At 36.6% G+C, this 230686-nt stretch carries 203 protein-coding genes, 1 tRNA gene and 1 pseudogene (1 of these 205 only partly in view); 87 read left to right on the forward strand and 118 right to left on the reverse strand.

From position 1 onward, the window contains the following. On the forward strand, positions 1 to 41 hold the end of the coding sequence (locus HYG87_RS01675; RefSeq protein ID WP_211533509.1) for a heavy metal translocating P-type ATPase. The gene continues 2302 nt to the left of window position 1, outside the view; only the last 41 of its 2343 coding nucleotides appear in the window; its start codon lies off the left edge, out of view; it ends in the stop codon at positions 39 to 41. Positions 42 to 156: 115 nt separating this feature from the next. After that, on the forward strand, positions 157 to 837 hold the full coding sequence (locus HYG87_RS01680; RefSeq protein ID WP_211533510.1) for a LiaF transmembrane domain-containing protein: 681 nt from the start codon (positions 157 to 159) through the stop codon (positions 835 to 837). A gap of 80 nt (positions 838 to 917) precedes the next feature. Here the strand turns inward: HYG87_RS01680 and HYG87_RS01685 are convergent, their stop codons facing one another. Together HYG87_RS01685 and HYG87_RS01690 are read right to left on the reverse strand one after the other, a co-directional pair. Beyond that, positions 918 to 2585 (reverse strand): glycosyltransferase family 39 protein, encoded by a 1668-nt coding sequence (locus tag HYG87_RS01685; RefSeq protein WP_211533511.1) that lies wholly within the window; start codon positions 2583 to 2585, stop codon positions 918 to 920. Positions 2586 to 2769: 184 nt separating this feature from the next. Further along, the gene (locus tag HYG87_RS01690; RefSeq protein WP_211533512.1) at positions 2770 to 4452 is read right to left on the reverse strand and encodes a glycosyltransferase family 39 protein; all 1683 of its coding nucleotides are present in this window, start codon (positions 4450 to 4452) and stop codon (positions 2770 to 2772) included. Positions 4453 to 4680: 228 nt separating this feature from the next. Here HYG87_RS01690 and HYG87_RS01695 point away from each other — a divergent pair, with 228 nt between their 5' ends. Then, on the forward strand, positions 4681 to 5805 hold the full coding sequence (locus HYG87_RS01695) for a glycosyltransferase (RefSeq protein ID WP_211533513.1): 1125 nt from the start codon (positions 4681 to 4683) through the stop codon (positions 5803 to 5805). 47 nt (positions 5806 to 5852) lie between these two features. Further along, entirely contained in the window at positions 5853 to 7022 is a 1170-nt protein-coding gene (locus HYG87_RS01700; protein WP_211533514.1) for a glycosyltransferase family 4 protein, read from the forward strand. 6 nt (positions 7023 to 7028) lie between these two features. Here HYG87_RS01700 and HYG87_RS01705 read toward each other — a convergent pair whose 3' ends face one another. Further along, entirely contained in the window at positions 7029 to 8492 is a 1464-nt protein-coding gene (locus HYG87_RS01705; protein ID WP_211533515.1) for an oligosaccharide flippase family protein, read from the reverse strand. Positions 8493 to 9040: 548 nt separating this feature from the next. Here HYG87_RS01705 and HYG87_RS11080 point away from each other — a divergent pair. Together HYG87_RS11080 and HYG87_RS01715 are read left to right on the forward strand one after the other, a co-directional pair. Then, a pseudogene (locus HYG87_RS11080) lies at positions 9041 to 9196 on the forward strand (DapH/DapD/GlmU-related protein); the annotation flags it as partial. 32 nt (positions 9197 to 9228) lie between these two features. Continuing rightward, entirely contained in the window at positions 9229 to 10575 is a 1347-nt protein-coding gene (locus HYG87_RS01715) for a nucleotide sugar dehydrogenase (protein ID WP_249164869.1), read from the forward strand. Positions 10576 to 10723: 148 nt separating this feature from the next. Here HYG87_RS01715 and HYG87_RS01720 read toward each other — a convergent pair whose 3' ends face one another. Continuing rightward, complete coding sequence (locus tag HYG87_RS01720) at positions 10724 to 11644, reverse strand: SDR family oxidoreductase (protein ID WP_211534183.1); 921 nt, start codon at positions 11642 to 11644, stop codon at positions 10724 to 10726. A 585-nt stretch (positions 11645 to 12229) separates the two neighbouring features. Between HYG87_RS01720 and HYG87_RS01725 the strand changes: the two genes are divergently transcribed. Further along, positions 12230 to 13015 carry a glycosyltransferase family 2 protein gene (locus tag HYG87_RS01725; RefSeq protein ID WP_211533517.1) on the forward strand — a complete coding sequence of 262 codons (786 nt, stop codon included), beginning with the start codon at positions 12230 to 12232 and terminating at the stop codon, positions 13013 to 13015. A gap of 351 nt (positions 13016 to 13366) precedes the next feature. On the opposite strand, the gene HYG87_RS01730 is transcribed toward HYG87_RS01725, so the two are convergent. The 5 genes from HYG87_RS01730 to HYG87_RS01750 all read right to left on the reverse strand — a co-directional run bounded on the left by HYG87_RS01730 (position 13367) and on the right by HYG87_RS01750 (position 17543). Beyond that, positions 13367 to 13798 carry a type II toxin-antitoxin system VapC family toxin gene (locus HYG87_RS01730; RefSeq protein WP_211533518.1) on the reverse strand — a complete coding sequence of 144 codons (432 nt, stop codon included), beginning with the start codon at positions 13796 to 13798 and terminating at the stop codon, positions 13367 to 13369. A gap of 29 nt (positions 13799 to 13827) precedes the next feature. Then, complete coding sequence (locus HYG87_RS01735) at positions 13828 to 14088, reverse strand: AbrB/MazE/SpoVT family DNA-binding domain-containing protein (RefSeq protein ID WP_211533519.1); 261 nt, start codon at positions 14086 to 14088, stop codon at positions 13828 to 13830. A gap of 558 nt (positions 14089 to 14646) precedes the next feature. Beyond that, positions 14647 to 15834, reverse strand: a complete 1188-nt coding sequence (locus HYG87_RS01740; protein ID WP_211533520.1) for a glycosyltransferase family 4 protein — start codon at positions 15832 to 15834, stop codon at positions 14647 to 14649. 23 nt (positions 15835 to 15857) lie between these two features. Then, a complete protein-coding gene (locus HYG87_RS01745) occupies positions 15858 to 17078 on the reverse strand; it encodes a polysaccharide pyruvyl transferase family protein (RefSeq protein ID WP_211533521.1) in 1221 nt (406 codons plus the stop codon). 144 nt (positions 17079 to 17222) lie between these two features. Next, positions 17223 to 17543 carry a hypothetical protein gene (locus tag HYG87_RS01750; RefSeq protein WP_211533522.1) on the reverse strand — a complete coding sequence of 107 codons (321 nt, stop codon included), beginning with the start codon at positions 17541 to 17543 and terminating at the stop codon, positions 17223 to 17225. A gap of 252 nt (positions 17544 to 17795) precedes the next feature. On the opposite strand from HYG87_RS01750, the gene HYG87_RS01755 reads away from it, so the two are divergent. From HYG87_RS01755 to HYG87_RS01790, 8 genes are all read left to right on the forward strand, one after another. Then, positions 17796 to 20042 carry a histidine kinase dimerization/phosphoacceptor domain -containing protein gene (locus HYG87_RS01755; protein ID WP_211533523.1) on the forward strand — a complete coding sequence of 749 codons (2247 nt, stop codon included), beginning with the start codon at positions 17796 to 17798 and terminating at the stop codon, positions 20040 to 20042. 621 nt (positions 20043 to 20663) lie between these two features. Further along, positions 20664 to 21482 carry a radical SAM protein gene (locus HYG87_RS01760; protein WP_211533524.1) on the forward strand — a complete coding sequence of 273 codons (819 nt, stop codon included), beginning with the start codon at positions 20664 to 20666 and terminating at the stop codon, positions 21480 to 21482. Positions 21483 to 22346: 864 nt separating this feature from the next. Further along, positions 22347 to 24200, forward strand: coding sequence for a pseudomurein-binding repeat-containing protein (locus HYG87_RS01765; RefSeq protein WP_211533525.1), 1854 nt, complete (start codon positions 22347 to 22349; stop codon positions 24198 to 24200). 763 nt (positions 24201 to 24963) lie between these two features. Further along, positions 24964 to 26583, forward strand: a complete 1620-nt coding sequence (locus tag HYG87_RS01770; protein ID WP_211533526.1) for a transglutaminase domain-containing protein — start codon at positions 24964 to 24966, stop codon at positions 26581 to 26583. A 606-nt stretch (positions 26584 to 27189) separates the two neighbouring features. Further along, positions 27190 to 30720: a pseudomurein-binding repeat-containing protein gene (locus tag HYG87_RS01775; protein ID WP_211533527.1), complete on the forward strand. Its 3531-nt coding sequence runs from the start codon at positions 27190 to 27192 to the stop codon at positions 30718 to 30720. 915 nt (positions 30721 to 31635) lie between these two features. Beyond that, positions 31636 to 34791, forward strand: a complete 3156-nt coding sequence (locus tag HYG87_RS01780) for a pseudomurein-binding repeat-containing protein (protein WP_211533528.1) — start codon at positions 31636 to 31638, stop codon at positions 34789 to 34791. Positions 34792 to 34989: 198 nt separating this feature from the next. Further along, positions 34990 to 37164 (forward strand): PAS domain S-box protein, encoded by a 2175-nt coding sequence (locus HYG87_RS01785; protein WP_211533529.1) that lies wholly within the window; start codon positions 34990 to 34992, stop codon positions 37162 to 37164. A gap of 85 nt (positions 37165 to 37249) precedes the next feature. Beyond that, positions 37250 to 37621: a YbaN family protein gene (locus HYG87_RS01790; RefSeq protein WP_211533530.1), complete on the forward strand. Its 372-nt coding sequence runs from the start codon at positions 37250 to 37252 to the stop codon at positions 37619 to 37621. A gap of 72 nt (positions 37622 to 37693) precedes the next feature. Here HYG87_RS01790 and HYG87_RS01795 read toward each other — a convergent pair whose 3' ends face one another. Continuing rightward, entirely contained in the window at positions 37694 to 39931 is a 2238-nt protein-coding gene (locus HYG87_RS01795; RefSeq protein WP_211533531.1) for a PAS domain S-box protein, read from the reverse strand. A 453-nt stretch (positions 39932 to 40384) separates the two neighbouring features. Here HYG87_RS01795 and HYG87_RS01800 point away from each other — a divergent pair, with 453 nt between their 5' ends. Together HYG87_RS01800 and HYG87_RS01805 are read left to right on the forward strand one after the other, a co-directional pair. After that, a complete protein-coding gene (locus tag HYG87_RS01800) occupies positions 40385 to 42037 on the forward strand; it encodes a sensor histidine kinase (protein WP_211533532.1) in 1653 nt (550 codons plus the stop codon). 365 nt (positions 42038 to 42402) lie between these two features. After that, positions 42403 to 45711 (forward strand): histidine kinase N-terminal 7TM domain-containing protein, encoded by a 3309-nt coding sequence (locus HYG87_RS01805; protein ID WP_211533533.1) that lies wholly within the window; start codon positions 42403 to 42405, stop codon positions 45709 to 45711. Positions 45712 to 45814: 103 nt separating this feature from the next. Here the strand turns inward: HYG87_RS01805 and HYG87_RS01810 are convergent, their stop codons facing one another. The 3 genes from HYG87_RS01810 to HYG87_RS01820 all read right to left on the reverse strand — a co-directional run bounded on the left by HYG87_RS01810 (position 45815) and on the right by HYG87_RS01820 (position 52010). Further along, positions 45815 to 46510 (reverse strand): zinc ribbon domain-containing protein, encoded by a 696-nt coding sequence (locus HYG87_RS01810; RefSeq protein WP_211533534.1) that lies wholly within the window; start codon positions 46508 to 46510, stop codon positions 45815 to 45817. A gap of 207 nt (positions 46511 to 46717) precedes the next feature. Then, entirely contained in the window at positions 46718 to 50113 is a 3396-nt protein-coding gene (locus HYG87_RS11040; RefSeq protein ID WP_211533535.1) for a DUF11 domain-containing protein, read from the reverse strand. A 322-nt stretch (positions 50114 to 50435) separates the two neighbouring features. Then, positions 50436 to 52010 carry a PocR ligand-binding domain-containing protein gene (locus HYG87_RS01820; protein WP_211533536.1) on the reverse strand — a complete coding sequence of 525 codons (1575 nt, stop codon included), beginning with the start codon at positions 52008 to 52010 and terminating at the stop codon, positions 50436 to 50438. A 194-nt stretch (positions 52011 to 52204) separates the two neighbouring features. On the opposite strand from HYG87_RS01820, the gene HYG87_RS01825 reads away from it, so the two are divergent. Genes HYG87_RS01825 through rfbC form a run of 4 tightly spaced genes read left to right on the forward strand, consistent with a single transcriptional unit; the run spans position 52205 to position 55157 of the window. Next, a complete protein-coding gene (locus tag HYG87_RS01825; protein ID WP_211533537.1) occupies positions 52205 to 52831 on the forward strand; it encodes a hypothetical protein in 627 nt (208 codons plus the stop codon). Between the two features lie 23 nt (positions 52832 to 52854). After that, the gene (gene rfbD, locus HYG87_RS01830) at positions 52855 to 53691 is read left to right on the forward strand and encodes a dTDP-4-dehydrorhamnose reductase (protein WP_211533538.1); all 837 of its coding nucleotides are present in this window, start codon (positions 52855 to 52857) and stop codon (positions 53689 to 53691) included. A 31-nt stretch (positions 53692 to 53722) separates the two neighbouring features. Further along, complete coding sequence (gene rfbA, locus HYG87_RS01835) at positions 53723 to 54601, forward strand: glucose-1-phosphate thymidylyltransferase RfbA (RefSeq protein WP_211534184.1); 879 nt, start codon at positions 53723 to 53725, stop codon at positions 54599 to 54601. Continuing rightward, positions 54594 to 55157 carry a dTDP-4-dehydrorhamnose 3,5-epimerase gene (rfbC, locus tag HYG87_RS01840; RefSeq protein WP_211533539.1) on the forward strand — a complete coding sequence of 188 codons (564 nt, stop codon included), beginning with the start codon at positions 54594 to 54596 and terminating at the stop codon, positions 55155 to 55157. The genes rfbA and rfbC overlap by 8 nt, the downstream gene beginning before the upstream one ends. Positions 55158 to 55477: 320 nt before the next feature. Here the strand turns inward: rfbC and HYG87_RS01845 are convergent, their stop codons facing one another. Together HYG87_RS01845 and HYG87_RS01850 are read right to left on the reverse strand one after the other, a co-directional pair. Continuing rightward, positions 55478 to 55972 (reverse strand): hypothetical protein, encoded by a 495-nt coding sequence (locus HYG87_RS01845; protein ID WP_211533540.1) that lies wholly within the window; start codon positions 55970 to 55972, stop codon positions 55478 to 55480. Between the two features lie 2 nt (positions 55973 to 55974). Then, complete coding sequence (locus tag HYG87_RS01850; RefSeq protein WP_211533541.1) at positions 55975 to 56223, reverse strand: hypothetical protein; 249 nt, start codon at positions 56221 to 56223, stop codon at positions 55975 to 55977. Between the two features lie 572 nt (positions 56224 to 56795). Here HYG87_RS01850 and HYG87_RS01855 point away from each other — a divergent pair. Further along, the gene (locus HYG87_RS01855) at positions 56796 to 57404 is read left to right on the forward strand and encodes a hypothetical protein (protein ID WP_211533542.1); all 609 of its coding nucleotides are present in this window, start codon (positions 56796 to 56798) and stop codon (positions 57402 to 57404) included. Between the two features lie 346 nt (positions 57405 to 57750). Here the strand turns inward: HYG87_RS01855 and HYG87_RS01860 are convergent, their stop codons facing one another. The 8 genes from HYG87_RS01860 to vapB all read right to left on the reverse strand — a co-directional run bounded on the left by HYG87_RS01860 (position 57751) and on the right by vapB (position 63803). Continuing rightward, positions 57751 to 58218: a flavodoxin family protein gene (locus HYG87_RS01860; protein WP_211533543.1), complete on the reverse strand. Its 468-nt coding sequence runs from the start codon at positions 58216 to 58218 to the stop codon at positions 57751 to 57753. 157 nt (positions 58219 to 58375) lie between these two features. Next, a complete protein-coding gene (locus HYG87_RS01865) occupies positions 58376 to 59269 on the reverse strand; it encodes a hypothetical protein (RefSeq protein ID WP_211533544.1) in 894 nt (297 codons plus the stop codon). Positions 59270 to 59618: 349 nt separating this feature from the next. Continuing rightward, entirely contained in the window at positions 59619 to 59936 is a 318-nt protein-coding gene (locus tag HYG87_RS01870; RefSeq protein ID WP_249164870.1) for a hypothetical protein, read from the reverse strand. 21 nt (positions 59937 to 59957) lie between these two features. Next, entirely contained in the window at positions 59958 to 60251 is a 294-nt protein-coding gene (locus tag HYG87_RS01875; RefSeq protein ID WP_211533546.1) for a winged helix-turn-helix domain-containing protein, read from the reverse strand. 191 nt (positions 60252 to 60442) lie between these two features. Then, positions 60443 to 61567, reverse strand: a complete 1125-nt coding sequence (locus tag HYG87_RS01880) for an alpha/beta hydrolase (RefSeq protein ID WP_211533547.1) — start codon at positions 61565 to 61567, stop codon at positions 60443 to 60445. A 65-nt stretch (positions 61568 to 61632) separates the two neighbouring features. After that, a complete protein-coding gene (locus HYG87_RS01885) occupies positions 61633 to 62988 on the reverse strand; it encodes an MFS transporter (RefSeq protein ID WP_211533548.1) in 1356 nt (451 codons plus the stop codon). A 199-nt stretch (positions 62989 to 63187) separates the two neighbouring features. Beyond that, positions 63188 to 63589, reverse strand: a complete 402-nt coding sequence (locus tag HYG87_RS01890) for a type II toxin-antitoxin system VapC family toxin (protein WP_211533549.1) — start codon at positions 63587 to 63589, stop codon at positions 63188 to 63190. After that, positions 63579 to 63803 carry a type II toxin-antitoxin system VapB family antitoxin gene (gene vapB, locus HYG87_RS01895; RefSeq protein ID WP_211533550.1) on the reverse strand — a complete coding sequence of 75 codons (225 nt, stop codon included), beginning with the start codon at positions 63801 to 63803 and terminating at the stop codon, positions 63579 to 63581. The genes HYG87_RS01890 and vapB overlap by 11 nt, the downstream gene beginning before the upstream one ends. Before the next feature lie 481 nt (positions 63804 to 64284). Between vapB and HYG87_RS01900 the strand changes: the two genes are divergently transcribed. Both HYG87_RS01900 and HYG87_RS01905 read left to right on the forward strand, forming a co-directional pair. Then, positions 64285 to 65760: a GNAT family N-acetyltransferase gene (locus HYG87_RS01900; protein ID WP_211533551.1), complete on the forward strand. Its 1476-nt coding sequence runs from the start codon at positions 64285 to 64287 to the stop codon at positions 65758 to 65760. Positions 65761 to 65772: 12 nt separating this feature from the next. After that, on the forward strand, positions 65773 to 67056 hold the full coding sequence (locus HYG87_RS01905; RefSeq protein ID WP_211533552.1) for a M20 metallopeptidase family protein: 1284 nt from the start codon (positions 65773 to 65775) through the stop codon (positions 67054 to 67056). A gap of 136 nt (positions 67057 to 67192) precedes the next feature. Here HYG87_RS01905 and HYG87_RS01910 read toward each other — a convergent pair whose 3' ends face one another. After that, entirely contained in the window at positions 67193 to 68644 is a 1452-nt protein-coding gene (locus HYG87_RS01910) for an ATP-binding protein (protein ID WP_211533553.1), read from the reverse strand. A 554-nt stretch (positions 68645 to 69198) separates the two neighbouring features. On the opposite strand from HYG87_RS01910, the gene rfbB reads away from it, so the two are divergent. The 5 genes from rfbB (at position 69199) to HYG87_RS11045 (ending at position 73390) form a co-directional block, all read left to right on the forward strand. Further along, positions 69199 to 70206: a dTDP-glucose 4,6-dehydratase gene (gene rfbB / locus HYG87_RS01915; protein WP_211534185.1), complete on the forward strand. Its 1008-nt coding sequence runs from the start codon at positions 69199 to 69201 to the stop codon at positions 70204 to 70206. Between the two features lie 351 nt (positions 70207 to 70557). Further along, complete coding sequence (locus HYG87_RS01920; protein WP_211533554.1) at positions 70558 to 70836, forward strand: PqqD family protein; 279 nt, start codon at positions 70558 to 70560, stop codon at positions 70834 to 70836. 38 nt (positions 70837 to 70874) lie between these two features. Beyond that, complete coding sequence (locus HYG87_RS01925; RefSeq protein WP_211533555.1) at positions 70875 to 71294, forward strand: lasso peptide biosynthesis B2 protein; 420 nt, start codon at positions 70875 to 70877, stop codon at positions 71292 to 71294. A gap of 57 nt (positions 71295 to 71351) precedes the next feature. Beyond that, the gene (locus tag HYG87_RS01930; RefSeq protein ID WP_211533556.1) at positions 71352 to 73244 is read left to right on the forward strand and encodes a lasso peptide isopeptide bond-forming cyclase; all 1893 of its coding nucleotides are present in this window, start codon (positions 71352 to 71354) and stop codon (positions 73242 to 73244) included. A gap of 14 nt (positions 73245 to 73258) precedes the next feature. After that, complete coding sequence (locus HYG87_RS11045; protein ID WP_256438695.1) at positions 73259 to 73390, forward strand: hypothetical protein; 132 nt, start codon at positions 73259 to 73261, stop codon at positions 73388 to 73390. Between the two features lie 50 nt (positions 73391 to 73440). Here the strand turns inward: HYG87_RS11045 and HYG87_RS01935 are convergent, their stop codons facing one another. Beyond that, complete coding sequence (locus HYG87_RS01935; protein ID WP_211533557.1) at positions 73441 to 77586, reverse strand: DUF11 domain-containing protein; 4146 nt, start codon at positions 77584 to 77586, stop codon at positions 73441 to 73443. Positions 77587 to 78177: 591 nt separating this feature from the next. Between HYG87_RS01935 and HYG87_RS01940 the strand changes: the two genes are divergently transcribed. Beyond that, positions 78178 to 79071 carry a hypothetical protein gene (locus HYG87_RS01940; protein ID WP_211533558.1) on the forward strand — a complete coding sequence of 298 codons (894 nt, stop codon included), beginning with the start codon at positions 78178 to 78180 and terminating at the stop codon, positions 79069 to 79071. Continuing rightward, complete coding sequence (locus HYG87_RS01945) at positions 79064 to 80833, forward strand: ABC transporter ATP-binding protein (protein WP_211533559.1); 1770 nt, start codon at positions 79064 to 79066, stop codon at positions 80831 to 80833. Before HYG87_RS01940 ends, HYG87_RS01945 begins: the two co-directional genes overlap by 8 nt. 70 nt (positions 80834 to 80903) lie before the next feature. On the opposite strand, the gene HYG87_RS01950 is transcribed toward HYG87_RS01945, so the two are convergent. Further along, positions 80904 to 81302 (reverse strand): FxLYD domain-containing protein, encoded by a 399-nt coding sequence (locus tag HYG87_RS01950; protein WP_211533560.1) that lies wholly within the window; start codon positions 81300 to 81302, stop codon positions 80904 to 80906. Between the two features lie 314 nt (positions 81303 to 81616). On the opposite strand from HYG87_RS01950, the gene HYG87_RS01955 reads away from it, so the two are divergent. Together HYG87_RS01955 and HYG87_RS01960 are read left to right on the forward strand one after the other, a co-directional pair. Beyond that, positions 81617 to 82288, forward strand: coding sequence for a class I SAM-dependent methyltransferase (locus HYG87_RS01955; RefSeq protein ID WP_211533561.1), 672 nt, complete (start codon positions 81617 to 81619; stop codon positions 82286 to 82288). Positions 82289 to 82453: 165 nt separating this feature from the next. Beyond that, positions 82454 to 83611, forward strand: coding sequence for a nucleotidyltransferase domain-containing protein (locus HYG87_RS01960; protein WP_211533562.1), 1158 nt, complete (start codon positions 82454 to 82456; stop codon positions 83609 to 83611). Between the two features lie 175 nt (positions 83612 to 83786). On the opposite strand, the gene HYG87_RS11085 is transcribed toward HYG87_RS01960, so the two are convergent. From HYG87_RS11085 to HYG87_RS11090, 3 genes are read right to left on the reverse strand one after another with little or no spacing between them, the layout of a single operon-like run. After that, positions 83787 to 83978, reverse strand: coding sequence for a cupin domain-containing protein (locus HYG87_RS11085; RefSeq protein ID WP_394357445.1), 192 nt, complete (start codon positions 83976 to 83978; stop codon positions 83787 to 83789). A gap of 3 nt (positions 83979 to 83981) precedes the next feature. Beyond that, the gene (locus HYG87_RS01965; RefSeq protein WP_394357446.1) at positions 83982 to 84656 is read right to left on the reverse strand and encodes a sugar phosphate nucleotidyltransferase; all 675 of its coding nucleotides are present in this window, start codon (positions 84654 to 84656) and stop codon (positions 83982 to 83984) included. Next, complete coding sequence (locus HYG87_RS11090) at positions 84610 to 84795, reverse strand: nucleotidyltransferase family protein (protein WP_394357447.1); 186 nt, start codon at positions 84793 to 84795, stop codon at positions 84610 to 84612. Before HYG87_RS11090 ends, HYG87_RS01965 begins: the two co-directional genes overlap by 47 nt. A 634-nt stretch (positions 84796 to 85429) precedes the next feature. Between HYG87_RS11090 and HYG87_RS01970 the strand changes: the two genes are divergently transcribed. The 7 genes from HYG87_RS01970 to HYG87_RS02000 all read left to right on the forward strand — a co-directional run bounded on the left by HYG87_RS01970 (position 85430) and on the right by HYG87_RS02000 (position 94623). Beyond that, the gene (locus HYG87_RS01970; protein WP_211533563.1) at positions 85430 to 86464 is read left to right on the forward strand and encodes a Gfo/Idh/MocA family protein; all 1035 of its coding nucleotides are present in this window, start codon (positions 85430 to 85432) and stop codon (positions 86462 to 86464) included. Between the two features lie 2 nt (positions 86465 to 86466). After that, positions 86467 to 87312: a hypothetical protein gene (locus tag HYG87_RS01975; protein ID WP_211533564.1), complete on the forward strand. Its 846-nt coding sequence runs from the start codon at positions 86467 to 86469 to the stop codon at positions 87310 to 87312. A gap of 11 nt (positions 87313 to 87323) precedes the next feature. After that, entirely contained in the window at positions 87324 to 88451 is a 1128-nt protein-coding gene (locus tag HYG87_RS01980) for a DUF1972 domain-containing protein (RefSeq protein ID WP_211533565.1), read from the forward strand. Between the two features lie 566 nt (positions 88452 to 89017). Beyond that, positions 89018 to 90151, forward strand: coding sequence for a glycosyltransferase family 4 protein (locus HYG87_RS01985; RefSeq protein WP_211533566.1), 1134 nt, complete (start codon positions 89018 to 89020; stop codon positions 90149 to 90151). Then, positions 90148 to 92325: a DUF2206 domain-containing protein gene (locus tag HYG87_RS01990; protein ID WP_211533567.1), complete on the forward strand. Its 2178-nt coding sequence runs from the start codon at positions 90148 to 90150 to the stop codon at positions 92323 to 92325. The genes HYG87_RS01985 and HYG87_RS01990 overlap by 4 nt, the downstream gene beginning before the upstream one ends. A 10-nt stretch (positions 92326 to 92335) precedes the next feature. Continuing rightward, entirely contained in the window at positions 92336 to 93412 is a 1077-nt protein-coding gene (locus tag HYG87_RS01995; protein WP_211533568.1) for a glycosyltransferase family 4 protein, read from the forward strand. Between the two features lie 113 nt (positions 93413 to 93525). Next, on the forward strand, positions 93526 to 94623 hold the full coding sequence (locus tag HYG87_RS02000) for a glycosyltransferase family 4 protein (RefSeq protein ID WP_211533569.1): 1098 nt from the start codon (positions 93526 to 93528) through the stop codon (positions 94621 to 94623). Between the two features lie 37 nt (positions 94624 to 94660). On the opposite strand, the gene HYG87_RS02005 is transcribed toward HYG87_RS02000, so the two are convergent. Together HYG87_RS02005 and HYG87_RS02010 are read right to left on the reverse strand one after the other, a co-directional pair. Beyond that, on the reverse strand, positions 94661 to 96118 hold the full coding sequence (locus HYG87_RS02005) for an oligosaccharide flippase family protein (RefSeq protein WP_211533570.1): 1458 nt from the start codon (positions 96116 to 96118) through the stop codon (positions 94661 to 94663). 20 nt (positions 96119 to 96138) lie between these two features. Continuing rightward, positions 96139 to 97446 carry a nucleotide sugar dehydrogenase gene (locus HYG87_RS02010; protein WP_211533571.1) on the reverse strand — a complete coding sequence of 436 codons (1308 nt, stop codon included), beginning with the start codon at positions 97444 to 97446 and terminating at the stop codon, positions 96139 to 96141. A 336-nt stretch (positions 97447 to 97782) separates the two neighbouring features. On the opposite strand from HYG87_RS02010, the gene HYG87_RS02015 reads away from it, so the two are divergent. Further along, on the forward strand, positions 97783 to 98715 hold the full coding sequence (locus HYG87_RS02015; RefSeq protein ID WP_449288518.1) for a DUF6414 family protein: 933 nt from the start codon (positions 97783 to 97785) through the stop codon (positions 98713 to 98715). Positions 98716 to 98817: 102 nt separating this feature from the next. Next, complete coding sequence (locus HYG87_RS02020) at positions 98818 to 99150, forward strand: nucleotide sugar dehydrogenase (RefSeq protein WP_256438707.1); 333 nt, start codon at positions 98818 to 98820, stop codon at positions 99148 to 99150. Between the two features lie 58 nt (positions 99151 to 99208). On the opposite strand, the gene HYG87_RS02025 is transcribed toward HYG87_RS02020, so the two are convergent. From HYG87_RS02025 to HYG87_RS02035, 3 genes are read right to left on the reverse strand one after another with little or no spacing between them, the layout of a single operon-like run. Then, complete coding sequence (locus tag HYG87_RS02025) at positions 99209 to 99964, reverse strand: hypothetical protein (RefSeq protein ID WP_211533573.1); 756 nt, start codon at positions 99962 to 99964, stop codon at positions 99209 to 99211. Between the two features lie 4 nt (positions 99965 to 99968). After that, entirely contained in the window at positions 99969 to 100517 is a 549-nt protein-coding gene (locus tag HYG87_RS02030) for a hypothetical protein (RefSeq protein ID WP_211533574.1), read from the reverse strand. Next, complete coding sequence (locus HYG87_RS02035; protein ID WP_211533575.1) at positions 100501 to 101103, reverse strand: hypothetical protein; 603 nt, start codon at positions 101101 to 101103, stop codon at positions 100501 to 100503. Before HYG87_RS02035 ends, HYG87_RS02030 begins: the two co-directional genes overlap by 17 nt. Positions 101104 to 101773: 670 nt before the next feature. On the opposite strand from HYG87_RS02035, the gene HYG87_RS02040 reads away from it, so the two are divergent. The 3 genes from HYG87_RS02040 to HYG87_RS02050 all read left to right on the forward strand — a co-directional run bounded on the left by HYG87_RS02040 (position 101774) and on the right by HYG87_RS02050 (position 104413). After that, the gene (locus tag HYG87_RS02040) at positions 101774 to 102409 is read left to right on the forward strand and encodes a hypothetical protein (RefSeq protein ID WP_211533576.1); all 636 of its coding nucleotides are present in this window, start codon (positions 101774 to 101776) and stop codon (positions 102407 to 102409) included. 362 nt (positions 102410 to 102771) lie between these two features. Then, positions 102772 to 103845, forward strand: coding sequence for a tetratricopeptide repeat protein (locus HYG87_RS02045; RefSeq protein ID WP_211533577.1), 1074 nt, complete (start codon positions 102772 to 102774; stop codon positions 103843 to 103845). Positions 103846 to 104062: 217 nt separating this feature from the next. Continuing rightward, the gene (locus tag HYG87_RS02050; protein ID WP_211533578.1) at positions 104063 to 104413 is read left to right on the forward strand and encodes a hypothetical protein; all 351 of its coding nucleotides are present in this window, start codon (positions 104063 to 104065) and stop codon (positions 104411 to 104413) included. Positions 104414 to 104501: 88 nt separating this feature from the next. Here the strand turns inward: HYG87_RS02050 and HYG87_RS02055 are convergent, their stop codons facing one another. From HYG87_RS02055 to HYG87_RS02075, 5 genes are all read right to left on the reverse strand, one after another. Then, positions 104502 to 105698 carry a low temperature requirement protein A gene (locus HYG87_RS02055; RefSeq protein ID WP_211533579.1) on the reverse strand — a complete coding sequence of 399 codons (1197 nt, stop codon included), beginning with the start codon at positions 105696 to 105698 and terminating at the stop codon, positions 104502 to 104504. A gap of 344 nt (positions 105699 to 106042) precedes the next feature. After that, a complete protein-coding gene (locus HYG87_RS02060) occupies positions 106043 to 106255 on the reverse strand; it encodes a DUF2795 domain-containing protein (RefSeq protein ID WP_211533580.1) in 213 nt (70 codons plus the stop codon). Positions 106256 to 106364: 109 nt separating this feature from the next. Then, positions 106365 to 107162, reverse strand: coding sequence for a GNAT family N-acetyltransferase (locus tag HYG87_RS02065; RefSeq protein WP_211533581.1), 798 nt, complete (start codon positions 107160 to 107162; stop codon positions 106365 to 106367). 135 nt (positions 107163 to 107297) lie between these two features. Further along, positions 107298 to 107681, reverse strand: coding sequence for a DUF2283 domain-containing protein (locus tag HYG87_RS02070; RefSeq protein WP_211533582.1), 384 nt, complete (start codon positions 107679 to 107681; stop codon positions 107298 to 107300). Beyond that, entirely contained in the window at positions 107678 to 107965 is a 288-nt protein-coding gene (locus HYG87_RS02075; RefSeq protein ID WP_211533583.1) for a DUF4258 domain-containing protein, read from the reverse strand. Before HYG87_RS02075 ends, HYG87_RS02070 begins: the two co-directional genes overlap by 4 nt. Positions 107966 to 108361: 396 nt before the next feature. On the opposite strand from HYG87_RS02075, the gene HYG87_RS02080 reads away from it, so the two are divergent. From HYG87_RS02080 to HYG87_RS02095, 4 genes are all read left to right on the forward strand, one after another. Further along, on the forward strand, positions 108362 to 108520 hold the full coding sequence (locus tag HYG87_RS02080; RefSeq protein ID WP_211533584.1) for a ribbon-helix-helix domain-containing protein: 159 nt from the start codon (positions 108362 to 108364) through the stop codon (positions 108518 to 108520). A 383-nt stretch (positions 108521 to 108903) separates the two neighbouring features. Continuing rightward, the gene (locus HYG87_RS02085; protein WP_211533585.1) at positions 108904 to 109512 is read left to right on the forward strand and encodes a hypothetical protein; all 609 of its coding nucleotides are present in this window, start codon (positions 108904 to 108906) and stop codon (positions 109510 to 109512) included. Between the two features lie 135 nt (positions 109513 to 109647). Further along, complete coding sequence (locus tag HYG87_RS02090; protein WP_211533586.1) at positions 109648 to 110277, forward strand: metal-dependent hydrolase; 630 nt, start codon at positions 109648 to 109650, stop codon at positions 110275 to 110277. Positions 110278 to 110529: 252 nt separating this feature from the next. Next, positions 110530 to 112218, forward strand: a complete 1689-nt coding sequence (locus HYG87_RS02095) for a tetratricopeptide repeat protein (protein WP_211533587.1) — start codon at positions 110530 to 110532, stop codon at positions 112216 to 112218. Positions 112219 to 112553: 335 nt separating this feature from the next. Here the strand turns inward: HYG87_RS02095 and HYG87_RS02100 are convergent, their stop codons facing one another. Next, a complete protein-coding gene (locus HYG87_RS02100; protein ID WP_211533588.1) occupies positions 112554 to 112925 on the reverse strand; it encodes a hypothetical protein in 372 nt (123 codons plus the stop codon). Positions 112926 to 113092: 167 nt separating this feature from the next. Between HYG87_RS02100 and HYG87_RS02105 the strand changes: the two genes are divergently transcribed. Continuing rightward, positions 113093 to 113644, forward strand: coding sequence for a hypothetical protein (locus HYG87_RS02105; protein ID WP_211533589.1), 552 nt, complete (start codon positions 113093 to 113095; stop codon positions 113642 to 113644). A gap of 8 nt (positions 113645 to 113652) precedes the next feature. On the opposite strand, the gene HYG87_RS02110 is transcribed toward HYG87_RS02105, so the two are convergent. Then, positions 113653 to 113796: a hypothetical protein gene (locus HYG87_RS02110; RefSeq protein WP_211533590.1), complete on the reverse strand. Its 144-nt coding sequence runs from the start codon at positions 113794 to 113796 to the stop codon at positions 113653 to 113655. A 221-nt stretch (positions 113797 to 114017) separates the two neighbouring features. Between HYG87_RS02110 and HYG87_RS02115 the strand changes: the two genes are divergently transcribed. Next, entirely contained in the window at positions 114018 to 114983 is a 966-nt protein-coding gene (locus HYG87_RS02115; protein ID WP_211533591.1) for a tocopherol cyclase family protein, read from the forward strand. Between the two features lie 138 nt (positions 114984 to 115121). Here the strand turns inward: HYG87_RS02115 and HYG87_RS02120 are convergent, their stop codons facing one another. After that, the gene (locus tag HYG87_RS02120; protein ID WP_211533592.1) at positions 115122 to 115880 is read right to left on the reverse strand and encodes a response regulator; all 759 of its coding nucleotides are present in this window, start codon (positions 115878 to 115880) and stop codon (positions 115122 to 115124) included. A 276-nt stretch (positions 115881 to 116156) separates the two neighbouring features. Between HYG87_RS02120 and HYG87_RS02125 the strand changes: the two genes are divergently transcribed. Then, positions 116157 to 116609 (forward strand): DUF2115 family protein, encoded by a 453-nt coding sequence (locus HYG87_RS02125; protein WP_211533593.1) that lies wholly within the window; start codon positions 116157 to 116159, stop codon positions 116607 to 116609. Between the two features lie 64 nt (positions 116610 to 116673). Here HYG87_RS02125 and HYG87_RS02130 read toward each other — a convergent pair whose 3' ends face one another. Continuing rightward, positions 116674 to 118455, reverse strand: coding sequence for a sensor histidine kinase (locus tag HYG87_RS02130; protein ID WP_211533594.1), 1782 nt, complete (start codon positions 118453 to 118455; stop codon positions 116674 to 116676). Positions 118456 to 118777: 322 nt separating this feature from the next. After that, positions 118778 to 120145, reverse strand: a complete 1368-nt coding sequence (locus tag HYG87_RS02135) for an MFS transporter (RefSeq protein WP_211533595.1) — start codon at positions 120143 to 120145, stop codon at positions 118778 to 118780. 162 nt (positions 120146 to 120307) lie between these two features. Between HYG87_RS02135 and HYG87_RS02140 the strand changes: the two genes are divergently transcribed. Further along, positions 120308 to 122164, forward strand: a complete 1857-nt coding sequence (locus HYG87_RS02140) for a PAS domain S-box protein (RefSeq protein WP_211533596.1) — start codon at positions 120308 to 120310, stop codon at positions 122162 to 122164. A gap of 25 nt (positions 122165 to 122189) precedes the next feature. Here HYG87_RS02140 and HYG87_RS02145 read toward each other — a convergent pair whose 3' ends face one another. From HYG87_RS02145 to HYG87_RS02155, 3 genes are all read right to left on the reverse strand, one after another. Then, on the reverse strand, positions 122190 to 124448 hold the full coding sequence (locus HYG87_RS02145; protein ID WP_211533597.1) for a PAS domain S-box protein: 2259 nt from the start codon (positions 124446 to 124448) through the stop codon (positions 122190 to 122192). Between the two features lie 165 nt (positions 124449 to 124613). Beyond that, on the reverse strand, positions 124614 to 125630 hold the full coding sequence (locus HYG87_RS02150) for a TIGR00341 family protein (protein ID WP_211533598.1): 1017 nt from the start codon (positions 125628 to 125630) through the stop codon (positions 124614 to 124616). A gap of 194 nt (positions 125631 to 125824) precedes the next feature. Then, the gene (locus tag HYG87_RS02155) at positions 125825 to 127117 is read right to left on the reverse strand and encodes a PAS domain-containing protein (protein WP_211533599.1); all 1293 of its coding nucleotides are present in this window, start codon (positions 127115 to 127117) and stop codon (positions 125825 to 125827) included. A 619-nt stretch (positions 127118 to 127736) separates the two neighbouring features. On the opposite strand from HYG87_RS02155, the gene HYG87_RS11050 reads away from it, so the two are divergent. Then, positions 127737 to 127865: a hypothetical protein gene (locus tag HYG87_RS11050; RefSeq protein WP_256438696.1), complete on the forward strand. Its 129-nt coding sequence runs from the start codon at positions 127737 to 127739 to the stop codon at positions 127863 to 127865. Between the two features lie 38 nt (positions 127866 to 127903). Here the strand turns inward: HYG87_RS11050 and HYG87_RS02160 are convergent, their stop codons facing one another. Then, entirely contained in the window at positions 127904 to 128455 is a 552-nt protein-coding gene (locus HYG87_RS02160; RefSeq protein ID WP_211533600.1) for a zinc dependent phospholipase C family protein, read from the reverse strand. Positions 128456 to 128770: 315 nt separating this feature from the next. On the opposite strand from HYG87_RS02160, the gene HYG87_RS02165 reads away from it, so the two are divergent. The 4 genes from HYG87_RS02165 (at position 128771) to HYG87_RS02180 (ending at position 135920) form a co-directional block, all read left to right on the forward strand. Continuing rightward, a complete protein-coding gene (locus HYG87_RS02165; protein WP_211533601.1) occupies positions 128771 to 130849 on the forward strand; it encodes a glycosyltransferase in 2079 nt (692 codons plus the stop codon). 293 nt (positions 130850 to 131142) lie between these two features. Beyond that, positions 131143 to 132267, forward strand: coding sequence for a glycosyltransferase (locus HYG87_RS02170; protein ID WP_211533602.1), 1125 nt, complete (start codon positions 131143 to 131145; stop codon positions 132265 to 132267). Between the two features lie 28 nt (positions 132268 to 132295). Next, entirely contained in the window at positions 132296 to 134701 is a 2406-nt protein-coding gene (locus HYG87_RS02175; protein WP_211533603.1) for a DUF2206 domain-containing protein, read from the forward strand. Positions 134702 to 134777: 76 nt separating this feature from the next. Further along, entirely contained in the window at positions 134778 to 135920 is a 1143-nt protein-coding gene (locus HYG87_RS02180; RefSeq protein ID WP_211533604.1) for a glycosyltransferase family 4 protein, read from the forward strand. Between the two features lie 182 nt (positions 135921 to 136102). Here HYG87_RS02180 and HYG87_RS02185 read toward each other — a convergent pair whose 3' ends face one another. The 7 genes from HYG87_RS02185 to HYG87_RS02215 form a co-directional block, all read right to left on the reverse strand. Then, positions 136103 to 137089 (reverse strand): glycosyltransferase family 2 protein, encoded by a 987-nt coding sequence (locus HYG87_RS02185; protein ID WP_211533605.1) that lies wholly within the window; start codon positions 137087 to 137089, stop codon positions 136103 to 136105. 183 nt (positions 137090 to 137272) lie between these two features. After that, positions 137273 to 138490, reverse strand: a complete 1218-nt coding sequence (locus HYG87_RS02190; RefSeq protein ID WP_211533606.1) for a DegT/DnrJ/EryC1/StrS family aminotransferase — start codon at positions 138488 to 138490, stop codon at positions 137273 to 137275. 38 nt (positions 138491 to 138528) lie between these two features. Beyond that, entirely contained in the window at positions 138529 to 139110 is a 582-nt protein-coding gene (locus HYG87_RS02195) for a hypothetical protein (protein WP_211533607.1), read from the reverse strand. Positions 139111 to 139418: 308 nt separating this feature from the next. Further along, entirely contained in the window at positions 139419 to 140414 is a 996-nt protein-coding gene (locus tag HYG87_RS02200) for an ATP-grasp domain-containing protein (protein WP_211533608.1), read from the reverse strand. After that, positions 140411 to 140989: a metallophosphoesterase family protein gene (locus HYG87_RS02205; RefSeq protein WP_211533609.1), complete on the reverse strand. Its 579-nt coding sequence runs from the start codon at positions 140987 to 140989 to the stop codon at positions 140411 to 140413. The genes HYG87_RS02200 and HYG87_RS02205 overlap by 4 nt, the downstream gene beginning before the upstream one ends. A 38-nt stretch (positions 140990 to 141027) precedes the next feature. Beyond that, positions 141028 to 142209, reverse strand: coding sequence for a hypothetical protein (locus tag HYG87_RS02210; RefSeq protein ID WP_211533610.1), 1182 nt, complete (start codon positions 142207 to 142209; stop codon positions 141028 to 141030). A gap of 20 nt (positions 142210 to 142229) precedes the next feature. After that, a complete protein-coding gene (locus tag HYG87_RS02215) occupies positions 142230 to 143675 on the reverse strand; it encodes a flippase (RefSeq protein WP_211533611.1) in 1446 nt (481 codons plus the stop codon). Positions 143676 to 144044: 369 nt separating this feature from the next. Here HYG87_RS02215 and HYG87_RS02220 point away from each other — a divergent pair, with 369 nt between their 5' ends. The 7 genes from HYG87_RS02220 to HYG87_RS02250 all read left to right on the forward strand — a co-directional run bounded on the left by HYG87_RS02220 (position 144045) and on the right by HYG87_RS02250 (position 151094). Then, the gene (locus HYG87_RS02220) at positions 144045 to 145301 is read left to right on the forward strand and encodes a CPBP family glutamic-type intramembrane protease (RefSeq protein ID WP_211533612.1); all 1257 of its coding nucleotides are present in this window, start codon (positions 144045 to 144047) and stop codon (positions 145299 to 145301) included. A 125-nt stretch (positions 145302 to 145426) separates the two neighbouring features. Next, positions 145427 to 146416: a magnesium transporter gene (locus HYG87_RS02225; protein WP_211533613.1), complete on the forward strand. Its 990-nt coding sequence runs from the start codon at positions 145427 to 145429 to the stop codon at positions 146414 to 146416. A gap of 31 nt (positions 146417 to 146447) precedes the next feature. Then, positions 146448 to 146855, forward strand: coding sequence for a hypothetical protein (locus HYG87_RS02230; RefSeq protein ID WP_211533614.1), 408 nt, complete (start codon positions 146448 to 146450; stop codon positions 146853 to 146855). Positions 146856 to 146888: 33 nt separating this feature from the next. Beyond that, positions 146889 to 148349, forward strand: a complete 1461-nt coding sequence (locus HYG87_RS02235) for a phytoene desaturase family protein (protein WP_211533615.1) — start codon at positions 146889 to 146891, stop codon at positions 148347 to 148349. Positions 148350 to 148414: 65 nt separating this feature from the next. Continuing rightward, a complete protein-coding gene (locus tag HYG87_RS02240) occupies positions 148415 to 149173 on the forward strand; it encodes a SagB/ThcOx family dehydrogenase (protein WP_211533616.1) in 759 nt (252 codons plus the stop codon). 783 nt (positions 149174 to 149956) lie between these two features. After that, positions 149957 to 150376, forward strand: coding sequence for an EamA family transporter (locus HYG87_RS02245; protein WP_211533617.1), 420 nt, complete (start codon positions 149957 to 149959; stop codon positions 150374 to 150376). A 70-nt stretch (positions 150377 to 150446) separates the two neighbouring features. Beyond that, positions 150447 to 151094, forward strand: a complete 648-nt coding sequence (locus HYG87_RS02250; RefSeq protein ID WP_211533618.1) for an NAD(P)/FAD-dependent oxidoreductase — start codon at positions 150447 to 150449, stop codon at positions 151092 to 151094. 60 nt (positions 151095 to 151154) lie between these two features. Here HYG87_RS02250 and HYG87_RS02255 read toward each other — a convergent pair whose 3' ends face one another. From HYG87_RS02255 to HYG87_RS02275, 5 genes are all read right to left on the reverse strand, one after another. Beyond that, complete coding sequence (locus tag HYG87_RS02255; protein ID WP_211533619.1) at positions 151155 to 152084, reverse strand: alpha/beta hydrolase; 930 nt, start codon at positions 152082 to 152084, stop codon at positions 151155 to 151157. 202 nt (positions 152085 to 152286) lie between these two features. Then, positions 152287 to 152790 carry a DUF6448 family protein gene (locus tag HYG87_RS02260; protein ID WP_211533620.1) on the reverse strand — a complete coding sequence of 168 codons (504 nt, stop codon included), beginning with the start codon at positions 152788 to 152790 and terminating at the stop codon, positions 152287 to 152289. 15 nt (positions 152791 to 152805) lie between these two features. Next, positions 152806 to 154200 carry a glutamate decarboxylase gene (locus tag HYG87_RS02265; protein ID WP_211533621.1) on the reverse strand — a complete coding sequence of 465 codons (1395 nt, stop codon included), beginning with the start codon at positions 154198 to 154200 and terminating at the stop codon, positions 152806 to 152808. 113 nt (positions 154201 to 154313) lie between these two features. Then, positions 154314 to 155057 (reverse strand): DNA alkylation repair protein, encoded by a 744-nt coding sequence (locus tag HYG87_RS02270; RefSeq protein WP_211533622.1) that lies wholly within the window; start codon positions 155055 to 155057, stop codon positions 154314 to 154316. Between the two features lie 129 nt (positions 155058 to 155186). Then, positions 155187 to 157070 carry a pseudomurein-binding repeat-containing protein gene (locus HYG87_RS02275; protein WP_211533623.1) on the reverse strand — a complete coding sequence of 628 codons (1884 nt, stop codon included), beginning with the start codon at positions 157068 to 157070 and terminating at the stop codon, positions 155187 to 155189. A gap of 703 nt (positions 157071 to 157773) precedes the next feature. On the opposite strand from HYG87_RS02275, the gene HYG87_RS02280 reads away from it, so the two are divergent. From HYG87_RS02280 to HYG87_RS02295, 4 genes are all read left to right on the forward strand, one after another. Next, the gene (locus tag HYG87_RS02280) at positions 157774 to 158430 is read left to right on the forward strand and encodes a TetR/AcrR family transcriptional regulator (protein WP_211533624.1); all 657 of its coding nucleotides are present in this window, start codon (positions 157774 to 157776) and stop codon (positions 158428 to 158430) included. Positions 158431 to 158447: 17 nt separating this feature from the next. Then, positions 158448 to 159026: a flavodoxin family protein gene (locus tag HYG87_RS02285; RefSeq protein WP_211533625.1), complete on the forward strand. Its 579-nt coding sequence runs from the start codon at positions 158448 to 158450 to the stop codon at positions 159024 to 159026. A 46-nt stretch (positions 159027 to 159072) separates the two neighbouring features. After that, complete coding sequence (locus HYG87_RS02290; protein ID WP_211533626.1) at positions 159073 to 159759, forward strand: DUF169 domain-containing protein; 687 nt, start codon at positions 159073 to 159075, stop codon at positions 159757 to 159759. A 201-nt stretch (positions 159760 to 159960) separates the two neighbouring features. Further along, positions 159961 to 160407: an SRPBCC family protein gene (locus HYG87_RS02295; protein WP_211533627.1), complete on the forward strand. Its 447-nt coding sequence runs from the start codon at positions 159961 to 159963 to the stop codon at positions 160405 to 160407. A gap of 139 nt (positions 160408 to 160546) precedes the next feature. Here HYG87_RS02295 and HYG87_RS02300 read toward each other — a convergent pair whose 3' ends face one another. After that, positions 160547 to 162646 (reverse strand): phospholipase D-like domain-containing protein, encoded by a 2100-nt coding sequence (locus HYG87_RS02300; protein ID WP_211533628.1) that lies wholly within the window; start codon positions 162644 to 162646, stop codon positions 160547 to 160549. A 230-nt stretch (positions 162647 to 162876) separates the two neighbouring features. Next, a complete protein-coding gene (locus tag HYG87_RS02305; protein ID WP_211533629.1) occupies positions 162877 to 163074 on the reverse strand; it encodes an LEA domain-containing protein in 198 nt (65 codons plus the stop codon). 220 nt (positions 163075 to 163294) lie between these two features. Here HYG87_RS02305 and HYG87_RS02310 point away from each other — a divergent pair, with 220 nt between their 5' ends. Next, positions 163295 to 163675 (forward strand): DUF1801 domain-containing protein, encoded by a 381-nt coding sequence (locus tag HYG87_RS02310; RefSeq protein ID WP_211533630.1) that lies wholly within the window; start codon positions 163295 to 163297, stop codon positions 163673 to 163675. A gap of 435 nt (positions 163676 to 164110) precedes the next feature. Here HYG87_RS02310 and HYG87_RS11095 read toward each other — a convergent pair whose 3' ends face one another. The 3 genes from HYG87_RS11095 to HYG87_RS02325 are packed head-to-tail and all read right to left on the reverse strand — an operon-like array spanning position 164111 to position 164712. After that, the gene (locus HYG87_RS11095; protein ID WP_211534186.1) at positions 164111 to 164215 is read right to left on the reverse strand and encodes a HepT-like ribonuclease domain-containing protein; all 105 of its coding nucleotides are present in this window, start codon (positions 164213 to 164215) and stop codon (positions 164111 to 164113) included. Next, entirely contained in the window at positions 164184 to 164438 is a 255-nt protein-coding gene (locus tag HYG87_RS02320) for a HepT-like ribonuclease domain-containing protein (RefSeq protein ID WP_211533631.1), read from the reverse strand. Before HYG87_RS02320 ends, HYG87_RS11095 begins: the two co-directional genes overlap by 32 nt. Further along, positions 164431 to 164712, reverse strand: coding sequence for a nucleotidyltransferase family protein (locus HYG87_RS02325; RefSeq protein ID WP_211533632.1), 282 nt, complete (start codon positions 164710 to 164712; stop codon positions 164431 to 164433). The genes HYG87_RS02320 and HYG87_RS02325 overlap by 8 nt, the downstream gene beginning before the upstream one ends. Positions 164713 to 164851: 139 nt before the next feature. Between HYG87_RS02325 and HYG87_RS02330 the strand changes: the two genes are divergently transcribed. From HYG87_RS02330 to HYG87_RS02360, 7 genes are all read left to right on the forward strand, one after another. Then, positions 164852 to 166561, forward strand: a complete 1710-nt coding sequence (locus HYG87_RS02330) for a serine hydrolase (protein WP_211533633.1) — start codon at positions 164852 to 164854, stop codon at positions 166559 to 166561. Positions 166562 to 167120: 559 nt separating this feature from the next. Then, positions 167121 to 167552 (forward strand): sugar 3,4-ketoisomerase, encoded by a 432-nt coding sequence (locus tag HYG87_RS02335; RefSeq protein WP_211533634.1) that lies wholly within the window; start codon positions 167121 to 167123, stop codon positions 167550 to 167552. A gap of 89 nt (positions 167553 to 167641) precedes the next feature. Next, a complete protein-coding gene (locus HYG87_RS02340; RefSeq protein ID WP_211533635.1) occupies positions 167642 to 168574 on the forward strand; it encodes a GNAT family N-acetyltransferase in 933 nt (310 codons plus the stop codon). 11 nt (positions 168575 to 168585) lie between these two features. Continuing rightward, on the forward strand, positions 168586 to 169674 hold the full coding sequence (locus HYG87_RS02345; protein WP_211533636.1) for a DegT/DnrJ/EryC1/StrS family aminotransferase: 1089 nt from the start codon (positions 168586 to 168588) through the stop codon (positions 169672 to 169674). Continuing rightward, the gene (locus tag HYG87_RS02350) at positions 169661 to 170536 is read left to right on the forward strand and encodes a glycosyltransferase family 2 protein (protein ID WP_211533637.1); all 876 of its coding nucleotides are present in this window, start codon (positions 169661 to 169663) and stop codon (positions 170534 to 170536) included. Before HYG87_RS02345 ends, HYG87_RS02350 begins: the two co-directional genes overlap by 14 nt. A gap of 97 nt (positions 170537 to 170633) precedes the next feature. Next, positions 170634 to 171614: a UDP-glucose 4-epimerase GalE gene (galE, locus tag HYG87_RS02355; protein ID WP_211533638.1), complete on the forward strand. Its 981-nt coding sequence runs from the start codon at positions 170634 to 170636 to the stop codon at positions 171612 to 171614. A gap of 100 nt (positions 171615 to 171714) precedes the next feature. Then, entirely contained in the window at positions 171715 to 172572 is an 858-nt protein-coding gene (locus HYG87_RS02360) for a bile acid:sodium symporter family protein (RefSeq protein WP_211533639.1), read from the forward strand. A 111-nt stretch (positions 172573 to 172683) separates the two neighbouring features. Here HYG87_RS02360 and galU read toward each other — a convergent pair whose 3' ends face one another. From galU to HYG87_RS02380, 4 genes are all read right to left on the reverse strand, one after another. Continuing rightward, positions 172684 to 173535 (reverse strand): UTP--glucose-1-phosphate uridylyltransferase GalU, encoded by an 852-nt coding sequence (gene galU, locus HYG87_RS02365; RefSeq protein WP_211533640.1) that lies wholly within the window; start codon positions 173533 to 173535, stop codon positions 172684 to 172686. Between the two features lie 176 nt (positions 173536 to 173711). Continuing rightward, positions 173712 to 174350 carry a hypothetical protein gene (locus HYG87_RS02370; RefSeq protein ID WP_211533641.1) on the reverse strand — a complete coding sequence of 213 codons (639 nt, stop codon included), beginning with the start codon at positions 174348 to 174350 and terminating at the stop codon, positions 173712 to 173714. Positions 174351 to 174359: 9 nt separating this feature from the next. Further along, positions 174360 to 174596 carry a hypothetical protein gene (locus HYG87_RS02375; protein WP_211533642.1) on the reverse strand — a complete coding sequence of 79 codons (237 nt, stop codon included), beginning with the start codon at positions 174594 to 174596 and terminating at the stop codon, positions 174360 to 174362. Between the two features lie 210 nt (positions 174597 to 174806). Then, on the reverse strand, positions 174807 to 175100 hold the full coding sequence (locus tag HYG87_RS02380; protein ID WP_211533643.1) for a DUF167 family protein: 294 nt from the start codon (positions 175098 to 175100) through the stop codon (positions 174807 to 174809). A gap of 128 nt (positions 175101 to 175228) precedes the next feature. Here HYG87_RS02380 and HYG87_RS02385 point away from each other — a divergent pair, with 128 nt between their 5' ends. Both HYG87_RS02385 and HYG87_RS02390 read left to right on the forward strand, forming a co-directional pair. Next, positions 175229 to 175357, forward strand: coding sequence for a hypothetical protein (locus HYG87_RS02385; RefSeq protein WP_211533644.1), 129 nt, complete (start codon positions 175229 to 175231; stop codon positions 175355 to 175357). Between the two features lie 100 nt (positions 175358 to 175457). After that, positions 175458 to 175541: transfer RNA gene (locus tag HYG87_RS02390), tRNA-Leu, on the forward strand. 109 nt (positions 175542 to 175650) lie between these two features. Here the strand turns inward: HYG87_RS02390 and HYG87_RS02395 are convergent. From HYG87_RS02395 to HYG87_RS02415, 5 genes are all read right to left on the reverse strand, one after another. Continuing rightward, positions 175651 to 176064, reverse strand: a complete 414-nt coding sequence (locus tag HYG87_RS02395) for a DUF371 domain-containing protein (RefSeq protein ID WP_394357459.1) — start codon at positions 176062 to 176064, stop codon at positions 175651 to 175653. Between the two features lie 308 nt (positions 176065 to 176372). After that, positions 176373 to 177401 carry a 4Fe-4S binding protein gene (locus tag HYG87_RS02400; RefSeq protein ID WP_249164872.1) on the reverse strand — a complete coding sequence of 343 codons (1029 nt, stop codon included), beginning with the start codon at positions 177399 to 177401 and terminating at the stop codon, positions 176373 to 176375. A gap of 47 nt (positions 177402 to 177448) precedes the next feature. Further along, positions 177449 to 177856 (reverse strand): universal stress protein, encoded by a 408-nt coding sequence (locus HYG87_RS02405; RefSeq protein ID WP_211533646.1) that lies wholly within the window; start codon positions 177854 to 177856, stop codon positions 177449 to 177451. 11 nt (positions 177857 to 177867) lie between these two features. Continuing rightward, on the reverse strand, positions 177868 to 179052 hold the full coding sequence (gene arsB, locus HYG87_RS02410) for an ACR3 family arsenite efflux transporter (protein WP_211533647.1): 1185 nt from the start codon (positions 179050 to 179052) through the stop codon (positions 177868 to 177870). Between the two features lie 23 nt (positions 179053 to 179075). Further along, on the reverse strand, positions 179076 to 179417 hold the full coding sequence (locus HYG87_RS02415; protein WP_211533648.1) for an ArsR/SmtB family transcription factor: 342 nt from the start codon (positions 179415 to 179417) through the stop codon (positions 179076 to 179078). A gap of 116 nt (positions 179418 to 179533) precedes the next feature. Here HYG87_RS02415 and HYG87_RS02420 point away from each other — a divergent pair, with 116 nt between their 5' ends. After that, positions 179534 to 179971, forward strand: a complete 438-nt coding sequence (locus tag HYG87_RS02420; protein WP_211533649.1) for a GIY-YIG nuclease family protein — start codon at positions 179534 to 179536, stop codon at positions 179969 to 179971. 45 nt (positions 179972 to 180016) lie between these two features. On the opposite strand, the gene cfbC is transcribed toward HYG87_RS02420, so the two are convergent. The 8 genes from cfbC to HYG87_RS02460 form a co-directional block, all read right to left on the reverse strand. After that, positions 180017 to 180811, reverse strand: coding sequence for a Ni-sirohydrochlorin a,c-diamide reductive cyclase ATP-dependent reductase subunit (gene cfbC, locus HYG87_RS02425; protein ID WP_211533650.1), 795 nt, complete (start codon positions 180809 to 180811; stop codon positions 180017 to 180019). Continuing rightward, positions 180804 to 181286 (reverse strand): CBS domain-containing protein, encoded by a 483-nt coding sequence (locus HYG87_RS02430; protein ID WP_211533651.1) that lies wholly within the window; start codon positions 181284 to 181286, stop codon positions 180804 to 180806. Before HYG87_RS02430 ends, cfbC begins: the two co-directional genes overlap by 8 nt. 131 nt (positions 181287 to 181417) lie before the next feature. Further along, entirely contained in the window at positions 181418 to 182599 is a 1182-nt protein-coding gene (locus tag HYG87_RS02435; RefSeq protein WP_211533652.1) for a peptidase U32 family protein, read from the reverse strand. Positions 182600 to 182650: 51 nt separating this feature from the next. Then, positions 182651 to 184048: an amidophosphoribosyltransferase gene (purF, locus tag HYG87_RS02440; protein WP_211533653.1), complete on the reverse strand. Its 1398-nt coding sequence runs from the start codon at positions 184046 to 184048 to the stop codon at positions 182651 to 182653. A 38-nt stretch (positions 184049 to 184086) separates the two neighbouring features. Next, positions 184087 to 184989 carry a toprim domain-containing protein gene (locus HYG87_RS02445; protein WP_211533654.1) on the reverse strand — a complete coding sequence of 301 codons (903 nt, stop codon included), beginning with the start codon at positions 184987 to 184989 and terminating at the stop codon, positions 184087 to 184089. Further along, a complete protein-coding gene (locus HYG87_RS02450) occupies positions 184990 to 185172 on the reverse strand; it encodes a 50S ribosomal protein L37e (protein ID WP_211533655.1) in 183 nt (60 codons plus the stop codon). A gap of 130 nt (positions 185173 to 185302) precedes the next feature. After that, the gene (locus HYG87_RS02455) at positions 185303 to 185539 is read right to left on the reverse strand and encodes an LSm family protein (protein WP_211533656.1); all 237 of its coding nucleotides are present in this window, start codon (positions 185537 to 185539) and stop codon (positions 185303 to 185305) included. 545 nt (positions 185540 to 186084) lie between these two features. Then, positions 186085 to 186807, reverse strand: a complete 723-nt coding sequence (locus HYG87_RS02460; protein ID WP_211533657.1) for a hypothetical protein — start codon at positions 186805 to 186807, stop codon at positions 186085 to 186087. Between the two features lie 284 nt (positions 186808 to 187091). Between HYG87_RS02460 and HYG87_RS02465 the strand changes: the two genes are divergently transcribed. Together HYG87_RS02465 and arfB are read left to right on the forward strand one after the other, a co-directional pair. Further along, positions 187092 to 187565, forward strand: a complete 474-nt coding sequence (locus HYG87_RS02465) for a DUF1947 domain-containing protein (protein ID WP_211533658.1) — start codon at positions 187092 to 187094, stop codon at positions 187563 to 187565. A gap of 18 nt (positions 187566 to 187583) precedes the next feature. Further along, entirely contained in the window at positions 187584 to 188288 is a 705-nt protein-coding gene (arfB, locus tag HYG87_RS02470; protein ID WP_211533659.1) for a 2-amino-5-formylamino-6-ribosylaminopyrimidin-4(3H)-one 5'-monophosphate deformylase, read from the forward strand. 365 nt (positions 188289 to 188653) lie between these two features. Here the strand turns inward: arfB and HYG87_RS02475 are convergent, their stop codons facing one another. From HYG87_RS02475 to HYG87_RS02510, 8 genes are all read right to left on the reverse strand, one after another. Continuing rightward, on the reverse strand, positions 188654 to 190054 hold the full coding sequence (locus HYG87_RS02475) for an MATE family efflux transporter (RefSeq protein WP_211533660.1): 1401 nt from the start codon (positions 190052 to 190054) through the stop codon (positions 188654 to 188656). A 46-nt stretch (positions 190055 to 190100) separates the two neighbouring features. Beyond that, on the reverse strand, positions 190101 to 190568 hold the full coding sequence (locus HYG87_RS02480; RefSeq protein WP_211533661.1) for a MarR family winged helix-turn-helix transcriptional regulator: 468 nt from the start codon (positions 190566 to 190568) through the stop codon (positions 190101 to 190103). A gap of 338 nt (positions 190569 to 190906) precedes the next feature. Beyond that, on the reverse strand, positions 190907 to 193414 hold the full coding sequence (locus HYG87_RS02485) for a DUF5814 domain-containing protein (protein WP_211533662.1): 2508 nt from the start codon (positions 193412 to 193414) through the stop codon (positions 190907 to 190909). Between the two features lie 23 nt (positions 193415 to 193437). Beyond that, complete coding sequence (locus HYG87_RS02490; protein ID WP_211533663.1) at positions 193438 to 195099, reverse strand: AMP-binding protein; 1662 nt, start codon at positions 195097 to 195099, stop codon at positions 193438 to 193440. A 121-nt stretch (positions 195100 to 195220) separates the two neighbouring features. After that, positions 195221 to 195634 carry an acyl-CoA thioesterase gene (locus tag HYG87_RS02495; protein ID WP_211533664.1) on the reverse strand — a complete coding sequence of 138 codons (414 nt, stop codon included), beginning with the start codon at positions 195632 to 195634 and terminating at the stop codon, positions 195221 to 195223. 61 nt (positions 195635 to 195695) lie between these two features. Continuing rightward, complete coding sequence (locus tag HYG87_RS02500) at positions 195696 to 196274, reverse strand: helix-turn-helix domain-containing protein (protein WP_211533665.1); 579 nt, start codon at positions 196272 to 196274, stop codon at positions 195696 to 195698. 288 nt (positions 196275 to 196562) lie between these two features. Continuing rightward, the gene (locus tag HYG87_RS02505; protein ID WP_211533666.1) at positions 196563 to 196853 is read right to left on the reverse strand and encodes a hypothetical protein; all 291 of its coding nucleotides are present in this window, start codon (positions 196851 to 196853) and stop codon (positions 196563 to 196565) included. A 288-nt stretch (positions 196854 to 197141) separates the two neighbouring features. Next, positions 197142 to 197678 carry a DUF308 domain-containing protein gene (locus tag HYG87_RS02510; RefSeq protein WP_211533667.1) on the reverse strand — a complete coding sequence of 179 codons (537 nt, stop codon included), beginning with the start codon at positions 197676 to 197678 and terminating at the stop codon, positions 197142 to 197144. Positions 197679 to 198004: 326 nt separating this feature from the next. On the opposite strand from HYG87_RS02510, the gene HYG87_RS02515 reads away from it, so the two are divergent. Both HYG87_RS02515 and HYG87_RS02520 read left to right on the forward strand, forming a co-directional pair. Continuing rightward, positions 198005 to 199240 (forward strand): ammonium transporter, encoded by a 1236-nt coding sequence (locus HYG87_RS02515; RefSeq protein WP_211533668.1) that lies wholly within the window; start codon positions 198005 to 198007, stop codon positions 199238 to 199240. An 82-nt stretch (positions 199241 to 199322) separates the two neighbouring features. Further along, complete coding sequence (locus HYG87_RS02520; protein WP_211533669.1) at positions 199323 to 199661, forward strand: P-II family nitrogen regulator; 339 nt, start codon at positions 199323 to 199325, stop codon at positions 199659 to 199661. A gap of 127 nt (positions 199662 to 199788) precedes the next feature. On the opposite strand, the gene HYG87_RS02525 is transcribed toward HYG87_RS02520, so the two are convergent. Beyond that, on the reverse strand, positions 199789 to 200313 hold the full coding sequence (locus tag HYG87_RS02525; RefSeq protein ID WP_211533670.1) for a CDP-alcohol phosphatidyltransferase family protein: 525 nt from the start codon (positions 200311 to 200313) through the stop codon (positions 199789 to 199791). Between the two features lie 533 nt (positions 200314 to 200846). Here HYG87_RS02525 and HYG87_RS02530 point away from each other — a divergent pair. Continuing rightward, positions 200847 to 201710: a P-II family nitrogen regulator gene (locus tag HYG87_RS02530; RefSeq protein WP_211533671.1), complete on the forward strand. Its 864-nt coding sequence runs from the start codon at positions 200847 to 200849 to the stop codon at positions 201708 to 201710. Positions 201711 to 201760: 50 nt separating this feature from the next. Here the strand turns inward: HYG87_RS02530 and pdxS are convergent, their stop codons facing one another. Further along, positions 201761 to 202642 (reverse strand): pyridoxal 5'-phosphate synthase lyase subunit PdxS, encoded by an 882-nt coding sequence (gene pdxS / locus HYG87_RS02535; protein WP_211533672.1) that lies wholly within the window; start codon positions 202640 to 202642, stop codon positions 201761 to 201763. Between the two features lie 285 nt (positions 202643 to 202927). On the opposite strand from pdxS, the gene HYG87_RS02540 reads away from it, so the two are divergent. Then, positions 202928 to 203122, forward strand: a complete 195-nt coding sequence (locus HYG87_RS02540; protein ID WP_211533673.1) for a hypothetical protein — start codon at positions 202928 to 202930, stop codon at positions 203120 to 203122. Positions 203123 to 203160: 38 nt separating this feature from the next. Here HYG87_RS02540 and HYG87_RS02545 read toward each other — a convergent pair whose 3' ends face one another. The 12 genes from HYG87_RS02545 to HYG87_RS02600 form a co-directional block, all read right to left on the reverse strand. Next, on the reverse strand, positions 203161 to 204009 hold the full coding sequence (locus HYG87_RS02545) for a PfkB family carbohydrate kinase (RefSeq protein ID WP_211533674.1): 849 nt from the start codon (positions 204007 to 204009) through the stop codon (positions 203161 to 203163). A 51-nt stretch (positions 204010 to 204060) separates the two neighbouring features. Next, positions 204061 to 204744: a HisA/HisF family protein gene (locus HYG87_RS02550; protein ID WP_211533675.1), complete on the reverse strand. Its 684-nt coding sequence runs from the start codon at positions 204742 to 204744 to the stop codon at positions 204061 to 204063. 165 nt (positions 204745 to 204909) lie between these two features. Continuing rightward, complete coding sequence (locus HYG87_RS02555) at positions 204910 to 207021, reverse strand: heavy metal translocating P-type ATPase (RefSeq protein WP_211533676.1); 2112 nt, start codon at positions 207019 to 207021, stop codon at positions 204910 to 204912. A gap of 263 nt (positions 207022 to 207284) precedes the next feature. Then, entirely contained in the window at positions 207285 to 207647 is a 363-nt protein-coding gene (locus HYG87_RS02560) for an ArsR/SmtB family transcription factor (protein ID WP_211533677.1), read from the reverse strand. Between the two features lie 130 nt (positions 207648 to 207777). After that, the gene (locus HYG87_RS02565) at positions 207778 to 208113 is read right to left on the reverse strand and encodes a DUF2149 domain-containing protein (RefSeq protein ID WP_211533678.1); all 336 of its coding nucleotides are present in this window, start codon (positions 208111 to 208113) and stop codon (positions 207778 to 207780) included. Beyond that, positions 208079 to 208750: a MotA/TolQ/ExbB proton channel family protein gene (locus HYG87_RS02570; RefSeq protein WP_211533679.1), complete on the reverse strand. Its 672-nt coding sequence runs from the start codon at positions 208748 to 208750 to the stop codon at positions 208079 to 208081. The genes HYG87_RS02565 and HYG87_RS02570 overlap by 35 nt, the downstream gene beginning before the upstream one ends. 33 nt (positions 208751 to 208783) lie before the next feature. Further along, positions 208784 to 209491 carry a DUF2162 domain-containing protein gene (locus HYG87_RS02575; RefSeq protein ID WP_211533680.1) on the reverse strand — a complete coding sequence of 236 codons (708 nt, stop codon included), beginning with the start codon at positions 209489 to 209491 and terminating at the stop codon, positions 208784 to 208786. 203 nt (positions 209492 to 209694) lie between these two features. Further along, a complete protein-coding gene (locus HYG87_RS02580; RefSeq protein WP_249164873.1) occupies positions 209695 to 213975 on the reverse strand; it encodes a cobaltochelatase subunit CobN in 4281 nt (1426 codons plus the stop codon). 505 nt (positions 213976 to 214480) lie between these two features. Then, complete coding sequence (locus HYG87_RS02585) at positions 214481 to 215176, reverse strand: metal-dependent transcriptional regulator (protein ID WP_249164912.1); 696 nt, start codon at positions 215174 to 215176, stop codon at positions 214481 to 214483. Further along, positions 215166 to 215357: a DNA helicase PriA gene (locus tag HYG87_RS02590; RefSeq protein WP_211533682.1), complete on the reverse strand. Its 192-nt coding sequence runs from the start codon at positions 215355 to 215357 to the stop codon at positions 215166 to 215168. Before HYG87_RS02590 ends, HYG87_RS02585 begins: the two co-directional genes overlap by 11 nt. Next, positions 215354 to 217387 (reverse strand): ferrous iron transport protein B, encoded by a 2034-nt coding sequence (gene feoB / locus HYG87_RS02595; RefSeq protein WP_211533683.1) that lies wholly within the window; start codon positions 217385 to 217387, stop codon positions 215354 to 215356. The genes HYG87_RS02590 and feoB overlap by 4 nt, the downstream gene beginning before the upstream one ends. Before the next feature lie 457 nt (positions 217388 to 217844). After that, positions 217845 to 218648 (reverse strand): nicotianamine synthase family protein, encoded by an 804-nt coding sequence (locus HYG87_RS02600; protein ID WP_211533684.1) that lies wholly within the window; start codon positions 218646 to 218648, stop codon positions 217845 to 217847. 229 nt (positions 218649 to 218877) lie between these two features. Here HYG87_RS02600 and HYG87_RS02605 point away from each other — a divergent pair, with 229 nt between their 5' ends. Continuing rightward, positions 218878 to 219438, forward strand: a complete 561-nt coding sequence (locus tag HYG87_RS02605; RefSeq protein WP_211533685.1) for a GNAT family N-acetyltransferase — start codon at positions 218878 to 218880, stop codon at positions 219436 to 219438. A 50-nt stretch (positions 219439 to 219488) separates the two neighbouring features. On the opposite strand, the gene HYG87_RS02610 is transcribed toward HYG87_RS02605, so the two are convergent. The 14 genes from HYG87_RS02610 to psmA all read right to left on the reverse strand — a co-directional run bounded on the left by HYG87_RS02610 (position 219489) and on the right by psmA (position 230629). Next, positions 219489 to 220001: a hypothetical protein gene (locus tag HYG87_RS02610; protein ID WP_211533686.1), complete on the reverse strand. Its 513-nt coding sequence runs from the start codon at positions 219999 to 220001 to the stop codon at positions 219489 to 219491. A 49-nt stretch (positions 220002 to 220050) separates the two neighbouring features. Further along, entirely contained in the window at positions 220051 to 220674 is a 624-nt protein-coding gene (locus tag HYG87_RS02615; protein WP_211533687.1) for an energy-coupling factor ABC transporter permease, read from the reverse strand. 216 nt (positions 220675 to 220890) lie between these two features. Then, on the reverse strand, positions 220891 to 223857 hold the full coding sequence (locus HYG87_RS02620; RefSeq protein ID WP_211533688.1) for an FmdE family protein: 2967 nt from the start codon (positions 223855 to 223857) through the stop codon (positions 220891 to 220893). 670 nt (positions 223858 to 224527) lie between these two features. Beyond that, a complete protein-coding gene (locus tag HYG87_RS02625) occupies positions 224528 to 224812 on the reverse strand; it encodes a DUF3194 domain-containing protein (protein ID WP_211533689.1) in 285 nt (94 codons plus the stop codon). After that, the gene (locus HYG87_RS02630) at positions 224813 to 225178 is read right to left on the reverse strand and encodes a prefoldin subunit beta (protein WP_211533690.1); all 366 of its coding nucleotides are present in this window, start codon (positions 225176 to 225178) and stop codon (positions 224813 to 224815) included. Positions 225179 to 225224: 46 nt separating this feature from the next. After that, on the reverse strand, positions 225225 to 225512 hold the full coding sequence (locus HYG87_RS02635; protein ID WP_211533691.1) for a KEOPS complex subunit Pcc1: 288 nt from the start codon (positions 225510 to 225512) through the stop codon (positions 225225 to 225227). Positions 225513 to 225527: 15 nt separating this feature from the next. Further along, on the reverse strand, positions 225528 to 225995 hold the full coding sequence (locus tag HYG87_RS02640) for a ribosomal biogenesis protein (RefSeq protein WP_211533692.1): 468 nt from the start codon (positions 225993 to 225995) through the stop codon (positions 225528 to 225530). 43 nt (positions 225996 to 226038) lie between these two features. After that, positions 226039 to 226170, reverse strand: coding sequence for an Rpo12/RPC10 RNA polymerase subunit family protein (locus HYG87_RS02645; RefSeq protein WP_211533693.1), 132 nt, complete (start codon positions 226168 to 226170; stop codon positions 226039 to 226041). After that, a complete protein-coding gene (rpl37A, locus tag HYG87_RS02650) occupies positions 226171 to 226440 on the reverse strand; it encodes a 50S ribosomal protein L37Ae (protein ID WP_211533694.1) in 270 nt (89 codons plus the stop codon). A gap of 336 nt (positions 226441 to 226776) precedes the next feature. After that, on the reverse strand, positions 226777 to 227565 hold the full coding sequence (gene rrp42 / locus HYG87_RS02655; protein WP_394357448.1) for an exosome complex protein Rrp42: 789 nt from the start codon (positions 227563 to 227565) through the stop codon (positions 226777 to 226779). Position 227566: 1 nt separating this feature from the next. After that, entirely contained in the window at positions 227567 to 228286 is a 720-nt protein-coding gene (rrp41, locus tag HYG87_RS02660) for an exosome complex exonuclease Rrp41 (RefSeq protein WP_249164874.1), read from the reverse strand. Continuing rightward, positions 228283 to 229134: an exosome complex RNA-binding protein Rrp4 gene (gene rrp4 / locus HYG87_RS02665; RefSeq protein WP_211533696.1), complete on the reverse strand. Its 852-nt coding sequence runs from the start codon at positions 229132 to 229134 to the stop codon at positions 228283 to 228285. Before rrp4 ends, rrp41 begins: the two co-directional genes overlap by 4 nt. Positions 229135 to 229183: 49 nt before the next feature. Next, positions 229184 to 229879, reverse strand: coding sequence for a ribosome assembly factor SBDS (locus HYG87_RS02670; protein ID WP_211533697.1), 696 nt, complete (start codon positions 229877 to 229879; stop codon positions 229184 to 229186). Positions 229880 to 229882: 3 nt separating this feature from the next. Then, a complete protein-coding gene (psmA, locus tag HYG87_RS02675; protein ID WP_211533698.1) occupies positions 229883 to 230629 on the reverse strand; it encodes an archaeal proteasome endopeptidase complex subunit alpha in 747 nt (248 codons plus the stop codon). Positions 230630 to 230686 lie beyond the last annotated feature (57 nt).

Genomic DNA, 230686 nt, shown 5'->3' on the forward strand with positions numbered 1-230686 from the left:
CTAATTCTGCTCTTTTAAAGAGGCTTAAGTTTAAGAGATAATTATTTTATTTTTTTTTAGACAGGTTTAATAGATTATTATACTGAATTCTAATTAACATAATAATTAATTATAAATCTATGATTTTTATAATACACTTAAAGGAGTGATAAAATTATGAAAAAGTTATCCAATCAAATTATTTTCGGGATTATTTTACTGATTATTGGAGTTCTATTTTTACTGCGCAGTACCGGGATTTACAATACCGGTAATTTACTCAGTTATGTTCCCTCCTTATTTATAATCCTGGGGATTTACAGTCTAATTAAAAGTGGTTTTAAGAGTATCAGTGGTCCAGTAACCATGATTATCATCTTCACGGTTATCCAGTTACTGGTTCTGGGTGTTATTACCGGGTCTACCCTCTCCAGCTGGTGGCCTTTAGTCATCATCCTCATTGGTGCAGGTATTATCCTTAATCATTACCAGCGGGATAAAAGCAAGGTTTATACCAGGGATAACATCGATTTAATGGCCATCCTGGGAGGGGTACAAAACACCATTAAATCCAGTTCATTTAAAGGCGGAGACCTTACCGCCGTACTGGGAGGAGTGGAACTGGATCTTCGAGACTCTCAAACCGGCCTGGAACCAGCCATAATAAATGTTACGGTACTATTAGGAGGAGCTGAAATAAGAGTCCCTGATGACTGGGATCTTAAAATCAATGTGATGCCAGTTTTAGGTGGAGTGGATGATAGCAGAACCCGGTTGAGTAATAGCACCCCTAAGGATAAACCAGATTTAATAATTAATGGAATGGTAGCCCTGGGTGGGCTGGATATCTATGATTAAAAAAAATGGATATTATTTTAAAGGGTAATTCACCCCAATTATTTTTAAAAAAAATATCCTGAAAATAAATAGAGGATATTTTACTTTAAATTATTTTTTTCATATACGGTCACATTCCCCCTTTGTCTTATGATGGTGTATCCATCCAGGGTGAGTTTTCCTTCTCCAGTGTAGATATAGTAATCCGGGTTTACTTCTTCAAATAATTCCTGGAATACATCCGGGCTTACCTTACCTGGTATACGAGTATATACGAATTTTTTAAGGTACCAACTGTAAGCCGGGCCTCTTACGGCAGCTATAACCCTATCTTCAAATTCAGGATCATAATTAATCAGCCATTCAGCAGTTTCTTTTTCAATTAAAACCACTTCATCTTCCCGGGGCATGTTATCCATATAACTAACTGCAGATAATAATAAGGCCAGCACCAGCACCAGGGAAATAGCAGGAGATATCCATGTGGTGTTTTTAAATTTAGTTTGTATAAGGCTGGAAATTTGCCTGATTCCCAGGGCCACCCCATAGGCTAAAGGTGGTACCATGGTAATGAAGTAGCGGTCCACTTTTACCGGGTGGAAACTGTGCATAATAAAAAAGGCGAAAAACCAGGTTAAAAACATTAAATCCAAATCCAGATACTTTAATTTATAGTCTCTTAGTAAATAAAACACTGATAATGCCCACAATATCAATAAAACTTCACTGTACACATAGGATATACTACCATAGGTAAAAATTAAAAGCAAACCCATTATCAATACTCCAGCAGCTTTAAGGTAATTTTGTGGTGTTTTTAATGTTTTCCGGGTTTTAAGAGCAATTTTAATTATATAAATTATTATCCCGGTTATTATAAGTCCTAAAAGTACATAGGCCAGTAAATCAGGTGTTTGCTGAGAGGGCCATAAGAGCTGGCTGTAATTATCAGGAGCAGGGCTGGAGAGGTACTGAGGTATATTTTTCAGATAGTATAATAAATCCAGGTTATATCCAGGGTTTAATTCTGTGGCAGTTCCAGCCGCTGAGGCAGAAAATTGAGATATGAAGGGGAAGGGTTTTCCTATTTGACGGTAGAAGTACCACATAAAGGGGAGGTAGATTAAGACCCCCAGGATAATTCCCTTAACTCCATTTTTTATTTCTTCTTTTTGGGGTTGATTAAAGAATATCAAAAGCAGCATGGGTATTATTATGAGTCCCGAGGTGTAACGGGTTAAAAAGGCCAGCATGGCCAGAGGAAAGGCCAGATAATAGTAGCGGGAATCGTTTTTAGACGCCTGGTAGGTGAAGTACAACGCCCAGATGGATAATGATATAGCGGGAGCATCCAGGGCTCCACTCACTGCCCAGGCCATTAAAATAGTGAAGGTGGCATAGGATAAGGCCCCGGCCAGGCTTTCATATTCATTGAACCTGATTTTAAGTAGTAAATACATTCCCAACGCACCCATGATATAGAATACCCCACTTATCATAAAAAGAGACAGTTCAAAAACATACCCTGCCCGGAAAAGAAGGGAGGTTAAGAAGGGTAAAAAAGGTGATAGGTGCAGGGTATCCCCTATACCCATACCTGCCATTTTAAGAGCGTTATTAAGGTATAAGAATATATCCCAGTAGGCCACTCCAATTTGAGACTGTATAGAAACTAATTCATAAGTGATGATTAGCATTAAAAGCCCTAAAAGGGCCATGAATATCAAAGATACTTTATTTTTATGGATGATATCTGTAATTTTTCCCATGCAATTTCCTCTAAAATTATGATTATAATTCTAAAATAATAGTAAGATTTAGATATAAATTAATCTATCCACATTAAATATTTCTCCCCGGCGGTAATAGTGATTTTATTATTTTTAGTTTCATCTCTTAATTTTTAATGAATGATAACCTTAATATTTAAATCCAGTTAGTAATATCAACACCTTAAAAACCCTCCACCCTCTCAAATATAATTATATTGGCCACCCTTTGTACTTCTACAAATCCGGTGAGGTTGAGAGGAGGGTCACTATAGTAATTTATAAAGTAGGTGGTGTTATTTTCCAGTAGCATACGGGAAAATTGAGCATTGTCTTCAAAGTTTTTAGGCCATCCCCTTTTTACATTCATTTTAAGGTGCCAGCTCATAGCCGGCCAGTAGTCCGAATAAATCACCTTATCCTGATAATCAGGGTCATAATCTTTCATAAGGTTTCCTGCAGTTTCCAGATCACCATAGATGTGCCGGGGGACATTGTAGGCATAGGGTTGGATTGATGAAAACAAGAGTAACAGGGCCAGTATAATAGCCAGTAATCCGGCGCTTATCTTTTTTTTACTTAACTGGCTTAACTTATCCTGTACTTGATTGAATCCCAGAATCAGGAGGTATGCTAAAGCAGGGGTGGTGGTGATAAAGTAGCGGTCCACCTTGATTATAAGGAAGCTGTGGGAGATGAAGTAGGTTAAAAACCAGATGAACATCATCATATCCAGAGAACTGTTTTTCCCTGCCTGGTTTTTGGTGGAGTAGTAAATTAAAAAGATTAAGGCCAACATGGTCACCGCCGCAGGTAGATAGGAATTGCCCTGCAGGGTAAAGATAAATAAAAGGGATAGTATTATTCCTGCTACTAGTACCAGGGCTTTTTTTCTTTTTGAGGTTTTAAAGTTTTTAAAGCACCAGATGTAGCGCATAGCATAAATTAAAAGCCCTGCCCCCGCAATTATAAGTATTAAATAGGAAACCATATTGGTCTGGGCCAGGCTGGGGTAGAGCATGGTGGCGTAACTATCATTTACCGGGTAACTGGATATGTACTGAGGAAAATGATTTATATAATAACTTTTTCCAGGAAGGTAAGCCGGATCTCCCTGGGCCGGGTCATTGGCCACACTACCCTCCAGTAGATTTAAAAAGGGTACTGGTGTTCCCAGTTTAGAGTAAAAAAAGCCCATAACCGGGGCCAGTATAATTAATCCTATTAAGAATCCCAGGGCCAGTTTTAGGAGGTGGTCTTTTTTTAACTGCCCCTCTAAAATTATGGTAAGAAAATAAAATCCTAAAGGCAGGATCATAAGTCCACTGGTGTAACGGGTGAAGAAGGTTAAAAAAGCCAGGGGGAATACCAGTATAAGTGCCCTCTGGTCTTTTTTAAATCCATATACTAGTACGTAGGTTAGCCAGATGGCCAGGCAAACGGCAGGAACATCCAGGCTACCGGTGGCTGCCCAGGAGAGAACCAGGGTAAATGAGGAAAAAATTATAGCTCCAGCCACTGATTCTTTAGTGGAAAATCGTAATTTTAAAAGCAGATAAAGTCCTATTATCCCGGAAGCAAAGATAAGGCCACTTATAAGGTAGAGGGGACTGGCCTTAACATAGCCCAGCCGGAAAAAAAGAGAGGTTAAGAAGGAGAGTAATGGTGGTAGCTGGGTAATGGAACCTTCCCCTAAACCAGCATACATTAAGGCATTATTCAGGTACAGGAATATATCCCAGTAGGCCACCCCTAATTTGAGTTGTAATCTTACCAGATAGGCAGATAGGGTTAAGGCGAATATGATAATGATGATTAAAGCGGGATTATTTTTTAGATAGGAGTAAATATTATTAAAGATATTCATGAGTAAAACCTTATTTTGAGAGGTAAATAATGGTAATTGTACTTAATATTAAGTGGTCCCTGCGCCCGGAGTTTGGAAGGAATTCTAAAAAAAGCCTATAATTCCAGGAGCATGGTTTAGTATATTATAGTTAAAGGGATATCTAAATACATTGGTTATAAATTATTCTAAAAATATTGAATTTATTAAAATTAATTCCCTGAATCTAATAAAATTAGGGTGCCATATATGAGAAAAAGTAAAAATATTTCCCTGGGTCTTTTATCATTTCCATCCACCAAGACCGGTATTACTCCTTTATCCAATATGGTTGAGATACTCCTGGCGGTGGTGGGGGATCTGCATCTTGTTTCGGGTAATGAATCCTGTCGAAAGTTCCAGGATGATAACAGGTTGGAATTGTACTGCACCCATCACCGTAGTTCTTCTTTTAGCCTGAAAAGGGTGTGGAATTATTTTTATTTACAACTTAGTATGGCCTTATATGTTTTACAATTAAGAAAGGTTGATTTCTGGATATTTTTTATAGGGGGAGACACCCTGCTATTACCCATGCTCATGGCCCGATTAACTGGTAAAAGAGTTATATTGCTTTTTGCTGGTTCTTCTATCCAGACCCTGGTGCACCGCCAGGATAAATTTGCCGGGATGGCCCGAAGGGTATCCCATCTTAATTGTAGTTTAAGCAGTGCCCTAATACTCTACTTTAAAAGCCTTAAAGCTGAGTGGGGATTGGAAAAATATGAAGATAAAATATTAATCCAGCCCCGGCATTTTATTGATACAAAAAACTTTAAAAGAAATCCAGATTCTACCCGAGAATATATAGGTTATGTGGGTCGCTTATCCCAGGAAAAGGGAGTTATGAATTTAATTAAATCTATTCCCCTTATGGATAAAAAGGTTAAGTTTTTAATTTGCGGTGAAGGACCTTTAAAAGAAGAAATAAATGAATATTTAAGGGTTAATGATTTAAAAGATCAGGTGGAGTTAACCGGATGGATAAATCATCAGGATCTACCTGATTATCTAAATAGAATGAAGCTTCTGGTGGTTCCCTCCTATACCGAGGGTTTTCCCAATATCATCCTGGAGGCTCTCTCCTGTGGTACCCTGGTAGCAGCCACCACTGCCGGGGCCATAGGAGAAATCATTGAAGACCATAAGAATGGGTTTTTGCTAAAAGATAACCATGAACTTACCATAGCCGGCTTTTTAGAAGAGTTTTTAGACTATGAAAATCTGGATAAAATCAGGAAAAATGGTTACCATACCGTGGCTGGTTTTGACTATAATAAAATCAAAAAAAACTGGGATGATTTACTATACCGGTTTTATGAGGAAGGTTTGTAGATTTTTTTAATTAAAATGGTGTTTTTAGTAGGGGAGAGTTAAAAAAAATGAAGGATGAATTTAAAATCTGTCTTTTAATGCCCAAGATGTTTCCCCGGATAGGTGGTTTTGAAAATGTGGTATATGATTTATCCCGGGGTTTATCCTGTCACCATAAGGTGCAGGTGGTTTTCACCACCATAAGTTCAGATCGGCCCTTACCTCCCGGGGTGGAGGTTTTTCCAGTATTAAAGGAAATAAAAATCAGGTATATTGGTTTTTTATTATCTCTAATTTATAATAGTATTTTTTTCTTTTTTTATGCCTGGCAGGAGAGGCCGGATATGGTTAATGTGCATCCTGTTTTTCCCGGGGTAATGATAACCTGGTGCAGCTGTAAGTTGTTGAAAATTCCTCTGGTGGCCACCTCCCATGGAGGGGATATTCAGTTTACCTCGCAGGAAGACTATGGTACCCGTAAAAATCCCCTGGCCAATTGGATCTTGAAAAAAACCCTGCCCCTCGTGGATCGCCATGTAATTATCAGTAAGGCTATGTATCCCTTTGCCCGGAGTGCTGGTTCCAGAGACTCCCGGATAGAAATAATACCCCTTGGAGTGGACCCTGATGTCATTAATCTGGATTCTCGCCTTAAGATTAAACTGGAAAGTGAATTAAATATTAAAAGAGATGACTTTGTGATACTCTATCTGGGGCGACTCATAGATTTAAAAAGGCCTCAGGATTTGCTAAAGGGTTTCTATCAGGCTAATCTGGATAATGCAAAACTAGTTTTTGCAGGTAGTGGAGATAAGGAGATAGAACTAAAAAAAATGGTTCATGATTTATCCCTGGAAGATAAAGTAACTTTTGCAGGTTTTATAACACCTGAAACTGGTAAATGGGATCTTATTGATCTTTCCCATGTCCTGGTAGTTCCTTCCCTTAGTGAGGGTTTTAATTTAACTGTTCTGGAGGCCTATGCTTTGAGTAAACCAGTAATTGGAACCAGGATTGGGGCGCTCCAGGAAATCATAAATCCTGGAATAACCGGTTTACTGGTGGATAGGCGTTCTCCAGAGGATATAAAAGAAGCCCTTATTTATATGTATGAAAATCCTCAAAACCGGGAAAATATGGGTCTTGCGGGTCAGGAATTATTTTTAGCCAATTATACCCGGGATAAAATGGTCCACAAATACCAAAAACTATACCAATCCCTTATCACTAAGAAATAATTTTAATTATTTTTTTTGTCGGGTCCGCAGGCTCTTTATAAAACGGATCTCATCTTCATTTAAAGCCCGGGTAACAAGCATTAAAATCAAATAAATTATACCACCTGCTATTACCATGAATACCAGGTCTAATACACCATCTCCTAAAATAGGAGAAGTAAGGTAGATGATTAGAGCCATGATAGTTGAAGAAAATAAGCTCTTGCTTAGAAATTTAAGGTCCAGGTGTACTTTTAAAAACCGGCGGGAGTAGTAGAATATTACTCCTGCTGCAATAAAATAACTGCTTAAGGTGGTTAAAGCAGCGGCAGTTAAGCCCAGTACCGGTATTAAAAATAGATTCCCTAAAATATTCACCAGAGCGGCTATAAACCATATGCTGGCTATGATCCTGGTTTTTTTAACCAGGGCAAATACCAGAGAATAAATGGTGAATATGCTGTAAAAAAATGATCCTAAAGCCAGAATGGGTATGAGGTAATAGGAGTTGGCGGCAATTAAAGTATTGGATAGTAAAACCAGGAGGGGGTAAGCCAGTACACTAATGCCGAAAACTGCAGGGATGCTTAAAAATAAAAATAACTTCACCGAGTAAGTAAAGTAACTGGTGGTTTGGTCCATTTTGCCATTATCAAAGTGCCGGGAGATGGTGGGAAGTAAAATAGAAGGAAAAGGCATCATAATTAAGGCAATCAGGTTACCTATACTGTAGGCCGGAGAGTAGAAACCTACAAAGGAAGTCCCCAATAATAGACCTATAAGGTATTTATCACTGGATTCCACTATCCAGTAGGAGATGGCACTGGGAACCATGGGCAGTGAAAAATCCAGATACTCCCTTATCCGGGTAAATCGAGGCCGATAAATTCCTATTTCCCGGATAATTAAAAGATTCATGATTATAAAAATCACCACCTGGCCAATTAGATAGGCCAGGATAGCTCCATTAATGCCCTGATTTACTATAACTGCATAGGAAACCAGTACCAGACTTAAGTAAACCTGCAAAAATAGGAAGAGAGAATATATTTTTATTTTCTTAAAGGCCCGGAAGTAGTTTACAATAATGGTGTTTATGGCCCCCAGGTAAACCACCAGGGATAAGACCTGGACCAGGAAAACATTACCATCAAGTAGGGCTCCGGCAATAAAATCTGAGAGAAGAAATATGAAAAAGGACAGGACTAAGATAAAGCTACCGGCAAAAAGGATAATAGAATAATAACCCTCCTGGATCATATTTTTTTCTTTAATAGATGGTAGATAACGTATGACTGCATTGGGAAGTCCTAGAGTAGCCACTGCACCAAAAAGTCTTATGGTGACCTGGAATATATTCCACATACCAAAATCAGTTATGCTGAGGTTGTTAGATAATATCGGAATTAATATAATGGTACTCATGGCTGTTAATACATTAACCAGCCCCAATAAGCCCATTCTTTGCATGAAAGATTTGTATTCACTCAAAAAATTTTTCCCCTGATGGATGATTCTTAAATTAATATAAATATAATAATAGTCTTCATTTATTAAATAATTAAATCAAAGATTAACTACCTTACTTTAATATTCAAGCATTATAAGTCTTTAATAGGTTGAATTATTAAAAAGGATTACATAGTTGTATGTATTAATATAATAAACTGGTAATAAATATGAATTTTAAAGAATTTGATGGTGAATTTTTTCTCTGGTTGCTTTATAAGCACCTATTTAGCCATTTACCCTATTCTCCAGGTAATAAATTGCGGATGAAAATTCTAAAAAATTTTTTAGGAGAGTGGGGCGAGGGTTCTCATATATCCACCCAGGTTTCCATTATCTCCCCAGAAAACATAGTACTGGGTAAAAGAGTAGGGGTGGCCAATAAGGTTATCCTGGATGGGCGAGGGAGTATAACTATTGGTGATAATTCCATTATTGGTTTTGAATCAGTTATTTTATCCTGCACCCACAATTCATCCTCCCGGGATATCCCTATAAGGGATCAGGGGATGTTTCAGAAGAAAATAGAAATCGGGAATGACGTATGGGTAGGGGCCCGGGCTGTAATCATGCCGGGAATAAAAATAGGTGAGGGGGCCATCATTGGGGCCAATGCTGTGGTTACACATGATGTGGAACCCTATGCCATTGTAGGAGGAGTACCGGCCCGGTTTATTAAATACCGGCCCTGAATCTGAATATATATTTAAGTTTACAGGTGATTTTTTTGGAAGAAAACATGTTAAAAAAAGTTGAAAATAAAAATGCCCGGATTTGTATCGTGGGGCTGGGTTATGTGGGACTTCCCACCGCTATATTCTTTGCAGAAGAAGGATATGAAGTTATTGGCGTAGATAAAAACCATGAAAAGGTAAGGCTCACCAACCAGGGCATATCCACCATTGGAGAGCTTAATCTGGATGAACGCTTAAAAAAAGTGGTGGATGATCATAAGTTACACGCCACCACCGATACGCTGCAGGCCAGTCGTGATGCAGATATCATTATACTCATTGTGCCCACCCCGGTTACTCCTTCCAAGGACCCGGATTTATCCTACATCATATCTGCTGGTGAGGAAGTAGCCCAGGGTTTAAGTAGTGGAAAACTGGTTATTCTTGAATCTACTGTTTACCCCGGGGTTACTGAGGAAACCCTAAAACCATTACTGGAAGCTGGTGGTTTAAAAGCAGGGGATGATTTTGGTTTGAGTTACTGTCCCGAGCGTTACAATCCAGGAGATACCGAACATGATATACAGCATGTTTCCCGGGTTTTAGGGGCTATAAATGATTACTGGGGCCAGGTAACCCAGAAATTATACCAGAGTATAATTAATAAAGATGTGAAGATTTTAAGTAATATTAAAACCGCAGAAGCAGCTAAGGTGATTGAAAACACCCAGCGGGATTTGAACATTGCTCTTATGAATGAACTGGCCATGATCTTTGAGAGGCTGGATATTGATATTATGGAGGTTATTGAAGGGGCCAGTACCAAGTGGAACTTCAATAAGTACTATCCCGGGGCAGGGGTGGGGGGACACTGTCTACCGGTTGATCCCTACTATCTGGTTAAAAAGGCCCAGGAAGTGGGTTATCATTCCAAGGTTATTGCCGCTGGTCGGACCATAAATGACCATATGCCCACCCATCTCTACCACCTCACGGCCGATGCTTTGAATGACCATGAGAGGGCCGTTAATAATTCTAAAATCGTGATTTTAGGTTTATCCTATAAAGAAAATGTAGGTGATCCCCGGGAATCCCCGGCCAGACAGTTGATACATAAATTGCAGAGTAAAAATGCCAGGGTAAGTGTGGTTGATCCCTACATCGATATTGATTATGAGGAAGGAATGGAAAAAGACCTCTACACCGCCCTGGAGAATGCCCATGCCCTGGTACTGGTTACCGCCCATGATGATTTTAAAAACCTGGATTGGGAAAAGATAAAAAAATTAATGAAACTGCCAATATGTATTGATGGTCGGAGAATCTATAATCCCATGGAAGTTAAATCCCATGGATTTTGTTATAGGGGAGTGGGGGCAATTAATCACTAAAAAAATGCCTTTTAAGATTAATTAATCATTAAAAATATGTAAATTATGACTAATTTTAAAAATTTTATTTCCTAAGCCCTATCCGAAAAAAAAAGATTTTAATTTATTTTTTTTTGTTAAATAAATTTTAACTCAAAACATCCCTTTTTTATAAGAAATGCTCTGCAGTTTGTTCTAATTCCTCTTTAAAATCACCCTGAGGATTGTATCCCAGGGACCGGGCCCTTTCAATATCTGCCAGGGAATGTTTAATATCTCCACTTCGTGGTTTGGCATATTCTGCTTCCAGAGCCGTATTTAGTATTTCATTTAAGTATTCCACCAGCTCATTTAGGGTGAATCTACGGCCACAGGCCACATTAAACACCCCTCCTTTTTGTGATTGGGCAGCTAATATATTGGCTTCCACCACATTTTTAATAAATGTGAAATCCCGGCTCTGTTCCCCATCCCCGAATATAACTGGTTTTTCGCCTTTCAACATTTTCTGTATGAATTTAGGTATAACCGCTGCATACTGGGATTCAGGGTCCTGTCTGGGACCAAATACATTGAAGTACCGTAAAGATGCTGTTTTCAAACCATATACTTCTTCAAACACTTTGCAGTAATATTCCCCGGTGGCCTTGGTTACTGCATAAGGGGATTTAGGATTAACGGGCATATCCTCCACTTTAGGTAAAATAGGGGTGTCTCCATAAACAGAAGATGATGAAGCAAATACTACTTTTTTTACTCCGGCATCACGTGCTGAAATTAGAACCTTCAAAGTACCGGTTACATTAGCCTCATTGGATTTAAGTGGGTCTTTTATACTGCGGGGAACACTGGGTAATGCTGCCTGGTGAAAAACATAATCACAGCCATCAAAGGTGGCCTCCAGATCAATTTCATTAATATCCCCTAAATCCAGGTCAATGAAACCATCTTGCAGGTGTTTTATATTGTCCATACTTCCAGTGGATTCATTATCCACCACCACCACCAGGTTATCAGTACAAAGCTCTTCTACTAAATGAGAACCTATAAAACCCAGGCCTCCTGTAACTGCAATTTTCTTATTTTTTATATTATCAACCCCATTTTTAGAATGATACGTTATGGTAAATGATATTTTTTATTAAATTGATGAATTTTATATATAGAGGATAATCCTCTAAAATTTGTAATTATAATATACCTTGATATACTTACCATCAGGATTTACTAAAACCTATTTAATTACCAACTTAACAATTCACCTGAATTAAATATATAATTTTATAAAGATAAAAACTTTTTAAATCAGATACATCTTATTAGAACTCCCAGGATTTAATATTATTGGCCGGAAGTAATGATTTAAAATCTATCAGAAGATTAGAGTATATTAAAATCCAGTAGAACTTAAATAATTATTATTATAGGTAATCTGAATAAACCTTACCACCATAAAATAGATTATTTAATTGATTAAAATAAATAAAAACCCAATAAAGTCGGGGATATAAATAAAATAGTATGAATTAATAAAAAACCCCCATAATTAATTAAAATAGTATCTAATGGATTGAAATTAATAAAAACCCCCCATAATTAATTAAAATAGTATCTAATGGATTGAAATTTATTTATTAAATTTTAAAAAACATCTAATTTAGGAAAGGTCACGATTATGGATAAAAAGGTAAGTATCATTGTACCGGTCTACAAAGGTCGGATTTATTTAGAAGAGTGTCTGGAGAGTCTTTTAAAGCAGACCTATCCCCACTGTGAAGTGGTGGTAATATATGTTAAGGGTGATAAAAAGGCCCAGGAAATTATTGATAAATTTCAGAAAGATCCCTCACTTTTACCAGTAAAAATCAAAAAGAATGAGGGGATTTCTTCTACCCGTAACCTGGGGATTAAAATATCTTCCGGCCATTATGTGGCTTTTTGTGATGATGATGACTTTTTTCATCCACAAAAAATTGAAAAACAAATAAAAGTCCTGGAAGAACCAGGGGTGGGATTAACTTACTGTGACTTCCAGGTGGTAAATACCAAAAGTGAATTGTTGACTGATGCTTCTGTTCCTGAATGGGATTTGAATAAATGGTTAAAAGATACCTATATTGGTCTTTCCACCCTGGTGGTGGAAAAACAAATCCTGGAAAAGGCGGGTTTATTTAATGAGGAGCTTTTTGCCAGTGAAGATTTTGAACTGCTTTTGAGGTTATCCACCTTAACCACCTTTAAAAAAACAAAGGGTTTTCTGGCCTCTAGAAGAATACATACATCTAATCACTCTCGAAAAACATCTAAAACATTAATAGAACGATACAAAATATATAAAAAGTATGGATATACTACCCTTGGACTTTATACTCTTTTTAGAAACCTTTTTTTATCCAATACAATTTTCTATCTATATGAGCATCCCCGGCTATATGAAACCCTGAAAAAAATTAAAAGATAAGTATTACTATTTTTTTAGAAATTAAAAATTTGCAATATAATGATTTTTGCAATTTTTTTACATTCAATCTTAAATGTTAAAATCTTGGAAATAGATATACATTCGAAGATAAACCTATATCCTTACCCTTTCTTAATTATTGTTCTGGTAAGAAAATATTCTATCTAATTATATCCACAATAACTAGCTAAAGTAAGATTACGATCTTAATCGAATTAGACTAAACCATTAACTAATTATTAATAATTGGTAAAAAAGTTTTTTAAAAGATTTAATAGAAATTTTACCTCTCAATCGGATAATCTCATTATTTATATAATACATGTGGAACAACAAAGTCAATCATATTTTTCATTCTTCTAAGCGATTAATATCCTGAAATTGATCAAAGTGTTTGTCAAAGCTGTATATTTCCGTATTACTAGTATTTCTCATTGCAGCAACAGTTACTAAATCATTAAACCCGATTTTATTGTTTTTATATTGTTCTGCTAACTCTATTGCTCTAAATAACTCGTTTTGAGTTATTTCATGAATCTTTACATTTGGTGTTTCAATTATAAATTTAATTACATCCCTTGCGATATCATGTCCTTCCCATTTTTCGAGAATATTCATGATTTCAGCAATTTGAAATGTGGTAATTCTTACTTGAATTCCATTTTGTATTTTTTTAAGAATTTTCATAGAGTTTTCCTTTATTCTTTTCTCGTTTTCAGTCAATTCATCTTTTTTACGTATGATTGCATGAATGAAAATATTTGTATCAATATACTTTACCATTTATTGATCCTCCTGTCCTTGATTGGACTTTATTTTAGTAATTCTCGTTTAATATTATCCCAATCTGCTAAATCAGATTTTAAATCAACTTCAAGAGAATTAAAATGTTTTGTAATGTCTACCGGTTCATGACTTTTTAATATGATTTCTCCGTCCTTAATTTTAAGTACAACATAAGAATTGTTTTTCAAATGTTTATTTCTCCATTTTTTTGGAATAACAATTCTACCATGGCCATCAACCTGTTTTATCATCTCTTGTACTTCTTCTTCACCTTTTACTTGGCTCATGTTTTTTCCTCAAGTTCGTATCAATTTTATTTACTATATTGGTGGTTATAATATCTAATTAGAAAGCTTATTAGAAATTTACCACTATCATTAAGGTAATTTATTCTTTTTGGAAGATATATACTTATGGATAATTTTATTTTTTGCCATTTTTTTTATATGGCATTAATTTTTTTCTATTTATTATACTCACTATTTATTTCAGCACTGATTCTTAAGAGCACCATCCCTGAAAAAGCAGCATAAAAATCACCTAAAAATGAAAAAACGATAAATTAAAGCCACCATAATTAAGATGTGATATTCCCACTTTCAAATAATTTCCTTAAGAAATCCATCCTAAAAAAACTGCTACTGGTCATAATATTGGTCCAATTTGATCTAAAGCCTCATCCAGGCCAAAACCTGTTCCAGGACTAACCGGCTAGATCATGTGATAAAACTACATCCTTGAAGGTAGGTGAGTACCTAATATTTTTACTCAACCAACAATAGTCAAAACCCGGGCTAAAAAAAATAATTCGACACTTGTTATAGAAATATTTTTATATGGGCCTATTAAATCTCATGATTAATGTTTAAAGCTTTTTTATAGGTCTCCAGATGAGCACTGACACATTTATCCAGGTAAAACTTCTGGGCCTCTTTTAATCCATTTTCACCCATTTTTTTACGTAAAGTTTCATCTTCCATGAGCCGGATTATACTCTCACTTAAGGCCACCGGATCCTGTGGAGGAATGATAAATCCGGTTTTATGGTCTATCATCTGCTCTTTTATGGCCCCTACATCGGTGGCAATAACTGCTTTACCCATACACATGGCTTCCAGTATCACCAGAGGAGTACCCTCAGCAATAGAAGGTAAGATTAAAAGGTGTGATATCCCCAATATAGATGGTATGTCTTCACGAGAGCCTAAAAAATAGATACTATCTGTTAAATTGAGTTTTTCAAGGAGTTCTACCAGTTGCAAATAGTAATCTTTTTGGGTGGAGGGAACATCACCTACCAGGAGCAATTTGAAATTCGGGTTATTTTCCAGTACCCGGGGCAGGGCTTCTATAAGATAACGGTGCCCTTTAACTGGATTTATATTGGCCACACAGACCCCTAAAAAATGGGAATTATTTAAACCCAGCTCGGTTAATAGATGTTCTTTTTTAAGGAGGGCCTGGTTCAGGTTGAATTTATCCGGGTCCACCGGTTCATATATTACCTGCACATTCCTCCGGGATTTAAAGCCCTCCCCTAAGTAGTACTCCCCCAGGCTGGGGGCAATGACAATTATCTCTTCTGCCACCGGTTTTACCAAAATCATCATCAGAGAAATTAAAAAGGAGGGATAAAGGGAACTCATAAGGTGCCATACCACTTTTTTTCCACTAAGGTAAGCAGCTAAAGCGGGCTGGAAATTTAAAACACCATTAACATGAACCAGGTCTACATTTTCCCGCCTGATGAGGCGGGTGAATTGAAATACAGTTAAGGGTATGGTCACTATCCAGAAAATATTTTTTAGAATTGATTTTGCAGAATTGAAATTTGATGGTCCGGGAAAAAAGATTTCATTAACCGGGAATCCTTCCCTTTGGGCATAGCTGGTGAAGTTTGTATTACCTGAAGATGAAGAGGGACAGGCCAGGATGGTGTTTACTCCTTCTTTTTTTAGTTTCTCTGCTACAGAAATCACCCTGATTTGGGGCCCACCCAGATAATTTTGCATAACCACATTTAGTACCTTCATTCAATTCACCGGGTTAATATCACCTAAAGCACCTTCAACCAGTTTAAAGCCTTTTTTTGAGCTTCTTCAAGTTTTAAGGAAGGTTGGAAATCATGAGGATTAAGCTGGATTTCCTGTATTTTTTCATCCATCCCTCCAGAGAGTACCTCTTCTAAGGAGATACATGCCTTACTATTTAATCCCACATCCCGGGCGAAAGCCCTGTTTTTTGGGGCGTAATCTATTATTAGAAGTGGTAGATTGTTTATAAAGGCAAATAGGCAGGAGTGATATCTCATCCCTATAAAGGAGGAGCAGGTTGATATTTCATTAAGTATGTAAAGGGGATCCGGATTATAAGGAATTATTTCAACCCTATTTTTAAAATCCAGTAATTCGAATAAGGAAGTGGTAATCTGGATGTCATCGTGGGGTGGTTGGCCATTGAATATGAAGAGTTTCAGATGATGGAGGTGACTATCAGCCATCCATTTATTAAGTGCCAGGGCTATTTTCTCTACCAATAAATCGTCATTTTCATTTTTAGGATCATATATATGGTAAAAGGGTAATATAGATACTCCCATAATTACCCTGGATTTAAGGTTAGTTTTATCCAGAGTATCTTCTTTTTTAAGAAGATATGACTCTTGTTTTGTTTTATTAATCAAAGGATTTAGCTGGCTATCTTTTTTAAAGATTCCTTCACTTAATAATAAGGATAAATCCAAAGACTGGTAAGTTTTTGTATCCACTCCCATATCCTGCAGGGTTTCTTCTGATAAGGAGTCTCTTACCACAATCAAATCAGCCATTTTACAGGTATTTTTAATTAAGAATTTCCCCCACCAGTTATTTGGTTTTTCCACCCCAATACCCAGAAAATAGCACTTTTTGCCCCTTAATTTCATGGCCCCGGTAATTAGAAGATGCTGTAATAGTCTAGGTATCCTGATTCTCCGGGTACCATAGTCAAAAAAATGGGTGCCTCCTCCCAAGACATAGATGGAAGACTGGAATAATGCTTTAAAAAATAAGAAGCGCTGGTAAGGATTTACTTCTCTAATCCGATTATCCATAGAGGGTGGTAACTTAATTTTTGAGCCGGTGGTGATGGTGAAGGTAGTAGAAGGGTATATCCTATCCATGATATTTAAAAGTGAATATAACATGGCATCATCCCCGGTATTTTTCCAACCATAATAGCCCAGTATGAAGATATGTTCCCCGGGATCATCTTTAGAGTTTATTAGAGCCATCTCCATGAAATTAATTCTTGATAAATTCCCTGTTTTTAAATTTAAAAGGATTTATTCTCCCCATAAAAAAATTTATTTTGAAAAATATTAATCCAGGAAATAAAGGAATTGTGGTTTTATGAATTATAAAAAAAGTTTAGAAGGGATATATTAATTTTTCATGTCTTCTTTTAAGGTTTTATAGAACTGTTTAAATTCCCAGTCCCATTCTGCAGAAACCCGATCTAAATCAATTTCCATTTGCGGGTCATCCTGATACCCGGATAAAGGAATGTGAACTTCAATAAGGGGTGCTTTAACTTCAAATTTAACATTATCAATCATCATCTGAATCTGGAATAGTGCTAAATTATTTAATAGTTCTTTTTCAGTTTCTTTATCCAGTTTAGTATCTTCATAGGTTAATACATATTTAGTTTCCCAGGAGGAATTATTCATCTTGCTTTGTTGGCATTTTATTAGTTTTAACATAAAATTACCTCAGATATTTCTTAAGACTTAATTAAAGCTCCTATAAATGATTATAAAATATATCCTTAAATACTCTTTAATAAATTTATTATATATAGTTATAGGGGATTTTTTTTAGAAAAATTGTTAATATATAAACCATTTTAAATTATCTTTTTATATGGAAGCTAAAGTTAATAATTGCTCTATTCCCAGTAAAACTATATAAAACAAAGAGGGTACATACTAAGTTAGTATATATAAGGAGATATTATGAACCTTTATTCATTCCTATCACTCATCGTGTTTATCATCTATGTTATAATGGGTTTTTACGCTCTTAAATTGGATAAGAAATCTCCTTTAAACCAGGCTTTTTTTATAGTGAGTATGGCCATGGCCTTATGGTCTCTGGCTTTTACTTTCTTTTTTATGGCACCAGATAAGGAATCGGCCTGGTTTTTTTATAAATTAAGTTCCTGGGGCCGCAGCACCCATCCGGCACTGCTTTTAATATTTTCACTGATTTTAACCCGTAGATACAGGATATGGAAAAATAAATTCATTATTTTTCTCCTCTTAGTCCCGGCTTTGATATTTGTATGGCAGACCTATACCGGGCCCTTTATCACCGGTGATTTGATACTTTTAAATGGAGTATGGTATGAGGATTTACTAAATAACAGTCCCTGGTGGACTGCCTATAGTTTTTATTTTGTGGGTTATAATTTAGTAAGCCTATTTTTAGTATGGGAATGGGGTCAAAGTGCCGCCATTGATCGTGAAAAAAAGCAGTCTCATTTCATATTTTATAGTGCTCTTCTGGTTCTTTTTTTAGCCCTTTTTACCAATGCCATTTTACCCAGCCTGGCTATATATTCTGTACCTGCTGTGGGCAATATTCTGGGTATGGGAGTTATAATTGCCATCTGGTATTCTATAACCCATTACCAGCTTATGCAGATTGATCCTTCCATGGCCGGAGAAATCATAATGGATAAAATAACCGACATGGTAATTCTCCTGGATCCGGAAGGAAATATATCCCGGGTTAATCCTCGTTTAGAAATGCTTCTTGGTTTTTCCCAGTACAGTTTAAGGGGCCGTCACTACTCCACCTTCATCCAGAATCAGGTTGAACAAAAAGTACTGGGCAATAAAATAGATTTCTTAAAGCTGCAGCATGATAAAAGATCCAGGGATTATCCACTTAACCAGAAAATAGAGCTGCACTATCCTACCCGGAAAGGTGATACCATACCTGTGGAGGCCCTTATTTCCTTGATTACTAGTGAGGATGAAATAGCTGGTTTTGCCTTAGTAGCCCAGGATCAGCGCCAGACCATCAAATTAAAACAGGAAATTCAGGAAAAGTTAAAGGCTCAGGAAAATGTTAAAAGACATCTAAAGGCCCTGCAGTCATTAAACGAATTAATTGTCTCCATGAACCAGATTATTACCCCCCAAGAGTTACTGGCCAAAACTCTGGATTCCTCGTTGGATTTACTGGAATTCCAAAAAGGTGGGGTTTATTTAATTGAAGGAGATGATTTAAAACTTAAAATACATAAAAATTTTGATGACGATATGTTAAAAGCAAATAGTAATTTTAAAGTTGATAAAAAGCCATTTGCATCATTATTAACAGAAGGTAGTTGTTTTATCAGCAACTGCTACCTGGAAATAAACCCTGAAAAGGCCCGTAGATGGAAGGTTAATTCCCTGGCTGCCGTTCCCCTTAAATCTAAAGAAGAAATTTTAGGGATGCTGGTGGTATTTGGAGAAGATAAGCATCCCTTTTTGGAGATGGATAAAAATATTTTAGAATCTATTGGCCGGGAGACAGGTGCTTCCCTGAGCCGTATAAAGGCCGAAGAAGAAATTATATCCGCCCTTAAAGATAAAGAAGTGCTTTTAACTGAAATACATCACCGGGTGAAGAATAATATGCAAATTATTTCCAGTTTACTTAATCTGCAGACCATTTTCACCTCTGATGAGAATATACGTCAGGTAATCAGGGAGAGTCAGGGCCGGGTGCGGAGTATGGCCCTGGTACATGAACATATTTACCAGAAGCACACCCTCTCCCAGGTGGATTTAGCATCTTATATGGAAGGTCTGCTTACAGAACTGATTCGAGGATATCAAAGCCCTAAACGTGAGATTGTTCTTGATCTGGATGTGGAAAAGATAGATTTGAACCTGGATACCATCATCCCCCTGGGCCTTATTTTAAATGAACTGGTAACAAATTCACTTAAATACGCATTTAAGGATCGATTAAGAGGATTGTTATCCGTTAAAATAAAAAAAACAGATGAAGGTTACTGTATGGAGGTTAAAGACGATGGTGTGGGTCTACCTCCTGAGATAGATATAGAGAATACCACCACCCTGGGGCTGATGCTGGTACAAAATCTCTCCCAGCAAATTGAAGGAGTGGTGCAACTGGTACCTGATGAGGGGGCCTACTTCAAAATTTTATTCCAGGAAATTTACTACAAGGACAGATTTTAATTTAAACCTTAATTAAATAGATAGTTGAAAGCTAAACTATTAGTTTAATCACAGTATAGTTTGATAATTAATGCATCTGTTTAGAGGATGAATTTTAGTCTTTAAGGGTGAGTGGGTTAAAATATTTTTTTAAATTACCCATCTTTATCCCTATCTCTTTTCTGTGAAAAATAAAATCCGCTCATTTTAAAATTTTAATCCCCACCTATTAAAAAAAAATTAGTTGGTATAGGGGGTAAGATGATTGAGAATAATTTTTATAAGAAAATGCAGTTACTGTCATTTAAGGTGAAACTTAGTAAAAATTATCATTTTTTACCGTATTAATTTCCATCTAAATCCAGTTTTATCTTACTTAAAAAAAAGGTGGATAAAGTGAGTTATCTTTTTAGTTAAAAATTCACTATAGTTAGAATTTAGTTAGAAATTCACTCTAGTTAGAATTTTCGAAAAGTTTAGATAAAAAAATATTATTTTTATTAAAATCTGGTAAATTGCTAAGATATAAATTTATTAAAGATTATATTATCTTTTATGATTTTTGCTAAGGAAAAAGAACTTTATTTATCTGGAAGAATGGATTATAACCAGATTTTATATTCATCCCTCAGGTGATAGGTAATGATTCTGGTTAATGAGGTTGAATCTTCCTCTATTATATCTCCTACCACTACTCCCCGGGCAGATTTTGTAATAAATCCCTACATCGGGTGCAGTCATGGGTGTATATATTGTTATGCTCGCTTTATGAAACGTTTTACCGGTCACCAGGAAAAGTGGGGAAAATTTGTGGATGTGAAAGTCAATGGTGCCCAGCTGGTTCCTCATCCCCGGCCCAAATTTAAAGGAAGTTCCATACTCCTATCTTCAGTCACTGATCCCTACCTGCAGCTTGAAAAAAAATATGAATTGACACGGAGAATAATTCAAGAACTCCTGCCCCTGAAAGGATGTTTAATGATTTTAACTAAATCTGATCTGGTATTAAGAGATCTGGACATCCTGGAAAAGATGAAAAAAGTGGAAATTGGGTTTTCCTTTTCCACCCTGAATGAAAACCTTAGAAAAGAAATTGAACCCCGGGCTAAAACTATAGAAGAACGGTTAAATGCTCTAATCCAGGTAAAAGAATCAGGATTTAAAAATTTTTTATTTATCAGTCCCATACTGCCTTATTTAACTCCCTGGGAAGATATAATTGACACTACCCGGGATTATGTGGATTATTACATGTTCGAAAATCTTAATGTAAATGGTAGTGTATGGCCTTCGGTTTTAAAGTGGTTAAAAAAATTCCATCCCCACCTGGTGGAGGAATACCGGTCCATTTATTATGGGGAGTCTTCCTACTGGATTGAAGAAAAACAGGCCATTAAAGATTACTGTAAAAAAGAAAAATTGGTGAGTGAATTTTATTTTCATCATAAAAAAACTAAATAACTATATTGAATATTCTACCTCTTTTTAAAGCCTTTCATCAACCAGGAGATGAAAATAATTAATTTTAATTTTTGAAAATAATCAGGGTATGCAAAATGCTTTCTTAAAAAATCAAAGTCCCTTAATCACCGGATATGGTCCTTTTCCAATAGCCCTAATATTCTGTTAAATTGATTAAAATCATGCTTATGAAAGGTTTAATGGTTAAAAAAGAACGCTGATAGGGCATTAAGATTAGAGATATTTCGTGGCTTTTTTAGAGAAATATAATGATTTTAAAGGTTTTTTTAGGAGTATTGGCCAAATCATTGTAAATTTATTTTTGATTAAGCGAACATTGTATATTTGAAGGTTAAAGGCTTCTTTAAGAGGCCTTTTTTAATTTTAAGTTCTCTTTTTAGTCCGGGAGCAGTAATATGTCCCTTCCTAATCCATTTAAAAATGCTTTAATCAAGGGTCATTTATTTAAAATAAGAATGTATTATGCTTAAAATTTGAAATTGGGTTAGAAAAGATAATATCCAGTGATAGTTATTATAAAAGGTCACCGAAGAGCTTTATTGGATTAAATAATGTTTAAGGAGGCCTTTTTTCTAATTTTTATCCACAATCTTTATATAAGATGATGAGGGCAAGTAGTAGAATGTCATGTTGACTTGTGAAAGGCCTGTAACTATATGAAGTTAATGAAAAATTTAAGACAGGTTTAAGTTTCAGTCCACATGATGCGGAGGAGGTAAAATTTCGCGAATAAAAAAAATTACAAGCATACTATTTTTATGCTTAATCATAGCCAATGGTGGTGGCATATACGCCCTTGATAGTGAAGAGCTACCACCAGTAGAAAACATGGAGCATCCCTCCATGGATCAAAATGATTATATGGAAAATCCTCAGGAGGAATATCCAGATTCAAGTGTCTTAGAACCTGAATATGAATATTCTTCTGAGGAAGAGCTTACAGATACTTCTACTGTAGATCCGGAAGTAAAATATGCTGCTGGTGGAGACACCGAGTCAGCTATTTTAGAAAATGGAGATACCAGTCCTGTAGTAAATGAAGCCAACATTATTCCCACCAGTACTAAAAAAGAAGCCAGTATCAAGGACATTCTTGATGCTTCTACCAGGGTAAAGAATTTCATAGACCTGCATAAAAGGTTACCTAACTTTGTTACGGTAGCTGGAGAACAGGTATTGATAAGTGATTTTCTTTATATCTCAGTTAAAGGACTTCTAGGAATATCCACTGGTCAAAATGGAAATATTGCTTATGAGAGTTATGGTTTACCTGCTAATTCATCAGGTACCAGCAACCTGAGAGGCACCATGCTTAAAAAAGATTATCTGGATTTAGCCAGCAGAATCGGTAATTTCATGGATGCTAATGGGGTTGCACCGAACTTTGGTCGTAGCACTCGAGGAAACATAAAATTTGAATCAGCAGTATATCTTTTTGCCCGGATACTGGATTTCCAGAACATCAACAAACAGTTACCTAACTACGCTTACATGGCACCTCTAAATCAGGTTAGAACCACTCCCCTGGCAGATACAGTACCAGTAACACCTGGAAACAATAACACCAACCCAGGAAACAACACCCCCGGCGACAACAACAACACCAACCCAGGAAACAACACCCCCGGCGACAACAACAACACCAACCCAGGAAACAACACCCCCGGCGACAACAACAACACCAACCCAGGAAACAGCACACCTGGAGAAAACACTGAACCACCGGTAGAGGATAGTCCTCTGAAAGTTACTGTAGGTCAGATACTGGACGCTGCTAATCGGGTTAAGGCTTTTGTAGAAAAAAATAAGGCCTTGCCGAACTTTGTCACTATTGGTAACATGCAGATTAATATGAGTCAGTTTCTGTATCTTTTAAGTGCAGGACTGGTGCAAATTAATACTGGATCCAATGGGGATATTGCCTTTGGCGATTTTAAAGCACCTAACGCATCCAGTGGTAATCAATTATCCAACTCCCTGAACAAAAATTCATATATGGATCTGGCCGGAAGAATTAAGGATTTCATGGAAAACAATTTACAAGCACCGAACTTTGGAAATACCAATAATGGTAGAATCAAATTCGAGTCAATGGTATATATGTTCTCCAAGATAATGAGCTTCCACTCCAATCAGGGGAGGTTACCTACTTTTGTAACCCTGGCTGATACCAATGCAGTGGCCACCACTTACAACCAGAATCAATCTGCTGGTGGTGGTGGAGATAAGCCGGATTACAGTGCCTATGCCATTTATCTGGCAAATAGTCAAAACTGTCAGGTCACCAACTCGGCCATAGTTAACCTGGCTAATTCTTTAACCAGTGGATTAAGTTCCACCTGGGATAAAGCTGAAGCCATATTCAACTGGGTAAGAGACCGTGTAAGTTACAGTTTCTATTACAATACCAGATATGGTGCTTTAGGTACTCTAAACAGTAGAACAGGTAATTGTGTGGATCAATCCCATCTGGTAGTGGCACTAACTCGTGCTGCTGGAATACCTACCCGGTATGCTCATGGTGACTGTACTTTTTCCAGTGGAAGCAGATACGGACACGTCTGGGCTGAAATTTTAATTAATGGAAACTGGGTAAGAGCAGATCCTTCCAGTTCCAGAAACCGTTTAGGTGTAATAAATAACTGGAATACTGGAACTGCGTCTATTAAAGGGTACTACGCGTCCTTACCATTCTAAAATAACCCCCTCCCTTTTTTTATTTTTTTTTAAAATTGATATCTGGAAAGTTTTTAAGTTTTTTTTTAAATATTCACTTAAAATTCATTGATTTAGATTCTTTTTTAGTTATTATTAACCGGAAAATGCACTTTTAAAAAATTCTAATTTTATTTGAAATCAGCCCGGGTTTGCAAAAAAGGATAAATTTTTTTAAAAAATGATATCAGGGCCTTAAAAATACGGTATTAGTTATTATAAATAAGGTTCAGTATTATTGAAAATTAAATCAAAGTTTTCATTTGTTACAATTTTTCATTCTAAAAAACCTCTGGTATTAAAATCTACCCGGATAGTGATTAATCATGTTATTAATTTTTTAGATTTATTTACATAATTTTTTCCTTATTTGAAGTTATTTAAGCAGCTGACTTATGGATTAAAATTTATATCCCCTTAAAATAAACTATAGTAGGCTGTATACGGGATAAATAGGGGTACTTAGGAGGGGCTGATTAGTAAAATAAATGAATAATGCCCATAGTTTTTTTTAGATATATTGAAAAGCTCAGCTTATGTCCCTTTTAATTTAAAAAGTTTTATAATGGTCTTTTTCAGGATTTGCTGGCAGTAACTTTATATAGTATAGTGGAGGTTAAAATGGAGTTATCATGTTGACTAGTAATATCTAGTTACAGTCCCTGAATCAAATATTTAGATTTAAATTGGTGAAAAAATTTATTTTCAGTCTTCATGATATGGAGGCGTTAGAATATCGCAAAAAATGAATTTGAGGGGCATACTATTTTTATGCCTGATTTTAATTAGTATAAGTGGAATTTACGCTGAAGAAGTTCCACCACAAAATGTAAATGCAACCACCAGTAATGCAGTTACTCCTAATAGTAGCTCTAAGGAAACAATTACCAATCAAACTAAAAATACTACAATATCCAGTATAATAAGTGCCAGTTCAGCAGTTAAAACTCAAATTGACACTAAAAAAGAAATAACACCCACTGTGAAAGTTTCAATGGAGAATGTGAGTTCCAGTGACTACCTGTACCTCATGGTAAAAAGTTTGAGCACCAATCCCCATGGATTTACCGGGACGGTGACCTATACCAGTAAACAGGCTGCTACTAATTCCCAGGGTGATAAACTCACCGGTCAATTAGTTTTATCAGAATATCTGAAACTGGCTCAGGACATAACCAGCTACATGGATACCCATGGTAAGGCCCCGGATTACATGTCTACTAGCAGAGGAAAAATCAAATACGAAGCTTTAATCTATATTTACTCCCGGGTACTCAATTTTAAAGCCACCCAAAAGAAACTTCCCAACTTCGTATACATGGACCCCATTAATCAGGTTAAAACCGCCCCTGTGGCTGAAACCAAACCAGTAAACTCCACTCCTGTAACCAATCAAAGCACTGCCAAGCCCACTGCCACATTAAATGATATTAGAAGTGCCAGTGCCAGTCTGGTTAGTTTCATGGATAAGAACAAAAAGCTGCCTGGCACCGTAATGGTAGGTGGCAAACAGTTGAGCATTGACCAGTATCTATACCTTCTTTCTAAGGGATTGGTGCAGATTAAAAATGGAGGTACCGGATCCATATCTTATGGTACCTATAATGGTGCAACTAACTCCCATGGTGTGAAGTTAAGTGGGAATCTCCTGCAAAGTGAAGTCATAAAACTGGCCCAGCAGGTAACCACCTACATGGATACTTATGGTAAATCACCGGACAATATCCAGACCAGTAAGGGAGCTATGCAGTACGAAGCAATTTTCCATGTTTTTGGTCGGGTGATGTCCTACCAGGCCACCTATAAAAAACTACCTAATTACGTTAGATTGGATGTTTTAAGCAATGTGGTACCACTTAAAACATTAAACAGCACTAAACCTGCAGAAAATACCACCAATCCAGTGAACAATACCTCGGTCTTTTTAAAGGCCAGTAAAAATTGCCAGGTAAATGACCCTACCATTATTGCCATGGCCAATCAACTGACTCTGGGTGTTAATACCACCTGGGAAAAAGCAGAAGCCATATTCAACTGGGTAAGAGACAACCTGACTTACAGTTTCTACTACAATACCAAATATGGTGCAGTAAATACTCTGAAAAATAAAACTGGAAACTGTGTGGACCATTCCCATCTTTTAATTGCTCTTACCCGGGCAGCAGGTATTGAATCCCGCTATGCCCATGGTACTTGTCAATTCAAAAGTGGAAGTGTCTATGGCCATGTATGGGCAGAGTTATTTATTGATGGTAAATGGGTAAAAGCAGATGCCAGCAGTTCATCAAATAACTTAGGAGTCATAAATAATTGGAATACTGCTAATGTGGTTATGAAAGGAGTATATTCAGAATTAAGTTTCTAAAAACCCTTTTATTTTTTTTATTTTTTTTAATTGTCTATTTGAAGATTTAAACCAAATCAGGATCCATTTTTACCTTAATTTTATGGTGGAACTACTGATTATAGGTATCTACTAATTAAGTAAAGTTATTTTTAAATTAAAATGATTATCTACAAGAGCAGGTTTTCACTTTTTATTCCGGAATCGTATTTTTCACTGCACTTATACTTAATTCTAGATTATTTTTATAAATTCTTAAGGTTACTAAAAAATTATTAAAACATTTTTTTATAAGTTTTTTTTTTGGCGTTAAAGAATATATCTGATGGTTTAGAGTTAGTAATAATCATTTAAAAGGTTAAATCACCTGAGAGAAATAATGGTTCATTAAAATCCATCCAGTATTCTTATTTTATGTCTTTGGAATAATTTTAAATAATGGCCTTAAGGTCGTTTTTTTAATTTTATATCAGGAAAATATATATGGAAATTTGATTCATAATTATTAATATCGTCAAGGCCTTTATTAGGCAATGTTAGGTAACCCTTACATTTAGCCTTATATACCTGGGGGGGCTTTGGTGATTAGGAGGCGATATTATTTCGCGGAAGGTGAAAATGCTTTGCATGCTTTTAGTGTGCTTTGCATTGTTAAATACCAACGTGATTTTCGCCCAAATGAATGCAACCTCAGTAGATAGTTTTAATAACACCCCTGATAGTTCCTATGGGAATTATGGTGATGAACCAATATTTCACCCTGAAAATACTACCTCTCTTACAGGTGATGCTTGCCCAACAGGGAAAGCAGAATCTGATAGTGGTGGTAATGTGGTGGATGATTACCTGGAATCGGAAGTTCAGTATGCCGCCTATGGTAATCAAAAAAATGAGTCCCAGCAGTATGCCGCCTATGGTGATACTGCCGGAGTAGTAAATTATACTCCTGTGGACCTGGTTCCCTACCAGAATTCAACTGGAGCACTGTGGGTGCGTTACTGGAGTATGGATGCCATGAATTTAGAGGAATTAAAGGCTGCAGGAATCACAGATATTTTCCTTGATTCTGAAGCTTTGACCAATTCCAAGTACCAGAACTCATCAGCCAGGTTCTTGCAAAATGCACAGCAATCTGGAATCAGAGTCAGTGTATGGGTCAATTGTTTCAAGCCTAATTCCACCTGGATTGATCCTGCTAATGAATCCTCTGCCACCTATATTACTGATCTTCTAAGCAGGATTGGTACTTTAACCGGTATGGCTGGGATAAATGGAGTGCACCTGGATTACTTGCGATATCCAGGTAATGCTTACCAGCAGGTCAATGGAACCACATCTATAAACAGTTTCGTTTCCAGGGTTAGAGATGTTGTTAAAGCCATCAAACCTGATGCATTGCTTTCTGCCGCATTAATGCCAGAAGGAGCAGTTAATGCCTATTATTATGGGCAAAACTACACCGAACTGGCGAATTATCTGGATGTACTGGTTCCCATGATATATAAAGGTAATTATAATAAGAACACTTCATGGATAGGTTCCGTTACCAATTATATTGTGAGCCAGTCAGCTGGAAAACCGGTCTGGACTGGTATTTTAACTTACCAGTCTGATAATAACCTGACTACTATTGGAGCAGGCGAACTATTTGGTGATGTGGTAAGTGCTCTGAAAAACGGAGCAGACGGATATGTTCTTTTCCGTTATGGATTATTAGATGAAGGGTTCTTTGAATATTCAAGTGCTATGCATAATCCCACCGCTGGTGAAAACAGTAACAATCCGATTAGTTTCTCCCCTGGAAGTATTAAAGATGCTGCCAGCCGGGTGAAAGAATATATAGAAGCTAATCAAAGACTACCCAATTTTGTAACCATTAACAACCGGCAGTTGAATATGAGTGAATACCTCTATTTGCTGGCTAAAGTTCTTGAGTTAAATAGCGGAAGTAACACCCCTGTAGCTTACAAAAAAATAATCGAACCCTTAGCTCCTATGGGAGATCCTGTTAACGGAACATTAAATAAATCCGAATACCTGGACATCGCCAGTAGATTAGTTAAATTTATGGATACTAATCTGATAGCTCCTAATTTTGCTTCAAGTAGCCTGGGAAAAATAAGATTTGAAAACCTGGTTTATTCCATGAGTAGAGCAGTGGATTTTGTAAATAAAAACAACCAGCTTCCTAATTTTGTCACGGTACTCAATATTGATTTGAGCACACCGGGACAGGGAACAGCACCGGTTGCACCACCCACTACTTCTGGTTTTAGTCTAAGTAGCATTCAAGATGCTGCCAGCCGGGTAAATGAATTCATTACAAGTAATCAAAAACTACCCAACTTCGTCACCATCAACCAAAAACAACTAACCATGAGCGAATACCTCTACCTGCTACTAAAAGCAACAACACAAACCAACACCAATAACAACAACCCCATAAACCACCAAAACATCACCGAACCCGTAAACTCCACCGGAAACATGGAAACCGGAACACTAAACAAAGCCCAATACCTGGACCTGGCACAAAGAATACTCCAATTCATGGAAACCAACAAACAAGCACCCAACTTCGCCACCCACAACCAGGCCCGCATAAAATACGAAAACCTCATCTACGCCTACACCAGAATAATGGACTTCACCAAAAACAACAACCAACTACCCAACACCGTAAACATAATCAACATACAAGGAGGAACCGCACCGGCAAACCCTCCAACCAATAACAATCCCAACACCTTCACCCTGGCCAGCATACAAGATGCCGCCACCAGGGTAAAAACATTCATAGAAACCAATCAAAAACTACCCAACTTCGTCACCATCAACCAAAAACAACTAACCATGAGCGAATACCTCTACCTGCTACTAAAAGCAACAACACAAACCAACACCAATAACAACAACCCCATAAACCACCAAAACATCACCGAACCCGTAAACTCCACCGGAAACATGGAAACCGGAACACTAAACAAAGCCCAATACCTGGACCTGGCACAAAGAATACTCCAATTCATGGAAACCAACAAACAAGCACCCAACTTCGCCACCCACAACCAGGCCCGCATAAAATACGAAAACCTCATCTACGCCTACACCAGAATAATGGACTTCACCAAAAACAACAACCAACTACCCAACACCGTAAACATAATCAACATACAAGGAGGAACCGCACCGGCAAACCCTCCAACCAATAACAATCCCAACACCTTCACCCTGGCCAGCATACAAGATGCCGCCACCAGGGTAAAAACATTCATAGAAACCAATCAAAAACTACCCAACTTCGTCACCATCAACCAAAAACAACTAACCATGAGCGAATACCTCTACCTGCTACTAAAAGCAACAACACAAACCAACACCAATAACAACAACCCCATAAACCACCAAAACATCACCGAACCCGTAAACTCCACCGGAAACATGGAAACCGGAACACTAAACAAAGCCCAATACCTGGACCTAGCACAAAGAATACTCCAATTCATGGAAACCAACAAACAAGCACCCAACTTCGCCACCCACAACCAGGCCCGCATAAAATACGAAAACCTCATCTACGCCTACACCAGAATAATGGACTTCACCAAAAACAACAGACAGCTACCCAACACCGTGGCTATTATTGGTGGAATTTCTTCCCCAAGTTCTGGTTCTAATTTGACCACCCCTTATCAGGGGGAGGGTTTAAACCAGTACCTGGTGGCCACCCAAAACTGTCAGGTAAATAATGCTCAGATACAGTCATTATCAGCCAGTTTAACCAGTGGACTGAATAATAACTGGGATAAAGCTGAGGCTATCTTTAACTGGGTTAGGAATAACTTAAGATATGAATTCTATTACAATACCAAATATGGCGCAGTGAATACTCTGGCTAATAGGAGTGGTAACTGTGTGGATCATACCCACCTGGTGGTGGCTCTCTCCAGAGCAGCAGGAATACCTGCCAGGTATGCACATGGTGACTGCACCTTTAACAGCGGAAGTACTTACGGACATGTTTGGGCCGAAATATTAATTGGTAACCAGTGGTACGCGGCAGATGCCACCAGTTACAGCAATTCTTTGGGCATAATTAACAGTTGGAACACTGCTACGGTAGTGATGAGAGGAAGGCACAGTAATCTACCTTGGTAGGTTCAAGCCTTCTTTTTAACTAACCAGAAAGGCAAAAACCAAAAATGCCTTTCTTAATTTCTTTTTTTTTAGAAAATTATTTTTAGATTAAGAATAAAAATAAATAATATATATTAAATTAAAATTATTAATTAATTTATTATTTTAGATCACTTATAATGGATCCTGCCCCGGATAAATCAGCTTATATCTATTGATTGTAGAGTAAAGGTGGATTAAAGCCCTATACCCCGGCCCTGAAAAATTTATTAATACACCTCCTATTTTGGTTATATTACTTTCTGGATGTAAAATTAATCAGAAAAAAGCTGAAATTTTGTTTCAAATGCAAAATACAGGCTTTTTTGGTGAAATAAGTGTATTTTTTTCATAAGCTGGATAAAAATTTCACTAAAAATAATATTTATTCCTGATTTGTAATCTCCCCTGAGTATTTAAAGACCTATAAATGGTTTTATCGATTATAAAAACGTTTTAAATAGTTTTATTTAAATTTAAAATATGGAGTTTAGTGGAGAGGTATTAAATTGAGATAAATATCGTCCTTATCAGGAATATTTAAAGTTATTTGGAGTAATGAAGATTAGATAAAGTTATTTCATAGAAAAAAAGGAGATAACCATTCTTTATGTTGTAAATGAGTTTAGAATATGGTCAGAATACTCAATCTGACAATGAATAAAGGATTCTATTTTAATAGCATGAAAATAATCCTCCTGAGTTCTTAATTTAAATTTAAAGCCCTATAAATCATTTTTTTTAAAGAAATAATTCGATAAATTTATATAGGAAGTTAAAGTGGATTAATTCTATCAGTTGAATCTCTTGTAAATAAAGGGGCCGTTAAGGGTTCTTTTTTTATGAGGGAATCTCGATTGATGTGGAGGAGATATAATTTCGCGAAAAAATAATATAGTGCTAATCTTAGCATTATGCATTGCTATATTAAATGTAAACGCAATTTATGCCCAAAGCAATGACACCGAAATTCAAGACATCGGATCAGATATAGAAACCATGGAAAATACCAGTGAACTCTTAAATGAGAGCACTGCAGACCATTCTAACGAACCAGAGACTGAAACTATTGAACAACAATACGCCGCCGCCGGAGAAAATAAAACGGCTAATAACTCGTCCAAACCCGCTTCAGGTGCTATTTATGTAAGAGCAGATAACATGAAAAACGTTGATTTCAATCAGCTTAAAGTGGCTGGAATCACCGATATATTTCTCAGTTATGCTGCCTTTGACACTCCCTCATACCAGACTACTCTGAATAAGTTTCTAAATGACTCCCAGAATAATGGGATCAGAGTAAGTGTGTGGGTGCAGGCTTTCCGAGTCAATAATACCTGGATTAACCCTACCCTGCCAGAAAATCAGGCTATTATCGATGGTATCTTAAATGATATCCAGAGGTATACCCAGATTCCTGGAGTAGGAGGTATCCATCTGGATTATGTTCGGTTCCCTGGAAATGCATATAATAGTACCAATGGAACAGAATCCATAACTAATTATGTTGCAACCGTTAATCAACTGGTTAAAGCTTTAAATCCTAATGCTTTATTATCTGCAGCTTTAATGCCAGAAGGAGCAGCAAATGCATATTATTATGGTCAGGATTATGCTCAGCTTGCAAAATACCTGGATGTTCTGGTTCCTATGATATATCGAGGTAACTACAACCAGACAATAGATTGGATCGGGACCGTTACCAGTTACATCGTAAACCAGGCCGGAGGAACCCAAGTATGGGCGGCTTTATTAAGCTACCATTCTGATGCAAATACTACTGCAGTACCTGCTAATGTATTAATGGCTGATTTGATTGAAGCATTAGATAAAGGAGCATCAGGTTATGCTATTTTCCGTTTTGGAATATTAGACAACTCATTCTATAATGCAGTGGGAGGAATAACTGAAGATGATATTAAGCCTCCCAGTTTTAGTTTAGAGGAGATTACCGATGCTGCCAGCCGGGTGAAAAAATTCATTGACGACAAGATGCAGCTACCTAACTTTGTTATCATTAACAATTACAAGGTAAACATGAGTGACTTTTTGTATCTCATGTCCCAAGCTACCATTCAGTTAGAAAATGGAAATCAGGCTAAAATTTCTCATAAGACTATTGCACCTGCTACTAATTCCAATGGTGACAACAATACCGGAAACCTGGATAGGGCTGCCTACCAGGACCTGGCACAGAGACTGGTAAACTTCATGACCCAGAATAAACAGGCACCTAATTTTGCCACAGTAAGTGAAGGTAAAATCAAATACGAAGCATTGGTATGCATCTATAGTAGAATCCTTAACTTCTACAAAGATAATAAGCAAATGCCTAACTTTGTACGATTGGAAAACACTCACCTGGTAAAAGCCGCTGCTGTAGAATCCACCCAACCACCAGTACAACCACCAACAGAACCACCAACAGAACCACCAACAGAACCACCAACAGAACCACCAGTACAACCACCAACAGAACCACCAGTACAACCACCAACAGAACCACCAGTACAACCACCAGTAAACAATACCCCATTGAAGTTATCTAACGCTGCTATTGCCGAAGCTGCCAATAGAGTTAATGCTTTTATTGCTGCTAACCAGAGATTACCACTTCATGTGACCATAAACAATGTACAGGTACCTATAAGTGACTTCCTTTACCTTATGAGTAAAGCTGTTATTCAACTTAACACTGGAAACAATAACCTGATAACCCAGAAGACCATTGCCAGTCCTAATAATTCCACTGGAGGAACAATCAGAACTGGCAATTTGCTAAGGAAGGATTATGTTGACCTTGCACAGAGATTAGTTAGATTTATGGATACCAATGGCCAGGCACCTAATTTTGCTACTGTAACTCAGGGTAGGATTAAGTACGAAGGTCTGGTTGAAGTATTTGCCCGGATTCTTAATTTCCATCACCAGAATAAGGTATTGCCAAACTTTGCCAGAGTTACCAGTGCAGTTAACCAGGTGAGAGCACCGTTACCTGCTGTGGAACCACCAGTACAACCACCAGTACAACCACCAACAGAACCACCAGTACAACCACCAACAGAACCACCAGTACAACCACCAACAGAACCACCAGTGAACCCTGATATTCCTCAGTTCACTCTAGATCAAATCAAAGACGCAGCAAACAGAGTTAAGACTTATACGGACTCCAATGCCAAGTTACCTAACTTTGTAACCATTAACAATGTACAGGTATCCATGAGTGACTTCCTTTACCTCTTGGTAAAAGAAATCTTACAATCAAACAGTGGAGTAAATAGTAATATTCAGTATCTGTTAGTTAACCCTGCTACTAATTCCAGTGGTAGTGATCTAAGTGGAACCCTGAATAAAACTGAATACCTGGATCTGGCACAGCGAGTACTCAACTTTATTGAAACCAATAAACAGGCTCCTAACTTTGCCCGGAGTAGTAGAGGTAATATTCGCTTTGAATCCATGGTTTACATGTTCACCAAGATTGTGAACTTCCAGAAGACTGAAAATTATTTACCTAATTTTGTGACTCTGGATAGTTTAACCAGTAGATTGGGAGCACCGGTGAGGTTATACACATTCCCTTATCAAGGTGAAGGTACTGCTCAGTATTTAGCATCAACCCGTAATTGTCAGGTTACCAATGGAGCTATAGTTAATTTAGCTAACTCAATTACCAGTGGAATTAATTCTACTTTAGGTAAAGCAGAAGCTATATTTAACTGGACCCGGGATAACTTGAGTTACAGTTTCTACTACAATACCCGTTTTGGTGCAGTTGGTACCTTAAACAATAGGACCGGTAACTGTGTGGATCATACCCACCTTTTAATTGCACTAACTCGTGCTGCAGGAATACCTGCCAGGTATGCACATGGTGACGCAACTTTTAACAGTGGAGCAACCTACGGACACGTCTGGGCCGAAATATTAATTGGGAATACCTGGTATGCAGCTGATGCTACCAGTATGAGCAATTCATTGGGCGTTATAAATAGTTGGAATACTAATACAGTAAAAATGAAAGGTAAATACGCCGAGATTACCTTTTAATCCAGAAAAGACTAATACGCAAAATAAGTCTTTTCTTCTAATTTATTTTTTTAAATATTTTTAAATATGTTCAGGTCGTTTTTTTGTAAAATATCTAATCTTAAGAGTTTTTTCTTTTTTTGACCATTTTATAAATTAATCTCCTGCTAATGAAATAATACTAATAATAGTTATAATATATAATAACTGGGAAGTGTCATGTCTAGTTTGAACCATGTTTATAAAGAGGAATATAAAAACGATTTAAAGTCCCAGTTTGAAATCATAAAATCAATTATGGATAATATTAATACCCCTGTATTTTCCCTGGACACCCACTATCATTATACCAGTTTTAATAAAGCACATCAGTTAATGATGAAGAGCATCTATGGGGTGGATATAGAATTAGGAAAAAGTATCCTGAAATATCAAAGTGTAAACGAAGATAGGTTAAAGGCTAAGATCAATTTGGATAGGGCTTTAAATGGAGAAAAAGTTACGGTTACTGCATATTCGGGGAAAGAAGAATTATCAAGATTATTTTTTGAGGTGGAACACCAGCCCCTCTATGATAAAAAAGGCAAAATAAAGGGAGTCTCTGTTTTTGCCCGGGATATTACGTCACAAAAACAGGCTGAAAATGCTATTCTTAAAGAACGGAATAAGTTAAAATCACTGCTGGATTCCCTGCCCGATGGAATCTGTATTTTAAGTGATGATTACCAGGTTTTATATACTAATCCTGCCCTGGAAAGAGAATTTGGAGAAGTTAATGGTAAGAAATGTCATGAATATATTTTTGGAAAGCGCGAGGCGTGCAGCTGGTGTAGAAATACGGAAATTTTTGCCGGTGAGTTCCAGGAGCACCGACTAAAATCCCCGGTAAATGGAAAAACCTATGAATTGTTTGAAGCACCTATTAAAACTTTCCCGAAAATAAAATCAAAGCTCTTAAAGTTACATGATATTACCCCGGAGATAAAAACCCAGAAAAAACAACAGCAAAGTCAGGATAAGTATCGTTTACTTATTGAAAATTTACAGGAAGGAATCTGGGAAATTGATAAAAATGCAGATACAATATTTGTAAATGATAAAATGGCTACCATGTTAGGTTATAGTCCTGAAGAAATGATGGGAAAAAATTTATTTGATTTTATGGATGAAAGTGTTATTCCTTTTGCAGAAAAAAACCTAAAAAAACGTAAAAAGGGATTAAAAGAGCGCCATGATTTTGAATTTATGAAAAAAGATGGGGAGAAAATTTACACCACCCTCATCACCACCCCTCTCCAGGATGTTGATGGTAATTATCAGGGAGCTATAGCTGCAGTAATTGATATCAGTGATCTTAAGGATGCTCAAAATGCCTTAGAAGCCAGCGAAGGTTTTTTAAGAGGTCTTTTTGAAAATATGCCCAGTGGAATGGCGGTTTATGAGGTGAAAAATCAGGGTAAAAAAGGTCAGGATTACCTCATAAAGGAATTTAACAAGACCAGTCAAAGGATGGAAGGTAAGTCCCGGGAAGAAGTTATAGGTAAAAGTCTCTATGACTTGAGGCCTAATATTGATGAATACGGTCTTATAGGTGTATTTAAAAAGGTGTGGGGTAGTGGTGAAGCAGTATACTTTCCAGAGAAAATATATGTGGATGAAAATTACAGTAACTGGTATGAAAACTATGTTTTCAAAGCCCCCACGGGGGAAGTGGTGGCTATTTATAACGATGTTACCGAAAAAAAGCGGGCTGAATTGGAAATAAAAAAGTCTCTTAAGGAAAAAGAGATCTTACTTAGTGAAATCCACCACCGGGTAAAGAATAACCTGCAAATAATCGTGAGTTTACTGCACCTGCAGGAAATACATGAAGAAGATCTAAGATTAATCCGTATCCTGCGAGAAACTCAAGGGAGGGTCCGAACCATGGCCCTGGTACATAATACATTATACCAGTCAAATATAATCACCAATATAAATTTCCAGAACTATGCCCAACAGCTTCTGGAGGGTATATTATCATCTTTTGATAAAAGCAGGTGCATTAAAACCAATTTCGAAATAGATGATATTCCTATTAACCTGGAGACAGCCATACCCCTGGGTTTAATCATCAATGAACTGGTGACCAATAGTATTAAGTATGCTTTTTTTAAGGATGAGGGAACTATTAGTATTAAATTAGAACCTCTGGATAATCAATTTCAGCTTTCAGTAGGGGATGATGGTGTTGGAATCAAAAAGGACATAGATATAACTAACACCAGGACCCTGGGCCTGCAGCTGGTTAATAGTCTGGTAAATCAGTTAGATGGTGAAATAGAGTTGGATAGAAGTAGAGGAACCTGTTTTAAAATAAAATTTAAAATTTTAGACTATAAAAAAAGGATTTGAAAATCTAATTATTGGAGAAAATATTTAATTGGGTTAAACATTATATTATATAGAAATAGTCAGGATTTTAAAAGTAATAGATAATATGGAACCTAAAAGAGTATTTTTCTTCAGTTTAGGGGTTACCTTACTGAGTGTAGGAGCATTAGGTGCTCTTTTACCTGTACTTCCCACCACACCTCTGGTTATAGCCTCTGCTTTTTGTTTTGGCAAAAGTTCTAAAAGAGCAGAGAAGTGGATTTCTCGTAACCGCTACTTTGGAAGTTATATAAATAATTATAAAACCAGAAAAGGGGTTCCCCTGGATGTTAAAATAAAAAGTCTGGTTTTTTTATGGGTGATGCTCTTTGCTTCCATGTTAATTGTAAATCAGGGTTATCTATATATTCTCCTTATGGTGGTGGGTATGGGAGTCAGTGCCCATATTCTGTTACTTAAAACCATGGTTAAAGAATAAGAGATTCTATAAATAAGGCCTATTTTAGTGGGGAAAATTTAAGTTTTATCTGAAATTAAGAATGTAATCTAATTAATTCTGGTAATCGGTTATATCTATAATAGAAACCATGGTCTCCTTATTTCCAGGTAAAACCACTACATTGGCCAGAGCAACCACTATTTCTTTTTTCTTATTATAAAATCGGAAGCGGTATTTGCTGGGTACGGTCGGGTCGCCTTTTTGTCTTTTTTTATTATATTCCCTCATACGGGGCAAATCTTTTTCAGATACCAGTTCCATCCAGAACACCTTATCCACCATTTCTTTACGATTGTAACCAGTAATGGTTTCTGCTTCCTTATTCATCTTGATTATAAGACCGTTATTATCAAAAATCAGGGTGGGTGAAGAGTTATTTTCAAATAGAGATTCATAATATTTTTTTGAAATTTGCAGTTCCATCTCTGCTTTTCTTTGACGGGTTACATCATCAATGGTGCAGATCATACCCTGATACTCTCCATCTATCAAGCGAGGTATCATCCATCCGGATTGATAGCTTTTTCTACCTCCAGGGGTCACAACTTTTATTGCATCGTATTCCACATTTTGCAGGGTTTCCCGGGCCTTCAGATAGTAGGGAGCAAATTCCTGTATGGTTTCCTTTTTAAAGTCTTCTAATATATGAACCAGGGAATAATCGGCTCCTTTAGAATCGGCCAGATGGTACATGCCCTGGTTAATAAATTGTATCCGGTCTTCGCTATCAGTGACAATAATTCCATCATTTATACTGTTTAGAATCTGTTCATAGAATACTTTCTGTTCTTTTGTCTTTTTTTCTGCCTTTTTTTGCCGGCTTATATCCCGGATGAGCATGATATATCCTGGTTGATTATTTTCATCCTGATAAGTATTTATATGGAGGTGGACCGTCAGTAGCTGGTTATGGTAGTCTTTTTGCAGGGCTTCTCCTTCATATATTCCTTTATCTTTTAGTATTTCCTTTACTTTTTCCCAGGTATCATCCTGGAATCGGGTATTGAGTACATCTTTTTCAGAACGTCCCTTCACTTCAGATTGGGTCCAGCCATATATTTTCTGGGCAGCCTGGTTCCAAGACTTTATTTGCAGGCCTCTATCTAGAACTATTATCCCCTCATGAATATTATGAAGTAAATTGGCCTGATTTCTAATTTTATATTCTTTTTCTTTCCAGGAAGTAATATTACGGGCTACAAAAGAAGCCCCTGTTATCTGATCATCCTGAAATATGGGGTTAATGAATATACTGTAATAGTTTGGTTTTTGACCTTCCTGGTGCTGGTGGGTAATTGAAAATTGCTCCCCCTTTTTTACTCTTTCTAATAACAACTTCCAGTTATCCTTTACTGAAGAAGGAACAGATTCAGTTATATTATCTCCTTCCTGAAGCTGATAATTATAAACTCGATGGAAATATTCTTTGAATGCTTTATTTAAATATAGAACTTTACTATCCAGATCCGTAGACCATATGCAGTCTTTGGTATTCTCCATTAAGGTAGATAGATTGGATTGTATTTTTTCTAGTTCTTTTTTGGTTTTTAATTCCTGGGTGCGGTCTTCAAATATGGCCATGATCTCTCCAGAGGGGAGTAGATAAATAAAGGCCTCCACCCACAAATCCAGGTTTTCATCTGAGTATCTCATCACCGGGGATTGTAAAAAATCACCGGTAAAGTAGGCTTTTTTAAATAGTTGCAGAAGTTTATCCCCATCTATTCCTCTAAAAAAAGACGATATATCCCTGTCAAGTATATCTTCACGTTTTAGTTTAACCATTTTTTCGCCGGCAGGGTTAATATCTTTAATAATAAATATTTCACCCTGATTTTTAACCTGAACCTTAATTACAGCTCTTTTCATTTTATCCAGAAGCTCTTGATATCTCTGGTTTGATTCATTGATTTTTAATTTTAATTCATTTTTGTATAAAGCCATCTCCACTGCGAATTTTAATTCCCGATCATCCACCGGTTTTAAGAGGTAGTTTTCCGGGACAGTTTCCTGAGCCCTGCGGGTGGTTTCCATATCACCATAAGCAGTTAAATAAATAACCGGTATATCCTGGTGTTTAGATATTTCCTTATGAGCCGTTATACCATCAATTTCTCCTTTGAGCATAATGTCCATTAAAATAAGATCAACTTTAGATTCTAAGGCTTTTTCAATGGCATCTTCCCCATAGGAAACCATTCCCACCACTTCAAAACCCCACACTTCCATTTTACGTTTTAAATCCAGGGCAGAAATGGCCTCATCTTCTACAATCAAAATACGTTTCATGAACCTCACCGAATATTAAAAAATTATCCCTGGTAAAATTCCATTTGGTGTAATCAACTTGCTATCCCCTGGAATTATAAGGTTAAATCTTTCATTTTTTAGTCCTGGAGAATATTATTAATAATAATTATTAGAAATAGTAGCATATAATTTTTTTCTAGGAGTATATAAACTGGATTAAATTGATTATTAAATCCTAAAAACAGGATATTATGCCTATTTTAAAGCACATTAGATGGTTTATTTTAAAAAGAACATTCAATTTAAGCAAATTGTCTAAAAAATCCATCTTTTTAGTTAAGCAGTTTATCTGGAATTTTGCTTTTTTTCTAAAACTTTATTTAATAATTAAGTTAATAATTAATATTAATCTAAAATAGTAAGTATCAGCTACTAAATCTATCCTTGATGCTTCTTTTATCTTAAATAAGTTAAGAAAGGAAGAAAAATATAATGAAAGGCGAAAACAACTTAGATGCAGAAATTTATCTAAGAAGGATAATTATATCTAAAAAAGTATCCCAGATACTGTCCCTCCTGGTTATTTTTATGGGATTTATGGTGATTTTAGGGTGGTTTACTGACATTAATATCCTTACCGGTGATATTTTTAATTCTCCTCCTTCTAAATTCATAACCGCATTATTATCGGTTATATGTGGGTTTTTGGTTTTGATTTTAAATCGCAATATAAGTCCTTTAATTAAAAGGTTTATCCAATTAGTATCTCTTTTTATATTTTTTATAGGATTTTTATTTTTAATTCAATACCTGACCGGCATGGTATTACCCACAGATTATTTGCCATTTATCAATTCCCCTTATTCCACCCTCCTTCCAGGTAGAAGCCGTTTTATGAGTTCTTTTAACTTCATACTTTATGGAATCATTATCTTTTTATTTGCCCTTAGAAAAAGAATTGTTATCGGCCAGTCTTTAAGCATCTTAACCGGATTAATTGGTTTTATGGGTTTTACCACTTATTTTTATGGTCTGGATCCTTCTAAAATTCCAGAAGTATACACAGAAATGGCCCTTTATACTGCTTTTACCCATCTTTTATTATCCAGTGCCCTTTTATGTCTTTATCCCCAGCAAGGATTGATGAAATATTTCACCCAGGAGTACACCGGAAACTTTCTTTCCCGTAAAGTATTGCCGGTGGGTATTTTATCCATTATTGGGCTGGGTTTTATTGTTTTATATGGTATGAGTTCTGATCTGTTCTCCTCTTCTTTTGCCGTGGTGATTATGGTTAATACCTCTATTTTCATCCTGGTGCTTCTTATTATTGGGGCTGCTGAGAAATTAAGTGATTTAGATAAGGAACGGATAAATTATCAGCAGAGCTTAGAGGAGAGTCTGGAAGAACAAAAAACAATTCAGCTGGAACTGGAAAATATTGTAATTGAAAAGGAAAGAGCCCAGCAAAAACTAAGAAAGCTTTTAGATGAAAAAGAAATAATACAATCCCATCTCGAATCCTCTCTTAGTGAAAAGGAGACTCTGATACGGGAAATTCACCACCGGGTAAAAAATAATCTGCAGATAATCTCCAGTCTTTTATCTCTGCAGCGGGGATATGTGGAGGATGAATATTCCCTGGATTTACTCCATGAAGCCCAGACCCGGGTTAAATCCATGGCACTGGTGCATGAAAAGCTCTACCGCAGTGAGGAATTATCCCATATCAATATGCAGCACTATGTAGATAGTCTCACCCGGGACTTGCTGGCCACCTACAGCCAGCAAGGGGTGGATTTAAACCTGGACCTGGATGAGGTGAAAATAAATATTGAAACCGCCATACCACTGGGTTTAATCATCAATGAACTGGTATCTAACAGCCTGAAATATGCTTTTAAAGGAGTTGATGATGGTAAAATTGATCTATCATTGAAAGAGTGTACGGAAGGATACCAGTTAATAGTTAAAGATAATGGTGCCGGATTACCTCCAGCACTGGACCTGGATAACCCAAAAACTCTGGGTTTGCAGTTGGTGCAATCCCTGGTTGGCCAGTTAGATGGTCAACTAGAAGTTTTTAATGCAGATGGAGTGAGTTTTAAGATAACTTTTAAGGAACTGCTATATGATAGCCGTTAAATTAAAATCATCAAATTTTAGATTTCTTACCTTTTAGTAAAACTAAAAAAGTAGAAGATTATTATAATAAATTAATTTTTATAGGCCAATATTTTCCAGGCATTTTTTTAGGGAAATTCCCGGAATGTTTTAATAAACTTATTTTAAAAGGAAATACCCTTTCTAAAAAAAAGCCCTGGAGGGGCTTTTAGTTAAATAATAGGGAGATTATGTGCAATAGGCCTTTTTTCATTAGTAAATAATATTAATAGCAGATTATAGATATAATATGAGTAATAATAAAAGAGTATAAGAAGTTAGAATATATTAAATTAAAGTAGAATGTTACTCATTAAATATAAATTTAGTTTCAGGGGTTTTTAGTTATGGATATCCCTTATTCGGCCTTAGGCAATATTTTACTTTTATTTGCACTGGGCACCTTATCTCTGGCTTTTTATAGTTTCCGCAGACCTTTAAGTCGTTTCCATACCTATTTTATTTGTTTGAATGTGGGTTTGTTTTTATGGTGTCTGGCTTCGGGTATGGAATTATTGAGTTCTAATCCTGCTACTAAAATCAGCTGGATGCAGGCCACCTATCTGGGGGCCACAAATGTGGCTGTTTTCTGGTTTTTGTTTGTTATGAGTTTTACTAAATACGACCATTATTTCAAACCATCTAAGGTGGTTTTGCTATTAATTATACCCTTATTTGTAATTATCATGGCCTTTACCAATTCCCAGCATGGCCTGTTATGGCCCAGTATCACCCCGGTTAGTGATACTCCGGGATCACTGCTTATATATGATCTGGGACCGGTATTCTTTTTGAATGTTATTTACGGTTACAGCTTACTTCTTTTGGGAACTTTTATTTTAGTTAGATCCCTGAGGGAAGTGGATGAAAATAAGAGAAAACTCATTTATATTCTTATCTTAAGCGGTCTTTTACCCTTAATTTTTAGTATAATTTTTGCCCTGGGACTATCTCCCATTCCAGGATTAGATATAACTCCCTTTGGTTTAATATTAGGGGTGGTGCTTCTATTTTTAGGGGTTTTCCGTTATAACCTGCTGGATATTCATCAAATTGCCCAAAAAATGCTCCTGCATAGTAGTAAAAGTGGAGTGCTTATTTTTAATACTAAAGATGAATTGGTGGAAGTTAACCCTGCCGCCGCTCTCTTAGGATTAAAGGAGAATCTATTAGATAAAACTGCAGATGAGGTTTTAAAAGAAATACCCTCATTAAAATCTTATTACTATGGCGCTGCTGGTGATGATGAAATATTTTTAGAAAAAGAGGACCTCTGGCTTCATCTGGAGCTTCGTGAAATCAGGGATTATAAGGATACCCTGGTAGGTAGATTATTGAAATTTTCAGATATTAGCTCCTCTAAAAAAATAGAAGATGCATTGAAACTCAGTGAACATAAAAGCCGGGCTATACTGGAGGCCATACCGGATATGATGTTTATCATAAAACGGGACGGGACCTTTGTTGATTATAAAGCCCACCAGGATGATCATCTGGCCCTGGATCCTGAAGAAATCGTAGGTAGTAATCTATCTGATCTGGGAATGGCCCCTAAAACCCTGGATATGGCTCTGGCTAAAATAAAAAAATCCCTGGATGAAGATAGTAAAGAGGAATTTGAATATGAGCTGGAAATAGCTGATGAGATTAATTATTATGAGGCTCGTTTAATTAAATTGAATGAGGAGGAAGTACTGGCCATTATTCGGGATATGAGTGAGTTTAAAGAAATACAAAAATCGCTTTTAGAATCAGAATCACTTTACCGGACCATATTTGATAATGCCGGAGTTCCTACTGCAATATTTAATAAAGAAGGATATTTTACCCTGACTAATCAGAAGATGGGAGAATTTTTAGCTTGTTCCCGGGAGGATTTGGAAAACAAGAGGAAGTGGATGGAGTTTGTCCATCCCCAGGATTTGCCCCGCATGATGGAATACCATAAAATCAGACAAAGAGATCCTAAAAAAGCCCCTAATACCTATGAAACTCGATTTATTGATTGGGAAGGGGAGGTGCATCTTTCTCAAATCACGGTGGATCATATTCCTTTTTTAGAGGAGTATGTGGTTTCGGTAATTGATATCACCCCTCTTAAAGAAGCTCAGCGAAAATTGGAAGAAAGCGAGCGTAAGTACCGGGAGATATTTGAAAATGTGCAGGATGTGTTCTATCAGGCAGATAATGATGGCCGTATCCTGGATATTAGCCCCTCTATTCATCGCTACTCCGGATACCACCGGGAGGAATTAATTGGAAAAAAAATTGAACTGTTGTATCATAAGCGAGAGGACCGGAATAAGTTACTGGATTTATTAAAAGCCCAGGGTGAGGTATCAGATTACGAGGCAGTATTGAAAAACAAAGCCCAGGAGAAAGTATATGTCTCCATCAATGCCCATCTTCTTAAAAATAGTAAAGGAGAGGTAATTGGAGTAGAGGGTACCCTGCGGGATATAAGTGAGAGGAAAAGAATCGAAAATGAGATAAACTACCGCCTGGAACTGGAAAACCTTTTAATGGAAATATCCAAGAATTTCATTAACATATCCCCGGAAAAAGCAGATGATGCAATAGATGAAGCCCTGCAAAAGATAGGGGAGTTTATGCAGGTGGATCGCAGTTATCTTTTCCAGATAAGTGAAAGTGGTGATTCCTTAAATAATACCCATGAGTGGTGTGCCCCGGGAATTGAACCCCAGATAGATACCCAGCAGAATGTTAAGATGGATGATCTTAAATGGATTACTGATATTTTGCATGAAAAAGGACAGGTGCAGATAAAATCAGTAGAAAAACTTCCCCTCCAGGCCCAGAATGAAAAGGATTATCTTAAAAATCAGGATATTAAATCCATGACCGCAGTGGTTTTAAAGTTGCATGGTGAAATACAGGGAATGGTGGGTTTTGATTCAGTTAAAAAAGAAAGAGAATGGAGTAAGGAAAATATAGATCTGTTGGTAATGTTAGGGGAGATATTCACCAATCTCCTGGAAAAAAGAGAGGCTGAGAAAACCATGGAAAAGTCACTCCATGAAAAGGAGGTGTTATTAAGGGAAATCCATCACCGGGTGAAAAACAATATGCAGATTATATCCAGTCTGTTGAATCTCCAGCTTAACTATGAAACTGAAGATAAAACCCGGCAGGTGTTACAGGAAAGCCAGGGCCGGATAAAGTCCATGTCCATGGTGCATGAAAAATTGTACCAGTCCACCAGTTTAAGTGAAATTAAGTTTGGAAGTTACCTCCAGCAGTTAGTGGATGATCTATTTTTCAGTTACGGGGTAAATCAGCTGGAAATAAAACCGGTGCTGGATATAAAAGATATTCCTTTTAACATCGATACAGCCATACCACTGGGTTTAATTGTAAATGAACTGGTGACTAACTCCCTTAAATATGCTTTTCCAGGAAGTAAAAAGGGTGAGATTAAGATTTCCTTCAAGCAGATTAATGGAGAATTTGAGTTAAAGGTTAGTGATGATGGGGTGGGTTTAGGAAATGTGGATGTGGAGCATACTAAAACCCTGGGGATGAAACTGGTTAGAAGCCTATCTGATCAACTGGATGCAAAATGGGAATTAGATAGAGAAAAAGGAACCAGCTTTACATTCCATTTTAAAGAAATGGAGTACATGGATCGAAGATAATTAAAATCCTGCCCCTGAATTGTAAAAAATGAATTAAGCATTTTTAAAATGTTACCTTAAAAGAGGTTAATTCATTTTAAAAGAATTAAGAGGATATCAAATTCTATTTTTTAAGAAGCTCTTTTAGACGCACTCCTACTACTCCCCCACCCGGGGCCGCCAGGAGGGTTAAAACTAATGATATTAGTAGTTTGATTATACCAAAAAGGCCTTCAAACTGGAAGTAGGAAGTAGAAGAAATACCTGAGAAATCTAAGTCATTATCTGTGGAGGATATATCACTAGATCCTGTATCAGAATCAATTAAACTGGATCTGCTATTGTCATCCATAAAATCAGGTCCTTCATTCAAAAAGTCAGAGCCACTATCTGCTCCCAATATACTAGAAAGCATACTGGCAGTTATAACCGCAGCAAAGAAGGTGAGGGCTGCTAAAAGTGCCAGATTAAATAACAATACCAAGAATAGAAAAACTCCACTGTATATGGCTTCCCTCTGGTTGCGGGTACTTAGAAGGGCATTTAAAAAACCAGCAATAAATAATAGGAAGAACACTGTTCCTACCACCACCACATCCAGGGGAATAGCTGCCGAACTAAGGCCCAGGGAGAGTAAGAGAAAAACCGGTAAGGTTAAAATCAGGGCCCCTAAAAGGGAGAGGTAGATACTGTAAAGATTAACACTATTATTCAGGCGGTTTATTAAACCGGTTTTATATATCTGGCTCCCACAGCTGGTGCAAAATTCAGCCTGGGGTGAAAGGGGGGTCTGGCAAAATGGACATTCATTTTTATTCATGATTTTAACCTCGAAATTATAATAGTTATTAGTTAATGGTCTATATTTATAATTTACCAGTTTAGTTAAAGGGTAAAAGTTAAGAGGATAATTGAAATTTTTTTTAGCAGATTAAAATAAGATATAAAACTCAATTTTAAGATGGTTAATAATTAAAAGAACATTTAAAAAGTACTTATAAAAAAAGAAAAAAAAGAAAAAAGGGGTTTATTTTTTTCTACTTATCATCCCACCAGCAATCATCACTAATGCCAACAATAGACCATAGAATGGTACTCCTGTAGTTTGCATAGGTACTCCTGGTTGTGGTTGTGGTTGTGGTTCTTCTGCAGCCTGGATAGTCACGGTCTGAATATTTTCATCAATATTCGGGTCGTAGGTGTCAGTGGTAAGTTGTGGTTGGAAGATAAAGTTACCAGCATGTAGAGCCTTAACCACCAGGTAGAGGTAAGGGTCACCTACCGGCACATCCCCCAGTATCCAGGTTATGGTTCTACTTAGAGGGTCATAGGTAAAGGTACCCTGATCCACTTCAGCAGATACATATTCCATACCGGCAGGTATAACCAGGGTGAAAACCACGTTTTCTGCAGTGTCTGGTCCCCGGTTACCTAACTTGAAGGTTATGGTAATTGGTTCTCCTACATAGGGATTGTTTTTACTGGCCCAGCTTTCAATATATAAATCGGATTGGGGCACTTTTAGTTGGGCGGTGGCATCAGCAGATAGGTAGTAGTCATCTCCATTGAAGATAGCTTCCAGAGTGTAGAAACCTCCCACCAGATTTATCAGGTAGGATAAGGTGGCCACACCATTACTATCAGTAAGAGCACTGCCCACATAGGCTCCAGCCACCCAGAAGTCAATACTTTTTCCCTCTAAGAGGTTCTGGTACTGGTCTTCTAAAGTAGCAGTTAAAAGGATGGTTTCTCCTGGATTACCGGTAACGTCGCTGGTAGTAAGGTTAGTGGATGCTTTATCCACGGTAAGGTCATTAAAACCAGTAGCCTGGTTATAACAATCATCACCGGCAAACTCAGCAGTTACCTGATAGGGACTGCCCGTAGGATTCAAAGTCACCGGAGTATAAGTCACAGTAGCAACACCATTACTATCAGTAACAGCACTACCCACATACACTCCATCAACCCAGAAACCAACCGTCTCCCCTACCAACAAATTACCAAACTCATCTTCCAAAGTAGCAATCAAATCCACACTACCCAAATAAGTAGCAGAAACAGCATCCACACTAAGAACTGTGTCTATTTTTTCCACTTCTATACTGGTAGTTTGGATCTGGTTATCCACCTGGGCTGATACATGGGCGGTTCCCACCGTGGTACCGGTGAAGGTAGATAGAGAAGTACCCATATATGTCTGGCTATTTTCCGGATCAATGTCTCCTAGAGTAGTGGAGAAACTAACTGGAATATGGTCAGGTATATGGCCTCCTGCTGGTTTTTGGTGAGGATTTACTCCGTCTATGGTGTTCCAGGTTAAATCCGCAGTTACCTGGGATGTTCCCTGGCAGGGTATGGTTTCAGGCTGGGCTATTATTTGTAACATGATCCAGGGGCTGTAATTTACACCAGCAGTTACTCTGCTGGCCGGACTGTTATTGGATCCCCACCAGTTGTTTTCTGCGTTTACAGTAACACCTGGTGCAGCAGCCACATCATAGACCCAGTTATATAATAAACGGTTGAAGTGCAGGCTGGAATCACTAGCACCATAGAATGCTCCTCCTAACCCATAGAAACCAGGAGTTCCAGCTGGTCCAATAGTTCCACTTCCGGTACCGGGTCCTGGTTGTCCAGGAGCACCTCCTGTACCGGCTGCTCCGGCCCAGTTTTCAATCAGGTTGTTGGTTAAGGTGTTCAGGTTTCCAGTAGCATGGTAGATTGCTCCACCTTTACCACCATTTCCTCCATTACCACCAGCACCTCCAGATCCATTGGAGTATGCTCCAGCGCTTGATCCGCCGTTTCCAGCTTCACCGCCTTCACCGCCTTTTCCGGCTTGGTTGTTACTCAGGTCACTGCCGATTAGATATCCCTCGTCACCGTGGTAGTAGATGGCTCCTCCAGAACCACCATTACCACCAGTGCCTCCGGCACCACCGGCGTAGGCCGCACCTCGGAAGGGGATGGTACTTTTCGCATTACCTCCCTGGCCACCTGCACCACCGGTGCCTCCTGTTCCAGCTTTATTTCTGGAAAGGGATGAAGTAGTAATTTGTAAGGTTCCGTTTCCGGTGTGGTAGATTGCTCCACCATTACCTCCCACACCACCAGTGCCGCCGACTCCGCCGGCACCACCAGCACCTGCTATGTTTCGGTCTCGTCCGTCACCAGCAGCACCACCGGTACCACCGGTACCGGCCTGGTTAGCAGTGATTTCGCTTTCTGACAGGATTAAATTACCCTGGTTGTAGATTGCTCCACCATTACCTCCTGGTCCACCTTGGTGTCCCTGGTATCCCGTAGGGTTTATCAGGTTTCCTGGGGCAGCAGAAGCTCCGGTTCCTCCATTTCCAGCATAATTATTGTTAATAGTTGAGCCCTGGATAGTGGAAAAACCAACATTATATATGGCTCCTCCAGAACCTCCAGTACCTCCAGTACCTCCAATAATTACATTCAAACCCCCAGTACCGGCATTTCCGGCATTATTCAGGTTGATTTGGCTTTCCTGGATATGCATGGTTCCAGTGGAGTAAATAGCACCACCGTGACCACCATTACCTCCGGTACCCATCATGACACCATTACCACCATTACCAGCCTGATTAGAGACTATCATGGATTGTTGAATGATTAAAGTACCGGTGGAGTAAATAGCACCGCCGTATCCTCCTCTAAAACCATCAGAGTGGAATGCAGCTACACCATTACTTCCGTGTCCTGCCCGGTTTTCATATAGCCGAGTGTTCTGGATGATCAGTGTCCCGGTAGAATAAATGGCACCACCTTGGCCTCCCACTCCTCCGTAGAGTAGTGATCCGCCATCACCAGCCTGGTTGTTTCTTAGGGTACACTGTTCCAGATGTAGATTTCCCTCATTGAGGATGGCCCCTCCGTTTTCCCCATCCGGGGAAAGTATGGTTCCATCCGGGGCGTGTCCATTCTGGAAGATGATGTTGGTAAAGTGTACTGTAACTCCTGGTAAGATATGTATGATTCGGCCATTACCACTACCATCAATAGTAGCAGTTCCTCCATTCATTACATTGAAGTAGAGGTCGTGGCCTATTACCAGTTTTTCATAGAAGGTGGCACCATCTTCGAGTAAGATGGTGTCCCCACTTAGAGAGTTATCCAGAGCATCCTGGATGGTGGTGGTGGAATATATTAGTACCCCTCCCCTCCATACCTGAGGATCAGGGAGGTAGTTGGATGTTTCGTTGTTATTAGATGAATAAGAAGAAGTATTATTGGTTATATTGTTTTCTACCTGGTCTGGTAACATGTCATTTTCTGGTGATTGCGCTGCAACTGCTCCCAGACTAAGTAGGCCTAAAATAAGGATGAAAGTAGTAAATATTATTGTTTTTTTCGTTTTTTCACCTCCTATGTTCTTATTTAATATTTCTACAGACAATATTCATATGTGGGCCTGAGGATATAAATTTATTTATTTTTTGGTGATATTGATGAAAAATAGGGGTTTATAAGGTTTTTTGCTCGTTAATTCCTCACTAAGGACTTATTTTTGGAAAAAAGTAATGGAGAAATAAGCAATCAAAACTCCTGGTGGTGAAGATTACTACCTAAATTGTCACCATCATTAAAAAAGTTTGTAGAGAAGTTTTTATTAGAAATAAAGAAGTTTATATGCATTTAATAAAAAAATTAGCTATTATTTTTTTAACCATTGAGCAGTATTAATTTAACTGGACCTTATCCACTAATCCAGGTATTATTTAATTAGATGGTGTTAATCGCTCCCTATATTCTAATTCACTAAATTCAATAATGAATTTTGATCCTTTCTTGTTATCCAGAGTTATAGATCCATCTAATTGCTGCGTTAGTTTATTAACCAGTTGGAGACCTAAAGTGGTTGTGTTTTTATAATCAAAATGCTCGGGAAAGCCTATCCCATTATCGGCCACTACCAGTTTAAATTTTTCCCCCACTTTTTTCAGGTTAATGCATAACTCTCCTTCCCTCTCCTCTGGAAAAGCGTATTTCAAGGAGTTGGATGCCAGTTCATTTATGATTAAGCCCAATGGTATGGCGGTATCTATATTGAAGGAGAAGTCATTTACCATGGTTTTGAGTTTCACCCTACCGGGGTGTATGGTGTAGGAATCATAGAGGTAGGATATGAGGTTGTGGAGGTAATCCTTGAATGATATTCGGGATAAGTCTGTGGATTCATATAATTTTTCATGTATAATGGCCATGGATTTAACCCGGTTCTGGCTATCTCTGATGAATTTAAGGGTTTTTTCATCATCCATCTCCATGGCCTGGAGATTCATCAAGCTGGAGATTATTTGCATGTTATTTTTCACCCGGTGATGGATCTCCTGGAGTAAGAGTTTTTTTTCCTGGAGTGATTTTTCCATTATTTGTTCAGCTAACTTACGGTCATGGATATCCAGGATAACCCCATGGTAGAGTAAATCTTCATCACAATGCACCGGAGTGGAAATAACCTGGAACCATTTTTCTCCGGAGGGAGTTATAAATCGTGCTTCATGGTTAAAGGGACGGGCATTAGATAAGCTCTCTTCAATAGAAATCAGAAATGATTCTCTATCTTCTGGATGTAGTTGCCTTACTATCTCCATTTGTATATCTTTATCCTGGTCAAAACCAAACATTTCATGGATTCTAGGTCCAATATACGATAAGTAGCGGTATCCATCCTTTTTAGCTGTTAATTCAAAAACAGCACCCGGGAGGTTATTTAAAATTGAGCGGAATTTATGCTCACTCTCCTGTAATTTGATGGATTTAATGGCCATTTCTCCTATAATCATGGCCAGTTTTTTTAAAAACATGACTCCCTTTTCCACGTATTCTTCGGTAAAAACAGGAACCTTATCCAGGGCCGCCAGGTACTCTTCTTGAGGGAAACCAAATTCCTGAGCCTGTTTTTTGAAAAATTCCCGGTCAGGTTTTTCTAAAAAGAACTGTCCGGTGAAGAGGTTGGCCACATGTTCATTCTGGATATATACTGGTAAAGCCATGTCTACCAGGCCATTAAGGCACTTATAGGATGAGTAACAACGTTCTTTTTCCATTTTTCCTGCCAGTACAGTATCACTTTCCAGGCAGCGTTTATAGGTTCGGGGGTTTTTGCGGTGGAATTTCAGACAGATGTCCTGCCAACCTGCCCCTACAATTTCCCTGTTACTGGTGGTGAAGATTTTGCCCTTACGATCGATTAAGGTGGAGGATATGGCAGTAATTTCATAAAAACTCTGCATCAAATCCTGGATGATATCCATATCCAGGTAATCATCAAGGGGTTTAGTAAGGGGCATGATTTTCTCCTTATAAAAAAGATTAATCATATATTATGTAATTTATGTTATTAAAATATTAAGATTGTGCAGGGTTTATATTTATTAGGATTAAAAACCAATGAATTTATTAGTAATAATTAAAAATAATGGAAATACTTCTAATTTATACTAACAAGTTCTTAAGTACCTTGCTTAACTAAAGGGGAACATTTATGAATAATAAAAAAATTGCTTTAATTCTTCTGGGAGCTATCATCATCATGGGAGCGGTGGGAGCCTACGGGGTACTCACCATGCAGGACTACATCTTTGAAAAGATACCCTATACTTATACCACTTACGTATCCTTACCACCGGATTCCCCCGAGGGAGGGTCTTTAGGCGGTTATCTGAATATTCATGGTCAGGGCAGTAATTTTAATTTTGATGTGGCTATACCGGGAGCAGCAAAGGCCTATGAAAACCGAAGTGATGAAGGTTTTTTAACCTATACTGAAGAGGGGTTAAATGGAACCGGTAAAATTGAATCAATTGATATAAGTCTTAGTACAATTTCTGGGCTAATTGGTGGAAATTTTAAGGAAGTGATGGTAAATACTCCCCTGAAAGGAACCCTTAATATGACCTGTGCTGGTTGGGTTGGTAATGCCAGTTTTATAAATGAAGGTGCAGGTTTAGAGGGAGTATTTGTTATAAATGGGGTGCATACTTACTGGGCCGGGAACTTCACCATGGAAATAGTAGATGGTAGAATAGCCTTACCTGCAGAATATATCTATCACCCCCAAGGGAACCCTGCTAAAACCACCACAGTAAATAAAACATTTTACCTTAGTTAAAAATTCTTTTGAGGAGTTTTATTATGAAAGTGATGATAATCGGATCAGAAGGTATGTTAGGACGTGACCTGGTGGAAACCTTAAAACCATTCCATGAACTGGAAACCACCACCATAAACACCCTGGATATCACCCGGCTGGATAACACCGTAGAAACCATTAAAGAATTAAAACCAGAAGTGGTAATCCATGCCGCGGCCTACACTGATGTGGATGGCAGTGAGTCAAAAAAGGATTTAGCCTACCAGGTAAATGCCCTGGGAAGCCGCAATGTGGCGGTGGGGTGTCTGGAAGCAGATGCTAGCATGGTTTATATCAGCACCGATTATGTTTTTGATGGAGCTAAAGGCACCTCCTACCAGGAATATGATAAAACTAATCCTTTGAGTGTCTATGGTAAAAGCAAACTCCATGGTGAGACCTTTATCCAGGATATTTTAAGTAAATTTTATATTGTACGGACTTCCTGGTTGTATGGAGAACACGGGCCTAACTTCCCCTCCACCATGCTCCAATTAGCCCGGGAAAATGATACTATTAGTGTGGTAAATGATCAATTTGGTTCTCCCACCTTTACGAAAGATTTAGCCCATGGTTTAAAATTATTAATAGAAAAACCAGCCTACGGCATCTACCACTTAACCAACAGTGATTACTGCTCCTGGTATGAATATGCCCGGGAAATATTTAAGATTAAAGGAGTGGAGGTGGAAGTAAAACCGGTGCCTACTTCCCAATTCCCCCGCCCTGCCCCTCGACCGGAGTATTCGGTGCTGGATAATTACCACTGGAAAATGGAGGGCTTTAAAGCCCTGCGCAGTTATAAAGATGCATTACAAGAATATCTATCCTTAATATGAGTGAATAATTTAAATAAAAGGAGCAGTTATGATGAAAGGAATAGTACTGGCCGGTGGCTCAGGCACCCGGCTCTACCCGGTAACCAAGGCCCTCTCGAAACAACTCTTACCTATCTATGATAAACCCATGATTTATTATCCCCTATCGGTTTTGATGCTGGCCGGTATCAGGGAGATACTAATTATCAGCACCCCCCGGGATCTGCCCCAGTATCAGGATCTTTTGGGTGATGGCAGTGATCTGGGAATAGATATATCCTATGCCGTGCAGGAAAACCCTAATGGTCTGGCCGAGGCCTTCATCATAGGAGAAGATTTTATTGGTGAAGACAACGTGGCCCTGGTTCTGGGCGATAACATCTTCTATGGGCACCGGTTTAGTGAGATACTAGAGCGGGCCCGATCCTTAAAAGAGGGAGCAGTAATATTTGGTTATTATGTGAAAAACCCCCAGGCCTTCGGTGTGGTGGAATTTGATAAAGAGGGTAAGGTGCTCTCATTAGAAGAAAAACCAGAACATCCTAAATCCAACTACGTGGTACCTGGACTTTATTTTTATGATAACCAGGTGGTTGAACTGGCAAAAAAAGTTAAACCATCAGATAGGGGCGAGTTAGAGATCACCTCCCTTAATGAAGCCTACCTTAAAAAAGGACAGTTAAAAGTGGAACTTTTAGGTCGGGGTATGGCCTGGCTGGATACCGGAACCCATATCGGCCTATTAGAAGCCACTAATTTTGTAGAAGCTGTTCAAAAACGACAGGGATTCTACATCGCCTGTTTGGAAGAGGTTGCCTATAACCAGGGCTGGATAAGTAAAGAAAAGATTCTGGAGTTGGCTGCTACTTTAAAAAAAACTGATTATGGTAACTACCTGGAAGATCTAATTAAAGGGGATGAATATGAGTAAGTTCCAGTTCCACCCTACCAAACTGGAAGGGGCCTATATCATCCAGCCCACCGTCTTTGGAGATAATCGGGGCTACTTTATGGAAACCTACCACCAGCAGGAATTCCAGAAAAATGGGGTGGATGCTGAATTCGTCCAGGATAACCAGTCCCTGTCTAAAAAAGGAGTGTTGCGGGGATTGCACTTCCAGTACAAACATCCCCAGGGAAAACTGGTCCGGGTCCTGCAGGGAGAAGTGTATGATGTGGCGGTGGATCTAAGGAAAGGTTCACCCTCTTATCTTAAATGGGAAGGAGTCTTACTAAGCGGAGATAATAAAAAACAGTTCTACATCCCCGAGGGTATGGCCCATGGTTTTTTGGTGTTATCAGATAGGGCAGAGTTCACCTACAAGTGCACTGATTTTTATGCTGGAGAAGATGAGGGAGGTATCAGGTGGGATGATCCAGATATCGGTATAAAATGGCCTCTGGATAAGGTGGAGGAAGTTTTATTATCGGATAAGGATAGAAACTGGGGTAGGGCCCGGGATACAGCTACTGGATTTAAATGGTGAAATAGTTTTTTAGCCTGAGTTTTAATAGATAAACCCGAGAATATACATAATTTTAAAGGCTATTAAGCCCGTAAAAAAAAGATCTATGGAATAAGATGTCTGGAAAGAAACGGGGAATGATAAAAAAATGAATTAATATTCAATCCCAACTTTTTCCCAGTTTTTTCGTATTCATCTCGATCCACAAATTAATCCATAACCTGAGTTATGGATAAATAGTAATATATTGTTTATTTGATTTAAAACTATTCATAAAATCCCTTATTTTTTAATTATATAATCAAAAAATAATTTTAAAAATGGGAAAAAAATAAATTAAATTAGAAATATTTTTTTTTAATTTTAAAACCGGTAAATCCTCCTAACAGGCTAAAAGGAGTGAGTAATACTAATCCCATCAAAAATCCAGCACCAGTTCCTATTATTATTCCAAAAAATAAGCCCATTAAAATACCTAAAATAGTTCCGTTTATAATAGCACTTAGAGTATAATCTCTAGAAAGAGAACCACTTACTAAACCACCACCAAATATGATAATGAAAAGTAAGGGGATTGCAAATTGTGGAAAATTATTAAATGTCAAAGTAAAAACGGCAGATATTAAGAAAATTAAGATTAAATTGAAAGCTCCGCCTAAAATAATTGCTTTAAATTTTATAGAGCAAAATAAATCCCTCTCATTCTCCAAAACTTCATCAATTTTAAATTCAGAATCCAAATCCCTCTCATTCTCCAAAACTTCATCAATTTTAAATTCAGAATCCAAATCCCTCTCATTCTCCAAAACTTCTTCTATTTTTTTAAAATCCATCATTACTACCCCTGATTGAGCTCTGAAGCTAAAAAATAAATCAAATCTTTTTCAGATAAGATAATATTTTTACCTTTATTTTTCATTGCCTGATTTTTTGCATTTATAAAAGCAAAAGGGTCTCTAAACCCGCCAAAAGGTTTAAATTTAGATCCACAATTAGGGCATAATTCAGCTTCTGCTGCAGGTTCCATGTTAGGGCATTTTTCATTAGGACATCTCCAAATGTTAATTGACCCCTTAATAGATTCCATAACAACATCCTCCTTTAATATAAAGTATGATTTTTAATCAGGTCAGGAAAAAAATTACTTGAGAATTGTACTCAAATAATTTCCTAGCCCAAATGTAGGAGATCCCCTCCAAAGAACTCCATAAAAGTCAATTATGGATTAGATATGACTAATAATTTTAAATCAGGTCAGGAAAAAAATCATTTTTGAGGCGGTACCCAAAATTCAATGGATCGATTAAAATTTCCTGACCCAATTACGGAAGAGATTATAGGAGCTCGCAAAACTCCCATAAAATTCAAATTTTTAGATAGGATGACCTAATCTAAAAAGTTAAAACCTGTAAAAAAAAAAGAAGCTTTTGGATTGTCAATCCTTAAAAAAATATTTTTATAGAAAATTTAAATAGAGAAGATTGTGGATCGTTTTCTTTTAAAAATTTTTAAAAAATATTTAAAATTTTTTCATTTTTTAATGGTTTTTGAGATGATACGCTGAATAACTATATGTACCCTATAGCATATAAATGAATCGATAAGCCTTCTAATGCTAAATAAAATATTAATAGGCTAAATCTATAATATTCGTTTAATATGCTAAGGTTTTACAAACAAAACACAAAAATACACCAAAATAAACAAAAAAACACAAACAAGAAAACCTTTCACAAACAAAACACAAAAATACACCAAAATAAACAAAAAAACACAAACAAGAAAACCTTTCACAAACAAAACACAAAAATACACCAAAATAAACAAAAAAACACAAACAAGAAAACCTTTCACAAACAAAACACAAAAATACACCAAAATAAACAAAAAAACACAAACAAGAAAACCTTTCACAAACAAAACACAAAAATACACCAAAATAAACAAAAAAACACAAACAAGAAAACCTTTCACAAACAAAACACAAAAATACACCAAAATAAACAAAAAAACACAAACAAGAAAACCTTTCACAAACAAAACACAAAAATACACCAAAATAAACAAAAAAACACAAACAAGAAAACCTTTCACAAACAAAACACAAAAATACACCAAAATAAACAAAAAAACACAAACAAGAAAACCTTTCACAAACAAAACACAAAAATACACCAAAATAAACAAAAAAACACAAACAAGAAAACCTTTCACAAACAAAACACAAAAATACACCAAAATAAACAATTTAGCAGAAGAATATACTAGATTTCAAATAATAACAGATTATTTTTTTAATTTTACCATCATAAACTCATATAATACTCCCTTTTTTAAAACTAATTATTAAATCGATCTTTTCAAATAAATCTGCGCCCTGAATTAGAAGAGTACATTTACCTTACGGGATATTAACCCCAGCCTCTGTCTGGCTCCTTAGGTAAAATTATCCTTTTCCTTAAAAACAAATTATCAGTTTATCCGAAATCAAATAATCCTTAATATCCGGGTAAAATCCAGTATGATATAAAAAGTCTCATTTTGAAGATTTTTAGCTAATTCATCCTTTAATTATATTTATTATGTTTTCTTTTTAAAAATAAAACCCCATTATTCATATTTTAAGGTTTTTTGCAAACTCCCGGGCATCACTCAAGTCCTGAGAATCAGGCCGGCCCTTATTCATTCCTCCAAATAATTTAAGGAAGCTATTGGTGTTAAAACCTTTACACTGGAATTCATCCACAATAATATAACCTTTGGATTCTAATTTTTCTCTAAGTTTAGAGTGATCTTTGCTGGCTTTTGATTTACCAGTTATTCCTGCTGTGGAAAAGAGAAATGCTTTTTTATTATTTGCTTCTGGTAGTTTACTGGCTAGTTTCAGTAGAGATTCATCATGCTGGGCACTGTATATTCCAGAACCAAAACCCACCAGATCATAGTTACTAAGTTCTTCAGGCTCAATTTCTGGGGGCCATTTAATTTCAGCATTAAGTACCGGAGCCATAGCCTCTGCAATTTTTTCTGTGTTGTGGTGGTGATATGAATACAATACTATTAATGATTTATTTTCTTCCATTTTTTTAGACCTTCTTTTTTTTTTAAATAATTTCTATTCCCCTTTTTTATGGCCTTTTTACACCTAAGGGTGTAAATCTAAGCCCTTTCTTATGGTGGTCCTTATCCGGTTAGTAAGTACCACTTTTCCCCTAATTAAAAAAAAAATCTAGAAATATTTATTCTAGATTTAATTTAACAGAACCTATCTTAGGGGCCAGGTAGTTGTATGCTTTGGCGGCTATGGCCGTGGCAATGAAATACCATATGAAATTAGTTATAAATTCCCCATAATTTTGATTTAGAATACCTGAAATTAGTCCTAATAAGGCATATAATATGGCCACCGCCAGTGCAGTGGGCATAACCGGTATATGGGTTAGTTCATACAGGGTTCCAGTTAATTGTGAGAAATTTAATTTAATTTTTGCCACCCTGATAACCAGGTAATTGTAGATTAATGCCAATAAGGCATTCCAGATAAATCCAAATACAAATGCCATTATGGGCAGTCCTATTACCAGGAGTAAGGTCACCAGTATACCCACAGATCCCACCAGTGAACCATTTATGGCCGTTCCCGTAGAATTACTTAGCTCTGCTGTTATTTCTGCAGGTATAGGTAGGGAACTTATAAGTGAGAAAAAGGGGCTTAAAAATGCGGCCATTAACAGTCCAATGATAAAGGCCCATATAGCCCCTATGGCAGATGTTATCAGGGAAAAGGCAACTACCGGTATTTTTTGTAGATCTTCACCTTCTAATTCTAACTTTATTCCACCCAGCCGGGGTACTAGCAGGTTGTAGAGTGTGGCTGAGATAAAACTTACCGCTACAGTAACTATAAATGAAACCACAGGAAGGATTACTATTAAGGGTATTCCCACTCCGGTTATCCAGTTAAAATTGGCCAGTTGAGGCGCCATTTGAGCAGTAATCCCGGAAGCCTGCACAGCTATAATGATTACCAGCATAATTAATGCACTAACTAATCCCAGGATGGCGTATATGGTAGCAGACATCCGGGTAAAAGGAGTCAATTTAATTTTTTTTATTTCTTTAGTATCAATCATATTATTTTAACCTCCCCTAAATTATGGAAAATTAAGGGTTTATTTTAGTCCATAACTTTCATTTTTCAAATACCAGTTATCAACTACTTAAATCTTGTTTAAACCCTTAAAAGTAATTATTCCAAATTTTACTCTAATTATTAGCCGATTTACCTCCAAATTCACTCCAAAACTATTAGGGATCAGGAGGTAATTTTTTAAAAAAATAAAATCTAATTCCAGGTAAAAGCCTCAGGATATGTATTAAAGTTATTAATATGCCTGCAAAAAGGTTTTAAAAGGATAAAAAGAGTTTTAAAATGAAAAAAAAGATAAAAGAAACTTTAAAAAAGAGTAAAAAAATCAGGGATTACTCCCGGGTTATCATTAAAAGTAGTGCTAAGGCCGTAAATTCCAGGCCTAAGAATATTAAAAGAAGGACCGCATTTACAATGGTTTCCGGTACATTGAATAAGAAATAAGCCGAAAATAAAACGTTTTGAATTAAAAAAAGTGAGGTGAATAAGACCAGGGTGGTGGTGAATTTGGACTTAACTTTCTGGTATCTTTCCAGGTATACATAGAGCATGCCTAGTAAAAGGCAGATATTGGCCACACTGGTTATTAAAGCAGAATATTTAACCAGGATTATTAAATTATCAGTCAGTCCCCATAGATTTATTTCCATTATCATCATCTTTACCTTCTATTATTTATCCTCATTTTCCTTAAATTCTTTCCATATGTCCAGGAAGGTATCATAAACATTTTCCATCTCATCAGATAAGAAATATAATGCACCATATGTTTCTCCAGTAGATTTAACCAGATTATTTTCTTTTAGTACATCTATATGGTGTCTTATAGTTTTATAGTCAAGTGCGAGTTTCTTGGCAAGTTTATTAGCATTATATGGCCTATTATGAAGTTCCAGTATTATTTTAGCCCTATTTTCTCCCCCTTTACTGCCAGTTATTAACCACCACAGGAACACTTTATTCATGGGAACTCAACTTTACTATGATTTTAAAAAAAGTATTATAAGCTAATTATACTTATTTTTCCAGTTTACTCTATTTATAAATATATATCCAAATCTCACATCTTAGTTTAAGAATATCTCAACCCTAAAATATCCTGGGTAAAAAAATATTTTTTTTATAAAGTGTCCTCATCCGGGTTATGAAAAAAATGTTATTTAAGCCATTCCAGCATAGTGTCCAGTGCTAATTTAGTGTTTCCAACTTGACAATGATTTTGAGCCTGATCTTCTGTAGTAAAAACTCTATCACTAAGAGATCTGGCATTAACTAATACATCTACCTGTTTTTTATGCATTTTAAAACCTATGAAATGATCTTCTCTTCCAGATAACAATAATACATCCTGGTTAATATTTTCCGGGTGCATATTTTCTTCATTCATCCTAAAAGCAATCTCCATGGCATCTAAGGGCATCTTTTTATCGGTGATGTACATTAGATTGCTGGTGGTCCATGCTTGCCTATCCCCTTTTTTAAGGTTTTTTAGAGCCATTTTGTTGGAAAAATTGGGGAAGTATTTAGTAAAGAAAATCAGCATTTTTTGGGCTAAAATATTGGCGGTTTTCATATAATCCAGGGCATGTCCCTGGGCAATAACTCTCTTGATTCTAGGTTCAAAGGCAGCTCCTCTAAGAGCAAACCATCCTCCCATGGATATTCCGATCAAAGTTACCTCATCTAAGGTGAAATAATCTAAAATTGCTGAGGTGGGTTTTTCCCATTCAATATCCAGAGGTATTCCACATTTTTTACGAACCAATCCCTGTCCCGGGCCTTCAAAACCTATTACTTCATATCCCTGACGGGAAAAATACCACATCCAGGAATAAAATTCCTCCATATAGGAATCGAAACCACCGTGCAGAACTATGGTACCTTTACTCATTACCCCAGGTGATGATTTTATAACCGGTAAAAATCCATCCAGGTAAGGTACTTTAAATCTCTCCAATTCCTTTTGGAATATATTATAAAAAAGGTCCCTGAACTTATCATAGAGCACTTCTTTATCTGGATCCGGGGGGAATGTGTAAAATTCAGCGGCCCGGTAATAAAAAGCGGCATTAATCAGTCTATCTTCTTGGAGGGCTTTTTGGGCCAGTTTTATCATTGTATTTTTCCAATCCTGGAAATTATTTATTTTTAAACCGGCATATTCCATATCTTCTTTTCTAGCATAGCCCCAGGAATACCAGCGATTTAGTTGATAATTGAATAATTGGTCCGGGTGGAACTTATGGTATCCTACCGGGAAATTGAATGGTGTTTTTTCCATTAATACCTGCTCCCCTTAAGCCGTTTTTATAAAATCTACTCTATTGGTTAATGTTATTATTTTTTTTAATCCTTAAATAAGGAGGTGAAAATACCCAGACCACTTAAAAGCGCTATGGCCCCCAGGGAGATTCGAATACTTTCAATTAACTCCGGATAATTAGCTGGTACGATCTGGGCTTGTCCCATAATAGCAGAAATCACCAGGCTTACTATACCTAATCCAAATATCTGTCCCAGGGATCGGCTGTTACTTAAGGTGGCACTGGCCACCCCAAAATACTTTTTATCCACTGAGGAGAGAACCACCTTGGTATTAGAGGCATAGAATAAACCTATACCTCCACCAAAAATAATAAGTGAAATTGTTCCCAGATAGTGGGCATTGTGGAAATTAATAAGAGTCATTAGAGCTACACCAATGGTGGTTATCACCATCCCGGCAGTGGATACATTTTCTGGTGCGATTTTATCGGCTAATTTTCCAGCAAAAGGAGACACCAGAACCATCATTATGGCTTGAATAGAAACAACCAAACCTGCTATTAGAGGATGATAACCTTTTAAGTACTGTAAATAGAGACTCAGAATGAATCCTACCGATACAAAGGCTCCATAATTTAAAAATCCGGTGATGTTTCCAAAGGTGAAACTTTTACTTTTAAATAAGTCTAAATTAAGGAGAGGATAAGTAACTCTTTTCTGGATTAGATAAAACAGGGAAAGGGTAATTATTCCCCCGATTATAATAAACAGGCTGGACGGGTAAGATATATTGGTAAATCCATAAATTATACTTATTAATGATATTCCCAGGAGTACTGATCCTAAAATATCTAATTTTTCTCCAGGGGCAACTATCCAATCATATTTAAAGCGTTTGATAGCATAGATGGCTGCTATTAATCCTATCAGAGTATCCACGTAGAATAAGGCCCTCCATCCCAAAATTTCTATTGTAGCCCCTCCCAGTATAGGCCCCAATATTAACCCCACAAAAACACCCATGGAGGTTAAACCAAATGCTTTTCCTCTTTCATTTTCTGGAAATACTGAGGATATCAAAGCATTTAAATTAGCAAATATCATGGCATTCCCGGTAGCTTGAAAAATGCGGATAATAAAGAACATTTCTCCAGAAGTGGAAAAAGCAGATAAAAGTGAGCTTATAGTAAAAATGATTAATCCATATTGAAAGATACGTTTTTGTCCATAGATATCCCCCATCCTCCCCAGGGGGATGTAGAGTATGGCATTAACCAGTAAATAAACCAGAGATATCTCAGATAAAAATAAAGCCGATAAATGAAATTCATTACCCAGCTCAGGTAAGGCCAGATTAATGGATGATCTAACAAAGGGGGTGAGGAAGGATACTAAAATTCCCACCAGCAGCATGTCCTTTTTAAGATTACTGTCCATGGTTAAATCACCGGAATGATAAAAAAATCTAATATTTTATTAGGGGGCGTGTTTACCTCAAGGATAATATTTAATCCTTTTTGCTTTTGTTATGATTAGGTTAAATAAGTATATGATTAGAATTTTTACCGGAGATGGTTTTATATGGATATTTTTACCCAGAAGATAGGTAGTAATCATTTTTTTATTCTAAAAAAACCTACAAGAGCTCAACTTCCTGACTGGTTTTAGCTAGCCTTTTATCCAGAGTTAAAAGGGGCACATTAATTTTTTGGGAAGCAGCCAAAAATAAGGCATCATAAATAGTTACATTTTTATTTAAGGCAATGGAGAAAGAATCTTCTATTAGTTCCTCTGTTCTTATAACCTGGCAGGCAGTTTTTATAAATTCCACACTATTTTTTAATGCTTCATAGATTATCTCCGGATCATCCTGGAAGATTTTAATCCTTTTCCAGGCCACATTGGATACTTCAGCCATAGCTAGATCCAGGGTAATAAGTTCACTACTACTTACTATTTGTTCGGCTTTAGAGGAGGATTTTTCCTGGAAGAATACAGCAGCTATAATGCTGGAGTCCAGAACGTATTTATCTGGCACTCCGATCCTCTCTTATGAGTTTTGCTGATTCAATAGTCTTCATTTCATTTCTCAGCTTTTTTGCTTCTTTTAGAAGTTTATGTTTACATTTTTTCTGGATTAAATCCATGGCCAATTTTCTAATTTCTTCCTGCCAGTTAATATCATCCATTTCTTCCATCATGTCCCTATACTCTTTAGGTATACGAATACTGTAAACAGATTTTGTAGACATAACATATTATATACAAAATTAAATATAAAAGTTTTTCGCTTAATGAGGGCGTATATTTGATAGATAACCCTAATATCTAATCAAATGGTTTAGTAACAAAGCTACAACATGTCAATGTAAATATAAATGATTACTCTAATTTTAGAGTAAAGGGATAAAAAGGGTTGCTCTAATTTTATGAGTAAAACTATAAATATGGTTACAAATTTTTAGATTAAAACCCCAGTTAAGTTACTAATTTTTAGTAGTAAAAGCCATAAGAAGAAATTTATACATTTCTCCTAATCCAATTCTCCCTATCCCCCACGTTTTTTACCAGGCATTCTCTAGAATAGATTACCATCCCCTGGATTAACAGAAATTTTCTTATACATAATAACATCATATATTATACCTGGAGTTTTTAAGAACCAGAAGTAAGTAGACTGGCTCTTTGGATTTATGAGGATTATTATTTACGTTTTTTAATAAGAAAGGGGTGATGAATATTCCGGCCCAGGATGAAGATGTGCTCTTATACCTGGATGTTAAGGCCCAGGAGAAATTTTTACCCGCCGTGCTTAAAGTGGTAAAGGATATCAGTCTTCTTTGTGGATTTGATAAGAAGACTGCCCAAGGGATAGTGTTAGCCACCGAGGAAGCCTGCAGTAATGTGATTGAACACGCCTATGGTCCTGATGAAGAGGGCCGCTACCAGGTGGAGATTAAAAGAAAACCCGGTAAAATGGTGGTTAAGGTAAAAGACCAGGGCATACCCTTTAATCTGGGACTTTTAAAAGAGGATGAACTGCAGCAAATAGGCTTCCGCCTTATGAAAGCCTACAGTGATGATGTTAAAAGTAAATACCGGGGTAAAAATGGTAAAGAAGTTAAACTCATCAAATACGTCCCGGTAGAAGCTGTGGATAAAACCGGGCTAAATCATACCGGTGAGGAAGTGGCACCACTAACTGAAGAGGTAACCCTGAGGATAATGAAACCCTCTGATGCAGTAAATCTGGCCCGGTGCATCTACCGGGTTTATGGTTACACCTATCCCCATGAAGCAGTCTATTATCCAGAATTATTTGCAAATCTGGTTGAATCGGGAATGGTTACTTCTTGCGTGGCCGTAAATCCATCGGGAGAGGTGGTGGGTCATCTGGGAGTTTTTATTGATGAAGTAGGAGATCTGGTGGGTGAGTCTGCCCTGGCAGTGGTGGATCCCCGTTACCGGGGCCGGGGTCTTTTTCCCCGGATGAAAAAGATGATGATGAGTGAAATAAAACGCCGGGGATTTAAAGGCCTCTACAGTCGGGCTGTCACCGTCCATGAGGCCTCCCAAAGAGCCAATGTAAAGATGGGTGCAGCTGAAACCGGATTCATATTAGCCCATTCACCCCCCACCGCCATATTCAAAAAGATGACCACCAAAAAGGACCACTTAAGACGGACGGTGGCCCTCTTCTATATCGGGGTGGCCCCAGATGAGATCCAGGAAGTGTACCTGCCCCCGCAACATGAGAAGATTTTAAAAAGAATCTATAAACATGCCGGTTTAAAGCGAATTTACCAGAAATCTGACCAGGTAGGTAAGGTTTATCCTGATTCTTTAATCCATATCCATGTATTATCCGAAACCTCCAGTGCCTTTTTAAGGGTGGAGCGGTACGGAGAATCATTTTTAAAAGAGCTGGCCTTAAAGGTGCAGGATCTATGCCAGCATAAAATAGAACTAATTGTCCTGGATTTACCCTTAAACGATCCGGTAACCAGCTGGATGTGTGCTGAAATAGAGAAGATGGGCTTTTTCTTCTCCGGCCTTATGCCAGAATATCTACAGGGAGATGCCCTGCGATTGGAGTACCTTAATAACGTACCCTTCCATCCCGATACGGTGGATGTGTATTCTGATTTTGGTAAAGAGTTATTCCGATACGTGGTGGGGGAGTGGCAGGCCCATCAGAAATTCATTTAGCCCTTCAAATTTATGAAAAAATTATCCTGGGAGGTTATTAACATCACCCCTTTAAAAAATGAAATAGAATCATTAACCCAGTCTTTTGCCTCTAAACAAATCGAAATCTTCCGCTGGCTGCACCAGCACCCGGAACTGGCCTATGAAGAAAGAGAAACCGGTAAGTTCATCCAGGAATATCTGGAAACCTTACCGGGAGTGGAGGTATCCTATCCGGTGGCTAAAACCGGATTAAAAGCAGTTTTATCTGGTGGAAAATCCGGGATTAGTGTGGGTCTGCGGGCGGATATGGATGCCCTGCCGGTAAAAGAAGAAACCGGATTACCCTATGCATCGATAGTTAAAGCAGATTATAATGGTTATGAAACCGATGTATCCCATGTATGTGGCCATGATTCCAATATGGCCATTGCCCTGGGCACCGCCACGGTCCTCAGCCAGTTAAGGGATAAAATAAAGGGTAAGGTGGTTTTCCTTTTCCAGCCCGCAGAAGAAGGGGCACCTACCGGGGTTGATGGCGGGGCCCTGCAGATGATAAAAGAGGGCGTACTGGATGATCCTCCGGTTAAGGCCGTGGTGGGTTTACATGCTAATAACACCTGCTATCCCGGTCAGGTGATGGTCCGGGAAGGGGCCACCCATGCCAGCCAGGACAGTATATTCATCCGGATTATTGGAGAACAGGCCCATGGCTCACAGCCCTGGAGTGGTAAAGACCCCATTGTAGCTGGTGCATCATTAATTAATTCACTGCAGACCTTGATTAGCCGGGAAGTGGATTTGCAAAAGGGTGCCGCGGTTATAACCGTGGGTTACTTCTGGGGCGGGGTTAAGGTGAATATCATACCAGAAGGGGCGGATATGGGGCTAACTGTCAGATCACTGGATATGGACAACCGGGACATAATGATAAAAAGGATTAAGGAATTGGCCCAGCAAAAGGCAGATATGCACGGCTGCCAGGCGGAAGTGGTGTATGGCCAGCACTACCCCTTGAATATTAATAATGAAGCCCTGTACCAGGAGTTGTTACCTACCCTGGAAAGGGTGGCCCGGGCGGAAAATGTGCTCTACTATCTATCCTCCACCAAGTCTGAGGATTTTTCCCATTTTTCCCAGAAATTACCCTCCCTGTACATGTATTATGGTGTAGCACCACAAGATAAACCATTATCCCAATCCAAACCCAACCATCACCCGGAGTTTCAGGTGGATGAGGCTGCTTTAGAGTTTGCCACTCGGTTGGAGTGTAATATGCTTCTGGATTTACTGGAGAATCCTGAAAAAATCCCCTAGATAAAAAAAAATTGTAATTATTTAAGCTGACCCCCTAATTCAGCCTTAATTACTAGAATAGCTTACTGATTTCAGGTTATTTGTTAAAAGGATATATAATATCTTTTAGGGGATTATAATAAAGTTAATGGAGATTTTAGATAAAAGAAAAGGTGCTTATGGGAATTAAAATTATTTTATCCTCTTTTCTTATTTTGCTGGTTCTATTGGATATTAGAATTCCATAATTAGATTTATATTTACGAGTGGCTTTAGTTATTTGGCTTTTGTCCTTTTTTCCCACACCTACTTCCACCGGTATCAGGCCTTCATGTGTACTTTGTAGTAAAAAATCTACACCATTTTTTCCAGGATCATAAAATATTCCAGAAGGAATATAAGAGGTTTCTTTTAGCCGGAAGAAATAGGATGCCACCATATTTTCAGCTAAAACTCCTAAGAGTTTCCTGTCCCAGGGATCATATTTACCTAATTTGAATCTCATTGCGGCATTAATGCTGGGAGATAAGAAATAATATTTCCATGGTTTTCTTACCATTTTTCCAGCAGTACCATAGGGCTTTACACTGAAAACCAGGTGAGTTTTTTCCAGTATGCTCAGTATTTCTCTAATTAATTTTGGTGATTTTTCTAATAAATTTCCCAGTTTTGCATCAGAGGTTCCCCCTGGATCCTGTAGAGCTAAAAAAGTGATGATTCGAGATATAGTATTCCTTGTTTTTATATTAAAAGAATGTAGAGAAAATACATCTTTTTCTATCACCCGGTTTATCATGGTGAATATTCGTTCATAGAACTCTTCTTTTTCCATATTCAATCCGAAAGGGAAATCCCTACCCCATAAAAAATTTTCCCATTCTTTTTCAAGAGGCCGGCCTAATTTTATCAGGTTTTTTTTCATTTCAATTTCTTGTTGGGAGGCATATGCTAGTGAACTTTCATCCCCTTTAAAAATCAAATCTCTTAAACTTTCAGATAAATCAGGTGAAAGATGGATTTTATTTTTTAATAAATTATATTCTGAGAAATTCAGGGGAAATACCGGTTCTTTTTTTATTCTTCGGGCCGCATCCACATTCATCTCCAAGCTCAGAGCCGAGGAACCAGTAAATATAATAAATATTTTTTTACTTTTATCATAGACTATCTTACCTGACTGTGACCATTTATTATCATAATGAGCCTCATCCACTAGAATAAATAATTCCTGGTCCAGATTTACCAGGGAGGTATTATGAACATCTTCTATGAAAACATCTATGGCTTCTAATAGCCCGGTACCTAAATAGGCGCTTAATTCATCCATGGAAATATAAAGAATCCTGTCTGATTTTATGCCTTTTTTTTGTATTAGATAGTTGTATATCTGGAATAAGATTGTTGTTTTACCAATCCCCCTCAAACCAGGCATAATAACAAATCTATTTTCAGTATACCCCTCTAAAAATTCATTTACATGTTTTTCAATCTGAAAATAGGTTGTTCTGTGGTCCAGGAGAATATCATCTAGCTTAATATTATCCTGTGATAACTTTTTAGCCTCAGACAATTTGGCAAATACATAACGGGACAATTCTTCAGAATTCATGGTATTTTCGCCTTTAGTATAATTTATATTTCCCCACTTATATATTTTAATATACAAGCACTTATAAAGAATTATATATTTTAATATACAAGCACTTATAAAGAATTATATATTTTAATATACAATTACTTATAAAGAGTTATATATTTTAATATCTAAACAGTTATATATGGTATGATGTGGCCATTTATATAATTAATTAGATAAGCACTTTTTAATGCCCTTGATAATGATTCCAATAATTTTATTTTTTAAAAAGAAGTAATAATTTTACATATTTTTTCTAAATAAACAAGCTTTTAGTTTTATTTAATCTTAAAACACCTTATAAAGTAGTGTATACTAAATATAATCAACTTTAAATTAAAGTCCAGATAAAATTAGTTAATAATAAAAGATTAATCTTATAAAACTAAAAAAAAAGTAAACTAATTAAAAATGGGAAAATTTAAACTTTTTTATAAAATATTCCTGAAGGAGTAATTACTCTAATTACTATCAAAATGGCTATAAAAAAAATAATGGAAAATAAAGAGCAAGTTAGGAGTAAAGTGATTATGCGCGTACTAATTACCGGAGGGGCAGGTTTTATTGGCAGTAACTTCATCCACTACTTTCTGGATAAGCACCCGGACTATGAAGTAATAAACCTGGATGCCCTCACCTACTGCGGTAACCTGGAAAATTTAATAAAAGTGGAGGATAACCCCCACTACACCTTTATAAAAGGGGATATAAATGATAAAAAACTCCTGGAAAAGGTCATGCCTGGGGTGGATTACGTGGTGCATTTTGCAGCCGAATCCCATGTGGACCGCAGTATCGAGGACCCGGGAATATTCATCCACTCCAATATCCAGGGCACCCAGGTACTCTTAGAAGCAGCCTTAAAAGCAAAGGTTAAATGTTTTTTACAGGTATCCACCGATGAAGTCTATGGATCTTTAGGTAAAACCGGTTACTTCACTGAAAAGACTCCCTTAGCACCGAATAGTCCCTATTCAGCCAGTAAGGCCGGGGCGGATTTAATGGTAAGGGCCTACCATGAGACCTTTGGTTTGCCGGTTAATATCACCCGCTGCTCGAATAACTACGGACCCTACCAGTTCCCGGAAAAACTAATACCCCTCATGATTACCAATGCCCTGGAGGATAAAAAATTGCCAGTTTATGGGGATGGCTTGAATATCCGGGACTGGTTGCATGTCCAGGATCACTGCCAGGCCCTGGACACAGTTCTCCATGAAGCTCCCGCAGGGGAAGTATACAATATCGGTGGTAACAATGAGAAGACCAACCTGGAAATAGTTAAAAAGATTTTAGATTATCTGGATAAGGATGAGTCTTTAATTGAGTTTGTTAAGGATCGTTTAGGGCATGATCGACGTTATGCCATTGATGCTACCAAAATTAAGGACGATTTAGGTTGGGAGCCTTCTTATACATTTTCTAAGGGTATAAAAGAGACTATTGACTGGTATTTAGAGAATAGGGATTGGTGGGGTAAGATTAAAAGTGGGGAGTACCTGGAGTATTATGCTAAGATGTATGGTGTAAGGTAGAGGTGAATGGCAGTCTGTAGATTCTTAGAACAGTTAATCTACCAAATCCAGGTTCATCCTAGAGATTATATATTAGAAAAAAGTTATAATATTAACACTGGTGAGTAAGTCCTTCTGAAAGGATGATGTCCACGTATGTGGAATGGGAGCGAGTAGGAAAGGGTTCACCACTTTTTACTTATTTTAATGGTCTTTATAATTTTTTTTTAGCATCTCATAAATTGGAAGCTATATTTTTAATTTCAGGTGATCTTTAATCTATAAAATGAATATTATAGTCCAGTTTAATTGAAAACCTGAAAAAGCTTATACTTCACCACCACCAACTAATTGATTAAGGAGAATAAGTTCATGATGGATGATACAACCCTGGTTTCTATTAGTAAACAGGCCGTACACTGTGACCTGGAAGAGGAAGTGGTGATTCTGGGCCTGGATGATGGAGTATATTATGGCTTAAACCCGGTGGCGGCCTTTATCTGGAACACTATCCAGACACCTCACACCGTGGGAGAGTTAAAAGAAAAGATACTGGCTGAATACGATGTCACCGAAGACATCTGCCAGGTGGATCTTTTAGAGATACTGCAAAAACTATTGGATAATAAGTTAATTGAAATAAAAGAATGATTAATTTTTGAGTTTGGGTAGAAATACTAACGTTTTTTATGTTGATTTTAAACTTCTATAAACTAAAAAAGCCCTGTAAAGTGCTGGTAGTACAGGCCCTGGTGTTGCAGTGGTTTATAAGGATCATACTATGGGTTTTACCCTTTTCTTTTATAAAAAAAAGGTTTATAAAAGGGGAAGTACCCACCAGAAAAAGGTCTAAAGTTCCCTTAAAAAGTGTGATGTGGGGAGTTAGAGTAACTAGCAGGTACATCGTTTCCTCCACCTGTTTAACCCGGGGCTTAACCGGGCATATAATGGCCAGGTGGTATCATTATCCTACCACTTTACGGATAGGTGTGGGTAAATTTGAAGGGGAATTTGAAGCTCATGCCTGGTTGGAATATGAGGGGGAAGTGGTTTTAGGTATGGCCCAAAAGGAATATGTGGAGTTATTGAATCTGGGCCAAGGATATTGAATAAATAATTTATACAAATGAATACATTTTTTATATAATTTTTTATGAGTTAAAACCATGAGTGCCATTACGGGAATATTTTATAGAAAGGGAAAAAAAGTGGATCCCCATCTCATCCAAAAGATGAATGATAAACTATCACACCGGGGGCCAGACGGATCCCACACCTGGGTAGAAGATAATGTGGGCCTGGGCCACCAGATGCTCCACACCACCCCGGAATCACTCCATGAGAAGTTACCCTTTATAGAAGAGGACCTGATTATAACTGCTGATGCCCGGATAGATAACCGGGAGGAATTAGCTAAAAAGCTGGATATTGCGGATGTGGAAACCGTTAGTGATAGTTACTTCATCTTAAAGGCTTACGGGAGGTGGGGGGAGGATTGTCCAGATAAGTTACTGGGGGATTTTGCCTTTGCCATCTGGGATAGGAAAAAAGAGATTCTTTTTTGTGCCCGGGATCATATGGGGGTTAAGCCCTTTTATTATTATGTGGATGAGGAGATGTTTGTATTTGGGACGGAGATTAAGGCGTTGTTTGAGGTTGGGGGGGTTCCCCGGGAAAAGGATGAAAAAAGAATTGCCCTGGCCTTAATGGTTAATGATTTTCAGGAAAAAGAGAGGACATTTTATAAAGATATTAAATCATTTAAAGCAGCTCATTATATGGCCATAACTAAAGATTCCAGCAAATTCAAAAGATACTGGAAACTGGATCCTGATTTAGAAATCAGAATGGATTCTGATGAAGAGTATATGCAAGAATTTCTTAAAATTTTTACAGAAGCGGTTAATTGTCGTTTAAGGAGTCCGAATAAAAAAATAGGGGTTATGTTGAGTGGAGGATTAGATTCATCCTCTGTTACCTGTACAGCACAAAAAATAATTGAAGATAGTGATCTGGAAAAAGAAATTCATAGTTTTTCTTTTATTTTTGATGATTTTCCAGAATCTGATGAGAGATATTATATAAATAAAGTACTTGAGGGTACCAATATACAGGCTAATTTTGTTAAATGTGATAACATTAGTCCCTTAGAGAATATTGATAAAGTGTTAGATTATCAAGATCAACCCACAACTTCTTTCCAAATAGGATTAGTACATGAATTAAATGCTTTGCTTAAAAGTAAGGGATTAAATATCATATTAACCGGTGAAGGTGGAGATCAAGTCGTATCTCACTCCCATAATTACATTGAAGAATTGATTGTGAGTTTTAAATGGATCAAAGCGTATCATACATTAAATAATATTTCAAAAGTGCGAAAAGTAAATAAATACAGATTATTAAAAAATAAGCTAATTCACATAATCCAGTTTTATGTAATGAAAATTCCAACATTGTATCATATCTTAAAAAAGCCATTTCCACTTAAAGATTTTATTAATAAACCATTTTTAGAAAGAATGGGGATTAAAGAAGCAATTTTTTTTAAATCAAAAAAAATGAATAATATAACTTGTAAATCTGAGCAATATTATTTAACTCAAAAAGTAGCTCATCAAAACAACTTTGAAGTAATTGATCAATATAATTCAATTTTCCAAATAGAAAACAGACACCCTTTTTATGATAAAAGAGTTATTGAATACTGTTACGGATTACCTATCGAACAAAAAATCAGGTCAGGATATAACAGATACATACTAAGAACGATTATGAATGGTTTTTTACCTGAAGAAATTAGATGTAGAGTTTCAAAAGCTAATATTGGATTGGCAAGTATTAAAAATTTATTATCTGAAAAAGAGATCATGAATAAAATTGTTACTGATGAACAAAATATTATCAAAGAATATGTAAATTTAGAAAGTGTAAAAGATTTATATTCATATAATCTGCTAGAAAAGATATCTATTTTTAAAATTTTTGCCTGGCGAATCATTTTGATTTACTTATGGTTAGAAAAAGTAAATTTTAAAACTAATAATAAGTTATATTAATTAAAGGTGTAAAAATGGAAAGAAAAAATTATGAAAAACCAGAATTAAAAATGCATGGAAAGTTAAAAGATATAACCCGAGGTGGGGGTGAAGGCGCAGGAGATGGTCCTGGAAGCTTTGAACCAGATTATTCTGGAGAATCTTAAATTTAAATTTGATTATTTTTTTAAAAAAAAAGATGGTATTTAACCATCAATTAAATAGGTTTTCCTTTTCTTTCATTGATTATTAATTTGCTTTTTTGTGAGTTACTAGCCATGTTCCAATCATAAGCTGTACTTGCTGATTTTTTATGGGAAGATATAGTATAGGTTCCAGCCTGATCTGCTTTAACTGTAATATGGATTGTTTTTGATTCTCCTGAATTAAGGTTGTCTATAATCCAGGTTACATTTCCACTGGTTTCATCATAGGTGGCGTCTCCATCATTTTGAATATATGTTAATCCACCTAAAGCTGTGTTAATGATTATGTTGGAGTTTGCCGAAGGTCCGTTATTTTTTACGGTTAAGGATATGGTTATATCTTCTCCAACTGTGCCTTTTCCTGATTTTGATCCATCTATAGTTTGAGTTACTTTAATATTGGATGCAGGGGTAACTGTTAGTCTTCTTGTTTCTGAATTAGGATAAGTACCACTCTCATTCTGATCCACAGAAACCAAAGACGCACGAGTAGTCAAATTAGCAGTCCTCGCACCCACATCATTAACCCTCAAATAAACAATAATAGCAGCAGTACCACCAGACGGCAAATAATCAACATAATAAGTCAAATTCTGACCATCAAACTCCGCCCGATCAACACCATACCACAACAAATTACCCTCATAAACCAAACCACCACCAATAACATACCTCACCACAATATTAGTAGCATCATCAGGCCCATAATTACGCACATAAGAAACATAAGCAGGAGCCTCATTAAAATTATACGTATCACCCCTACCAAAGAACCACTCATAATTACGCACAGCCAAATCCACTCTTGGAGTATAGGATCCCGTTACAGTAATATTTGCATTGTAAGCATTATTAGCAGTATTCCAATCATGTAAGGTGGTTGAGTTTAGTGTGGCGGTGTTTATGATATTTCCAGATGTGGCAATTACATCTACAAAGATCTGAAGTGTTTTAACTGCCTGGTTATTCAGTATGCCAATATCCCATATACCGGTTAATGGATCATAATTTTCTCCAGATGAATGGCCCGTATATGAAAATCCAGAAGGTAGTAAATCTTTTATTTTAACTCCAGAAGCATTATTTGGTCCATTATTTTTCACATTGATAGTTATGGTTGCTTTTTTATTTAATGAATCATATTCTATCTCATTTTGAGTTACTTCTATATCTGCTGCCTGGGCTACGGTTAGTCTTCTTGTTTCTGAATTAGGATAAGTACCACTCTCATTCTGATCCACAGAAACCAAAGACGCACGAGTAGTCAAATTAGCAGTCCTCGCACCCACATCATTAACCCTCAAATAAACAATAATAGCAGCAGTACCACCAGACGGCAAATAATCAACATAATAAGTCAAATTCTGACCATCAAACTCCGCCCGATCAACACCATACCACAACAAATTACCCTCATAAACCAAACCACCACCAATAGCATACCTCACCACAATATTAGTAGCATCATCAGGCCCATAATTACGCACATAAGAAACATAAGCAGGAGCCTCATTAAAATTATACGTATCACTCCTACCAAAGAACCACTCATAATTACGCACAGCCAAGTCTAATACAGGTACATAAACCCGGTTAATACTTGAGTCATCTTCAAAACCATATTCTCTTTGAGATGAGATATAAAGCTCATTTTTTATGGTGCTTTGAGGCATGGCCGTTCCATTTATTTTCAAAGTTGCTATCTGCCCTACACTAAGTGAAGGGATGGTCCAGATTCCAGTAGAAATATCATAAGTCCCCACATTAGGAGTAACCAGCACATTGGTTAATCCTGCAGGAATCAAGTTCTTAATATTTATATTGGTAGCTGCATCGGGCCCATTATTGGTAGCTGTAACCAAAAAAGTCACCACATCTTTAACATAGTTCCCGGTTTGGCTTAAAACCACATTGGCCTTTTTAGTATACACATCATAACTTACTGACTCTCCAATGGTGGTAGGATCATATTCAGTTTCAAATATCTTGGTGGCAGTATTGGTGGTATTTTTACCTGCCATATCTGCACTGGCAATTCCAGTTATGGTTAAAGTAGCACTATCTCCATTAGCCAGGAAGGGAACTGTCCAGTTACCATTAAGGTAACTACCAGTAGAAGGTGTTACCACCACATTCAATAATCCGGCCGGGATTTTATTTTCTATGATGAAGTTGGTGGCATGGTCAGGCCCTATATTTAAAATGGTTACGATGTAAGTTACGCCATCCCCTACATTTACCGGAGTGTTACCGGTCTGGCTCATCTGAATATCAGCCATTTTAGTATAAACCCCTGCTGTACTACTTGCCAGTTCAGGAGTGTATTCATTTTGGCTTATCTGAGTAGCAGTATTATTGATAGTTTTACCCGCCATAAGGATGCTGGAAACACCACTTATAGATAAAGTGGCGCTGGAACCATTTAGTAAGGTAGGGATGGTCCATAATCCAGTGTTAGGATTATATGTTCCCACTGAAGGAGTGACTACAGCGTTAGTTAAATTAACTGGCACCAGGTCCCGTATAACTATATTGGTGGCAGTATTTGGTCCGTTATTTTTAACTGTAACCACGAAGTTTACCTGATCTTTCACATTAACCGGAGTGTTAACGGTCTGGGTGATTTGAATGCGGGCTACCGGGTTAATATTCAAGGTGGTATTTACACTTACTCCGTCTGTGGCTGCTGTAACTTGTGCAACACCCGGAGTGTAGCCAGCGGTGAAAGTCTGGCTCACACTACCCATTGCCATTACCCCATTAGGAGCAATGGATCCCCGAGTCCCGGTAAAAGTTACTACTATTCCATCAGGTACATGGCCATTAGCCGGGTCAAAGTAAACTCCGTTCTGGTTACGGGTTAAATCCGCGGTTATGATGGAATTATTTCCAGTCAGGATGGAGTTTGGTACCGCATTTATATTTAAAACCAGCCAGTTGGAAACATTAACCTGGGTGGATACTTTACTAGATGGACTGGTGTTGGATCCCCACCAGTTGTTATTGGCATTAACTATTCCAGAGTTGTAATATATCTCCATGTTTCCTGTATTTCCCATTATCCGGTTGAAGTTAATGTTAGCTGTTCCCATGTAGTTGAATATTGCTCCACCCTGGGTGGCGCTGTTATTGATAAAATTAGATCCAGTTACATTCAAGAATCCCCAGTTACGGATGGCCCCTCCACCAGTTGCACTATTTCCCATAAAGGTAGATTTACTAATTAGGGCTGCTTTAGTGGATGTTCCGGCATTCATCCATATGGCTCCTCCATAACCGGCAGTATTGTTTATGAAAGTTGATTCGGTAATCTCCACATCCGCCACATTGATGTTATTATCCCCAATCATTATGGCTCCACCACCATACACATTTCCTGCTCGGTTATTGGTAAAAGTAGATCGAGTTATCTTAAGAGTATTAAATACAGCTATTGCTCCACCATCATCGTTTTGGGTTCCAGAAGAACTGGTAGCAGTGTTATTAAAGAATGTGCTGTCAGTGATGGTTAAAGGTCCTGAACTGTAGATAGCTCCACCCTGGGCATCGTTATCTGCACCAGATAAAACCCAGTTATTTAAAAAAAAGCTGTTTGAAATATTCAAATTTCCAGTACTGTATATTGCTCCACCATAAACAGGAGTAAAATCCCTTCTACCAGTACGAACAGCGCTGTTCCCGGTGAATTTGCAGTTATTTACAGTTAGAATACCCCCATTATTGCGTATGGCTCCACCATTATTATCATTGGCCTGAGCATTACGTATAGTGAGGTTGATCATGGTCACATTAACCCCACTATTTATGACAAATATCTGACGTGAGCCAGATCCATCAATAATGGTATTATTTTGACTTTGGCCCTGAATGGTCATATTCTTAGTAAGGGTTATCCCCCAATTACCTGTACCAGAATAAGTTCCATCGGCTATATTCACCGTACCATTAGCAAGAACAGCTGTGGTTCCGCCATTTATGGTTTTCTTTGGTCCGGTAGTGCCATTTACATAGAACTGGCTTTGACCGTTCCAGTTATCATTTCCTCCAGTTGCATTAACATAGATGACTGATGCATCAGCTGCAGCTTCATCCAGGTTAACAAAGAGGGCCAGGCCCATAAGCAACATAGAGATTATTATAATCTTATTTTTTTTCATCCCTTTCCACCTTTTTAAATAACTCACTAAGATAAAAATCATGATGTGAGAAACATCACAAAAATATAGATGACTTCTATTTTTTTGTGATATAATTCACAGATTAATATTATAAAGAGTAATTTCGTGAAAAGTAGCATATAAAGATTCTTACTTTTAAGTAAAATATGACTAAACTAAGAATTTAGAAGGAAAATTAATAAAAATTGTACTTTCAGAAAGGATTATAATCCTTTAAAAATTAAGATTTAGATATTTTAATGATTTTTAAGTAAAATAATTAGTCATAGTAATTCTGATTATTAATTAAAATATTTTAGAAAGGTTATCTATGCTGGCCTTCTCCTATCTTCAAATGATTGTTACACCCTTAAGTTTTTGTGATTATTGTAACATAAAAATAAGGCAGTAGTAGGGTTATTAAGGACATTTTTATAAACAAAATACAAGTTTTAAAAAATCAGAAAAAATGAGATTCTCCTTATCAAATACTACTACTAAACAAATTTGCCATAAAAATATCCCCACTAATAATTATTATAGGCCTGAATAACAAATCGGTTAAATATAAAATTTGAATTTAAGAAAAAAATGTCAACTTACAGCGCCCATCATCTGACCATCCACTCAAGTATGGAGTTCCCGGAACTAACAAAAATTGAAGGAAAAGAGGATTTAACCATAAAATATGGTTCTTTTAGTTACAATTCTCGTGATATCCTTGATAAAGGTGTGTTCCGGATAGCCAGCCAGTATGTTATAACTAAAAAAGGGGTCTTTTTAAGGTGGAATGATAGGGATATCTGCCAGATATGTTCTAAGGAGATAATAGTTAATCCCGATACCGGTATTGAAGATAATTTTTTAAGATCCTTAATTTTAGGTCCGGCCCTGGGCATATACCTGCACCTGCAGGGAAGGATGGTGTTACACTCCAGCACCATAGATATAGGTGGTAGGGGAGTGGGCTTTGTGGGACACAATGGTGCTGGTAAATCCACCACCACAGCTTATTTTTTAAAAAAAGGTTATTCGCTGGTGGCAGATGATGTAAGCAGCCTGGAATTTATAGATGATATTCCAGTGGTTTATCCGGGGATACCCCGGATAAAACTATGGCCTGAAACCATAGAGTTATGGGATGGTCCTCTTGTGTGTTTCCCTATACACTCCCAATCAACTAAAAGGTCCTGCGTGGTGGAAAACTTCCCTGAAAAATCCGTCCCCCTAAAGCACATCTATGTTATAGAAAGGGCTGAAAAAACTGAAATTAAAGATATTAGTCCCCAGGAGAGACTGATAGAACTTATCCGTAACTCATATTGTGCTAATATATTCTCTGATACTTATCAAAAGGAGAGTTTAGCTGATTATGGTAAGCTCTTAAAAAAAATATCCCTTAAAAAGTTGTATATAGAGCAAGGTCTGGATAAACTGGATACGATGGTCCAAAGAGTAGAAGAGGATGTGGTTTTAAATGATTAAAAAGCGCATATTATGGGAATATCTCGTTAACCTCTTTAATTTTAACACCCCTGGTTTTCTTTTAAGCCTATTTTTAATGATACTTATCAGTTTCACCGAGGGTGTGGGCCTCTTATTATTAATCCCCTTACTGGATCTGGTGGGAGTACCGGTTAGTAGTGGTGGTCTAGGGCAAATTGCTGCGGGAGTAAGTGGTGTATTTGAATTTTTCAATTTAACCCCCACCCTGGGGGTGGTGTTAATCATCTATGTAGGGATCATCACCCTCAATAGCTATCTTAGCCGGTGGCAGAGTATAAAAAGTTCCCAGATTCAGTACAACTATGGGGCCTACTTGCGGAATGAATTATTTGAAAGTGTGACCAATTCCCGGTGGCTGGCCTTTAGTAGAAAACCAGTATCCGGATACCTGCATGCTCTTAGTGGTGAAATAGACCGGATTATCACCGGGACCGGGCAGTTTTTAACTCTTCTAGTTAGTATATTTGTTTTAATGGTGTACATCGTCTTTGCCCTGCAGTTATCTGGCCCGGTGGCTGGTTTACTATTTGTGGTGGGAGTGATACTACTTTTTATTCTTAAAAAGAAAACCCGGGACTCACATAAACAGGGCCAGGACTTAACCATCTCTACCCGGGAGTTGTATGCAGTTAGTAGTCAGCACCTGGAAGGCATGAAAACCGTGAAAAGCTTTGCCCTGGAAAAAGAAAATGTGGAAGAATACTCCAGGGTGAGTGATTCAGTAGCAGGTAAATTCATCGAGACCATAAAAGGATACGCCGATGTACGGTTTTTATTTGAGGTGGGCTCGGTGGTGATACTGTCTCTTGTGGTTTATGTAGTGGTGGAAGTTTTAGAAATACCCACTGCCGAGTTACTGGTGCTCCTCTTTTTGTTTGTGCGTATTATCCCCCGGTTTTCTCTAGCCCAGCGCAGTTACCAATACTTTTTAAATATGCTGCCGGCATTTAGTAATGTGCAAAAACTAAAAACAGAATGCGCCAAGGAAAAAGAAGAAAAAGGTCACCTGGATGAGATAATCTTTGAAAAAGAGATTAGTTTTAAGGATGTTTCCTTCTCCTATGATGATGGTTTTGGTTTGCATGATTTGAATTTAAAGATTAAAAAAGGGGAAGTAACCGCTCTGGTGGGTTTATCTGGTGCCGGGAAAAGCACCACGGCTGATTTAGTTATGGGACTAATTACTCCCGATGAGGGTGAGATTACAGTTAATGGCGTGACTTTAAGTGATAATTACTCCTGGAAAAAAAAGATAGGATACGTGGCCCAGGACACCTTCCTTTTTAATGATACCATAAAAAATAACTTACTCCTGGCCAATAAAAAAGCCATTATGGATGATATAAAAGAGGTTCTGGAGTTAGGAGCAGCCAGTTTTGTTTATGATTTACCAAATGGTTTGGATACGGTTATTGGTGATCGGGGGGTGCGTTTATCTGGAGGAGAAAGGCAAAGAATTGCCCTAGCAAGGGCTTTAATCCGTAAACCTTCTCTTTTGATACTGGATGAGGCCACCAGTAACCTGGATAGTGAAAATGAGAAAAAGATAGTTGAATCCCTGGAGAGATTGGAGGGTGATATCACTGTACTCCTTATTGCCCACCGTTTATCCACCCTGAAAAATGCTGATTATATTTATGTCCTGGAAGGTGGTGAGGTGGTAGAAGAAGGAAGCTGGGATGATTTAGTTAATAAAAAGGGTAAGTTTAGTATTTTGAGTGATAGTCAGGGTTTTAGTTAATATTAAAAAAGGGGTAAGTTTAGATAAAATAGTAAGGGTTTTAGTTAATACTAAAACTCCTAAAGGGTTATTATTTAATACTTAGACTGATCTTATAACTGGCTATTTTTTGATCAGGATCTCTAAAACCGGCATAGAAGTAGGATTCTCCTTCTTCGGGTATGTTTTTAGGTCGGTAGGGAGTGGTGGTATTGGTACCAATAAGGGTGCCGTTTTCACTAAAAAACTGGGCCGTTATCTCCACATTAGGTGCAGGTACCGGGGCCCTATTGCCCACATAACCCCACACAAAATAGTACTCAGTTCCATTACGATCATAGTGCTCCCCGGTGGCATTAACCAGGAATAAATCTTCTGATGTAGCAGGATCCTTTTCTCCAAAAGTTTTCTCTGCAGTAGTATCCATGGTACAACCTGATATGGCTAGCACCGCTAAGATGATAAGTAGTATGATAATTAGTTTAGACATTTTTTAAAACTAACCCCCCATAGCATGGATTAAAATTATTAATTAAAAATTTTTATAAACTATCAGTACCTAATTATTATATATAACTTTAGAAGGTGAATTATAACCTGGGGGGGTCATTATGGATTATGGTTTTATTTTGAAATTAATTAATTTTAGGTGAAGTTATGGCTTTTTTTGAGGTACCACAACCTGTAAAAAAAACTATTGCTTTAAACTACCGGCCCTATACCAGTAAAATAGAATTAAGGCCTTGATTTTAATGGCTGGGGAAGGATAAATAAATATTTAATCTAAAACTTGTGGGTAATTAAATGCTGGAAAAAATATACCAGAGTATTGCGGATTTTGAAGAGGAAAATTCATTAGCACGTAAAATCCGCTTAGAGCGGATAGAAATTTTCAAAGACCTGATTTCCAATCTAACCCCGCCCTTAAAGATTCTGGATGTAGGTGGAACAGAAGTTTTCTGGGATATAATGGGATTTGCCGGAGATGAAGATTACCACATAACCATATTAAACCTGTCCCAGGTAGAAACCAGATATCCTAATATAAAGAGTGTGAAGGGTGATGGTAGATACATGGAAGAGTTCCCGGATAAAGAATTTGATATAGTATTTTCCAACTCGGTTATAGAACATGTGGGAAATCTGGAAGAACAAAAAAAGATGGCCGGTGAAATGCAACGTTTAGGAAAAAGATACTTCCTCCAGGCACCTAACTATTATTCACCTATAGAACCCCACTTCTTCTTCCCCCTCTTCCAGTTTCTACCACTACCCCTTAAAACCCTGCTACTTAGAAACTTCACTCTGGGCTATTTTAAAAAAACCCCGGAAAAAGAAAAAGCCCGGGAGTTAGTAGACTCCATCCACTTACCTAAAAAGAGTGAATTAGAAGAGATGTTTCCACAGTGCAGTATAAAAAATGAGAAATATTTAGGTTTTACACTTTCTTTTATTGTTTATGGTGAGGTTTTGTAGAGTGAATTTGGTTTTAATTATGAATTTGTAGGTAGATTGGATTTACAGCTTACTTTTTTTAAAAGTTTTTCCTGGTATTTTCATTAATTGTTTTTTTTTCAAATTAGAACTTTTTATAAACTACCATCCCCTATGAATAAATAATATAATATTGGAGTTTAGTGGATGGTTGTGGATTATAAACTAAAAGCAGAAGATGAATTACTGCTTAGTTGTGCCCGGAGTAAACTGGAAAAAGAAGATGAAGCTAAGATAATTTCTATTCTGGATAACAATTTAGACTGGGAGCATATATTGGATATGGCTACCCGACACAGGTTACTGCCCCTTTTATATATTAATTTAAATGCTGTTTCTCCTTCTAAAGTTCCTGTTGATGTTTTAAGGTATCTTAAAACTAATTTTCATGATAATGCCCGGCGGAATCTATTGCTAACAGGAGAGCTTATTAAAGTTATGCAGTTACTGGAGGATAATGGTGTAAAGGCAGTTACTTATAAGGGGCCGGTTTTAGCTTATAGTGCTTATGGGAATGTGGGGTATAGGCAATTTAGAGATATAGACCTATTTATTGAAAAATCAGATGTGGATAAAGCAAAAAATATAATGAATTCTAATGGTTACTATTTGGATCCACCTATTGAAGTTGATAATTCCACTTATATGAAGCTGGATAGTGAATATAGATTTAAAAATACATCTGGAGTTTTAATTGAGCTAAATTGGAATTTTGAAGGTCCTTATTTTTCTTTCAAATCCGATTCAAATAGGTTATTTAGTGATTTAATATTTAACCGAATTAATAATTTTGAAATCAGAACTCCATCCGCGGAAAATGAATTTTTAATGATGTGTATTCACTGTGCTAAACATAACTGGAATAGATTATTATGGATTATGGACCTGGGAGAAGTTTTAGAAAAGAAAGATTTTAACTGGCAGAAAGTAATGAAAATTTCAGAAGAATTAGGTGTAAAAAGAATATTAATTATAAACTTGATTCTAATTCAGGATTTTAGGGGAAGTCAAATTCCTGCTGAAATAAAAATAAATTCAGATAACCCGGCAAAAGAGATAGCACTACAAATAAAAAATAGAATTTTTAATATTGATGAGAATTCCTTGAACTTAATTGGAAAATTCTTTTTAGATCTAAAAAAAAGGGACAGCTTTCAAATTGGGATGAAAGACTGTATTTATGGATTGAGTAAGCCTACTAGCGATGAATATAAATTTTTGCAACTACCCAAATTTCTTTTTCCATTGTATATATTTATAAGACCTTTCTTATTAATGAGAAAATATGGTAAGGGGCAAATATAGCTTTGAATCATTATAATAATTTAATTAAAAGTGATTTAATAAAAAAAATGAAGTTGTCTTTATATGTTTTAATTATTACTAGGTTATTGTTCATTATTTAATTGATTCTTAATACATCGTAATTCATTTCTATATCCTATTTTCAATTGATAATCTAAGCAGTTACTGATTCATACTAAAACATTTGTTCTAAGGTAATAGTCTTTATACGAACCGTATCATCTAAATGGGGAGTGGAAATCTCATGTAAAATCAGATTATCCTGAGCCACTATGGAATGAGGTACCCCTGGTTCAATACGAATGGTATCATTTTTAGATAAAAACTCATTTCTATCCTCAAATTCAATATAACCGGACCCCTGCATAATTTACATGGTCTCGTCCTTTTTCTCATGGAAATGGAAGGATGTTTGGTAGCCCTCTTTAATGAAGAGTTCTTTATTCAAGTATTTATCCGTACTAATTAGTACTTTCTCATATCCCCCGGGCTTGTCTTCCCGATTATGATATTCTTTCCGGATTTCTACTAATTCCTTGGCAGTGTCAATGGCCATCCAAAAGAGTTCCTTCTTCTTTATAATACCTAACTGGTTTTCACGGGCCAGATTGGGAAAAACCGTTTTTTCAATATCTCCAGTTTCAAATTCTCCAAAGTCTATATTTCCCGGGGAATAGTAAACTCCCCCATTAATATAATAATCAAGGACTGGTTTTTCTTTAAAGGAAGTTAAGCGGTCACCACTTAATTCTACTATACCATAGAGTGATTGCATCTGAGTGATGAAGATCGATAAGGGATAGCTGGATTTTTCCCCCTGTTCAACCATCTTCTTGATATTTAAATCGGCCACCACATCCCCATTACGTATAATACAGGGTTGATACTTTAAATGTTCAAAACCTAACCGGATGGCATTCAAGGTGCCTAATGGTTTATCTTCTTCAACGTAGTCTATCTGAAGCCCCAGGCAATCATCACCATACCTTTGACGGATTTTATCCTCTAAAAATCCAGTTAATAATAAACTGGCCCACCCCTGCATTTTTGAATTCTGCAAGTTGTTTGTCCATGATGGTGTAATTATCCTGTATTTCGATTAGTGTTTTGGGTATTTCTTCAGTTAGGGGGCGTAATCTTTTTCCCATTCCGCCGCATAGTATCATTCCTGCTGTTTTTTTCATGTTTTTACCGGTTATGTTCAGAATATTATAATCGAGGATTTAGTACATTTCATCCAGTCTACGGTTTTTTGTATTTCTTCTTGTGGTGGAACCTAGGGATCAGATTTTAAATCTAGTATTGGCTTGGAAAAGTCTATATTATTGACTTTGGTTGTAAAATCATCAGCTATGATAAGTATCCAGACTATAATCTATAAGCCGGTTAGATCCAATAAAACCCGACCCTCAGTAACCAGTACTTTTTAGTTTCCATGTTATTCGCAAACATTTTAGTACATGATCATTAAATACTTATTAATTTATTGTTTCATGAACTAAAAACTATTATGCAGTATAGTATTCAATGAAAAAGTTTATAGTCTCATTAACAAAGATAACCGTATTCTAATTAGTAATGATAATCTACATAAAAAGTTTTTTAAAGATGTTAGGCGGTTACGGTGAGTGAATATATGAAGATAAGATAATCTTAATTACAGGAGTAGCCAGGTTTGTGGGCAGTAATTTGACCAGCCAAATAGCAGAATTAAACCTAAACAATTATAGTTATAGATAACCTGCCATAAAAAATTAAAATCTTCAAAAAATAGCATTATTGCTTATATAATATTTAATATGATAATTGTGTGGTAAAATGAACGAATTAAATGTAGGCGTAATAGGGATTGGAAAAATGGGATTACTACATTCAGGTATTTTTAATGGCCTAAACGATAGTAATCTTGTTGCTATAGCTGAAAAAGATAAAGTTATGTCTATGGGATTAAAAAAGTATCTTCCAAATGTCGAAGTATATACCGATTATGAAAAAATGATCAAATCCGAAAATTTAGACATTCTTGTAATTACAACACCAGTTTTTCTCCATAAACCCATGATAGAAAAAGCAAATGACTACAATCTTAACATAATGGTAGAAAAACCTCTAGCTTTGAATTCAGAAGAATGTAAATCAATTTTAAATAAAAAAATTAATGGAAAAACATTAGTTGGATATTGTAGAAGGTTTGCTGGAACTTATAGCTTTGTAAAAGAAATTATCGAAAATTCTACTCTGGGAAAACTTATATCTTTTCAATCTCAGATGTTTGTAGAGCAAGTTTTAGATAAAGAAAAAGGATGGCAATATGATCCATCTAAAAGTGGTGGTGGGGTATTAATTGATTTAGGATCTCATGCAATAGATTTACTACATTATTTTTTTGGAGAAATTGATTCAGTTAATGCTATAGGTAAAACCGTTTTTAGTGGAAATGTAGAGGACTATGTTTCAGCTAATTTTAAACTAAAAGAACGTATCATGGGAAGCATGGAACTCTCCTGGTCAAGGCGTAACTACCGATTACCTGAGCTAAAATTCAATATACAGTTTGAAAATGGTGATGTAGTGGTTACTGAAAAATATGTTGAGATATACTCTAAAATAAATAATGGAAAAATTAAAGAGGGTTGGAATACTTTTTATAAGCAGAACCTTACTAGTCAAGTTCCATTGGATATAGGTGGTCCAGAATATACTTTAGAAGATTTACACTTTATAAAATGTATAAATGAAGATAAAACTAGTTTATGTGATTTTAAAGAAGCTGCTAAAACCAACTTTGTTATTGATTCCATATACTCTTCAATAAAAAACGAAAGTTTGGAAAAAATAAAATATGGTGTTTAAAAATGGAATTAATATTAGGGCATAATCAATTTATAGGTATAAGTCATATCTCAGAAGATAGAAGTAGGGAAAGAGAAAAAAAATTTTCAAATATTGAAAATATTTATAAAGTTGCAGAAAATGCCAGTGATTTAGGTTATAAAGGGATGGTTATAGAAACACATCCAAGAATGATAGAATTTTTTAACTATTATAAAGAAAATCAAACATTTGATATGGATTTTTATCTTCAAGTTCCTTATGTAGTTGGATATGTTAAAAAAATGAATGAAAAAGGAATCAAGGGACTTTTATCTGATTTAATGGGCCAAACAGGTTTTATCGGGGCTGGGGGGCTTGCCTTAAAAGGGGCAAGTAATTTTTTAAAGAGAGATTATATGGCCTTAGCCATGTCAATTCTTAAATTAGAAGTTTCGCCGTTTACTGATGTCAACATTAAATCTTTGTTATTGCATAATGTTTTTACTGATTTACTTTTATCTTTGAAAATAGAGGATGCTTTTATAAAATATGAAAGTTATGTTAAAGATGATTTAGGAATAGATCCTGGTTTAATCACACTTAATTTTCCAATGTTAAAGAATAATTTAGATTCATGGAATATCAAACCAAAATATGTTATGACACCTTTAAATCCATCAGGATATGATATGAATCCCTCCAAAGAAATTGTCGAAAAAAATATAGTAGATTATAATGGAAAAATTATTGCTATGAATGTATTAGGTGGAGGAGCATTCACTGTTAAAGATTCAAGTGATTACTTAAAAAGATTTATAAATATAAATCAGTGTGTTATTGGCGCTTCTTCTGGCGAACACTTGAAAGAATTAATAGAAACGTTTTAAGTGGAGATAAAATGCCTAATAAAAAAATTGCCATTGTAGGAGCTAGGGGAATTGCCAATTATGGTGGATTTGAAACTTTCGTTAGTGAATTAGCACCAAGATTAGTAGAAAAAGGTTTCGAAGTTTATTGTACTTGTGAAAGAGATACTGAAATGCCTCCAGAGTACAAGGGAGCTAAACTTATATATTTCCCTTTTAAAATGCCTGAAAACTATCAGTTAAGGAAAATTGTTGAATTTTTTTATGATATTTATTTTGGCATTATCTGCAGCTTTAAATATGATATAGTCTACTTTTTAGGTTTTAGTGCCAATATCTTCACCGTTTTTCCTAGAATTCTTGGAAAAAAAAGTTTTGTTAATATGGCAGGTTTAGAATGGGAAAGATCAAAATTTAGTAAAAATGAAAGAATGCTATTGAAATTTTTCTTTAAATTAGCGTTAATAGGTTCTAATTATACTATAATAGATAATAAAAAACTAATTAATCATATCGATAAAAAGTATCATGATAAAGTTGTTTATATTTCATACGGGGTTAATGAAATTCCTGAAATAAAATGGGAACAAAAGATTATTGATTATTATACTAACACTAAAGTAAATCCCAGTGCATATTGGTTAGCTGTCGCAAGGCTCCAGCCAGATAACAATATAGAAACTATTCTAGAGGGGTATATTAAGAGCAATAGTAATAAACCTTTAATTATAATAGGTAATTTTTCATGTGAAGAGGATTATGAAATAAATATAAAAACAATTATAAATAATTGGCCTGATAAAAAAATAATTTTAACAGGTGGAATTTACAACCAAAAACATTTAAACATGTTTAGACAGCATTGTTTTGGATATATTCATGCACATTCTATAGGTGGAACTAATCCGTCTCTTTTAGAAGCTTTGATTATGAAAAATATTATAATTGCAAATGATAACGATTTTAACAGGGAAGTAGCTGAAGATAATGTGATTTATTTTAATAATGATTATGATCTAAGCGAAAAAATAAATTCGATAGAAAAAGACTATTTTGATTACACAAAATTATCGGAACTTTCTTATAAAAAAGCAAAAACAGATTTTTCATGGGATAATATTGTCAATAATTATAAAAATTTATTTCTGGAAATTAAATGAATATTAGAGTATTATAATAACTTCATGTGATTCATGTAGTTATAAAAATAATCATTTTCTATTTTCAAATTCTGAGAGAATTATTTCCCGAAATAAATGTCAAATTCGATTTATTCAATGCAAATGTTGGATTAATTCCTAAGCACGCAACCAATGAAGACTAAAAACCAGTCATCATTTTGGGTACTGTGCAGATCCTGCTTATGAAAATATAATCAATGATATCATCAATAATTCAAAGAATATCATTTTTAGGATGAGTTTATAAAACCAATCTATTGAATATCTTAGAAAAGATTTATCTTCTATTCACAAGCAATTTTGGGGACGAATCCTCTTTATTAGACTATGATTTCAAAGATTTAATAATCCATGATGATTTATATTTATCGTGAAAAAAATACAGCTTTATATTTTAGAATTCATTAAAAAATCGCTATAATATGTTGAAATAGGGACATATATTTAAAATTAAAAAAGATGGCTAATACAAATTAATTAGAGTATATTCTTGGGATTCTATTATTAAAGCATATAACCAGTTATTTTCATTCGGAGGAAAATTTATGAAAATCCTTTTAATAAATTTTATGGAAACTACATATCCCGGAGGAATAAATAAAGCAGTGCGAGAAATAGCCAATAATCTTTCAAAAAATCATGAAGTAACTGTTCTTCAATCAAATCCTTTTAATCTATCAAGCGAAGAAAATTATGAAGAATTTAATATAATTAGAGTCTCTTCATGGCTTGAAAAATATACTTATGGATTAAATCCCGAATTTGCAATATATTTAAAAAAGCATTTTCATGAACTTAATCCAGATATTATTCATATTCATGGATATACAACTTTATTTTCTATTGAAGCTATTCATATTATTAAGAAGATGAATAAAAAGGCACCAATTATATTATCACCACATTATAGTATTTTTTCTCGTAATACATTTGCCGGAAAATATTTTTCAGGAATATATAACCAATTAATAGGTAAACGATCAATTAAAAAGGCAGATATTATCATAGCATCTTCCAATTTTGAAGCAGATAATTTAAAAAAATATTTGAATGTTCCTGAAGAAAAAATAAAGATAATTACTCATGGTATAAACAATTTTAATCCAGTTCATAATAAAAAAAAAGAGGGTTTGATAAATCTTTTATATGTAGGTTATTTATTAGAACTAAAAGGAGTACAATATATCTTGGAAGCAATGAATGAACTAATCAACAAAAAAAAAGTCCCGGTTTGTTTAAGAATTGTGGGTGAAGGACCATATAGGGATAAGCTAAAAAAAATTGCTGATGAATTAGATTTAAATGAATTTATTATTTGGGAAGGTTTTATTCAGAATTCTAATATGGAAAAGCTTCTAGAATATTATAAAAAAGCAGATATTTTATTATTGCTATCACAATCAGAAAACTATGGAATAGTAGTAATAGAATCTTTAGCAATGGGAACACCAGCTATAGTAACTAAAAGAACTGCACTTAAAGAATTTTTAGATGAACCTGGATGTTTTGGTGTTGAGTATCCTCCAAATCCAAAAGTAGTTGCCGATTTAATTTTAGAAATATATAAAACGGATGTTAATGTAGGTCCATTAAGTGAAAAAATTAGGACTTGGTGTCAAGTTGTTAAGGAATATGAAAATCTGTACATTGACGTATTAAAAGATAAGGAGAGAATATGAAAGCTTTAAATCCTTTTCAAATGAATGATTGGCCAATTAAAAGATTCTTAATATTCATATTTTCTATACAAATTTCTGTATGGGGATTGATAGGATTAGATATAATTAATATAACTATTCCAATTTTGCGTGAATTAGTATGTTTTATTTATCTGACATTTATTCCAGGATTTTTAATTCTTAGAATTTTAAAATTGCATGATTTAGGCATAGAATCTATTTTGTTTGCTATTGGATTAAGTCTATCAACAACAATGATTATGGGATTTTTAATTAATACATTTTATCCAATTTTTGGGATAAGGCTTCCAATTACATTACTAAATTTAATAACTACTTTAAGTATTTTAGTATTATTCTTGAGTATTTTAAGTTATCTTAGAGATAGAAAATATGAAAATTTTAAATATATGGATCTTAAAGAATTAATAAATTCTAAAACATTACTTTTATCAATTATGCCTTTTTTGGCAATATTTGGTACGTTCATATTCAATTTAACTGGTATAAATACTGTTCAAATGATAACTTTAATAGTAATATTTTTATTACCAATAGTAATTATTAAATTTTTACCAGAAAATTATTATTACTTAACAACTTTCATAGTTTCAATAACTATTTTATATTACACTTCTTTAGTTTCTTTTTATTTGTGGGGTGCGGATATAAATACCGAATACAATTTCTCCAGATTAGTTTTAGCAAATTTTTTCTGGGATTTATCTATCCCAAATAATGTTAATGGAATGTTAAGTGTAGCATTTTTACCATCAATATACTCACTGATATTAAAAATGGATATATCATGGGTTTTTAAGATTATATATCCTTTTTTTTTCTCACTTGTGCCCTTAGGCCTTTTTGAAATTTACCAGAAACAAACAAATAAGAAAATTGCCTTTTTAGCAGTATTCTTCTTTATTTCTATGTTTGTATACTATACAGTTATGCCTGCTGTGCCTAGGCAACAAATAGCAGAATTATTTTTAATGCTTTTTTTGCTTGCATTATTTAGTACAAAAGTATCTAAAATGAAAAGTACACTATTTATGATAATATTCGGTTTTTCTATAATTGTTTCCCATTATGGACTATCATATATTATGATTTTAGTATTAATTTTAGGATTTTTTTTAGGTTTAGTTATCCCAAAAATAAAAAAATTTAATAATTTAGCTAAAATAGAGATAGTTAAAAACAAATCAAAAACATTTTTTATAAAGAATTATGGTCTAATAATTTTGTTTATTGTGTTTTCAATAACTTGGTTTCTTTATGTTTCCAGTTCTACGATTTTCAATGTTGGGGTAACCTATGCAAACAATATCATTAGTTCAAGTACAGAACTTTTTTCTAAATCCCAAGCAGCTAATATTGTTACAAGAGACATGGAGATTTTTAACTCGATTGAAAGATATTTGCATATAATAAGTCAATTTTTCATTGTTATTGGTGTTTTAAGTCTTCTAAAAAATAAAAATTATAATTTCAAGCCAGAATTCAAAATTTTTTGTATTTCAAGTTTAATTATAACAATTTCAGGCATTATATTACCATTCTTTTCTAATGCCATGAATTCTGATCGATTATATCACATTACACTGCTCTTTCTAGCACCTTTATTTGTAATAGGAATGAAAAATTTAATAAAATTTTTAAATGATTTCTTCAAAAGAGTCACAAATAAAAAAATTAAGATTAATTATTATCATTATATATCCATTTTTTTAATGATATTCTTTTTATTTAGTTCCTCTTTTATATACCAAATTTTTGACCAGCCCAAACTAGGTAGATTCGCATTAGATGAAGAAATAGATTTTCCAAAAGTCAATGAACTAGAAATAAAAGCAAATTATTGGTTAAATCAAACCAGAAATCAAAGTATTGAATCTTATGCTGATGTTAATAAGATGGGTATTTTAAATAGTCAGACTTTTCTTGATGGTAATCAAAAACATGGAATTATTGAAAGAGATACTATAAATTCAAATAAATCTTCCTATTTGTTTATTAGTGGTTATACAATTAATACAAATAAAATTTTGATTCTACGAAGAGATGCAGGTATGAACATTAATAATGTTGCGGAATATGTGCAATTAACAGAATTTGATAATAAAACATCGAAAATCTTTGATAACGGCGGAAGTTGGATTTTAAAAAAATAAATGTGATGTTATGATTGGGATAATACCTCCAAATACTAATACTGGAGAATCAAAATATTCTGAGTATTTGATAAATGGTTTAAAGGAATCTGATTTTGATATAAAAGTATTTAAAAATCCTTTGTTATTAAATAGGCCGAATATTAAAATCTTTATGGGTAGTATTTTACTAAAAAAAATAATAAGTGATGAAAGTATTTCAATATTGCATAATTTAGACAACTTAGGACCTTTTTTATTAAAAAATAATAATAATAATAATAATAAAAAATTTGTTCTTACCGTTCATGACATAGCACCTGTACTGTTGCCCCAAATACATAGCAGAATAATGCGTTTTAATTTTAATAATATATTGCCTAAATTAATTAGAAATAGTGATTCAATTATAGTTCCTAGTACTTCAACTAAAAAAGATTTAATATCCGAATTTGAAATCAATAAATCGAAGATTAATGTGATCCATTTAGGTATAGATAAAACTATTTTTTTCCCTAGAGAGGCTAATACGGATATATTAAAAAAATATGGGATAGATAGAAAATACTTGTTATATGTTGGTGGAGATAATCCAAGAAAAAATCTAAAGAATTTAATTAAATCTTTTATTGATATTTATCAAGATATAGATTATAATCTAGTCTTAATTGGTCCAATAAATAAGAAAAATTTATTATCCCTCATTAAATCTTTTAGTGATAATTTCCAAGATGTTTTAAATAGAATTATTATACCTGGATATGTTAAAAATGATGATTTGCCCATTTTATACAGTTCAGCAAGTGCATTTGTTTTTCCATCACTGTATGAAGGATTTGGATTTCCTCCATTAGAATCCATGGCATGTGGAACTCCTGTAATTGTTTCAGATAATAGTTCTATAAGAGAAATTGTTGGAAATGCAGGATTATTTATTAAAAACCCTTTAAATTCAAATGAAATATCAGAAAAGATTATTCAAATCGCTGAAAATGATAAATTAAAATTTAAGTTAAAAAAAAGAGGATTCAAACAAGTCAATAAATTTAACTGGGATACCGCAGTTCTCAAAACTATTAAATTATATGATAATATGTTGAATGAATAAAATTTTTTGAAGAAGATTAAGGAGAGATTATTATTAAGGTATTAAATTTATCTAATACATTTTTACCAGATAACACGGGTCTTAGTATCCGAACATATAATTTACTTTCAAGGTTGCCATGCAAAATTAAATGTTTAGCACCCAATAAAACTTTAGAAGGTAGCTTAATTCCCGAAAAAACTAGTATTTTTGGAAACATTGAAGTTGAGAGAGTGAATTTAGATCATAATGATTTATTTAAAATTGCCCCGTTCAGGTTTTATAAAGAAATTATTATTAATAAAAAAATCTTTCTAAAAAAAGCTCTTAAAGAAAATTTTGAAATAATTCATGGCCATAACATGTCACCATATGGCCAATATGCTCTTAAAATTAGTAATGAAACTAATAAGCCATTTATTTTTGAAATTCATTATGCGGATAAATTATCTAATTTAGGAATTGTTCCAAATTTATATGAAAAATATCTTTTAGAAGTATTAAAAATATTGGAAAAAAGCGAACAAATAATAACACTTACTAATGCATTAAAACAGAATATCCAGACTAATTATAATATAGATCCAGATAAGATCAAAGTAGTACCAAATGGTGTGGATATATCTAAATTTAAGAAAATTGAATCAGAGAATTCAGAAATAAATAAATTGAAAACCAATTTAAATCTTTCTAATAATGTATTTATGTACGCGGGTTTAATGGATGAATTAAATGGAGTTTTAGATATTATTGAAATCTTGCCTTCTTTAATAAATGAAGTTCCTGAGATTTCGTTTATTTTTATAGGTCCCGGACCTCTTAAAAAAGAAATAATTCAATTATCTAAAAAATATTCTCAAATAAGATATATTCCAACAGTTCCGTATGAACAAATGCCTTTATATTACCAACTTTGTGATAATTTCATTATTCCGCGGCCATCTTCACCATCTGCAGAAACAATAATTCCACTAAAACTCCTTGAAGCAATGGCAATGGAAAGAGTAGTTTTAGGAAGTAATGTTGGTGGAATATCTGAATTAATAAATGATGGAAATAATGGTTACTTATTTGAAAAAGGAAATAAAGAAGATTTATTTGATTCTTTAATAAATATTTTAAATTCAAATCAAAAAAAATTAGGTAAAAAAGCTAGAAAAACTGTTGAAAGAGATTACACTTGGGATAAGTCAGCTTTAAAGCTGAAAAAAATATATGATAAAACAGTTTGATAGAATTAGATTACAATTCTATTTTTATTTAACCTCATTAATTCTTAAAACCAGCAATTAGTTCTATGATAATTTTTTTTTCTTTTTTTTTAAAAGGATTAAATAATAACAGAAAACCACAATAAACTAAAAACCCCAACACAGCTACCAAAAAAATCGAAAATAGACTATTTACATAAAATAAATTCAATACAAACATCATAAATATACTTGATATTATCACTTTGATTATGAAGATAATATCAAAATTATAATCTATTCGTCTTTTAGCCCAAATCATAACTACCAATGCCAGTATCATATAAGAAACTATGGTCGAAATCGCAGCACCCATTATCCCAATACTAGGAATTAAAACAATATTCAAAACTATATTAAATAAAGTACTAAAACCAATAAAAAAAGGAATAAACTTCGTTTTCTCAATCAAATAGACGATATAAAGATTAATCTGATACAAACCCAAAAAAATAGTCCCAAGAGCTACTAGAAACGTTAACAAACCACCTACAGCAAATTCAGAAGTTGTTAAAACTAATAATAATGGTTTAGATAAAACAAATAGGCCTCCCGCAGCAGGAACAGCTAAAGCCAAAAATAATTTAGTAGGATACTCCAAGTAGTTCTTTACATTTTCTATATCATTATTTTCCCAAAAATTAGATAAAATCGGGAAAATAACAAAACTCAAAGGAATATAAAACATCGATATCAAACTACCAATACTATAAGACGCAGAATAAATACCTGTCTGAGACAAGCCTAAAAAAGCAGTGATAAAATACCTATCACTAGAATCAATTATCCACAACAACGCGCCACTAGGAATCTGAGGAATACTAAAATTCAAGTACTTCCTCAAACCCTTAAAATCAGGCCAATTAAAACCAACATCCTTCATAATTAAATAAAAAATGAGAATAACTAAAAATAATTCTATAAAAATAATCACCATAATCAAAAACTCTAGAGAAAATCCCATACTAGCTAGAATCACTAACGAAGAAACCTTAAGAATAGAAAATAAAATATTAATTAAAGATAACCTTTTAATTTTTCCACGAGCTCTAAAATAAGAAAGTAAAAAAGTAAAAATAGTTTCCAAACCCGCCCAAACAAAAGTTAGAAGTATAAAAAAACTAAACTGGGCACTACCAAATAATAATACGGCCAAAAAATCTCTAAATAAAACAGAAAACAACACTACAAAAAGGATAATAAGAAAAATCAGCGCCAGCATATTTATAAAAGATTTACTAAGCTCATACTTATCACTCTCAGAAGCTAAATACCTAACCGTAGCCGTACTCAAATGTAAAGTCAAAATTGGAGTCAACAAACCCACAGTAACCACAATTTGCGACCACAAACCATATAACTCCGACCCAAAACTCTTAGTTAAAGCAGGAAGAGTAAAAAAGGCCAAAGCATAAATCACAATCTGAGATAAACCTACCCAAAAAACGTCACTACTAAATTTGATATGATCATTCATAAAAATCAGCGTACTAAATATTAATTATTAGGTTTACCTACACCCTTGAATATCAGGGTATTATTTTTATAATCATCAAGGTTCAAAATGGATCTTGTACAAACAAAAACCTTATTTTTAATCATTTCAGGCCTAATATCTTTATAAAAATCATGTTCAGTTACCAGTACCACACAATCACAACCCAGTGCTACTTCATAATCTGATGGAATTGCACCCAAATCCTCAATCTGATTATCACTAACCAGGGGATCATGGGCATAAACATCTGCTCCTTTTTCTTTTAATATTCTAATTAGTGGTTCAGCAGGGGTTTCCCGTGCATCATCCACATTTCCCTTATAGGCCACTCCTAATATTCCAATAGTAGAATCTCTTAAGTTTTTACCGGCCTCAGTTAACGCATCAATTATTAATTTGGTAACATGATTGGGCATCCCTTCATTGGTATTTCTACAGGTACGAATAATAGGTGCTTCCATACCATGTTCTTCTGCAGTCTCCACAATAAAATAGGGATCTATAGCCAGACAATGCCCTCCCACTCCCGGTCCAGGTGTGTGAATATTCACCCGGGGATGATGGTTAGCAGTATTAATGGCTTCAATAGCATCCACACCAATCCCCTCACATATCATGGCTATTTCATTAGCCAATGCAATGTTAACATCACGGAAAGTATTTTCAATTAATTTTACAGTCTCAGCAGTTATTAAATTGCTTACCTTAATTATTTCACCCTCAGTTATTCTCTGGTAAAGGGTGATGGCCATATCTGCACTTTCATCATCTATTCCACCTATAACCCGGGCATTGTGAGTCATTTCATAAAGAGTGTTGTTGGGTATAGCACGCTCTGGAGTATAGGCAACACCAAAATCATCCCCTGCTTTTAGCCCACTTTCTTCCAGAATAGGTATAACTATATTTTGGCAGGTACCTTGAGGTACTGTACTTTCTATAATAACCAGGTTACCCTTTTTTAATCCTTTGGAAATAGTTTTACAGGTAGATTTAACCGCATCTAAATCTGCCCGTTTAAATTTATCCATGGGTGTGGGAACAATTACTATCATAACATCGGCTTCTTCCGCCGATGCTTCACCCTTATCGGTTGCCTTAAGATTTTCCATGGATACTGCTTTTGCCACCAGTTCATCCAGTCCAGGTTCTTCAATTGGAGATTTACCCTGATTTATCAATTCTAGTCGTTTTTTATTTCTAGCCACACCAGTTACCTTCAAGCCAGAAGTAGCAAATAGTGCTGCAGTTGGTAAGCCTATGTATCCCAGGCCATAAATTGCTATTTTAGGATTATTGAAACTCATAAATATCATTCCATTAATGGAAATTATAAATAAACATCATTAGTTGGTTTAATACCTATATGTTAATCTTTTTCCTAAATATAAAGACTGTGGTGATATTGGTTATTTCTAAACATTATAAACTAAATTCAACTAAACTAAAATAATGATTCCGTTGGTAGAGAAAATAATAATAAAGTATAATTTTCACCTACAGTTTACTCACATCATATAAAAGTAAACTTATTAAATAATTATTTACTAATAATATTTAATTTGAAATAATTTTGTATAATCTAACATATTTTTAAAGGAGGATATACTATCAAGCTAGAAAAAAAGCATTTATCAATACCTATTTACTTAGATACAAATACTTTGTTAGATTTGCTTGCTTCAATGGAAGATGGATTTAGTAGTGGAAGTAAAACTATTACAAGGGACAATCAGACTCAGTCAACAGGAATCTCTGGAAAAGGTAATTTTGGTATAAATGTTTATAGTCTTTTTAAATTAGGTATTGAAGGTTCTAAAAACAAAATAGAAAGTGATGAATCAAATAGAGAAGTAGAAGAGGGTAGAGTACATACATACGGCTCTTTGATGAATCGTTTGATTAAAAATTTAGATGAAATAGGTGTAATAAAACGCGTGGAAGATCAAGAATCATGGAAAAACATCGTTGAATCTGATTTTGTGGAATTACAAGGGACATTTATTCCTAATCCTATTGTAAATTCTCTTACTCGCCTCAACAATCTTATGAATTTATTTATAAAATTTTCTGAAAAAAAACTAATTCCCCCTTATAATAATTTAAATAATCCCCCTATTCCCAAAGGAATACCAAAGCAGAAAATAAAAGACTATAAAAAGGAATTGAAAAGAAAAGCTGATGGTGATTTAAAAAATATGCAATCATTGGTGACTATGTTAAAAGATATTAGTATTGATTTAGAAAATCAGGACTATCAAAAATATATAATAGAATTAAAGAGTTTACCGGACCATAAGATTGTAACTTATCTTTTTAGTGAATTTATAAGAGATCGTTCAGGTGTCGAATTGCCTAATGGAGAATTTAAAATATTAGGGAAGGTAGTTAGAAAAGTTGAAGGAGATAATTCAATTGATTTATTAGAAGGCACTGCAGTAGGTTTAAGTGACGAGATAGTTGATGGATTTACGGGAGCTTTAGGAGATATGAGTACAAATTTCAATATTCAAGAAATTTACTTCAAAGTGCAGGCTCCTGCTATTCAGATAATTCCAATTGCAGTTTTTGTATAATAAAGAACAAATATAAACCCCACCTGTAATTAAAAATCAGACTTAAAAGTCAGTAGGATTTGAATTGGCCCATTATCCAGAAAGATAGAATAAACCAAGGTTATAGAAAACGCCCAAAAAGACCTAAACATTGCTCTTATGAATGAGCTAGCCATAATCTTTGAACGATTAGAAATTGATGTGATGGAAGTAATAGAAGGAACCCGTACCAAGTGGAACTTCAATGTCTATCATCCAGGAGCAGGAGTAGGTGGGCACTGCTTACCAGTAGATCCTTACTATCTGGTAAAAAAGGCCAAGGAATTAGGTTATCACTCCCGGGTTATAGCTGCTGGTAGATCCATCAATGATCACATGCCCCGGCACATGTTAAACCTCATCCAGGATGCATTAAATAATCATGAAAAATCCTTAAAGAATATAAGAAAACTATAGTACAGATATAAAAATACTTCAATAAATTTTATTTCATCATAGATTTTAAATTATTATGCTAAAGTATGTTTATACCCTCTTCTTTCATAGATTCAATTGATTTATTAACATCAGATTTACAAATTATATTTCTACTCTCTTTTTTCATAAATTCAATTGATTTTTTTAGTAAAGCATCGGTTAATTTTCCTATAAATAAATCTAGGGCTTCTTCTGCATCAGCATTGACTTTTTCTGCACCCTTATCTTTAAAAAAAGAGGTTATCTTAGTATCATTTTCATCCTCAAAAGGAGTTATGTTATTAGGTAAGCCAACCCTCATAAAAGACCTTGCAAACATTTGAGAGAGCCATTCTCTGTAAGGAGGAGATAAACGAACCCTATTTCCATTTTCTTTTACAAATTCTTTAAGAAATTTATAATTTATACTAAATATTCTTTTAAAATCTACAATTAAATGTTCACATTCAAAACCGGAAATTGTGCATTCATTTAACATTTGATAATGTAAAACATTTCCCTGCCTTAAACTGCTTTTTTTATCGGCATAAAATTCATTTCTACTAATAAAATCTCCAAGTTTATAAACAGGACACGCAAGAACAAATTTTATTTTATTTTGTTCTAAATCGCATGATTGGCTCATTACAATAACAGTATAATATTCTAAATTAGTATCAATTTCTTCATTGTCATTAATCTTGCCCGGAGGGATTATAATAGGACAATTTCTTATTATGTCACCTTGATTAATTGATTGATCTGCTTCAGTGATCTCATACCACGGAAAATTAGAAGATGAACATGAAGTCATATTATCACTCATCAACTAAGGTTTCAGATCTATAAACGCTAGCTTTACCTTTTTTCCTACTTTTAACTTTAAGTTTAACTTTGTAACTGTTATTAGACGGCATTGAGGCAATTTTCTCAATCAATTCTGGATCTGGATTGCTTATTCGAAATAGATCATTGACAGAAATTATTTTACGTTTTGATCTTAAATTTGGTTCTTTTTCTTTTAACAAATAGTATATTTTCTGATAAGTATGTTCAGCAGTTAAAAAACTTATTCCAATCGTTAATGAAGGAATTAGATGTTCATAACTAATTTCCACATTTTTTATAAATTCTGAAATTTTATTTAAAGATTTAGTGTCAAATCTAAACATTGTAGTTTCTTCTTTAAAAATATGATTTTCAGAATATTTTTCAGAAATTATGTTTTTAAAAGCTGTGTCAATGATTTTAATTGTTTCGGGATTATCCTGATAATCCATTAAACATTTATTTTCACTTAAGTGGAAATCATTAGATGAATCTGGATACTCAATAAAGCCACAAGAAGTATCAAATTTCGTAGTCATTTAATAACTCTCCAAGTATTTTTTCAGCATATTTATTTGTTTCACAATATTTAGCTAGAGTTTTAATTATTTCATTTGGATCAGATGATGAAAAATGAAAATTAAAATCACAATTTATTTCTTGATTATTCGGCTTTAAAGTTAAAGTTACCTTAAAATTATTAAAATCAAACTCAAAAATACCTCCAAATAAATAATTATCAGAAAATATATTCTTCAAATTTTCATCATTTAACATAATAATTTCTTTTATTTTTTCTTGATTTTCTTTTATTACATAGAGAAAATTTAGTCCTATTGCCCGATAAGGGGTTTCAGGTAATTTTTTTATATATTCTATAATCATAATTGGTAAGTTTTCTAAATTTTCATTGTTAATTGATTTTAAGGATGCTCTTAAGCTTTTCTCCTCAACAAAGAAACTATAATCATTGGTTTCAATTACAGATGCAACTGGAAGATGAGCGAAATTGACTACTTCTCCATCTAATATACTATTTTGAGCTAACCATTCTTTAGATACAATAGATATATTATGTTTTTCAGCTAATACTACTATATTAGCCGCACTTAAGTCAAATTCCATTTTATCTCTCCATTTTACTACCTAATATTCAAGTATATTCTATTAACTTATACTTAATTATATTTTTTGAATTAATGTTAAAAATTGGGGATTGAATATTATAAATTTTCTGATTTTTTATTTTTATTCCTGATTGTACCATTTTTCCTTCTACCTTTTTTCGACATTTTCCTCTTGGAGAATACTAAAAAGTTTAAAGTAAATTGCCATGAATCCAGATTTGATTTAATAATATTTAATTTAGTTTTTTAAAACTTATTTAATTTCTAGAACTTTTAAAGGATTATTCTGGTTTCCCTCCATGTAAGTATTGGATGAGATTCTAAATTTAAATTAAGTATTGATGATTACATGCCAATTTAACAATAAAAGGAAGATCAAATCAAAAAGATCCAAATTAGATTCTAGCCACTTTAATTTTCCAAAAAGGGAAATTTAAATCAGAAAATTTAATAATAAATTACCTCCATTACGAGTATTTAAAGATAAAAAAGTAAAATAATTATGATTTCCTCTATTGGTGGATGGTCGCCGGATCTATGACCCGGATAGTCTTAAAAAACTGGGCTTCTATTATCATGGTGTGGGCTTCAGTTAACTTTTTAAAAATGAAATCCCCCTAATTTTTATTGGATGTCCACCTAATCATCAAATAAAAAAGGTGATCCTGGTGAAAAGGTGGCTAATATCCATTGAAGATCCGCGCATAAGATACGATATCCATACTAAAGAAGATGTAAACCTATTTTTAAATAAATATCTAAAAAAGGGAGATATAGTACTTATATATAATAAGACTCCCGGAACCTGTTTTTCCCATCTTTTCACGGTAAATAGCTCCCAAAAAAATGAATACCATAACAGCCCTCAGGATCTCTACCAAATTACCCTGCATCGTAAATCTAAATTATCCCCACCTTTGCAGCTCCAGGAACTAAAATCCCGGAATATATTAGATGGCTGGCAAACTAAATTTTCTACCGGGGCCTATGAAATACCAGACCCTATTTGGGTTAGATTCCAGGATCTGGTTTTAGAAAAAAATCCAGATTTAATTTCTCAAGAAACCACTCGTAAAATTAAAGCCCTGCATCATTATATTAACTGTGCTGTTATTCTGGATATGATACGAAAAGGCATTGGTGATAATTCTAAGTGTTGCCTGATACCGCATAATGAAGCAGCTACTGAGTCCATGTTCATCATACCCATCCTACGGTATTTAGGTTGGAATACCATGGACCCCTGTGAGGTAAATCAAGAATATGGTATTGGCCGCAAAAAAGTGGACTATTGGCTAGACTGAATAAGACCAATAAGATGTTTATCGTAAGTTAAAAATTTCAATAATGAGTTAAATGAAGATGATAGATCCCAGTTAATAGATTATTGCGATTTAAAAAATGTCAGTAAGGGACTGCTTACCAATGGCCGCAGCTGGATATTTTATCATTTAGACTTTGATCGTCCTAAATATTTTTCTAAAAACAAGGTAATTTGCCAGGTAGAAGTATCAGAAAATGATAATGAGGAGATTATAGAAAACTTCACCAGATTTTTATCCCGGGAGGCTTTAGCTGGTGATTAACTCTTAAAAAGACTTAAGGCCAGAAAATTTGAATAACCCCACCCCAATATTTAATATCAAGAATCAACAAACCCACCAAAATGAATAAATCATCCCCTACCCGGACTAAACAGTTAAAAGATATCCTCCTGGTGGCCACCTATCCCCTGGCCTTCCTTCTAATTATAATAAGCATCCTTTTTTACCAGTACTTAGTATGGCCTTTAGGAATATTTTCACTTATTTTACTAAAAATGATTACCGAATCGGATCAGATTATGGAAAATAATATCCTGTGGGATACCGGCCTAATTTTTCATAAAAGTAATATAGATGTGTTGATCATGATATTAATCATCTGGTGGTTAATTCTACCTGCACTATTTATGCCCTATATGGGCTTTAATTATATAGTGCTGGCTTTAGCCCTGATAATTATAGGAATAATCAGCTACAAGATTATGGTTGGCATTTTAGGTTACTGGTCCCTGAAACCCTACTATGATGTTTTTTCAAATAGTATATGCGATTATGCCCAATCAAAAGCTGCCCTCCAAAGCTTACTGGAAAAAAATCCGGAAGATATTATGGCCTGGGCTGCCTTAACCCTGCCTTTATCCGGCCTGAAAGAATATGATGAACTAGATAGGGCCCGGAAAAAGGCCCTGCAGGGTAAACTAAAAACCTGGCCCCTAATAAAAAAACTCCAGATGAGTTATTTTTATTCACTTTTGGCCATTTCCCATGAAAATTTAAAAGAATATGACCTGGCCCAGGAGTATGTGGATAAGGCCCTGGAATATGATGATACTGGCGCCATGCCCCTTAATTTAAAGGGCTATATTCTTTTAAAACAGGAAAAAATAGAAGAAGGAGCAGAATACATCAATAAAGCCTTTAAACTTCATGTTTCCCAAAAAGAGCTGCAACTTAGTAAAGCCTACCTTTTTTGTAAGGAAGGTAATTATAAAAGATCCCACCAAATAATGGATTATATTTTAGCTCATCACCCGGAATACCCTTACGTGTATCTACGTAAAGGTGAATTACTCCTGGAGGAGGGTAAAATAGATGAAGCTAAAGTATATCTTAATAAATTTAAAATGATTTGTCCCCAGGATGCGGAACTACAGGAAGTAGTGGATAAGTATGCTTTAAGGTTAGATTCTAATTAAGGTGAGATTTAAAAAAAATCCCTTCTTTTTTTATATAATAATTTAAATCCCATCTAAAGATACTCTACCATAATATGAGTATTTTATCCAGCAAATGCAGTTTAAGTATCTAAAACCTCCCCTAAAAAATATATATCTTCTAATTCTAATTCTTATTTAAAGCCCAGAATTATTTCTTTACATATTCTGAAGGTGTTCCCAGGGAGGGTAGATTAAATTGTCCAAAAAAATTGTAATTAGCCTATTAATATTAGTAACTTTAGTAGTTGCCTCATCAGGATGTCTATCATCCAATGTAAAATTAGTGGTGGATTATGGTGATAGCTGGAACGGTACTATAACCGATTCATCTGGAACTCGCACCATTGAAGGCACGGGTAATGAAACCATTGATTTAGGCAGCATTACCGGTAGTCTAAGAATTATAGTCCAAAAAAAAGAGCCCAGCGATGAAACCCTGACTATATCTTTAATAAAAGGAGATGAAACCATTCAAACCCAGAATACCTCTCTTCCATCAGGTGCAGAATTAGATGATGCCCGTATAAGCATCTATTTAACCCCGTAAATTAACTCCCAGGGGGTGAGTTTATTTACTACTCATTTTTTTTTATTTAACTGGGAATCTATTACCAATTTTCAATTAAAACTAATATTCACAATTTACATACCAGCTCTTCTGGAGTTTCTCTCAGGGAAAGAATAACCTTTATCACACATAAAAATGTTAGAATTCCTAAAAAGGCCCAGCCAGGGATCATTTCACCTAAAAATCCGGTCAATAAAATCAGTATTATGACCATGTAATAAGGCATCCGGAATATTATTAATACCCTATTTTTACACTCCTCCAGGCTAAAAGAGGATAAATGGATTAAATTTAATGATATAAAGGTTAGGGCCAGGGAGAAACAAATAAGCCAGGCCTCATAAGAGGGTAGGATCTCATCCAGGTCCAGGGCTATGACGTGTTTTATGCCAATTGCCAGAGTGGCTACTCCTAAGAGTAAGGGGAAGTGAGAATATAACCATAACTGGTATTTACTAACCTCATTTTCAGATTCAATTACTTTGGCCTCGGCACCTTTTGATTCATCAAAATAGCTCCACCAGATACAAAATGCAATTATTAAACCAAATATACCAGTAATTTCAGCTAAAAACACAAATCCGATAGAATTTATGGTAAAAACAATACTTACCACTGCTTCACCTATTAATATTATGGTAAAAAGACCAAAACGTTCTGGTAGATGGGTAGAATGAGGGGGTAATTTAAATTGTTCTTTACTAGCAGTAAGGGGAGTTAATATATCAATTATTAGTGCTATTGCCCATAAAATAAATCGAAAAGGGATAGGGACAAATGCCGATATTAACCAGATTAAAGCCACTAATCCAAAACCCTTAACATAATGATTGGCCAGGGGTTTAGCTTCTTTAAGGTGTTTACCCGCCCTATAATATGCATATAGTAGTATAATTCTTAAAAATGCATAAGAAACTGCAAAACTTGGTCCACTGAAACTATAGGCATCTTCCACATTTACGGCTATGGCTGCTACGGCAACCATTTGCAGCATGGTTAAAAATCTATTAAAAAGGTCATCTGTACCGAATCTAGTAAGATAGAAAGTATGGCCCACCCATCCCCACCAGATGATAAAAAATAAGGGAATTGATAGTATAAAGCCTTTAAATGAATAATCTGAACTAAGATTTAGAGCTAAAATAGAAATAGCAGCTACAAAAACCAGATCATATAATAATTCCAGCCATTCCGCGTGTCTTTCTTCACCCTCATCCCGGGATCTTAGCCGGGGAGGTAAAATGATGTCTTTTCTAAGCTTCATGTCCCATCACGAAAATAAATAATCAAATATGAAACACACATTGGCCTTGATTAAAATCTGCATAAATTTAATAGAATATACTGATAATTATGATTTTCGAAGATTGGTATGCTTAAAGATTCATGCCTCATAGTACCGGGCCTAATAATAAATCATACCCATAAGTACCAGGCCTATTAAAAAAAAATACTATCATTTTTTTTAAATTCTAATTAGTGGCTTAGGCTGGTTTTTCCCGGTCATCATCCCTTCTTTTTAAATAATGCCACTCCTACTATTCCCCTTAATGGAATCTCTTATTGTTTTTCCTAAAGTTGAGGAGTAAAAAAAAATATTATCTGCCTTTATAACCAGAAAGCATCCCTATTTTTTCTGGAAAATGCTCGGGAGACCTCATTTACAGAGTTAAAATCCTTTTTTGGTAACGTCTTTAAACTCCGGATTATATCTTTGGATGCCTTATTTTCTTTGGCCCGGGCTAGAATCTCAACTTTACTAGCCGGGTAATTTACACCATTTAATGCTTTTATTAATTGTGCTATGGTTGGTCTTTCCATAATTATCACCCCTAATTTTCTATTCATCCTATGAATATATTAGGAATTCTTAAGTAAAAAATTTATCTAGAAGGGTAACTTTTCTTGATATATCGTTATTAAGTGTTCCTTACCCCATATTCCCGGAAATACGGTTAAATACCTTAGAGGGATCCCAACTTAAGTCCTCACCCCGGACCATCCGGTTTATCTGTCTTATCTTTTGAAAATCATTATCTAAAAGAAAGTTTACTCCCCGGGTATTATCCACCGGCAGTACCCCCTGATTCTTTTTTTGACATCTGAATTTCATTAACTCCAGACCTGCAATTTCATCAGGAGATATGATCAGTCCTTCCCCCAGGTGAGGAAGATAGTAACCTTGCATCCCCTCTTTATCCCGGTAAATATAAGAATTTTTAAGATGATCTTTCAGGACCCTGCTCCGGTTTTCCCCACTAACCCTTTTATCTAATTTAAGTACCTCTTCCTGATCTTTTTTTCTTAAACCTTCTATTTCCGGTGCTGCTTTAGATTCTAATGGTTTCTGCCCCTCCAGGAATATGTATTCGGTATCCAGGCGAAACCCCATTTTCTGGTAGAATTTAAATGCTCCCGGAGTGGAGATTAAGGATATGGTTAGAGCTCCCTTATTTTCCAGGTAGGTGCATAGATACTCCAGGAGATTTCTTCCCACCCCTTTATTTCTGTTTTTTTCATCCACGATGATGTGGCCCAGCCAGGCTGTTTTTCCAAAGGACAGGGCACATCCTATACCTACTATTTTTTCTTGGTCTATGATTTTTACCGGATGGGTGAAGGAATTTTGTATATAGAATTTAAATTCAGGGATGATATCCGGCCAGTTTTCTAACTGAAAACCTTTAAGGTGGGGAATATCCTCTTTAACCATGTTTTTAATTATCATATTATTTTTACAGCTCCACTAACTCACCCTAAAAGATCCTATTATAGTAGATGTAAAACTTTAAAATTTTAAAAAAAAAATGAGAATCCTTAAATTTTGCCCCTAATCTATATTCCCAGGGGATATTAAGGTGTATTATGCTTTAGCTAAATCTAGATTAGTAATGGTGTTTGGTAAATTAAAATCATTAGGTACTTCAAAAAGAACAGGTTTTTTTAATTTTTCTCTGTGAGCCGGTACTATAAATTCTAATTTTATCCTGATCGAGTCTTTGCTAATTCCTATAACACCACTGAGTTTTTTTAGATTTTTAACTGAAAACTTTTTAACTCCTAGAATTTTGGAAACATCTAACATTTCAAAAGATATTGGAACAGAATTCTCATCAAAATCTAATATAAAATCTTCACCAATTTCTATAGATTCATTATAATTTGTTTTATCTTTTTTATACAGAAAGAGTGAATCATTTTTTAAATCATATTCCATGCCCATTTTTTCAGGTTTTTTATTTATCATTTTTTCACCCTTCTATTCTTTTTTTGAATAAATGCCGTTACCACCGATATTAAATGTTTTTCTGGAGTTTCAAGAGAAATAATTATAATAATATCATAAACTTTATTATCAAGATGTTCGTAATAAATCCTATATTTATCCTCACTTTTAAATCCTTCTTTTTGTTCTAATATACCTTTAAGCTCCCCCTTAATAAGACAATGATAAATAATATTTTTGGTAATTCCCCTTTCAATTAATCTTTTTTCACAATGTTTAGTGAATCTAATTTGTTTTTCTTCCACGGGATAAAATATAAATTATTAAGTTTAAACTTATATGAATCACCAGTAGCTTTTCTTGATTATAGTTTATTACTTATCTTTTTTTAGAATTAGATAATTTGATGTTATTACTTATTTTTCTATTATACTGATTAAGAAGCCTCCACATCCTGATTTTTACATTAAAGTGTAATTAGTAAGGTGGTGTGGTCTAAAAATTAGAAATTAACATTTGAATGCTGGGGAGGAATCCAAAAGTAGACACCACCTCACCTGTATTACAATTTTTAATTTAAATATTAAAGTATATAAAGGTTATGACTTTTTACTAATGTAATTAATACCAGAACTGCGAAGATTATATATAATAATAAAAATTATTATTAATACATTAAAAAAATGAAGGAGTATTATTCCATGACTCTTAAAAATGAAAAAAATCAAACCCTCCAGATAACTCTACCCGAATCCATGGTCCAGGAATTTGACCAGATTAGTAAATCCAAGGGATACCAGACCAGATCCCAGGCCCTTAAAGATATTATAAGTAAATTCATAGAAGAAAGTAAGTGCTAATTAAAAATGTGATAATAGAACTGCTTAACCCCTGAAAATAGGTATAAGGGTTTTTTTAGTCCATTTAAACCACTAACTTTAAAAAAAGATCTAAAAATTAACTTACCCCTCCCTGCTACTTTTTTTTCAATATTTTTTTTCAATTATTTTTAATCCAAAAAAAAGCTCCATATATAACCTTAAGTTTTACTTCAAACCCCACAGAGAATTTATAAATCCCCCATCTACTTTGTTTTTATAAAATCCAGGAACATCCACCCGAAAATAACTAAAATCCTTTTTTTTAGTAATAACTTATTTTAAATTAATATGGCCATATCTTTTTTAATTAAAATTCTTATAAAAGTATTACATTTATATAGGTGTATATCATAATTATAGATATGAAATTAATACAAATTGAAGATTTGCTCCAGAAGGGAAATAACATACTCCTCTACCAGGAGGAGGTGGAAGACTACTACCAGCTTTTAAGTGAAAAATACAAGTGCATACTCCTTAGAGAACCCACCCCCTTAAAATACAATCTTCAAAAATGCGTAAAATGTGTAAGTAATGAAGAAGATGAAGTCATTAATAAATTAAACCAACCAGAACTTCGGGATAAACTCTTAGAGGAATTGGGAGATGATATCCTTATAATCTTCTTTAACCACTTCCAGGTCCTTACCTGGAGATCCGCCCACACCCTGCATACCCTGTGGCAATCCGGCCAGGTACTATTTTTTTGCAGCTTCAACTATCACTTCAAACAGGAAATCTACAAGTTCTACCAGACCTTCACCCTGATAAATAAAGAAGAATATGAAAAAGATACGGGAAAAAATGAGATAAACATCACCTACCCCCTCTACCTGGTGGTGGGTATCCTGATATTCTTAGCCTATTTAAGAAGCGCCTCCACCGCCGCCATAGCAACCATGTTACTGGGAGCCGCCTGGTTTTCCTTCCTCATGGTGCGTAGTATGATGTATGTGGGAGGAAAAGTCTAAGAAGACAATTTAAATAAAGGTGTAATCCATGGCTTTTAAAAACTATAAAATAAAAATAAGAATTAAAAAAAACTCTAAAGGAAAAATAAAATCATTTAAAGTTGTATATCAGAAAAATTCTATAAACAGGTGGTAATGGTGAGATATTACACCCACATAGCCTTTGCCCTTTTTATCTACATCTTCCTCATGTTTATCATGGGCATGGATATTAGTGTGATGGGAGTCTTCCTGGCCGGGTGGATATCAGTATTACCAGATATCATAGAACGCTTCACCGGTAAACACCGGGAGGTGGGTCACAGCATATTCTGGACCATACCCCTGGGATTGGTATCCCTTTTTAATCTAGAAATAGGTATAGCCCTGGTGGTGGGTTTTTTAACCCACATCGTACTGGATTGCTGCAACACCCATTCCAGTCCCATCTTATATCCCCTGCATAAGGATGGATTTGGATGTTTTAATAAAAAAAGAAGAATAAAAACCGGGACGGTGGCAGAAAAAGGAGTTTTAGTATTCATAATAAGTTTACTAGTAATGGTCCTGATTTTTATGACCCCCCTCTACCAGATAATAGGATTTGAGTATATGCTCCTGGATGTCTTTGCCCAGAATAATACTAAAACCGAAACCGGGAATGGAATGAACTGTGATGTTAATCTAAATTTAAGAGTGGATGATGTTCAAAATAAAAATATAACCGTAGAGGTGATAAATGAAACCTGTTACCAGGTTTTAATAACAGATATAGAAGTAGGGTAAGGGTAAATAATAGCTCCTTTTAATAACTAGAAGTAGACCCTTATGACAAATGAAATTCTACTTCCCACTTTTTTTAATTATAAAATATATTTCTAAACCTTAACCATTACTTATATTATACAGAACCAGACAAGATAGTAACTTAAAACAAATACAATTAACTTATACTGAAACCAGATAAGATAATATCTTTAACTAATACCATTGAACTATTTTCTAAAAAAGTTAAACTTTAATTTAAATGTGATTTTCATGGAAAGGGAAGCTGATAATTATTTCAACCAGGGGTATACCTTTTATGAGGAAGGTAAACCTGAAAAAGCCCTGGAAAACTACCAGGAAGCTTTAGAAATATTAAAGGCAACTGAAAATCATGACCAAATGGGAAACATCTACCTGGAGATGGGTAACAGTTATGCTGCTTTAAAAGACTGTGATAAATCCTTAAAGATGTATCAGTCCTGTCAAGAACACTACCAGAAAGCTAAAAACCAGGAGGGTGAGGCTTTTGCCCTGGCTAATATAGGAGTTATCCACTCCCATTTAAAAAATTACCAAAAAGCCCGGGATTCCTATAAAAAAGCTAAAAAAAAGATAAAAAATGATAAAGAATCTCTGCGTGAGATTGAATCCCTCTTAGAAGAAACTTATCAGTTACAAAAAAAGGATGCTGAAAAATATTACCAAAAAGCCACCTCACTCCAGGATAAAGGACAGTATAAAGAAGCTCTGGGTTTTTATAAAAAAGCTTTAAATCTATTTACAGATAAAACCTCCCGGGGAGACTGCTTATTAGAAATGGGCAATATCCAGGCGGCACTTAAAAATGATGATAAAGCCCTGGAATTATACCAGAAAAGCCAGAAGGAATATCATGGACCTAAAGACCGCTTAGGTGAAGGTTTTGCCCTGGCCAATATAGGAATTATCCATGATAAAAATAAGGATTATGAAGAGGCCCGGCACTACTATCAAAAGGCCCTCTATAAATTTAAAAAGATTGATGATAAGGAGTCCTATAATGATATCTCCGCTCTTATGGGGGAGACTTATGAAGTGCAGGGTGCCTATGGAGATGCCCTCAAACACCATGAGGCTCATTTAGAACAGTTCCCCGCTGAACATCAGCCGGCATATATCCATGAACAAATTGATAGTATCAAGGATAAGTTATCCCAGGTTAAACCCACCCGTAAAGAATCACTTATCCTTATAAGTTACCTCTTAATCTTAATTGGAGCAGAAGTGGTCACCACCTATACTAATGTGGAGGTGGGTTTACTCTTACATACCTTTATCTTATTTGGGCTTTTAATTAACTCCAGTTTAAGTACCAATTATTCCTTCGCCAATGTTTTGCGGTCCATGATGGCCCTGCCTATGATTCGTATAGTAGGGTTATCCATTCCTATTTTGAATATACCGGCCCTGTACTGGTTCCCCATCATATCCATACCCTTATTTGCCGCATCAGTGGTGATTATAAGGGCCCAGAAATTAACCCTGAAAAGTGTGGGTCTCGTGTGGGGTAAACTACCCCTGCAGATAATGGTGGCCCTTACCGGAGTGGTTTTAGGTCTAATCGAGTACCTGATTTTACGTCCAGACCCCTTAATACCAGTATTTAATCCCTATTATCTCCTTTTAGGATCCAGTTTTATCATTATCTCCACTGGACTGGCTGAAGAACTTTTATTTAGGGGTATTATCCAGAAAAATGTAGAGAATATCATGGGAGGATTGATGAGTGCGTTCTATGTATCCTTACTATTTACCAGTCTGCACATTGGCTGGGAATCTATGCTGGATTTAATATTCGTATTTAGTGTATCCATGTTCTACGGGGTGGTGTTCTATAAAACCCGCAGCATATTTGGAATAACTCTATCCCACGGATTATCCAATAGTTTTCTCTTTTTAGTGTTTCCCTTTTTACTTTAATTAAAGAGATAATTTTTAAAATATTCCTTTTTTAAGAACAAATTCCTGAAATTTTTTAAAAAAAGACTGCATTTCAATAATTTTTATTTTCTGCCTATTTTTTAGGTAAATTCTCCCCTTTTTAGGTATTCACCCTTTTTTAGGTATTCACCCTTAAAAAAACTTCACCCTAAAATATTTCCTGCTGGAAGTAAAAGTAAAAAGTAACCTGGAAGTATCATTTTAAATCTATTTAAAATTAATATTTAGATAAGGGGTCCGGGAACATTTATAAAAAACCTAGGCCCTGCCCCCTCAAGTCATCCTGTAGGCTAAGAATTTAAAATAGGATATATTTAGTAATCAATCCGCCATCCACATAGATCCTCCAGGGCATCCCAGAATTCATCTAAAGATGATTTAAATTCTCCTTTAACCATATGTACCGGTCCGTCATTACATCCCTGGGAGTATATGTTGATGGAGTTGGTCAGGATGGTTACTTCCCAGTGGTAGTCTTCCACCATGGTACATTTTTCATAGTTTTCTTCCCAGTCCCAGATACCTATTTCTTCTAATTTTTCCCAGAACTCCTCCCATTCACCACGTGACGGGGTGTACTCCTTGTCTTGCAGGTGCAGAGTATCATATTCCAGGGTGATGCGGCGGGTATCCTGATTATCTGTATAGTTTATAATCATTTCCCTGGGAAGGTAGTCTTTTTGCATGGGGAATCATCCTTTTATATCTTATTTGCCACTATTTAAATTAAAAACCTTTTTTTAGAGTGATATCATTTAGACCATTTAAGCTATTTTTTAGATTTATTATAAAATTATATTTTAGGTACGATAATTTACCAAAAATTTATTATGATTATTAACAATTTTAATTTATGGTTAAAATAACTTTTGATGATTTAGAAATTCAGAAATTAGATAACAATCATGAGCTTAAATGCTTTGATTGTGGTATAAGTGATCTAAATGAATTTTTAATGGAAAATGCACATCATCAAATGAGTAATAAACTAAATGTTACTTACATATGTACTTATAATTTAGATATTGTGGCCTATTTTACCTGGTGCAGTGATTCCATAATCTTTAAGAAGCTGGATTCTTATGATAAAAAAGAGTTGATAGACCGGGAAATAAATTATGAGAATGTTCCTGCATTAAAACTGTGTAGGCTGGCAGTTAGTTATAAATACCATGGAAACCGGATTGGACCAGAATTAGTAGAATTGACTATTGCCAATGCTAAAGAGTTATCAAAAAAGATTGGAATGCGATTTATAACTGTGGATGCTTATTTTAAAAACAAATGGCTATATGATAAATATTTATTCAAAATATTTCCCCAGGAAAAAAGAAAATTAATCAAATATAAACGAAATCCCCGGGAAGATCAGACTATATCCATGTACCTGGATTTTCATAAATAATGATAAAATTATAAAAGAAGGGGTTTATTCTTTTTATCAATTTCATCTAACATTTTCTTTTTTTCAATACTTGCTGGTTTTTCCATTTCCATGATAAAATTATAGGCATCTTTACCTTCTAATACGGGTGTGGGGACAATTTCCTTTGCCATAATAATACCTCAATTTATATCTTTATCTATCAACTAATTATTATAAAATTTAATATATAAGGCTTTTTCTGATACTCCTTTTGAATTAAACTAAATAAATTATGATTTAGAAAAAAAGGTAAAAATATCAAATATACCTTTAAAATCTATAATTACATCTTAATGTCTCTTTGCATAAAAAAACATAATTTATATCTAAAATAAGCTCCCCATATATCACCATGCCCACCCTATGGAAACCCGCCGTATTTCAGGGATCCCTTAAAAAGAAGGGATACTTTGAAGGATGGTACTTCAAGTTAATAAATTCAGATGAATCCCGGGCCCTGGCCCTCATACCTGGAGTATCCCTTACCCCGGATGGTAAAGATTCCCATGCCTTCATCATGGTCCTTGATGCCCGGGCCCACCACATGGATTACATTACTTTCCCCTTAGAAGACTTCCAGGCATCTAAAGATAAATTTGAGGTGAAGATTGGGGATAATTTATTCTCAGAGCAGGGTGTAGAGTTGAAGTTAAAAAACATCACTGCCAGTATAAAATTTGGTGATTTAAGTCCCTGGCCGGTTAAATTATATTCACCAGGAGTGATGGGGCCCTTTGCTTTTATACCCTTTATGGAGTGCTACCATGGGGTTATCAGTATGGATCACTCCCTTTCTGGATATTTAAAACAGGGTGATGAAAAAATAGATTTTAACCAGGGTAAGGGTTACCTGGAAAAGGACTGGGGTAGTTCCATGCCTTCTTCCTGGATCTGGATGCAGACCAATCATTTTAAAGAGGATAAAACTTCACTTTTTGGTTCGGTGGCCATTATACCCTGGTTAAGGAATTACTTCACCGGCTTTATTTTTGGATTTTTATATAAAGGAGAATTATACCAGTTCACCGCCTATAACCGGAGTAAAGTCCAGCACTTAGATGTTAACGAGAAACAGATAACTATAACTATAACCCGTAAGGATTTAACCCTTAAAATTAGTGCCCGGAGGAGTAAAGGTGTGGATTTACCTGCCCCTTCGGTGGGTGAGATGTCCTCCCGGGTGAATGAGTCTCTTAATTCCACCATCCACCTCCAGCTTTTAAAAGATAAGGAGATTCTCTTTGAGGGAGAAGGTACCAGTGCGGGTTTAGAATTTGTAGGGGATTTAGACGAGCTACTTAAAGGATTTAAAAAGTAAAAAAAATAATTTAAATCAGGTATAACGGTTGAAAAAACTAAAAAATGATTTAATCATAATATAACCTGTTTTTAAAAAGTAATTATAAAAAAATCAGTATAAGGTTTTAAAAAAGTAATTAAAAATATTAAACCCTTTTTAAATCTCCCTTTCCAACTCAAATATAACTCCTTCAATGGTTTTCAGATTACCATAATCATCAAAGGTGGGCCGGCCCTTATCCACCACTCTTTTTATTATTCCCTCTTTATCTTTTAACTGATATTCCAAAGAAAATGCCTCACCCTTCACCAGGGCATTCTCAATAATGGTTCTGATTTCATCCAGGTTCGAATCTATAACCAGAGAGTTTATAGGGAACTGGTAATCATTATTCAGTTCCTTCGAGGTAAAACCGGTTATTTCCTGTAGCATGTTATTGAAAAACTCTGTCTGTCCCTGTTCTTTATGGAAGCGGTACACTATACCGGGAATGTTGGCCGCCAGGGAGCGGTATGATTTTTCACTTTGTTTTAGTTTTTGATTTAATTGGTGGTGGATTAAACTGTTTTCTACGGCATATTTTAATTCATGGTTCTGGAAGGGTTTGAGTATATAGTAAACCGCCCCTGTATTCCGGGCTTTTTCCATATAGTCCTGATTACCATGGGCTGTGAGAAAAATTATAGGGATATCCATAAATTCCAGTATCTTACAGGATGCTTCCAGACCATTCATCCCACTCTGCAAATTTATATCCATTAAAATCAAATCAGGGAGAAGTTTTTGGGCCATTTCAATGGCCGCTTCTCCTTTAGAAGCATGGCCTACCACCTCATATCCCCAGTTATGAAGATTGCGCTTAATCTCCAGGGCAGTTATGGCCTCATCTTCCACAATCAAAATCCGGGGTTCCATAATTTATAATGTATACTGGTATTAATAAAGAATTACTATTTTATGCAGGCAATATTGTTAAGATAAAACAACTAGAAACCTCAAAACAACTCTTTTAGCCAGTTTACCACAAAAATTAACTGAACCCTTGAAAGATAAAAATAATATTAATGCTACCAAACCTTCAGAAATAAAAATTAATACTACTAAACCATCAGGAAAAATAAATATTAATACTACTAAACCTTAAGGATAAATAAAAATAGTAGATTACCCCCATAATCAAATGGAATAAAAATGAAAGCCAGCACTTTACTATCACAAATAAAAGCAGATATTAAAAAGTACCATGATTTACTCCCTGATCCCAAATATAAGCCCGGGGATGATTCTGTGGAGAGTATTATATCCGGCTATAATCAGGAAAATTTTAGAAAAATAATGGATTCAAAATACGAGGGTTTGGAAGAGGATATTAATAAAAAAGATTTAGATGATTTTAAAAGAAGAATAGACTATTTTTTTAGTATATATGCACCAGATGAGGTTGAGTTCCGGGAATTTATTAAATTAATATCCATTTACCTTTCCTTTATTGCAAAAAAACCATTACATCCCCCAGGAATAGTTTTTGATAATGGTAAAAAAGTTTATAAAAAAGGATCTCATTTTATTTGCACTGGAAAAAATATTTTCCTAAAGGATAAAGAATCCCTATGCCGGTATTGTGTGGCTGAAAATGAGGAATAAAAAGGGGGATTATATTATAATAAAAAATAAAGGATTATTTTAAAATATTTTTTCATGCCTTTATTTAAATCCTCTCATCATAACCTGTTTCCTGGAATGATATTTCCACTTCCAAGCCATTATTGGATTCAAAATGTAAATCAGCATCCAGTTGCTCGGCTAAGCCCTTTATCAGGGTAAGGCCCAGGGTAGGGGCATCCTCCAGTTTCCGGTTTTGTAAACCCACCCCATCATCTTTAACTTTTAAAATTATTTTTTGATCTTTTTTTTGGAGAATTACGGTTATGGTACCTTCCTTTTTATGAGGAAAGGCATGTTTAAAGGAGTTGGTAACCAGTTCATTAAGCACCAAACCCAGGGGTATGCACTGATCGATGCCTAACTTAACCGGGTCCAGTTTAGATTCAAGTCTAATTGGCCCGCCATGGGGTTGAAAAGTGCTCAATAAACCATTAATGAGTTTCTGGATAAATAAACTTAAGGCTATCTGGGAGAAACTATCACTCTGATAGAGGGTCTCGTGCACCAGGGCCATGGTTTTTATCCTGTTCTGGCTCTCAGTAAAGGCCTCTTTTACATCTTCCTGTGTAAACTGTCCTCCCTGCAGGCGCAGTAAGGAAGATATTATCTGCATATTATTTTTCACCCGGTGATGGATCTCACCCAGTAATAATTCTTTTTCTTTAAGGGAACTCTCCCGTACCAGTTCTGCCTCTTTTTGTTTGGTCACATCAGAAAAGGTAATTATAGAGCCATTAAAAATGCCGTCATTCATTTGAGGTATTATCCACCCACTTAAGTATTTTTCCCGAATTTTAATAGCTGGAATCGATATAGGAACCATTTCAGTTCGGGATTTATTATAATAACTTTTTAGTTCAGGTATTCGATCCTGAAAGAAATCATTTAACTTTTTAACATGTTTATCCAGTTCCGGGAATAATTCCTGCATATGGGAATTGTAGTAGATGATTTCATTTACTCCCCCAGTTACCAGCACCCCCTCCAGCAGTCCCTCCAGGGTATCCTCATAGAAACCTTCAATAATCTTAACTCTTTGTTGATATAGTTGCTGTTTATGATGTAGAGTGTTGAGGTAATGGGCAGTCCATAAGATAAAAGGAAAGAGGAACCCCACCACCATTACCATGATTAATATTTCCCCCATATTGGCACTAAAACCCAGAAAATCCACTAAAAAAGAAGATGAAATCCCGATAAGAGTTACAGCTAAAAGAGACACCGGGAGCATTTTACGGGCCATGTAACTACCATAACGATCTTCATGTAAAATGCGGATAATTCCCTCTTGAGGATATAAAGATAATAAACTCAAAGCCACCAGGGTGTGCAGGATTGTCGAATAAATGGCCATGAGAGAATAAATATTAGAAGAGAGTATGTGGGCTGCACCAAAAAGATAAATCATAAGACCCATGTAGCCAATTAAACCTGCTAGAAAGCTGAAAATCTGGGCTATAGAGAAGAATTTTTTTCTGGAAAATAAAAATAAGGCCCCACCAAACAGGATAAAATTAAAGGAACTAAGAGGACGGCTCTCCACTTCCAGACCAGGAATGGAAAATATTAAGGTACCGGTGATATTGGCCATGGTGGTAAAAAATCCCACCAGGAAAATAAAAAGCCCTATGATACTCACCAACAAGTTGATATTAGTAGATGACCGGCGGTTTAGTACTAAAAGGCTTCCACCTGTTACTAAAAATAGGAGCAGGCTGTTTAAACGGGAGGCAGGGGAATTTAATATTTCCCCTTTAAGTAAGGGTAACTGGAATAACCACCCCAGGATACATAAGGTGGAAAAAATAATAATTATTAAGGCCAAAAGATAAGAACCAGATTTAGTTTGATTTACCCAGGCTGTTTTTAAAGGTATTTTTTGACTTAATTCCTGGTAAGGTATCTTTATAGTGGAGTTATGGGATTTTTTTATGGCTTATCCCCCTTAAAATTCGTTATTTAATATATTCTGCCTTATCTTATTTATTTATTTATCCCTGCCAAAAGTAAACCTCATTAGATAACTATAGTTAAATCTGTATCTTTATTACTTAAAAATAGACGTTTAGCTTAAAATTAGGGATAATCCCCCTATAAGGGTATTTTTAATACCTGTTCCCTTTTAAAAAAAAAAAAATAAGTTTTTTTTAATCAATGTCCCGGCCCTGGTAGGTGATTACAAATCCAAAAAAGCTTAAAAACGCAAATATAATAAAAGAAATCTGCATAACCTCCAAAAAAAGTACTATATTTTCTGGTTTTATATCCGCCGTTCCCAGATAGAGGTTTATGAGTAAGAGTGCTATTCCCATGCCTAGCATCTGTCCCATAACCCGCATGGAGGTAATGGTGGAGGCTGCCACCCCGAAGTACTTCTCAGAAAGAGAGCTCATAACCAGGTTACTGTTAGGAGCAGCAAAAAGGGCAAAGCCCAGACCTAAAAATATCAGTCCAGTAAGTACCAGGTAGATACTCTCAATCCAGGGTAAAAGAGAAAATATTATAAGAGAAAGGATAATAAAGGCCATACCCCTGGCAGCCACCTTGCTGGGATTTTTCATATCAGACATACGACCGGCATAGGGTGACAATCCGGCAATCAACAAAGGTTGGGCTGATAAAATCAATCCTGCCCACTGGGGACTTAAATTCAATACATACTGCAAATAGAAGCTGAGGAGGAATATGATAGGGTAAGCTGCAGTGTAACTTATAAGGGCCGCCACCCCATTCCAGGTGAAGGCCTTATTTTTAAATAACTCCACCTTTAATACCGGACTTTTTAACCCTGATTCAAAGTAGTAGAAGACCACCCCTCCCAGTAATCCCATTACTAACAATATCAACCCGGCAGTATCAGGTAAGAAGGATAGTCCCATCATAAACAATAGAAGGGAGGTGCTCAAAATCAGGGTGCCTTTTAAATCGAATCTCTCACCCTCAGCTTCCCTCCATTCTTCTTTAATGTTACGGGCTGAATAAGCACAGAATATTCCTAAGGGTACATTGAAGTAGAATATACTCTGCCATCCCAGGTTCTGGGTTAGGAAACCTCCCAGTGGTGGTCCTAAAAATAATCCCAGGTAGGCTCCAGTGGCAGCCCAGCCCAGAGCCCGGCCCCGTTGCATCACCGGGAATACAGCGGCCACAATAGCTGAAACATTACCAAATATCATGGCGGATCCCACTCCCTGCACAATCCGGAAAAATAAGAGCATTTCCCCACTTACCGAAAATGATGCTAAAAGTGAGGAGATGGTGAAGATGATAATACCCCACTGGAAAATTCTCTTCCTTCCATATATGTCAGATATGCGTCCCATGGGGATGAGGAGTAGGGCCAAAACCAGCAGGTAGATGGTGGGTATCCAGCCTAAAAAAAGGGCGTTTATACCCAGGTTCCGGCCTATTACCGGGAGAGCAATGTTAATAGATGACCCTACAAATGGGGTTAAAAATGAGGCCAGAAGGGCGATTATAAGGGCATAAGATCGGGTGTCCTTTACCAGAGGCATGGGGATAATTTATAATGGGTGAGTAATATTTTTACTGTTTAGTGGCTAAGAATAAAAACTCACTATCTAAAAAGATAAGCTCAAAATAAATAATTTAATATTTAATTAGAATCATATATTAATAAGGAAATCAGGTTGAATCAAAAAGAAAAGAGGATTTGAATGAAAAAAAATCCTTCCATTAAAGCTACCAGTAAAAAAACAATGGTTAAAAAGGATTATGCTGCTAATGATAATAATAAGTCAAATAGAAATAATACTATAAATAACAATTCTATTCACTCTTCCTCTATTAATTTACAAACTGAACTTGATTTAAAAGAAGAGATTTTAAATCAGGTTACTGATTCTATTTTTTTACATGATTTTCAGGGAAATTTTATTTATTTTAATGACACTGCCTGGAAGAGCCGGGGTTATTCTAAAAAAGAATTGGAAAAACTTAATTTAAGGGATTTTGATGTCCCGGAATATGCCCTTGAGATAAAATCCAGGATGGATGAACTAAAGAAAAAAGGTCAGCTCTTATTTGAATCCGCCCACCAGCATAAGAATGGTACCATCATACCGGTGGAGGTTAATGCCCGGGTGGTGGAATTTAAGGGAAAAAAACTCATTTTAAGTGTGGCCCGGGATATTAATGACCGTAAAATGATTCAAAGTGAAATAGCCCGGTCCCGTGAACTATCCCAGATTATAAACACCCTCCCTGATTATTTAACCATCATTGACTTTGAAGGTAATATCGAACTTACCAATCCTTACCTGCAGGAGAACCTGGGATGGGGCCCGGAAGTACAGGGTAAAAATATTCGTATCTTGCTGGAAAAAGAATTTCCCCTGAAAAAACTTAAAATACTGTTGAATCAGGGTTATCTCCACCAGGAGGAGGTTAATTTAAAACATAAAAATGGTAAGACCATACCGGCTATATTGAATGCGGCCCTGGTTCCTGATGCAGAAGGTAATCCCTTGAATATTATAGCCATTGCCCGGGATGTTTCCCAATTAAAAGAAGTGGAGCTGGAGCTGGAAAAAAGCAGGATTTTCTTAGAAAAGATAATAGATTCCCTGCGGGATGGATTTTCGGTTTTAACAAAAGATGGCGAACATGTGATGGTTAACCCTGCTTTGTGTCAGATGACCGGTTATAGGCGAGAAGAACTCCTGGGCCAGGTTCCACCCCACCCTTACTGGGGGGATAATGTTGCCACTCAAAAGATACTAAATGAAGTTATTTGTGGCGATATGGATGATTTTGAATTAGTATTTAAGAAAAAAGACGGTTCATTATTCCCGGTGATTGTTTCTCCCTCCAGTTTAAAAAGCCCTGAAGGTGAAACCTATTATTTTGCCACAGTTAAAGACATAAGCTCCCTAAAACAAATTGAAGATGATTTAAAAAAATCCCTGCAGGAAAAGGAAGTCCTGATGAAAGAAATTCATCACCGGGTAAAAAATAACCTGCAGATAATATCCTCCCTCTTGTCCTTGCAAACAGATTATATTGAGAATAAAACTGATCTGGCCATCTTCAAAGATAGTCAGTGCCGGGCTAAATCCATGGCCTTAATACATGAAAAATTATACCAGTCCGGACTCTTAAAAAGTATAAATATAAAGGATTATATCTCGGCCCTGGTGAATGAATTAATTGGTACCTATTCAGGGGAGGGAAAAATAATTAATCTGGAGATGGATGTAGATGATATTCTAATGGATGTGGATACCGCCATACCCCTGGGACTGATATTAAATGAGATCATAACCAATTCCCTGAAACATGCCTTTGTAGAAAAAGAAGGTGAAATCAAGGTGCATTTAAAAAGTAGTGATAACGAGATCCAGGTGGAAGTAGCTGATAATGGGGTAGGAATAGGGGAGGATATAGACTGGAGGAATACTGATTCTTTAGGATTGCAGCTGGTTAATAATTTATGCCGTCAGATAGATGGTGAAATAGAATTGGATAACACTAGAGGGACCTGTTTTAAAATAAGGTTTCCTGGAAAAGATTAGAAAAATTTATTTTAAATACCTTAAACTAAAACCCCACCCGCTCCACATAATCCAGTTCCTGGAATATGATTTTAAATTCACTGCCTCCATTAGTGCGGTACTCCAGGGTACCATCCAGTTGATCCACCAGACTATCCACCAGGCGCATACCTAGAGAAGTTTTTATCTGACTTTCAAAGTCAGTTGGAAGGCCCTGTCCATTATCCCGAATTATAAGACGATATTTATCCTCCAGAACCTTTAATTCTATATCAATTTTTCCTTTACCCTCGGGAAATGCATGTTTAATACTGTTGGATACCAGTTCGGTTATCACCAGACCGCAGGGGACTGCAGTTTCAATATTAAACTCCACCGGATCGGTGGAGATATTTAACTCTATATCCTCCTGGCGTTGGTAGGAGTAGAGCAGATCGGTGGCCAGGCGGTTTATATAATTTTTAAAGTCTATCCGGGAAATATTCCGGGAGAGATAGATACCCTCATGTACCAGGGAAATTGATCTTACTCTGCTCTGGCTTTCTTTTAAAATATCCCGGGAGAGCTCATCATCCACATTACGGTACTGCAGACTCAGGAGACTGGAAACTATTTGCAGATTATTTTTAACCCGATGGTGCACCTCTTTTAGCAGAGTTTCTTTTTCATTTAAAGAAGATTTTAATCTTTCTTCTGCATTTTTACGATCAGTTATATCTGATAAAAGTGCTAATATGCCCTGAAACTCTTCATCTTTTATTATGGGAGAGGTGGCCATTTGTACATATATTTTCTCCCCATCACCACGGTGCAGGTGCAGGTTATAAACTGGTTTTAGTTTATCTCTCCAGTTGTCCATATCTTCTATAATCAGGGAAGCTTTATCTTCATCCAGGTAGTTTTTGATATTTTTTTCCAGCTTTTCCCGGGTACTTAAACCCAGCATTTCCTTTAAACGGGGATTGGAAAAAATAGTATCTCCTGTCTTATTTATAATCCAGATACCTTCCTGGGCAGTTTCCACAATACTACGATATTTTTCCTCACTTTCTTTTAAAGCCCTTTGTACTGTTTTTACAGGTGTTATATCGGTGATGGATCCAGTTATGCCCTGGTATTTTCCTGAAGGATCGGTGTAGGTGGTGCGGTAAAATATAACATCCCTCATATCACCGTTTTTATCCCTTATCCGGGATTCGAAATTAACCACCCCTCCTTCTTTTTTTAGTTCCTGGTCCTGCAGGAAATATTCCCGGGCTAATTTCTCACCAAAAACATCTTTGGCAGTTTTTTCCACTAAATCTTCCCTTTTTTTTCCAGTAAGATCCAAAAAAGCCTGGTTAAATCCTTTATATCGCCCTTCTTTATCCTTGTAGAATATGGGTTGGGGCACCGCATCGATGATATTTTGCAGGAAGTAGTAACTTTTTTTTAAATCCATCTGTGATTGTAGAGATTCTAGATATAGTCTACGGTTTTCACGGTTGTAAAGGGCTTGCCGGATGAATACCAGTAATAATATTAAAGCCAGGGAAATTAAAACCACTTCAAAACGTTCATGACTAAAGGTGTGGACCCACAGGGCCAGGATATAGAAAAAAGATATGATAATAAATATAAAAAGGGATTCCCCATCCAGTGCTTTTTTGACTTTGGGGGTTATGTTAAGTTCCTTGCCCCAGGAGATAACACCGGCAGTGGATAGGCCGGCCAGGGCAAAAAATACATAGGAAATTATGAAGATGACATCTGGAATACCACCAGAAAGGTACAGGCCATTGATGGTCTGGTAACTGAATATGAAGTCTCCTGCTACCTGCAAGACCAGAGCAAAAGTTATAAATAGTAAAGGAACATTACCCCGGCTTAATCTACCAAAAGCCAGGCGTAAGATGGCAGTTAAAATTAGCATGTCCAGGGCCACGTACACCACCGACAGGAGGATGGCCAAAAAACCAATATTAGGGTCTGTCAGGCTGGGTTCTATTAAGAAAATTTCAGCCAGGGTGAAGGTGACTACCAGTATCAAGGCCACATCTATCAGGGATATGTATTTTTTTAAGGAGGTTAGTTTCTGGTGGGGTAGAAATATTATTCCCAGTATGAAGCAGGGGTAGGCTGCCAGATAAAAAATATCAGCCACAGAAAAGAAGGGTTCTATTTGCCATATAAGGCTCATTAAGGCCCAGGTAGTGTCTGCCAGAGTGTAAAATGACAGGGCCAGGGCAAAAAGTAGCCAGGGCAGGTAATCCTTTTTAGATGCTTTCTTCTTCCAGGCGGCATAAAAAAGACAAATAGCCGCCATTAAACTAAAAACAGGAAAGGTGATATCACTAAATAAGGCCCGGGAATCCAGATCCAGAAGTATAGACAGGGTGATATAGGCAGTTAATAAAGCGGTGCTGATAATTAAGGCATTTTTTAGTGAAATCTTTTCGGTGGTGAATTTAATTCCCCCATTTTTTTAAATTTAAATCAGGTTACGGGCAAAGACCAGCATTAATAGGGCAAAAAGTATAACACCCCAGGCTATTAAGGCCCCATAGGTATATTTACGTGCTGATTTAGCTTCTTCTTTATCCAGGGGTTTTATTTTTTGCACCCAGAAGGTGAGTACCGCGGCAAAGTTCACCCCCACCAGGTTGGTGATAAATAGTAATCCTGCTCCCCCGGCCAGGTCATAGTAACCTGCCCCGGCTAAAAGGCCCACTATAACCAGGGGAGGTAAAAGGGCCACTGAAATCATCACCCCAATTAATATGGAGGATAATGCGGTGGTAAAAGCCAGTGAGCCGGCTACTCCTGAAGCGAAGGCTAGAACCACGCTTCCCATGGCTAAATCACTTCTTATGGATATGGAAGGAACAGTAGGATCCACCGGAACCATTAACCCTATTATAAAGGCTATTATAAATCCAATAAATATTCCCAGGGCATTGAAGTATATGGATTTTCGGGCCAGGTCCTTATCTGATAGTACGGTGGAAAGGGCAAAGCCCACATTAGGGCTGAGCATAGGGGCGATGATCATGGCCCCAATTATAACCGCCACATTATCTTTTAGGGCCCCGATGGCGGCTACCAGAGAGGCTAGTATCATGAGTACACTGAAAATAAGGGGTGAGTCCATTAGCTGGGATATGGAGGAGTAGAGTTCTTCCCGGCTAACTCTTTCCACTTTCTTTTCATCTTCAATTTCCTCAGCCATTTCTTCAGCAGGATTGTTATTAGAATTAACACGGGGTAAGGTGGCTTTTACATTAATAATAAATATTCTAAATCCTTCCAGGCCCCCAAAGGCATCTTCTATTTTATCCAGCAGTGATTCGGTTTCAATAGCCGGTAAGAGTACCCGCACCAGGATTAATTCCTCAGTTAAACCAACTTCCCAGTAGCCCAGGATTTCGTGATCTTCCAGCAGGCTATTAAGCTGGGGTAAGTTCACCTCAGATGAGGGTAGTATGATTTCCATTAAACGCAGCACCATTTAAAGATAACCTCTGTGCTTTTATATTATAAAATTACGGGAGGTAATAGCATTTCTACTAAGGGAATCTCTTAGTAATATATAGTTAATAATTGTATTATAATTTTTTCCTATAGATAAAAATAGTAATATTAGAAAATTATTTATTAAAATGTTGATCTTGAATTCTTTTTAATAATAATAAAAGAATTATATCAGGTTAGTTGAGTTTTCAGGTGATTGGAATCCTTTAAATCTTTGGTAAATACCTGTTTTATTACTCCATGCAGATTGTTTATATAAAACTGCAGTATCTCATCTCTTTCCTGTACGGCTTCCATCAGGGATCTTTCCACTCCTTTACGGGAGTTTATATCCATGACAATACCAATATATCCTACCTGTTCTCCATGGGCATCATTAACCATATTAAAAGAAATTAAAGTCCAGGTGGGTTTTTTATTTTTCGGGGTAAAGCCCAGTTCCACCGAACCCCGGAATCCATCTTTAACATTTTTTAGATAGTTAATGGCTTTTTGCTGTTGAGAAGAATCTAAAAAATCGAAGAAGTTGGTGCCTCTTATTTTTTTTAATTTAAATCCTAAAAGCTGGGCAAAGTGAGGGTTAATGTATTCCATTTTTCCCGTAAGGTCCATGAAAATCACCCCGGTGCGGGCCATTTCCACCAGGGAGCGGTAATTTTCTTCACTTTTTTTAAGCTCCCTTTCCATTAGCTTTCTCTGGGTGATATCCCTTACCACTGATAGTACTCCTATTTTTTGATCTTTTTCATTTTTAAGAACACTTAGAGTGGATTCTACTATCAATTCCTTTCCTTCCCGGGTGCGGTGTTTGTTTTCACCCCTCCAGGTACCTTTAGTTTCCAGAGATTTTTGAGCATCTTTTTCATCTTCCGGGTGGATCCACTGGTATTCATTCACCTCATTTAAGTCCTCTCCCAGGGCATCCTGGAAATTAACACCATATAATTCTTCAGCACCTTTATTCCAGTAAATTATCTGGTTATCATTATCTGCTGCCACCACCGCATCATGTACCTGGGAAAGGGCCATGGCCTGGAAGCGGATAAGTTCATTTTGTTCTTTAATTAGAGAAATATCAGTAACATGGGTATCAAAATAAAGAGGTTGTCCCTTATCATCCCTTATGAGGCGAGCCAACACTTCGGCCCAGATTATAGCCCCATCATGATGGATGTATCTTTTTTGCAGTTTGTAATGGTCTTTTTTACCTTCCAGTATCTCCTGGAACCATTGTTTATTTTTTGGAAGGTCATCAGGATGGGTGATGTCCCTATAGGTTTTCTGGGTTAGTTCTTGGGGAGTATAACCTAACATCCGGGAAAAAGCCTGGTTTACAATGACGTAATAACCATTCAAATCCAGTAAACACATACCAATTGGTGCATTTTCAAAGGCCAGTTTAAATTTTTCTTCTAAAGGATTATTCAGATAGTCACTATCATCTTGTGTTAAATCCAGGCCCATATTTTATTCTCCTATACTTTAATCACCTTAATTCTACCTCTATCAGGTTATATAAATGATTAATACATCTTTTTCGTATTCTCATTTAATATCCTGAAGATTTGCCCCTGATCCCCCATTTAAAATATCCCTTAAAGTACCATTAATCCTGTAATTTATCCTAAAAAACCCATTTTTTCCTCCAATTTTACCAGTTAATTTAATTAACAGGATATGTAAATGAATCTTCTTTGAAAATACATTATTTATACCTGCTTTAAAATATTTGCCTTTTTTTAGTATTACTAAAAAAGGGTTATTATCATCATATTGAAATTTTTTTTGCCTGCTAATAAAATTTTCTATTTGATGTTCATGGTAATTTAAGTCCGAATGCCTTAAAATCAAAAAAAAGTACTAAAGTAGAAATTAACTAAAAAAATTGTTATTGGATTTTCTATAAATCATTTAAAAAAAAAAAGGAACAGCTGCTTAATGCCACAGGCAATATTGTCCTCTTAGAACCATATTTTTCCAGGACTATAATATTTTGTTCCTAATAAACTTAAACTATATATTACTTTCTTTTAAAATCTCTTACTATAATTATTCTATTAAGTATGAAAATAATGATTAGGAAGTGATTAATCTGATTAAAATTGTGGATTGTCCTCATTGTGGATTCCGAGGTTATAGCGAGATATATCAATCATTCCATGAACTCTACTGGGAATGTATGGATTGTGGAAAGCGTGTTTTTTATGATTAGATTTAATAAAAATTAGTGGGTAGCAGGAGTAAAGTAGTTTATATTCCTTCCAGACTCCTTTTTATTTCACTATAAGCAATTGAGGAGGCATTATCAAGATCTCTTTGTGTTATTTCTGGGTTTCTGCTTAATATCCAGGTTCTCCAGCTTACTTCACCCTGAATAAATCCCTGGGAAAGACTGATTAATAATCCATCAGGGATGTATTCTAGCTGGGGTTTTAGTAAAAGGGCCTGTTCTTCATATTCATTATGATTTTTCTGGTTATAGGCATTTATTCTATGAAAAGCAGATAAAGAATCAGTTATATAGTGGCTGGCTACACCCAAATTGTAACTGGCCCGGTAATAATCTCCCTGCTGGTAGTAACGGACCCCCTGGTGCAGATGCAACCGGGCTTTAATATAACTAAAAGGATAGATATGGAATAAATAATCTTTGAAAACAAAATCCGGGGCTACTGCTCCAGATCTAAAAGCTTCCTGGTTTAAATTAGTGCTTATATTTTCTGGAAGGTTATAATAGAGCTCATCAGCTATCTGTTCATGTGTCGGGCCATACCAGGCCCGGGCCGGGGCTAAAAGCACCATGAACATTAAGTAAAAAAATAATATTTTCCCCCCCACCGACATAATCATCAACCTAATTTTTAGAATCCCGTACTATTATAATTTGACCTTAATAGGGGGATAAAAGATGAAACTCATTTTTAGTAAAAATCTTTAACCTGAAGAAATAAGGGTAATAAAAAAAACAGGTATCGCATTATAATCCATTAAACTATAAAGTAGCTTTTAGTCATTTAATTCCTTTTTAAGTGATTTTAATTAATATTTGAATATATTTTTTTCTAAAAAGGATAGTTATTTATTATAATATCCACAAATGTAATTGACGGGGATATGTTGGAAGCAATTCCTGATTATCCAGATTGGATTGATTTGGATAATGTAAACTATTTTTCAAATATAGAAAGTTATTCTAAGAATAATAAGGATAAATTGTGTGTTAGCTGCGTTCTGGAAGAGTATTTTCCTATTTCCATGAAGCACGTTACTTTTTTGATACCGGCCTATAATGAAGAACAATCCATTGGTTCTTTGCTGGAGGAAATATACAACTACAAAAGGCCTCAGGTACTGGTGGTGGATAACAACTCCCAGGATGGTACAGCAGATATCGTTAAAAAATCTGGTGCTCGACTTATAAGTGAAAAAGAGCAGGGAAAAGGTCATGCTATACGAAAGGGATTTGAAAATATCCAGTCTGATTTTGTGATTATGCTGGATGCTGATAATACCTATGATCCTCAGGAAGCACAGAAATTACTACAGCCACTGCTCCAGGGGGAAGCAGATGTGGTTATGGGCTGTCGGCTCAACCAGAATATGGAAGAAGGTTCAGTTACCCGTTTTAATTTGATAGGTAACCGTATTTTAAGTAAAGTGGCCACTGTACTTTTCTCCAGAGTGAGTGATGTGTGCACCGGATACTGGGCTTTCAAAAAAGAGGTGATTGACTACCTCCTGAAAGAGGGCATTGATTCTCCAGGATTTGACCTGGAAGTGGAGATGTTTTCTAAAATAGCCCGGGCGGGTTACACCATAAAAGAAGTACCCATTCACTACAAAAAACGGATGGATGATCCTAAATTAAATTCCGTGGTAGATGGTGCATTGATTTTCCGGAGAATGGTATTTTATTATATTAAAGATCTGGCAAACCGTTTTTTAACCAGTTATGATAACCAGCACCATAGTAAACCCCGAATATCCATTATTGGTTCCCGGGGTGTGCCAGCCCGCTATGGTGGATTTGAAACCTTTGCCCAGGGTCTGAGCACCCGCCTGGTAAAGGAAGACCATGAAGTGATAGTAAGCTGTGAGTACCAGAACCCGGAAAAAAGGCCTGAGGAGTTCCAGGGAGTGAAGTTAAATTACTTCCCCTTGAAGCCTCCCCAAAATTATCTGCTCCGGAAGTTCTATGAAAACCTGTCTGATATTTATTTTTTATTCCAGCTTAGCCGGCAAAGTGACCTCATCTACTTTTTAGGTATAGAGGTGGGTATGTTTTTATTCTTACCCCTACTTCTAAACCGGAACTTGACCCTGCTGGTTAATATTGACGGGGTGATGTGGGAGCGGGATAAGTTTAACTGGCTGGAAAAAAAGCTTTTAAAGATTAATCATGATCTGGCCACAGTATTTGCCCATGGTCTGGTGGCGGATTCCCGGGAGATGATAAACTATATTCATCCCCGCTATCAGGATAAAGCCGTCTATATTTCCTATGGAGTGGATTTACCAGAAAAAGTACCCTGGAGTGAAAAATCACTGGATAAATTAAAGTACCCGGGGGACGTTTCCCTTAAAAAAGGAGAGTATTTTTTGATTGTGGCCCGTTTAGAACCAGAAAATAATATACATACCATGATTGATGCTTACCTCCAATCAGAAGTGGATGAGCCCCTGGTGGTGGTGGGAGACTTCACCAGCCAGGAATATAAAGAGGAACTTCAGGATTTAATTGGCCCTGATGATTCATCACTGATATTTCTAGGATCAGTTTATGACCAGGAATTACTTAACATGCTGCGGCAAAATTGTAAGGCCTATGTCCATGGTCACTCTGTAGGGGGAACCAATCCTTCCTTACTGGAGGCAGCAGCCAGTGAAAATATTATCCTGGCCCATGATAATCCCTTTAATAAGGAAGTATGTCAGAAATTTGCCCTGTATTTCCAGGATTCTCTCCAGTTAAAGGGTCACCTGGAAAAAATCAGTCAAAAAGAAGAAAGTTTTATGGATTTATCCCAGGGGGTGTGTGCCTCTATGGAGAGTAATTATTCCTGGGATAAAATAGCCCTGGATTATGATAACCTGTTTATCAAAGAACTTCGTGAACGGAATAATTACATAACCCACAGGAAAACCATAAATTCCTTTATCCATAAGACATCACTGGAGAGTATGCGGGCTAAATAGGTAAATAATAAAATTTAGTTGAATATGAAGGTAAAATGAAATTTATAAGTTTTTTAAAAAAAGGAGATGGAAAATGATTTATTTTTAGAAATTAGGGGGAAGTATTTAGTTAGTTAATTATTACTGATTTTATAAATCGGTAAAAAGGAGAATAAGGGCCCCTGTCTATTTGCAGGAGTGATTGATTCGACCAGCACCTCCTTTACCTAAAGTTTAGGGGTCCTATTCTCTGAAATTTAATGATTAACGGGGGGATAATCATTAAAGCAATATCAGATGCCGGAAAAATAGTGATGACTATTTCTTATCCGGATGTAAGATTAAAAAAAGAATTAGAGAGCCTGGAGCGTAATGGTTACCAGGTTAATCTTATTATGTGGCAGCGGGGATGGCCCCTGCAGCTACCAGACACAGTTAAGGTTCGGGCCCTGAAACTGGATGCTCCTACCGGGGATTACCGTTCCATATTTTATTTTCCACTGTGGTGGGCTTATCTTTTCACCTGGCTAATTTTGATGGACTGGGATGTTATTCACTCTGTAAATCTGGACACTTACTTTTTTGGGGTTCTGGCATCTCGAATCAAGCAAAAAGCGGTGGTTTATGATATCTTTGATTTTTATGGAGATATGATGCCTGAGAGATTCCGGGGTCTGGTGGTAGCCATAGACAGGTTTTTAATCGGTATGGCGGATGCGGTGATTATTGCCGATGATTCCCGGATAGAACAAATAGGAGGGGCCTTAAATGAAGAGATAATCACCATTAATAACGTGCCCACTGCTGATTTTAATAAAGAAGATCAGCATAATTCCCGGGATTATTTTAAAATTTTTATAGGAGGTAAGATCATACCAGAGCGCTGCATCCACCTGGTACTAAAGGCAGTAGATAAGCTGGATGATGTGCAGCTTACCATAAGGGGTTACTGCGGGGATAAAAACTACAAAAAGCAGTTGCTGGAGAAGGCCCAGGGAAAGGATAATGTGGATTTGTATCTGGAGGGGGTTCCCTATCAGGATATTGTGGATGAAACCCTGGATTCTGATTTGACCATAGCCCTTTATGACCCTCAAATCCCCAATAACCGTTATGCCAGTCCTAATAAATTATTTGAGGCTATGGCCTCCGGGATACCTATCATTGTTAATGAAGATACTTCCATGGCCCACATTGTAACCCAGGAAAACTGCGGTTTGGTGATACCCTACCAGAATCTAAAATCTCTGGTAGATAGTATCCGGATTTTACAAAGTCAAAAAAAATTACACCACCTGCTGGGAGAAAACGGATCCCGGGCCTATAAAGACAAGTACAACTGGCCGGTTATGGAAAAACGACTTTTAGATATATATGATAGAATAATAAGCACCCGTTTAAGGGTCAGAGTAAGTAATGCACAGCTTATGAAGGCTTAGGTTTTTAGAATTTTATCGAGGTTTTAATTTGGGTCTAAAAAATGTGATACGTGCTTATGAATGGGAAGTAGATAGCCTGTTGAAACTGGTGGTAGTGTTACTAACCATCTATTTTTTTCTTTTGTTTTTAGATGAGGCCGGTCGCCCTCTGGAACTATTACAGGTAATGGTTTCCCTTATAATCATCCTTTTTATCCCGGGGACCCTCTTTTTACGGCTCCTTAAATGGGAGTACCGGGAGAGTAGTATGGAGGTACTGCTCTACACCCTGGGTATTAGTGTGGCTATAATACTCTTTCTGGGATTTATGCTGGATTTAGTACTGGGATTTATGGGAGTAATTAGAACCCTCACCCCTGGTTCTTTTAACACTACCCTGGTGATTTTAATCCTTATTATGAGTTACCTGATTTATCGCCAGGGCCCCCGAAAGAATAACAGGATTAAAGTAGAATTACCCTCCCCGGATTTGGGATTTAATTTCAAAGCCCTGCAGGGGATTAATTCTATGGATATCCGAAATATGATATCTCCACCCTTGCTTTTGATTCTATTAGTGCCCTTTTTAGGTATCCTGAGTGCTCATCTAATGAATCTTTATGATTTGAACCTGTTAGCCATGGTTTTAATCATATTAATTGGAGTGGTTACTCTTTTAATAGGTTTTAAGAAATTTCCAGAGCGAATTTTTCCCCTGGCCATTTTTTTAATTGCTCTTTCTCTTTTATATCATAAGTCTTTAATAACCACCTATATTTGGGGTTGGGATGTTTCCTTTGAGTATTATATGGCCCAGGAAGTGGTTCGAAATGGTTACTGGGTGATGCAAACCCCTAATAACTATAATTCCATGTTGAGTGTGGTGATTCTGGGACCGGCTCTGTCATTTTTTACCGGCATGAATATGGTCTGGGTGTTTAAGGTAGTATATCCCTTCCTTTTTGCTTTAATGCCGGTGAGTATGTATTTTATTTTTAAAAGGCAGCTGAATTCTACTATGGCCTGTTTATCTGTGTTTTTATTCATATTCATGTTCACCTTTTATACTGAGATGCTGGCCCTCTTACGGCAGACCATTGCTGAGTTATTTTTAGTACTATTAATCCTTTTGATGGTTAGTAGCGATCTTAAAAGGTCACGTAGATCTTTTCTGGCAGTTATATTTTCTTTGGGGATTGTGGTTTCCCATTATGGTTTATCCTATATCTGGATGTTTGCCCTGATTTTTTGTGGAGTATTGCTGCTTCTAAATGCACCATTAGATAAAATAAACACTTTTATCATCCACTTACTACCCTTGAAATTAACCCTGGAAGAAAAGATAAGTACTCCGGATTCGAGCTCCCGGCAAGAATACCTGGAAGAAGATCTAAAGCCGGTGGGAGTGATTAATTTTAAAAGGATATCCCTTAAGGGTTTATGGAATAATGATTCCTCTCCCCGGACCATAAAGCTTATCCAGAAGTACCGGGAGGATAGGGTAGATAAGTTTTTCAGCTGGCCACTGGTCCTTTTATTTATAATATTTCTCATTACCTGGTATTTGTACACCGCCAGTTCTTCACCTCTTATCTCCATCATCAATGCCGTTAATGATATTTTCTCCAATATTCTATCTTTCATGGATCCTGATGCTTCCCAGGGATTAAGTCTGGTTTTGGTTCAGCAGAAATCGTTTCTAAGAGATATACATAAATATCTGTACCTGGTATCCCAGTTTTTAGTAGCCCTGGGAATCATGGCCCTGTTACTAAAGCAAAATGTGGGTAAGTTTAAAAAAGAATATAAAATATTTTCTTTAGCTGCTTTCTTTTTACTGGTGGCGGGAGTGGCAGTTCCCTTCTTATCCAGCCAGTTTAATACTTCCCGCCTGCTGCACATGGCCCTCATCTTCTTATCACCCTTTTTTATGGTAGGTGTTTTCTGGGGATTTAGTCTGCTTAAAAGTTTTTTTAAAAGAATACCCTTGAAAAAGGGGGTGTTGAGGTTTTCAGCAGTTTTTTTACTGGTGATACTTTTAATGGATAGTGGATTAGTATACCAGTTTTTCCCCACAGAAGAAGGGATATCCATTGCCATGGACCCGGACTATGATTTCCCTAAATTTAACCAGCAGGAAGTTATAGCCTCAGACTGGGTAAAGAATAATTTTGGCCTGGAAGGTATCTATGCCGATAAGCATCGGGCCAGTGTACTGCGCAGTTTTCTGCCGGATTGTGAGGAGATACCCGTCTACAAGGACCTGATACAATCAGATTACTATGTTTTCATGGGTACCATGAATATACTTAAAAATGGAGTTTATTTATACCAGATGACCGGGGCCAATGTGATAAGTGAACTGGGCTATGTTAATCCAGAGGATATCCTGAAAAAAAGGCCTAAAATCTATGATAATGGAGGATCCTGGATTTATGGAGGTAAAGTGGAGTAGATTATATCCTGATTTTTTTAACCAGGCGACGGTTTAAATTCATTAAAATAATTAAGTTAATAAGGAGGGTGTTTAAATGGATATAGGTATTATCAGCAGTTCTATTGAGGAAAAAAGCGGAGGTATTGGGGTTTACACTGAGCAGTTAATAAAAAACCTCAACCAGATAGATCAGGATAACCGGTACCATCTTATCCATTCAGAATATTCTCCCCGGGATGTTTATCAGTATAATTCAGAAATCATAATTCCCCGCAACCGTTTTTTGAATAATAAGCCGGGTGCTTATATGTTCTGGAGGTATTATACTCTGAGCCGTGATTTAAAAAAACATGTTCTGGATGTGGTCCACGACCCTTATGAACTGGGTCCTTTATCCTTTTCCCAGCCCATGGCCAAGGTGATCACCATTCATGATTTGACCCCACTGCTTTTTCCCCGGATGTTTAAAAGAGGGGATGTGCTGCTCCATCAATTGTTACTGGGGCGCACCATTAAGAACGTGGATCGAATCATAACTGTATCAGAGTACTCCAAACAGGATCTTATAAACCATCTGCAGGCCCCTGAAAAGAAAATCAAAGTGATACACAATGGCAAAGATGATATATTCCAGGAAGCCTCTTTAGAGGCCCGGGAGCATATTTGCCATAGTTATAGCCTATCTTCCCCATTCATTTTGAGTGTAGGGGGCCTGCATCCTATTAAAAATATCCCTGGACTTTTAAAATCATATGCCCTGCTGCGTGGTGAGGGTTACCACTTACCCCTGGTACTGGTGGGTAAAAAAGTTGACTCCTGGCATCCGATATTTCATACCCTCCAGGATTTAGGACTAGAAAAAGAGGTTATATTCACCGGACACATCAGCCAAAAAGACCTGGCCCATCTCTATTCAGCAGCAGAACTTTTTGTGTATCCCTGTCTCTATGCCGGTTTTGGATTACCACCCCTGGAGGCCATGGCCTGCGGAACTCCAGTAATAAGTTCTAATAATAGTTCAATTCCAGAGGTGGTAGGTGATGCAGGAATAATGGTGGATCCGGAGAATCATCAGGAATTAGCCCATCAGATGTCCCTGGTTTTAAGTGATGATACACTCCAGAAAAAAATGATTAAAAAAGGTAAAAAACAGGCTGATTTATTTAGCTGGAAGACTGCTGCCCAGAAGACCCTGGAAGTATATAACCAGGCCCAGGAAATGCATGGTACTATTTAGTAAAAAAAAAACCTATAAAATGATTTCCAGAATATAAACCCTAAGAAAAGAATATACCATATAAAAATTCAAAAAAAACCTGATAAAAAAGAATAATCACCATAAAACCTCATATAAATTATTTTTTTTTAAAAAAAATAAAATTTAAGGTAATTTTTTTAAATAAAAGTTTTTAAAAACCCTTAAAATTTCAATCCAGCATAGTAGCCCCTGATGGCAGCCCAGGAAAAACCCCACTCTCCCCTCAAGAAGAAGGTTAAAACGTCTTTTAAGAGTCTGAAAAAAACCAGGTTGCTAAATAGAACAATTTTAGAGGGGTTTAAATGTTTTTTCATGATTAAGAAGCGGTTGCGGTAAAAATAGTAGAGTGATAGCTGGCTTAGTCTACCGGAAAATCCCTCTTTATGGTATATCTTAGATAGTGGCTGGTAAATTATCTGGTACCCCTGTTGGTGTGCTCTTAAGCAAAAATCTGTTTCTTCTAGTATTAAGAAAAAATTTGAATCCAGGAGCCCTATTTCCTGGAAAACTTCTGCTTTTATAAGTAGACAGGCCCCCAGGAGGGCATCTACTTCCTGGACTTCATCGAATTGTCCCTGGTCCAGTTCACCGATACCCTGGTTCTGGGCAATTACCCAGGGCCAGATCATCTTAACCCCAGCGGAATTGATGTACTCTTTTTCAGGAAAGTAACAGGTTTTAGGACCTACCACTCCTACATCTCCAGAGACCGTCTCCACCAGAGGTGTTAGAAAATCAGCTTCCACCACCGTGTCATTATTTAGTAAGAGCAGGTAGTCAGGTTTTAAAAATTTCAGGGCATACTTGATTCCCAGGTTATTACCTCCCGCAAAACCCCAGTTTTTCCGGGCCCTTATCAAAGTTATTTGATGTTTAGGAGGGTTTTCAACAGGAGTGTCCATTAAAATATTAATTTGTGCCACTTCATGGACCTGGAAATCATCTCCGGCATCACTAAAACCTTCACCATCTGATATTAAATTTAAATATTCTCTTATTTTAACAACAGAATCATCAGAAGAATCATTATCCACAATTACAATGTCGTAGTTAGGATAATCTATTTCCCAGATAGAATCCAGGCATTCCAGGGTATCCCTCCATCCATTCCAGTTAACCATCACAATAGAAACTCTAGGATCATTCATATTCATCCCCCCCATTTAAAGACGAAAAGCTTATATTAGACCTTTATCATAAATGAATGGTGATAGGCCCTAACATGTCCCCCCCAAAGGACTTATAAAATAGGGCCCTATCACTTTATATAAAAAACATCCATAAAACCCGGTTTAGGGTTTAAATTACTATTTTTAAATCTTTCATAGATTTCAATTTAATACCCTCTGAATAATATTTATAATATCACCCATCTCATCCAGGGACAGAGTAGGGTATAGTGGCAGGCATAGTATGGTACTGGAGATTTGCCGGGCACACTCTAAATCATTTTTATGGAATAAAGGCACGGTTTTATTTTGGAAGTATTCATAATCCACCGTCAGGGGATAGAAATACTTACGGCTATGGTAGCCCTGATTATTCAGAGTATTAAAGACCAGATTTCTGGTTTTTTCATCCTCAAAGCATAGAGGCATATAAGCATGGTTGTAGCTAGATGCAGTTATTTTCTGGAACTTTAAATCCAGATCTTCCAGATTCTGCTTATAGCACTCATAGAGGATTTTACGTATTTTCAGATTTTGGTCTATATGATTCAGGTTGCATAGTCCCATACTGGCCTGGAATTCATTCATCTTGGCATTTATTCCTGGTAAAATAACCTCCTCTTCTGAGGCAATACCATGGTTACGAAGCAATCTTATCTTATCAGATAGTAATTTATCCCCTGGCACCAAACCCCCACCTTCAATGGTATGGAAGGCCTTGGTGGCATGGAAACTCAAAGTAGAAATATCACCATATTCTAAAAGAGGTTTTCCCTTATATTCCACCTTAAAAGCATGTGCTCCATCATAGATTAAAAAAAGGTCATTTTCATAGGCGATTTTCTGGAGTTTATCCACATCACAGGGATTGCCAAAGGTATGCACTGCCAATATGGCTGAGGTGTCTGAGGTAATATTCTCTTCCACCTCCCCTGGATCCAGATTAAAGGTTTCTGGGTCAATATCAGCAAAAACTGGCTGTAAACCTTCCCAGATTAAGGTATTGGTGGTGGCAGCAAAGGTAAAAGGAGTGGTTATAACACGTCCCTTGATATCCAGGGCCTTAAAAGCAATTTGTAAGGCAGAACTTCCATTGGATACTGCTAAAAAATTATCCAAACCCAGATAATCCATCATCCTCTTTTCCAGTAATTGCACCAGCTGCCCATCATTGGTAAGCCAGTTATTCTCCCAGATATTAAAAAGGTAGTGCAGGTATTCCTCCAGATTGGGTAAATCTGACCGGGTGACAAAAACCTCATTTGATGGTGAATTAAAACCGGTGCGGTTATAAATTATATTCTCCAGTGAACCGGTGTCTGTATCGTTATCCAGGCTGATACTGTCCAGCTGGTATTGAAATGAATCTAAATCAAACAAAATAACATTCCCCCTTAAAAAAATAAAAAAAGATAGGTTTAACTATCTTTTTTAAGAGGGTGTTTTACCCTGGTCGGTTCTTTCTTATCAGGCAGGTTTTGCCCTTTAGATTCAGTTACTTGTGGATTAGGTGTTGTTTTTACTGATTTAATTGTAGGGGATGTCTGGGTCCCTACAATTTTAACATAATCAGATTCTGTCACACAGTGACCACACCAATTTACAGGTGAAGGCAAACCGGGATAGACTTTATAGATTAAATAAGCCACTGTGGATTCGGAGTTTAACTCACTAAGGTCCTGGGTACGGAAGTGGCACACTAGGTCCATATAACCATCACCATTGACATCCTCGAAGTGACAGCTTACAGGTGAGGCACCAGCAAAAAGGATGGTACTCTGCATAATCCAGTTTACATCAAAACCTTCTGGATTGTCATAGGTGGGTGGCCCCCCAAAAATAGCCACCGGAACCACACCTTGATTATTAAGGTTGATGGCATTGGGATCGCTCCCGGGTTTAATATCTATTCCACATGCTACAGCCGACGAGGCTAAAAACAAAATTAAAAATATGGTCAGAATGCTGACCACGCCTACTTTCTTAAATTTAGTCACCATATCCCCCCCATAGGAATTACATCAATAGATGCACGTGATAAATAATTAATTCCTCTAAAAAGACTCCTGAAAAGTGATCAATCCATATTATAAAAATAATAAAGGCAGAGTAATAATCATCAAAAGGGATTGATCATTTTTATTTTTTTAGAGTCTTACAATTTTTTTAGTTCTGACTAAAAAAATTAATTGCTTCAATTTTTGTGTACAATTATATATAAAAACCCCTATATATTATTTTATATCAAGGGGAAATCGATAATTTTATAAATACCTGGAGGAGTATCTGAAATATCCAGAAAAAGATATTAATTACCACCTAAATGGTTTTTTTGGTTTTCTAAATAGCGATTGAGTTTCATCTCTTCTATCTGATTATAACTTACCGTTAATTCACTCCAGTACCTTAAAATGGCCATTTCTTTAATATTGAAGACTATATTTTCTCCCTGCAGGTAGTCACATACCATTAAAGGTTCATTAAATCCAGCCAGAGCCCGGCTGGCGGTGGTCCCGGAACATCGTGCATTAAATTCAAAAATGTAAGGAACACCGTCTTTTAATCTTAACTGTACATTGCATGGTCCCCAGGGATTTAAAACTTGAATAACCTCCTGGAGATAGTCCTGGATTTTCTCATCCTGCACCACAAAGGCCTTGTAGGTATCACCGCATCTTAACTGGCGGGTCATGATTATGGCCCCTATAAAATCATCCAGAAATAGGGTGCCGCAGGTGTACTCTTTACCAGTTGAATATTCCTGTACTACGTAGTTTTGAGCTTGGGGGATTTTTTTAAATTCTTCCAGAGTGGCCGGGTCTTTTATGACTTTTTTACCTACAGAACGGGCCCCTCCCTGACAGGGTTTTACCACCACTGGAAAGTCCAGCTGATCATCATAGTCCTGGACCTTATAGGTTTCCAGGGCAGGGAAACCATTTTTTTCCAGAAATTCATAGGTTAAGAGCTTATCATCAGCAATATCAACCACCGAAGGGCTACTTACCACCACCTGGGTACCGGTTTTTTTCTCCAGCCAGGATTTACTCCCGGCCAGGTAAGGCAGTTCCGCATCCAGTCCTGGGAACAATACTTCCACCTTTTCCTGGTCACATACCTTCTCCAAAAAGGGTAAAAATTTATCTGTATTAGCATAATAGCCCTGATAAGCACTTGAAACCCCATATAGTCCTGTGGCCAGTAAGTCACCATCTATACCTACCATTTCATGGGAAGTGGGCTGGAGGGCCTTTAATATGCTTTGACCCACCCCTCCCCCTACTCCAGTTACTGCTACTTTCATATGATATCCTCCAGTTGAATGAATTCAATGTGCTCCTCTTCTAATAAGGCGTATCCCCGGGGATGGCCCCTTCTACCCTTAGTCAGGGATCCAGGGTTAATAACCGTTTTATCCTTCCATTTAAAGATTAGTTGTTCATGAGTATGGCCCAAGAATATATACTTGCTATCCCGGGGTGCGTGATGAATAAGGCGCAGAAAATCATCTCTGGAACGGAGATAATCATCCCCCAGAGAATGGGTGATGTATAAGTCCTGATGAATTATTTCTTTTTTTAATGAAGATAGCAACTGGATTTGACTGGGGGATAATCTCTCCCGGGTATAAAGAATGGATTCCTGGACCGCGGGATGTTGATTATCCAGGTTTTCCCCACTGATGCACATCCGGTCATGGTTACCCAGCACCACCAGGTCAATTTTTTTTAATATAAAATCCATGCACTCGTTGATATCCGTCCCATAGCCCAGGAGGTCTCCACAAAAGATACTAAAATCCACCTCTTTAAGTAGTGATTTTATATCCTGCAGGCTTTCTTTTTGGGCATGCAAATCAGAAAATACCAGCATATTCATGATTATAACCTCTTTAGCCTTTCTTTAGAATGTAAAAATCATTTAACATCATAGGTGTATTCTCCCTGGTAGAATAGTTTCAGGTTCTGGAGATAATCCTGATAGTCCCAGTACTCGGTGCATAGCCGGTACTCATGTTCCTGGTACTCCTGGTAGTCTTCCTGGTTATCCATTGCTTTTATATCATTAACCATATTATCCAGCAGGGAGGGGTAGCTGGGATAGACTGTTTTTAATTTCTGGAAATCAGGGGTGAAAAATTGTTCATTATAAACACTAAAACCAATTCCCCCACTAAAAACAGTCTCCACAAAGTAGCCATCCAGTCCCTCCCCAAAGGTGAGGGCCCATTTAGTACCAGAAATCAGTTCTTTAAATTCCTCATAACTTAGATTTTCAATAATCTGCAGTTTTAAATCAGGTAAATTTTCAGTTAACTTATCCAGAACCCGGGATTTTAGAGGATGGGGATCCGGGGAAATAATCATTAAATCATCTCGCTGGGAGAATGGTTTACGATTATAGTTTTCCGGGGAAATAAATACTGATAATTTGTGTAAGGGACATCCTAAATACTCTTGCATCTTCCTGGTGGAGTACTGCTCATGAGCAGTGGTGCAACTTAGAAATCCCAGTTTTTTAAGGGCATTTATCTCCTTAAGAGGAGGTAAGTAATCAATATTCTGGAGTAGCAGGTTAATATGTAATTTTTTTAGTTTCTTAAAAGCAGCCCGATCCCCGGGGGTGAGATTAATTATAAATTGGCCTATGGCAAATTCCGGGATATGGATTATTAGTTCTTCCAGGTGGGGGAAATAATCCAGTGCCTGGGAGAAATTATAAAGATGGTGATTGTTACTAAAGCGGGTATATTTAAGTAAAGGAGGATCTCCTGGTAGATTACAAATCATGGCCCCTGAAGAGGGGCTGGAAAATAGTTTATCAGTTTCCGTGCAGATGGAGGAGATGGATAGAATACCTCCACTGATATCATCATAACCTGGTGTTAAAAAGATAATTAGCTCTTTTAAATCCGGTTCAAATTCCTGTTCCATTAAATATTTTTGACGGGTATGGATTCTCCAGCTACTTAGTGGATTTTTCAGGTAGTAATCATAAAGAGGGGACTGGTAAATGGTGGTAGATATGCGGGAAAAATAGTAATTATATTTGAATAAGGTTTTGCGTCGAAGTTGGGATAATTTCACACCAGGTTCCATTTATATCACTTTTTTTTAATTTAATCAAGTTCTGTGGGTTTACCCATCACCCTTTTCAGGATATGTATATCCACCTCATCATAGGCCCGTAAAGCATATAATCCCCCACCATAAACCATTAATCCTCCCAGAGATAATAGCCAGATATTATCCAGGGGGAAGAATATCATAAAAAGAGCCATGCCCCCACCAGCCAAGAAAATTTTAAGTACGGTGGTGAGTTCCTGGTGGGAGGGTACATATCCCATGCGGGTGATTACCATAAAACCCAGAGTCATACCCATAAATTCAGTTAAAACCGTGGCAATACTGGCCCCCACATAACTATAAAATGGTATGAGTGCCAGGTTTAGTACAATATTTGAAAGAGCACTTAGGGCCGTTATTTTGGTTATTATCAGCTGTTTGTTGGATGATTCTAAAAGTCGGGCCACAGAACTACTGATGAAAATTAAAACCGAGGCCCATACCAGGATTTGCAGGGCAATTACCGAGTCTGAAAAGGCCGGGCCAAAAAATAAGAGGATGAAGTCCTGGGCCAGCAGGGTGACCCCCACCCCCAGGGGCACTCCCAGGATAAGCATGTACCTTAAATATTTTTCATAGGCCAGTTTCAGGGAATCCCGGCTGGATACATAATACTGGGACATCACCGGGAAAACCGCAATATTCACCATGGTGGGTATCACCAGAAAAACCATTAATAAACGGTAAGCCACATTATAGTAACCTACTGCTTCGTTTCCCTGTATAAGAGATATTAAAACTGAATCAATCCAGAAGTAAATGGTTACAAATATTCCTGAAGCGGCAAAGGGCCATGCTTCCTTAATCACCGATTGGAAGAATTTTAAATCAATTTCCAGGCGGGGTGGGAAGAATTTCCAGGTACAGATGATGATATTAAATAGCAGTACCACCCCACTGGCCAGGGCATAGATGGATACAAATCCAGCTGCATCAAAACTCATTTGGATGGCATAGAACACCCCTCCAAATAGTACCGCGCTGTTGAGGATGATGCCCACTGACTGGAACTCCATTCTCTCATAGGCCTGGAAGATGGAATAGAATATCTGGGAAAGCGAAGTAAAAACAATAAATAACGCAGCCCAGTAAACAGCATTAATGGTTGCAGAAGGATACCCCATCAAATTGATTGCCAGCGCAATTAGAAGCAGGGTTAAAAGGGAGAGTATTATCTTTAAAACCAGGAGGTTACTTAGATACTTTCGGGATATTGATTTTTTTCGGGCTACCTCCCTTACTGCCAGGGTACTTACTCCTAAATCAGCCAGCACCCCAAAAATAGCCACAAATGCCAGGGCAAAGGATAAAATACCAAAACCTTCTGCCCCTAAATACTGGGCAGAATAAATAGTATAAAAAAAGGCCAGAAGATAGCCTACCAGTTGAGCTAAAAATAACCAGGCCGTGTTTTTAAGGATTTGTTGAATCTTATTCATAAAAAACTAAATTAGGTGGATTACCTGGAATATCTAATCCAAACTTAATAATATGTAAAAAAATAATTTTCTCCCCCCAGTAATATCTGGTTATATTAAAATTTATAGTTTGTGATTTACTCCTCAGGGTAGTTTCACCAACTACCCCTACACAGCTCAGGGAAAGTGATAAAAATCTTATTATTTATCTCTGGAGGTAATTTTAATCAAAAGAGGCATTCTTAGATAGAAGAATTTTTTATTAAGCCATGGAAACCTGGTGTTAAACCATAAAAAATTAGTAATAGTTAATCTAAAAATATGATATAGTTTTATTAATTTTTTTAAAAAACCATTGATATGGTGTTGGGATTGAGAAAGGAGAAATATGTGAAACCTTATGCTTTTAATAAATCTTCTTCCAGCTTTATTCAGGATGTGGATTATTATAAGACTGGGGTGAAATATTTCAGCCGGCGGGATGAGGGGGATATGGCCTGCCAGATGCTTTTAGGTTTAGGGGATAGTTACCTCCATAAAAAAAATTTTAAAAAAGCCTGGAATAGTTATAATGTAGCCTGTAAAATCTACCAGGATGAGCATAATTTAAGGGGTGAATTACAAGCCCGAGAGCACATGGGTCATCTTCATGAACAGCGTCAGGACTGGGCTTTAGCCCTGGAAAATTATACCCGGGCTTGGCATTTATTGAAGAATTTAAATGATCCCCAGAAAGAAAGGGAGCTATCCCAGAAAATAGGGGATATTTACAAAAAAGAGGGCTCCTATGATGATTCTCTCCGTTATTATAAAGAATCATTAACTGCGGTGGTTGATGCTCCAACCCGGAGTAAATATGATGAATTGAAAAATAAAGTAGCCCATCTGCACCCTTCTAAATTTCAGGGATTTTTTCTGGTTTTTTTGATTATAATCATCTTTTTGGCTGAGATTTTAACTACTTATGGAGATATGCGGCTGGGTCTGGTCACCCACTTTATGATTTTAATTGGTTTGATTGTAGGAGCAGGTCTTACTAATTCCCGGAGCTATTCTAATCTTTTAAGATGCCTGATAGTGTTACCCTTAATCAGGATAATCGGGCTTTCCATGCCTATCATGCAGATAGATCCCCTTTACTGGTTTCCCATCGTAGCCCTGCCTCTTTTAGTTGCTGCTTTTATATTGATGCGCAGTCAGGGCCTAACCAGAGAGAGTGTGGGCATCATGATAGATAATATCTATATCCAGCTTTTAATTCCCTTCACCGGAATAATATTTGGGATAACCGAATACTTCATCCTACAACCAGAACCCCTCCTGGGTAGTTTGAATATAGTGGATCTTTTTGTGGGCAGTGTGGTGATTATTATTGCCACCGGCTTTGCTGAGGAATTACTATACCGGGGACTCATCCAGAAAAATGCAGAAAATGTAATGGGTAAATATTATGCTCTCCTTTTTGCCTCCTTACTTTTCACCGCCCTGCACATGGGATGGACTTCCAACCTGGATTTGATATTCGTTTTCCTGGTGGCCTTATTCTATGGTTACATCTTCCAGAAAACCAGGAGTATTATTGGTATTAGTCTCTCCCATGGAATATCCAATATCTTACTCTTTCTGGTACTGCCCCTCCTACTTTGATATTCTCACACCATTAAATAGTAATTAAGGCCATAAATATAGTAAAAATAAACCAGGATCTTAATAGTTTAACCATAATCTTTTATAGCCCTGTTTTTTGTTTTAAAAAAAAGAGGAATCACCTAATGGAAAAGGAAATCAAATCATCCATTCAGGATGTAATCAGTACCAGAGTACCGGTATCTTATGAAAAAGTTAAAATAGGTGATATTCAGGACTACCTGGAAGAAAAAGCTCCTGAATTTAATATTATGGATTATGTGTACATTTTAGATGATGAAGGTATCCTAAAAGGTGTTATATCCATTAAACAGATTTTAAGTTCAGCCCACTCTCTAAAAGCAAAAGAGGTGATGCACCCCCATCCCATAACCATCAGCCCGGAGGAAGAAGTAGAAAATGTGGTTTATCTTTCCTTGTCCCATTCTCTAAAATCTCTGCCTGTTACCGGGCCGGATAAAAAATTTGTGGGCGTAGTAGCCCACCACGACATTCTTAAATTTTTTAATCAGGAAGTAGAAAGTGACATATTCAAATTTGGAGGTATATTCCATAAAGTAGGGGAAGAATACACCACCATATCATCTTCTGCCCAACATATGATCCGTTCCCGTTTACCCTGGCTTATAATTGGAGTTATGGGAGGTATAATGGCCGCATCAGTTATATCTCTTTTTGAAGACTTGTTGAGTAGTTTTATTGCCCTGGCCTCCTTCATACCGGTGATGGTATATATGAGTGATGCCGCCGGTACCCAGTCCGAGGCTCTTATAATCAGAAGCCTGGCTCTGGATCCAAATTTAAGTTTCAAAACCTATTTAATTAGGGAAATTAAGGTGGGTCTAGTTTTAGCCTTAGTTTCAGGTGGCCTGGCGGGTATAATGGCCCTTATAACCCGGCAGAATATTATTCTGGGATTAATAATATTTTTATCCATGTTTTTGAGTATTATGGCCTCAGTAATTATTGCCACCTGGGCTCCCCTCCTATTTAAAAAGATTAATTTTGACCCGGCGGTAGCCACCGGACCATTGGCCACCATTATAAGCGACCTGGTAACCCTCTCCATATATCTGGGAGTGGCACTATTACTTTTAAGTTCAACTACCATTTAATAAAAGGGTATATCATGATAAGAGGATTTAAATGAAAAAAAAAGATAAAAAAGAAGACTCTGATAAGGACCAGATTATAATAAAACTGGAAGAAAAAATTCACTATCAAAACCAGGCCCTTAATCGTATTAATGAGAAATTATCCCAGTGCCTGGACCGCTTGGGCGAAATACGTCAGGAAAAAGAGATATTAGAAAATAAAATCAAAGAATTAGAAATCAGGGAAATGGATTTTAAACTCTTAAAACATGATAAACTCCAGAATGATTATGATAAAATGAACCACCGGGCCCAGGTAACTAAAAAACAATTGGATGATGCCCGCAATCATATTCTTTTTTTAGAAAAGGTTCTCCAGGATATGGAAAACCGGAGTATGATGGATTATATTAAGAAAAGGTACCCGGAAAGCTGGGTAGAGTATAAAAACCGTTCATAAATCTCATAAAAAAAAATTAAGGGGGTTTTTTCTTTGGAGATAATAATTGTAGGAGCAGGTTTTGGTGGTATGTCTGCCGGGGCTTTACTATCCCGGGATGGACATGAGGTAACTATTTTAGAAAAGAATGAACAACCAGGAGGTCGGGGTAGTTACTTTGAGGATAAAGGTTATTATTTTGATATGGGTCCTTCCTGGTATCTCATGAGTGAATTATATGATAATTTTTTTCAGGAATTTGATAAAAAAGCTGAAGATTTTTTTAACCTGGAAAAACTGGATCCTTCCTACCGGATTTTTTTAGATAAAAAAAGGGTCTGGGATATTTCTGCTAATTTAGAAGAAAATTACCAGTTATTTGATGGTTTTGAAGAAAATGGTGGGGAGAAACTTAAAAAATATCTGCAGTCCTCTAAAGAACTCTATGAGTTCTCCCTGGAGGAGATGCTCTACCGGGATTATAATTCCATCCTGGATCTTTTAAATGGTAAATTACTATTTAAGGGGTATAAGCTGCGGCTCTGGGAGAACCTGCAGCACTTCATAGACCGGCAATTTGAAAGTGAGGAGGCCCGGAAGATACTCCAGTATGCTATTGGTTTTTTAGGAGGTTCTCCTGAAAATGCACCTTCATTTTACCACCTGGTATCCCATTCTGATTTAAACCTGGGGGTATGGTATCCCCAGGGAGGAATGAGGAAAGTAACCCAGGGAATTTATGAGCTGGCCTTATCCCAGGGAGTTAATTTCCACTTCCAGGAAGAAGTGGAGTTATTGGAGGTGCATGAAGATAGGGTTAAACGGGTTATAAGTAATGAGGGATTCTATGAAGCGGATGTGGTGGTGGTTAATGCGGATTATGCCCACAGTGAACTGGATTTACTAAAGCCCCCCTACCAGAGCTATGATGAAAAATACTGGGAGAGCCGTACCATATCTCCCTCGGCCCTGGTGGCCTATCTAGGTATAGATTCCCGTGTGGAGAACCTGGCCCACCATAACCTGTTTTTAAATAAGGACTGGGATAGTGGATTTGAAGCAGTATTCAATCCAGATAAGAAGGCCTGGAGTGAGGATTCCTCTTATTATGTTAATGTACCTTCTTTAACTGATGATTCTGCTGCCCCAGAAGGGGGAGAAACCATTTATATCCTGGCTCCCCTGGCTCCGGGTTTAGAAGATAGTGACACTTTAAGGGAGAAGTTCTTAAATCAGATTTTAGATGATCTGGAAGAGAAGATTGATTTTAATATCCAGGACAAGGTGGTAGTTAAGAAGATATTTGCCCTTAATGATTTTAAAACAAGATACAATGCTTATAAGGGCACTGCTTTTGGTTTAAGCCATACCATGGATCAAACTGCCCTGTGGAGGCCCGCCCATAAAAGTAAGAAGGTGGAAAATCTTTATTATACAGGACAATATAACCATCCCGGGATAGGGGTGCCCATGACCCTGGTTTCTTCCCAGATTCTATCCCAGGAAATCAGGTGAAATATGGTAATGATATGTAAAAAAATTTTAGTTAATATCATATTTTTTAAAAGAGGGTGTTTAGGATGAATGATAAAGAAAAAATAATACAATACCGTAATTTTTTAAAAGATTCCATACGAAAGGAGATTGATTTTTCCCAGACAGATCAGAGCCTGCAGGTGGAGGTACCACCTATAGAAAAACCCTATGATCTGGGTAAAAAAAGGATAGAGTTAATTTATGCGGATTGGGATGAGGAATATGATATTAAACTCTCTGAAGCCATGAAAAACCGGATTAGTCGGCGTAATTTTAAGGGGAATAGTTTATCTTTAAAGGAGTTGTCTTTTCTCTTATGGGCTACCCAGGGTTTACGGCGTTTAGCCGGGGCCTATGCCTTTCGGGTGGTGCCTTCTGCAGGTTGCCGTCATGCCCTGGAGACTTACCTGGCAGTTTTTAATGTGGAGGGATTAGAAGAAGGAGTTTATCGCTATTTACCTTTGACCCATGAGTTATTACTGGAATTTAAAACCCCTAACTTAAAAGAAAAGATGGTTAAGGCTGCTTTTAATCAGGATTTTGCCGGTTCCTCGGCAGTGACTTTTATCTGGAGTACCATTCCCTACCGGATGGAATGGCGTTATGGTCTGGACTCCCACAAGGTAATTGCCCTGGATGCGGGGCATGCCGGGCAGAACATGTACCTGGCGGTGGAGGCCATAGGATGTGGAACCTGTGCTATTGGGGCCTATGATCAGGAATATTTAGATGAGCTACTTAAACTGGATGGGGTTAATGAGTTTGCTATTTATTTATTCCCGGTGGGGAAGGTGGATAAATAAAAATTTTTCCATGAAGATACGAAGAGGAAAAAGAATAAACACAGGGGAAAATCTCTACCAGGTATATTTAAAATCAAAGATAGCATCTCTAGAATACCGGGAGAAGGTTTTTGCAATTAAAAATAAGCATAATATAATAATTTAAGATTCTTTAATTATTTTTTTTAGTTCTTTTTTAGGGAAAAAGAAGTCTAAATAATCAAATTTAGGATAGCAGTAGTATTAATTATTTTTAAATTTTTTTTTATTATAACAAAATATTCAGTTTTAGGGCAGTATTTATAGAAAAAAAGGAAAGTTATTTGTTTTTTTATCTTACCTGGCAAGTGTTAGGGCTAATCTTATTATTAAAAATTTAGGATTTAATCTTCGACATATAAGTAATGCTTAAAAAATATGAAGACCTGCATCTTAAATCTCAAAATATAAATAGAATAAGACATACACTTCAAGTGTAAAAAAATACACAAAAAGAGAAAAAACCGGGAAGTATAATTCACGTCTAAAAAATATAAAAAAAGAAACCCCCTTGAGACATACACTTCAAGTGTAAAAAAATACACAAAAAGAGAAAAAACCGGGAAGTATAATTCACGTCTAAAAAATATAAAAAAAGAAACCCCCTTGAGACATACACTTCAAGTGTAAAAAAATACACAAAAAGAGAAAAAACCGGGAAGTATAATTCACGTCTAAAAAATATAAAAAAAGAAACCCCCTTGAGACATACACTTCAAGTGTAAAAAAATACACTAATAGTGAATTAATTAAATGGTGAAAATTATGGATTACTATTTATTCGCCCTCCTGGCTGCCTTTTTCATGGGTCTGGCCCCTATATTTGGAAAAACAGGACTGCAGAATATCAGCCCCCCGGTGGCTTTAACCATACGTAGCTTCATTATCAGTGGTATAATGATGGGTTACCTGGCCTGGAGCAATGATTTTAATGTTATAAAGGACTTAAAAATAAGTAGCTGGGGATTTATTGCATTAGAAGGAATATGTGCCGCCCTATTAGGCCAATTATTTTATTACCAGGCCCTAAAATCAGGGGAGGCCTCTATGGTGGTTCCCCTTATTGCTTCTTTTCCTCTTTTTACCTTCATATTAGCCTCCATCTTCTTAGGGGATAAAATAACCCTGGCTAAAGTGGGGGGTCTGCTGCTTATTGTCTCGGGTGTGGTTTTAATCCGGATGTAAATTCTTGAAAGAATAACTATTAACTAAACAAAATAAAATAGTTATCAGCTATAATAAAGGAGTTATATTTATGGAGGATTTTCCCGAAAAAGGAGCTAAATTACAGGCGGATGGTACCTATGCCATTATACCCCACGTACCTGGAGGCTTAATTACCCCGAAAGAATTATCTCAACTATCCCAGGTAGCACTTAAATATAAGGCCTGGCTGAAAATAACCTCCCAGCAACGTATAGCCTTAATTGGAATAAAAAAAGAGGATATTGATAAGGTTTGGGGTAATCTGGATATGAAAGTAGGGGGATTAAATGGGCCATGTGTTAAGGCCGCCAGGTTCTGCCCCGGCAAAAAATATTGTAAGAAGGGAGAACGTGACACCCTAAAAATAGGGTTGGATATAAATGAAAAGTTCTTAGGAATACCCACCCCTAATAAGGTAAAAATTGGTATATCGGGATGCATTAATTCCTGTGCAGATTCCGCCCTAAGAGATATAGGACTTATTGGAAGTAGAAATGGATGGAAGATCATGGTCGGGGGAAGTGGAGGTAAAAAACCCAGAATAGGTAGTCTTTTGATTAAGGATTTAAATGACCAGGAGGCTTTATCTTTAGTCGGGCAGGTAATTGATTATTATAAATCCCAGGACACCCCCAGGAGATTAGGATTATTAATTGAAAAAGAGGGATGGTATAGTTTTATTAAAACATTCAAATGAGTTTATTTACAATTTAAACCGGATTGATTTTTATCATGTTTTAGGAAAAAGATTTCATTTTTAAAGATTTTTTTTTATAAAATCAACCACATATTGTTCCAGCTGCTCGATCCCAGGATATTCCAGAGGAAAATGTCCTGCATTTTCCAGAATTTTTAATTCCTTTTTAGTGTTAATTTTATCAAAAAATAGTCGGCTGATATTTACAGGGGTCCATTTATCATCCTCAGGATGTACTAACAGAACAGGGCATATATTGAATTCTTCTGGTTCAATAGCGGGCTGTGCATTTATCATGGAGCTCACCAGTCGCAGGGGAACTCTGGAGCCAGCAGAGGTATCATCATCTATTAAGATTTTCCTGACATTTTTTTCATTAACAATGGCCTTCATATTGGCCAGAGTTTTCATGGGCAAAGTTAGATTCCCATTTAACCTGGAAATTAAAGAGATTAGGGGGGTTCCAATACGGCTGATAATTTTGTTTCCTGCAGAAAAATCTCTCACCTCTTGCATCCGCTGATCAAGTAGGTTGGTGGCAATTAATCCTTCCACCATTTTATTTTTAGAAGCCGCATGATAAGCTAACATACCTCCTGCACTAAGACCAAAAAGAAATACCGGCCTATTATCTTTTCTTTTTTCCTCCAGGATGATGTGATTAACCAGATCTATCCAATCATTAAAATTAATAGATTCTTTATCTACCTGTGAATATCCATAACCCGGTAAATCAGGAGCTATAATCTCAAAACCATGCTGAAAAAGTGGTACACCTATAAAAGAAAGTAGCCTCCCATTGCCTCCTACTCCATGAAGGAGTATGATTTTAGCAGGAGCATCCTTTTTAAGATAGTAATCCAAATGTATATGATTGCCTTTCCAATCCATAAATAGCTCTTGGGGACTGCTTTTTTTGGAAATTCGGTTGTGTTCTGGTAAATATTTTATAATTTTTTGCCAGGTATCCTGATAGGAATAGTTTTTCATCAATATCCAGATATTTTTCCAATAATATAATCTTTTCTATATTTGATCCTGCCAAGTTGGTGGGATTTAAACAGTTTATCAAGATTTTTTTTTATAATATGCTAAAGTTTTAGCTAAGAATGGATAATTAATCAATTACAGGCAATTGATTAATATTCCCCAACTCCTAAACTTGACACTCAACTATCTTTTAATTTAAATATTAGCCTTCAGTCATATATTTATATAAATGGTGGGAAAATAGCACAAAATCCAGCATGGCCTGAGTATATTCCCGGGAAGAACGAACATCATTTTTATCCCTGTTTTTTAAGGAAGTGGCCCGGAGAAACTTATCCTCCAGTACATCCTGCAGGGTTTCTTTTAAAAAATCAATGGTCTCAGAAGGGTCGCCCTCTTCTATATCATTTTCTGCTAAGGGCACCACCGGACCCCAGTCCAATCCTGCAGCTTTAAGTCCGGTGTATGGTTTCCCCTCACTTTCCCGGTGTAAGCGCACACTGTTTTCAAAAAACCATAAATCAGCCACTTCTGCTACTTCCGGGCCGGATTCACGTACCTTCATGGTTTTATCAAATATCTGTTTTAATTCTTTTTCTGATTTTTCACCAACAAAGGGCAGTACATAATTCACATTTCCCGTTTCCAAAGCCAGCTGACAGGCCTTAACCACCGGTCCATCCAGGGTATCGCAATGGGGAGCCATAACTTATCACCTCATTTAATATAATAAACTAAGATTTTCTTTTTCTTTTTTCTCCTTCTGGTTTTCCAGAAGATGGCAGGCTTTTTTAATATCCACAAGCAGGGTTTCAACCATATCCCGGCTGAAGTTTTCTTTTATTACCATGCGCAGTACCTGCACCTTTTGAGCATTTTCTGGTAGTTTATAGGCCGGGATTATCCACCCTTTCTCCCGGAGCTTATCTGATAAATGGTAGACTGTAAAATCAACATTTTTCAGCTGAACCGTTACCAGAGGAAAGATTACATCCTTATTTATTACTTCAAATTTTCCTGTTTTTTCCAGTTCCCTGGCCAAATATTTAGCATTTTGGGATAAATTCTCCATTATGGACTGGTATCCTTCAAATCCCAGCCTTATGAAATTATAATACTGGGCAATAATGGTGCTACTTCCCTTGGAGAAGTTGAGAGAATAATTGGCCATGTTGCCCCCTAAATAGGTGATATTAAAGACCAGGTCATCTGGTACGTCACTTTTGTCCCTGAAAATCAGCCAGCCAATACCCGGATAGACCAGACCATATTTATGGCCTGATACATTGATGGATCGCACCTGTTCTAGTCTAAAATCCCATTCCATATCCGGGTAGAGGAAGGGTAATATGAATCCACCACTGGCCCCATCCACATGCAGGGGAATGTCCCAGCCTTTAGTTTTTTTTATTTCCACTAATTTATCATTAATTTCTTTTATAGGGTCCATCTGTCCGGTGAAGGTGGTTCCTACCACTGCCCCCACAGCAATAGTATTTTCATCAACTTCTCGAGCTACATCCTCGGCAGTAATGGTGTATAGGTCCTCTTTTAAAGGAATGAGTTTTAGTTCCACATCAAAATACCGGGCGAATTTCTCCCATACGGTATGTACATCGGCGCCCATGACGATATTGGGTTTATCATACGTTTTTCCTTCTTTTTTCCTTTTTTCTCTCCAGCTCCATTTGTGGGCTAATAGTCCCAGCATGATAGCCTCTGAAGATCCTATGGTGGCTGTTCCCAGTGATTCACAGTCATCCGGAACATTGAATAACCGGGCAAGCATATTTACCACCCTTTCCTGGATTTTAAGGGTCTGGGGATATTCATCAGTATCCACATAATTTTTATCCACCGACTCCATAATGAGCTGGTCTGCCTCAGGTTCCATCCAGGTGGTGACAAAACTGGCCAGATTGAGGCGGGGATTACCATCTAAATTTAGCTCATCTTTTATAAGTAAATAGGCCGCCGGGGCAGGCATTCCCTCTGATGGTAATTCAAATTTAGGGATACTGTTTTCAAAGTAACGAGTCCCGTAAGGTGTGGTTTCCGGTGAATGCTCCTTTTGTGATTTTTTTAATTTGCTGGTATCTACCTTCTCAGATAGCATATTAAACCCCTCTTTTTCTAGTGCTTTAATATATGATTAATTATTACTAAAACAATTATGGCACAATCATCTAATCTCAGATAAAATAGTTAGAGGTTTTTTTTAGAAATAAGTTATTTTATTTTTTTTACACTTCGCATCCCGTGTTTTATTATCCACTCAGTTTCCTTACTAATTTTATCTTTTTGCCATTCTTTGATTATCTGGTAAGCCTTATCAGGATCTTCTTTCATGAGATCATTTAAGTTATTACCCACACTTTTTTGTACAAATCGTTCCGGGTCCGACTTTAGTTGGGATAATATCTCTTTATAGGCATCAAATTCCTCTAATGCCACCAGTAATTTTTTAGACCAGGGTAATCTGATACGAAGGCCTTCACTGGAAAGCCTCCTTACATGGACACTACTATCTTTAGTCCATTTTTTAATTATGAACAAAGATTTTTTAGGATATTTCTTTATAAGAGGCCTTATAGCAAATTCACCGGTGAAACGTTTGGTTAATTCATAAATAAAATCCATGGAAGTGGAAAAATCTTTTGTGCCATGTTTTTCCACATATCGTCCTACCGGCCATAGCCACCAGCCTTCCCGAAACATTCCATCAGTAGTTTCTAGTTCCGGGCCCAGTATTTCATGGAAAATCTGAATATTCTCTTTATAATCCGGTTTTAAGGTTAACTCCAGGGCCTCTACAAATAGATCCTGACGTTCTAGAAATCCCTTATCATCCAATTTTTCAGTAATATAGGTAACGAATTTATCCACATCAAATAGAAAATAGCTGGCTTTAATTTTAGAGCCCAGAAGATGTGCTGCTTCCGGGTCATAATAATCTTTGAATTTTTTGGCCATATTAAAAAATAAGGAGTATAAAATATTAATATTTTTTTAAAAAATTAAGATGAATACAGAAAACAATCACGGATAAATTCAAAATTATCCAAAAAAAAAAGAAAAAAAAGGGGTAAATTTATTATTGTTTTATCTTACCCGGCGGGTGTTTATAACCACATAATTTGGTAGTACTCCTCGTTCAGCTTTAAAAGCCACAATACGAGCAAAACTATCCACCAGTGCCTGGAAACGAATGTTACCCAGTGAGCTCCAGGCGAAATTAGGTGCCACACCATTATTTCTGATGAACTTATTCACCCTGGAGGCCATATCCATATAACCAGACTTATACAGGTTGCGGTTAACAATTGTTGAACCTGCAGCTTTAGGTGCTGTTTTTACATCCATGGCCTTAAATTCTTGGGCTGTGGATATTAAACTAGCTGTAGATAACTCTAAAAATACAGGCATGGTCACATAATGAGTGATACCTGCGGTATCCTCCATACGCACCCAGTTAGGTAAAACACCACGACTGGTGATGAAATTCCTGACCCGAATAGCCGCATCCTGCACCATTAAACGGGTGAAAATACCGGTTTCAGGTGGTTCAGCGCCAATTTGCACGGTATCACTTAGTTCTTCTGTATCTAAAGCCGCTTTTACTGTGGCTAAACCGGATTCAGTACCATTTAAAGTAGCAGTGGCCACACCACTAGTGGTGGGTTTATCCACAATTTGACTACCCACTTCCCCTAAATCAGTCTGGAAAGTCACTAAAGTGCCATCCGGCAGGTGACCATTAGCTGGATCTAAAGAAGTAACCGTGGTACCATCAAAGGCATGGTTGAAGTTAGCAGTTAGTATTGAGGTTTCACCCTGAGCAATACTAGTAGGATCAGCCTGGAAACTCATGTACAACCATGGGGAGTAATTCACCGCGCCACCAATTAAAGTGGTAAAGTTTGGATTATTGGATCCCCACCAGTTATACCGGGCATCAGCAGATCCACCATGATTGTGTATGGATATATGTGAATTATCCACAATACGATTGAAATTCGCAGTCACAGTACCCCAATTGTTGAAGATAGCACCACCAACACTTGCGGTGTTACCAGAAAAAGTACTTGTTGTTACATCCGCACTACAATAGTTATCATTATTGTAGATAGCACCACCATAATTAGTGGCACTGTTACCAGTGAAAGTGCTATCAGTTACACTTAAAGTAGCAAAATTGTAGATAGCACCACCAAAAGGTGCGGTATTGCCTGTAAATTCACTGTTAGTTACAGTTAGAGTAGCATCGTAATCGTAGCCATAGTAATTGTAGATTGCTCCACCCCAAGTAGTGGCACTGTTACCAGTGAAAGTACTATCAGTTACAGTTACGGTACCATAGGTGTAGATAGCACCGCCATAATCTGCTAAATTATTAGTAAAGGTACTACCAGTCACGGTACTGGTACCTTCAGCATCATAGATAGCACCACCACCAAAAGTTCCAACGTTGTCTGTGAAAGTACTCTCTATTACATTTAAAGTGGATCCATAAGCATTGAAGATAGCACCACCATACTGTGCGGTGTTGTTTATGAAAGTATTGCTATTTACAGTAACTGTACCATAATTGTCAATACCACCACCACTAAAACCTGAAACCCCATTTTGTATGGTAAATAAACTGATACCAACTGTAGCACCACTATTAATGGTCAGGGGTTTTCCAGTGTTGGATCCATCGATGATAGTGTTTTCCTGGCTTTGGCCTACCAGATTCAAATTCTTACTTATAGTCAGATGTTCATAGTAGGTCCCATCAGCCACATTAACCGTACCATCCACACTTACTGAAGTTATTCCTTTTCCAATGGTCAAATAAGGATTAGTTTCTGTTCCATCATTATCATCACTACCGGTAGGTGAGACGTATTTCACACTATCCGGATCCACCGTAGCAGATACTGCACCAGCCATGGTTATAGCCAATATTAGAACTGTTAGAGTTATTATTAGTTGTTTTTTCACGTTTTTCACCTCCTTGTACAATCAATCATTAAAATAATAGAAGATAACTGAAAATAAATTATTATTTTTGTAAATAAAAAGGACGGCTAATTAAAGCTAAATAATCTCCTTGGTACAGCACTAAAAAGGCTGAAACTGAATTTTCTGGAAAAAAGGGATTACTGGTCCCCTTATCTGATAATCAAACATTACAATATTAGTAATAAAAGTAAATAAACCTGCCTATTTGTTTGTGATATCATAAAAAACTAATATAACTAATGTTAACAAAAATATGAACCATTAATTTTTGTATAAATTTAAAGAAATATTCTAATTATTCCCCTTACTTACATCCACATCCTTAAATTGAGATTTTACTCTAATTTCAAAATTATAAGGTAAATCTGACCATTACTTGAGGTTTATTTTGAATTGAGTGGATATATTCTGTGGCACTTTTTATACCTAGCCCTATGAATCCTTATCGAATTTTTTATTTTAATCCATACTCCCTTTCATCCACAGCGTCTACTGAGCCATGTTAATTTATCCAGAAAAATCTCTTATGATAGGAAAAGGTTGAAGGTGAAAAATGGTAAAAAACTAGCTGCTTTCGTTTTAACCAGAACATTTATATAGTCCCCCGAACTATAGAACATATTACTGACTCATAAGTCACATATATGATTTAAAGTTCATAAAGGAGTTAGGTGAAAAAAAGATGTCAATGACAGAATGGAAAAAAAGAGAAAGGCAAGAGCGCCAAAATGATATAATCAATGCTGCCCGGAAAATATTAGCCAATAAAGACTTTAGTGAAGTATCCATGGATGAAATAGCCCGGGAAATTGGCCTGGGTAAAAGTACACTTTATCTCTATTTTAAAAACAAGGAGTCATTGTACTTTGCCATAGTCCTGCGTGGTATTCGCATCTGGGTAGAAATGGTTAAAGAAGAAATGAAAAAAGGTAAAAGAGGTGTTGAAAAGTTTTCATTATATTTAAATGCCAATCAAAAGTTTTCAAAGGAATATCCCGACTATTTCCGGCTTTTGTATTCCCCCACCTCCATAAAAAAACAATTTGATAAAAATAAAATGAACAGCAGTACCGAGTTTCAGGAAGTACGGTCACTATTTAAAGATCTAATGAATAGGGGAATAGAAGCCCTAAAGCAAGGTATAGATGAGGGGCAAATTAGAGCCGAAGTGGATCCGGTGGAAACCATTATTTTGATTTCCGTAATCTACAATGGAATGGCGAATATGGGGGATTGGAGTAAGGAAATTTTAGAAAATAGAGGTATAGATGAACAGAAGTTCAGTGCAGATGTGGCTGAAATATTTTCTCAACATCTTATTAAAATAGAAAAAAAGTAATTAGGAGAGGATTAATAATGAAAAAAGTACTTTTACTATGTGGTAGTCCCCGAAAAAAGGGTAACACCTATCAGGTCCTGGATGAATGTGCCAGAGCCATAGAACAGGAAGGTTTAGAAACTGAGATAATATCCCTGGCTGGTAAAAATATCCGATCATGTATTCATTGTAAAAAATGCGCCGAATTGAACGAATGCATTCTGGATGATGGATTAAATGAGATTATAGCCAAGCTTAGGGAATCTGATGGATTTATTGTAGGATCTCCAGTTTACTTTGGAAGTGCCCGGGGAGATTTGATGGCTGCCCTGCAGAGAATAGGAATGGTGTCATTTTACCATGATTTTTTATCCTGGAAAGTGGGAGGCCCTATATCCATTGCCCGTCGAGGAGGTCATACCTCCACCCTGCAGGAAATGTTAATGTTCTTTTTATATAATGATATGATTGTTCCTGGATCCAGTAGCTGGAATATGGTTTTTGGATGGGCTCCAGGGGAAGTACAGGATGATGAAGAAGGAATGAAAGTTATAAGAAAATTTGGAGTAAATGTGGCCACTTTAATTAAAAAAATCAAAAACAATCAGGTGGCTTAGAAAATCATGACTTGTCCTTATTTCAGGTAAAAAAAAGGTGTTATATATGGATTATAAAGAAAGGGGAGCGAAATTAAAGGAACTATTAAAATTGGAAAAGGAATTGGTGGCCCTGAAATGGTCAGTGGATGAACCGGATGATATTAAAAAGGAGGAAGGTAAGTCCAGATTCTGCACTAAGCTGGAAAAAGCCTCACAAGGTGAAGTATTCTATGCCACTGCCCAGGAAGAGGAATGTCTGGGAGGTGCTCGCTATGCCGGACTTAAGGATATCCGGGAATATCCCGCCCCGGTACAAAGTGGGGCCTTTTTAATTCCCCGGGGCGTGTATAAAAACATCCCTGCGGTGCAGCGATCCTGGGAAAAGGAAATAAGCATAGAACCTGGTATTTTTAAGGCGGTACTTTTTGCTCCTTTAAGTAAGGCAGAATTTGAACCAGATGTAATATTTATAGTGTCTAATGCCAAACAGGGTATGGAAATACTACATGCTAATGCCTATGATTCAGGAGAGCATGCCCAGGGTGCAGATGCTGCCCCTATATGCAGTTCTATGGCGGCTCTACCCTACCTCACTGGAAAAGTTACTTATGGCTTTGGAGATGTGGGAGCCAGAAACAATATGGATCTGGATAAAGGAGATATTATGGTGAGTATTCCCGAGAGTGAATTATCCCGTATTGTATCCAATTTGACTCAGATGCGTACTAAAATCTTCTTTAAGGAAGAATGATTTTATGGTCCTGATAGTCATTTAGTCATAATTCCGAATCAATAGCAAAAAATTGGATGAAAATCTCTTAAAAATAAACCAGATTAGTTGCAACTAATAATAATATCCTGGTTTAATTAATATTTTAATCTTTAAAAATCAAATATATATTATGTGGTTAATTTTTAGAACTTCTGATTTAAAAAAAAGGGGGAATTAAGAATGTTGAATCAACAATACTCTATAGTAATTAATGCACCTCCCAAAAAAGTTTGGCATAGCATGCTTGACCCGGATACTTACCAGATCTGGACTGCACCATTTATGCCCGGCTCTTTCTATGAAGGGAAATGGGAAACAGGAAGTAAGATACTTTTCCTGGTAGAAGACAAAAAAGGCATGATGTCGGGAATGGTAAGTAAGATTAAAGAAAGCCGGCCTTATGAATTCGTCTCTATTGAACATAAAGGTGTGGTGGAAGACGGAAAAGAAAAAGAGATAGAGGAATTAGCAGGATCACTGGAAAATTATACCCTTAAAGAGATTGATGGTAAAACTGAGGTAATAGTGGATTTAAGAGGGCCGGGAGAAATAGATGAAGAATGGCAACAGGAAGAGGATATCTGGTCCCAGGCCCTGCAAATTCTTAAAGAAATGGCAGAAAAATAAGTTACAAAATGTTTAAAACCCAGAAGATTAATATTCCTGAAGAAATAGTCAAAAAATGGTATCTTTAGAGCTTTAAATTTGAGTTTAATAAAAAAAACATCATAAAACTTTATCTTAAAAGTAAATAAGTTTTAAAAAACTATTCTAAAACATCCTCATCATTTAATTTGACACCCATATCCTTTAATTGGGATTGGGCTGTTAGTTCAAAACTATAGGGTAGTAGCTGACCCTTAAAGTGAGGTTTCTTTTTTGAAATAGAGCGTATATTTTCTTTAGCCCTTTTTTGCCATAAGCCCAGCCAGCCGTTATCCTCTTTTTTTAGCAGGTCCTTTTCTATTCCCAGGTGTTCACTCCACAGGGCTTTTCTCAGCTTTAAAACTTCTCCTGTTTTTTTATCTCTATCTGGTATGATGGCATTTAGCTCCATGTTCCGGTGAAAGGTGGTATCCACTAATCCCTCCAGTTCATTAACATAGGTGAGGGAGGAACCATCCAGATTGGCTGTACCCACCGTGGCCCACCGGTCATCTACTATACCCACCTTGGAGTGCACATAGATTGGTTGTATCTTTTGATTATCACCGGCCCCCAGGGTGAAAAATCCTATCTGCGGATGTTCCAGATTATCACTAGCTGATTTTATCCCCAGTTTTTCCAGAGAACCATTCTGCCACTGTTTATAACCGGGAATATCCGGGTTCTCATTTAAAACCACCACCACCTGCAAGTTTTCATTAGCTTTTAAAGCATTTTTAAGGGCCTTAATCATGGTTTTATTGGTGAAGTACTGATTCTCCAGGTAGATGAAATCCTGTGCCCGGGCTATAGCCTTACGGTAAGCTTCAAATATTCCCCTTTCACCTTTTTTACTTAAAGAATCAGGAGTGATGGAGCGGGCTATCTGCAGGGGAATATCACCGGTAGAAACCGGACTAAAACGACTTTTTAACATGCCCTGGCCCTGGTATTCTTTCTGAGTGATATGGTTCCATAGCTGCAGAAAAAATTCTTCCAGGTAAGTTAAGGATTCTCCTTCCAGTTGGAGGGAAACATCATGTACCGGTCCTCCCTCCCGGCGAGGATCCGCAATTAAATGGGAGGTGGTATCCCAGTATAGTTGTTTGAAGGGTGAGCCGATGATGAATCCGGTTTTACCATCAATTAATAGGGTCTTGGCATGCATTACATATAGGCCCTTAGAGGTGAATTCCCGCACCTCCACTCCACTTTTCTGGAAATAATCCCTTATCTGGATGAAATTATCGGGAATCAGTAGATTCTCATTGAGGACTATTTTTACTTCCACCCCTCTTTTACTGGCCCGGGATAAGGCCTTGACCAGGAATTCCCGGGGAGGGTATTCATCAGAATAAGTGGCCAGGAGTTCTGGATCAAATTCAAACTGGGTCAGGTAGATGAAATTCCGGGCCTGGTTAATTTCTCTTAGCATACTCTCCAGGGCCACCTCATTATCAATCAAAAACTCCACCTTATTTTTAGTGGTGTACCTGGATTTTTTAGACCGGCCCAGTGTTACCAGCCAGCCCACAGCATCTTGCCGGTTTAATTGTATATCATCGGCCTTTATTATGGCGCAGGATGGATCCTGAATTTTTTCTCCAATATAAAGATCACTTACATCCAGGCTATCACGTACCGCCACTTCTATATCCTCTTTTTCGCCTAAAAGAGTATGGTAACTGGAAGGAGGGTAATATATTTCATAGTATCCTTCTTTACTCGTGCGGGATTTGCCCAGAATTTTCTCACCTTTAAGCCGGGGTAATACTTTATCCACCAGTTTAAGCGGATCCTTTTCCAGAATAGAGTTTTCTTTCCTATTCACCTTCCGGGCCACCACCACCAGATCCTTTAAAGGTTGGCCTTCTTCATCCACCAATTTTCCAGTTACTCCATGATGATTGCCCTGTAATTTTATCTCCCCTAGATTAATCACCTTTCCAGTAAATTCTCCTGCAATCTGAGTTTCATAAATTAAATCCCCTTCCAGGAGCACTTCCATTTTAATTTTAAAGTGGTGATTAGTAAAAAGAGCATCATCAGATGAAAGATCAGTTTTCACCTGAAATTCACCCTTCTTATGGGTTCTACTTTCTCCTAACTTACCCTGGTCCAGTAAACCCGCCTTATCAGGATTATAAATTATCACCTGATAGGAGGGTAGATTAAATCCTTTTATTCTCTTTAATCGTCCTTTAAAGATGATTATGCTCATTAAATCACTTTTAGTAGTTAATAAATAAAAGTTAAAATGTAGAAATAATATTATAAAAGAATAATGATATCTTAAGATTTGATTTAAACCCGCATGAAATTTTAAAATCATTAAAAAGTATTATATGATATAGGATGCTTTTCAGGAGTTTACATATTTTATCTCTATTAATTTATCTTATGATTAGATTTTTGTAGTTTTTTTTTAAAAAAAAGGGAATGAGGGAGAAATTATTTATCCAGTTTGGATTTGATTTTTTTCTCTGCTTCTTTGGCTTTTTCTTTTACTTTGCCTTTTGCTTCTTTAGCTTCCCCTTTTAGTTCTTTGGATTTGCCTTTTAATTCTCCTTTTAATTCTTTGGCTTTCCCTTTTAATTCACCCTCTTTTTCCTTAGCTTTGCCCTTTAATTCACCTGTTTTTTCACCCATAAAATCCCTCCTTTTTATGCAAAAATTTGTTTTCCATACTATATCTGTTAGCCGAAACTAATATAATTTTACTTTAATGGGCTTACCGGGAATCCTGAAGCCGATAAAAATTTTCAAAATCTAGTTAAAATTGGTTGAAAAGATTAATATTTTCCTTATAACAAAAATTATTACCAGTTAATATAATTTAAAATCCAGCCTTAAGGTGAGAGGTAAATATATGAAAAAACAAAGCCATAGCACCAGGAAAAGTAAAAATGAAGACAAAGAAAGCATGTTACTCTCAAAAATAGCCCAGATGCCAGAAAAATACCAGGAAATGGGAGAAAGGCTTCATAACATAATAATGAATAGTTCTCCTGCACTAACACCCCGGCTCTGGTACGGCATGCCTGCCTATTCCCTGAAGGGGAAGGTAATCTGCTTTTTTAGGGGGGATAAAAACGAGAGATACATGACCCTGGGATTTAATGAAAATGCCGCTTTAGATGAGGGTAATCTATGGCCCACTTCTTATGCCCTCCTGGAGTTAAGTCATGCTGAAGAAGAAAAAATTTCCATTCTTATTAAAAAAGCAGTACGAGGAATAGAGAGTCAATAATCCCTGATTTTTGACTCTTTTATCCTGATTTATTTGAAAAAAAAATAACCTAATCTTCACGAACATTAAATGGTAATGGATCGTTTATTGTGGGCGAGTTTCTTAGTTAGTTATTTGTTAAAGATGAAGAGTTTCTCCCGGTTCATCAATAAAAAGCATTAATTGAGGTTAAAGGAATAGATATTCTGATATCTCTAGGAGTGCTTTCTTAAAACCCAACAGTATCTTCCTTATTTTCATTTCTAACGAGGCCTATATCCTTAAGGTATTGAGGATAGGAGAATGAAGTCTTATAATTTGAATTAGTAAAAATGAATTTATTTTAGAATTAATATGGACCAATTATAATTGGAATAGAATGAAAAAAAAACAAATATTCTGAAATTATAAAGAGTTATTTAGAGATTAAAAAAAAATGATGAATTTAAATAAAAATTAATTTATTTTTTCCAGACTTTCTTTAATTTCTGGAATTTTATTCTGGATTACATTCCAAACAATGTCCCAATCAACACCAAAGTAATGATGGATTGAGTTTATCTCTTAATCCTGCTATTTTCCTCCATTCAATTTCAGAATATTCTTTTTTGAAATCGTCTGAAATGTTTTTTACGGCCTCGCCCATAACTTCCAAGCTTCTAATACAAGCTCTCTGTAATACCGGATCTTTCATTAGATCTTCAAGTTCCAAATCATAGAAATTGGTTTCAAGGAATTCTATTTCATCAAAAATGTGTTCCAAGAAGACTTTATCCTCATTCACACCAAACTACCTCTTTTTCCACTGAAGAGCGCATGTAAGGACTTAAGCTTTTGGGGGTAAGAAGATCTACACTTTTACCAAATAGATCTTCCAGATAGAATGATAGTTCCATGAAATTATCAAAGGTAGGATTTTCAAATTCTACCAACACATCTATATCGCTTTCTTCATCTTGCAAGCCTTTGGCATAAGAACCAAATATCCCTATTCTCTTGACATCATATTTGGCCTTTATCTCACTTTTGTGATTTTTCAAGACACGGAAAACATTCATAATAACACCATCACCAAAGTAACAATTATTATGTGATTTAATTTGTGAATACTATTATTAATTATTTTTTCCCTATTAATGAGCCAATAGGCAATATTTAATATCCTTTAATACAAAACTAAAATGATAAGGGGTAAATATGTTGGATATTAAAATTTTAGCTGCATTAATAATTATCATGGCATTAGGTGCCATAGCAGGCATATTAGTTTATAATAATATGAATCCAGAAACTACAGGTACATGTAAACCTCTTATTGGTCTGGATAATAAAAGCACCACAAATAATACTCCGGATAATATTAATAATTATTTTACTTCTGATTCTTTATTTGATTTAAATTCATACTCCCCGAAAAGTGATGGTCACTTTAAACCTTCACCAGGTCCAGTACCTCAAGCAGATCCTATTAATCGTGTTATTAGTCTTTTTGATGCTTATTTAAAATCTATTTTTAATGAATCCGGTGTACCTGGCTCGGCAGTAGTAATTGTAAAGGATAAAGAAATAATTTACATGATTACCCTTGGTGTTAAGGATCTATCTTCTGGTGCACCGGTTACTAAGGATACTCTCTTTGAGATAGGTTCCTGCACTAAAGCATTCACCGCCACAAATATGGCTCAACTGGTAAGTGCTGGTTTAATGAGCTGGGATGATCCTATATCCAAATATTATAACAACACCTCCCAGTTCCAGATGTATGATCCCAGCATTACCGGCAATCTGACCATACTTGATTGTCTTTCCCACCGCAGCGGACAACCAGAATACAGCCAGGATATGGAATGGATACTTTTTAATAATTCTTATTCCCCGATGCTTTACAATCTCCGTTATGTTAAAAATAACACTCCTTTTGGTAGTACTTATGGATATAATAACATCATATATTCTTTACCAGGTTATTGCGCAGCCCAAGCAACCAATACTACCTGGAGTGATTTAATTAAAGAGTATCTCCTTAATCCTTTAGGTATGAACACTGCAACCAGCACGGTGAAAGATTTCTTTAACTCTCCAGATCACTCCACTCCTTACAGACTTTTGGGAAATGGAACTTTAATTCCCTATCAAGCGGCAAATCTTGATGCCGTCGGACCAGCAGGGGTTATAAGTGCATCAATTAGTGAAATGGCCCATTGGCTTAAATTTCAAATAGCAGGTACGGGATATTACAATGGCGTGCCCCTCGTTTCTAAGGAAAATCTGGACAAAACACGTACCGGACAAATATATGCACCAGGTTTGGGTGGTTATTATGGTTTGGGATGGATAATTAGTAATCTGAGTTTTGGTAACAAGAGTTTGGATGTCATCACTCATTCTGGTGATACTCTTTCTTCACAAACTGTAACCAGCATATTCCCCACAGAAGGATTGGGTATGGTGGTGTTAACCAATGTAGGACCAACTGGACTGGATTTCGGCCTTACTTTATTTTCAAAATTATTTACTTTAATATGTGGATATGAAAACTATGATCCCTGGCCAATTTATAAGGATATGAATAAGCCGGTGCCTTATCCAGCTCCTACTCCTCCTTTTATAGATGCTTTAGGTTTAGGTAACTATACTGGTGTTTATAACAATTATCTATATGGAAACATAACCATAACCACAGATAATAATGTTTTGACCTGTTACTTTGGAAATAACCTTCAGCCCTATACTTTAGAGCACTGGAATGCAAATTTATTCCTGGAGCCCAGCATGGATCTGCCTCTTAACTTCACCCACATCCATGATGGTTGCGCCCAGCAGTTAGTAGTAGAAGGCATTAGTGATTATAGTACCCTACCTGCCGAAACCAAATCGGTGTTCAACCGTACTAATAGTACCTCCTAAATTTTCATAAGTGAATACGGCCCTCTTAGCAAAACAAAAATTCATAAAACAAAATTACTTTTAGTAAAACATATTATAGTATTACCAATGCTATTATCCAGTATTATAATTTTGTGTTTTTTCTGGCTTTTAAGTTCGTTAAACGATACTATAACGAAGTAACAGAATGCTGCCCCGACTACCCCTTTTGGTGCATAACTTATCTACAATATTTAATAAAATAAAAATTTTAAAAATAGCAGAATATTGACCATTTAGTATATACTGAGTGATTGATTTAACTCTATTTCTAATAAATTAGAAAATTTGAATTCAAAAGTTGTTTAAGGGCCTATTTTTTAATAAGATTGGGGAATAAAAATAAATCAGCCAGAGAATATTTGTCAGTGAAAAACTTTTTTCAAATCTCAAAGATTATATAATCCCATTAACATAATAATTATATTAGAAACCATGATTATTATATGAGATAGGGATATTTTTAAAAAAAATTAGTACATTCCTGATTTTATATATTTTTATCATGGTAAAACATATACAGGCTCTGGGGGGGAGGTCTGTGGTACATGTTTCCACTTGTAAATTAATGGATTTGCCTAAGATTACAGATATTAGAGGAAATTTGACCTTTATTGAACAAAATATCCATATACCTTTTAAAATTAAAAGAGTTTATTTTTTATATGATATACCCGGGGGAGAAAGCCGGGGTGGGCATGCCCATAAAAACCTGGAACAGTTTATTATAGCCGCCAGTGGAAGTTTTGATGTAATACTGGATGATGGAGTGAAAACTAAGCGCCACCACCTTAATCGCTGCTATCATGGCCTTTATGTTCCTAAAATGGTCTGGCGAGAACTAAATAATTTTTCTTCCGGGTCAGTATGTCTGGTATTAGCTTCAGAACCATTTGAAGAAGAAGATTACATACGCAGCTACTCTGAATTTAAAAAAATAACTAATAAACCATTATTAAAGCAGGTAATTTAGACTTCCTTTAATTATCATTACCTGGTTATCAGGCCATATCCTTTCCAGATTTAATATTTTAATTTACATTCCACCGGTAGGGTTTTAATATGGAGATAAAAGTTTATCACCCTGAAGACTATGCATTATGGAATAATTTCAATGAAAATTCCAAAAATGGATTATTCTTATTTGATCGTAATTACATGGATTACCATTCATCTTTATTTTGTGATAATTCCCTGATGTTTTATAAAAATGATAAACTAATAGCCCTGCTACCAGCCCATAGGGAGGGTGGACAGTTAACAAGCCACAGTGGCCTGAGTTTCGGGGGGATGATTACCAGTAAAAAGATGCAAACCACCTTGATGCTGGATATTTTCAGGAGTTTAAGGCAATACCTGAAAGAGGAGGGCTTTAAAACATTATTTTACAAGGTCATACCCCATATATATCATTTAATCCCCGCGCAAGAAGATCTATATGCTCTTTTTAGAAATCAGGCCCGTTTAGTTCGAAGAGATGTATCTTCCGCCATTAAAATGGATGAGAGAATTTCTTTTAACCGGAACCGGAGAAGAAACCTTAAAAAAAGTCAGGATAATGGTCTTGAAGTCTCCATAAGTGATAGATTTAGGGAATTTATAGAAATGGAGAATATTAATCTGCAAAATAAGTATAACACGGTGGCCACCCACACCCCCCAGGAAATGGAATTATTATCCAGTAGATTTCCAGATAACATAAAGTTATTTGTGGTGGAAAAAAAGGAGGAAATAATCTCCGGGGTGGTGGTCTATGAAAGTACACAGGTGGCTCATGCCCAGTACCAGACTTCTAACCCGGAGGGTATAAAGTCCCGGGCTATAGATTTGATCTTTAGTTTTTTGATTAATGATTTTTATACCGACAAAAAATATTTTAGTTTTGGAATTTCCACACAAACCCAGGGCAATTATTTGAATCAGGGTTTAATTAAATTTAAAGAAAGTTTTGGAGCAAGAGCAGTGATACATGATTTTTATAGGATGGATATTTAAGGTGAGCGGTAATGATAAGTTTCATGGATTTAACCCGGGAATATGAATTTCTGAAATTAGAGCTGAACGAATCTCTACAAGAAACTCTTTCTAGTGGTTATTATATTATGGGACCGGCCTTAAAAGAATTTGAAAAGAATTTTTCCCGTTATATCGGGACCCGTTATGCTTCAGGAGTGAATTCAGGTTCTGATGCTCTTTTTTTAGCTCTTAAATCCCTGGGTATAGGGAAAAATGATGAGGTAATCACTGTGGCTCATACCTTTATTTCCACCGCGGATGCTATTGTTTTAAATGGTGCGCGTCCGGTATGGGTGGATATTGAACCAGATTCCTATCTAATCGATCCGGAGAGAGTGGTGGAAAAAATTACCCCTCACACCAGGGCTCTTTTAGTAGTTCACCTGTATGGTCAACCGGCAGAAATGGATAAGTTAAATGAAATCTGCCAGGAACATGATCTCTATCTAATTGAAGATGCCAGTCAGGCCCATGGAGCAGAATATAAAGGGTCTAAAGTGGGTAGTCTGGGTGATGTGTCCTGTTTTAGTTTTTATCCTACTAAAAACCTGGGAGGGTATGGTGACGGAGGCATGGTTCTAACCAAACACCGTGAGGTTCAGGAGAAAATTAGAAACTTGAGGGACTATGGACAGCAAAAAAAGAACCTCCATACTAAAATAGGCATAAATAGTCGCCTGGATGAAATCCAGGCCACCATATTGTCCCTTAAACTCAAATATCTGGATAGCTGGAATAAAAAAAGAAGAAAACTGGCCAGAATATACCATGATCAACTAACCCCCGGGGTTAGAACACCTCAGGAGAAGGAAAACAGAAAACATGTGTATCATCTTTATGTGATAAATGCTCCCCAAAGAGATCTAATCCAGAGAGAACTATTTAAAAATGGTATTGAAAGCAGGATTCATTATCCTACCCCGGTTCATAAACAGCCCGCTTATTTACCCTGGAGAGATTCATATTTACCCTGCACGGAGCAGGTCCCAAAGGGCATACTTTCTCTACCCCTTTATCCCTGGCTGAAAGAGGAGGAAGTTAACCGGATTTGTGAGGTTATAGATCATGCCTCTATGTAGTGTCCTCTTGCCTTCCTATAGCCATGGAAAATACCTGGAGGAAGCCATAAACAGTGTTTTAAATCAGACTGAAGCTGATTGGGAGCTAATTATCATTGATGATGCCTCTCAGGATAATTCCCCTCTAATTTTAGATAACTACCAAAAGGATGATCGTATCCATATTAAAAGGCATACTAAAAACCAGGGAATTGCTTCTACTTTAAATCAGGCTCTTAAGTGTTCTAAAGGGGATTTTGTGGCATTAATAGCCTCAGATGATGTTTGGCACCCCCGAAAATTAGAAAAACAATTAGAAATTCTTAAAAAAAACGATAATCAAATAGTGTGGAGTGAAGGGCTAATCCTGAATGATAAAAGTGAGGCTGCTGGTGAAAAATTCACCCATATTTACAAATCCTCTCAAAAATCAGGAGATATTTTCCAGGAGCTGATTCAGGGGAATTTCATTTTCGGGTCCAGTATAATGCTCAAAAAAAGTTTCTTAGATGATCTGGAGTTTGATACACAATTAAGGTTTCTAAATGATCATAAACTTTACCTGGATTTGGCCTTTAAATATAAATTCTATTTTATCCCGGAAGCACTGGCCGCTTACCGTATACATGGAGATAATACCACTTTTAATGATTTATCCGCCTGGTACCAGGATTCCGTGAAACTTTCCAGTTATATTTTTCGTGAATATCTCCCCCAAAGACCTTCCATCTCTAAAAAATGTCTTTTTGATTTGTGCTGTGTTAATCCCCTGTATCATGGTTTAAGAGTAAATCCCTGGAACAAATTCAACCTTTATTACCTGATAGTACTCCCCCTATGGTACATTTATATGGTTATTAGTGGGAGCCGCTTAAATCCCTGAGATTATTTTTTGGATAGGTGAGGATTTAAGGTAGAATAAACCAAGTATTATACGTCAATTTGAAAAAGTATTGCTATTTAATTTAAAAGATGATATTATGATTCTAATTGTAGGGGGAGCAGGATACATTGGCTCCCATGTTAATAAAGTACTTAATGAAAATGGATATGATACACTTATCCTGGATAATTTCAGTTACGGACACCATGAATTAATCCCGGGAGCAGATGTAATTGAAGGGGATCTGGGTGATGGTGAGCTTCTGGATAAAATATTCCAGGACTACCCCATCAGTGGGGTGATGCACTTTGCGGCCTTTACCTATGTGGGAGAGTCAGTCACCCACCCAATTAGGTACTACCATAACAATACCACTAATACCCTGAATCTCTTACAATCCATGATTAAAAATAAGGTAAAAAATTTTATTTTTTCATCTACCTGTGCAGTTTATGGAGTTCCTGAAAAAATACCCCTGACTGAAAATCATCCCCTGAACCCTATTAACCCCTATGGCAGGAGTAAGTTAATGGTAGAAGAGATGCTCCGTGATTTTTCTCGGGCCTATGATTTTAATTACATTTCTTTAAGATATTTTAATGCTGCAGGTGCTACTCCAGATGCAAAAACCGGAGAATGGCACCAACCAGAAACCCATCTTATACCTCTTATTCTGGATGCAGCTTTAGGGGTCAGGGATAGAATCTCTATTTTTGGTACAGATTACCCCACACCAGATGGAACTTGTATTAGGGATTATATACACGTTCTGGATCTGGCCCAGGCCCATATAAAAGCTATGGAATACCTGGAAAAGAATAATAAAAGTCAGATTTTTAATCTGGGTAATGGACAGGGATTCTCAGTACGGGAAGTCATTGAGTGCTGTAGAAAGGTTACCGGTGAAGATATCCAGGTAGAAGAGGAAAATAGACGACTAGGAGACCCCCCTGTGCTGCTTGGAAGCTCTAAAAAGGCAGAAGAATTACTGGGATGGAAAGTAGAATGGGTTGAACTGGAAGATATTATAGCCACTGCCTGGAAATGGCATAAAAAATTATATGCTGATTATAAATGAGTTTAAAAAAAAAAGCAGGGATGGTGTGCATAAAATAGTAATTTAAGCTCAAGTTAATGATTTTCAAATCATAATATACAATATTAGGAGATAGGTTTAAATGGAAGTAATATTACAGCAATTTGCTAATCTGAGCATTTTAATTTATATTGTTTCTACCATGTTGTCTATGGGGCTTAGTTTTTTTCCAAAACAATTTATAGAACCCCTGCAAGATAAAAAACTCATATTAAAATCTTTAGCAGCAAATTTCATACTGGTACCGCTTTTAACTTATATCATATTACAATTAATCCCCCTCCAACCTGGCCTGGCTATTGGACTGGTTTTAATGGCTGCTGGAGCAGGATCACCCTTTATGCTTAAACTGGTACAGTTTATAAAAGCCGATATGGCCTTTGCCGTGGGATTGATGTTAATTTTATCCACCGTTACTTTAATTTATCTGCCCCTTTCACTTTCTTTTCTTTTACCTGATATTTCTGTAAACTCGCTATCCATAGCAGTTTCATTACTGGTTTTGATATTTCTACCCTTACTGGGGGGAACTGCTTTAAAATGGAGATACAGTAAACTGGCTGAGATTATTAAACCCACCTTTAATCAAATATCCAATATATTCCTCTTTGTTGTGGTGCTTTTATATTTGGGTCTTAATTATCAGGACTTTCTGTCAGTATTTGGTACCGGAGGATTACTGGCTGCTTTAATTTTTGTATTGGCCTCATATTTTATAGGATATATGCTGGGAGGACCTTCAAAAAATACAAAAACCGTGCTGGGTATGGGAACTGCTATAAGAAATTCATCAGCTGCTTTTGTAGTGGCTCTGGCTAACTTCAGTGCCCAATACGAGGTGATGGCCATGATAATAGTAGTATATTCCCTGAGCATAATCGTGATGATGTTAATCTCTGGAGAAATAGGTAAAAGAACTAAAAAATCAGAGGACATATGATTAAAAATTCATACCTCTTAAATAAAAACCGTGGCCTGATTGTTTTAAAAAAAAAGTTGAATGAAATTATAATAAAGTGTGACATAATTATTTAAAAAAAAAGTTGAAGAATTACATATTCTTCATCACATTTTTCATGTATTCCAAAAGTTCAACCCGGGCTTCCTTATCATCCAGGGCAAAGTCAATGGAAGTTTTAAGCCATTCCACTTTATTTCCTATATCATAGGTTCTTCCCTGGAAGACCACCCCATAAATCTTATTTAAGAGTCGCATGGCATCGGTAAGTTGAATTTCTCCTCCAAAACCAGGGGGTACTTCCTGAATATGGTCAAATATTTCACTTTCTAATATATATCGTCCCATGATAGCCAGGTTAGAGGGTGCTTCACTTAGGGGTGGTTTTTCCACCATGTCCTCTATGGAATAGAGTGAGGGTTCTACTTCCTGGCCCTTGATGATACCGTATCGTTCTATTTTCTCTCGGGGTACTTCTTCTACTGCTAAGACCGAAGCCTGGTATTTTTCATATACATCCATAAGTTTTCTGGTGCAGGGCACCGGGGAACTGGTGATGGTATCTCCCAATAGTACCGCAAATGGTTCTCCATCAATGTGTTTACGGGCACAGTAAATAGCATCCCCCAGTCCTTTTTGTTTTTTCTGACGAACATAGTATATATCAGCCAGTTCGCTAATGGATTCTACTTCCTGTAGAAAATCATTTTTTCCATTTTCCCGGAGGAAGTATTCCAGTTCAAAGGCCCGGTCAAAGTGGTCCTCGATGGACCTTTTACCTTTACCAGTGATAATTAAAATATCATCTATTCCAGAGGCCACTGCCTCTTCCACCACGTACTGGATGGTGGGTTTATCAAAAACAGGTAACATTTCTTTAGGTTGTGCTTTAGTTGCCGGTAAAAACCTGGTCCCTAAACCAGCGGCGGGTATTACTGCCTTCATGATTTACACCTTTTATAATTAAAAAATATACAATTCTCGCGATTTATAAAAAATTTGACTAGAAACCCTTTTAGTATATTATTATGATCTTAGTTGATTAAAATTGTTTATAAGTAATATAAGTATGAAAATAAGTTTAGATAAAATAAAAAAGAAGAAAATAGGAATTTAAGTTTTTAACTTATTCCCGCAATCAATTCACACAGTACCGGTTGGGTTACTGGGGTTATAGTTACTGAACCATCGGCATTGACTGTTACAATTACTTCCACATATATAGTGTTCATACCTTCTAAGAAAGCAGCTCCTTTAGCTGCATCCAGAGTGATCTCGGTTTTACCCTGGGTTATATCTGCAGGTAGCTGGTATAGAACATGAGAAGCGATTATATCAAATTTAGTGGTTTCATTGTCTATGTGGTTTTCATCTCCCCCATTAAGGCTTAGATTCATATTAACCTCGCCAGTAGAATTAGCACTGTAGGGTTCAGACCACATTTTCATGCGGAAAGTGGTTCCTGCCGGTAGGGCCTCATTATCATATCCTAACTCCTTAGTTAAGTTAACAACTGATTGGCCAGTAGAAGGTTCTTTCCAGGATTCTACATAGACATTGGTGATGGATCCATCTTTTTTAGTGACATTCTCCATTACAACTACTGATTTAGCCCAGTGATCAGGAGCATTATTATTTATAACCATCAAAGTCTGGGATGCTGTTGCAGTTTCTGCTGAAGGCATCATAAAAGCGGCAAGGGCACCTATAATAACTATTACAATAACTGCTATAATTAAAATTCCAGTATTACGATTCATGATACCACCCTATAATATAGTTATTACCCGGTAAGCAACAACAGCTGCAAATACCAGTAGCAAAGGTACAATGGCTACATTGGATCCCTTTATAAACGAACTGATACGGTTACTATTTTCTGCTTCTGAACTCAAAATCTCTTTCAAGGCCAGAAATGCAATAAGAGCAATAACTGCTATGACACTGTAGGCCATTACATCCGTGGTGGTCACCGTGGTGGTGGTAGTAGTTACCGTTGAAATCAAATCAAATTACCTCCCTTTTTTCAAAAGTATATTAAATTGAAAATTTTCACTAACAGAACCTATGTTTTCCAGTATATATAATGTTTACTATTTTCCTTGGAATTTACATAAAAAAGGTATACGAGATTAATATTAATTTTAAGAAAGGCGAACTTTTCAAGAAAAAAGAGAGTGATTTTATTTCAGAAATTAATTCCAATTTATCCATAATCAGGATATAAGGTCCTTTATTATTCTATTTATTTCATTTTCAACGGTATCAAATATTTTTATGGTTTTTTGCCGGCTTTTATGGCCAGATACAATCTCCACTTCTTTATGAGTTATAGTGCTAAATTCCTGAATTATCTCCTTATTGGCCTTCCCCCTTTGGGGGATAGAGCGTATTCTTATTTCTATCCTATTTCGCCAGGGATTATAGGAACTTATAGAAAATCCGCTGGATCCCGGGGAAACTTCAATATCTACCAGCACACCGTCTTCTACTCCCCTAATGGCCTTCATAATTATAAATTAATTAAATCCTTATTAAAATTTTGTTATGCTATTTAATACCTGATCATTATTATCAGGAAATGATATTACAAAAAATTAAATATTCCCGGAGCATACAATTAACTAGAGGTGAAATTATGGTAGCAAAAAAAGGCGAAAAATACAGATGTGAAGTGTGTGGCTTGACCATCAATGTGGAAGAAGAGTGTGGCTGTGATGAGTGTGCCATAGTCTGCTGTGGAAAGCCCATGGAAAAAAAAGAATAATTAAATAAATTTTTTTTTTAATAGGAAATTAAGAGCAACATTTAAATACCTGTTTTTAGAAAGGATGGTATGCTCTAATTTATATGTAGATTAGGTGCCAGCAGGGGTGGTCGAGCGGTCAAAGGCGCTAGGTTGAGGGCCTAGTGGGGTAGTCCCTTCGCGGGTTCGAATCCCGTCCCCTGCACTAAAAAAAAATATTTTTAAAAAATTTTATGCATTTTAAGATTTATATTAATTCAATTTATAAGCCAATTTTAATTGATTCTATATATTATAGAATTAGAGTTACCTGATTATTCTAGAATTATCTCCACTTTCAGGGTTTTACTCTTTTTTAAATCCTCAATTAGATCTTGATTTAAATCACAGGCAGCTTTATCTGCTTTAATCATCAGGGTGCGGCTGCAGATATAATCACTCTTCCGAGCGACCATATCGGTGGGATGATCCAGACTTAAATCAGGGTGCCCGGTTCCTCTTATTTCATCCTGATGATGAGTTGTACTTAAAACCATCCTTACTTGTGCCCCTTCACGTGTTATGGCTCTTTTTAATTCTTCTGGAAAATCAAGCATGGTTTTATCAGATTTAACTCCAATTATGCAATCTGCCTGGATTCCTATTTCCGGATCCAGAGTTACTTCCAGGGTGGAACGGTGTTTTGAACTTACATTAGGGTGTCCTTGTGCATAGAAAACATATTTAATCATGAAAAAATCCTCATTGAAAAATTAAAAATTTGGTTTCTATCTGGCCCCTTTTTAAAAAAAGCATTTTTTATACGGGAAAAATAGTTACCATCATTAATTAGTAGGAATGCTGCTTTTAATTTTATCTCAAAGAAAAATCCTTGAAATAATTATTATAAAGAGTCAGATGGTAATTATTTGCCATTTAATCACCCCCACGGTAATTAAAGGCCAGATAGTAACGCTAATAATATTATGGGTTTATTTTTATATAAATTTTACTAAAAAAATTTGGGAAATTGTTCCTTCAAGAAAAGAAAAAAGTATTAATTTACTTTATTCTTTTCTTTTAATTTTGAGAGAAGTTTATCATGCCTGATTTTTATATGATCATATCCTTTTGTATCAAAGGGGCAGTCCTCTATACAGTAAGTACACCCCTTAGAACAACCTATACACTGGTTTTGTATTAAAATTACTTCTTTGCCACAGCAAGTTTCTTTTTCAATTAATGCTTTTTCCGGGCAGGCTTTGATACATTTTCCACACCTATTACAGTAATCTCTTATCCAGGTATGGGGGTTTTCTTCCCTTAGGGGTAAATTTTCCATGGTGGTGAATATGGCAGATATTTTCTGTGCCGGGCCACATTCTGGAGTTATTAGAAGACCACTTTCACCTATAAGTCCCATGGAAGCTTTTTGCCCCAGTGCAGATAAATCCACCAGGGCTTCATAAGGGTGGGCTACCTGGGTGGAGTAGCCCTTTTGTCGCAGGTAATCAGATAATTTATAGGTTATTTTACCCAGTTTCTCATAGGCCGCGTCATTATAACTCTGGGCTTCCTCACCCGGAGGTGTTTTTATGATTTTGCGATCCATGGGCATGGTGAGGACTATGGCCTGGGGATAGTACACCTTTTTATCTCCAATTAAAATATCTGGATTAAAGGAGGTATATCCTATACTGGAAATTCCCAGTTTATGGGCATATTCTTCAAATTTCTGGATAAATACATCATCAACCATTTTTTTCATTTCCAGAGGATTTTCTACCTGTGATAGGTCCGGGTATTCTTTATCCCATCCACAGGAACATCCACTACCACAACCTTCTTCCAAAGAAGATTCTTTTTCCATGGATTTATTTTCTTCCACCCCACAGCCACATCCGTCGTTTTGTGATTGAGTATCTGAACATGATTTTTTAAGTGTTTTTTCTCCACCGCCACAATTAGATACTTCTTCAAATCCGTCACCAGCACAATCTGAATCATTATAAGATTCTTCAATACCACTAACCTTATTTATCCGTGATTTTTCTATTTCTTCGCATCCACAGTCTTTATCTTTCAATATTATATCTCCTTATAATCATTAATTCTTGCTTAAAAAATATCGGATTAATGCACGGTTAAAACCGGGCATTTAGCGTCCCTTACCACTTTTTCAGCCACACTACCCAGTAAAAATCTCTCTAATCGGTGTTTTCCAGATCCACCAATAACAATTAAGTCCACCCCTGTACGGGCCATATTTAATATTTCCTCAGAAGCCAGACCTTCTTTAATCATGTATTCTTTTTTTAAGGGTTTAGTTTCCATTTTCTTAAATAGTTGGGCTACTTTCTCCAGGGCTTCTTCCCCTTCTTTTTTTAAGATATTCATGGTTACCCCGGAGGTGGGCCGGGATTCCAGAACATTCAATACATAAATAAAAGAGCCATGGGCCTGAGCCAGCATAATAGCATATTTAGCTGCATTTAAGCTCACTGAGGAACCATCAACAGGCAATAGAATTTTTTCAAACATTTTACATCTCCCTAGTCTGATTTATCAATATTACAGCTAATGCTCTCTTCTTCTTCCTTACAGGTAAGGGCAGTTTCTTTGTTTACAGGGCACTGTTCTTCACCCAGGTGACATTCCGCGTAAAGTCCGCAGTATTTTTTGGATATGGCCACCAGCATGAGCATGAGTGGTACTTCAATTAAAACCCCTACCACGGTGGCCAGGGCTGCTCCTGATCCCAGACCAAAAATGAGTATGGTAGTGGCTATAGCCACTTCAAAGTGGTTGGAAGCCCCAATCATAGAGGCTGGAGCAGCGTCCTCATAGGATAGTTTCAGTTTCCGGGCCAGGAAAAAGTAGCTTAAGGCATATACAAAGATGGCATTTACAAAGATAGGTACTGCTATCCAGAATATGGTTAAGGGGTTGTCCACTATTACTTCGCCTTTGAAAGTGAATAAGAGTATTAGTGTGGCTAGAAGGGCTATTATGCTCACGGGCTGTATAAATCGCAGGAATTTTTTTTCAAACCATTCCCATCCCCTGTTTTTTATTATCCATCTACGGGTGTAATATCCACTTACCAGAGGGAAGAATACGTATATGGCCACTGAAAAGGCTATGGTTTCCCAGGGTAAGGGTACCTGGGATATTCCTGATAGGAAGCTGGCCAGTGGAGCATATACCACTACCATTACCAGGGAGTTTACTGCTATCATAATGAGAGTTAGTCCGTCGTTACCCCGGGCCAGGTAGTTCCACATTAAAACCATGGCGGTGCAGGGAGCTATTCCCAGGATTATTACCCCTGCCAGGTAACTGCGCCAGAGTTCTATCTGCTGCCCGGTGGCTATTATCTCTGTTCCCGGTAAAAAACCCACAAAGAGGTATCCCAGGAAGAACCAGGCAATGAGGAAGGTGGAAAGGGGGGCCACCACCCAGTTTAAAAACAGAGTCAGGCCTACCGGGCGTGGTGTTTTAGCCGCCTTTAGAACCTGTCCAAAGTCTATTTTAACCATGATAGGGTATACCATGAAAAATAAGGCTATAGCTATAGGTATAGAAACGTTGAATACCGTGTAGGAGTCCAGGGTCAGGGCCATTTCCGGGACACTTCGGCCTAGTAGTATGCCCAGTATGATACAGGCGAATACGAATACTGTAAGGTATTTTTCAAAAAAGGATAAATTTTTACTTTTTATGCTTCTATTGGCCATTTAATCACCTTTATATTAGCTTTTCAATGGATATTATTCATAATCTGGTCTACAAGTTCCATGATATCTGGATGGGATAGCTGGTAATGTATCCATACTCCTTCTTTTCGCCATTTCAAAAATCCTGCATTTTTTAATAAAGTTAGATGATGGGATACGGTGGGCTGGGGTTTATCCAGTACCTCAATTATTTCACAAGCGCATAGTTCACCGTTTTTTAGTAAGTGCAGTATTTTAAGGCGGGTGGGATCTGCCAGGGCCTTTAAAACCTCAGCAGTTGCATACAAATTTTCGTCTGAGGGTAAGCCCTGTCTTAGTTTTATCAGTTTTTCAGCAGAACTCTCATCAGTAGCACATGATTTCATACCCCTTTTATATATATCATTATATTTAAATATTTGGATATATGGATGAAAGGGGTGAGGTTTTTAAATCCTTAAAAAAACAACAATGAATAAAAAAAACTTTAATCTGGAAAAAAATGAAAGGAACTTACTGCTTGATTATTGAAAATAAAAAAGAATGTGACCTTACTGTAGGAAAAAAGGGTAATTTTCATTTTGAAAAAGGTTTTTATGTCTATGTAGGATCTGCCCTTAATTCATTGCCAGGCCGCATAAAAAGACATCTTTCCTCATCCAAGAAATTATTTTGGCATGTGGACTACCTTTTAGCTGCACCTCACACCAGAGTAATAGAAGTAGTGTTTGCCAGTAACCCCCATAAGGTGGAGTGTGCTATCTCAAGTAATATATCCCTGAAATCTAAAGAAATACCTGGATTTGGTTCATCAGATTGCCGTTGTAAATCTCATCTATTCTATTTTAAAGATTCAACAGAATCAATTAAAATCTGTAAAGATTCATTTTTAAAAAATAAGTTAGTTCCACAGGATTTATCCCAGTTATCCCTGAAATAGTCTTTAATATTAGATAAAAAAAATAATCAGAAACTTAAAATATTATTAAAGTTTCTGAAAAAACTCTTCAAATTCCTCATCTTCCAGTGGAGTGGGGAGGATGAAATCTGAATTTTTATAAATGGCCCGGGAGAGTTCACGATACATCTCCGCCATATCTGAATCTGGGAACTTCTCCATCACCGTTTTAGCATCATATTCACTTTTCTGGACCAGCTGGTTGCGGGGTATAACTCCGATTACTTTGGTGCCTATTTTCCGGGCAAAACGTGATACCACCTCTTCCTCATTATCCAGACCTTTACAGTTGCAGATTATGCCTCCCAGACGGCTTTTTAATTTTTTTATACCTCTGGAGATATTATTAGCCGCATAAAGGGCCATGTACTCTCCAGAAGTTACGATGTAAACTTCATCAGCATAGTCTTCCCTTAAAGGAACTGCAAACCCCCCACAGACCACATCACCCAGTACGTCGTAGATAACCACATCCAGGTCTTCTTCAAAGACATTTAGCCTCTCTAAAAGACTCATGGCCACAATAACTCCTCTACCAGCACAGCCCACACCAGGTTCTGGACCGCCGCTTTCGGTGCACATCACCTGGTTAAATCCACTGAATATAACATCCTTTCTTCCAGCATTCCTTTTTTCTTTGATGATGTTTAATATGGTGGGCAGTCGGGAGCCATAGAGGGTACGGGTGGTGTCTGCCTTGGGGTCGCATCCTATTACCAGAACCTTTTTATCCTCACTGTAGGCTCCGGCTATATTGGATACAATGGTGGATTTACCAATACCTCCCTTGCCATAAATGGCTATACGTTTGGTTTTACTCATTAGATTTCACCATAGCACCGATAATATCTCCCCTGGTGAGAATACCAACCAGTTTATTCTCTTCATCCACAACTGGAAGGCGGTTAATCTGGTGTTGATCCATGAGTTCGGCTGCATCAGAAATGGATTTATCAGGAGTAATGGTGATCACCTTCCGGGTCATGATGGATGAGACCTTCTCCACTGCAGCTTTATTTATTCCTGCTGCTATCTCATCAAATTCGTATTTCATGCGCACTGGTAATTCAATTAAATCCAACGGTGCAGGTAAGATAAGATTTAAATTAGGAGAATGGACTTCTAAAAGCCGCATAATATCCCCTTCACTGAGTATACCCACAACTTTCCACTTATCATCCACCACCGGGGCCCCACTAATCTTATGATCCCTTAAAGTTTTAGAAACTTCACTAATCTTATCTGCCTCTTTAAAGGTTATTACCTCTTTTTGCATGGCATCTTGAATTTCTATCAATTCATCAACTCCTTTTTTAGATGGGATTTTATAATCAAAGTAATTTTCAACATGAAATAATTATTCTTTTTGCTTTAAATAAGTATAATGTTTAATTGATTTATTTTATCTAATAAAAAAATTAGAAGGAGTTATCTTTTAACTTTTTTATAAACTAAATCCCCTGACCGTACCTTTTCATCCACCTTTAAGCCCACATTTTGTCCTTTTATAGCTTTTGTAATATCTAATCCCTCTATCTGCATGGATTCTGCCTTTTGTTTTACAAATCCGGTGGTGGGGCCCTGAATAATAAGTTCGTCTCCTAGTTTTAAATCAGACCATAATCTTACTTCTGCTGCTTTTACCTGGGAGAAATAATTGACCACTTCACCCACGTCTTTTTTTATATAGGGTGACTGGTTGGAGGGACTATCCTGCAGGGGTTTTTGGAAGTAGAAGCCCTGATCAAAGCCCCGGTTAAATACGTTTTTTAAATCATCTAACCATTGGCTTTTAAAGGACCATCCATTATGATAAGTATTAATTGCTTCCTGGTAAACCCGGGTGACCTCCCCTACATAATCTGCACTTCTAGCCCGCCCCTCTATCTTAAAAGCAGCTACCCCTGACTCCATTAACTCCGGTATGTATTCAATCATGCACATATCCCGGGGACTCAAAAAATGAGTCATATTATCCTCTTTTTCTAATATAAGTTTGCTACCATCTTCACACTCCATCTTCCACACTTTACGGCAGGGCTGCAGGCATTCCCCACAATTAGCATTTTTCTGGTACAGGTAGCTACTTAAAAAACAGCGTCCAGATAGGGCCATACACTGGGCCCCGTGAATGAATACTTCTATTTCCAGTGGGGATTTGCTACTTATTTGTTTTATTTCATCCAGGGATAGTTCCCGGGATAGAATAGCCCTTTTAACACCCAGTTTTTTTAAGGTGTGCAGGGTGCGGGTATTGGATGCATTGCCCTGAACTGAATAGTGGGCCTCCAGGTGGTGATCCCGGATTAATTCCAGTGCCCCCAGGTCAGATACAATAAGAGCATCCACCCCGGATTCAACCACACCAGGTAGCATTTTCTCCAGCCCATCCAAATCCTGGTTTCTCATCATGGTATTGGTGCACACATACAGCCTGGATTCATGTTTATGGGTCATATTAACCGCCTTTTCCAGTTCACTTAGAGAAAAGTTGGTGCTATGGGCCCTCATATTGAATCCCTGTATACCAATATAAACCGAATCAGCCCCGTTTTTTAGGGCGGAGCTGAGGGATGTGAAGTTACCTGCAGGAGATAATAGTTCCACCATATTAACCATTTTATTTAGATTTATAAAAAATAAGATTTGAAAAATAATTATTTAACATCGGCAGGATTCATAGAGTTCCAGGTCCCGGGGAAGTTCAGTAGGGTATTCCCCATCCAGACATCCGGTACATAGCTGTTCCTTATCAATGCCAATGCATTTAATTAAGGATTCCAGGGAAAGGTATCCCAGTGAATCCACACCCAGTGACTCTTTAATTTCTTGAACTGAATGATTGGCCGCAATTAATTCTTTTTTAGTGGCCATGGCCACCCCATAGTAACAGGGGGAGATTATGGGAGGGCACCCTATTCTCAGGTGAATTTCTTTTACTCCGGTTTGTTTTAGTACATCAATTAATGACTTGGAGGTGGTTCCTCTTACTATACTGTCATCTAAAAGCACTATACTTTTACCTTCCAGTTCAGAGATTATAGGGTTCATCTTGAGTTTTACCGAGGTTTCCCTTTCACCCTGGGTGGGCATGATAAATGTTCTTCCAATGTAACGGTTCTTGATTAGTCCTTCACCATAGGGTAGTCCTGAAGCCCGGGAATATCCTATAGCGGCGGTAATGGCAGAATCCGGTACCGGCATCACCACATCGGCCTTGGCCGGGAACTCCTGATGCAGAGCTTTACCTATATTTAAGCGCACCTGATAAACATCTCTCTGGTCGATGATGCTGTCTGGTCGGGCAAAGTACACATATTCGAACATACAGTGGGCCCTTTTAATCCAGGAGGTGTCCATTTTATAACTGGTGATTTTATCATTGAGCAGTATGATTTCACCAGGTTCCACATCCCGTAGTAGTTTAGCCCCAATTACATCAAAGGCCACTGTTTCTGAGGCCACCATATTTAAATCCTCTTTCTGGCCCAGGGCCAGTGGTTTCATACCCAGAGGGTCCCGGACCACGTAAAGGTCACAGTTAACCAGCACTACCATGGAATAGGATCCAATCAATTGCCGGGTAACAGCCTTTATACATTCAATCATATCCTGATTTTTGATGTATTCCCGACTTAACATGTGACAGATTACTTCTGAATCTGTGGTGGATCGGAATTGGTGGCCCTGGGCCTTTAACTCCTGGCGGAGTTCCATGGAATTAATTATATCGCCATTATGGGCAATGGCTATATTTCCACCCTGGAACTCACTAAAAAAAGGTTGTGAATTTTCCAGAAGTGAGCTGCCTGTGGTGGAATATCTTACATGACCAATACCCACCTGACCTTCTAATTCATCCACTTTTCCATTATTAAAAACGTCGCACACCAGACCCATGCCCCGGTAGGTATTTAAATCCTGACCATTATGGGTGGATATCCCTGCAGATTCCTGTCCCCGATGCTGTAGAGCATAGAGACCAAAATATATAGGGGAAGCCACGTTTTTTGAATCGTTATGAGAATATATACCTACAATACCACACTTATCTTGCAATTTTGGATTCTCCCCTTGAATATTAATTTAAAATAAGATCATTCCCAAATATTCTGGAACTGATTCTCCAGATTATCATTTTCCTCATCTAAATCATTTTTTAGTTCTTCAGATTTTGGATCCATGAAAATAAGGGCGGTTCTAATAACCTTGAGCCATTCTATGGCCTTATCCTTGGACCGGGCACTTATGGAGCCCTGACCCACTATAATATTATCTGGTTTAAATTGATTAGTTGCAAAAGTAATATGTTCTAAATCTTTTAAATCTTCATCAAAAGCTTCTCTCCAAAGCTTTGTAATAGAAAAAACTTCAAATAAATTTTTATTCAAAATACTGGTGTATTGAGAATTTAACTTGTTATAATCTCCTTTAATATTTTCCAGTTCAATTTTAAGTTTATCAGATTCCTGTAGAAGTTCCTCATTAGAGATAGAAAATTCTTCCATTTTATCTAATAGGGACTGGTTTTCATTAAGTAGATTATTATTCTCCCGTGATAATTCCTGCATTTTATGGTGAGATTCCATGAACTGGTCTTCCAGTTGTCTGAAATCCCTAATATTAGCAATAGATAACAAACCCGCCCTAATGATGGCATTTTTAATTTCTTCTGAAATTATCCCGGGATCTATGTACTCCACATCATGTCCATAGGGAAATTTCATCCTTTCCAGGTGTCCCACTTCGTCTTTAAGGGATTTTTGAAATTTTTCAGCCAGATCTCTTCCAGGACCATCCACATCAGTGGCAATTAATACCACGTCAGCTCCTTGAACCGCCTTACGGGCAATATCAATACTGGTGGTGGGGATGATGGAAGAAATGGTAATGTGATACTCTGCGCCTAGTGCCACGTCCTGCATGGCCCGTGAAACACTTTCCACATCAGAAGCGCCTTCCACAATTATTCTCACATCAATAGGGCTTTTATTATCCATCTATTTCAACCTTTGACCGGATATCTTTTTATTTTGCCAGCTGTATCTCCTTACTCTTTTGGATTTACCAAAACCACAGGAAGCACAAACTTTTCGGCGAACATGATAAGCGTTTCTACCACATCTTCGACATCTAATGTGGGACTTTTTATTTCTTTTACCAAATGAGGGTGTACCTTTCATTATTAAATCCTCCTAAAAAAAAGATGAAAATTTTAATAGAATATAAATTAATCCAATAAATTAGTATAGTTACTTAATATTAAAATAATTTATTATTAAAATTAACTAATTTCTATTATAAACATTTAGTTCAGGGAGATATATATACTATGTTATCTCCACGGATTAGAACTGTGCCCAATCTGCGGGTCACTTCACCTTTTTCTAATTCTTCAGCATCATTTAATACCAAGTTCATATGTAAGTCGAAACTCTTTAAAACTCCTCTAAATTCTCGGTCACCTTTCAGTTTGATTAGTACCGGGGAATTTAAAGATTTGCCTAATGCATCAAGTGGCCTTTGTACATTCACTTTCTGTGCATTCATAATTATCACCTTTCCTATAACTTCAATGTTGGCTGGATTTATATTTAAATGTAACGCTCTTTAAGATAAAAAGCTATAACCAGATTCTATATTGATTTAGAAACACGTATAGTAATATCATCAGAAAAGAGTGTTACCATATTATTTTAGCCATGAATTTAATCAACAATACCATCAAGTTCTATAATCAGACTTGTTATAATGTTCTTTGTAAAATAGAGTATTTAAATCTTTTTTTAAAAAAGGATATTATTATTTAAGTTCCAGAAATATAGTGCCTTAGATATTTAAGTCCAGATTGAATATGAATTAAGTTTCCAGTTCCATATTCTCTAAATACATAAATATATAGAGTTCTAATCTATCCCTCATTTAATTGAAGCTCTGAATTATTAAAAATAATGATTTGTCACAATTTTCTGCTTTTTTAGATTATTACATAGCCTCATTTTTATGAGGATATTGGTTAAAATAGTATAGCCTTATAGATGAATAATTAAGTGAGATAATTGGTTATAGCTGGATTTAAAAAAATGTTTCATGCTCTACCGGGATCTCCTTTTATGTAAGACATAAATTATGAATGCTATCTGAATTAACAGAACTATAAAGGCCAGTGAAGCCTCATCCCATCCTAATAAGAAACCCCCTTTAAGTGTCCCTACTGCAGAAGATGTGCTCCAGGTTAAGGGCCACATAATGAATAGATTGGAAGTTAAACGGAAGATAATTGCAAATAACATCCCAAAAAGGGCTAAAGTTATAATTTCACTTAAAGGGTAAGTTCCCCAGTGGTAGGCCCCTAAGGATATACCTGCTAGTAAAATTCCAGGTATAATACCAAATGCCCGGTCAAAGCGAAGTTGAAGCCAGGAAAAGATAAAAAAAGGTTCCCATAAAATAAGACCATTGGTTAAAAAATGAGGAATTAAATTTAACCCATAAAAGGAATACTGGCTGAGGGCATAATACAGGAAATATGATGTTATAAATATGCTAATAATCAGGCTGGGAATTAAACCCTCTTTTTTTATACCTAAATCCTTTATAAATCCATTTTGACGCCATAAAAGCCACCATACTGGAAATATGACCAGCAGGGATGTGAAAATTAATCCATAAATTGCTTTTAAACCATTTTCTGATGGTAGATGAACCAGTAAATAATAGCCCCCTCCCACCATTATTAACGCAGTTATTAAAGCTACAATCGTGTCGGATGATGGATTCCAGGCAAACCATCTTTTATTTAAGAATTCAGGATACATGATAAACCCCCAATATTCTAATATTTTTATTTATATTAAGCTAAAATATTACATTTACTATAATTGCATTTAAGAGGCAATATTTACCAGGAAAATGGCTTATTCGAAATGATTATTAAATATTAAAAATATAAGATATTTAATAAAATCAAGTTTCGGAGTACTTAAATGAAAAAGAAACCCATATCGACATAATTAGATATTGGTCTTTTTTAAAGATTTATTATTTATTTTAAAACCACATATCTAAAAAATACTACTTTATATTATCTAAAGGTGTTTATTTGAAAGTTAAGAAAAGATATTATCTCCAGAAGAAAAAATTAAAAGATATAAAAAAGGATTTAGGTGATTATTCTGTCTTAATTCCATCTAAAGCCAAAGTAGAGCTTTTAGAAACAGAAGAGTGTCCAGTTATACTGGTTGATGGTCAGCCCCTGATTATGATACTGGATGATCAGCCATTTCCTACCTTGAAAGGAGCTCTCACCATGGATTTAGATTTTAACTATGTGGTGGTGGATATGGGGGCAGTGAAATTCATGGCCAATGGGGCAGATGTTATGAGTCCTGGTGTGGTGGATGCTGATCCGGATATAAAAGAAGGGGACACCGTGGTTATTGTGGATGAAACCCATAAAAAACCACTGGCTATTGGTAGCAGTATAATAAGTGGAAAGGAGATGGTGGAAAACACTAAAGGAAAAGCAGTAAAAACCATCCATTTTATTGGGGATAAAATATGGGAATTGGAATAAGAAAAGGGTGTATGAAAAATGGTTAAACTACGCTGGGAAGCAGGTAATGTTATATCTCCCCAGGTGCATCACATCGGAATTTTAGCACTGGGTTCCCATCTGGAAAACCATGGCCCGGCACTGCCCATTGATACTGATGCTAAAATAGCCTCCTACATTGCCCTGGAAGCATCCTTATTAACCGGGGCTAAATTTTTAGGAGTTTTATATGCTGCTACTGAATTTCCTTATATCCCCCATGGAATCCATGTGGAGGTAAAAGAACTGGTAAATAACCGGCTAAAGCCCACTTTAAAATCTGCAAAAAAGTGCCTTAACTTAAAATCGGTGGTGCTGGTTAATGGACATGGAGGTAATGTCCCTATCTGCGACTTTATAGAGGAACTGGAAGAAGAATTGGATCTGGAAATAGTTTTTAACAACCGCATGGTGGAAATAGAAGGCCCTCATGCCGGTTCAGGAGAACTATCTGTTGGTACTATTTTAGGAATAACCCGTACCTCCCAATTAAAGGATAACTTTAATCTGGATGATTATCCAGAAGTGGGGATGTGTGGTTTTAAAAAAGCCAGACAAGAAGATGAAGGAATAGATGAAGGGGCCCGGGAAGTTGAAAAGGAAGGAATTTATGTGGACCCCATTTTAGGCCAATCCCTGCTGGATAAAGCTATAAAAGATATAGTAAAAGATGTTAAAAAACTCTTAGAAGAAGAGGATATGTAAAATAAACTAATATAATTAAAAGGATAGTTCTTTTTTTAATAAGAGATAGTTTGATTATAATAAATAATGGTAGGAGGTGATAAGATTTGGACACCTTTATAACCTTCTACCATATAAAGGGGGCTGAGCTCCCCCTAATATTCATTTATTTTCTACTTTTATAAATGATTGGGTTTTTTAGAAATTAAGGATAATTAAATCCTGTTTTTTAACTAAGAAATAAAAAAATTTTTTATTATTTCTTTTTTGAAGATAAATTCTATTTATTTAATTATCTAAGAGTCCGTATCTTTAAAGCCTAAGATACGGATTTAGAACGATAAGAAGATATCTGATTCGCCCCGACCCGTGAACAATAATTTAAATTATATATCAGGAGATCTGGTTCTCTGCAGGGCCTTAATATACCTTCTGGTCCATAAATGGGTGATACTGCTCCCTACCAGGTTACCAATTACTATACCCCACCATACCCCTGAGGGCCCCCAGCCCCAAACTATGGCCAGCAAGTATGCTATAAGAATTATGCAGGCCAGTTCCCTGAATAGAGTCATAACAAGAGAGGTTATTCCCTTTCCAATAGCCTGGAAGATGGAAGATGACATGATACCCAGAGGTAGCAGTAGATAGAAGAAACACATTACCTGGAGGAATAGAGCTATGGTAGGTGCCAGGTAGGATGTTTCAGGAGAGTAGGCAAATATCCGGGCCATATAAGGGGCAAATATGTAGGTTATCACTCCCAGTAAGAGGGCCACTTTTATACTGAGCTTGACTGAGTACAGGTGGGATATGGAAAGTTTATCAAACATTTTGGCTCCGTAGGCTGCACCGGCAACGGTAATAAGAGCGGTTCCTATACCTGCTGAGGGGATGATGGCCACCATAACCACTCTCCATCCGGCAGTGTAGATAGCCACTGCATCAGTTCCTCCAGTTATAACCAGAATTCCATTTAGTATCCCCATTAAAAGGGCTATTACCAGGGTTTCCGCACTGGCAGGTAACCCCACCAGCAGTATACTTTTAAGGACTTTTTTACTGGGTTGGAAATCATACCGGGAAAAAGATACATAGGTATCCCTTTTTAAAAGAAGCCAGTAGACAATAACAGCAGATACCAGGGCCGATGATATCACTGTGGCCCAGGCTGCACCGGCTATACCCCAACCCGCCCAGTAAATGAGTATGGGATCCAGGACCATGTTGATTATAGCTGAAGCAGCCATGGCATACATGGCCCTTTTAACATCCCCTTCTGCCCTCAGGATTCCCGAGGATACCCCGGTAAATATTAAGAAGATGGTACCGGCAAAGATGATTTGACCATAATCCACTGCCAGGGATAATGATTCACCTGCTCCCAGGGCCAGTAAAATATCCGGGAGAAATAAAAGTAAGGGTATGGTTAAAGCCAGGGATACACCTACGGAGATTAATATCGAGTGTATGGCTGCATTATCAGCGCCTTTTTTATTTTTAGACCCGATGCATCGGGCTATAGCTGATGATGCTCCTGCTCCCAAACCATTACTCAGGCCAATCAGGATCATGAAAACCGGGCTGATGAATCCTAAAGCGGCCAGGGCATTGGCACCTAAACCAGCCACCCAGATACTGTCCACCAGGTTGTAAACCATCATCAAAACCATGGCAATAATCATTGGTCCGGATAATTTACGAATGGCTTTTTCCGGATCTCCGGTAATAAGAGATACTCTTTTTTGGGCCCCGTCCTGAGGGGAGGAATTGGAATCAGAATGCATTAAGTTCCACCTCTTTATTAGAGATATATCCATAAGTATAATTCATTTATTCACCCCGGGTAATTTCCAGGCTTTTAATAGCAAGTTTTCTTAAAGTTTTCTTTAAAAATTTATTTTCCTGAGGGGAAAATCCGGATAATATGTTTTCTTCCCATTGCTGGTCAATATTAGATATTTCCGGTAACATTTTTTTACCATTTTCACTTAAAAAAAGGAGGTACCTGCGGCGGTTTTCCGGGTCAACCTGGCGATAAATAAGTTCATGGTCTTCCAGCTTTTTTATAGCCCGGGCCACTGTCCCCTTATCAATATGGAAATGGTGGGATAGATCATCCTGAGAAATTCCTTCTTTGTGGGATATCTGCATTAGAAAGGGGAATTGGCCTGCAGTCAGATCCAGTGATTTAATTTTTTCATTAAGATAAACAAAGTGAGTACGATGGATGATGGATAAAAAAAACCCTAATGGCAGGTCTTCTTTATCACTTTGCAGTAATTTTTTTGTATTTTCCATAGTATAAGTCCTTATAATTTAAATATCTGAATTTCAGACCTTGAAAATCGTTTAAATAAGTTATTTTGAGAATTTTAGTGACTAAAAGAGATAAAAGAAGCCCCGGTTAATAATCTAGTTAATATTAGACCTTAAAATAGATAAAAGAAGCCCCGGTTAAAATCCCATTAAAAGCACTCTAAAAAAATAGGATTTAAGATTAAGCCTGATTTTTTTTAGTTGTTATGGTCATAATATAGTATAAAAAGCAACTATATAAATGTTGTCAATGCAACTATTGTCTTAACAACATAATTTAATAAAAAAATATCCGGGCCAAATCTTTGAATTAAATATATTTAACCTTTTTCTAGGGCTTTTATAAGTCGAGAGCATTCTTTGGCCTTTTTATGATTATGGGTGGCATGGGCGATTCTTTTAATCCCATCCAGCATCCGCACCACTCTATCTAGCCAGGAGAAAATATCCCCGGGATAAGCCTGTATCTGGTACCGGTTTAATAAACGCCGGCTGATATCCAGGGGATCATAACCATTCAATCGACTTTTAATGATTTTAGATGAGAGTTCCCTCTGCAGGCAGTCACAGAATGGCCGTTCCTTACACTCACAGGACATGAAATCAATTTGAATATTTAATACTGTCTCCTGCAGTCCCACGTCCAGTTTAACCAGGTTTTCACCAGAAGAAATAATATCCCGGGTGGAATCAGCCATAAGCCTGGTGGAGAAATGGGCTTTCACTGCCTTAGAAAGTTGCCGGTGAAGCCGGCTGGATAAGTAGGCACTTTCAAAAGGTTCCAGATAAAGAGCAATGTCCAGTGGTCCTTTTTTTGATTTTCTTTTCAGGTTTTTCTGGATATAGTAAGCGTCCTCTGAATTAAGAAAAGAAACAGAAACCGCCCTTCCATAACGGGTAGGTTTAATAATGCCTTGATCCACCTTAATCCATCCATAAGATTCCATGGTAAGGAGGGCCTGATCTATATCCGTAGAAAGAGGCATTCCCTGGTAAAATTTAGAAATATCCTCTGTATTTTTCAGGGCATAGGAGGAGATATCCGCCAGGATCTGTTCCAGGGTATCTTCCGGGGAATAATAAACATGGACAGAATCCACGTCACTTTCCAGTAATTCCACTGCCTTTAATTCTTCTGTTTCTTCATCAAAGGTGAGTCCTATTTCACCTAAAAGGTATACCCTGCCCCGGTCATGGTAGGAAGGTCTACCGGCACGTCCCAGCATCTGAGAAAATTCATTGGGAGTGATCCATTTATTACCCATAAGCAGAGTTTCAAAGATAACCTGGGATGCTGGGAAATCCACCCCTGCTGCTAAGGCCGCAGTGGTAACCACGGTGGATATTTCCTGGCGGCTGAATGATTTTTCAATTCTCTCCTTCTGGGCATAAGATAGACCAGCGTGATAAGCCGCGGCCTTAACCCGGTGCCGGGTTAAGTAATTGGCAATAAGATGGGTTTTACGCCGGGAGTTGGTGAAGATTATGGTCTGGCCATGAAATCCTTTTTTGGATTTTTCTTTAAATTCCTGGCGGGAGATCCGGGTCATTAATAGCTTTTTTTCCTCCTCACTTCTGGTGAAAATAAGGTGTCTTTCCAGGGGCACCGGACGGCGGTCATATTCCACCAGCTTCATTTTAAATTGTTCCGCAATTTGGAGAGGATTTTTTACTGTAGCCGAAAGTCCAATGACCTGTATTCCTGGAAAAATAGTTTTAAGACGTTTAATAAGGCCGTTTAGTCGGGGACCTCTTTCTTCATCATCCAGGGTGTGTATTTCATCAATCACCACCACCCCCAGATTCTCCAGGAGGTGAGATTTTCCAGAGCGGAGCATGAAGTCCACCCCTTCGTAGGTTCCCACTATGATATCTGCCTCTTTGATATCATCATCAGGGAGTTTTATTTCTTCCCGGGCTTTAATCCTGCTCATACCCACTTTTATAGATGTCTTAAGGCCTAGGGGAGAGTATCTCTTTTTAAAATCCCGATATTTCTGATTGGCCAGGGCCACCAGAGGAGTTAAGAAGATGAATTTTTTGCCATTTAAAGCAGCAGGTATACCTGAGAGCTCCCCGATGAGGGTCTTACCACTGGCGGTGGCAGATACCACCAGCAGGCTTTCTCCCTGCAGTAATCCGTTTTCTAAAGCCAGGTACTGTACCGGTAATAGTTTAGAACTTCCCTGCTTTTTTAGAGCTCTTTTAAATTTTTCAGGGAGTTTTAAGGAATTAATATCTATTTCAGGTATGTTTTTATCCCGGATAGATGTGATTTTATCAAAAAGAGTGAGTTCTTTATTTTTCAGAGGATCAAAACCTGGATCCATGACCTGAAGTACCTTATCCAGGTTCCCGGTTTTATCCAGTAATCTTTTAAAGCTGTTGAAGGTTTTTTTATTAATACCCCGATATTTTAATTCCCTTTTTATTTCTTCCTCAGCGCACATGCGACAGATCTTTTGCTGGTGATGATTGAATGAAGATTTAGAGGTAATTATAGTAATATTTCCCTCCATAGTACAGTGCTGGCAAATCTGAGTCCGACGATATTTTATATTTAAAGAATCCAGAAATTCTTCTGTTTCTTCATCTTTTCCAATTAAAAAAACCGCCTGCTTTCTTAATAATTTTATGGCCTCCTGGGGAGGAAGAACAGTTTCTTTATCATTTTTTACCACAAAACGGTGGATTTTACTCCCACCAGGAGTTTTTCTGAATTTGATATAACCATAAAATTCTGGTTTTCGCCGTGAATTAAGAGCGCCCTTAGGACTTCCAATAGGGAACATTTCCAGAATTTTCTTTTTCTTCTTTAGAATTATCATTTATTATCCTGCAATGGTCTTTATCAGGCCAGGTCTTCTTCTTCTGCTTTTTTTTGTTTTAAAAGTTCTAGGGAGAGTTCTTTTAATTTGAATTTTTGTACCTTTCCACTGGCAGTTAGGGGGAATTCCTCCACAAAGAAAACATGTTTGGGGACCTTATAACGTGCAATTTTAGATATAGCGTAGTCCCTTACATCTTCCTCTTTTAAATCACTATTTTCTTCTTTTATGATGAAAGCCCCTACCAGTTCCCCGTATTTATCATCAGGTATGCCCACCACCTGCACATCCTTAACACCCTGCATGGTATGCAGGAACTCTTCTATTTCCCGGGGGTAAATGTTTTCCCCACCCCGGATGATCATGTCTTTTATACGGCCCACAATAGAATAATAGCCATCTTCATCCATTATAGCCAAATCCCCACTATGGAGCCACCCTTCCGGGTCAATGGTTTCCCGGGTCATATCCGGCATGTTATAGTACCCTTCCATAACATTGTATCCCCGGCAGCAGATTTCTCCAGCTTCACCTGCTCCCTGGGTTTGGCCTGTTTCCGGGTCCACGATTTTAACTTCAATATGGGGCATTTTAGTCCCTACGGTATTCACTTTTTTTTCTATAGGGTCATCCACACTGGTCTGGGTGAATACCGGGGAAGCTTCAGTTAAACCATAGGCAATGGTTACCTCTTTCATATTCATATCTTCCATCACCCTTTTCATGGCTTCAATGGGACAGGTGGATCCGGCCATGATACCGGTGCGGAGGGATGATAAATCAAACATACTAAACATAGGGTGGGTGAACTCGGCAATGAACATGGTGGGAACACCATATACGGCGGTACATTTTTCTTTTTGAATAGCGGCCAATACCAGCAGGGGATCAAATAACTCCACCATTATCAACGTCCCCCCATGGGTTAAAATAGCCAGAACTCCCAGTACTATACCAAAACAGTGAAATAATGGTACTGGTAAACATAATCTATCAGAACCGGTGAATTTTTGTCTCTCCCCAATGTAGTAACCATTGTTGAGGATATTACGGTGGGTGAGCATCACCCCTTTAGGAAAACCTGTGGTACCAGAGGTGTACTGCATATTAATTACATCTTTATGGGATAGGGATTTTTTGGCCTGAACTAAGATCTCATCTGAGGTGTGTTTTCCTAAAAGTAATAATTCCGGAGTGTTATACATCCCCCGGTGTTTTTCCGGGCCAATGTAGATTACGCTTTCCAGGTGGGGGAATTCTTTGCACTTTAAATTACCCCGGCTATGAGTTTTAAGTTCCTCCACCAGGCTGTAAACGGTTTCCACGTAATCCACATCCCGGAAGCCGCCTATGATGGCCAGTGCTTTCATATCAGATTGTTTCATTACATAGGCCAGTTCATGGCTTTTATAAGCGGTGTTAACCGTTACCAGCACCACACCTATTTTAGCCGTGGCAAACATGAAGGTGAGCCAGTCTGGAACATTTTTAGCCCATATACCCATATGGTCTCCTTTTTTCAGTCCAATAGATAGCAGGCCCTTGGCCAGCATATCCACCCTTTGATTGAATTCAAGGTATGTGAATCGTAAATCCCGGTCAGGGTAAACCATGAATTCCCGGTCTGGATGTTTTTCTACTTCTTTTTCAAAAAATTCCCCTATGGTATCCTCAGTAAAGACCATTTATTCACCTGATTAAGTTTTAATTATAGTTTACTATTTCCTGAAAATAATGATAAATTAATATTCACCTTAAAAGTTTTAATTAAAGTATATTATTTCCCTAAATCAAAAATTTTAGTCCCTATTTAGCCTCTTCTGGTTCAATTAGATGTTTTTCCAGTTCCTGACGGATATTTTCTGGAATTATGAGACTGGTGTTTTCAATAAAGTCAAAGTGTACAATAACTGCTTTACCTGTGGCCTTTAATTCATTATTCTGCCAGGCCTCATGTCCAATGGTAAAAGATGAATTTCCAATATGTGAAATAAAGCTTCTTATCTCCACATCATCCCCATAGTACATCTGTCCTATAAAATCAAATTCAGTCCGCACCAGGATTAATTTCCATTTTTCATAGCTCAAATCCAGATCAGGAGTAAACATCCGAAATATTGGATTTCGCCCTTTTTCAAACCAAACCGCCAGTACGGTATTGTTAACGTGTTTTAAACCATCTATATCTCCAAAACGAGGAGTGACCATTATTTTAAACATGATAATCATCTAAATAAATTTTAAATTTTTTAAAAAGTGAAACTATTGCCAGAAATTTATATTAGAAAGGAGTATACACCACTGCCAGTATTTTGGCTTTATTTTCTCCCAGAGCATGTAAATGATGAGGTACTACTGAATCATAGTATATGCTGTCCCCTTCTTTTATCTGATATTTTTCATGGCCATATAAAAGCTCCAGATGGCCGTTCAATACATATATGAATTCTTCACCTTCATGGGAGGATAATTTATAGCTATCCTCCTTATGGATATCCACATCCACCAGGAATGGTTCCATGTGTCTATCACTTTTAGGAGATCCCAGGGAGTAAAATTCAAGAGCAGACTCTTTTGTCTGGCCTTCTTCACCAGAGAAGTATATAACCTGATGACTTTTACCTTTTTTGACCACTACCAGTCCTTTTTGAGGGGCATCGTCCATGAATGTTCCTAAACGTACTCCCAGGGCCCGGGCAATTTTTATTAAAGGGGTGAGGGAAGTAACAATCTCCCCATTTTCTATACTTTCTATTAATTCCCGGGTATTTCCACTGGCCCGGGCCAGTTCTTCCATGCTCATTTCTCTTTCCTGTCTTAGATTGCGAATTTTTGCTCCGATAATATTCTTTTCTCTCACCGAATCACCTGAATCATTTCATGGAATAAGTATCTATTAAATCCAGAAGATATAATAATAGTTGTATGTGCTTGGTTCCATATAAATTAGTTTTAGTTGTAAAATGCGAAAAAAAAGTTACTAAAATAAATTAATTTAAAAGCAAAAACCAGAGAAAGCAACTTTTCAACATTAATAAATAATTTAGATGTTCAATTTATCTTTTAATATTATAATAGTTTTACTAAAAAAGATGATTTAGTTATAGTCAGAGGAATGTAGTTTGTGTTAGATTAATTAAAAATAACATTATTCATTACGATTACGGGAATTAGGATCAAAGTTGCTTTGGTTGGTGGTGTTATTAGTAGTCTGATTAGTAGTGTTATTGGTTATGGTAATAACTCTCTGTCGAAGGATTACTGGCTCAAAATCAGGGTTTCCAATGGTACTTATTTGGCCATCATCTGCTGCCAGGATGGTGGGGAGTTCTAGAGATATACTGTCAGATACAGCTAAACTTAAGGAAGAGCCGCAGCCATAAGCAAAAATGGCCAGCAGGATAACAGCAAATAACTTACCTGATTTTTTTCGATTCAAATTAGCAGCCTCATATAAGTTAAAATATTTTTATGGATACTTATATTGTAACCTGCAGCAGTATATTAATCTATCTTTAAGTTCATCAAAGCCAGGTCTAACTGGTCTCATGATACGCTCTCCCCCAATAATAATCCACGTGCACGTAATAATTAAATGCTGATTTAAACCGGTTTTATAATCACTAAAAAATAAAAACACTGCAGCTAAAAAATTAGCCCTCCTCCTCCGGAAAATGGTTTTTTAATATAAACCTCCCGGAGTTGTTAGTAAATTATGGCATTTACTCTAGGGCAGAGGTTCTATTATTTTAGATGGTTTAAGGAAAAATATGATTATTCCGTCGGCAATTAAAAATAATCCAATTAAAACCACCAGGTAATAGGAATCCAGTTTACTGCCTGATATTATTTGATAAATGATTGCCAGGTAGATTATTCCCAGAATAATGCTAAGTAGGCCGGTGCTACCCCATTTGCCATTAACCTTTTTCCGGAATAGGAAGGTAATCACTCCAAATACTAAAAGCATTATTCCCACTACCAAAAGCCAGAAATTTAATAACGGGTCAAAGGAAATTAAACCTATATAATAAACTAAAGCACTGATAATAGCTAGAATCCCAATTAAGAGTACCATTAAGCTGAATATTTTACTATCTTCCCGGATATTGAAGCTTAAGAAAATCCAGGCCATACCTAAAAATAGGAGTCCCAGGCCCACCACCCCGGCTGTGGTGAAAAAATAGAAAAACGGTAATATAATTATCAATATCCCGATTATTATTTCTAAAATGCCTAATTTGTTATATAAATCTTTCTTCATTTCCCTCAACCGATAATAACTTGTTATATATTTGTATAAGAGGATATTTAAATCTATGGAAGATTATTAGTTAGGGCTTTGCCAATTACAGGCAGAAGTAATTAATCACAAAGATTAAATAACACCTCTAAAAGATATCTCATCGGAAAAAGGTTTCCTTTGTCCTTTAAAGGGAGGTGAATATAGAAAATTCCAGACGGATTAAATGATGTTCCGCTTTAATTTAACTTTTTATAACCATAAGAATATTATAATCATTTTTAATTGTAATTTAAGACTTTATATGACCATCATGAATATTTTTTATCTTAAAAAGGAGTGATAGGATGGTAGCAGTAATTAATTCAGGCGATACTGCCTGGATGATGATTTCCACTGCTCTGGTAATATTAATGACCATACCGGGATTATCTTTATTTTATTCCGGGCTAATCCGTAGACATAATGTTTTAAACACCATGTTTCTTTCATTTATTACCTTTGCTATTGTGAGTATATTGTGGTTTGTTTTTGGATATGACCTGGTATTTGGACAGGATATTACCGGATTAATTGGATACTTGCAAAACCCATTTTTTAGTGGGTTTTTAGAGACAAAAGCCGTGTCTGATCTGGCCCCAACCATCCCCGGAGGTCTTTTTGCGCTATTTCAAATGACCTTTGCCGCTATAACGGTGGCTTTGATTTCAGGGGCCATTGTAGAGCGTATGAAATTTTCAGCATGGCTTTTATTTGTTCCATTATGGATGATACTGGTTTACATCCCCATAGCCCACTGGGTATGGGGAGGTGGATGGTTGGCCCAGTTAGGGGCCATAGATTTTGCCGGGGGCCTGGTGGTGCACTTAAGTAGTGGTGTAGCTGCACTGGCTCTGGTTTTACTATTAGGAGTTAGAAAAGACATGCGCCTTCTGCCCCATAATCTAGGATATTCAGTGATAGGGACCGGACTTTTATGGTTTGGCTGGTTTGGATTTAATGCCGGTTCAGCATTAAGTGCCGGAGACCTGGCCGTGGCAGCCATGATTGTGACCAATGTTTCAGCTGCAGCCGGTATGTTAGGCTGGATTTTAATGGATAAATTCAATACTGGAAAACCAACACTTTTAGGTGCTCTTTCTGGAGCAATTGCTGGTTTAGCAGCTATTACTCCTGCAGCAGGATATGTTAATGTAACTGCTGCTTTAGTAATAGGTTTTGCAGCTTCAATTATATGTTACTATGCAGTATCCCGTCTGAAACCCCGCTTAGGTTATGATGACGCACTGGATGTATTTGGAATCCATGGAGTATCGGGAGTGGTGGGAAGTATATCTGTAGGTATATTTGCCCTGCCTGTACTAAACAGTGCCCTGCAGTCGGGAGGTTTAATCACTGGAAGTTTCAGTCTTCTGGGTAGTCAGATTTTAGCCGTCCTGGTAGTGGCTGGTTACTCCTTTTTAGTAACCCTGGCTCTGGGTAAGTTAATTAATAAGGTGGTAGGTTTGAGGGTAAGAGAAGACCACGAAATTCAGGGTCTGGATATCAACCTTCATGAGGAATCTGGTTACAGGTTATCCTAGATATTTTTAAATGGATGATTAATAAAAATAGTATCCCATAAAAATATAAGAATAGATTCGTAATTTTTTTACAGGTGAAACCATGAAAAGGATAATCGCAATTATAAGGCCAGATAAACTGGAAGAAGTTAAAAATGCCCTGGAAAAAGAAGGTATCCCGGGTATGACTGTAGAAGAAGTAAAGGGCCGGGGACAACAACTGGGAATAACTGAAAGCTACCGTGGAAAAGACTATAAAGTGGACCTTTTACCTAAAAAAAGACTGGAAATAGTGGTAAAAAGTAATATTGTGGACCTGGTAGTGGAAACCATAGTTAAAAATGCCCAGACCGGAGATATAGGTGATGGTAAAATATTCATATCCCCGGTAGAAGAAGTGGTCCGTATTAGAACAGGAGAAAAAGGGGAAAACGCCATTTAATTCCCTTAATTCCCATTTTATTCCTTGAAACTTTATTTTTTTTTAGTTTTTTGGGGCTGGAATTAGTTTTATAGTTTTTATTAGATTTGAATCCCTTCGAAATATTTTATCCTTCTTATGGGTAATATTAGCTATTAGCCCTTTTTTGGCGTATTAAAAATCTGAATCGGTAAAATAGGGATAAGGAGGCAATAGCTAAAACCAGAATTAATAAAATATCCCATAGTAAGCTGTAAGGAAATATTAAAGATAAAAAAATTACTATCATTAAAAATGAACCAAAAAACTTGCCTGCAGGATCGTAGATTAGTTTTTTTAAGGTAGAAGACATTATAAAAAGGGAGAACATGACCAGTAATATTAGTGGGAGTAAGAGTGGATACCATCCCTTAATTCCCATCCCCAGAAAGCAGGTACTTATAAATATAAAATCAGCAGTCACATCAAGATAAGCTCCCTTATTAGAAGATAAATTCAGTTTTCGGGCCAGGTATCCATCAAGAAAGTCCGTGCATATGGCCATGATAAATAATATAATTGAATAAATGTATAAGCCATTTAAAAATAAGTAAGCCCATACCGGAGCAGCTGCAATCCTCAAAAGACTTAATATATGAGGCAATTTTTTTTTAAAAATAATTTTAATTTTCATTTTTGCTCCAGAAAAAATTCATCTTAGATCTTTTTATAAATCATTAGCAGGTTATAATTACGGAATTTTTATGTCTATTATCTAACCTGGAGAAATATTAATATCCTCTTTAAATAATCAACATATAATTGTATCCATTATAACGATATGGATTTTTATATTTTAAAATGAGTTCTTACCCAAGGGTAGTGTATCCAGAGAAATCTAAGTTTCTGCCCGAGCTAGTTACTAGCAGAAATTGGTTTCATTTTTGCTTAGAAGTTCCGACCCCCTGATAAGGATAAACAATTTATTAACTCACTAATAATCATTTTTTTTAGATAAAAAAGGGTTATTATACTATAAAATTCCTTGAGAATCTATTCCTGGATTACAGATGGACAGCACCCTTGATTGCAAAAGATTAAATATTAAAAATAACTAAATTTTCTTATCGGAATAAGGATTCCTTTTTCCTAATAAGGCTTTTGGCCCTGATTTGTAATAAAAAGGAGTATTAATTAATTATTTATAACCAAATAGGAGTGAAAAAAATGGTGCAGAAGATTCTGGTATTAAAAAATCAGGGGTCTTTAGAATTAGAAAGTCAATCCTGGATGGAATTAAAAATATTCAAATATCAAAGAATTACTATTGATAACAACCATACTTATCTTTTAAAAAAGGCCGGAGAGGATAGTTTCTATTCCCTGCAGGAGATGCTGGATGAAGTAGACGGAGTAATGATTTTTGTTTTAAATTCTCCTGCTGAAGTAATTCGAGACATGGTGGAGATTCTTAAGGGTGAAAATATTCCCTATGTGCTTCTTATGGAAGAACCTCATCTGGAAATATCCAAAAGAGAAGGTGAAGTTTTCCAGGTAGATAAAAAAGTGGAAAGTGTAATTCTGGCCTTTAACCGTTTATCCCACCTGATAGAAAAAAAAGATCAGCTATCAAATTTTAAAAATCAGAAAATTAAAATCCAGCAGCTGGAGAGCCATGCCCGTCAAAAAAAGGAGTATGGGAAAAATAAAATCCTCCCTAAAAAACCACAGAGCCATGAGAAAAATCATTTAAAAAAAGTTAAATTCAATTTAGATCCTGGTTTAATGGGTGAAGTAAAAGATTGCTTGGATAAGTCTGGTTTTTCAAATATTACCGTAACTGAGCTTAAACAATCCCAGTCCATCCCGGTAAAAGAAATCTATCGAGGAAATGAAATCTACAGAAAACGGATTAATCAAAGAGCCCGGCTGGAAGTAATGATGGTAATAAAAGAAGAAGAAGTAGAATTCCTCTTGAATAGTCTCATCCCTATTAAAGATCCGGAATTGGGAAATTCACTGGTTATCAGTAAGTTAGAGGATATTATAAGAATAAGTAGTCAGGAGAGAGGACTTAATGCCGTGGATTAAAAAAAATAATTAAAAATTATAAGAGTATATAAAAAAAAATAAGGTGATTCTTACCATCCTCTTTCCTGCATACGGTCAGAATCAGATATTTCACTTATTTCCAGTCCATGCATGGCTTTTCCCAGACCGCGGGATACTTCCGAGAGTATCTGGGGGTCATCGTAGTGGGCCGTTGCTTCTACAATAGCCCGGGCAAATTGTTCCGGGTTATCTGATTTGAATATACCGGATCCAACAAATACTCCATCTGAACCAAGCTGCATCATCAATGCCGCATCTGCCGGGGTGGCTACTCCACCTGCAGCAAAGTTAACCACTGGAATTTTCCCCAGTTTAGCGGTTTCTTTTACCAGAGGTAGTGGTGCTTCAATTTCTCGAGCCAGTGCCCATAATTCTTCTTCACCTTTATTTTGTATCTCTCTAATTTGACTCATGATCATACGCATGTGGCGAACTGCTTCTACAATATTACCTGTTCCAGGTTCACCTTTAGTACGGATCATAGCTGCACCTTCATCAATTCTCCTTAGGGCTTCTCCAAGGTTTCTAGCACCACAGACAAAGGGTATGGTGAACTTCTTCTTATCAATATGGAATGATTCATCTGCGGGAGTTAAAACTTCGCTTTCATCAATCATATCCACCCCTAAAGACTCGATAATCTGGGCTTCTGCAAAGTGACCTATCCTTACCTTGGCCATGACGGGAATGGAAACTGCATCTATTATCTCTTCCACCTTGGTTGGATCGGCCATACGGGCTACTCCCCCTGCAGCACGGATATCAGCCGGTACTTTTTCCAGGGCCATGACGGCCACAGCACCTGTTTCTTCAGCAATGGCAGCCTGTTTTGCATTTACAACATCCATTATAACTCCGCCTTTAGTCATTTTGGCAAAGCCTTTTTTTAAAACTTCGGTTCCATGTAACATAGGATAATCCTCCTTATCTAAACTCAGCGTGAATTTAATTCCAGGGTAATTATTGATTACACAAAAATTTAAATAAGCATAGCTAAATAAAGTAATCAATAACAATCAGTTTGATTTTAGAATAATAAATACTTTAACTATAAAATTAAGATTAATTGATAATTCATTTAAGTAAAAATCATAAATGAAATATGCCTCCGGGAATTTTAATTTAAAATGAAGATTATTAAATTTAATACCATAATAGTATTAAAAACTTATATACTAAATAAAAAATGTGATAACATGGTTCAAGAAGTATTTACTGGTTCCTTAATTTATTCCCACATATTACCTGCTATTTTAGGTTTTTTAAGCATAATATTTCTATGTAATGGAATAATGGATGATAATAAAATATACACCATACTAGGGGTAGTGATGTTTTTTTCAGCAGGTTTGTTGCCCTTTGTTATTTTACCTATCGTTTTAGGAGTATAATGGAAAATCCAGGATTAAATATTATAAAATAAGTAGAACTAAATCCGGTTTTCCAGTTTTTTGGTGGCTATTTGAGCTGCAAATTTTCCACATTTAATGGGATCTTTATTATTTTTTTTACAACTTAAATAAGCAGCCAGATAGGTATCGCCCAGTCCAGTGGGATCCCCCACTTGCAAAGGAGGGTAGGCTTTAATTTTATGCACCTTTTCCTGGGAGTAAATTAATGAACCCTTATCCCCACAGGTTATAACTATTTCTTCAGGGCCATAAGATGCCAAACGGTTAAGGGACTCCATAAAAGTTTCTTTTCTATTTATTTTTATGGCTTTCAATTCATTTTCATCTAAAAATAATATGCCCACCATTTTTAAGAGTTCTTCAAACTCCGGCCTTAAATTCAAGTTTATATCACAATTTTTAAGGTTTCTTAAATAGCCCTGGGCCCCGGCATATAAGGGGATATCTTTTTTAGATAACCATTTAACGGTGGATAGAGGAATATCCGAGGATAATAAGGGAGAGAGTATTATTCCCTCAAAGTCCATTTCTTCAGATTTGAAAATTTTTAAAAGATCTTCTATAGTTAAGGGTATATTAGGGGCATTGGAACGTTGTATGCGTTTATTAGGATCATTGTTGAAGTATTTATTTTCAAAACGGACTGTTTCTTTTTTAAATACTGGTATTAAAGTTGTTTTTTCTGGAAATTCATTTAAGAGGTGCTGGTCATCTGCAGCTAGAGTTACCACTACAGTATGATTTAAATTCAAACTGGAAAAAACCCGGGACTGATAATATACCGCCCCTCCCACCGAATGAGTTTTTAATCCATCTTTAATGATTGTATCCTTACTCAATGGCCCTAAAATTAAAAATCCGCTCATAATATTCCCTATTATCTTAAATAATTTATATAAAACACTAAAAAAATATATTCATAAATGAATTTGTCCGTTATGCAGGGCAGATCCAATCAGGACCTTTTTTATACCCTGAGTATTTAATTTTTCCTTATCTTCCGGGGTAATACCTCCACCCAGGATAAGAGAGGTTTTAAGATCAATAAATTTTTCTATTAAGTCTTTATTGAATCCTTTATAGGTACCTACCTGGGATATATCCAGTAATATGATCTCAGGAAGATTTAATTTTATTAACTTATCCTTGAATTCTTCCATGGTCAAGTCCAGGTTTGGTGCATATAGTTTCCCGTTTTTCACATCCACACTCACCACCAGGCGGGAGGCAGGAAACTTTTCACAGATTTTATCCAGCTCCTCAACGCTTTCTAGTGTTTCTGTGGCCACGATTATTTTGTAGGCAAATTTGAGGGCGAATTTAAATGTTTCCAGATTTCTAACCCCACAATCTAAAATCACCGGTAAAAAAAGGTTGATTTTTTGAGCCACATCCAGATTAGAGCCCTTCTTTTCAATCATATCCAGATCCGCCACATAAATCCGCCGGGCTCCATTGTGTCTAAGGGAGTTGGAAATCATCACTGGATCACTGGAAGTACTATAAACAGTTTTTAAAGGAGTATAAGTATCTCTTTTACCTGATTGTCCTGATACGGCTATTCCTGATTTTAAATCCAGAACGGGAATTACTTCCATCATAAAAATTGTTTATTTTTCCATTAATTATAATTATCGAATATAGCCTATTAAAAAAATTAATTAAAAAAAAACCACCCAATTTTTTTTTACAGTGCCAAAATGTAAGCTATTTATAAATAAATTCTTCAGGTAAGATTAGCTAAAAAAACCTGAAAAATTATTTTACTATTTTCTAAAACTCAAATTTCTGGTTTTATTCCCTATACGGTAAGCATTTAATATTACCACAATACTTAAACCCATATCTCCTACTAAAACCCCCATCCATAAAGGAACAAATCCAAATACCGCCAGTATAGCCAGGGAAGTTTTAATTAAAATAGATGTATAAACGTTCTGTTTAACTATAGCCATGGTTTTTTTACTTAAATTAATCAGATAATCCACCTTAGATAGGTCATCATTCATTAGGGTTATATCTGCAGTTTCTATTGCCACATCAGAACCATTAATTCCCATGGCAATACCCACATTTGACCGGGCCAGTGCAGGTGCATCATTTACTCCATCACCAATCATGGCCACACTTCTATATTTACTTGATAGTATTTCCATAATTTTTACTTTATCTTCAGGTAATAGTCCAGAATAATACTCATCAAGGCCTAATTTTTCTTTTACTACTCTGGCTGTCCCCTGGTTATCTCCGGTGAGCATTATTGTTTTAATTCTCCTGCTTTTTAATTGGGAAATGGTATTGATGGAGGTATCCCTTATCTTATCTGAGAGTCCAATGACCCCTATAAGGTGGTGATCATTCCCCAGGATTATGGTAGTTTTACCTTCATTTTCCAGTTTTTCTATAATTTCATCAGGATATTCAATATTATCTGCAAATAAACTCTTTTTACCAATATAGAATATTTTATTATTGATTTTTCCCTTTAAACCCTTACCAGTGATTGATTCGAATTCTTTAATTTCTTTAAGTTTTATATTTGATTCCTGAGCATAGTTAACCATAGCCTGGGCCAGGGGATGTTTAGATTTTGATTCGAGTGATGCTGCTATTTGGGAAATTTCAGGGAGGGAATAATTATTTAAGGGGATGATATCTGTAATTTCTAATTTTCCCCAGGTGAGTGTTCCTGTTTTATCAAAGACCATGGCTTCAATATTTTGCATTTCTTCTACATATTCTCCACTTTTTATTAATATTCCCTTTCGACTTGCAGCGGTTATTCCAGAAACCATAGATATGGGTGTGGATATGGCTAAAGCACAGGGACATGAAACCACCAGAAGAACTAAAGCCCGGTAAAACCAGGTCTCAAAAGAATGGCCGAGGATAAAATGAGGTACGGTGGCCACAATTAGGGCCATTCCTATTACCAGGGGAGTGTAATAATTTGCAAATCTATCAATGAAAGCTTCAGTTTTTGATTTTTTCAACCGGGAATCTTTAACCAGCTTTATAATCTTAGATATTATAGTTTCATCACTCTTTTTGGTAACCTGTACCTCCAGATAGCCTTCTCCATTGAGGGTGCCAGCAAAAACTTTGCTGCCTTCTACTTTAGTTACCGGTATGCTTTCTCCAGTTATATGGGCCTGATTTACATCTGAATTACCTTCAATTACCAGTCCATCTACTGGAATTTTATCACCAGGCCGTATAACCACAATGTCTCCCGGTTCAATAGTTTCTACATTAACTTCCAATTTTTGATTATTCTTTTTAATAGTTGCAGTTTCCGGGGCCAGTTTTAACAGGGCGCCTATTGAATTTCTGGCTCTTTCACCAGCACGTTCTTCTAAAAATTCAGCAATATAGAACAAAAATATAACTGATGCTCCTTCTGCGCCTTCACCTATTAAAAAAGCACCTACTACGGCAATGGTAACTAAAAAGTTTATATTGAATTTACCTTTAAAAAATGATTTTATTCCCTGGGGAATGGATTTATAGCCAGAAAGGGCGACTACCATTAAAAATAATATTTCTGAAGGAAGTTTATAGGTGGTAAAAAAATTAAAATATAATCCTAGAATGAAAATTAGGGCAGATATATTTATTATGTAAATATGTTTTCGTCTTTTAGCCGGTTCTTTTTCTTCAAATAGGTCTGCAGCACAGCATCCACAGGAACTTTTTATATCATTTTGATTATGTTTTTTTTTAATATTTCTTTGCGTACCACTAAATTCTTTTATTTCTGGTTTGAAAGTTTTATATGCCTGATCTTTTATTCCTGATTCGTGATTATGACTACAGCAAAAATTATCAGTTTTTTGTGCTGGTATTTTTTCAGGGTCTATTTCATTTTTCTGTGCCATCTGATACTCACCTAAAACATTAGTTCAGTTCATATGATTGTATATTCATATGAACATATATATTTAATGATTATGGTGAAAACCGAAATAAAAAAAAATATAGAATAAAAAAAGTTTTACAGCTGGCTTTTAAAGCCTGTGTAAATGCGGATAATTCATAATGGAAAAATGATTATTATCTTCAAAAAAACCCTGCTTAGATAAAATAGGAGTAGTTCAATTTCAAGAGTATTTCATTAATAATTCTACTTAAGAAGAAAATATTAGCTAAGCTTCTCTTTGGTATGCTCCACGCAAAGCTCAATTAATGCAACCACATGTTGATCAGCAAGAGAATAGTAAGCCATTTTACCTACTTTTTTGAATTTTACCAGATTTTTGCTTCTTAAAACTCGAAGCTGATGAGAAATAGCAGACTGATTCATTTCAAGTGCTGCTGCCAGATCACAAACACATAATTCTCTTTGAGATAATGCATAGAGGATTTTAAGTCGGGTAGAATCACCAAATACTTTAAAATTATCAGATACTTCAAAAAGAAGCTCATCTTGAAGCATTTTAGACTTTACAAAATTTACTTCTTCTTCATGTGCACATACTATTTCACATGTATCTTTTTCATCCATATGAATAAATGAACATCAGATAGAATAAAATTTTTGATTTGAAATAATACTTAATAAAAATAAAGAAATGTAAAAATTAAGACTCCCAAGAAAATAAATCAAATTCACCTAAAATGAATAAAATAGGGTGTCAACCTTCTATCATGATTAGTTTCCCTGTTTCTGGATCTTTATACACTTTACCCATCTGTACATAACCTTCACCAGATCCAGAGGAAGTATCAGGGGTATCATTAAGTTCTTGTCCCATTTGAAGTTCTGCTACCTGTTTCATAGCCTCCATAGTCTGTTGACGTTCTTCCGGAGACATATCAGCAAAAACCACGCTCTGCATATTCCAGGACAATACCAGAAATATAAGAAACCCTACTGATAAAACCAGCATGGCATCCACCAGGTTGGCCGTTCCAGCCATAGGATCTTCATCCTGCCTAGTAAACCGTCTTTGTTTGGGCCTTCGAAGCATTTTTATTAACCTCCAGTACACTCTCAGCTAAAGTCTCCAAATTAGAAAGATATTCCTCATACCACCGTCGTCTCACTTTGGAAATAAAGTAAGCAATACCTCCTGCAGCCAGACCAGCCACAGTAGTATCAAAAGCAATAATAATAGCCTGAGCCAGCATATTAATATCACCAGCACCCAGTGCCGCTAAACCAGGACCCATAGGAATAAGTGTTCCCATCAGACCCAGGGTAGGTCCCAGCCGGGTGACCATATCCGTTTTCTCCAAACTTTTTTCTATTTTAAGTTCCTCATTTTCAATCAATTTACGGGCCAAAGCCTCACGAGACTCCGGACCCAAATCTGTGCTTTTAGCAATCTCACCCAAAATATTCTTCTGGCTCTGAGGAAGACCACTACTATCCACCGTGGCAATAATCTCATCGGTGGTGCTTGAGTGTGCAATAGATTTAATTAAATCTTCAATTTGCTGAACATCTATCTTAATCCGGGCCGAATACTCAGATATAAGGCCCCCCATGGAAACAACCGCATAAACAATAAAAGCCAAAAGACCAATAATCACTGGAATAAGAAGACTTTGCGCTACAACATGTAAACCGCCACTTAATAATTCACTACCAGGTACTGCTACCATCTAAAATCACCTATAAATTAATTTTTTATTCATTTATTTTTCAAGTAAAGTACTTTTCTTCCTGTTTAAGAAAACACCCAAAGCTATTAAAGCACCCACCACCACTACCACATAAAACAAAGTCAATAGAGAAGGTACATTTAAAGGACTCGTTTGAGTTTCTGAAACAGCACTAATATTGGGAATAAGAATAGCTGAAGCTAAAAAATAAAGCCCTACAAAGAGCATGAAATTTCCCAGTAAAAGAGGATAAGGCTTATCAAACCACTTAACAATAAAATCAGAAGCCATATAAATAGATATAATTGTTACACCCATTATAACCCCAGCATACTGTCCCAAAAAAGCAGATGAAACTCCTATAACTGGAGCAGCCATAAGAATAGCTGCTAAAACAGCACCAAAGCAACAGGGACAAGGTGCAATCATGGCCATACATGTCGCTTTAGCTTTATTTCTACCATGCACCTTCCACTCTCTTATGGTATGGAAACCAGCATAAATGATTATAAGTGCCAAAACCACAAAAATTATAAAATTATAATCATAAACCACTTTAGATATAATATCAGTATAACCTGAAATCAAATAGGATAATAAAATAATTCCCGCACCATATCCAGCTGCAATAGCCACTGCTGTCTTTTTAGAAAGACCAGCAAAACCCATAGCAAGCCCAATCTTTACCCCAAATACCAGCACTGCTGATAAAATTCCTAACTGCCATAATAAATCAAGCATGATATTATACACTCCTTATATTTACAAACTCCATCTTTATAATACATTATATATAATAGTTATTATTACTTTTAGAGGTTATTTGACCTTATAGGTAATACTAAGGCTCTTTTTATTACATTCAGGTTCTTTAATAGTATTTTTATATTACTTAATTTTTTATTTTTATAAAAACGTTTTTTAAAAAAAAGAAAAAAGGGGAACTATTTTTTTAAAATCCTCCACAAATCATTTTTAAAGTATCCTGCAGCCACTAAACTTAGTAAGAGCACCACTCCTACAATGGCAGCTATTGGAACTCCTGATTGTGCAGAACTTGCAGCATGGGCCTCTTCCACCTCATATGCTTTTTGATTTTCAGTTCCCACGCTTTCATCTGACTCTTGTTGCATCTCCACTTCCACATCAGAAGCCTCAATTGCATCCCTATAGTCACGTTCTTCACCAGTAGAAGCAGGATTGCTGGGAGTAGAAGGATTGGTAGGGTTTGAAGGAGACTCTGGATTGGATGGATTAGTTACACCCGGTAAAGATAACTTCATCCCGGTAGCACTCTCCATGATATTTGCAAACTGTTGAAGGGCATTCTGACTTAAACTGGAACTACTCATCACATACTGATTAAAGGCCATATTGGCACAGGTATGATGACAGCAGGTCACACCGTACTCCAGATTAGACTGGATATAGATATCCGCTATAGCAGAAACCATGGATGCATCACCATTCCACATATCTCTTCGAGCAACTTCCAGATTCCAGGCTGCAATGGATTTGAATGCATGGGGGTTGGCCTCTATTAACTGATTGCGCATACCAGCATTCAGTATAAAGTATTCTGCAACCGTATCCCACATCCAGTCCTCTACTGATTCTGGAGAAATACTATGCCATCTAAACAGGTTTTCTACATGTTTATTGATGGTGTTTGCTCCAGAGAATCCATTCTTAAGCAGGCCTTCTGCCCATTTAGGATTAAATACCCTGGTTCGCAGTTCGGTATTAAGGAAGGTGGATAGGCTCTCGATTTTAACATTAAGAGTCCGGCTATTGGCAATGTAGATATTCACTTCTTTAGTAGAAAGTGACTGGGCAGCCATGGTTAGACCTCCCAGATACTGCACCACATCGTCATTATCCAGTACACCATATAATCCATCCCGTACCTGAACCGTGGCATCTATCCTGGTTAGCTGGTTTTTAAATGCTTCCAGACCACTGACTGCAAACTGGTTACGTCCATAGTAATAGGACATCCGGTTTAGGTAAGTATCTACCAGGTCAGATTGATCTTCCCAGCCAGTTGTGGTAGTGGTTAGTTCACTTAATCCTGTACCATAGGCTTCTGGAGCAGGCCCAAATATACGGGCAATGGCCAGATTTTCAGCCTCAGCAGGACTTAATCCTAGATTTAAGAACTTTTCACGGTCTTCTAAATAATTTTTCCGGATATGATTTTCCTCCCCATTTTCATCTAAAGATGCTACTAAACGGAAAGCATCATCCAGCATGTCAATGGTATAGGAAAAGGTATCACGAAACAATCCACTAATAGAAACCGTTACATCTATCCGGGGACGGCCCAGTTCTTCCAGGGAAGTGACCTTAAATCCATTTAATCTTCCAGAACTCCATACTGGCTCCAGGCCCATTAAACGTAGTATAAGGGCAATACTCTGACCATTGGTACGCATGGACTCGATGGACCACAGTACCACTCCCACATTATCAGGATAGTAACCTTTCTCCTGGTAGAATGAATTTACCAGGTCATCAGCCATTTTCTTTCCTAATTCCCAGGCAGCAGAATCAGGTGCTGTACGAGGATCAAAGGAATAGAAGTTATATCCAGTGGGCAGTACATCAGGTTTTCTTATGGGACTACCAGAGGGAGCTGGTGAAATAAATTCCGCCCTTAAGGCCGCCAGTAAATTCTGGATTTCGTAGTTATGGCTCAGGTTTTTTCTTAGCATTTCCCGGTATTCCGGGTTGTCCCTTTCTTCCGGGTGGAAACTCACAATAGATTCTATCATTTCCTCCAGTAGCTCCCCAGTTATAGGGGCTCCAAAGATATGTAATCCATAGGGCATCATTTCTTCTGCTAAATCTTCCAGGTAATGCTCCACCTCATGGACAATATCCTGAAATGAATCATTTTCCATATCCAGCTTCAAATCCACATGGATATGTAGTTTCAAGATCATTTCCATGATTTGATATTGGAGTACTTCTTTTCTTTGAGGATCCAGGGAAGTGTGGTAACTGCTTATCAGATCATTTAAATCAGCCAGTTCACCATATAGTTCCGAGGGTATCATAGGAGGAATCATATGGTCAATGATTACCGCATAACCTCTTCTTTTAGCCTGGGTACCTTCTCCCGGGTTTTCTACAATGTAGGGGTAGATGTTGGGCAGGTTTCCCAGTAAAGCATCAGGCCAATCATCTTCTCCTAAACCCACACTTCTTCCAGGTAGCCATTCCAGGGTTCCATGGGTTCCCAGGTGGATAACTGCATCGAAATGGTTTTGCAACCACATGTAGAAGGCAATGTACTGGTGATGTGGGACTAAGGTGTTAGAGTGTCTGATTTTTTCCGGGTCTTCTCCCCAGCCACGCATAGGTTGGGGGCCTAAAAATACATTCCCCAGCATGATTCCCGGGATAACAATCTGATTATCATAGATCATCACATTTCCAGGTGCTGGTCCCCATTGGGCTAGAACTTCTTTTTGGAGTTCTAAAGGCAGGGTTTCAAACCACGCCAGGTAATCACTGATGGGTATGGTTATAGCTCCTGCTTGAACCACTTTTTCCAGTTCACCAGGGGCCCAGGATCCCACATTGTTACCGGCATGGAGCATCAAGTCCACAATGTCTTCTGCAGAATAATCTACTGGTATATGATATCCATCTTCTTTTAAGGCCTTCAAAATGTTCTCCACACTGGCCACCACATCCAGGTAGGAAGCAGATACTCCATCTTTACCTCCTCCTATATTGTAGTATAATAAGGCTATTTGTTTGTCCATATTATCCATGTTACGCAGTTTAACCCAGTTAACCACTCTACTGGTGATTCTTTCAATCCTATCTCCTAGAGGTGTAAAGCGTATCACCAAAATCCCGGTTTCAGGATCAACTTCAGCGTTTTCTTTACCTCCCATAAGGATAGGTTCTATTCTACCATCGATTTCTGGCTGGGCAATCTGCCAGTGCAATTCGCTTACCAATCCATAGGAATTATCCAGCCATTCCTGTAAATTAGAAGAATATACTGGTGCAAAAACAGGTACATTCAAATCCTTAAATAATTCCACACCGTGGGTAACTCCGGATACATAGTTGAATCCCACACAGGTTATAAGAGCATCAATCCGTGACTGGTTTTCATTTTTAAAGTAAAGATCCATGATGTTAATTCTTCCCTGGGCATTGGAAAAGGTGAGAATAACATTTACTCCTTTACTCTCCAGGCTCCTCAAAAGAGCGATGTGCATCTCCTGGTTATCACCTTTAAAGCTGGAGTCATAGGCCACAATACCCACCCAGGGTGCACCAGCCTGGTAAGATTCATGGTTCTGATACCAGTTATAGTATTCTTCCCAGGTTTGGAAAGTGGGTACTGAGGAATCAGGGTGATAAATCCACTGATTAGGCCATTTCACCACAGATAAATCTTCACCATCTTTTAGTTGCATGCCAATGGAATTTAAGATATAAAGCTGGAATCTGCGGATGTTTTCCTGGGCACCTTGAGCCCAGTATTCCCGAGTGAGGGTATCATCGCTGTTAAAGCGAGGATCATCCACAAAACCCACTCCACAGCGTATGGCTAAAATTTCCATTGCATTGCTTTTTTCAATTAGACTTTTAATTTTAGCCACATTATCCGGACTACTCACCATCTGAATTGCTATTAAGTCTGCTTTTATGGCAGCTTGTTCTAATCTTTGTTTTGTTTCTGCATCATCTGAACTTAACTGGGATAAACTGAAGTAGTGCAGGTTGTAGTAGTATCCCTGGTTTTTTAGTTGTTTATATGATTCTGCAAATGCTTTGGAGTAGCTATCAGAACTACTGATTATCAATAGGTTATAAGCTTTAAAGTTTACATTTGCTTCCCCCTGGAGTTTAGAATCTTGAGGGTTTAGTTTTGAAAGATTAACTGTAAGTCTTTGAGCTACATGTCCTGGTGAACTTATATTCAATTTGACACTGGTTTTATCACTGTTAAAATTAATCTGGTATTTTTGGTTGTCGATTTTTATCACCGAAGTGAGGGAGTAAGAATTGCCATCTGTATCTTCCAGAGTTATGGTAGGTAATTTATCCCCGGCGAGTGCTTCTGGGTGTTCCAGGTTGATATTTAAATTGATAGTTGCTTCATTAATGGGATTGCTGGTGGTAGAATAGGACATCGTTTTCATATCCTCTTCCAGGGGGTCAGTTGGTTCACCTCCCTGTGAATCTTCGGCATACACTGCTCCACACAGTGCTAATGTGAAAACAATTGTTATTACTAGTAAAATCGCTTGTTTTCTAATTTTTTCACCTCCTTTATTTGTTTTAAAGTTTCAGTATAATTATATTCAATTATACTTGAATAAAGTTCAATGTGAACTGATATTTAAATTTACCTGATTTTTCAATTTAGATTGAAAAAAAATAAAGTAAACTTAAATAGGGGATGAGATTAATAGAAATTGTGCGAAAAAAAGACATCGATTTTGGGTCCATCAATAAAACTCCTTTTTTCCAAAAAAAAGATGTCGCAAGAGGACTATTAACGTCCTCTAATTTAATTTTAAAAAAAAATAGCTAATTTTAAATTTAGGATCATTAAAACTCAGTTTTTTAAAATATACCTTCCAGTATTTAAAAAAAATAGATAGAAAATAAAAAAATGAGTTGAAATTAAAAAATAAATAGTTCATTATGGTTTTAAAGAAAAAATAATTTAATAAAACCATATTTTAAAGTTTAAATCTAATTACTTCCTGATCCCACATAGATACTCTCGGCAATGTCTTTATCCACCGCCATCTGGGTGTGTTCCATCTGGAATACATAGGAGGGGTAGGTCTGGATAATCTCTATTTTACGACCAGGTAGTACCCCCATGGCCAGTATCTTCTGCAGGTTATCCCTTTTAGATGATTTTATATATACTATCTCTCCTTTTTCTCCCTTATCCATTTTATTAAGGGGTAGAACCGTTTTATCTATGATGGTTTTAACCCCTGCGGTACAGTCACATTGATGGTGTCCATGTCCATGTCTATGTCCACCCTGGGTGCGGCACTCACAGGGAGGTATGGGCTTACCATGAGGACATTTATCCGGATGGGATAGGAGGTTACAGATACTCTCCTCCACTCCACCCTCCATAATATGCTCAAAATTACAGGCGGCAGTTTCCATATCCTCTCCACTTAATCCTAAAATATCATGGAGTAATTTTTCAGCCAGCCGGTGCCTTCTTATAACATTTTTGGCTTCTTCCATACCTTCAGAGGTTAGTTTGAATTCTCCCTCTTCTTTTTGTATAAATTTTAAATCCTCCAGTTCCTTAATAACCTGGGGATTAAATGATTTTATTTCCGGGGAAAGGGGATTATCAGGATGGTCCTCCTGAAAAACCCATATTTTTTCCAGTGCTTCTTCAGCAGGTTCACTTATCATCTTCACTTTTAAATCTCCTTTTAAAAAAATTTTTTATCTTTTTTCCGATTTCCGGGTCAGGTAGAGTTTCATAGCCACAGTTAGGGCATTTTATTTTGGTGCATCCTGCTCCCAGGCAGGCCTGACAGCTCTCCAACCTTTTGGTTTCGTCAAATTCAAATCCACATAATGCACATTTCATAAGACTACTCCTAGAGTAGATAATATCAGGTTAAGCAGGAATCCCACAAAAAAGGCATATACCAGTACAAATGCTCCCATGGCCAGGGCGACTTTTTTACCTCTTTCTTTGATCATTACCAAAAACTGGGCCACACATGGTACAAATAGAGTTAGTACTACAGCTGAAACTAAAAGCTGCACTCCAGTAAGGGCATCCTGTATTTCAAATAGTCCTGCGGCACCATAATCTCTTCTAAAGAATCCCAGGATAAAGGTCTGGGCTGTTTCCACCGGTAAACCAATAGCGCTTAAGACAGGGTTCATAGCTCCAATAATAAAGTCCAGAATCCCAGTAAGCTCCAGACCCCAGATTAATACACTGATGGCAATAAATAAGGGGAATAATTCCTTGAAGTACCATATTAGCCGGGTGTAAGTTTTTCTCAATACATTGGAAAGTTTAGGAACTCTAAGGGGAGGTAGTTCCATATAAAAGGTGGGATTGGATCCTGGTAAAATTTTTGAAGCCGCGAACCCAATTATGATGTAATTCAATAGAATTACAAATACCCACAGCCATAAAGCACTGCTGGAAGTTGCTAAAACCGCAAATATTACTCCTAATTGTGCAGAACAAGGTATGGCCAGGGCCAGTAGTAAGGTGGCTATATTCCTTTCACGTTTAGTTTCCAGGGTCCGGGTGGTCATGGTGGCCATACTACCACAACCTACACCTAATACCATGGGTATAATGGCCCTTCCGCTAAGTCCTATTTTTTTAAATAATCGATCCAGTAGGAGGGCCAGTCGTGGTAAATATCCACTATCTTCCAGAATGGAGAATACTAAAAAGAAGGCACCGACTATGGGAAGAATGATGGCTATGGCATAGGTTATACCCAGAGTAAATATACCATAGTCCCCAATTATGAGGCTTTGTAGTGCTTCATAAGGTATGCTGCTAGTTACAAAACCTTCTACCAGAGGTAAGGCCCATTCGCCGAAAATCTCTGTTTCAATAAAGTCCACCATATCCCCTGCAGCAAAACCACCTACAAACCGATACAATCCAAAATATAAAACTGCCAGTAATATAGGTATGCCTGTAAGGGGATTAATCATAGCCCGGCTTAACTTTTCTCTAAACCCAATCTGAATCTCCCCAGTATCGTCAGATACTTCAGAAACTAATCCAGTAGCTTCTTTTTGGAGTTTCATTTTTATAAGATAGTTTAAAGGTTGTTTGAATTGAGATAGGGTTTCATTTAGTAAGTTATCAATAAAAGTGTAATTACTTCCTTCTTTTTCCTTTACCAAATTTTGAACATCGCTGTCTTCTTGTAATAATAATAAGGATAATGAACGGAGGGATACAGGATATTCACCCTGTAGCAGATCACTTATTTTCTGGGCAGCTGATTCAATTTTTTCATCGTATTTAATATTAAATCCATCTTTTAGTTTATATTGGGAAATTTTGTGGTTAAGTTCCCCTATACCCTGTCCTGTGGTGGCTGCGGTGGTCGCCACCGGGATACCTAGTTTTTCTTCTAGCTGGGAGGCATCAATTTTTATTCCCGCATTTTCAGCCTCATCCATCATATTCAAAACCAGAACCACCGGTAGTTTTGCTTCAATTAGTTGTAAAGTTAAAGGAAGCATTCTTTCCATGTTTTTAGCATCCACCACATGGAGTAAGATATCAGGCTCATCTTCTAGTAGTATCAGTTTGGATATTCGTTCTTCTTCGGTGATGGAACTTAAAGAATACATCCCTGGTGAATCAATTATTTCATAGTTTTCCCCGGAGATATTACATTTACCACTATCAATAGATACCGTGGTTCCCGGATAGTTGGATACAGTTACATAACTACCAGTTAATTTATTAAATAGCAGACTTTTACCTACATTGGGGTTTCCTACCAGTACTAGTTTTTTCAGCTTGCTTTTACTTTTTCCTGAGTTTTCCTGAAGATTCCGGGTTTTTAAATCATTTGAATCTGATTTAAATCCCCTGAACCATGATTTTATGGTTTTGTTGCCCATGATGGTTATTCTCCATTGAATTTTGTTTATAATTTAAAATTCATAATTTTTAGGTACACCTAATTCAAGTGTTAGGTATACCTAAATCTTTCATCATATATAAAGATTGTTATAATAATTTTAAAAAATATAAAATAAGCGCTAGCTGTATTTTGCAGAGGATTATTCGGTAAAAAAACCCTGAAATAGAATATTCTAAAGAGAAAATTTAAATATGTTTTCCTAAAATACGTAAAAGCTCATCCCGGGCCTCAGAAACCGTGAGTTTGATTTCAATATCTATACCTGTATTTTTAAGGCTATAGAGAAGATCTGCCACCTGGGGTTGCCTTAAGATGTGCTTTTTTTACCAGTTCCGGGCTGGAAAATATCTTTTCTGGTGTACCTTCACCAGAACTTCTAAAGTGATGCATGTATAATTAATTTGCAATAATTTCCGGCATAATATTCCCTGCATTTACACCACTTTTCTTATAAGTACCGAAGTATTGTTTACTTTACCTGTAGGTAGAATCATCACTTCTTTGTGAAATCCCCGGGTTGCTCTTTCTGTTACTGGAGAGTATAAAATGGCTCTCATACCAGTATAGGTACGGTATATAACTGGAGTGCGGGTATCCACCATTTCCCATAGATTGGCAAAAACTCTTTCTTTAGGTTCTGCCAGAGCAGCCACCATGATAACCTTGTATTCTCTGTTTTTCAGGCTGTTTTCATCTCCTTCCACCACTTCAATATGAGACTCCAGGCCCAATTTTTTTAGAACCTCCCGGGATAGCCGGGCCACTTCCGGTATTATTTCTATACTGATTCCTCTGGTTTTATAAAGCTGGTTAAGCAGTATCAGGGTTAAAGGTAATGGACCTCCCCCAATAAATACCACTTTCTCTTCAGGAGTAAACTTAACCAGCTGATTTTCATTTTTTAATAATCCTAAATAGCGCTCATAAAAATGGAAGGATTTTAAGGTTTTCCAGGGATTAGATGATGATATTATTTTCTGGGCCATGTCTGTCTCCAGCCGGGTGCCCAGGTAAACATAAAACTTACGTATAACCTGTAAGGCTTCCCTCATTTTTTTATCATCCAGTATATGTTTAGCCGAGTCAAAATCAATTACCTTATCATGGGCTATTTCTTCTACGGAATCAAGAATAGGTATAATATCCTCCAGAGGCATTTGGGAAAGGGAGTAATTTTCATATTTATTCAGGGAATGGGCAATGGATTTTATTTTATCCCAGTACATATAACAACTCATTTTAGGGACTCCTCTATGTGTGATTAAATATAAACAGGACTTATTTGCAAAAAAATGACTTATGAGATTATTTAGATAATAATTCTATCTTTTTTAATGTTTCTTTTAGTTAAGTATATAGTAAATTTTATATAATTCATTCTATCCTTTATTAATATAAAGTAATTGTATAGTATTACTTTTTGAGGTGTATTCCCCCTTAAAGTAATAAACTGATAAAGGTGAGCAAATGACTTATTTCCAGGTGCAAAGTTTACAAGAGACCACAATTCCTTATGGAGAAATCCAGGATTTTCTTTTTGATATGATTCAGCAAGAATTTGGTTATGGTTATATTCCTGATTACCATCAGGATATCCAGCATATAGCGGATTACTATTTAAAACCAGCAGGTAATGACTTCTTACTGGCAGTAGATAATGCTCATGAAAAATTAATTGGTACCATTGGTATCCGGGCCTATGATAAAGATTTCCCCTTATTTAAGGACATATACCATCCCCATAGTACCGCCAGTATATGGCGGGTTTTTGTAAGTAAGTCCTGGCGGCGCAAGGGAGTAGCTTCCACCCTGGTAAATATAGGTGAGGATTTTTGCCAAAAAAAAGGTTATGAAAATATATATCTACATACCCATCGAACTGTTCCGGGTTCTCTAAATTTCTGGTTAGCTCAGGGTTACCATATCAAAGTAGATACTAAAAATGAAATGGGTACGGTGCATATGGAAAAACAATTAAATAACCCGGTGGATAGGGAAGCAGCCGAAAAATGTGAAATATATATTTAGGATCTTAAAATAAAAAATTTAAAATTAAATCCTTATATTGATAAGGATTTTTAATTATTCTTTCTTTTTACTAAAAAAACACCCAGGCCCATACCGGCAATTAGTCCCACTAATAAACCAGAAAAAAATGGTATTAAAAATCCATTCTCTGCACTGGTAGTGGATTCCTCTTCAGAAGAAGTACTATTTCCATTAAGTTCCATTAAAGCATTTTTAATATCTTCTTCAGAAGCTCCACTTACCATTACCTGGGAGGAAGTATCCGGGTTGTTGGCTATAAATTCTTCAACTGTTTCCTGATAGGCCACGGCCAGTACCTTATTATTGTAATCAACTACAAAGTGTCCCAATTCATGGTTAACCTGGGCCGCCGAGGTGAACTTGTAAACCTGAGCATTTATTCCCATTTCATCAGCCACTTTTTTAGCCAGGGCACTAGTAGATTCATCCGCAATTATCACTATATCTGCATCAGATTCAGTGGCAATATGAACCCCGTGGGCAAAGACCGGGGATAATGTGGCCATTATTAGAATACATAGTCCTAAAGCTTTAAATTTCATTTTTTTAAATTCTCCTTAAACTCATTATTCAACTAGATAAGAATTCTCCTTATATTTTATTCAAACTCAGTAATTCTGGTTTAATTTTATCAATGAAGGATATGATAATTACACTGGCCGCACTCTCTAAAACTGCAATGAATAGATAGAAGGGGACTAATGTAGCAATAAGTACTTCCAGAGTAGCAATTCCCGCCACCAAAAGGATTAAAACATGGGCTAAGGTGGCCATGATTATTCCCATGAAAGTACCGGAGAAGATGCCTAATCTTAAGTCAAGATCCTTAAGCAGGGTATAGAAAATATAGGTGCTAAAGCTAAGCACCACCCCAATGGTTAAGGTATTGGCCCCCAGGGTGGTGAAGCCCCCCATACCCAGGAAAAAATACTGGATAATCAAAGTTAAAAATGCCACCACCGATCCACTTAAAGGCCCTAAAATAATGGCCACCAGAGGTATGATAAAAAAGTGAATAGGAACCCCTAAAGGGGAAGGAATAGATAGAGATGATCCAATTATAGACGCCACCACCAGAAGTGCTGTGGTAAACACTCTTTTTTCCTTATCTTCATCCCGGGATATTTTGTAAGTGTAAATAATAACTGTTAGAATGGATATAATCCAGTAAATTGCCGATTGGGATAACGGTATAATTCCATCAGGGACATGCAAGATAAAACCTCATTTTTTTATTTAATCAAAATTGTTCCTTTATGCAAATAAATAATTTAATTAATTCTAATATAAAATTAACTATTAGTATTACATTTCAAGCGGAATAGATAAATTTGTAATACAATTAAGAGTAATAGAATCCATTTAAATTGATAATATTCAGCAATATTAATTCTAATAGCTAAAAAAAAGAAAAAAGAAAAAAAATATTTTTTATTTTCCAAATAGACCAAATCCACCTCTGAGGAATCCAAAAGCAGCCAATCCACCAATAGCCAATATACCAATAATAATAGCATATACTGGTACATCTGACTGGTTTTCAGTAGATGGTTGGGTTTTACTTACCTCGTAGGCTTTTTCATCACCACTTAACTCTTCCCCTGCTTCTAATTCAGGAGCAGCATGGGTGTGAGTATGGGCAGCATGGGTATGGGAGTGTCCCACCGTTCCGGTGTGTACATGTCCACCTGGTCCATGAGTGTGTCCACCGGTACCGTCGTGGGTATGTCCACCATCACCATGTTGATGATCTCCGCCAGGAACCTGAATCAGATCAGATAGTGTTCTGAAGGGTAGACTTCTCAAAAAGTCGTGGGAATTGAAATCAGCTCCACCACCCTGCTTAATTAAATCAAATTCAGCAGCAGTGATATATTTTGGCTCTGTGGTTTCAATTTTTACTGGAGAAATCATTCTTGCAAATTCCTCGTTTTTGTATAAAGCTACAAAACCAGCAATTTGAGCTTCCCTTCGGGCTTCATTAGTAGTAAGACCGGTCATGTCAAACCTAGCCCATTCAAAGGTTACTATAACTGCTCTACCCACTTTATTTACTGGATCCCATATCACCAGCAATCCCTCATCAGTTCCTGAAGGTAAAGCTGCATTGTTATCCAGTAAGTCCTCATTCAGGAGTCTTTGGCTCATGTAGGTTCCACTTCCCGGGGATATGCCCATCAGATAGATTAGACTGTCATCTTTACAGTAGATACTGGATGCAATCCAGAAGTAGTTCTCCTGTCCACTTAAAGGGAAATCGGTTAGAACTTTATCAACTATGAAGAATCCAGGCTGTACACCAGGACAGGCATGATCGTGGTATAGGAAAGTCATTAGCTGTTCAAATGGCGGATTATTTCTCCAGGCATTGGCAATGGATTGAATATTAAACCAGTTACCTTCCTTGAAAACATTACGGGATAGATCATTGATTCTAGCCTGAACATTTAATGCATTAGGGCCAATATCATTTACCTGTTTACCATCCTCAGAGGTTCCCACCCAGAATTGATGGGTTTCCGGGTCGTAACTCATGTAAATTGAGTCCATGGTTACTCCATCAGCACCTCTTAAGGTAAAGGTAAAGTACAGTGGTTTCCAGGGTGCATTGTGCATGGGAAGTAGAGTGTAACGACTTAATCTGGATCCCAGAACTTCGAAGATTCCATCCATGGTCATATCAGTTAACTGACCATTAAAGCGGACGTATCCAGCAGAAGTCTGTACCAGAAGATCCCGGTCATCTTTTTCCAGGATTATTCCTTTTTCATTGAAGAATATCTCTTTAGCCAGGTTAGCTGCGTCGATTCCGATTTGTTTCATTTGTTGTGGAGTTAAAGTTCCCACTGGATTATTTGCAGGTACTGCTCTTACAGCATCTGGTAATCCCAGGCCTGCAATATAAGTCAGGTCTAATCCTGCTGCTTCTTTTGACTCAATACGCACAGTTCCATCAGGATTTTTAATCTCACTGGCAGATCCCAGCAGGTAGTAGTATGCTTCCTCATTTAATCCATCTTTATCCAGAAGTATATCGATGTATTGTTCCGGAAACTGGTTTAGTTTTCCCAGTAGCCAGGTGGTTAACTTCAGAGGATACATGTTGGTGTGTACATGATCCTGGGTTACGTCATCGTGGTTGTGGTCGTGTTGGGCCTGGTTAGGGCTTAGTCCGGTTTCAGCAAAGAAATCCTGCTGGAACTTGGCACGGTTAAAGCTCAGTACGATAATGGTACCAGTTTTAAGTACATCATTCCAACGAATGAAAGCTGCCATTTGCTGGGTTGCACCAGTTTCACTGGTATCAAATCCAGATAGAGCTCCTCCACTGCCAGGTCTGATATTGAGGATGGTTAAAAATGCATCGTCTTTAGAATCACCAGGAATGGTTATTACTCGGTAGGCAGTCTTATCAGCAGGAGCACCAGAGTGAGTTAAAGTTTCCTGTTCTGGTGGGAAGTACTTTAAGAGCACTTCAGTCATGGCATATCCACTGATGGTACCATCACACATGTGTCCATGGAATGCAGCAGCCTTCAATAGATCTGTAGGGGTTCCCACTGCCCAGGCATTGGCCAGACTGGCCACCGGATAAGTGTCCTTGCCTATCTTATGATTGGCATTGGTCCACTGGGCATCGGTCATGCTTGCAGATATGGTTCCCACATAGGAGGGGGTTAAAGTCCCATTGTAGAAGTAGGCCAGTAGTAACTGGTTTCCTCTTTTTACCACAAAGGCAAAGTCCACAGGATCAACCGGGGTTTTCTTTAAAAGTAACAGGTTACCCTGTCCATCGGTGATTAAACCATTGGACTGATTTATAATACCCTCTATGGCATCTTCAGATGTGGTTCCATTTCTTTTAGGTACACCAGCGGTGGTTATGCACAGTACTTTATCGGCGGTGCCAAAGTTCAATAATTCATTGGCTTTTTTGGTAACTTCCCGTCCTAAACGGTAGTTATCCGTGGCCACCATATTGAAAACTACATTGGCATATAAATTAGGATCAGCTAAATCAGTTGGATGTTTACCTACAGTGACTTCCTGTTCCTGAGTCTTATAACCTGGAGCAGAAACTATTACTTTGAATTTACTTCCTTCTGATGCACCAGGATATAAAAATTCCAGTTTATAACCCTGAAAAACAGCATCATAAGTCTTGGTAAAATCAACAGCCTTACCTTCAGCATCCTTTAAGCTGATACCGGGATTAATAACATCATTAGCATACTCATAATTCACCTTAACCCCAATAATAGGATCAATAAGCTCATCGATATCTGCATCATTTACTTCATCCCCGGATAAAGGCTGATCCACAGGCAATCCGCCTTCACCACCTGTAGTTTCTTCAGTAGCTGCAACCGCACCACACATAGCCAGCGCGAAAATCATAGTAATTATTAGAAATGTTGCTTGTTTTTTTATCTTTTCACCTCCTTTAACTATTAATTTAAAGTTTATTGCACTGTTGTGCAATCCTAGATAGTAGTAATAATATATATAAGCATTTTTTATTACTAATCTAAGGCCTAAAGAAAGTTTTGTAATAAAAAGAGTAAGGATTTAATACTAATTTTAGTTTTAATCCAGGAAATGTAATAATTATAGAGTAGTAAAAAAGAGCAGCAAAATTTATTATGCTAAAAAAAGGAATTATAAGGCCCTTTAAAAAAAAATAAAAAAACAAAAATAAGGATATAATATAACAATGGTTATAAGTATTACTAAGTAGATATCCAGCAGGGGATCTATCAATAGAACCCTGCTGAAAAAAGAGGAGGTACTCCAATGGTATTGTTTGAAGGATAACTAATTTAATAATACTTAAAAAGGATTAGTTATCAACAGATACTTTAGGTGAAAAGTTATTTAAGACTTTCTATTTAAATTTTATTAATAATATGATACCAAAATCAAAGAAATAGTAATAATATCAGATTAAAATAAAACATATCTCCCATGGATATACCCTGAAACTCCAAGAAAACCATATAAAATTAAAGAGGTTTAATCCATCCTAAATAACTAAAATAAACAAAAAAAAGGAGAAAATTAAAAAAAATTATTCCCGATAATTATCATCTAAAAAAGATTCTAAAGCTTTAAAGGTAAAATCAAGAGCCTGATTTACAATATCCTCATCATAGACACATAATTCATCCACCTGAAGATCAATAGATAAATCAACATCCAGTTCTTGATTATAAGAAACTTCTGATTTAATATCCAGATCATCAATCTCTTTAGAGGAGATCTGATTTAAAATAAAATCTTGAGCAGTTGAGGATAAAAAATCAGAGATTTCATTTAGATCCTCAGGGCTCAATTTTTTAAGCTTTCCTGGCACTTAATTTCCCATTCCCGGGTTCATTCCAGCTCCCTGCATGGCTTCCTGTAAAGAGGCCTGCATTTCCTGGAGCTTTTTCATTACCCTTTCCTCCTGACGAGTGATAGTTTTCTCTCGAAGCTGGAGGGTTTCTGCTTTTTCTTCCAATTCACTGTTTATTTCATCTTTTTTAACTTTAATGAGTAAATTTCCTGCTGTTTTGAATACTTCAGCCTCATCATCAGTTTTTTTTAATTCTTCCAGAGCTTTTTGAGTTTCCTGGATTTGCATTTCCACGGTTTGTTTTTGCATGGAGATGGCCTGGGCCTGTTGCTGCAGTTGTTGAAACTGGGCTAATTGATGCTGAATATTTTTAGGGAGTTCCATCATATCACCTCAAATTTTATGATTTAATTAAATTATCCTAAATGAATTAAGATTTTAATAAATTTAACATCTCTAAAGAGAGAATAATCCATCTAATAGATGAATTAAGGGAAGCTCTAAAAGAAGGAGCATCCCGGGCATGTATTTTTAAATATAAAGTGCTGCCTTCCCTATCCATTTTCATGGTAGCGCGAGAAGAAGGTGAACTTTCCAATTCAGGGGAAATTGAATCAAATATTACACGGGATTCATATTCTGAATCCATTTTAATTTCCACAGTAGCCTCTAGCGAATTTAAAGGATTGAAATCATCAATATCAATGTGATTTAACATATTAACCATTATAATTCATTTTATATAAATTTTTAAGCCAGTGCAATTACCATTTTTATCAATAAAATCCATAACGGCCTTATATTTGTTATCTGTATTTTTTATCCAGACCAGATTAGAATAATTATGCTCATTATCAGATTTAACTGGTAAAATATTTTTTAAAAGGGATAATTCATGCATCTCACACTTAAAGCCTAAATCATCAGGTTTAATATGTAATCGGCTGTCGGGTAATGCTATATTCACATCTAAAGATACAATTTCCTGTCCCTGGTTTCCATAGAATGTGATTTTAGAGGGATTGCCCTGGGAGTCGTTGATTATCAGGGTGGTTTCATATCCTTTGCTTGATGTTTTAAGAAAAACATCGCGCATGCTCATTTTACCCCGGTTTATACACTCCGCGGAAAAAACCCGGCTTAAAGCTTTGCATAATTGACGGGTTTTAGTAGATGGCTTTCTAGAGGTGGTTATAAGCATTAAAACAGCCTATTCTCAAGATATAGTAAAATAACCCGTATAATTATCGGGCTTTAATGGTTCTTTTAACCACAGGGACTTCTTTAAATAAAATTCGATACCGGCAGCGTGGGCACTTATTTTCCATGCTGGCCCGGGGATCAATTATAAAGCCACACTCAGCACATTTATACAATTACAAGCCTCCAACAATCCTCTTAATGTTTCTGGTAGCAGTTTTACCCATAGGTGTAGAGGGGACATAGGCCCCGCCAGTGAAAACTGCATCACATTTTTTGCATTCCCATATGCCTCTACTTACTCTTTTAACATAAGGTCTATCACATTTAGGGCAAACATGCTTCTTTTTCATGTTTTCTTCGATTTGCTTTACGGTTCTTTTGGCTTTCCTACCGTACCTTGCACCAAATCTTCCAGTAATACCTACTTTTTTGGTTCTTGCCATTTATATCACTCCAGGTAAATTTTAATTTTTAATAATATCCACCACCAATCCCACTATCTTTATTATGGGCCGGTGAGGATCTATAAATCCATCATACATTACTTGAATGATGATTTATTAAATTTAATATAACCACCAATTACTAATGGTTCTTTTAAAAATGTAACTCCCCTGAAAATATCTTTAGAAAAGAATCTCCATTAAAAAAGTCACTTAATTAAATATCATCTTCTTAATATTTCTAATTAAAACTATTAAATCCATGCCATATAACATAATTAGATATCTAAAATATAATTAAAGGAATATTTAAAGGTAAGGTTTTTGGAATGATAATCATTCCAAATATTTCATGAGTTCTTTTGATTTACCTTCCGTAATTTTAACTGCATTCATAATCTCCTCTTTAGTCAAAGGAGAATCTCCACCTTTTTGCATGGCGCAGATTTTATCAGATGCAGTTATTCCAATAGATAACCGTGCAGATAGAATTTCTTCTTCATCAAGTGAAGGGTCAATTACCAGCTGCTCCCCTATCTTAGCAAAAGTGCACATCACTACCTCTTCCCGTATAGGCAAGGGTTTCATATTTTCATGGTCAATAATTATTTCATTATCCACCACTTTTACCTCAGGAATCATGGTATTTTTCAAAGCAGCTACAGCACCTAAAACCGCCGCATCCATCAGATTACCATCATAATCCAGTATATGCAGGTCAATAAATACCATCCATACTTTTTTGCCCGGAATAATGCATAATTCTTTTAGATCAACCATTTCACTTTCCCGAATACATCTATCTGCTACCCGGGAGAGCTCTACCGATCTTTCATCTGGTGGTCCTGGTTCAAAACTGGGGGAGGCCATAGGGAGTAGTTCAGAATTGGTCATTAAAACCCCCACATCAGGAGTATCCGGGAATGGTTCCCCAATTTGTGGTTTGGTACCTACCATTATCTGAGTATTGCCTATTTTGACACGTGCAGAACCTTCAGCTTTGGAAATAACACCGGTTTCCAGGGATATCTCACGATATTCATCCAGGGCCCTACCATCAACCCGTTCTTGGTTATTAATCAGATGAGTTATACTTTTACGAGTAATTTCTGGAACGATATTCATTTTATTCACCATACCTCTTTTTCAGGGCTTCCTTTTGTACTTCGCTAATCTGATTGCATCCTTTAATGGCCAGATCCAGTGCTTTTTCAAATTCAGCTGTAGTTAAATTACCATCGCTTTGTAGCAATGTAATTTCGCCACTGCGAGGTAAAATGGCCACCGGCACATCTGCCTGTCCATCTTTATCTTCCACTTCTGAAAGGTCCAGTACCACCTGTCCATCCACTTTCCCTGCAGCACAGGCCACCACCATATCCTTCATAGGGATACCTGCATCAGCCAGAGCTACAGATGCTGCAGTAATCCCGGCACAACGGGTGCCTCCCTCTGCTTCCAGTACTTCAATAAAAATCTCAATCACAGAACGGGGATATTTTTCCAGTATCACTGCTGGCTGGAGTGCTTCAGCAGTTATCTTAGATATCTCAATTGATCTCCTATCCGGGCCCGGTCTTTTACGGTCATCCACCGAGAAAGGTGCCATGTTATACCGGCATCGTATATATGCCCGGTCTGGTCGCTGAAATCTTCTTATGAATGATTCTTTAGGGCCATAAACTGCCACCAGTACTTTATTCCCTCCAAATTCCAGGTAAGCTGAACCATCCGCCCTTTCTAATACACCTGCTTCGATTTTTAAATTTCTTAATTCATCAAAAGCTCTTCCATCTTCTCTTGATTTTGCCCCAATATTGGTACCTAATGTGATGATAGTAATCACCTCTTCAGATTTAAATTCAGTTTAGATTCTATAATTTCTTGAGGTAGGTTTTTATCCTCTTGGCTAGACGAATCCTCATCTTTTTCATCAGGGGACTGATCATTATTTTCTTCAGTTTCTCCTGGTAATTCTTCAGCTTCGTCTAAATCTTCAGATACTTCTTCAGATTCTTCAATTTCTTCACCAGTTAGTTCAGCAAGCATTTCCCGGACACGGTCCGTTAATCCAGAAGTATGGGCCTGGTTTTGGATCATTTTTATGACCTTTTCTGCAATTCTTTCCATGTCAGTTTGCCCTTTAACCCATACTACTCCGTTTTGACCAACCACAATATCACAGTGGGTCTTGTCTTTAATCATGTTGATCATGGAGCCTTTTTTGCCTATTAAACGGGGAACTTTAGTAGGGGTGATATGAATCAAAATCCCACCTCTGAATTTACCTAAACCACGGCCTTTTAATCCCAGTTTAACTTTTTTTACTTCATCCACATCAATTACCCGCAGAAAAAGAACATCTCCCACTTTGAAAACCTTTTCCAGTTCTCTTTTTTCTTTTCCAAAAACTTCTGAAGCAGGTAAAAGACCAGAATAAGGAGAATTAATATCTAATCCCCACATAGAGAATCTGATATCGTTTATTTCTCCAATTACCACATCCCCTCTTTTAGGGATGTATTTGCTTTGTAGGGGAATTACACTAATTTTTTTGTTTCTGATGGCCACCAGTCCCACCACTGATGAGCAAATCTTATTTTCTTCCTTGAAAGTCCCTCTTCCAGGATGAAAGTCTTCATCTGCTAGAATTTCACCAGGAACAACCAGATCTTTATCATTTACAAATATCACATTATGCCTCCTTTTATTGGAAGGCCACCTAGAATAGGTAAAAGGAGAGTTATTTGATAACCCTGGCCTCGAGTTCGCCGCCTGTAAGTTGACTCATTTTCTGATAAAACTTATCTTGCAGGCCCCCAGGTATCTCCACCACGGCTATCCATGAGCCATCCTGTTGCCATTCTTCCTTTAATATTTTCCCAAATTTAGAAATATCGCTGTAAGAACTCCCTGCTACTTCTCCAGGAAGTTTAATGGCCATTTTAACTTTTTCAAATCTAATGGGAATTTTTACTCGAATGGCTTTTAAAACCAGCTGAACTTGTTCATCAACGGGTTTGAATGGATCAATATGAACTTTTGCCTCTTCCATGGCCTTTTCTATACGCCTTGTTGGGTGAGGTAGCCCATTTTGAGGATTGATAGATTCTCTAGCTATCTTATTTACAATTTTTTTGTACTTTTCCTCTAGCATTTCCCGCCGCTGCTGGGCAGTAAGCTGTATTTGTCCTTTCTGGATAATGGCAGATGCCACTTCCAGAGAATCTACGGTTTCAAATACTTTAAGCATGGCTTCTTCTGATGCTTTGTCTCCCTTTTTAGCGTCTTTAAATATTTCCTGTACGGCCAGAACTTCTTCCAGGTCCATTGATGGATCTTTTTTAAATTCAGCAGATAAATCAGGATCAACAAGTATTTCAAAACGTTCACCGAAAGATTCTAAACGGGCGATAACAGCATCATCAAGGTTAACCATATCCTATTCCTCTTCTTCCTTTTCTTTTCTTAAAAGAAGTTCTTCTACGTGATCCTTTATTTCATCTTCAGATAATTTGCGGTATTTTTTATCTTTAGAATCAATAACTGCGATTTCGACACTTTCTGGAGTGGTTTTACCTTCAGTGGCCTCGTAAACTGCATCTAAAGCCAGTTCAATAGCTTCTTCCAGAGTCATGTCCTCTTTATATTTTTTTTCAAATTCTTCCATAGCTATTGGTCTTCCAGCACCTATGGCCGTAGCCTTATATTCTATTAATGCTCCACTAGGATCGGTTTCAAATAAATGACATCCCTTGCTATTTACTCCCCCAATTATTAAAGCGGATCCAAAAGGACGTACCCCTCCATGCTGAGTATACATCTGTTTCATGTCACATATTTTTTTGGCCAGGGATTCGACCCGGATAGGTTCATTGAAGGTTATTCTATTAACCTGAGCTTCTATTCTGGCTTTTTCAATAATTGCCCGGGCATCTGCCACTAAACCTGAGGTAGCAGTTCCAATATGCTCATCAATTTGGAATATCTTTTCTATAGATTTAGGTTCTACCAATTTACTGGTTGGTCTCTTGTCCACCACAAGGACTACTCCTTCAGCAGATTTTACACCTAAAGACGTAGTACCTCTTTTTACGGCCTCTCTTGCATATTCCACCTGAAATAGTCTTCCATCTGGACTAAAAACAGTAATGGCCCTATCATATCCTGCACTTTGAAGTGGTTGCATAAGTATACCTCTCTAATTTATTCAATTTTTCTTATGAAAGTAAATTATATTCTAAAA

Source organism: Methanobacterium alkalithermotolerans, assembly GCF_018141185.1.
In the GTDB taxonomy this organism is placed as follows: Archaea; Methanobacteriota; Methanobacteria; order Methanobacteriales; family Methanobacteriaceae; genus Methanobacterium_F; species Methanobacterium_F alkalithermotolerans.

Coding starts and splice junctions, on each gene's coding strand:
- HYG87_RS02325 (WP_211533632.1), bottom strand. CDS start 164,712: ATGAATGTTTTCCGTGTCTTGAAAAATCACAAAAGTGAGATAAAGGCC.
- HYG87_RS01940 (WP_211533558.1), top strand. CDS start 78,178: ATGTCAACTTACAGCGCCCATCATCTGACCATCCACTCAAGTATGGAG.
- HYG87_RS01920 (WP_211533554.1), top strand. CDS start 70,558: ATGATGGATGATACAACCCTGGTTTCTATTAGTAAACAGGCCGTACAC.
- cfbC (WP_211533650.1), bottom strand. CDS start 180,811: ATGAGTAAAACCAAACGTATAGCCATTTATGGCAAGGGAGGTATTGGT.
- HYG87_RS02120 (WP_211533592.1), bottom strand. CDS start 115,880: ATGGAACCCCGGATTTTGATTGTGGAAGATGAGGCCATAACTGCCCTG.
- HYG87_RS02350 (WP_211533637.1), top strand. CDS start 169,661: ATGCCTCTATGTAGTGTCCTCTTGCCTTCCTATAGCCATGGAAAATAC.
- HYG87_RS02570 (WP_211533679.1), bottom strand. CDS start 208,750: ATGGTAGCAGTACCTGGTAGTGAATTATTAAGTGGCGGTTTACATGTT.
- HYG87_RS02055 (WP_211533579.1), bottom strand. CDS start 105,698: ATGAAGCTTAGAAAAGACATCATTTTACCTCCCCGGCTAAGATCCCGG.
- HYG87_RS02585 (WP_249164912.1), bottom strand. CDS start 215,176: ATGATAAGTGAACCTGCTGAAGAAGCACTGGAAAAAATATGGGTTTTT.
- HYG87_RS02490 (WP_211533663.1), bottom strand. CDS start 195,099: ATGGTCTTTACTGAGGATACCATAGGGGAATTTTTTGAAAAAGAAGTA.
- HYG87_RS02495 (WP_211533664.1), bottom strand. CDS start 195,634: ATGTTTAAAATAATGGTCACTCCTCGTTTTGGAGATATAGATGGTTTA.
- rpl37A (WP_211533694.1), bottom strand. CDS start 226,440: ATGGCAAGAACCAAAAAAGTAGGTATTACTGGAAGATTTGGTGCAAGG.
- HYG87_RS01930 (WP_211533556.1), top strand. CDS start 71,352: ATGAGTGCCATTACGGGAATATTTTATAGAAAGGGAAAAAAAGTGGAT.
- HYG87_RS01805 (WP_211533533.1), top strand. CDS start 42,403: ATGGATATCCCTTATTCGGCCTTAGGCAATATTTTACTTTTATTTGCA.
- HYG87_RS02070 (WP_211533582.1), bottom strand. CDS start 107,681: ATGATAAATAAAAAACCTGAAAAAATGGGCATGGAATATGATTTAAAA.
- HYG87_RS02635 (WP_211533691.1), bottom strand. CDS start 225,512: ATGTTAAATCACATTGATATTGATGATTTCAATCCTTTAAATTCGCTA.
- HYG87_RS01785 (WP_211533529.1), top strand. CDS start 34,990: ATGTCTAGTTTGAACCATGTTTATAAAGAGGAATATAAAAACGATTTA.
- HYG87_RS02030 (WP_211533574.1), bottom strand. CDS start 100,517: ATGACTACGAAATTTGATACTTCTTGTGGCTTTATTGAGTATCCAGAT.
- HYG87_RS01925 (WP_211533555.1), top strand. CDS start 70,875: ATGTTGATTTTAAACTTCTATAAACTAAAAAAGCCCTGTAAAGTGCTG.
- HYG87_RS02170 (WP_211533602.1), top strand. CDS start 131,143: ATGACTATTTCTTATCCGGATGTAAGATTAAAAAAAGAATTAGAGAGC.
- HYG87_RS01995 (WP_211533568.1), top strand. CDS start 92,336: ATGATTGGGATAATACCTCCAAATACTAATACTGGAGAATCAAAATAT.
- HYG87_RS01810 (WP_211533534.1), bottom strand. CDS start 46,510: ATGAATAAAAATGAATGTCCATTTTGCCAGACCCCCCTTTCACCCCAG.
- HYG87_RS01935 (WP_211533557.1), bottom strand. CDS start 77,586: ATGAAAAAAAATAAGATTATAATAATCTCTATGTTGCTTATGGGCCTG.
- HYG87_RS02550 (WP_211533675.1), bottom strand. CDS start 204,744: ATGATGGAAGTAATTCCCGTTCTGGATTTAAAATCAGGAATAGCCGTA.
- HYG87_RS02090 (WP_211533586.1), top strand. CDS start 109,648: ATGGTGAGATATTACACCCACATAGCCTTTGCCCTTTTTATCTACATC.
- HYG87_RS02230 (WP_211533614.1), top strand. CDS start 146,448: ATGAAAAAAAAAGATAAAAAAGAAGACTCTGATAAGGACCAGATTATA.
- HYG87_RS01865 (WP_211533544.1), bottom strand. CDS start 59,269: ATGATTGATACTAAAGAAATAAAAAAAATTAAATTGACTCCTTTTACC.
- HYG87_RS02345 (WP_211533636.1), top strand. CDS start 168,586: ATGATAAGTTTCATGGATTTAACCCGGGAATATGAATTTCTGAAATTA.
- arsB (WP_211533647.1), bottom strand. CDS start 179,052: ATGGCCAATAGAAGCATAAAAAGTAAAAATTTATCCTTTTTTGAAAAA.
- HYG87_RS02280 (WP_211533624.1), top strand. CDS start 157,774: ATGTCAATGACAGAATGGAAAAAAAGAGAAAGGCAAGAGCGCCAAAAT.
- HYG87_RS02380 (WP_211533643.1), bottom strand. CDS start 175,100: ATGAAGGCCATTAGGGGAGTAGAAGACGGTGTGCTGGTAGATATTGAA.
- vapB (WP_211533550.1), bottom strand. CDS start 63,803: ATGTCTACAAAATCTGTTTACAGTATTCGTATACCTAAAGAGTATAGG.
- HYG87_RS01965 (WP_394357446.1), bottom strand. CDS start 84,656: ATGCAGGGGTGGGCCAGTTTATTATTAACTGGATTTTTAGAGGATAAA.
- HYG87_RS01735 (WP_211533519.1), bottom strand. CDS start 14,088: ATGAGCCAAGTAAAAGGTGAAGAAGAAGTACAAGAGATGATAAAACAG.
- HYG87_RS01980 (WP_211533565.1), top strand. CDS start 87,324: ATGCCTAATAAAAAAATTGCCATTGTAGGAGCTAGGGGAATTGCCAAT.
- HYG87_RS02420 (WP_211533649.1), top strand. CDS start 179,534: ATGAAAGGAACTTACTGCTTGATTATTGAAAATAAAAAAGAATGTGAC.
- psmA (WP_211533698.1), bottom strand. CDS start 230,629: ATGCAACCACTTCAAAGTGCAGGATATGATAGGGCCATTACTGTTTTT.
- HYG87_RS01975 (WP_211533564.1), top strand. CDS start 86,467: ATGGAATTAATATTAGGGCATAATCAATTTATAGGTATAAGTCATATC.
- HYG87_RS01985 (WP_211533566.1), top strand. CDS start 89,018: ATGAAAATCCTTTTAATAAATTTTATGGAAACTACATATCCCGGAGGA.
- HYG87_RS02100 (WP_211533588.1), bottom strand. CDS start 112,925: ATGCAAAAAGACTACCTTCCCAGGGAAATGATTATAAACTATACAGAT.
- rrp42 (WP_394357448.1), bottom strand. CDS start 227,565: ATGAATATCGTTCCAGAAATTACTCGTAAAAGTATAACTCATCTGATT.
- HYG87_RS02530 (WP_211533671.1), top strand. CDS start 200,847: ATGGTGCAGAAGATTCTGGTATTAAAAAATCAGGGGTCTTTAGAATTA.
- HYG87_RS02010 (WP_211533571.1), bottom strand. CDS start 97,446: ATGAGTTTCAATAATCCTAAAATAGCAATTTATGGCCTGGGATACATA.
- HYG87_RS02245 (WP_211533617.1), top strand. CDS start 149,957: ATGGATTACTATTTATTCGCCCTCCTGGCTGCCTTTTTCATGGGTCTG.
- HYG87_RS02515 (WP_211533668.1), top strand. CDS start 198,005: ATGGTAGCAGTAATTAATTCAGGCGATACTGCCTGGATGATGATTTCC.
- HYG87_RS02265 (WP_211533621.1), bottom strand. CDS start 154,200: ATGCTATCTGAGAAGGTAGATACCAGCAAATTAAAAAAATCACAAAAG.
- HYG87_RS02670 (WP_211533697.1), bottom strand. CDS start 229,879: ATGGTTAACCTTGATGATGCTGTTATCGCCCGTTTAGAATCTTTCGGT.
- HYG87_RS02215 (WP_211533611.1), bottom strand. CDS start 143,675: ATGAATAAGATTCAACAAATCCTTAAAAACACGGCCTGGTTATTTTTA.
- HYG87_RS11090 (WP_394357447.1), bottom strand. CDS start 84,795: ATGAAAAAAACAGCAGGAATGATACTATGCGGCGGAATGGGAAAAAGA.
- HYG87_RS02540 (WP_211533673.1), top strand. CDS start 202,928: ATGGTTCAAGAAGTATTTACTGGTTCCTTAATTTATTCCCACATATTA.
- HYG87_RS01905 (WP_211533552.1), top strand. CDS start 65,773: ATGAAAAAATTATCCTGGGAGGTTATTAACATCACCCCTTTAAAAAAT.
- HYG87_RS02200 (WP_211533608.1), bottom strand. CDS start 140,414: ATGAAAGTAGCAGTAACTGGAGTAGGGGGAGGGGTGGGTCAAAGCATA.
- HYG87_RS02630 (WP_211533690.1), bottom strand. CDS start 225,178: ATGGAACTCCCTAAAAATATTCAGCATCAATTAGCCCAGTTTCAACAA.
- HYG87_RS02185 (WP_211533605.1), bottom strand. CDS start 137,089: ATGAATGATCCTAGAGTTTCTATTGTGATGGTTAACTGGAATGGATGG.
- HYG87_RS02415 (WP_211533648.1), bottom strand. CDS start 179,417: ATGAAATCATGTGCTACTGATGAGAGTTCTGCTGAAAAACTGATAAAA.
- HYG87_RS01695 (WP_211533513.1), top strand. CDS start 4,681: ATGAGAAAAAGTAAAAATATTTCCCTGGGTCTTTTATCATTTCCATCC.
- HYG87_RS02545 (WP_211533674.1), bottom strand. CDS start 204,009: ATGAGCGGATTTTTAATTTTAGGGCCATTGAGTAAGGATACAATCATT.
- HYG87_RS02305 (WP_211533629.1), bottom strand. CDS start 163,074: ATGGGTGAAAAAACAGGTGAATTAAAGGGCAAAGCTAAGGAAAAAGAG.
- HYG87_RS01740 (WP_211533520.1), bottom strand. CDS start 15,834: ATGAAGGTACTAAATGTGGTTATGCAAAATTATCTGGGTGGGCCCCAA.
- HYG87_RS02290 (WP_211533626.1), top strand. CDS start 159,073: ATGGATTATAAAGAAAGGGGAGCGAAATTAAAGGAACTATTAAAATTG.
- HYG87_RS02565 (WP_211533678.1), bottom strand. CDS start 208,113: ATGCTTCGAAGGCCCAAACAAAGACGGTTTACTAGGCAGGATGAAGAT.
- HYG87_RS02605 (WP_211533685.1), top strand. CDS start 218,878: ATGACTTATTTCCAGGTGCAAAGTTTACAAGAGACCACAATTCCTTAT.
- HYG87_RS02155 (WP_211533599.1), bottom strand. CDS start 127,117: ATGGGCCTGGATTTAACACAAGATGATAGTGACTATCTGAATAATCCT.
- HYG87_RS02115 (WP_211533591.1), top strand. CDS start 114,018: ATGCCCACCCTATGGAAACCCGCCGTATTTCAGGGATCCCTTAAAAAG.
- HYG87_RS02295 (WP_211533627.1), top strand. CDS start 159,961: ATGTTGAATCAACAATACTCTATAGTAATTAATGCACCTCCCAAAAAA.
- HYG87_RS02385 (WP_211533644.1), top strand. CDS start 175,229: ATGGTAGCAAAAAAAGGCGAAAAATACAGATGTGAAGTGTGTGGCTTG.
- HYG87_RS01850 (WP_211533541.1), bottom strand. CDS start 56,223: ATGGAATCTATTAAGGGGTCAATTAACATTTGGAGATGTCCTAATGAA.
- HYG87_RS02525 (WP_211533670.1), bottom strand. CDS start 200,313: ATGAAAATTAAAATTATTTTTAAAAAAAAATTGCCTCATATATTAAGT.
- HYG87_RS02480 (WP_211533661.1), bottom strand. CDS start 190,568: ATGGAAAATACAAAAAAATTACTGCAAAGTGATAAAGAAGACCTGCCA.
- HYG87_RS02445 (WP_211533654.1), bottom strand. CDS start 184,989: ATGGATAATAAAAGCCCTATTGATGTGAGAATAATTGTGGAAGGCGCT.
- HYG87_RS02575 (WP_211533680.1), bottom strand. CDS start 209,491: ATGCTTGATTTATTATGGCAGTTAGGAATTTTATCAGCAGTGCTGGTA.
- pdxS (WP_211533672.1), bottom strand. CDS start 202,642: ATGTTACATGGAACCGAAGTTTTAAAAAAAGGCTTTGCCAAAATGACT.
- HYG87_RS01845 (WP_211533540.1), bottom strand. CDS start 55,972: ATGATGGATTTTAAAAAAATAGAAGAAGTTTTGGAGAATGAGAGGGAT.
- HYG87_RS02300 (WP_211533628.1), bottom strand. CDS start 162,646: ATGAGCATAATCATCTTTAAAGGACGATTAAAGAGAATAAAAGGATTT.
- HYG87_RS02065 (WP_211533581.1), bottom strand. CDS start 107,162: ATGATAATTAAAAACATGGTTAAAGAGGATATTCCCCACCTTAAAGGT.
- HYG87_RS01970 (WP_211533563.1), top strand. CDS start 85,430: ATGAACGAATTAAATGTAGGCGTAATAGGGATTGGAAAAATGGGATTA.
- HYG87_RS02225 (WP_211533613.1), top strand. CDS start 145,427: ATGGAAAAGGAAATCAAATCATCCATTCAGGATGTAATCAGTACCAGA.
- HYG87_RS02150 (WP_211533598.1), bottom strand. CDS start 125,630: ATGGTGCTGCGTTTAATGGAAATCATACTACCCTCATCTGAGGTGAAC.
- HYG87_RS02360 (WP_211533639.1), top strand. CDS start 171,715: ATGGAAGTAATATTACAGCAATTTGCTAATCTGAGCATTTTAATTTAT.
- HYG87_RS02210 (WP_211533610.1), bottom strand. CDS start 142,209: ATGGAACCTGGTGTGAAATTATCCCAACTTCGACGCAAAACCTTATTC.
- HYG87_RS02180 (WP_211533604.1), top strand. CDS start 134,778: ATGGATATAGGTATTATCAGCAGTTCTATTGAGGAAAAAAGCGGAGGT.
- HYG87_RS02195 (WP_211533607.1), bottom strand. CDS start 139,110: ATGGTGACTAAATTTAAGAAAGTAGGCGTGGTCAGCATTCTGACCATA.
- HYG87_RS01745 (WP_211533521.1), bottom strand. CDS start 17,078: ATGGAGATGGCTCTAATAAACTCTAAAGATGATCCCGGGGAACATATC.
- HYG87_RS02450 (WP_211533655.1), bottom strand. CDS start 185,172: ATGAAAGGTACACCCTCATTTGGTAAAAGAAATAAAAAGTCCCACATT.
- HYG87_RS02145 (WP_211533597.1), bottom strand. CDS start 124,448: ATGGCGGCTATTTGTCTTTTTTATGCCGCCTGGAAGAAGAAAGCATCT.
- HYG87_RS01760 (WP_211533524.1), top strand. CDS start 20,664: ATGATTCTGGTTAATGAGGTTGAATCTTCCTCTATTATATCTCCTACC.
- HYG87_RS02520 (WP_211533669.1), top strand. CDS start 199,323: ATGAAAAGGATAATCGCAATTATAAGGCCAGATAAACTGGAAGAAGTT.
- HYG87_RS01885 (WP_211533548.1), bottom strand. CDS start 62,988: ATGGACAGTAATCTTAAAAAGGACATGCTGCTGGTGGGAATTTTAGTA.
- HYG87_RS01990 (WP_211533567.1), top strand. CDS start 90,148: ATGAAAGCTTTAAATCCTTTTCAAATGAATGATTGGCCAATTAAAAGA.
- HYG87_RS02240 (WP_211533616.1), top strand. CDS start 148,415: ATGAATGATAAAGAAAAAATAATACAATACCGTAATTTTTTAAAAGAT.
- HYG87_RS01775 (WP_211533527.1), top strand. CDS start 27,190: ATGCTTTTAGTGTGCTTTGCATTGTTAAATACCAACGTGATTTTCGCC.
- HYG87_RS01950 (WP_211533560.1), bottom strand. CDS start 81,302: ATGTCTAAACTAATTATCATACTACTTATCATCTTAGCGGTGCTAGCC.
- HYG87_RS01955 (WP_211533561.1), top strand. CDS start 81,617: ATGCTGGAAAAAATATACCAGAGTATTGCGGATTTTGAAGAGGAAAAT.
- HYG87_RS02095 (WP_211533587.1), top strand. CDS start 110,530: ATGGAAAGGGAAGCTGATAATTATTTCAACCAGGGGTATACCTTTTAT.
- HYG87_RS01790 (WP_211533530.1), top strand. CDS start 37,250: ATGGAACCTAAAAGAGTATTTTTCTTCAGTTTAGGGGTTACCTTACTG.
- HYG87_RS02370 (WP_211533641.1), bottom strand. CDS start 174,350: ATGAATCGTAATACTGGAATTTTAATTATAGCAGTTATTGTAATAGTT.
- HYG87_RS01750 (WP_211533522.1), bottom strand. CDS start 17,543: ATGTTAAAACTAATAAAATGCCAACAAAGCAAGATGAATAATTCCTCC.
- HYG87_RS01945 (WP_211533559.1), top strand. CDS start 79,064: ATGATTAAAAAGCGCATATTATGGGAATATCTCGTTAACCTCTTTAAT.
- HYG87_RS11085 (WP_394357445.1), bottom strand. CDS start 83,978: ATGCAGGGGTCCGGTTATATTGAATTTGAGGATAGAAATGAGTTTTTA.
- HYG87_RS02555 (WP_211533676.1), bottom strand. CDS start 207,021: ATGGCACAGAAAAATGAAATAGACCCTGAAAAAATACCAGCACAAAAA.
- HYG87_RS01730 (WP_211533518.1), bottom strand. CDS start 13,798: ATGGTAAAGTATATTGATACAAATATTTTCATTCATGCAATCATACGT.
- HYG87_RS02475 (WP_211533660.1), bottom strand. CDS start 190,054: ATGCATTCTGATTCCAATTCCTCCCCTCAGGACGGGGCCCAAAAAAGA.
- HYG87_RS02125 (WP_211533593.1), top strand. CDS start 116,157: ATGAAAGCCAGCACTTTACTATCACAAATAAAAGCAGATATTAAAAAG.
- HYG87_RS01910 (WP_211533553.1), bottom strand. CDS start 68,644: ATGAATTCTGAAGAATTGTCCCGTTATGTATTTGCCAAATTGTCTGAG.
- HYG87_RS02560 (WP_211533677.1), bottom strand. CDS start 207,647: ATGGATGAAAAAGATACATGTGAAATAGTATGTGCACATGAAGAAGAA.
- HYG87_RS02140 (WP_211533596.1), top strand. CDS start 120,308: ATGAAAAAAAATCCTTCCATTAAAGCTACCAGTAAAAAAACAATGGTT.
- galU (WP_211533640.1), bottom strand. CDS start 173,535: ATGAAGGCAGTAATACCCGCCGCTGGTTTAGGGACCAGGTTTTTACCG.
- HYG87_RS02085 (WP_211533585.1), top strand. CDS start 108,904: ATGAAATTAATACAAATTGAAGATTTGCTCCAGAAGGGAAATAACATA.
- rfbA (WP_211534184.1), top strand. CDS start 53,723: ATGAAAGGAATAGTACTGGCCGGTGGCTCAGGCACCCGGCTCTACCCG.
- feoB (WP_211533683.1), bottom strand. CDS start 217,387: ATGGGCAACAAAACCATAAAATCATGGTTCAGGGGATTTAAATCAGAT.
- HYG87_RS02510 (WP_211533667.1), bottom strand. CDS start 197,678: ATGAAGAAAGATTTATATAACAAATTAGGCATTTTAGAAATAATAATC.
- HYG87_RS02620 (WP_211533688.1), bottom strand. CDS start 223,857: ATGATTTTCGCGCTGGCTATGTGTGGTGCGGTTGCAGCTACTGAAGAA.
- HYG87_RS01960 (WP_211533562.1), top strand. CDS start 82,454: ATGGTTGTGGATTATAAACTAAAAGCAGAAGATGAATTACTGCTTAGT.
- HYG87_RS02160 (WP_211533600.1), bottom strand. CDS start 128,455: ATGGTGCTTTTAGCCCCGGCCCGGGCCTGGTATGGCCCGACACATGAA.
- HYG87_RS02060 (WP_211533580.1), bottom strand. CDS start 106,255: ATGGAAAGACCAACCATAGCACAATTAATAAAAGCATTAAATGGTGTA.
- HYG87_RS02270 (WP_211533622.1), bottom strand. CDS start 155,057: ATGGCCAAAAAATTCAAAGATTATTATGACCCGGAAGCAGCACATCTT.
- HYG87_RS02330 (WP_211533633.1), top strand. CDS start 164,852: ATGTTGGATATTAAAATTTTAGCTGCATTAATAATTATCATGGCATTA.
- HYG87_RS01765 (WP_211533525.1), top strand. CDS start 22,347: ATGGATCAAAATGATTATATGGAAAATCCTCAGGAGGAATATCCAGAT.
- HYG87_RS01800 (WP_211533532.1), top strand. CDS start 40,385: ATGAAAGGCGAAAACAACTTAGATGCAGAAATTTATCTAAGAAGGATA.
- HYG87_RS01690 (WP_211533512.1), bottom strand. CDS start 4,452: ATGAATATCTTTAATAATATTTACTCCTATCTAAAAAATAATCCCGCT.
- HYG87_RS02080 (WP_211533584.1), top strand. CDS start 108,362: ATGACTCTTAAAAATGAAAAAAATCAAACCCTCCAGATAACTCTACCC.
- HYG87_RS02025 (WP_211533573.1), bottom strand. CDS start 99,964: ATGACTTCATGTTCATCTTCTAATTTTCCGTGGTATGAGATCACTGAA.
- HYG87_RS02340 (WP_211533635.1), top strand. CDS start 167,642: ATGGAGATAAAAGTTTATCACCCTGAAGACTATGCATTATGGAATAAT.
- HYG87_RS01685 (WP_211533511.1), bottom strand. CDS start 2,585: ATGGGAAAAATTACAGATATCATCCATAAAAATAAAGTATCTTTGATA.
- HYG87_RS02640 (WP_211533692.1), bottom strand. CDS start 225,995: ATGCTTATAACCACCTCTAGAAAGCCATCTACTAAAACCCGTCAATTA.
- HYG87_RS01900 (WP_211533551.1), top strand. CDS start 64,285: ATGAATATTCCGGCCCAGGATGAAGATGTGCTCTTATACCTGGATGTT.
- HYG87_RS01700 (WP_211533514.1), top strand. CDS start 5,853: ATGAAGGATGAATTTAAAATCTGTCTTTTAATGCCCAAGATGTTTCCC.
- HYG87_RS02135 (WP_211533595.1), bottom strand. CDS start 120,145: ATGCCTCTGGTAAAGGACACCCGATCTTATGCCCTTATAATCGCCCTT.
- HYG87_RS01795 (WP_211533531.1), bottom strand. CDS start 39,931: ATGAAACGTATTTTGATTGTAGAAGATGAGGCCATTTCTGCCCTGGAT.
- HYG87_RS01860 (WP_211533543.1), bottom strand. CDS start 58,218: ATGGAAGAAAATAAATCATTAATAGTATTGTATTCATATCACCACCAC.
- HYG87_RS02045 (WP_211533577.1), top strand. CDS start 102,772: ATGAATAAATCATCCCCTACCCGGACTAAACAGTTAAAAGATATCCTC.
- arfB (WP_211533659.1), top strand. CDS start 187,584: ATGGTTAAACTACGCTGGGAAGCAGGTAATGTTATATCTCCCCAGGTG.
- HYG87_RS02435 (WP_211533652.1), bottom strand. CDS start 182,599: ATGGTGGAACTATTATCTCCTGCAGGTAACTTCACATCCCTCAGCTCC.
- HYG87_RS02610 (WP_211533686.1), bottom strand. CDS start 220,001: ATGAAATTTAAAGCTTTAGGACTATGTATTCTAATAATGGCCACATTA.
- HYG87_RS02460 (WP_211533657.1), bottom strand. CDS start 186,807: ATGTATCCTGAATTCTTAAATAAAAGATGGTTTGCCTGGAATCCATCA.
- HYG87_RS11045 (WP_256438695.1), top strand. CDS start 73,259: ATGGAAAGAAAAAATTATGAAAAACCAGAATTAAAAATGCATGGAAAG.
- rfbC (WP_211533539.1), top strand. CDS start 54,594: ATGAGTAAGTTCCAGTTCCACCCTACCAAACTGGAAGGGGCCTATATC.
- HYG87_RS01855 (WP_211533542.1), top strand. CDS start 56,796: ATGCTAAGGTTTTACAAACAAAACACAAAAATACACCAAAATAAACAA.
- HYG87_RS02590 (WP_211533682.1), bottom strand. CDS start 215,357: ATGAAATGTGCATTATGTGGATTTGAATTTGACGAAACCAAAAGGTTG.
- HYG87_RS01770 (WP_211533526.1), top strand. CDS start 24,964: ATGAATTTGAGGGGCATACTATTTTTATGCCTGATTTTAATTAGTATA.
- HYG87_RS01875 (WP_211533546.1), bottom strand. CDS start 60,251: ATGAATAAAGTGTTCCTGTGGTGGTTAATAACTGGCAGTAAAGGGGGA.
- HYG87_RS02285 (WP_211533625.1), top strand. CDS start 158,448: ATGAAAAAAGTACTTTTACTATGTGGTAGTCCCCGAAAAAAGGGTAAC.
- HYG87_RS01725 (WP_211533517.1), top strand. CDS start 12,230: ATGGATAAAAAGGTAAGTATCATTGTACCGGTCTACAAAGGTCGGATT.
- HYG87_RS01825 (WP_211533537.1), top strand. CDS start 52,205: ATGAATAATAAAAAAATTGCTTTAATTCTTCTGGGAGCTATCATCATC.
- HYG87_RS01870 (WP_249164870.1), bottom strand. CDS start 59,936: ATGGAAATAAATCTATGGGGACTGACTGATAATTTAATAATCCTGGTT.
- HYG87_RS02485 (WP_211533662.1), bottom strand. CDS start 193,414: ATGATAATTCTAAAGAAGAAAAAGAAAATTCTGGAAATGTTCCCTATT.
- galE (WP_211533638.1), top strand. CDS start 170,634: ATGATTCTAATTGTAGGGGGAGCAGGATACATTGGCTCCCATGTTAAT.
- HYG87_RS01880 (WP_211533547.1), bottom strand. CDS start 61,567: ATGGAAAAAACACCATTCAATTTCCCGGTAGGATACCATAAGTTCCAC.
- rfbD (WP_211533538.1), top strand. CDS start 52,855: ATGAAAGTGATGATAATCGGATCAGAAGGTATGTTAGGACGTGACCTG.
- HYG87_RS01755 (WP_211533523.1), top strand. CDS start 17,796: ATGAACCTTTATTCATTCCTATCACTCATCGTGTTTATCATCTATGTT.
- HYG87_RS01820 (WP_211533536.1), bottom strand. CDS start 52,010: ATGCCCCTTACTAAACCCCTTGATGATTACCTGGATATGGATATCATC.
- HYG87_RS02405 (WP_211533646.1), bottom strand. CDS start 177,856: ATGTTTGAAAAAATTCTATTGCCTGTTGATGGTTCCTCAGTGAGCTTA.
- HYG87_RS02035 (WP_211533575.1), bottom strand. CDS start 101,103: ATGGAATTTGACTTAAGTGCGGCTAATATAGTAGTATTAGCTGAAAAA.
- HYG87_RS01680 (WP_211533510.1), top strand. CDS start 157: ATGAAAAAGTTATCCAATCAAATTATTTTCGGGATTATTTTACTGATT.
- HYG87_RS02250 (WP_211533618.1), top strand. CDS start 150,447: ATGGAGGATTTTCCCGAAAAAGGAGCTAAATTACAGGCGGATGGTACC.
- HYG87_RS02455 (WP_211533656.1), bottom strand. CDS start 185,539: ATGAATGCACAGAAAGTGAATGTACAAAGGCCACTTGATGCATTAGGC.
- HYG87_RS02310 (WP_211533630.1), top strand. CDS start 163,295: ATGAAAAAACAAAGCCATAGCACCAGGAAAAGTAAAAATGAAGACAAA.
- HYG87_RS02005 (WP_211533570.1), bottom strand. CDS start 96,118: ATGAATGATCATATCAAATTTAGTAGTGACGTTTTTTGGGTAGGTTTA.
- HYG87_RS02600 (WP_211533684.1), bottom strand. CDS start 218,648: ATGAGTTGTTATATGTACTGGGATAAAATAAAATCCATTGCCCATTCC.
- HYG87_RS02105 (WP_211533589.1), top strand. CDS start 113,093: ATGGTTAAAATAACTTTTGATGATTTAGAAATTCAGAAATTAGATAAC.
- HYG87_RS02110 (WP_211533590.1), bottom strand. CDS start 113,796: ATGGCAAAGGAAATTGTCCCCACACCCGTATTAGAAGGTAAAGATGCC.
- HYG87_RS02260 (WP_211533620.1), bottom strand. CDS start 152,790: ATGGCTCCCCATTGCGATACCCTGGATGGACCGGTGGTTAAGGCCTGT.
- HYG87_RS02255 (WP_211533619.1), bottom strand. CDS start 152,084: ATGAAAAACTATTCCTATCAGGATACCTGGCAAAAAATTATAAAATAT.
- HYG87_RS02205 (WP_211533609.1), bottom strand. CDS start 140,989: ATGAATATGCTGGTATTTTCTGATTTGCATGCCCAAAAAGAAAGCCTG.